Source organism: Leclercia sp. Marseille-Q4284 (assembly GCF_916618945.1).
Classification (GTDB): Bacteria; Pseudomonadota; Gammaproteobacteria; order Enterobacterales; family Enterobacteriaceae; genus Enterobacter; species Enterobacter tamurae.
In genome coordinates, this window is the sequence record NZ_CAKAKG010000001.1 from 287,799 (window position 1) to 518,484 (window position 230,686).

Annotated in this window: 199 protein-coding genes, 5 tRNA genes and 7 pseudogenes (2 of these 211 only partly in view); 107 read left to right on the plus strand and 104 right to left on the minus strand. The window is 55.5% G+C overall.

Annotated features, from left to right (window positions below):
* The 11 genes from cysG to LG383_RS01400 all read left to right on the plus strand — a co-directional run.
* A protein-coding gene (gene cysG, locus LG383_RS01350; RefSeq protein ID WP_106994470.1) for a siroheme synthase CysG crosses the window boundary here: on the plus strand, positions 1–77 show its 3' portion. The gene continues 1,282 nt to the left of window position 1, outside the view; 77 of the gene's 1,359 nt are visible here — the last part of the coding sequence; the start codon falls outside the window, past its left edge; its stop codon occupies positions 75–77.
* A gap of 9 nt (positions 78–86) precedes the next feature.
* Complete coding sequence (cysD, locus tag LG383_RS01355) at positions 87–995, plus strand: sulfate adenylyltransferase subunit CysD (protein ID WP_106994471.1); 909 nt, start codon at positions 87–89, stop codon at positions 993–995.
* 9 nt (positions 996–1,004) lie between these two features.
* Positions 1,005–2,432, plus strand: coding sequence for a sulfate adenylyltransferase subunit CysN (gene cysN, locus LG383_RS01360; RefSeq protein WP_106994472.1), 1,428 nt, complete (start codon positions 1,005–1,007; stop codon positions 2,430–2,432).
* Positions 2,432–3,037: an adenylyl-sulfate kinase gene (gene cysC / locus LG383_RS01365; RefSeq protein WP_166183741.1), complete on the plus strand. Its 606-nt coding sequence runs from the start codon at positions 2,432–2,434 to the stop codon at positions 3,035–3,037. The genes cysN and cysC overlap by 1 nt, the downstream gene beginning before the upstream one ends.
* Positions 3,038–3,094: 57 nt before the next feature.
* Entirely contained in the window at positions 3,095–3,418 is a 324-nt protein-coding gene (locus LG383_RS01370) for a DUF3561 family protein (RefSeq protein WP_225758162.1), read from the plus strand.
* A 167-nt stretch (positions 3,419–3,585) separates the two neighbouring features.
* Positions 3,586–3,897: a cell division protein FtsB gene (ftsB, locus tag LG383_RS01375; protein WP_032613637.1), complete on the plus strand. Its 312-nt coding sequence runs from the start codon at positions 3,586–3,588 to the stop codon at positions 3,895–3,897.
* A 21-nt stretch (positions 3,898–3,918) separates the two neighbouring features.
* A complete protein-coding gene (gene ispD / locus LG383_RS01380; protein WP_106994475.1) occupies positions 3,919–4,629 on the plus strand; it encodes a 2-C-methyl-D-erythritol 4-phosphate cytidylyltransferase in 711 nt (236 codons plus the stop codon).
* Positions 4,629–5,108, plus strand: coding sequence for a 2-C-methyl-D-erythritol 2,4-cyclodiphosphate synthase (gene ispF / locus LG383_RS01385; protein ID WP_006811766.1), 480 nt, complete (start codon positions 4,629–4,631; stop codon positions 5,106–5,108). The genes ispD and ispF overlap by 1 nt, the downstream gene beginning before the upstream one ends.
* Positions 5,105–6,154: a tRNA pseudouridine(13) synthase TruD gene (truD, locus tag LG383_RS01390; RefSeq protein ID WP_106994476.1), complete on the plus strand. Its 1,050-nt coding sequence runs from the start codon at positions 5,105–5,107 to the stop codon at positions 6,152–6,154. The genes ispF and truD overlap by 4 nt, the downstream gene beginning before the upstream one ends.
* Positions 6,135–6,896: a 5'/3'-nucleotidase SurE gene (surE, locus tag LG383_RS01395; protein WP_106994477.1), complete on the plus strand. Its 762-nt coding sequence runs from the start codon at positions 6,135–6,137 to the stop codon at positions 6,894–6,896. The genes truD and surE overlap by 20 nt, the downstream gene beginning before the upstream one ends.
* Positions 6,890–7,516 carry a protein-L-isoaspartate(D-aspartate) O-methyltransferase gene (locus LG383_RS01400; protein ID WP_106994478.1) on the plus strand — a complete coding sequence of 209 codons (627 nt, stop codon included), beginning with the start codon at positions 6,890–6,892 and terminating at the stop codon, positions 7,514–7,516. Before surE ends, LG383_RS01400 begins: the two co-directional genes overlap by 7 nt.
* Before the next feature lie 28 nt (positions 7,517–7,544).
* Here LG383_RS01400 and LG383_RS01405 read toward each other — a convergent pair whose 3' ends face one another.
* Positions 7,545–7,790: a hypothetical protein gene (locus LG383_RS01405; RefSeq protein WP_242685337.1), complete on the minus strand. Its 246-nt coding sequence runs from the start codon at positions 7,788–7,790 to the stop codon at positions 7,545–7,547.
* Here LG383_RS01405 and nlpD point away from each other — a divergent pair.
* Positions 7,693–8,757, plus strand: coding sequence for a murein hydrolase activator NlpD (nlpD, locus tag LG383_RS01410; RefSeq protein ID WP_255639580.1), 1,065 nt, complete (start codon positions 7,693–7,695; stop codon positions 8,755–8,757). The two genes, LG383_RS01405 and nlpD, sit on opposite strands and share 98 nt — an antisense overlap.
* Before the next feature lie 60 nt (positions 8,758–8,817).
* On the plus strand, positions 8,818–9,810 hold the full coding sequence (gene rpoS, locus LG383_RS01415; RefSeq protein ID WP_032613624.1) for an RNA polymerase sigma factor RpoS: 993 nt from the start codon (positions 8,818–8,820) through the stop codon (positions 9,808–9,810).
* 53 nt (positions 9,811–9,863) lie between these two features.
* On the opposite strand, the gene LG383_RS01420 is transcribed toward rpoS, so the two are convergent.
* On the minus strand, positions 9,864–10,241 hold the full coding sequence (locus LG383_RS01420) for a DUF4440 domain-containing protein (protein ID WP_225758164.1): 378 nt from the start codon (positions 10,239–10,241) through the stop codon (positions 9,864–9,866).
* On the minus strand, positions 10,238–10,654 hold the full coding sequence (locus LG383_RS01425) for a MarR family winged helix-turn-helix transcriptional regulator (RefSeq protein WP_106994481.1): 417 nt from the start codon (positions 10,652–10,654) through the stop codon (positions 10,238–10,240). The genes LG383_RS01420 and LG383_RS01425 overlap by 4 nt, the downstream gene beginning before the upstream one ends.
* Before the next feature lie 172 nt (positions 10,655–10,826).
* Between LG383_RS01425 and LG383_RS01430 the strand changes: the two genes are divergently transcribed.
* Genes LG383_RS01430 through LG383_RS01440 form a run of 3 tightly spaced genes read left to right on the plus strand, consistent with a single transcriptional unit; the run spans position 10,827 to position 13,078 of the window.
* On the plus strand, positions 10,827–11,429 hold the full coding sequence (locus LG383_RS01430) for a non-oxidative hydroxyarylic acid decarboxylases subunit B (RefSeq protein WP_225758165.1): 603 nt from the start codon (positions 10,827–10,829) through the stop codon (positions 11,427–11,429).
* Positions 11,419–12,846 carry a non-oxidative hydroxyarylic acid decarboxylases subunit C gene (locus LG383_RS01435; RefSeq protein ID WP_225758166.1) on the plus strand — a complete coding sequence of 476 codons (1,428 nt, stop codon included), beginning with the start codon at positions 11,419–11,421 and terminating at the stop codon, positions 12,844–12,846. Before LG383_RS01430 ends, LG383_RS01435 begins: the two co-directional genes overlap by 11 nt.
* A gap of 10 nt (positions 12,847–12,856) precedes the next feature.
* Positions 12,857–13,078, plus strand: coding sequence for a non-oxidative hydroxyarylic acid decarboxylases subunit D (locus LG383_RS01440; protein WP_014071539.1), 222 nt, complete (start codon positions 12,857–12,859; stop codon positions 13,076–13,078).
* Positions 13,079–13,193: 115 nt separating this feature from the next.
* On the opposite strand, the gene mutS is transcribed toward LG383_RS01440, so the two are convergent.
* Both mutS and LG383_RS01450 read right to left on the minus strand, forming a co-directional pair.
* The gene (gene mutS / locus LG383_RS01445; RefSeq protein ID WP_225758167.1) at positions 13,194–15,755 is read right to left on the minus strand and encodes a DNA mismatch repair protein MutS; all 2,562 of its coding nucleotides are present in this window, start codon (positions 15,753–15,755) and stop codon (positions 13,194–13,196) included.
* A 113-nt stretch (positions 15,756–15,868) separates the two neighbouring features.
* Complete coding sequence (locus tag LG383_RS01450; protein WP_225758168.1) at positions 15,869–16,099, minus strand: SymE family type I addiction module toxin; 231 nt, start codon at positions 16,097–16,099, stop codon at positions 15,869–15,871.
* Between the two features lie 189 nt (positions 16,100–16,288).
* Here LG383_RS01450 and LG383_RS01455 point away from each other — a divergent pair, with 189 nt between their 5' ends.
* The gene (locus LG383_RS01455) at positions 16,289–16,633 is read left to right on the plus strand and encodes a nitrous oxide-stimulated promoter family protein (protein ID WP_225759493.1); all 345 of its coding nucleotides are present in this window, start codon (positions 16,289–16,291) and stop codon (positions 16,631–16,633) included.
* Between the two features lie 4 nt (positions 16,634–16,637).
* On the opposite strand, the gene LG383_RS01460 is transcribed toward LG383_RS01455, so the two are convergent.
* The 6 genes from LG383_RS01460 to ascF all read right to left on the minus strand — a co-directional run bounded on the left by LG383_RS01460 (position 16,638) and on the right by ascF (position 23,768).
* The gene (locus tag LG383_RS01460) at positions 16,638–17,870 is read right to left on the minus strand and encodes an MFS transporter (protein ID WP_225758169.1); all 1,233 of its coding nucleotides are present in this window, start codon (positions 17,868–17,870) and stop codon (positions 16,638–16,640) included.
* A gap of 12 nt (positions 17,871–17,882) precedes the next feature.
* Positions 17,883–18,644 (minus strand): ABC transporter ATP-binding protein, encoded by a 762-nt coding sequence (locus LG383_RS01465; RefSeq protein WP_106994489.1) that lies wholly within the window; start codon positions 18,642–18,644, stop codon positions 17,883–17,885.
* Positions 18,644–19,624, minus strand: coding sequence for a FecCD family ABC transporter permease (locus LG383_RS01470; RefSeq protein WP_370635154.1), 981 nt, complete (start codon positions 19,622–19,624; stop codon positions 18,644–18,646). The genes LG383_RS01465 and LG383_RS01470 overlap by 1 nt, the downstream gene beginning before the upstream one ends.
* A 56-nt stretch (positions 19,625–19,680) precedes the next feature.
* A complete protein-coding gene (locus tag LG383_RS01475) occupies positions 19,681–20,679 on the minus strand; it encodes an ABC transporter substrate-binding protein (protein ID WP_106994491.1) in 999 nt (332 codons plus the stop codon).
* Between the two features lie 194 nt (positions 20,680–20,873).
* Positions 20,874–22,298 carry a 6-phospho-beta-glucosidase gene (locus LG383_RS01480; RefSeq protein ID WP_225758171.1) on the minus strand — a complete coding sequence of 475 codons (1,425 nt, stop codon included), beginning with the start codon at positions 22,296–22,298 and terminating at the stop codon, positions 20,874–20,876.
* An 18-nt stretch (positions 22,299–22,316) separates the two neighbouring features.
* Complete coding sequence (gene ascF / locus LG383_RS01485; RefSeq protein WP_225758172.1) at positions 22,317–23,768, minus strand: PTS cellobiose/arbutin/salicin transporter subunit IIBC; 1,452 nt, start codon at positions 23,766–23,768, stop codon at positions 22,317–22,319.
* Positions 23,769–24,012: 244 nt separating this feature from the next.
* On the opposite strand from ascF, the gene LG383_RS01490 reads away from it, so the two are divergent.
* The gene (locus LG383_RS01490) at positions 24,013–25,026 is read left to right on the plus strand and encodes a LacI family DNA-binding transcriptional regulator (protein ID WP_225758173.1); all 1,014 of its coding nucleotides are present in this window, start codon (positions 24,013–24,015) and stop codon (positions 25,024–25,026) included.
* Here the strand turns inward: LG383_RS01490 and LG383_RS01495 are convergent, their stop codons facing one another.
* From LG383_RS01495 to norV, 5 genes are all read right to left on the minus strand, one after another.
* Entirely contained in the window at positions 25,027–26,679 is a 1,653-nt protein-coding gene (locus tag LG383_RS01495; protein ID WP_225758174.1) for an SgrR family transcriptional regulator, read from the minus strand.
* 133 nt (positions 26,680–26,812) lie between these two features.
* Positions 26,813–28,303, minus strand: coding sequence for an N-acetylglucosamine-specific PTS transporter subunit IIBC (nagE, locus tag LG383_RS01500; RefSeq protein WP_166183711.1), 1,491 nt, complete (start codon positions 28,301–28,303; stop codon positions 26,813–26,815).
* Positions 28,304–28,514: 211 nt separating this feature from the next.
* Complete coding sequence (locus LG383_RS01505; RefSeq protein ID WP_181247294.1) at positions 28,515–28,673, minus strand: hypothetical protein; 159 nt, start codon at positions 28,671–28,673, stop codon at positions 28,515–28,517.
* 192 nt (positions 28,674–28,865) lie between these two features.
* On the minus strand, positions 28,866–29,999 hold the full coding sequence (norW, locus tag LG383_RS01510) for an NADH:flavorubredoxin reductase NorW (protein WP_225758175.1): 1,134 nt from the start codon (positions 29,997–29,999) through the stop codon (positions 28,866–28,868).
* A complete protein-coding gene (gene norV, locus LG383_RS01515; RefSeq protein ID WP_106994498.1) occupies positions 29,996–31,444 on the minus strand; it encodes an anaerobic nitric oxide reductase flavorubredoxin in 1,449 nt (482 codons plus the stop codon). The genes norW and norV overlap by 4 nt, the downstream gene beginning before the upstream one ends.
* Before the next feature lie 189 nt (positions 31,445–31,633).
* Here norV and norR point away from each other — a divergent pair, with 189 nt between their 5' ends.
* Complete coding sequence (norR, locus tag LG383_RS01520) at positions 31,634–33,148, plus strand: nitric oxide reductase transcriptional regulator NorR (RefSeq protein ID WP_225758176.1); 1,515 nt, start codon at positions 31,634–31,636, stop codon at positions 33,146–33,148.
* Here norR and gutQ read toward each other — a convergent pair.
* The 7 genes from gutQ to srlA all read right to left on the minus strand — a co-directional run bounded on the left by gutQ (position 33,145) and on the right by srlA (position 38,097).
* A complete protein-coding gene (gene gutQ / locus LG383_RS01525; RefSeq protein WP_106994500.1) occupies positions 33,145–34,110 on the minus strand; it encodes an arabinose-5-phosphate isomerase GutQ in 966 nt (321 codons plus the stop codon). The genes norR and gutQ overlap by 4 nt on opposite strands.
* Complete coding sequence (locus LG383_RS01530) at positions 34,103–34,876, minus strand: DNA-binding transcriptional repressor (RefSeq protein WP_225758177.1); 774 nt, start codon at positions 34,874–34,876, stop codon at positions 34,103–34,105. The genes gutQ and LG383_RS01530 overlap by 8 nt, the downstream gene beginning before the upstream one ends.
* Before the next feature lie 63 nt (positions 34,877–34,939).
* Complete coding sequence (gutM, locus tag LG383_RS01535; RefSeq protein ID WP_106994502.1) at positions 34,940–35,299, minus strand: transcriptional regulator GutM; 360 nt, start codon at positions 35,297–35,299, stop codon at positions 34,940–34,942.
* 108 nt (positions 35,300–35,407) lie between these two features.
* Complete coding sequence (gene srlD, locus LG383_RS01540) at positions 35,408–36,187, minus strand: sorbitol-6-phosphate dehydrogenase (protein WP_225758178.1); 780 nt, start codon at positions 36,185–36,187, stop codon at positions 35,408–35,410.
* A 15-nt stretch (positions 36,188–36,202) separates the two neighbouring features.
* The gene (gene srlB, locus LG383_RS01545; protein WP_106994504.1) at positions 36,203–36,565 is read right to left on the minus strand and encodes a PTS glucitol/sorbitol transporter subunit IIA; all 363 of its coding nucleotides are present in this window, start codon (positions 36,563–36,565) and stop codon (positions 36,203–36,205) included.
* A gap of 12 nt (positions 36,566–36,577) precedes the next feature.
* Positions 36,578–37,537, minus strand: coding sequence for a PTS glucitol/sorbitol transporter subunit IIB (locus tag LG383_RS01550; protein WP_225758179.1), 960 nt, complete (start codon positions 37,535–37,537; stop codon positions 36,578–36,580).
* Entirely contained in the window at positions 37,534–38,097 is a 564-nt protein-coding gene (gene srlA / locus LG383_RS01555; RefSeq protein ID WP_156264509.1) for a PTS glucitol/sorbitol transporter subunit IIC, read from the minus strand. The genes LG383_RS01550 and srlA overlap by 4 nt, the downstream gene beginning before the upstream one ends.
* A gap of 268 nt (positions 38,098–38,365) precedes the next feature.
* Between srlA and mltB the strand changes: the two genes are divergently transcribed.
* From mltB to LG383_RS01640, 17 genes are all read left to right on the plus strand, one after another.
* Positions 38,366–39,460, plus strand: coding sequence for a lytic murein transglycosylase B (gene mltB / locus LG383_RS01560; protein WP_225758180.1), 1,095 nt, complete (start codon positions 38,366–38,368; stop codon positions 39,458–39,460).
* Between the two features lie 173 nt (positions 39,461–39,633).
* Positions 39,634–40,131, plus strand: a complete 498-nt coding sequence (gene pncC / locus LG383_RS01565) for a nicotinamide-nucleotide amidase (protein WP_106994509.1) — start codon at positions 39,634–39,636, stop codon at positions 40,129–40,131.
* A gap of 86 nt (positions 40,132–40,217) precedes the next feature.
* Complete coding sequence (gene recA / locus LG383_RS01570) at positions 40,218–41,276, plus strand: recombinase RecA (RefSeq protein ID WP_106994510.1); 1,059 nt, start codon at positions 40,218–40,220, stop codon at positions 41,274–41,276.
* 204 nt (positions 41,277–41,480) lie between these two features.
* Positions 41,481–41,981, plus strand: coding sequence for a recombination regulator RecX (gene recX, locus LG383_RS01575; protein ID WP_106994511.1), 501 nt, complete (start codon positions 41,481–41,483; stop codon positions 41,979–41,981).
* 131 nt (positions 41,982–42,112) lie between these two features.
* A complete protein-coding gene (alaS, locus tag LG383_RS01580) occupies positions 42,113–44,740 on the plus strand; it encodes an alanine--tRNA ligase (protein WP_225758181.1) in 2,628 nt (875 codons plus the stop codon).
* Positions 44,741–44,981: 241 nt separating this feature from the next.
* On the plus strand, positions 44,982–45,167 hold the full coding sequence (gene csrA / locus LG383_RS01585; protein ID WP_000906486.1) for a carbon storage regulator CsrA: 186 nt from the start codon (positions 44,982–44,984) through the stop codon (positions 45,165–45,167).
* Between the two features lie 342 nt (positions 45,168–45,509).
* Positions 45,510–45,602, plus strand: a tRNA-Ser gene (locus tag LG383_RS01590).
* Positions 45,603–45,606: 4 nt separating this feature from the next.
* Positions 45,607–45,683: transfer RNA gene (locus LG383_RS01595), tRNA-Arg, on the plus strand.
* A 65-nt stretch (positions 45,684–45,748) separates the two neighbouring features.
* Positions 45,749–45,825, plus strand: a tRNA-Arg gene (locus LG383_RS01600).
* A gap of 65 nt (positions 45,826–45,890) precedes the next feature.
* Positions 45,891–45,967, plus strand: a tRNA-Arg gene (locus LG383_RS01605).
* 161 nt (positions 45,968–46,128) lie between these two features.
* Positions 46,129–46,205, plus strand: a tRNA-Arg gene (locus LG383_RS01610).
* Between the two features lie 116 nt (positions 46,206–46,321).
* On the plus strand, positions 46,322–46,888 hold the full coding sequence (yqaB, locus tag LG383_RS01615) for a fructose-1-phosphate/6-phosphogluconate phosphatase (RefSeq protein WP_106994513.1): 567 nt from the start codon (positions 46,322–46,324) through the stop codon (positions 46,886–46,888).
* Positions 46,885–47,313 carry a YqaA family protein gene (locus tag LG383_RS01620; protein ID WP_106994514.1) on the plus strand — a complete coding sequence of 143 codons (429 nt, stop codon included), beginning with the start codon at positions 46,885–46,887 and terminating at the stop codon, positions 47,311–47,313. Before yqaB ends, LG383_RS01620 begins: the two co-directional genes overlap by 4 nt.
* Before the next feature lie 71 nt (positions 47,314–47,384).
* A complete protein-coding gene (gene gshA, locus LG383_RS01625) occupies positions 47,385–48,929 on the plus strand; it encodes a glutamate--cysteine ligase (RefSeq protein ID WP_225758182.1) in 1,545 nt (514 codons plus the stop codon).
* Between the two features lie 152 nt (positions 48,930–49,081).
* Complete coding sequence (luxS, locus tag LG383_RS01630; RefSeq protein ID WP_106994516.1) at positions 49,082–49,597, plus strand: S-ribosylhomocysteine lyase; 516 nt, start codon at positions 49,082–49,084, stop codon at positions 49,595–49,597.
* A 227-nt stretch (positions 49,598–49,824) separates the two neighbouring features.
* On the plus strand, positions 49,825–50,193 hold the full coding sequence (locus tag LG383_RS01635; protein ID WP_106994517.1) for a hypothetical protein: 369 nt from the start codon (positions 49,825–49,827) through the stop codon (positions 50,191–50,193).
* Positions 50,194–50,267: 74 nt separating this feature from the next.
* Complete coding sequence (locus LG383_RS01640) at positions 50,268–52,616, plus strand: FKBP-type peptidyl-prolyl cis-trans isomerase N-terminal domain-containing protein (RefSeq protein WP_225758183.1); 2,349 nt, start codon at positions 50,268–50,270, stop codon at positions 52,614–52,616.
* Between the two features lie 60 nt (positions 52,617–52,676).
* On the opposite strand, the gene emrB is transcribed toward LG383_RS01640, so the two are convergent.
* The 13 genes from emrB to hypA form a co-directional block, all read right to left on the minus strand.
* Positions 52,677–54,224 (minus strand): multidrug efflux MFS transporter permease subunit EmrB, encoded by a 1,548-nt coding sequence (emrB, locus tag LG383_RS01645; protein ID WP_225758184.1) that lies wholly within the window; start codon positions 54,222–54,224, stop codon positions 52,677–52,679.
* A 16-nt stretch (positions 54,225–54,240) separates the two neighbouring features.
* Entirely contained in the window at positions 54,241–55,416 is a 1,176-nt protein-coding gene (gene emrA / locus LG383_RS01650) for a multidrug efflux MFS transporter periplasmic adaptor subunit EmrA (protein ID WP_166183675.1), read from the minus strand.
* A 125-nt stretch (positions 55,417–55,541) separates the two neighbouring features.
* Positions 55,542–56,072: a transcriptional repressor MprA gene (mprA, locus tag LG383_RS01655; protein WP_106994521.1), complete on the minus strand. Its 531-nt coding sequence runs from the start codon at positions 56,070–56,072 to the stop codon at positions 55,542–55,544.
* A gap of 311 nt (positions 56,073–56,383) precedes the next feature.
* Complete coding sequence (locus tag LG383_RS01660; RefSeq protein WP_166183673.1) at positions 56,384–57,568, minus strand: MFS transporter; 1,185 nt, start codon at positions 57,566–57,568, stop codon at positions 56,384–56,386.
* 141 nt (positions 57,569–57,709) lie between these two features.
* Complete coding sequence (proX, locus tag LG383_RS01665) at positions 57,710–58,705, minus strand: glycine betaine/L-proline ABC transporter substrate-binding protein ProX (protein WP_225758185.1); 996 nt, start codon at positions 58,703–58,705, stop codon at positions 57,710–57,712.
* A 9-nt stretch (positions 58,706–58,714) separates the two neighbouring features.
* A complete protein-coding gene (gene proW / locus LG383_RS01670) occupies positions 58,715–59,785 on the minus strand; it encodes a glycine betaine/L-proline ABC transporter permease ProW (protein ID WP_166183668.1) in 1,071 nt (356 codons plus the stop codon).
* Positions 59,778–60,980 carry a glycine betaine/L-proline ABC transporter ATP-binding protein ProV gene (proV, locus tag LG383_RS01675; RefSeq protein WP_225758186.1) on the minus strand — a complete coding sequence of 401 codons (1,203 nt, stop codon included), beginning with the start codon at positions 60,978–60,980 and terminating at the stop codon, positions 59,778–59,780. The genes proW and proV overlap by 8 nt, the downstream gene beginning before the upstream one ends.
* Before the next feature lie 317 nt (positions 60,981–61,297).
* Entirely contained in the window at positions 61,298–63,385 is a 2,088-nt protein-coding gene (gene flhA, locus LG383_RS01680; RefSeq protein ID WP_225758187.1) for a formate hydrogenlyase transcriptional activator FlhA, read from the minus strand.
* Positions 63,386–63,428: 43 nt separating this feature from the next.
* Positions 63,429–64,439: a hydrogenase expression/formation protein HypE gene (gene hypE, locus LG383_RS01685; protein WP_225758188.1), complete on the minus strand. Its 1,011-nt coding sequence runs from the start codon at positions 64,437–64,439 to the stop codon at positions 63,429–63,431.
* Positions 64,436–65,557, minus strand: coding sequence for a hydrogenase formation protein HypD (hypD, locus tag LG383_RS01690; protein ID WP_225758189.1), 1,122 nt, complete (start codon positions 65,555–65,557; stop codon positions 64,436–64,438). The genes hypE and hypD overlap by 4 nt, the downstream gene beginning before the upstream one ends.
* Entirely contained in the window at positions 65,557–65,835 is a 279-nt protein-coding gene (locus tag LG383_RS01695) for a HypC/HybG/HupF family hydrogenase formation chaperone (protein WP_106994529.1), read from the minus strand. Before LG383_RS01695 ends, hypD begins: the two co-directional genes overlap by 1 nt.
* Positions 65,826–66,698 (minus strand): hydrogenase nickel incorporation protein HypB, encoded by an 873-nt coding sequence (gene hypB / locus LG383_RS01700; RefSeq protein ID WP_225758190.1) that lies wholly within the window; start codon positions 66,696–66,698, stop codon positions 65,826–65,828. Before hypB ends, LG383_RS01695 begins: the two co-directional genes overlap by 10 nt.
* A gap of 3 nt (positions 66,699–66,701) precedes the next feature.
* Positions 66,702–67,052: a hydrogenase maturation nickel metallochaperone HypA gene (gene hypA, locus LG383_RS01705; RefSeq protein ID WP_106994531.1), complete on the minus strand. Its 351-nt coding sequence runs from the start codon at positions 67,050–67,052 to the stop codon at positions 66,702–66,704.
* Between the two features lie 233 nt (positions 67,053–67,285).
* Between hypA and LG383_RS01710 the strand changes: the two genes are divergently transcribed.
* The 12 genes from LG383_RS01710 (at position 67,286) to LG383_RS01765 (ending at position 78,958) form a co-directional block, all read left to right on the plus strand.
* A complete protein-coding gene (locus LG383_RS01710) occupies positions 67,286–67,744 on the plus strand; it encodes a transcriptional regulator (RefSeq protein ID WP_106994532.1) in 459 nt (152 codons plus the stop codon).
* Positions 67,745–67,820: 76 nt separating this feature from the next.
* Entirely contained in the window at positions 67,821–68,426 is a 606-nt protein-coding gene (locus tag LG383_RS01715) for a 4Fe-4S dicluster domain-containing protein (protein ID WP_166183651.1), read from the plus strand.
* Positions 68,426–70,249: a formate hydrogenlyase subunit 3 gene (gene hycC / locus LG383_RS01720; RefSeq protein ID WP_225758191.1), complete on the plus strand. Its 1,824-nt coding sequence runs from the start codon at positions 68,426–68,428 to the stop codon at positions 70,247–70,249. The genes LG383_RS01715 and hycC overlap by 1 nt, the downstream gene beginning before the upstream one ends.
* Positions 70,250–70,251: 2 nt before the next feature.
* Positions 70,252–71,175 (plus strand): respiratory chain complex I subunit 1 family protein, encoded by a 924-nt coding sequence (locus tag LG383_RS01725; protein WP_225758192.1) that lies wholly within the window; start codon positions 70,252–70,254, stop codon positions 71,173–71,175.
* A gap of 15 nt (positions 71,176–71,190) precedes the next feature.
* A complete protein-coding gene (gene hycE, locus LG383_RS01730) occupies positions 71,191–72,900 on the plus strand; it encodes a formate hydrogenlyase subunit HycE (RefSeq protein ID WP_225758193.1) in 1,710 nt (569 codons plus the stop codon).
* Between the two features lie 12 nt (positions 72,901–72,912).
* Positions 72,913–73,458 (plus strand): formate hydrogenlyase complex iron-sulfur subunit, encoded by a 546-nt coding sequence (locus LG383_RS01735; protein WP_225758194.1) that lies wholly within the window; start codon positions 72,913–72,915, stop codon positions 73,456–73,458.
* Positions 73,455–74,219: an NADH-quinone oxidoreductase subunit B family protein gene (gene nuoB / locus LG383_RS01740; RefSeq protein ID WP_225758195.1), complete on the plus strand. Its 765-nt coding sequence runs from the start codon at positions 73,455–73,457 to the stop codon at positions 74,217–74,219. Before LG383_RS01735 ends, nuoB begins: the two co-directional genes overlap by 4 nt.
* On the plus strand, positions 74,219–74,629 hold the full coding sequence (locus LG383_RS01745) for a formate hydrogenlyase maturation HycH family protein (protein ID WP_225758196.1): 411 nt from the start codon (positions 74,219–74,221) through the stop codon (positions 74,627–74,629). The genes nuoB and LG383_RS01745 overlap by 1 nt, the downstream gene beginning before the upstream one ends.
* Complete coding sequence (hycI, locus tag LG383_RS01750; protein ID WP_225758197.1) at positions 74,622–75,077, plus strand: hydrogenase maturation peptidase HycI; 456 nt, start codon at positions 74,622–74,624, stop codon at positions 75,075–75,077. The genes LG383_RS01745 and hycI (LG383_RS01750) overlap by 8 nt, the downstream gene beginning before the upstream one ends.
* A gap of 332 nt (positions 75,078–75,409) precedes the next feature.
* On the plus strand, positions 75,410–75,790 hold the full coding sequence (locus LG383_RS01755) for a cell envelope integrity TolA C-terminal domain-containing protein (protein ID WP_370635112.1): 381 nt from the start codon (positions 75,410–75,412) through the stop codon (positions 75,788–75,790).
* A 261-nt stretch (positions 75,791–76,051) separates the two neighbouring features.
* The gene (locus tag LG383_RS01760) at positions 76,052–77,182 is read left to right on the plus strand and encodes an RES family NAD+ phosphorylase (protein WP_225758198.1); all 1,131 of its coding nucleotides are present in this window, start codon (positions 76,052–76,054) and stop codon (positions 77,180–77,182) included.
* A gap of 402 nt (positions 77,183–77,584) precedes the next feature.
* Positions 77,585–78,958, plus strand: coding sequence for a DUF6602 domain-containing protein (locus LG383_RS01765; protein ID WP_225758199.1), 1,374 nt, complete (start codon positions 77,585–77,587; stop codon positions 78,956–78,958).
* Positions 78,959–79,325: 367 nt separating this feature from the next.
* Here the strand turns inward: LG383_RS01765 and LG383_RS01770 are convergent, their stop codons facing one another.
* Positions 79,326–79,781, minus strand: a complete 456-nt coding sequence (locus LG383_RS01770) for a hypothetical protein (protein WP_225758200.1) — start codon at positions 79,779–79,781, stop codon at positions 79,326–79,328.
* A gap of 518 nt (positions 79,782–80,299) precedes the next feature.
* On the opposite strand from LG383_RS01770, the pseudogene hycI (LG383_RS22965) reads away from it, so the two are divergent.
* Positions 80,300–80,544: pseudogene (gene hycI / locus LG383_RS22965) on the plus strand (hydrogenase maturation peptidase HycI); the annotation flags it as partial.
* A 251-nt stretch (positions 80,545–80,795) separates the two neighbouring features.
* On the opposite strand, the gene LG383_RS01780 reads toward hycI (LG383_RS22965), so the two are convergent.
* Positions 80,796–81,938 carry a hypothetical protein gene (locus LG383_RS01780; RefSeq protein WP_225758201.1) on the minus strand — a complete coding sequence of 381 codons (1,143 nt, stop codon included), beginning with the start codon at positions 81,936–81,938 and terminating at the stop codon, positions 80,796–80,798.
* A gap of 1 nt (position 81,939) precedes the next feature.
* On the minus strand, positions 81,940–83,529 hold the full coding sequence (locus LG383_RS01785; protein ID WP_225758202.1) for an AAA family ATPase: 1,590 nt from the start codon (positions 83,527–83,529) through the stop codon (positions 81,940–81,942).
* A 657-nt stretch (positions 83,530–84,186) separates the two neighbouring features.
* Between LG383_RS01785 and hydN the strand changes: the two genes are divergently transcribed.
* From hydN to cspA, 6 genes are all read left to right on the plus strand, one after another.
* Complete coding sequence (gene hydN / locus LG383_RS01790) at positions 84,187–84,732, plus strand: electron transport protein HydN (RefSeq protein ID WP_225758203.1); 546 nt, start codon at positions 84,187–84,189, stop codon at positions 84,730–84,732.
* A gap of 40 nt (positions 84,733–84,772) precedes the next feature.
* On the plus strand, positions 84,773–86,923 hold the full coding sequence (gene fdhF / locus LG383_RS01795) for a formate dehydrogenase subunit alpha (protein ID WP_225758204.1): 2,151 nt from the start codon (positions 84,773–84,775) through the stop codon (positions 86,921–86,923).
* 3 nt (positions 86,924–86,926) lie between these two features.
* Complete coding sequence (hypF, locus tag LG383_RS01800; protein ID WP_225758205.1) at positions 86,927–89,152, plus strand: carbamoyltransferase HypF; 2,226 nt, start codon at positions 86,927–86,929, stop codon at positions 89,150–89,152.
* Positions 89,153–89,166: 14 nt separating this feature from the next.
* Complete coding sequence (locus LG383_RS01805; RefSeq protein WP_225758206.1) at positions 89,167–90,186, plus strand: HoxN/HupN/NixA family nickel/cobalt transporter; 1,020 nt, start codon at positions 89,167–89,169, stop codon at positions 90,184–90,186.
* A gap of 161 nt (positions 90,187–90,347) precedes the next feature.
* On the plus strand, positions 90,348–92,495 hold the full coding sequence (gene fdhF / locus LG383_RS01810) for a formate dehydrogenase subunit alpha (protein WP_225758207.1): 2,148 nt from the start codon (positions 90,348–90,350) through the stop codon (positions 92,493–92,495).
* Positions 92,496–92,921: 426 nt separating this feature from the next.
* A complete protein-coding gene (gene cspA / locus LG383_RS01815; RefSeq protein WP_106994905.1) occupies positions 92,922–93,134 on the plus strand; it encodes an RNA chaperone/antiterminator CspA in 213 nt (70 codons plus the stop codon).
* 121 nt (positions 93,135–93,255) lie between these two features.
* On the opposite strand, the gene LG383_RS01820 is transcribed toward cspA, so the two are convergent.
* Both LG383_RS01820 and LG383_RS01825 read right to left on the minus strand, forming a co-directional pair.
* Complete coding sequence (locus LG383_RS01820; protein WP_225758208.1) at positions 93,256–94,707, minus strand: GGDEF domain-containing protein; 1,452 nt, start codon at positions 94,705–94,707, stop codon at positions 93,256–93,258.
* A gap of 6 nt (positions 94,708–94,713) precedes the next feature.
* Positions 94,714–96,963 carry an EAL domain-containing protein gene (locus LG383_RS01825; protein WP_225758209.1) on the minus strand — a complete coding sequence of 750 codons (2,250 nt, stop codon included), beginning with the start codon at positions 96,961–96,963 and terminating at the stop codon, positions 94,714–94,716.
* A gap of 383 nt (positions 96,964–97,346) precedes the next feature.
* Between LG383_RS01825 and LG383_RS01830 the strand changes: the two genes are divergently transcribed.
* Both LG383_RS01830 and LG383_RS01835 read left to right on the plus strand, forming a co-directional pair.
* Positions 97,347–97,841 carry a cupin domain-containing protein gene (locus tag LG383_RS01830; RefSeq protein WP_370635155.1) on the plus strand — a complete coding sequence of 165 codons (495 nt, stop codon included), beginning with the start codon at positions 97,347–97,349 and terminating at the stop codon, positions 97,839–97,841.
* Positions 97,838–98,629, plus strand: coding sequence for a carboxymuconolactone decarboxylase family protein (locus LG383_RS01835; protein ID WP_370635113.1), 792 nt, complete (start codon positions 97,838–97,840; stop codon positions 98,627–98,629). Before LG383_RS01830 ends, LG383_RS01835 begins: the two co-directional genes overlap by 4 nt.
* Positions 98,630–98,677: 48 nt before the next feature.
* On the opposite strand, the gene LG383_RS01840 is transcribed toward LG383_RS01835, so the two are convergent.
* Entirely contained in the window at positions 98,678–99,577 is a 900-nt protein-coding gene (locus LG383_RS01840; RefSeq protein ID WP_106994910.1) for a LysR family transcriptional regulator, read from the minus strand.
* Positions 99,578–99,739: 162 nt separating this feature from the next.
* Here LG383_RS01840 and LG383_RS01845 point away from each other — a divergent pair, with 162 nt between their 5' ends.
* A complete protein-coding gene (locus LG383_RS01845; protein WP_225758211.1) occupies positions 99,740–100,609 on the plus strand; it encodes an aldo/keto reductase in 870 nt (289 codons plus the stop codon).
* A gap of 41 nt (positions 100,610–100,650) precedes the next feature.
* On the opposite strand, the gene nrdF is transcribed toward LG383_RS01845, so the two are convergent.
* The 5 genes from nrdF to LG383_RS01870 all read right to left on the minus strand — a co-directional run bounded on the left by nrdF (position 100,651) and on the right by LG383_RS01870 (position 104,957).
* Positions 100,651–101,610 (minus strand): class 1b ribonucleoside-diphosphate reductase subunit beta, encoded by a 960-nt coding sequence (gene nrdF / locus LG383_RS01850; protein ID WP_225758212.1) that lies wholly within the window; start codon positions 101,608–101,610, stop codon positions 100,651–100,653.
* A 9-nt stretch (positions 101,611–101,619) separates the two neighbouring features.
* The gene (gene nrdE / locus LG383_RS01855; protein WP_225758213.1) at positions 101,620–103,764 is read right to left on the minus strand and encodes a class 1b ribonucleoside-diphosphate reductase subunit alpha; all 2,145 of its coding nucleotides are present in this window, start codon (positions 103,762–103,764) and stop codon (positions 101,620–101,622) included.
* Positions 103,737–104,147 carry a class Ib ribonucleoside-diphosphate reductase assembly flavoprotein NrdI gene (gene nrdI / locus LG383_RS01860; protein WP_225758214.1) on the minus strand — a complete coding sequence of 137 codons (411 nt, stop codon included), beginning with the start codon at positions 104,145–104,147 and terminating at the stop codon, positions 103,737–103,739. Before nrdI ends, nrdE begins: the two co-directional genes overlap by 28 nt.
* Positions 104,144–104,404 (minus strand): glutaredoxin-like protein NrdH, encoded by a 261-nt coding sequence (nrdH, locus tag LG383_RS01865; RefSeq protein ID WP_106994915.1) that lies wholly within the window; start codon positions 104,402–104,404, stop codon positions 104,144–104,146. Before nrdH ends, nrdI begins: the two co-directional genes overlap by 4 nt.
* A 226-nt stretch (positions 104,405–104,630) precedes the next feature.
* Positions 104,631–104,957: a DUF883 family protein gene (locus tag LG383_RS01870; protein WP_106994916.1), complete on the minus strand. Its 327-nt coding sequence runs from the start codon at positions 104,955–104,957 to the stop codon at positions 104,631–104,633.
* A gap of 161 nt (positions 104,958–105,118) precedes the next feature.
* Between LG383_RS01870 and LG383_RS01875 the strand changes: the two genes are divergently transcribed.
* Positions 105,119–105,463: a DUF2002 family protein gene (locus tag LG383_RS01875; RefSeq protein WP_106994917.1), complete on the plus strand. Its 345-nt coding sequence runs from the start codon at positions 105,119–105,121 to the stop codon at positions 105,461–105,463.
* A gap of 32 nt (positions 105,464–105,495) precedes the next feature.
* Here LG383_RS01875 and alaE read toward each other — a convergent pair whose 3' ends face one another.
* Positions 105,496–105,945 carry an L-alanine exporter AlaE gene (gene alaE / locus LG383_RS01880; RefSeq protein WP_166183605.1) on the minus strand — a complete coding sequence of 150 codons (450 nt, stop codon included), beginning with the start codon at positions 105,943–105,945 and terminating at the stop codon, positions 105,496–105,498.
* Positions 105,946–106,448: 503 nt separating this feature from the next.
* Between alaE and stpA the strand changes: the two genes are divergently transcribed.
* Positions 106,449–106,853, plus strand: a complete 405-nt coding sequence (gene stpA, locus LG383_RS01885; RefSeq protein ID WP_106995043.1) for a DNA-binding protein StpA — start codon at positions 106,449–106,451, stop codon at positions 106,851–106,853.
* Between the two features lie 42 nt (positions 106,854–106,895).
* Here the strand turns inward: stpA and LG383_RS01890 are convergent, their stop codons facing one another.
* On the minus strand, positions 106,896–107,075 hold the full coding sequence (locus tag LG383_RS01890) for a hypothetical protein (protein ID WP_106994919.1): 180 nt from the start codon (positions 107,073–107,075) through the stop codon (positions 106,896–106,898).
* Positions 107,076–107,297: 222 nt separating this feature from the next.
* Here LG383_RS01890 and LG383_RS01895 point away from each other — a divergent pair, with 222 nt between their 5' ends.
* The gene (locus LG383_RS01895) at positions 107,298–107,456 is read left to right on the plus strand and encodes a YqaE/Pmp3 family membrane protein (RefSeq protein WP_032613478.1); all 159 of its coding nucleotides are present in this window, start codon (positions 107,298–107,300) and stop codon (positions 107,454–107,456) included.
* Here LG383_RS01895 and LG383_RS01900 read toward each other — a convergent pair.
* Positions 107,453–108,385, minus strand: a complete 933-nt coding sequence (locus LG383_RS01900; protein ID WP_225758215.1) for a LysR substrate-binding domain-containing protein — start codon at positions 108,383–108,385, stop codon at positions 107,453–107,455. The genes LG383_RS01895 and LG383_RS01900 overlap by 4 nt on opposite strands.
* A 319-nt stretch (positions 108,386–108,704) precedes the next feature.
* Here LG383_RS01900 and LG383_RS01905 point away from each other — a divergent pair, with 319 nt between their 5' ends.
* The 6 genes from LG383_RS01905 to LG383_RS01930 all read left to right on the plus strand — a co-directional run bounded on the left by LG383_RS01905 (position 108,705) and on the right by LG383_RS01930 (position 116,331).
* A complete protein-coding gene (locus LG383_RS01905; protein ID WP_225758216.1) occupies positions 108,705–109,310 on the plus strand; it encodes an ankyrin repeat domain-containing protein in 606 nt (201 codons plus the stop codon).
* A 104-nt stretch (positions 109,311–109,414) separates the two neighbouring features.
* Positions 109,415–110,956, plus strand: coding sequence for an acyl-CoA synthetase FdrA (fdrA, locus tag LG383_RS01910; RefSeq protein ID WP_225758217.1), 1,542 nt, complete (start codon positions 109,415–109,417; stop codon positions 110,954–110,956).
* Positions 110,956–112,371, plus strand: coding sequence for a DUF1116 domain-containing protein (locus tag LG383_RS01915; protein ID WP_181247306.1), 1,416 nt, complete (start codon positions 110,956–110,958; stop codon positions 112,369–112,371). The genes fdrA and LG383_RS01915 overlap by 1 nt, the downstream gene beginning before the upstream one ends.
* An 11-nt stretch (positions 112,372–112,382) precedes the next feature.
* The gene (locus LG383_RS01920) at positions 112,383–113,936 is read left to right on the plus strand and encodes a xanthine permease (RefSeq protein ID WP_225758218.1); all 1,554 of its coding nucleotides are present in this window, start codon (positions 112,383–112,385) and stop codon (positions 113,934–113,936) included.
* Complete coding sequence (locus LG383_RS01925) at positions 113,933–114,880, plus strand: carbamate kinase family protein (protein ID WP_225758219.1); 948 nt, start codon at positions 113,933–113,935, stop codon at positions 114,878–114,880. Before LG383_RS01920 ends, LG383_RS01925 begins: the two co-directional genes overlap by 4 nt.
* Before the next feature lie 47 nt (positions 114,881–114,927).
* Positions 114,928–116,331 (plus strand): amidohydrolase family protein, encoded by a 1,404-nt coding sequence (locus LG383_RS01930; RefSeq protein ID WP_225758220.1) that lies wholly within the window; start codon positions 114,928–114,930, stop codon positions 116,329–116,331.
* A gap of 77 nt (positions 116,332–116,408) precedes the next feature.
* On the opposite strand, the gene LG383_RS01935 is transcribed toward LG383_RS01930, so the two are convergent.
* Positions 116,409–117,011 (minus strand): short chain dehydrogenase, encoded by a 603-nt coding sequence (locus LG383_RS01935; RefSeq protein WP_225758221.1) that lies wholly within the window; start codon positions 117,009–117,011, stop codon positions 116,409–116,411.
* 97 nt (positions 117,012–117,108) lie between these two features.
* On the opposite strand from LG383_RS01935, the gene LG383_RS01940 reads away from it, so the two are divergent.
* Positions 117,109–117,990: a LysR family transcriptional regulator gene (locus LG383_RS01940; protein WP_225758222.1), complete on the plus strand. Its 882-nt coding sequence runs from the start codon at positions 117,109–117,111 to the stop codon at positions 117,988–117,990.
* An 87-nt stretch (positions 117,991–118,077) separates the two neighbouring features.
* Here the strand turns inward: LG383_RS01940 and LG383_RS01945 are convergent, their stop codons facing one another.
* Positions 118,078–118,638 carry an Ail/Lom family outer membrane beta-barrel protein gene (locus LG383_RS01945; protein WP_225758223.1) on the minus strand — a complete coding sequence of 187 codons (561 nt, stop codon included), beginning with the start codon at positions 118,636–118,638 and terminating at the stop codon, positions 118,078–118,080.
* Positions 118,639–118,827: 189 nt separating this feature from the next.
* Positions 118,828–119,163, minus strand: a complete 336-nt coding sequence (locus tag LG383_RS01950; protein WP_225758224.1) for a hypothetical protein — start codon at positions 119,161–119,163, stop codon at positions 118,828–118,830.
* Between the two features lie 322 nt (positions 119,164–119,485).
* Between LG383_RS01950 and LG383_RS01955 the strand changes: the two are divergent.
* The 4 genes and pseudogenes from LG383_RS01955 to LG383_RS01970 form a co-directional block, all read left to right on the plus strand.
* Positions 119,486–119,668: pseudogene (locus tag LG383_RS01955) on the plus strand (IS3 family transposase); the annotation flags it as partial.
* Between the two features lie 252 nt (positions 119,669–119,920).
* Positions 119,921–121,060 carry an HNH endonuclease signature motif containing protein gene (locus LG383_RS22970; protein ID WP_370635114.1) on the plus strand — a complete coding sequence of 380 codons (1,140 nt, stop codon included), beginning with the start codon at positions 119,921–119,923 and terminating at the stop codon, positions 121,058–121,060.
* Positions 121,061–121,076: 16 nt separating this feature from the next.
* Entirely contained in the window at positions 121,077–121,577 is a 501-nt protein-coding gene (locus LG383_RS01965) for a YrhA family protein (RefSeq protein ID WP_225758225.1), read from the plus strand.
* A gap of 320 nt (positions 121,578–121,897) precedes the next feature.
* Positions 121,898–122,196, plus strand: a pseudogene (locus LG383_RS01970) (transposase); the annotation flags it as partial.
* On the opposite strand, the gene LG383_RS01975 reads toward LG383_RS01970, so the two are convergent.
* The 9 genes from LG383_RS01975 to LG383_RS02015 form a co-directional block, all read right to left on the minus strand.
* Positions 122,159–122,554: an Imm70 family immunity protein gene (locus LG383_RS01975; RefSeq protein WP_225758226.1), complete on the minus strand. Its 396-nt coding sequence runs from the start codon at positions 122,552–122,554 to the stop codon at positions 122,159–122,161. The pseudogene LG383_RS01970 and the gene LG383_RS01975 overlap by 38 nt on opposite strands.
* A gap of 76 nt (positions 122,555–122,630) precedes the next feature.
* Positions 122,631–123,047, minus strand: a complete 417-nt coding sequence (locus LG383_RS01980) for an Imm63 family immunity protein (protein WP_225758227.1) — start codon at positions 123,045–123,047, stop codon at positions 122,631–122,633.
* A gap of 329 nt (positions 123,048–123,376) precedes the next feature.
* Positions 123,377–123,601 carry a hypothetical protein gene (locus LG383_RS01985; protein WP_106994940.1) on the minus strand — a complete coding sequence of 75 codons (225 nt, stop codon included), beginning with the start codon at positions 123,599–123,601 and terminating at the stop codon, positions 123,377–123,379.
* Positions 123,602–123,708: 107 nt separating this feature from the next.
* Positions 123,709–123,957, minus strand: coding sequence for a hypothetical protein (locus LG383_RS01990; protein WP_225758228.1), 249 nt, complete (start codon positions 123,955–123,957; stop codon positions 123,709–123,711).
* Between the two features lie 21 nt (positions 123,958–123,978).
* The gene (locus LG383_RS01995) at positions 123,979–124,461 is read right to left on the minus strand and encodes a hypothetical protein (protein WP_225758229.1); all 483 of its coding nucleotides are present in this window, start codon (positions 124,459–124,461) and stop codon (positions 123,979–123,981) included.
* Positions 124,458–133,154 (minus strand): hemagglutinin repeat-containing protein, encoded by an 8,697-nt coding sequence (locus tag LG383_RS02000; protein WP_225758230.1) that lies wholly within the window; start codon positions 133,152–133,154, stop codon positions 124,458–124,460. Before LG383_RS02000 ends, LG383_RS01995 begins: the two co-directional genes overlap by 4 nt.
* Positions 133,147–133,695: a toxin-activating lysine-acyltransferase gene (locus LG383_RS02005; protein WP_225758231.1), complete on the minus strand. Its 549-nt coding sequence runs from the start codon at positions 133,693–133,695 to the stop codon at positions 133,147–133,149. The genes LG383_RS02000 and LG383_RS02005 overlap by 8 nt, the downstream gene beginning before the upstream one ends.
* The gene (locus LG383_RS02010; RefSeq protein WP_225758232.1) at positions 133,695–135,374 is read right to left on the minus strand and encodes a ShlB/FhaC/HecB family hemolysin secretion/activation protein; all 1,680 of its coding nucleotides are present in this window, start codon (positions 135,372–135,374) and stop codon (positions 133,695–133,697) included. The genes LG383_RS02005 and LG383_RS02010 overlap by 1 nt, the downstream gene beginning before the upstream one ends.
* A 221-nt stretch (positions 135,375–135,595) precedes the next feature.
* A complete protein-coding gene (locus LG383_RS02015) occupies positions 135,596–135,988 on the minus strand; it encodes a YdeI family stress tolerance OB fold protein (protein ID WP_166183551.1) in 393 nt (130 codons plus the stop codon).
* A gap of 142 nt (positions 135,989–136,130) precedes the next feature.
* Between LG383_RS02015 and LG383_RS02020 the strand changes: the two genes are divergently transcribed.
* From LG383_RS02020 to LG383_RS02035, 4 genes are read left to right on the plus strand one after another with little or no spacing between them, the layout of a single operon-like run.
* On the plus strand, positions 136,131–136,643 hold the full coding sequence (locus LG383_RS02020; RefSeq protein ID WP_225758233.1) for a hypothetical protein: 513 nt from the start codon (positions 136,131–136,133) through the stop codon (positions 136,641–136,643).
* Between the two features lie 9 nt (positions 136,644–136,652).
* A complete protein-coding gene (locus tag LG383_RS02025; protein ID WP_106994946.1) occupies positions 136,653–137,105 on the plus strand; it encodes a DUF421 domain-containing protein in 453 nt (150 codons plus the stop codon).
* Positions 137,102–137,626 carry a 2-oxo-tetronate isomerase gene (locus LG383_RS02030; RefSeq protein ID WP_106994947.1) on the plus strand — a complete coding sequence of 175 codons (525 nt, stop codon included), beginning with the start codon at positions 137,102–137,104 and terminating at the stop codon, positions 137,624–137,626. Before LG383_RS02025 ends, LG383_RS02030 begins: the two co-directional genes overlap by 4 nt.
* A gap of 9 nt (positions 137,627–137,635) precedes the next feature.
* The gene (locus LG383_RS02035; protein WP_225758234.1) at positions 137,636–138,622 is read left to right on the plus strand and encodes an SDR family oxidoreductase; all 987 of its coding nucleotides are present in this window, start codon (positions 137,636–137,638) and stop codon (positions 138,620–138,622) included.
* A 139-nt stretch (positions 138,623–138,761) separates the two neighbouring features.
* On the opposite strand, the gene cydB is transcribed toward LG383_RS02035, so the two are convergent.
* The 6 genes from cydB to LG383_RS02065 form a co-directional block, all read right to left on the minus strand.
* The gene (gene cydB, locus LG383_RS02040) at positions 138,762–139,772 is read right to left on the minus strand and encodes a cytochrome d ubiquinol oxidase subunit II (RefSeq protein ID WP_106994949.1); all 1,011 of its coding nucleotides are present in this window, start codon (positions 139,770–139,772) and stop codon (positions 138,762–138,764) included.
* Entirely contained in the window at positions 139,772–141,175 is a 1,404-nt protein-coding gene (locus LG383_RS02045) for a cytochrome ubiquinol oxidase subunit I (protein ID WP_106994950.1), read from the minus strand. Before LG383_RS02045 ends, cydB begins: the two co-directional genes overlap by 1 nt.
* A 76-nt stretch (positions 141,176–141,251) precedes the next feature.
* The gene (locus tag LG383_RS02050; RefSeq protein ID WP_106994951.1) at positions 141,252–142,124 is read right to left on the minus strand and encodes a manganese catalase family protein; all 873 of its coding nucleotides are present in this window, start codon (positions 142,122–142,124) and stop codon (positions 141,252–141,254) included.
* 15 nt (positions 142,125–142,139) lie between these two features.
* Positions 142,140–142,646, minus strand: coding sequence for a ferritin-like domain-containing protein (locus tag LG383_RS02055; RefSeq protein ID WP_106994952.1), 507 nt, complete (start codon positions 142,644–142,646; stop codon positions 142,140–142,142).
* 31 nt (positions 142,647–142,677) lie between these two features.
* Positions 142,678–143,172: a ferritin-like domain-containing protein gene (locus LG383_RS02060; protein WP_106994953.1), complete on the minus strand. Its 495-nt coding sequence runs from the start codon at positions 143,170–143,172 to the stop codon at positions 142,678–142,680.
* A gap of 92 nt (positions 143,173–143,264) precedes the next feature.
* Positions 143,265–143,450 carry a general stress protein gene (locus tag LG383_RS02065; RefSeq protein WP_032613375.1) on the minus strand — a complete coding sequence of 62 codons (186 nt, stop codon included), beginning with the start codon at positions 143,448–143,450 and terminating at the stop codon, positions 143,265–143,267.
* Positions 143,451–144,036: 586 nt separating this feature from the next.
* On the opposite strand from LG383_RS02065, the gene LG383_RS02070 reads away from it, so the two are divergent.
* A complete protein-coding gene (locus LG383_RS02070) occupies positions 144,037–144,555 on the plus strand; it encodes a hypothetical protein (protein WP_225758235.1) in 519 nt (172 codons plus the stop codon).
* A 64-nt stretch (positions 144,556–144,619) separates the two neighbouring features.
* Here LG383_RS02070 and LG383_RS02075 read toward each other — a convergent pair whose 3' ends face one another.
* The 9 genes from LG383_RS02075 to LG383_RS02115 all read right to left on the minus strand — a co-directional run bounded on the left by LG383_RS02075 (position 144,620) and on the right by LG383_RS02115 (position 150,086).
* Complete coding sequence (locus tag LG383_RS02075) at positions 144,620–144,793, minus strand: hypothetical protein (RefSeq protein WP_181247307.1); 174 nt, start codon at positions 144,791–144,793, stop codon at positions 144,620–144,622.
* Between the two features lie 80 nt (positions 144,794–144,873).
* Complete coding sequence (locus LG383_RS02080) at positions 144,874–145,437, minus strand: hypothetical protein (protein WP_106994955.1); 564 nt, start codon at positions 145,435–145,437, stop codon at positions 144,874–144,876.
* A gap of 61 nt (positions 145,438–145,498) precedes the next feature.
* Positions 145,499–145,936 carry a hypothetical protein gene (locus tag LG383_RS02085; RefSeq protein WP_106994956.1) on the minus strand — a complete coding sequence of 146 codons (438 nt, stop codon included), beginning with the start codon at positions 145,934–145,936 and terminating at the stop codon, positions 145,499–145,501.
* Between the two features lie 395 nt (positions 145,937–146,331).
* Positions 146,332–146,676 (minus strand): HigA family addiction module antitoxin, encoded by a 345-nt coding sequence (locus LG383_RS02090; protein ID WP_166183529.1) that lies wholly within the window; start codon positions 146,674–146,676, stop codon positions 146,332–146,334.
* A 43-nt stretch (positions 146,677–146,719) separates the two neighbouring features.
* Positions 146,720–147,043: a type II toxin-antitoxin system RelE/ParE family toxin gene (locus LG383_RS02095; RefSeq protein WP_106994959.1), complete on the minus strand. Its 324-nt coding sequence runs from the start codon at positions 147,041–147,043 to the stop codon at positions 146,720–146,722.
* 220 nt (positions 147,044–147,263) lie between these two features.
* A complete protein-coding gene (locus LG383_RS02100; protein WP_225758236.1) occupies positions 147,264–148,157 on the minus strand; it encodes a PhzF family phenazine biosynthesis protein in 894 nt (297 codons plus the stop codon).
* Positions 148,158–148,341: 184 nt separating this feature from the next.
* Entirely contained in the window at positions 148,342–149,028 is a 687-nt protein-coding gene (locus LG383_RS02105) for an RluA family pseudouridine synthase (RefSeq protein WP_225758237.1), read from the minus strand.
* Between the two features lie 142 nt (positions 149,029–149,170).
* Positions 149,171–149,647 (minus strand): DMT family transporter, encoded by a 477-nt coding sequence (locus tag LG383_RS02110; protein WP_225758238.1) that lies wholly within the window; start codon positions 149,645–149,647, stop codon positions 149,171–149,173.
* Positions 149,648–149,651: 4 nt separating this feature from the next.
* Positions 149,652–150,086: a DMT family transporter gene (locus LG383_RS02115; RefSeq protein WP_106994966.1), complete on the minus strand. Its 435-nt coding sequence runs from the start codon at positions 150,084–150,086 to the stop codon at positions 149,652–149,654.
* 100 nt (positions 150,087–150,186) lie between these two features.
* On the opposite strand from LG383_RS02115, the gene LG383_RS02120 reads away from it, so the two are divergent.
* The 4 genes from LG383_RS02120 to LG383_RS02135 all read left to right on the plus strand — a co-directional run bounded on the left by LG383_RS02120 (position 150,187) and on the right by LG383_RS02135 (position 154,800).
* Positions 150,187–151,119: a LysR family transcriptional regulator gene (locus tag LG383_RS02120; RefSeq protein WP_225758239.1), complete on the plus strand. Its 933-nt coding sequence runs from the start codon at positions 150,187–150,189 to the stop codon at positions 151,117–151,119.
* A gap of 24 nt (positions 151,120–151,143) precedes the next feature.
* Entirely contained in the window at positions 151,144–151,728 is a 585-nt protein-coding gene (locus tag LG383_RS02125; protein ID WP_225758240.1) for a hypothetical protein, read from the plus strand.
* Positions 151,729–152,327: 599 nt separating this feature from the next.
* Complete coding sequence (locus tag LG383_RS02130; RefSeq protein ID WP_166183501.1) at positions 152,328–152,693, plus strand: hypothetical protein; 366 nt, start codon at positions 152,328–152,330, stop codon at positions 152,691–152,693.
* Positions 152,694–152,703: 10 nt separating this feature from the next.
* Positions 152,704–154,800 carry a pyrroloquinoline quinone-dependent dehydrogenase gene (locus LG383_RS02135; protein WP_225758241.1) on the plus strand — a complete coding sequence of 699 codons (2,097 nt, stop codon included), beginning with the start codon at positions 152,704–152,706 and terminating at the stop codon, positions 154,798–154,800.
* A 125-nt stretch (positions 154,801–154,925) separates the two neighbouring features.
* On the opposite strand, the gene LG383_RS02140 is transcribed toward LG383_RS02135, so the two are convergent.
* The 6 genes from LG383_RS02140 to LG383_RS02165 form a co-directional block, all read right to left on the minus strand.
* Positions 154,926–156,125 (minus strand): HlyD family efflux transporter periplasmic adaptor subunit, encoded by a 1,200-nt coding sequence (locus tag LG383_RS02140; RefSeq protein ID WP_166183497.1) that lies wholly within the window; start codon positions 156,123–156,125, stop codon positions 154,926–154,928.
* Positions 156,106–158,301 (minus strand): type I secretion system permease/ATPase, encoded by a 2,196-nt coding sequence (locus tag LG383_RS02145; RefSeq protein ID WP_106994973.1) that lies wholly within the window; start codon positions 158,299–158,301, stop codon positions 156,106–156,108. The genes LG383_RS02140 and LG383_RS02145 overlap by 20 nt, the downstream gene beginning before the upstream one ends.
* Positions 158,298–159,698, minus strand: coding sequence for a TolC family outer membrane protein (locus tag LG383_RS02150; RefSeq protein WP_225758242.1), 1,401 nt, complete (start codon positions 159,696–159,698; stop codon positions 158,298–158,300). The genes LG383_RS02145 and LG383_RS02150 overlap by 4 nt, the downstream gene beginning before the upstream one ends.
* 76 nt (positions 159,699–159,774) lie before the next feature.
* Positions 159,775–175,923, minus strand: coding sequence for a BapA/Bap/LapF family large adhesin (locus LG383_RS02155; RefSeq protein WP_225758243.1), 16,149 nt, complete (start codon positions 175,921–175,923; stop codon positions 159,775–159,777).
* Between the two features lie 876 nt (positions 175,924–176,799).
* On the minus strand, positions 176,800–179,601 hold the full coding sequence (locus LG383_RS02160; protein WP_225758244.1) for an Ig-like domain-containing protein: 2,802 nt from the start codon (positions 179,599–179,601) through the stop codon (positions 176,800–176,802).
* A 613-nt stretch (positions 179,602–180,214) separates the two neighbouring features.
* A complete protein-coding gene (locus tag LG383_RS02165) occupies positions 180,215–180,775 on the minus strand; it encodes a YceI family protein (RefSeq protein ID WP_225758245.1) in 561 nt (186 codons plus the stop codon).
* Between the two features lie 106 nt (positions 180,776–180,881).
* On the opposite strand from LG383_RS02165, the gene LG383_RS02170 reads away from it, so the two are divergent.
* On the plus strand, positions 180,882–181,292 hold the full coding sequence (locus LG383_RS02170) for an ASCH domain-containing protein (protein WP_225758246.1): 411 nt from the start codon (positions 180,882–180,884) through the stop codon (positions 181,290–181,292).
* A gap of 127 nt (positions 181,293–181,419) precedes the next feature.
* Here the strand turns inward: LG383_RS02170 and LG383_RS02175 are convergent, their stop codons facing one another.
* From LG383_RS02175 to LG383_RS02185, 3 genes are read right to left on the minus strand one after another with little or no spacing between them, the layout of a single operon-like run.
* The gene (locus tag LG383_RS02175; RefSeq protein ID WP_225758247.1) at positions 181,420–182,754 is read right to left on the minus strand and encodes an HlyD family type I secretion periplasmic adaptor subunit; all 1,335 of its coding nucleotides are present in this window, start codon (positions 182,752–182,754) and stop codon (positions 181,420–181,422) included.
* The gene (locus tag LG383_RS02180; RefSeq protein ID WP_166183479.1) at positions 182,751–184,517 is read right to left on the minus strand and encodes a type I secretion system permease/ATPase; all 1,767 of its coding nucleotides are present in this window, start codon (positions 184,515–184,517) and stop codon (positions 182,751–182,753) included. Before LG383_RS02180 ends, LG383_RS02175 begins: the two co-directional genes overlap by 4 nt.
* Before the next feature lie 51 nt (positions 184,518–184,568).
* A complete protein-coding gene (locus LG383_RS02185; protein ID WP_225758248.1) occupies positions 184,569–189,989 on the minus strand; it encodes a peroxidase family protein in 5,421 nt (1,806 codons plus the stop codon).
* A gap of 765 nt (positions 189,990–190,754) precedes the next feature.
* On the opposite strand from LG383_RS02185, the gene nanR reads away from it, so the two are divergent.
* From nanR to nanQ, 5 genes are all read left to right on the plus strand, one after another.
* Positions 190,755–191,540, plus strand: a complete 786-nt coding sequence (gene nanR, locus LG383_RS02190) for a transcriptional regulator NanR (RefSeq protein ID WP_106994981.1) — start codon at positions 190,755–190,757, stop codon at positions 191,538–191,540.
* A 125-nt stretch (positions 191,541–191,665) separates the two neighbouring features.
* On the plus strand, positions 191,666–192,565 hold the full coding sequence (gene nanA / locus LG383_RS02195; protein WP_225758249.1) for an N-acetylneuraminate lyase: 900 nt from the start codon (positions 191,666–191,668) through the stop codon (positions 192,563–192,565).
* Between the two features lie 88 nt (positions 192,566–192,653).
* Positions 192,654–194,135: an MFS transporter gene (locus LG383_RS02200; RefSeq protein ID WP_225758250.1), complete on the plus strand. Its 1,482-nt coding sequence runs from the start codon at positions 192,654–192,656 to the stop codon at positions 194,133–194,135.
* On the plus strand, positions 194,132–195,007 hold the full coding sequence (locus LG383_RS02205; protein ID WP_225758251.1) for an N-acetylmannosamine kinase: 876 nt from the start codon (positions 194,132–194,134) through the stop codon (positions 195,005–195,007). The genes LG383_RS02200 and LG383_RS02205 overlap by 4 nt, the downstream gene beginning before the upstream one ends.
* On the plus strand, positions 195,004–195,468 hold the full coding sequence (gene nanQ, locus LG383_RS02210) for an N-acetylneuraminate anomerase (RefSeq protein ID WP_225758252.1): 465 nt from the start codon (positions 195,004–195,006) through the stop codon (positions 195,466–195,468). Before LG383_RS02205 ends, nanQ begins: the two co-directional genes overlap by 4 nt.
* Positions 195,469–195,508: 40 nt before the next feature.
* On the opposite strand, the gene LG383_RS02215 is transcribed toward nanQ, so the two are convergent.
* A complete protein-coding gene (locus LG383_RS02215; protein ID WP_166183460.1) occupies positions 195,509–196,363 on the minus strand; it encodes a PA4780 family RIO1-like protein kinase in 855 nt (284 codons plus the stop codon).
* A 69-nt stretch (positions 196,364–196,432) separates the two neighbouring features.
* Positions 196,433–197,335, minus strand: coding sequence for a LysR family transcriptional regulator (locus LG383_RS02220; protein WP_225758253.1), 903 nt, complete (start codon positions 197,333–197,335; stop codon positions 196,433–196,435).
* Positions 197,336–197,443: 108 nt separating this feature from the next.
* Between LG383_RS02220 and LG383_RS02225 the strand changes: the two genes are divergently transcribed.
* Positions 197,444–198,445, plus strand: coding sequence for a zinc-binding alcohol dehydrogenase family protein (locus tag LG383_RS02225; RefSeq protein ID WP_225758254.1), 1,002 nt, complete (start codon positions 197,444–197,446; stop codon positions 198,443–198,445).
* Between the two features lie 333 nt (positions 198,446–198,778).
* Here LG383_RS02225 and LG383_RS02230 read toward each other — a convergent pair.
* A pseudogene (locus LG383_RS02230) lies at positions 198,779–199,006 on the minus strand (LysE family translocator); the annotation flags it as partial.
* Between the two features lie 344 nt (positions 199,007–199,350).
* Between LG383_RS02230 and LG383_RS02235 the strand changes: the two are divergent.
* Genes LG383_RS02235 through LG383_RS02245 form a run of 3 tightly spaced genes read left to right on the plus strand, consistent with a single transcriptional unit; the run spans position 199,351 to position 201,767 of the window.
* Positions 199,351–199,998, plus strand: a complete 648-nt coding sequence (locus LG383_RS02235; RefSeq protein ID WP_159514743.1) for a hypothetical protein — start codon at positions 199,351–199,353, stop codon at positions 199,996–199,998.
* Positions 199,995–201,218 (plus strand): ImmA/IrrE family metallo-endopeptidase, encoded by a 1,224-nt coding sequence (locus tag LG383_RS02240; RefSeq protein WP_225758255.1) that lies wholly within the window; start codon positions 199,995–199,997, stop codon positions 201,216–201,218. The genes LG383_RS02235 and LG383_RS02240 overlap by 4 nt, the downstream gene beginning before the upstream one ends.
* A gap of 54 nt (positions 201,219–201,272) precedes the next feature.
* Positions 201,273–201,767, plus strand: a complete 495-nt coding sequence (locus tag LG383_RS02245) for a hypothetical protein (RefSeq protein WP_159514741.1) — start codon at positions 201,273–201,275, stop codon at positions 201,765–201,767.
* A 360-nt stretch (positions 201,768–202,127) separates the two neighbouring features.
* On the opposite strand, the gene LG383_RS02250 is transcribed toward LG383_RS02245, so the two are convergent.
* Positions 202,128–203,120 carry an ankyrin repeat domain-containing protein gene (locus LG383_RS02250; RefSeq protein WP_159514740.1) on the minus strand — a complete coding sequence of 331 codons (993 nt, stop codon included), beginning with the start codon at positions 203,118–203,120 and terminating at the stop codon, positions 202,128–202,130.
* Positions 203,121–203,294: 174 nt separating this feature from the next.
* Between LG383_RS02250 and LG383_RS02255 the strand changes: the two are divergent.
* Positions 203,295–203,442: pseudogene (locus LG383_RS02255) on the plus strand (ATP-binding protein); the annotation flags it as partial.
* A gap of 65 nt (positions 203,443–203,507) precedes the next feature.
* Here the strand turns inward: LG383_RS02255 and LG383_RS22975 are convergent.
* Positions 203,508–203,636 (minus strand): annotated as a pseudogene (locus LG383_RS22975) (IS3 family transposase); the annotation flags it as partial.
* Between the two features lie 226 nt (positions 203,637–203,862).
* Between LG383_RS22975 and LG383_RS02260 the strand changes: the two are divergent.
* The 3 genes from LG383_RS02260 to LG383_RS02270 all read left to right on the plus strand — a co-directional run bounded on the left by LG383_RS02260 (position 203,863) and on the right by LG383_RS02270 (position 205,524).
* Positions 203,863–204,717, plus strand: coding sequence for a DUF6387 family protein (locus LG383_RS02260; protein WP_159514738.1), 855 nt, complete (start codon positions 203,863–203,865; stop codon positions 204,715–204,717).
* Positions 204,718–204,839: 122 nt separating this feature from the next.
* Positions 204,840–205,046 carry an AlpA family transcriptional regulator gene (locus tag LG383_RS02265; RefSeq protein ID WP_159514737.1) on the plus strand — a complete coding sequence of 69 codons (207 nt, stop codon included), beginning with the start codon at positions 204,840–204,842 and terminating at the stop codon, positions 205,044–205,046.
* Positions 205,047–205,248: 202 nt separating this feature from the next.
* Positions 205,249–205,524, plus strand: a complete 276-nt coding sequence (locus tag LG383_RS02270; RefSeq protein WP_159514736.1) for a hypothetical protein — start codon at positions 205,249–205,251, stop codon at positions 205,522–205,524.
* A gap of 546 nt (positions 205,525–206,070) precedes the next feature.
* On the opposite strand, the gene LG383_RS02275 is transcribed toward LG383_RS02270, so the two are convergent.
* The gene (locus tag LG383_RS02275; RefSeq protein WP_180260636.1) at positions 206,071–206,634 is read right to left on the minus strand and encodes a LysR family transcriptional regulator; all 564 of its coding nucleotides are present in this window, start codon (positions 206,632–206,634) and stop codon (positions 206,071–206,073) included.
* A gap of 1,037 nt (positions 206,635–207,671) precedes the next feature.
* On the opposite strand from LG383_RS02275, the gene LG383_RS02280 reads away from it, so the two are divergent.
* Complete coding sequence (locus LG383_RS02280) at positions 207,672–208,097, plus strand: hypothetical protein (RefSeq protein ID WP_225758256.1); 426 nt, start codon at positions 207,672–207,674, stop codon at positions 208,095–208,097.
* A gap of 136 nt (positions 208,098–208,233) precedes the next feature.
* Here the strand turns inward: LG383_RS02280 and LG383_RS02285 are convergent, their stop codons facing one another.
* The 8 genes from LG383_RS02285 to arsH form a co-directional block, all read right to left on the minus strand.
* Positions 208,234–208,554 (minus strand): cell wall-binding protein, encoded by a 321-nt coding sequence (locus LG383_RS02285; RefSeq protein WP_159514732.1) that lies wholly within the window; start codon positions 208,552–208,554, stop codon positions 208,234–208,236.
* A 26-nt stretch (positions 208,555–208,580) separates the two neighbouring features.
* Positions 208,581–208,967: a hypothetical protein gene (locus LG383_RS02290; RefSeq protein WP_159514731.1), complete on the minus strand. Its 387-nt coding sequence runs from the start codon at positions 208,965–208,967 to the stop codon at positions 208,581–208,583.
* Between the two features lie 36 nt (positions 208,968–209,003).
* On the minus strand, positions 209,004–209,282 hold the full coding sequence (locus LG383_RS02295) for a hypothetical protein (protein ID WP_159514730.1): 279 nt from the start codon (positions 209,280–209,282) through the stop codon (positions 209,004–209,006).
* Positions 209,283–209,471: 189 nt separating this feature from the next.
* Complete coding sequence (locus LG383_RS02300; RefSeq protein ID WP_180260637.1) at positions 209,472–210,713, minus strand: relaxase/mobilization nuclease domain-containing protein; 1,242 nt, start codon at positions 210,711–210,713, stop codon at positions 209,472–209,474.
* Positions 210,710–211,117 (minus strand): ATP-binding protein, encoded by a 408-nt coding sequence (locus LG383_RS02305; RefSeq protein ID WP_159514728.1) that lies wholly within the window; start codon positions 211,115–211,117, stop codon positions 210,710–210,712. The genes LG383_RS02300 and LG383_RS02305 overlap by 4 nt, the downstream gene beginning before the upstream one ends.
* Before the next feature lie 201 nt (positions 211,118–211,318).
* Positions 211,319–212,269 carry an ankyrin repeat domain-containing protein gene (locus LG383_RS02310; RefSeq protein WP_159514727.1) on the minus strand — a complete coding sequence of 317 codons (951 nt, stop codon included), beginning with the start codon at positions 212,267–212,269 and terminating at the stop codon, positions 211,319–211,321.
* Between the two features lie 13 nt (positions 212,270–212,282).
* Positions 212,283–212,723, minus strand: coding sequence for a hypothetical protein (locus tag LG383_RS02315; protein ID WP_159514726.1), 441 nt, complete (start codon positions 212,721–212,723; stop codon positions 212,283–212,285).
* Between the two features lie 949 nt (positions 212,724–213,672).
* Positions 213,673–214,371, minus strand: coding sequence for an arsenical resistance protein ArsH (gene arsH / locus LG383_RS02320; protein ID WP_023479795.1), 699 nt, complete (start codon positions 214,369–214,371; stop codon positions 213,673–213,675).
* A gap of 85 nt (positions 214,372–214,456) precedes the next feature.
* On the opposite strand from arsH, the gene LG383_RS02325 reads away from it, so the two are divergent.
* The 4 genes from LG383_RS02325 (at position 214,457) to LG383_RS02340 (ending at position 217,257) form a co-directional block, all read left to right on the plus strand.
* The gene (locus tag LG383_RS02325; RefSeq protein ID WP_023479906.1) at positions 214,457–214,777 is read left to right on the plus strand and encodes a transcriptional regulator; all 321 of its coding nucleotides are present in this window, start codon (positions 214,457–214,459) and stop codon (positions 214,775–214,777) included.
* A gap of 42 nt (positions 214,778–214,819) precedes the next feature.
* Entirely contained in the window at positions 214,820–216,109 is a 1,290-nt protein-coding gene (locus tag LG383_RS02330; RefSeq protein WP_023479682.1) for an arsenic transporter, read from the plus strand.
* A gap of 12 nt (positions 216,110–216,121) precedes the next feature.
* Complete coding sequence (arsC, locus tag LG383_RS02335; protein WP_023479704.1) at positions 216,122–216,547, plus strand: glutaredoxin-dependent arsenate reductase; 426 nt, start codon at positions 216,122–216,124, stop codon at positions 216,545–216,547.
* 107 nt (positions 216,548–216,654) lie between these two features.
* Complete coding sequence (locus LG383_RS02340; protein ID WP_023479883.1) at positions 216,655–217,257, plus strand: site-specific integrase; 603 nt, start codon at positions 216,655–216,657, stop codon at positions 217,255–217,257.
* A gap of 326 nt (positions 217,258–217,583) precedes the next feature.
* Here the strand turns inward: LG383_RS02340 and LG383_RS02345 are convergent, their stop codons facing one another.
* Entirely contained in the window at positions 217,584–217,772 is a 189-nt protein-coding gene (locus LG383_RS02345; RefSeq protein WP_023479866.1) for a hypothetical protein, read from the minus strand.
* 209 nt (positions 217,773–217,981) lie between these two features.
* Between LG383_RS02345 and LG383_RS02350 the strand changes: the two genes are divergently transcribed.
* Positions 217,982–218,176: a hypothetical protein gene (locus LG383_RS02350; RefSeq protein WP_023479757.1), complete on the plus strand. Its 195-nt coding sequence runs from the start codon at positions 217,982–217,984 to the stop codon at positions 218,174–218,176.
* A 638-nt stretch (positions 218,177–218,814) separates the two neighbouring features.
* On the opposite strand, the pseudogene LG383_RS02355 reads toward LG383_RS02350, so the two are convergent.
* Both LG383_RS02355 and LG383_RS02360 read right to left on the minus strand, forming a co-directional pair.
* Positions 218,815–219,042, minus strand: a pseudogene (locus LG383_RS02355) (hypothetical protein).
* Positions 219,043–219,342: 300 nt separating this feature from the next.
* Positions 219,343–219,561: a cold shock domain-containing protein gene (locus LG383_RS02360; protein WP_016239707.1), complete on the minus strand. Its 219-nt coding sequence runs from the start codon at positions 219,559–219,561 to the stop codon at positions 219,343–219,345.
* A 266-nt stretch (positions 219,562–219,827) separates the two neighbouring features.
* Between LG383_RS02360 and cspF the strand changes: the two genes are divergently transcribed.
* The 3 genes from cspF (at position 219,828) to LG383_RS02375 (ending at position 229,024) form a co-directional block, all read left to right on the plus strand.
* Positions 219,828–220,040, plus strand: a complete 213-nt coding sequence (gene cspF, locus LG383_RS02365) for a cold shock-like protein CspF (protein WP_001446195.1) — start codon at positions 219,828–219,830, stop codon at positions 220,038–220,040.
* 81 nt (positions 220,041–220,121) lie between these two features.
* Entirely contained in the window at positions 220,122–220,286 is a 165-nt protein-coding gene (locus LG383_RS02370) for a YnfU family zinc-binding protein (protein WP_213076230.1), read from the plus strand.
* A 155-nt stretch (positions 220,287–220,441) separates the two neighbouring features.
* Positions 220,442–229,024: a GH36-type glycosyl hydrolase domain-containing protein gene (locus tag LG383_RS02375; protein ID WP_023479820.1), complete on the plus strand. Its 8,583-nt coding sequence runs from the start codon at positions 220,442–220,444 to the stop codon at positions 229,022–229,024.
* A 19-nt stretch (positions 229,025–229,043) separates the two neighbouring features.
* Here the strand turns inward: LG383_RS02375 and LG383_RS02380 are convergent, their stop codons facing one another.
* A complete protein-coding gene (locus tag LG383_RS02380; RefSeq protein WP_004132711.1) occupies positions 229,044–229,277 on the minus strand; it encodes a hypothetical protein in 234 nt (77 codons plus the stop codon).
* A gap of 153 nt (positions 229,278–229,430) precedes the next feature.
* Between LG383_RS02380 and LG383_RS22980 the strand changes: the two genes are divergently transcribed.
* From LG383_RS22980 to lpxP, 3 genes are all read left to right on the plus strand, one after another.
* On the plus strand, positions 229,431–229,607 hold the full coding sequence (locus LG383_RS22980; RefSeq protein WP_218969423.1) for a YnfU family zinc-binding protein: 177 nt from the start codon (positions 229,431–229,433) through the stop codon (positions 229,605–229,607).
* A 79-nt stretch (positions 229,608–229,686) separates the two neighbouring features.
* Positions 229,687–229,959 (plus strand): hypothetical protein, encoded by a 273-nt coding sequence (locus tag LG383_RS02390; RefSeq protein WP_176691153.1) that lies wholly within the window; start codon positions 229,687–229,689, stop codon positions 229,957–229,959.
* Between the two features lie 202 nt (positions 229,960–230,161).
* Positions 230,162–230,686, plus strand: partial view of a kdo(2)-lipid IV(A) palmitoleoyltransferase gene (lpxP, locus tag LG383_RS02395; RefSeq protein ID WP_023479857.1) — the 5' portion only. The gene runs 384 nt beyond the window's last position; 525 of the gene's 909 nt are visible here — the first part of the coding sequence; the start codon lies at positions 230,162–230,164; its stop codon lies off the right edge, out of view.

Below are 230,686 nucleotides of genomic sequence, written 5' to 3' on the forward strand. Positions count from 1 at the left end.
TGCACAGCACGCTCGCCTGGTTTCAACACACTACCGACACAGAAGGGTTCGGCTCTTCTGTTGTAAATCTGGCTTAAGGAACGGTTATGGATCAAAAACGACTGACTCACCTGCGGCAACTCGAAGCGGAGAGTATTCATATCATCCGCGAAGTGGCCGCCGAGTTCGCTAATCCGGTAATGATGTACTCCATTGGGAAAGACTCCAGCGTGATGCTGCACCTGGCGCGTAAAGCGTTTTATCCAGGCACGCTGCCGTTCCCGCTGCTGCACGTGGATACCGGCTGGAAATTCCGCGAGATGTATGAGTTCCGTGACCGTACCGCCAAAGCCTACGGCTGCGAACTGCTGGTGCATAAAAACCCGGAAGGGGTGGCGATGGGTATCAACCCGTTCGTGCACGGCAGCGGCAAACACACCGACATCATGAAGACCGAAGGGCTGAAGCAGGCGCTGAACAAGTACGGCTTTGACGCCGCCTTCGGTGGTGCCCGCCGCGACGAAGAGAAATCCCGCGCCAAGGAGCGTATCTACTCCTTCCGCGATCGCTTCCATCGCTGGGATCCGAAGAACCAGCGCCCGGAGCTGTGGCACAACTACAACGGCCAGATCAACAAAGGCGAAAGCATCCGCGTCTTCCCACTCTCCAACTGGACCGAGCTGGATATCTGGCAGTACATCTATCTGGAAAATATCGAAATCGTGCCGCTGTACCTGGCGGCTGAACGTCCGGTGCTGGAGCGCGACGGCATGCTGATGATGATTGATGACGATCGTATCGATCTCCAGCCTGGTGAAGTGATTAAAAAGCAGATGGTGCGCTTCCGTACCCTCGGCTGCTGGCCGCTGACCGGCGCGGTGGAATCTAACGCGCAGACGCTGCCGGAGATCATCGAAGAGATGCTGGTGTCGACCACCAGCGAGCGACAAGGGCGCGTGATTGACCGCGACCAGGCAGGCTCCATGGAGCTGAAGAAACGTCAGGGTTATTTCTAAGGAGCCGCCATGAATACCACTATTGCTCAACAAATTGCGGATGAAGGCGGCGTCGAAGCCTACCTGCACGCACAACAGCACAAAAGCCTGCTGCGTTTTCTGACCTGCGGCAGCGTTGATGACGGCAAAAGTACGCTGATTGGTCGTCTGCTGCACGATACCCGTCAGATCTACGAAGATCAGCTCTCTTCCCTGCATAACGACAGCAAACGTCACGGCACCCAGGGCGAGAAGCTCGATCTGGCCCTGCTGGTGGATGGCCTGCAGGCGGAGCGCGAGCAGGGCATCACCATCGACGTGGCCTATCGCTACTTCTCCACCGAGAAGCGCAAATTTATTATCGCCGACACCCCGGGGCACGAGCAGTACACCCGTAATATGGCGACCGGGGCGTCAACCTGCGACCTGGCGATCCTGCTGATCGACGCCCGCAAAGGGGTGCTGGATCAGACCCGTCGTCACAGCTTTATCTCCACGCTGCTGGGGATCAAGCATCTGGTGGTGGCGGTCAACAAGATGGACCTGGTCAACTTCAGCGAAGAGAAGTTTAACGAGATCCGCGAGAGCTATCTGACTTTTGCCGAACAGCTGCCGGGCAACCTCGACATCCGCTTCGTGCCGCTCTCGGCGCTGGAAGGGGACAACGTTGCCTCCCAGAGTGTGAGCATGCCGTGGTACAGCGGCCCGACGCTGCTGGAAGTGTTAGAGACCGTCGAGATCCAGCGCAGCGTTGAGACGCAGCCGATGCGCTTCCCGGTGCAGTACGTTAACCGTCCGAACCTCGATTTCCGCGGCTTCTCCGGCACCCTTGCCTCCGGCAGCGTGCAGGTGGGCCAGCGCGTGAAGGTGCTGCCGTCAGGCGTGGAGTCTGCCATTACCCGCATCGTCACTTTTGATGGCGATCTGCAGGAAGCCGGGGCAGGCGAAGCCGTCACCCTGGTGCTGAAAGACGAAATTGATATCAGCCGGGGCGACCTGCTGGTGGATGCAGAGGAAACGCTGCCTGCGGTGCAAAGCGCCGCTATTGATGTGGTGTGGATGGCGGAACAGCCGCTGAGCCCGGGTCAGAGCTACGACATCAAAATCGCTGGCAAGAAAACCCGCGCCCGCGTGGACGCGGTGCAGTACCAGGTGGATATCAACAATCTGGCGCAGCACAGCGTCACGGAATTGCCGCTGAACGGCATCGGCCTGGTGGATTTCACCTTCGACGAACCGCTGGTGCTGGATCAATATCAGCAGAACCCGGTAACCGGGGGCTTAATCATTATCGATCGCCTGACCAACGTCACCGTGGGCGCCGGGATGGTCCGCGAGCCTAAAGCGCAGGCGAGCGCGGTGCCGTCTGAATTCAGCGCCTTTGAGCTGGAGCTGAATGCGCTGGTGCGTAAGCACTTCCCACACTGGGGCGCACGCGATCTGCTGGGAGGCAAGTAATGGCGCAGCATGATGAGAACGTCGTCTGGCATCCTCATCCGGTCACGGTGGCCGATCGCGAACAACTCCACGGTCACCGTGGGGTTGTGCTGTGGTTTACCGGGCTCTCGGGATCCGGTAAATCCACCGTCGCGGGCGCGCTGGAAGAGGCGCTGCATAAAGCGGGTGTCAGCACCTATCTGCTGGATGGCGACAACGTGCGTCACGGGCTGTGCAGCGATCTCGGCTTTAGCGATGCGGATCGCAAAGAGAACATCCGTCGGGTGGGCGAAGTGGCCAGCCTGATGGCCGATGCCGGGCTGGTGGTGTTAACGGCGTTTATTTCGCCGCACCGTGCCGAGCGGCAGTTTGTGCGCGAGCGCGTCGGTCAGAACCGCTTTATCGAAGTCTTTGTTGATACCCCGCTGGCCATCTGCGAGCAGCGCGATCCGAAGGGGCTGTATAAAAAAGCCCGCGCGGGTGAACTGAAGAATTTCACCGGTATTGACGCAGTTTATGAAACTCCTGATGCGCCCGAAATCCATCTGGAAGGTCAACAATTGGTAACAAATTTAGTAAGCCAATTATTAGACCTGCTCAGACAGGGCGATATTATCAGATCCTGAGATGGTATTGATGGGGGTGATTATCCCCATCGATATGTCATGGTCACAGGATCAGCTATGCGAAACAGTGAGAACTACATTATCACCGGGACGGACACAGTATCGGCAAATGACGAGACGACCTGGTCTTTCCCTGGGGCGATCGTCGGCTTCGCCTCATGGCTGATGGCACTGGGCATCCCTTTCCTGTTTTACGGCAGTAACACCCTGTTCTTTTTCCTCTATACCTGGCCTTTCTTCCTGGCGCTGATGCCCGTTGCCGTAGTGGTAGGGATTGCGCTGCACTCTCTGCTCAACGGCAAGCTGCTCTACAGTTCATTCATCACCGTGATGACGGTGGTGGCGATGGTCGGACTGTTATTTTTGTGGCTCATGGGATAAGTTCAGCCATAATTCAAACCGTCACTAACTGTGTCACGTTATTGGCTTGCGCGAATCTGCAAAAAAAATGTGGTACATTTGCCCGCAATGGTGCGGCATCTCTGTAGCCCCGATGTAGAGTCGGGGGCAAAGTTATGGGATGATGATGCCGTTTTTCAGGGGGCAGGATGGGTAAACTTACGCTGCTGTTGCTGGCACTGCTGGTCTGGCTTCAGTATTCACTGTGGTTCGGTAAGAACGGCCTTCACGATTACAGTCGCGTCAGCGATGACGTGACGGCGCAGCAGGCAACAAACAGCAAACTTAAAGCGCGAAACGATCAGCTGTTTGCGGAAATTGACGATCTCAATGGCGGACAAGAGGCCATTGAAGAGCGCGCGCGCAACGAACTCAGCATGACTAAGCCGGGCGAAACCTTTTATCGTCTGGTGCCGGATGCGTCTAAACGCAACCAGGGCTCAGTACAAAACACCCGATAATCAGGCCCAGGATTATTAGCCATGGCAGTCACTTTTTCGAACGTATGCGCCGTTGTGCCAGCCGCCGGGTTTGGCCGGCGCATGCAGACAGAATGTCCCAAGCAGTACCTTTCAATTGGTGATAAAACGATCCTTGAGCACACCGTGGCGGCGCTGCTGGCGAACCCACGCGTGTCGCGGGTCATTATCGCTATCAGCCCGGGCGATGCCCGCTTTGCCGCGTTGCCGCTTGCCGGTCATCCGCAAATCACCGTCGTGGACGGCGGTGCAGAGCGCGCCGATTCGGTGCTGGCGGGTCTTCAGGCTGCCGGTGACGCGCAGTGGGTGCTGGTGCATGACGCGGCGCGGCCGTGCCTGCATCAGGACGACCTGGCGCGGCTGCTGACTATTAGCGAAACCAGTCGCGTCGGCGGCATTCTCGCCACGCCGGTCCGCGATACCATGAAGCGCGGCGAGCCGGGACTTCCGGCCATCGCCCACACGGTGGAGCGCGTTGATCTCTGGCATGCCCTGACGCCGCAATTTTTCCCCCGCGAGCTGCTCCAGGCCTGCTTAACCCGTGCGCTGAATGAAGGCGCAACCATCACCGACGAAGCGTCGGCGCTGGAGTACTGCGGTTTTCACCCCGAACTGATTGAAGGGCGCGCAGATAATATAAAAGTGACGCGCCCCGAAGATTTACAGCTGGCAGAATTTTATCTTACCCGTTCGACCCATCAGGAGAAGGCATAATGCGAATTGGACATGGTTTTGACGTACACGCCTTTGGCGGCGAGGGCCCAATTATCATTGGCGGCGTACGCATCCCTTATGAAAAAGGACTGCTCGCGCATTCTGATGGCGATGTTGCCCTGCACGCGTTAACCGACGCGCTGCTGGGTGCGGCGGCGCTGGGCGATATCGGCAAGCTGTTCCCGGACACCGATCCGGCCTTTAAAGGGGCGGACAGCCGCGAACTGCTGCGCGAAGCCTGGCGTCGTATTCAGGCCAAAGGCTACACCCTCGGTAACGTGGATGTGACCATCATTGCCCAGGCACCGAAAATGCTGCCGCATATCCCGCAGATGCGGGTGTTCATTGCCGAAGATCTCGGCTGTCATATGGATGACGTTAACGTCAAAGCGACTACCACCGAAAAGCTCGGCTTTACCGGTCGTGGTGAAGGTATCGCCTGTGAAGCGGTAGCGCTGCTGGTGAAGGCGGCCAAATGACGGATTTCGATAACCTGACGTACCTGCACGGTAAACCGCAGGGCACGGGCCTGCTGAAGGCCAATCCGGAAGATTTCGTGGTGATCGAAGATCTGGGCTTTGAGCCGGACGGCGAGGGCGAGCACATCCTGGTGCGGATCCTGAAAAACGGCTGCAACACCCGTTTTGTCGCCGAGGCGCTGGCTAAGTTCCTGAAAATTCATGCCCGTGAAGTAAGCTTCGCCGGGCAGAAGGATAAACACGCTGTGACCGAGCAGTGGCTCTGTGCCCGGGTGCCGGGTAACGGAATGCCTGATTTAAGCCAGTTCCAGCTTGAAGGCTGCCAGGTGCTGGAATACGCCCGTCACAAGCGCAAACTGCGCCTCGGCGCGTTAAAGGGTAACGCCTTTACCCTGGTGCTGCGCGAGGTGAGCCACCGCGAGGATGTCGAGAAACGTCTTACTGCTATCAACGAGCAGGGCGTGCCGAACTACTTCGGCGCTCAGCGTTTTGGTATTGGCGGCAGTAACTTGCAGGGCGCGCTGCGCTGGGCGCAAAGCAATGCCCCGGTGCGCGATCGCAATAAACGCAGTTTTTGGTTGTCGGCAGCCCGCAGTGCGTTGTTTAATCAAATCGTGAGCGAACGTCTGAAAAAAACAGACGCGAATCAAGTTGTTGTTGGCGATGCGCTACAATTAGCCGGGCGCGGCAGCTGGTTCGTCGCCACTGACGAAGAAATGGGTGATTTGCAGGCGCGCGTCAATGCGAAAACGCTGCTGATCACTGCGGCCCTGCCGGGTACCGGTGAATGGGGCCCGCAGGGCGAGGCGCTACAGGCTGAGCAGGCCGCCGTCGCCGGTGAAACAGAATTATGCTCTCTGCTGGTGCGGGAAAAAGTTGAAGCGGCACGCCGGGCGATGCTGCTCTATCCGCAACAGCTGAGCTGGAACTGGTGGGATGACGTGACCGTCGAGTTACGTTTCTGGCTGCCGGCAGGTAGCTTTGCCACCAGTGTTGTCAGGGAACTTATCAACACTTCGGGTGACTATGCGAATATTGCTGAGTAACGATGACGGGATCCATGCGCCAGGCATTCAGACGCTGGCTAAGGCGCTACGCGAGTTCGCTGAGGTGCAGGTCGTGGCTCCCGATCGTAACCGCAGCGGTGCTTCTAACTCGTTAACCCTCGAGTCCTCCCTTCGCACCTTTACGTTCGATAACGGCGATATCGCCGTGCAGATGGGCACCCCGACGGACTGCGTCTTCCTCGGCGTCAATGCGCTGATGCGTCCGCGTCCGGACGTGGTGGTCTCCGGCATCAATGCCGGGCCCAATCTGGGGGATGACGTGATCTACTCCGGCACCGTGGCGGCCGCCATGGAGGGACGCCATCTCGGTTTCCCTGCGCTGGCGGTATCCCTCAACGGCCATCAGCATTACGACACCGCTGCCGCGGTGACCTGCTCCATACTGCGCGCCCTGAGCCGTGAGCCGCTGCGCACCGGGCGGATCCTCAATATCAACGTTCCGGATCTGCCGCTGGATCAGATCAAAGGCATTCGCGTGACGCGGTGCGGCAGCCGACATCCGGCAGATAAGGTGATCCCGCAGGAGGATCCGCGCGGGAATACCCTGTACTGGATTGGCCCGCCGGGTGAAAAGCACGATGCCGGGCCGGATACCGACTTCGCCGCGGTGGACGAGGGGTACGTTTCCGTGACCCCGCTGCATGTAGATTTGACCGCGCATAACGCGCAAGATGTGGTGTCAGGCTGGCTGGAACGTGCCGGAGTGAGCTCCCAATGGTAAGTAAACGTGTACAAGCACTTCTGAATCAATTACGCACTCAGGGTATTGCCGATGAGCATGTGCTCACTGCCATCTCACTGGTACCGCGTGAAAAATTCGTCGATGAGGCGTTTGAGCACAAAGCGTGGGAAAACGTCGCCCTGCCAATAGGGCAGGGGCAGACCATTTCGCAGCCCTATATGGTGGCGCGCATGACCGAGCTGCTGGAGCTGACCCCGGACTCACGGGTGCTGGAGATCGGCACCGGATCGGGTTACCAGACCGCCATTCTGGCGCATCTGGTGCATCACGTCTGCTCGGTTGAACGTATTAAAGGCTTGCAGTGGCAGGCGCGTCGCCGTCTGAAGCAGCTTGATTTGCACAATGTTTCTACCCGTCACGGGGATGGCTGGCAGGGCTGGAAGGCTCGCGGCCCGTTTGATGCCATTATCGTGACGGCCGCACCGCCGGAAATCCCGGCTGCGCTTATGGCGCAACTGGACGATGGCGGGATCCTCGTTTTACCGGTGGGCGATGAACATCAGCTGTTAAAGCGTGTTCGTCGACGGGGCGACGAGTTCATCATCGATACCGTAGAAGCCGTACGTTTTGTGCCTCTGGTAAAAGGAGAGCTGGCCTGAGACTCGGATTTTTCCAGGGTTATTCAGGCTAATTCAGCGTATGGTGTGGCGCAAAAGCGCGTGACATTACGGTTAATTTTAAGTCACTGGTAACTAAAAACATTCCTGGGGGATAAATGAGCGCGGGAAGCCCAAAATTCACCATCAGCCGTGTTGCGGCTCTGTCACTGGTTTCACTGTGGCTGGCAGGTTGTACATCCTCGAATAACGCCCCTGCGCCGGTGAGTTCAGTTGGCGGCAACAGCAGCGGAGCTGGCAATTCATCCGGCGGCATGCTGATCACCCCTCCGTCCAGGATGGGCACAACTACACAACAAACACCTCAGATTCAACCTGTTCAACCCGTGGTTACGCAGCCAACACAGATTCAGCCAGTGGATCAGCCTGTTCAGACGGAAAATGGCCGCATTGTGTATAACCGTAAGTATGGGAACATTCCGAAAGGAAGCTATACCGGCGGCAGCACTTACACCGTAAAACGCGGCGACACTCTCTTCTATATCGCCTGGATCACCGGGAACGATTTCCGTGATTTGGCAGAGCGAAATAACGTTGCGGCCCCGTATGGCCTGAATGTCGGCCAGACGCTGCAGGTTGGTAACGCCACCGGCGCACCATTAACGCCAGGCAATACCGTTTCAGCGGCTGACGTGACGGCGCAAAATAACAGTGTGACGCCTGCGCAAAAATCAAGCACAGTGGTTGCGTCACAACCGACAATTACGTATTCTGAGGACTCAGGTGAACAGAGTGCTAACAAGATGTTGCCGAATAATAGAGGGTCTGCGACTGTCGTCACAGCGCCCGTTACGGCACCTGTGGTTAGCTCTACCGTGCCCGTTGCCAGTAGTCAGACCTCCAGTTCGCCGATCTCTTCGTGGCGCTGGCCGACTGAAGGCAAGGTTATCGAGAACTTCGCTTCCTCCGAGGGGGGAAATAAAGGGGTCGATATCGCAGGAAGTAAGGGACAGGCTATTATCGCGACCGCAGATGGACGCGTTGTATATGCCGGTAACGCTCTGCGCGGTTACGGTAATCTTATTATCATAAAACACAACGATGATTACCTGAGTGCCTACGCCCATAACGATACGATGCTGGTCCGGGAACAACAAGAAGTTAAGGCGGGGCAAAAAATAGCTACCATGGGTAGCACCGGAACCAGTTCTACACGCTTGCATTTTGAAATTCGTTACAAGGGGAAATCCGTAAACCCGCTGCAGTATTTACCGCAGCGATAATTTGGCGGGACATACCACTTCGGTTGTCTCGTTCAGGGATCACGGGTAGGAGCCACCTTTATGAGTCAGAATACGCTGAAAGTTCATGATTTAAATGAAGACGCGGAATTTGATGAGAACGGAGCTGAGGTTTTTGACGAAAAAGCCTTAGTAGAAGAGGAACCCAGTGATAACGATTTAGCTGAAGAAGAGCTGTTATCGCAGGGCGCCACTCAACGTGTGCTGGACGCGACTCAGCTTTACCTTGGAGAGATTGGATACTCTCCACTGTTAACAGCAGAAGAGGAAGTGTACTTCGCGCGTCGGGCATTACGTGGTGATGTAGCCTCACGCCGTCGTATGATTGAAAGTAACCTGCGTCTGGTGGTCAAGATTGCCCGTCGTTACAGCAATCGTGGTCTGGCTCTGCTGGATCTGATTGAAGAGGGCAACCTGGGACTCATCCGCGCGGTAGAGAAATTTGACCCTGAACGTGGGTTCCGTTTCTCAACATACGCGACATGGTGGATTCGACAGACCATCGAACGGGCAATCATGAACCAAACCCGTACGATCCGCCTGCCGATTCATATCGTGAAAGAGCTGAACGTCTATCTGCGTACCGCACGCGAGTTGTCCCATAAACTGGACCACGAGCCAAGCGCGGAAGAGATTGCCGAGCAGCTTGATAAACCGGTTGATGATGTTAGCCGTATGCTGCGTCTCAACGAGCGTATTACCTCTGTCGACACCCCACTGGGTGGCGATTCCGAGAAAGCGCTGCTGGACATCCTGGCCGATGAAAAAGACAACGGCCCGGAAGACACCACGCAGGACGATGATATGAAACAGAGCATCGTCAAATGGCTGTTCGAACTGAACGCCAAACAGCGTGAAGTGCTGGCACGTCGTTTCGGTCTGCTGGGGTATGAAGCTGCAACACTGGAAGATGTCGGTCGTGAAATCGGCCTGACCCGTGAACGTGTTCGTCAGATTCAGGTAGAAGGTCTGCGTCGCCTGCGTGAAATCCTGCAGGGTCAAGGGCTCAATATCGAAGCGCTGTTCCGCGAGTAAGCAACTTTTCGTCAAAAAAAGGCCCGTCGAAAGACGGGCCTTTTTCTTTTGTCTTAAGGCTGCGTGGTTTCGTGCAGCAGACGCCAGGTTATCGTATCGCCTTCCTGATTGAGTACCGCGCTGGACCAGCGCACGTTCACCGGCTGATCGGGGCGGGTTTGTGTCTCGCGATAGTGAAGCACCGCCCCGTTATCCCAGGTCTGCAACGTGGTTAATTCATCAATCACGATCTTCAGATCCGAACGGCTGCCGCGTTGAGCTTCCAGGAAATTTGCCAGCGCCGGGTGATCCAGATGTGCGCCGCTGGGGGCAATCATCAGAAAGTCCTGGCGAAAACGGGCGAGCAGGGCGGCAAAATCGCCTTCCCCCTGGCCTAACCAGTTTTCTAACGCGACGTGAGCATCAATAATTTCTGTTTCATAGCAGGTCATTCTTTCTCCTTTACCATCATTTTGCGGACCAGCTCCGTAAACTGGTGACGTTCCTCAGGGCTTAAACGCCCCAGAAAAGCCTCATCGACGTCATTCCCCACCGGCTTACAGCTTCCGAGCAGCGCTTCACCTTCCGGGGTTAAGAAAACAAACCGTCGGCGCTTGTCGGCCGGATCGGCTTCGCGCTTCACCAGCCCGCGAGATTCCATGCGGCTCAGCATTTCCGCGAGGGTGGCTTTGGTACTGACAGCAGCTTCGGTCAGCGCCACCTGCTCAATGCCGGGATGTTCAGCGATAGAACGCAGGACCGCATATTGCGGCTTGGTCAGCTCGGGCAAGGCCTGTTGCCAGTGCGCAGTATGCTGCTGAAAAAGCTGACGTAACAGGTGGAACGCTTCTTGTCTCAGCTCCATGAACTCTCCGGCTTAAAAATCACTTCTCTATCATAGCCGTTATCAACCGGGATTTTAACGCGACCGGTTTTAGCATTACGTGTGATCGCATACGAACGATCTTGTCAGCGTACCTCGCCGGGCGTAGGGTAAACAACACGTTCGTACACGAACAAATGAAATGAGGTACTGAATGAGAGTGATTGTTGGGATGACAGGGGCGACCGGCGCGCCGCTCGGGGTGGCACTGCTGCAGGCGCTGCGCGATATGCCGGAGGTAGAGACCCATCTGGTGATGTCGAAGTGGGCCAAAACGACGATAGAGCTGGAAACGCCGTACACCGCTCAGGACGTTGCCGCTCTGGCCGACGTGGTCCACAGCCCGGCGGATCAGGCCGCCACCATATCATCCGGCTCCTTTCGTACCGACGGCATGATCGTTATTCCCTGCAGCATGAAGACGCTGGCGGGGATCCGCGCAGGCTACGCCGACGGGCTGGTGGGGCGTGCCGCCGACGTGGTGCTGAAAGAGGGGCGCAAGCTGGTGCTGGTCCCGCGGGAAACGCCGCTCAGCACTATCCATCTGGAGAACATGCTGGCCCTTTCCCGCATGGGGGTGGCGATGGTGCCGCCCATGCCCGCGTACTACAACCACCCGCAAACCGCCGATGACATTACCCAACACATTGTGACCCGGGTGCTCGACCAATTTGGTCTGGAGCATCCCAAAGCCCGTCGCTGGAAAGGGTTGCAGGCGGCCAGAATTTTTTCACAGGAGAATGAACATGGCATTTGATGATTTGAGAAGCTTCCTGCAGGCGCTCGATGAGCAAGGGCAACTGCTGAAAATCACGGAGCAGGTCGACGCGGAGCCGGATCTGGCAGCGGCAGCCAACGCCACCGGGCGCATTGGTGACGGTGCGCCTGCGCTGTGGTTTGACAATATTCGCGGCTTTACCGACGCCCGCGTGACCATGAACACTATCGGCTCCTGGCAGAACCACGCCATCTCGATGGGGCTGCCGCCGAATACGCCAGTTAAAAAGCAGATCGACGAGTTTATTCGCCGCTGGGATAAATTCCCGGTAGCGCCGGAGCGCCGCGCCAGTCCGGCATGGGCGGAGAACACCGTCGACGGCGAGGCGATTAACCTGTTCGACATTCTGCCGCTGTTTCGCCTGAACGACGGTGATGGCGGGTTCTATCTCGATAAAGCCTGCGTGGTCTCCCGGGATCCGCTCGATCCGGATCACTTCGGCAAGCAGAACGTTGGCATCTACCGCATGGAGGTGAAAGGCAAACGCAAACTTGGCCTGCAGCCGGTGCCGATGCACGATATCGCCCTGCATCTGCATAAAGCTGAAGAGCGTGGCCAGGATCTGCCGATTGCGATCACCCTCGGTAACGATCCGATTATTACCCTGATGGGGGCGACGCCGCTGAAGTACGATCAGTCAGAATATGAGATGGCGGGTGCGCTGCGGGAGAGCCCGTATCCAATCGCCACCGCACCGCTGACCGGTTTTGACGTGCCATGGGGGTCGGAGGTGATCCTCGAAGGGGTGATTGAGGGGCGTAAACGCGAAATCGAAGGGCCGTTCGGAGAGTTTACCGGGCACTACTCCGGAGGGCGCAATATGACCGTGGTGCGCATCGACAAAGTCTCGTACCGCACCAAACCGATTTTTGAGTCGCTCTATCTCGGCATGCCGTGGACCGAAATCGACTACCTGATGGGACCGGCAACCTGTGTGCCGCTCTACCAGCAACTGAAAGCCGAGTTCCCGGAAGTGCAGGCGGTGAACGCCATGTACACCCATGGCCTGCTGGCGATTATCTCTACCAAAAAACGTTACGGCGGCTTTGCCCGTGCCGTTGGCCTGCGGGCAATGACGACGCCGCACGGTCTGGGTTACGTGAAGATGGTGATCATGGTGGATGAGGATGTCGACCCGTTCAACCTGCCGCAGGTGATGTGGGCGTTGTCGTCGAAAGTGAACGCGGCGGGGGATCTGGTGCTGCTGCCAAATATGTCGGTGCTGGAGCTGGATCCGGGTTCAAGCCCGGCGGGGATCACCGACAAACTGATTATCGATGCCACCACGCCGGTGGCCCCGGATCTCCGCGGTCATTACAGCCAGCCGGTACAGGATCTCCCTGAAACCAAAGCCTGGGCTGAAAAACTGACCGCGATGCTGGCCGCACGTAAATAAGGAGGGGAACATGATTTGTCCACGTTGTGCCGATGAACATATTGAGGTGATGGCGACGTCGCCGGTGAAAGATGTCTGGACGGTGTACCAGTGCCAGCACTGCCTGTATACCTGGCGAGATACCGAGCCGCTGCGCCGTACCAGCCGCGAGCACTATCCTGAAGCGTTTCGCATGACGCAGAAAGATATCGACGATGCCCCGCAGGTACCGACCATTCCGCCGCTGCTGTAAAAAAAGCCGGGTGGCGAGGTAAAAGCAAAACGGCAACCTTCAGGTTGCCGTTTTTAATATTTGCACCCTCTCCCTTTGGGAGAGGGCAGGGGTGAGGGGAACAGGCCGCACCGATCTACACCAGACTCTTCAACCGATAGATCCACTCCAGCGCCTGACGTGGCGACAGAGAATCCGGGTCGAGGTTCTCCAGCGCTTCCAGCGCCGGGGAGGTCTCTTCGGCTGGCACCAGCAACGACATCTGCGTCCCGTCAACCTGGGTCGCCGCCGCGTTTGGCGCCAGGCTTTCCAGCTCACGCAGCTTCTGACGCGCGCGCTTGATTACCTCTTTCGGCACCCCCGCCAGCGCCGCCACGGCCAGCCCGTAGCTTTTGCTCGCCGCGCCATCCTGCACGCTGTGCATAAAGGCGATAGTGTCCCCGTGCTCCAGCGCATCCAGATGCACGTTCGCTACGCCTTCCATCTTCTCCGGCAACTGGGTCAGCTCGAAGTAGTGGGTGGCAAACAGGGTCATGGCTTTGATTTTATTGGCCAGGCTTTCGGCACAGGCCCACGCCAGCGAGAGCCCGTCATAGGTCGAGGTTCCGCGGCCAATCTCATCCATCAGCACCAGGCTGTACTCGGTGGCGTTGTGCAGAATGTTGGCGGTTTCGGTCATCTCCACCATAAAGGTCGAACGACCGCTCGCCAGATCGTCAGCCGCACCCACGCGGGTAAAGATACGATCGACAGGGCCGATCTCCACCTTTTGCGCTGGAACGTAGCTGCCGATATAGGCCAGCAGGGCAATCAGCGCCGTCTGGCGCATATAGGTACTTTTACCGCCCATGTTCGGCCCGGTAATGATCAGCATTCGCCGCTGCGGCGACAGGTTCAGCGGGTTAGCGATGAACGGCTCGTTCAGCACCTGCTCCACCACCGGGTGACGGCCTTCAGTAATACGTACCCCGGGTTTATCGCTAAAGGTCGGGCAGCAGTAGTTCAGGGTCTCAGCACGTTCCGCCAGGTTAACCAGCACATCCAGCTCGGCCAGGGCAGAAGCGCTCTGCTGCAGATCGCCCAGGTGCGGCATCAGCATATCGAACAGGGCGTCATACAGCTGTTTTTCCAGCGCCAGGGCTTTGCCTTTCGAGGTAAGTACTTTGTCTTCGTACTCTTTCAGCTCAGGAATAATGTAACGCTCGGCGTTTTTCAGCGTCTGGCGGCGCACGTAGTGGATGGGTGCCAGGTGGCTCTGTCCGCGGCTGATCTGAATAAAGTAGCCGTGTACGGCGTTGTAACCGACCTTCAGGGTATCCAGCCCGAGCCGCTCGCGTTCGCGGATCTCCAGCTTATCGAGATAGTCCGTTGCGCCGTCGGCCAAGGCGCGCCACTCGTCCAGCTCTTCATGGTAGCCCGGGGCGATAACGCCGCCGTCACGCACCAGCACCGGCGGCGTTTCAATGATGGCCTTTTCCAACAGCTCGCGCAGTTCGCTGAATTCGCCCATCGCCTCGCGCAGTTTCTGCACCGGCGCGCTGTCGATCTCTGCCAGCTGGCTGCGCAGTTCTGGCAGCTGCTGGAACGCGTGACGCATCCGGGCTAAGTCGCGTGGTCGCGCGGTACGCAGCGCCAGACGCGCCAGAATACGCTCCAGATCGCCTACCTGGCGTAACACCGGCTGCAGGTCGCTGTATCTCTCCTGCAGGGCGCCAATGGTCTGCTGGCGGCCGGTGAGGGTGGCGATGTCGCGTACCGGCATATGCAGCCAGCGTTTCAGCATCCGGCTACCCATCGGGGTGACGGTGCTGTCGAGCACCGAGGCGAGGGTGTTTTCCACGCCCCCGGCCAGGTTCTGGGTGATCTCCAGATTGCGACGGGTAGCGGCATCCATAATGATGCTGTCCTGCTGACGCTCAATGGTAATGGAGCGAATATGCGGCAGGGCGGTGCGCTGGGTATCTTTCACGTACTGCAGCAAACAGCCCGCGGCGCACAAGCCACGCGGGGCGTTTTCAACGCCGAAGCCGGTCAGATCCCGGGTGCCAAACTGCAGGTTAAGCTGCTGGCGCGCGGTGTCGATCTCAAACTCCCACAGCGGGCGGCGACGCAGGCCGCGACGGCCTTCGAGCAGCCCCATCTCAGCAAAATCTTCTGCGTACAGCAGCTCCGCCGGATTGGTGCGCTGAAGCTCGGCAGCCATGGTTTCCCGGTCGGCCGGTTCGCTCAGGCGAAAACGCCCGGAGCTGATATCCAGGGTGGCATAGCCGAAACCTTTGCTGTCCTGCCAGATGGCGGCGAGCAGGTTATCCTGGCGCTCCTGCAGCAGCGCTTCATCGCTGATGGTGCCGGGGGTGACGATGCGCACTACTTTGCGCTCAACCGGGCCTTTCGAGGTGGCCGGATCGCCAATCTGTTCGCAGATGGCGACCGATTCTCCCTGATTGACCAGCTTCGCCAGGTAGTTTTCTACCGCGTGGTGCGGGATCCCGGCCATCGGGATCGGCTCCCCGGCCGAGGCACCGCGTTTGGTCAGCGAGATGTCGAGCAGCTGTGAGGCGCGTTTCGCATCGTCATAAAACAGCTCGTAAAAGTCGCCCATCCGGTAAAACAGCAGGATCTCCGGATGCTGAGCTTTCAGCTTCAGGTACTGCTGCATCATGGGGGTGTGTGCGTCGAAATTGTCAGTAGTGGTCATGGAGTGATGATGTCCATTTCTTTGAAAATAGTGCTTTTCAGGCGACATTAGGGTCGTGTAATACCGCTATTGTCGCATGAAAAAAAGAGCCGGCGCAGCAAAATGTCGCGACTTTACGAGGCCTCTTCCACATCCAGTTCAATCACTAATTTTCCCTGTTCAACCAGCACCCGCACCCGGGAATGGGTTTTAAAACCGGCCTCTTCCAGCCAGTCGCCTTTTAAGCTCAGCGCAGCATGTACGCTGTAGCGCGTCGGGATTTTGGTCTTGCGATCCTCGTGGCGTTTTCTGAAATAGCCCACGGTGAGATGGCGGCTGGGTCTGGAGATGCACATATCCGACATAGAAACTCCTTGTTCGCAGGGAAGGATCCGGTGAAACAAACACCTGTATAAAATGTCAGTAAAATGAGGCGAAGACAAACGTATAACTGCGAAGCGCCTTCAGGAAACGAAATGTAAAATATGAAATCGGGCTGAACATCCGGCTTGAAAAGGGTATTATTGATGCAACTTATCAGTGGGTATCAGGCCATGTCAGGAAAACGGATCGCGCGCGAAAAAGAGACCATCCGCAAGATGATCGCGCTGTATGAAAAGCAGTGTCCGCAGGCATCAAAAGCCGCGGGGCACTATCCGGCGCTGAATGCGTACGCCGACAAGCGGCTGGATAAATGCGTGTTTGGCGAGGAGAAACCGGCCTGCAAGCAGTGTCCGGTTCACTGCTATCAGCCGGCTAAACGGGAAGAGATGAAGCAGGTGATGCGTTGGGCAGGACCGCGCATGCTGTGGCGTCATCCGATTCTGACGATCCGCCATCTGATCGACGATCGCCGCCCGGTCCCGGAGCTGCCGGAAAAGTACCGCCCGAAAAAGTAACCCATCAGGCGCGCGGCCTGCGCATCGGGCGGCAGATAATCACCATGGCGAAGGCGCTGCACAGCGGGAATACCGCCAGCACCAGCCAGGGATACATTGCCCCGACGGAGGGCCTCAGCGCCTGGTCGAGCAGATCGCCCAGCAACAAATTCCCCGCCAGTACCGCGCAACCGCCTGCGGTGGCCAGGGCACCGTAGTGCGCGCCCAGCGTCGATTCGCTCGCAAACCATGGCACCACATCTTTGCCCGCCGGCACCAGCAGCATCTGCCCGGTGGTCAGTAGCGTCACAAAGCAGGCCGCTGGCAGCAGACGCAGCCAGCCGGTTGCTGGCTCTGAGGGCGCAAAGAGCGCGACGCTCAGGAAGGACGCGGCAATCAGCAGAAAGCCCACCGGCAGGATCCGCACCGCGCCCACACGACGGGCAAAGCGCGCCAGCGGCAGCTGAAAGAGGATCACCAGTCCCGAGGCCAGCATAAACAGCGGGCCGAGATCTTTTTCGCTGCCCCCGGCGCGCTGGATCTCCACCGGCAGCGCCAGATAAAGCTGGTTATAGCTTAACAGCCAGCTGCTCCAGGCGATGATAAACGCCACGAACCGCGGCTGGCGAAAGGTGGTCCACCAGGGGGTGATCTGCAGCGGCTGGTTTTTTGCCGACCCGGCCGGCAGACAGAAGAACAGCACAATCAACGCCACCACAAACACCGCGGCCCCCGCCAGCGCTACCTGGCGAAAACCCATCCCGGTGAGCAGGGCTCCCGCCACCGGGCCAAGCACCGCTCCCAGCTCGCCGCATACCGCAAACAGCGCGAACCACTCGGCGCGGCTGCGTTTGCCCTGCGCCTCGCTGCGGGTTCCGGCTTTTGCCAGTAAGGCTTCGATGGAAGGCGAGAAGAGCGCCCCGCCGATCCCGGTGAGGCACGCCCCGGCGATGATGACGGGCAGGCTGTAGCCAAAGGCCAGCAGCAGATAGCCCACTACCCGCACCACGCAGCCGCAGAGAATAATAACGCGCGCACCGTAGCGGTCGGAGAGGGCGCCGCCGACGATAAACATCCCCTGCTGGGAGAAGGTTCGCAGCCCAAGCACCAGCCCGATAAGTCCACCGGAGAGCAGCATATCGTCGCGTAAAAAAATCGCCAGGAAGGGAACAACGGCATAAAAACCGATGTTGAAAACAAACTGGCTGCCCAGTAAGACGGGCGGCCAGAGCTGTGTTGCAGGGCGGAGCAGCGTCACGATAACCTCGCCTCAGACGAGGTAGTGGATGTGTTTTTTGCCATGGTAAGGCGACAGCTCAATGCGGGTTTTCACCCGGAACACCTCCCACAGCAATTCCTCGGTGAGGATCTCCTGCGGCGTGCCGGTGGCCACAATGCGCCCTTTCTGCATCACAATCAGCGCATCGCAGAACATTGAGGCGTGGTTAAGATCGTGAATGGCGACGATGCTGGTGACCGGTAGCTGGCTGATCAACTGCATCAGCTGCATCTGATGGTGGATATCCAGGTGGTTGGTGGGTTCATCCAGCAGGATCTCGGTGGGCATCTGCGCCAGCGCGCGGGCGATATGTACCCGCTGGCGTTCCCCGCCGGAGAGGCTCTGCCAGCCCTGATCGCTGTTATGCAACATATCCACCGTCTTTAGCGCCGAATTGACGGTCTCGTCATCCTGCGCCGTCCAGCCGGAAAACGGGGAGTGGTGCGGAATACGCCCCAGCTTCACCACGTCCCGCACGCGCATGTTGGCGTCGGTCATGCCGTGCTGTTCCACGAAGGCCACCCGACGGGCAAGCTGCTTTTTAGGGATCCCATGGATGCTGGCGCCATCCAGCGCGACGGTGCCGCTATGCGGGCGACGTAAACCGGCGAGGATCCGCAGCAGGGACGATTTACCGGAGCCGTTTGGCCCCAGCAGGCCGACGGTCTGCCCCCGGGATACCGCCAGAGAGACATTGTCGACGATGACCTTTTTACCCACCTTCCAGGTGATATTTTCAGCAGTGATGCTCATCACTTATTCCTTGAACGATAGATAATCATGGCAAAGAACGGGACGCCCACCAGCGCGGTTACCACGCCAACCGGCAGGCTTTGCGGAGCGATCAGCAGCCGCGAGGCGATATCCGCCAGCACCATCAGGATCGCCCCGGCCAGCGCGCTGGCGATGAGCAGCGTGCGGTGCAGGGGGCCGAAGAAGAAGCGCATCATGTGGGGCACCACCAGGCCGACAAAGCCAATGGAGCCCGCCATGCTGACGATGGTCGCGGTCATTAAGGCGGTGACGATAAACAGGATCAGGCGCACCCAGGGCACGGCGATCCCAAGCGAAGCGGCGGCATCGTCGCCAAAGGTGAAGGCGTCCAGCGCGCGGGCGTAATAGAGGCAGATCGCCAGCCCCACCAGCATCACCACCAGCACCAGCTGGAACTCCGGCCATCTCACGCCGCTAAAGCTGCCCAGCAGCCAGAACATCACGTCGCGCGCCTGCTGGGCGCTGGCCGAGGTGCTGACGGTCCAGGCGGTGATGGCGTTAAACAGCTGCGAGGCGGCAACCCCGGCGAGAATGGTGCGTTCACTGCCGCCGCGTGCGCCGTTGGTCAGCAGGGCCACAAAGGCAAAGGCGGCAAAGGCTCCGGCAAAGGCCCCGGCGGAGAGGGTGACGGTGCCGCTGCCAATGCCCAGCACCACCACGGCGACCGCGCCGGTTGACGCCCCGGCAGAGACGCCCAGCACGTAGGGTTCGGCGAGGGCGTTTTTCAGCAGGCTTTGCAGCACCGCGCCGCAAATCGCCAGCCCCGCACCGCAGCAGGCGGCCACCAGCGCCCGGCTCAGGCGGAAGTCCCAGATCACGCTCTCGTAGATGCGGTTGAGCGGAACCTCGGTTAAGCCGATTTTATTGGTGATAGCGTAGAACACGCTCTGCAGGGGGATCGACAGCTCCCCCACGCTGACGCCGATGGCGATCACCAGCAGCAACGCCACTATCGTCATAAAACCCGACGCCGGCAGCAGCCAGTTGTGTCGGGTCTGTTGAACCACTGCTGACATTAATTCAGTCCCATCTTTCTGAGCTGTTCACCAATCTGCTCCGCGCCATAGATGGTGCGGATAGTCGGGTTCATCGCCTGGCCGTCCATGATCACAATGTGACCTTTTTTAACGGCGTCGAGCTGGCTGACGGCCGGATCGCTTTTCAGGAATTTGATTTTTTCCTGAGCATCGTCCAGCGCCCAGCGATTACGGTCGAGGCTGGAGACCACGATCACGTCCGGGTTGGCGGCAATAATGCTCTCCCAGCCCACGGTCGGCCATTCGGTTTCGGAGGTGATGGCGTTGTGGCCGCCCAGCACGTTGGCGATAAAACCGGAGGCGCTGTTTTTCCCGCCGACGTAGGCGTCAGAGGAAGGGGAAGAGCTGGAGAACCAGAAGACGAACGACAGATCTTTTTTGTTTTTACTGAATTCGCTGCGCAGGTCGGCTTCGCGCTTTTTGAAATCGGCAATCAGCGCCTGACCGCGATCTTCGACGTTAAAGATTTTGGCGAAATCTTCGATCTCTTTATACAGGAAGGTCATGTCCCACAGCTTCTGGCGGCTGCCGTACATATCGCCAATATCTTTTTTGGTGGCGCACATGCCCGGCGACATATAGCTGTTCACGCCTACGGTGGCCAGATCTTCGCGTTTGGCGACTTTACTCTCTGGCCCTAATAGCAACGGCAGCTGCGCCGGAACGAAGTCCGGGTTTTGCGCCAGAATGGATTCCAGGGTTGGGATCTCGACGGTCAGCGTTTTGACTTTTTTGTTCTGTTCAGCCAGCTGCGGCAGCACTTTGGTCGGCCAGAAGGCGCTGGCGGCCACCTTATCTTCAAGGCCCAACAGCAGCAGAATTTCAACGGTGTTTTGTCCCAGCGCCACGACGCGCTCCGGCGCTTTGGTGAAGGTTTCTTTATATCCGCAATTCTCAATCGTCAGAGGATAGGTGGTCGCAAAAGCCGAGCCTGCTGTTGCGATCAGCAATCCTAATGCGCTGATGACCTTTTTCATGGAACGCTATCCTTCATTAATGTAGTGATGCCAGATCGTGCGTCTGGCTGAGAATGAATATCATTTATTTCGGCGGAGTTTTATACAATGATATATTCATGGTGTCAATGAACGATAATAACGCCATGAAACTATTGGGTTTGTGAGGACGTTTGTAGGCCGGGCAAGCGCAGCGCCGCCCGGCGAAGGGGTGGTTAATCTAAATCGGCACCGTTGCTGGCGATCACTTTCTTATACCACCAGAACGATTTCTTGCGTTTGCGATCGAGGGTGCCGTTTCCGGCGTCATCGCGATCGACATAGATAAAGCCGTAGCGCTTGCTCATCTCGCCGGTAGAGGCGGCCACCAGATCGATACAGCCCCAGCTGGTATAGCCGATCAGCGGGATGCCGTCTTCAATGGCATCGCCCATGGCGCGGATATGCTCCCGCAGATAGCTGATGCGGTAGTCGTCGTTGATCTCGCCGTTAGCGTCAATCTCATCTTTCGCCCCGAGACCGTTCTCCACCAGGAACAGCGGTTTCTGGTAGCGGTCGTACATCATGTTCATAGTGATGCGCAGGCCCAGCGGGTCGATGCCCCAGCCCCATTCGCTCACCTCAATGTGCGGGTTGCGCAGGGACTTGACGATGTTGGCCGCGCTGGTGTTTCCCGCATTCATATCCGCCGAGGCGCAGCGCGAAGCGTAATAGCTGAACGACACAAAATCGACGGTGTTCTTCAGCAGCGCGTCATCGCCCGGATCTTTGACAATCACCACCCCTTTCTCGCGGAACACGCGGGCCGAGTAGACCGGGTAGCTGCCCCGGGCCTGCACGTCGATAAAGAACAGGTTCTCCCGGTCTTTCTCCAGCGCCATCCATACGTCTTCCGGTTTGCAGGAATACGGGTAAAAATTGCCGCCCGCCAGCATGCAGCCGACCTGGTTTTGCGGATTCACCTCGTGGGCAATTTTGGTCGCCAGCGCGCTCGCCACCAGCTCGTGGTGCGCCGCCTGGTACTTGACCTGATCTTCGTTTTCGCCTTCCTCAAACACCAGCCCAGCCCCGGAGAACGGGCTGTGCAGCATGATGTTGATCTCGTTGAAGGTCAGCCAGTACTTCACCAGCCCGTTGAACTCCTCGAAGCAGGTGCGTGCATAGCGGGCAAAGAAGTCGACCATCTTGCGGTTGCGCCAGGAGCCGTACTCGGTCACCAGATGCATCGGCACGTCGAAGTGGCACAGGGTCACCAGCGGCTCGATGTTGTACTTTTTGCACTCCTCGAACACCGCCCGGTAAAACGCTATTCCTTCCTGATTCGGCAGCGGCTCGTCGCCATTCGGGTAGAGACGGCTCCAGGCAATCGAGGTACGGAATACCGTGAAGCCCATCTCGGCCATTAAGGCGATATCTTCTTTATAGCGATGGTAAAAATCGATCGCGTCGTGGCTGGGATAGAACTCGTCATCACGCAGCGAAAAGCGTTTTTCCTTGCCGACTTTTACCGCCAGGCGGTTGGCGCCATGGGGGATCATATCGACGGTGGTCAGGCCCTTGCCGCCTTCGCGGTATGCGCCTTCGCTCTGGTTAGCGGCCAGTGCGCCGCCCCATAAAAATCCTTGTGGAAAAACTGACATTGTTACCTCGCTATACATTTATGCTTGTGCTGCTTTGGCCTGAACCGGTGCGGTTTGCAGGGCGCGCGCTTTCTCCGCGTCGTCTTCTACCGGGATATCTTCAAAGCCCAGAATCAGGGTCAGCACGAAAGAGAGCACCACGGCCAGGGCCATCACCCCGAAGACCCAGACGATAGACATCGGGTTAGCCGGGTCGAAGAACTGGACGCTGGTAAACAGGCCCGGCGCCGCCATTGAGTGGCTGGCCAGTCCGGCAATCCCGGCAACCGCGCCGCAGATAAAGCCGCTGATCAGGCTTGCAATCAGCGGACGTTTCAGGCGAACCGCCACGCCATACAGCGCCGGTTCGGAGATCCCCGCCATGATGGCAGAGGCTGCGGCGGCCAGCGCCGTCTGGCGCAGTTCCGGGTTTTTGGTTTTCCACGCTACCGCCAGGGACGAACCACCCAGCGACAGGTTGGCACCGATTTCTGACGGCATCACCATCCCCTCTTTGCCGGTTTCGGCGATGGTCTGAATGATAGTTGGAGTAAAGACGCGGTGCATCCCGGTCATCACCAGCAGCGGCCACAGCGCGCCCATAATGGCTACGGACAACCAGCCCAGATAGCCATGAATGGTGTACACCAGTGAAGAGATGCCGCTACCGATCCAGATCCCCAGTGGCCCAATCAGGACGATGGCGAGCGGGGCGGCAATCAGCACGATCAGCATTGGCTTAAGGAAGTTTTTGGTGACGGCCGGAGTAATTTTGTCCACCCAGCGTTCGATATATGACAGGCACCAGGTCATCACCAGCGCCGGGATCACCGTGTAGGTGTATTTCACCGCCGTCACCGGAACGAAGGCGAACTCAACGTGCTCGCCCTGCGCCGCTTTGGCCATCAGCTCGATAAAGCTCGGGTGTACCAGCACGCCGGCAATGGCAATCGCCAGCGACATGTTGGTCTTGAACTTCACCGCGGCAGAGGCGGCCACCATCAGTGGCAGGAAGAAGAACGCTCCGTCGCCGATCACCGTCAGAATGGTCAGCGTCGGCTCGCCTTTGGTCAGTACGCCGGTCATCTCAAGGATCATCGCCAGCAGTTTGACCATCGATCCGCCGATGATCGCCGGGATCAGCGGAGACATGGTGCCGATCAGCGCGTCGAGGATCCCCGCGCCGATGCGTTTCAGGGTCAGCTTTTGCGGCCCCTGGGGTGCAGCAGGCTGCATATCGGCAGGCAGCAGATTAACCACCTCGCGGTACGCCTGGGAAACGGTATTACCGATGATCACCTGGCACTGGTTGTCGTTGCGCACTACCCCCAGCACGCCGCTGATGCTTTTCAGCGTGGCGCTGTCGATCAGGCTCTCGTCTTTCGCCACAAAGCGCAGTCGGGTCATGCAGTGGGTGACGGCGACGATGTTGTCTTTGCCGCCGAGCGCGCTGACAACGGCGTTCGCCAGCGCAGCATAATTTTTGGCCATCGGGTTATATCCTGTTTTATCAGTAAGGTACGTCTTCACCGTGGGTAACGATGAAACTTATATAGGAAACCGGTTCCACAAAATCATGAAGAGTTTCTCTGAATCAAACAAGATCGCATTTTGACCATTTTTTAGATCCGTGATGAGGATCACCTAAGAGGGCGAAAAGCGTGATCGTCCTGCTGCGACATTTTCCACGCGGTACAGTACACTGCCGCTCATCAGATGCAGATGGAACAGATTGATGACCACGATGCTGGAAGTGGCGAAGCGGGCAGGGGTCTCGAAGGCGACGGTTTCCCGGGTGCTTTCGGGCAATGGCTACGTGAGCCAGGAGACAAAAGACCGGGTATTTCAGGCGATTGAAGAGAGCGGCTACCGGCCCAATTTACTGGCGCGCAACCTGGCGACCAAACGCACGCAAACCCTCGGGCTGGTGGTGACCAACACCCTCTATCACGGGGTCTATTTCAGCGAGCTGCTGTTCCATGCCGCCAGAATGACCGAGGAGAGAGGCCGACAGCTGATCCTCGCCGATGGCAAGCACAGCGCCGATGAAGAGCGGGAGGCGATTCAGTATCTGCTCGATATGCGCTGCGACGCGATCATCATCTACCCGCGTTTTCTCAGCGTCGATGAGATGGACGAGATCATCCTGAAGCACGAGCAGCCGGTGATGGTGCTTAACCGTCGGCTGCGCAAAAACAGCAGCCACTGCGTCTGGTCGGATCATAAAGCCTCCAGCCAGGCGGCGGTATCAACCCTCATCGAACAGGGCCATCGCGATATCGCCTTTATCACCGGATCGCTGGATTCCCCCACCGGGATTGAACGTCTTTCCGGCTATAAAGATGCCCTGGCCCAGCACCAGATCCCGCTGCGCGACTCGCTGATTGTCGAGGGTAAATGGAACCCGGCCAGCGGGGCGGCAGGGGTGGCGACGCTGCTGGCGCGCGGCGAGCATTTTACCGCGCTGGTGGCGAGCAACGACGACATGGCGATCGGCGCCATTAAGCAGCTTCATGACAGCGGCATCGCCGCGCCGGGGGCGGTTTCGGTAGTCGGTTTCGATGACATTGCGATGGCGCCCTACGTGGTGCCCGCGCTCTCCAGCGTGCGCGTGCCGGTGACCGAGATGGTGAAAGAGACCATCAGCCGCCTGATCTTTATGCTCGACGGCGGGGAGTTCACCTTCCAGCAGACCTTCGCCGGAGAGCTGATCCTGCGCGATTCGGTGATCCCCGGGCCGCACCGCTAATCACAATTCGGCGGCCGGGGGCAGCCAGGCGCGGGTAAAATCGAGCCAGCCCCCCGCGGTCAGGACCATATCCTGCACGTTTTCCAGGGCGTTGATCCGGTAGCGATAGTGGAACAGCGGCGTGCAGCGCCCCTCCGCCAGCAGACGCTGGAAAAAGGGCGTCAGATGGGCGTGAAAATGCGCTTCGCTGTCGCTGTTTTGCATCAGCTGCTGTTTTGCCGCCTCCCATCCCGCCTCGCCCAACGCCGTGGCCCAGGCGGGTTCATAGATAAACCACTCCGCCAGCGCAAACTCCGCCATGCCGGTCGCCAGATGATCCCCCAGCAGCAGATCGGCATCCGCCAGGGTATCAGGGGCATACCAGCCATCGCGATCTTTCCACTCGATATGCAGCTCACAGCCGTGCGGCTGTAGCTGGAGCCACAGGGTTTCAGCCATCTCGCGAAGCTCGGGGGTGTTGTAGCACACCAGTTTCAGCCGGGGCGGCAGGTCGCTGTCAGCGGCGGCGGGCAGGGCGGGCAACCGCAGGCCGGGAAGGATTTCGGTATGGATCTGCAGATCCTCCCGCCGACCAAAGCACTGCTGGTTGAGCGTCAGGACGGTCTGGCGCAGGTACGCGGCCAGCGCTTCGGGCAATTTTGCATTGACCATCAGCCACGCAAACCCGCTGCTGGTGGAGGTCACCGCCTCCTGGGGGGCGCTGCCTTTCCCGACCGTAATCCATGCCGGTTTATCGGCGACCGTGCCGGTGCGCCAGAACTCAATGGCATGCAGCAGCGGATGGGTAGCAAAGTACCAGGGCTGGCGCTCGAGGCGCAGAAAATGCGAGTGATGGCGGGCAATAGCGAACGGCCCGGCACCGACCTCTGGTTGTCGGGGATGGGGCAGGCGGCAGACCGGATGGGCAAGACGATGGGCCAGCAGGGCATCCGGGGCATGCAGATACACCGCCAGGCACCAGGGGGCGGCGAGGGTCACCGCGTCGATATGCAACAGCCCGCTGTTGCGGGCCGGATCGCTCAGCAGCAGCTGCACTGCACTCAGGATGTCGTCATCGCTCAGTGGCTGACCGTTATGCCAGTGTGCCCCGCTGCGCAGGTAAAAATGCCAGCGCAGTCCGTCGTCAGAGCAGGCCCAGTGGTGCGCCAGATCCGCCACCGGCTGTGCCTGGCCGGGTTCATAGCGGGTTAACCCGGCATGGACCGCGCAGATAATGTGCTGTTCGGCGCGTCGGCGATGCAGCGCCGGGTGCAGGGAGGTGAGCGGGCGATACCAGGGAATGCGCAACGTCGGCTGGTGCTTGAGCCATTTCCCGCCGAGAAACGGGGTGATGATGTGATGCAGGCTGGCGGGGTCGCCGTCCGCCAGCTGCAGGGCGCTCTGATAATCCCCCTTCTCCAGACAGGCATGCATCAGCGGGGCGCTGAGTTCGCTGGTGGTCACCAGGCAGTGCAGGGTGGCGCGATGCCCGCGCCCCGGCTGTGCCTTCCAGCTTAACCAGCCGCTTTCCGCCAGCTGGCGTAACAGCGTCCGGGCATGGCGTTCGCTGCACAGCGCCACTTCGGCCACTTCAGCGAGGGTAGTCAGTTTTGGCGTAAAGCCGTAATGCACGGAGAGCCGCTGATACTGGCGGATTTTCTGAAGCTGACGCATAGAGTTACCGGGGAAGAGTCGCAATGGTCAGAGTGTAGGCGGTTTTACGGAAGAAATAAGGGAGAGATGTAGTAACTGTTCCGGTTTTAGCCGGACGATAACGCCCTCTCCCGAAGAAGAGGGCGTCATCGGATCAGGCGTTAAGCCGCGCTCTGATTTTTAACGCGATGCTTTCCGCCTGTGGCCCCAGAATCACCTGCGCATTCTGCGTGCCCATCTTCAGAATGCCTTTGGCACCGAGCGCTTTCAGCGCCGGTTCGTCGAGGACGCTGTTATCAACCAGGGTTAAGCGCAGGCGAGTGATGCAGGCGTCCACCAGCTTCAGGTTCTGCTCCCCGCCCAGCGCAGCGATATAGTGCGTGATGGCTTCATTCTGATCGTCGGACTCGCCCGTTACGCTCTCGTCATCTTCCCGGCCCGGCGTTTTCAGCTTGAAGAAGCGGATCGCGAAACTGAAGACCACAAAATAGATCACAAAGAACAGGGCAATCAGCGGGATCAGGATCCAGGGTTTAGTGGCTAATCCCCAGTTCAGCACGAAGTCGATCAGACCCGCAGAGAAACCAAACCCGTGCAATACCCCAAGGCTGTTGGCGATGACCATGCTCACGCCAGCCAGTACCGCATGCAGGGCATACAGGGCAGGGGCCAGGAACAGGAAGGAGAACTCAATCGGTTCGGTGATCCCGGTAAGGAAGGCGGTCAGGGCCACGGAGAGCAGCATCCCCCCCACGGCAGCGCGACGTGCTTTTGGTGCGGCAAAGTACATGGCCAGCGCCGCACCCGGCAGGCCGCCCATAAAGATTGGGTATGCCCACGCCATATAGACCCCCGCATGCGGATCGCCGGCGAAGAAGCGGTTGAGATCGCCGCGGGTCAGATCGGTGGCAATCTGGGTAATGCTGGAACCGTCAATGCCCGGTACCGCGCCGCCCACCACTAAACCTTTCACCACATCCGGCGCGAGGCAGATATTGTGAATGCTGCTGGCCGCATCGTAGGTCACTTTCAGGCAGTCGCCGAGGCTGAACCAGAATACCGAGTGCAGAATGTAGTGCAGGCCGAAGGGGATCAGCGCACGGTTAAGGATGCCGTAAATAAACCAGCCGGGCTCGCCGCTGCGGGAAACCAGCAGGCTGAAGGTATCAATCCCGTGCTGCACCGATGGCCAGACGTAGCCGCAAATCCACGCCAGCAGCAGGCAGATCAGCCCGGTCATGATTGGCACTAGTCGCTTACCGGCAAAGAACGCCAGGAAGTCGGGCAGTTTCGTCTCCGAGAAGCGGTTGTAACAGTGACCCGCCACCACGCCCGCGATGATCCCGGCGAAGAAGGACATGTTAATGGAGGAGTTAATGACCGCCGTGGCTTTGGTCAGCACCAGGAAACCGACAGCGCCCGCCAGCGCGGCGGCACCAGCGTTGTCTTTCGCCAGTCCAATAGCAATGCCGAGCGCAAACAGCAGGGGCAGGCTGTCAAAAATGCCGCCACCTGCACTGGCGATAAAGGGAATATTCAGCACGTCGGGCTGGCCCAGACGTAATAAAATCGCGGCAACAGGTAAGGTCGCGATAGGCAACATCAGCGCCTTGCCCAGGCGTTGCAAATAGCTAAATGCGTTCATAATATCCATGTCCAAAAAAGGGGCTTAATTCACGGCGAAAAATAACAGCTTTTCGCGAGGGTTAAAATGGCGGGAAGTAAAAATGTGATGTACTTTAAATTAATATTCCGCTGACACCTTTGGTTTATTTATATTTAAATAAACAAGGATATCTTCGATGAATGCTTCCGCTTTTGGGCAATAAAAAAACGGCAGTTGCGCCGTCTTTTTATTAATGCTTTTTGTCGCTGACAGGCAGCATCAGCTCTTTAAGGCGCTGGGTTCGCGCCTCCGGGCTGAGGTAAAGCCAGCGAAATAATATGCGTTCGACAGGCTGTACTTTTTTAAAGTAGTCAGCAAGGTCGTTAATTTCTTTCCTGAAGGTCGCCATGTTTATCTCCGGCTAATCAATACTCTCTCAGATTAAAAAGAAATCAGGGAATAAAACAGGGTGATGTTTTTCGGCTGTTCCGCATTTTATTATTTATCTTTTTAGTTGCGTAATTAAAAAAGCCCCGGGGCACCGGGGCTGCGAAAGGCAAAATCTGACAAGCATATAACGAGTAGAGCAAGCGTTTGAGGGTTAAACAGGTAATGATTTCAGCAGGGCAAAGGCCTCCTTCATCCGATCTTCACTGACCACGAAGGCGCGTAAATGGCCCTCGCTGTCGGCACCTTTCGCCACCATCCCCTGAGGTTCGATGGCGATCTGCCAGTTCAAATCCTGGCGCTGGGTTTCACCTGCCAGATGCAGCGGCAGTTCCGGCGTTTTGACCTTCACCAGCATTGCAGGCAGTTTCAGCGGGGTGTTGGCCCCGAGCAGGTTCTTCGCCAGATACATGGCACTTAACTGGATCGGCTGCAGGAACGGCAGCACCTGACCGTTGATTTCGGCGCAGTCGCCGAGGGCATAGATATCCGGCTGCGTGGTTTGCAGATAGCTATCGACTTTCACCCCGCGGTTGGTTTCTGCCCCGGCACGCTGGGCCAGCGCGATTTCCGGACGCAGACCGGTGGCGGCAATGACTACATCCACGTCAATGCAGCGGTCCCGGTCCAGCAGGGCGCAGATCCCGGTATCGGTTTTAGTCAGGCTTTGCAGCTGAGATTTCAGCTGCAAATGCACGCCCATATCGGTCAGCCGGTGTTGTAAGCGACTGCTCACTTCGGCTGGCATCAGCGCCGACAGAATGCTGGCGGAGTGATCAACCAGGGTGACCGCTTTCCCGGCCCGGCAAAAATCCATCGCCAGTTCGCTGCCGATAAGCCCCGCGCCGACAATCATCACCCGCTGCGCGTCACGCAGCGAGGATTCACAGGCCCGGTACTCCGTCTGGCTGTTGAGGGTCAGCATCAGCTCGCGGCCCGGAACCGGCGGCACAAAAGCCGCGGCTCCGGTGGCCAGAACCAGTTTGTCATATGACCACTGGGTCTCTTTCCCTTTCACCACGTGCGCCGCCGCATCAATGTCGGCGACCCAGGTGTAAGGGAACAGGCGCAGGTTAAACTGTTCGGCAAACTCCCCCGCCGTCTGGCGAGTGAGGTCGTCGGCATGCTGACTCTGGCTGATAACGTGGCTTAAGTCAGGCTTGTTGTACTCATCCATGCTGTCCGCGGCGATCAGCGTCAGCGGGACGTTTGCATCCTGTTTACGGATATTTTTCACCAGCTGGCGGGCGGCGAAGCCCGAGCCGATAATCACGATACCGTGGCTCATTTTGCCTCCGATGCCAGTTCGTCAAAGACGTCTTTACCGAGGGAACATTCCGGGCAGAGGAAGTTATCCGGCACGTCGCTCCACGGTGTGCCTGGGGCGACATCCTGCAGCGGTTCGCCGAGGGCTGGATCGTAGATCCACTGGCAGACGCTGCACTGCATGCAAGGGCCGAGATCGGCAGCCGCGGCGGCGGCACAGGCGCAGGCTTCCTGTTCTGGTGTGGCTTTAGCGGTCGCTTCAGGCAGCGGAGCGAGCGCCCACTGACGTGCAATGTCGCGGCCGTGCTGACGGCAGATTTCCAGCGCATCCAGATCCGGACGCCATTTCGCCTTCAGGCTCATCGACATTTCAAAGCCCGCATCCTGCAGTCGGGTAGAGAGACGGTCAACCGCACCGCCGCTCCAGCCGTGGGAGCCGAAGGCGCTAGCGCGTTTGTTGCGGAAACGCAGGCCGGTCATCTCTTCCACCAGGCCGGCAATTTTCGGCATCATCACGTTGTTCATGGTGGAGGTCCCCACCAGCACGCCTTTGGAGCGGAAGACGTTGGTCAAAATGTCGTTCTTGTCGCTGCGCGCCACGTTAAAGATTTTCACCGCCACGTTCGGATCCACTTCGTTGATGCCCTGGGCAATTGCGTCAGCCATCATGCGGGTGTTGTTGGACATGGTGTCGTAGAAAATAGTGATGCGGTCTTCCTGATAGTCTGCGGCCCATTTCAGGTACTGCTCGACGATCTGGGTTGGGTTCTCACGCCATACCACGCCGTGGGAGGTGGCAATCATATCCACCGGCAGATTGAAGCCGAGGATTTCAGTAATTTTTGGCGTCACCAGACGGCTGAACGGGGTCAGGATGTTGGCGTAGTAGCGCTGGCACTGCTCGTACAGTTCAGCCTGATCCACTTCGTCATTGAACAGACGTTCGTCGCAGTAGTGCTGGCCGAAGGCGTCGTTACTGAACAGTACGGCGTCGCCGGTCATGTAGGTCATCATGCTGTCCGGCCAGTGCAGCATCGGGGTTTCAACGAAGATCAGCTGTTTGCCGTTACCGATGTCCAGTGAATCACCGGTTTTCACCACGTTGAAATTCCACTCCGGATGGTGATGGTGACCATTGATGGAGTCGATGGCGTTGTTGGTGCAGTAGATCGGGGTGTCCGGGATGCAGGACATCAGTTCGGTCAGGGCACCGGCGTGATCTTCTTCAGCATGGTTAATGATGATGTAGTCGATATCGGCCAGATCGATTTCACTGCGCAGGTTTTGCACGAACTCACGGCTGAATTTATGATCGACGGTGTCGATCAGGACGTTTTTTTCTTCCCGGATGAGATAGCTGTTGTAGCTGCTGCCGCGCAGCGTTTTGTACTCCGTCCCGTGAAAATCACGTACTTCCCAGTCACGTTGACCAACCCAATGAATATTGTTTTTAACCAGAATAGACATAGCAACCTCAACTTAATACAGCGAAATTAAACGAAAGATGTAATGGTAATTGCAGGTTGCGTGCCAACTTTTTAACTCATTGATTTTAAAATAAATTAAAAATAATAACCCCTCGTGGGTAGTCAATTTGACTGTCATTGATATAGTCAATATGACAGGATGCATTGTCAAAATGACAGTGAGGCGAAAATGAGTTTTTCTGTAGAGGTGCTGGCGAAAATCGCCATTGAGTTACAGAGCGGTATCGGTCATCAGGATCGCTTTCAGCGGCTGATCTCCACCCTGCGTCACGTGCTGGAGTGCGACGCGTCGGCGCTGCTGCGCTATGAAGGGCGGCAGTTTATCCCGCTGGCGATCGACGGCCTGGCCCAGGACGTGCTGGGACGGCGCTTTACCCTGGAAGGCCACCCGCGGCTGGAGACCATCGCCCGCGCCGGGGATGTGGTGCGCTTCCCGGCCGACAGCGACCTGCCCGATCCCTACGACGGGTTAATCCCTGGCCAGGAGAGCCTGAAGGTGCACGCCTGTATCGGCCTGCCGCTGTTTGCCGGGCAGAACCTGATTGGCGCCCTGACCCTGGACGGCATGTCGCCGGACCAGTTCGACACCTTCAGCGACGAGGAGCTGAGGCTGATTGCCGCCCTCGCCGCCGGGGCCCTGAATAATGCCCTGCTGATTGAACAGCTTGAGAGCCAGAACAGCCTGCCCGCGGGCCCGGCGGTGTTTGAGCAGGTGAAAAACACCGAGATGATCGGCCTGTCGCCGGGCATGATGAGCCTGAAAAAAGAGATTGAGATTGTCGCCGCCTCCGACCTGAACGTGCTGATTGAGGGCGAAACCGGCACTGGCAAAGAGCTGGTGGCGAAAGCCATCCACGAGGCCTCGCCGCGGGCGGTCAATCCGCTGGTCTATCTCAACTGCGCCGCACTGCCGGAGAGCGTGGCGGAGAGCGAGCTGTTCGGCCACGTCAAAGGGGCCTTTACCGGGGCCATCAGCAACCGCAGCGGCAAGTTTGAGATGGCGGATAACGGCACCCTGTTCCTCGATGAGATTGGCGAGCTGTCGCTGGCGCTGCAGGCCAAGCTGCTGCGGGTGCTGCAGTATGGCGATATCCAGCGGGTGGGCGATGACCGCAGCCTGCGGGTCGACGTGCGGGTGCTGGCGGCCACCAACCGCGATCTGCGCGAAGAGGTGCTGGCCGGCAACTTCCGCGCCGACCTGTTCCATCGCCTGAGCGTGTTCCCGCTTTCGGTGCCGCCGCTGCGCGAGCGGGGCGAGGATGTGGTGCTGCTGGCGGGCTATTTCTGCGAGCAGTGCCGGTTGCGGATGGGGTTATCCCGGGTGGTACTCAGCCCCGGTGCCCGTGCGCATCTGCTGAGCTACGGCTGGCCGGGTAACGTGCGCGAGCTGGAACATGCCATCCACCGGGCGGTGGTGCTGGCCCGGGCGGCGCGTCTGGGGGATGACGTGGTGATCCACGCGCAGCATTTTGCCCTGCATGATGAGAGCGCCCCTGCGGTGACGCCGGAAACCCCGTTAGTGGTGAATCAGAACCTGCGTGAGGCAACGGAAGCGTTTCAACGCCAGATGATTACCCGCGCGCTGGAGCAGAACAGCCGCAGCTGGGCGGCAAGCGCAAGGGCGCTGGAGACCGACGTCGCCAACCTGCACCGGCTGGCGAAACGTCTGGGTCTGAAAGGTTAGATGATGCCTGCCTGGTAGAAATCCTGCAGGTTGATGGCACCACACAGGCGGCCATTTTCGTCCACCACCGGGGCGGCGGTGATTTTGCGCTTCATCAGCAGCTCTTTGGCTTCGATGGCGCGGCTTTCTGCCTTCAGCGTCAGGCCACCAGTGGTCATGGCGCTGCTGACGTTAACTTCCAGTTGGCCGCCGCCCACCAGCCAGCGACGCAGGTCGCCGTCGGTGAAGACGCCTTTCACCTGGTTGTCGTCATCGCAGACCGCCACCAGCCCCAGTCCGGTGCGGCTCAGCTCAAGCATCGCGTCCATCACGCTGGTGTTCAGCTTCACCTGCGGGGTTGCGTCGTCGGTACGCATCAGGTGATGCACTTTGTTCAGCAGACGGGCGCCCAGCGCGCCTGCCGGGTGGGAGCGGGCAAAATCTTCTTCGTTAAAGCCGCGGGCCTGCATTACCGCCATTGCCAGCGCATCGCCCATCATCAGGGTGTTGACGGTGCTGGAGGTCGGGGCCAGGTGCATCGGGCAGGCTTCGCGTTCCACCGAAATATCCAGCGTGGCTTTGGCAGCCAGCGCCAGCGGCGAGCGGGGTTTACCGGTCATCGCCAGCAGCGCGACCGATTTTTCCTGCAGGCGCGGCAGGATCAGATCCAGCTCTTTCGCCGAACCGGAGTAGGAGATAAACAGCAGCACGTCGCGACTCTCGATCATTCCCAGGTCGCCGTGCAGAGCTTCAGCCGGATGGACGAAAAAGGCCGGGGTGCCAGTGCTGGCAAGGGTGGCGGCAATCTTTTTGCCGATGTGCCCGGATTTGCCGATGCCCGCGACAATCACTTTGCCTTCACACTGGATAATGGTGTTGGCGGCCAGAACAAAATCCTCTCCCAGACGATCCGGCAGGCGACTGGCTTCCTGCAGTTCCAGCATCAGGGTTTGACGACCTGCGTTGATCAGAAAATCACTCATCTCTCTCTCCGGTTACAATCACTTCGATTCCTTTCTCTTCCAGCGCTTGTTTGAACGCCGGATCGATACCCGCGTCGGTAATCAGCTTATCAACGCTCTCCAGGCTACAGACAATATTTGGGCTTTTACGGCCAAACTTCGACGAGTCGGCCATCAGGATCACTTCCCGGGCGGCATTGCACATCGCTTTACTGACGCTGAACACCTCGTTGAAGGTGGTGACGCCCGCGTTGAGATCGATGCCGTCGGTGCCCATAAACAGCCGGTCAAAGCTGAAATGGTCGAAGGCGTTCTCTGCCAGCTGGCCGTGAAACGAGGCTGATTTTTTACGGAAGGTGCCGCCGGGCATCAGGATGGTTTGTTCGTTGTCGAATTCGGACAGGGCGTTGACGATATGCAGGCTGTTGGTCATTACGGTGATGTTATTGAAGCGGCTCAGCATCGGCACCATCTGCAGCACCGTACTGCCCGCGTCGAGGATAATGGAGTCGCCATCATGGATATACTTTACCGCCGCGTCAGCAATTAACGCCTTCTGGTGGGTGTTGATCAGCGTTTTGTGATCGATAGGCGGATCGGCCTCGTCCTTATTCAGCACCACGCCGCCATAGGTGCGGATCACCGCCCCGGAATTCTCCAGGATCACCAGATCCTTGCGGATGGTGGTGCCGGTGGTGTCAAAGTAGTGGGCCAGATCCTCAACCGAACATTTTCCCTGCTTTTGCAGATGGTCGAGAATGGCCGCCTGCCGCTGACGGGGTTTCATAGGCGTTGAGTTCCTCAGGTTGCGAAATGATAATTTCGCAAGCTTATAACGTTCACAACGAAATTATCCATGTTTCAATTTAAGCGCTAATGATAGTGCATCCTGACACAGCGAATCATTGGGAAAGATCACATCAGGCTCTAATTCCTGTAATGCGAGACCGTTAATCGCTGCAATTTTCACCGGTCGGGCAAAGACCGTCAGCCCGCGCATCATCAACGAGTCGCAGACCCGGTGATTATCGTCCAGCGCAACGGCGACAATTACCCGTGGTTTGAAACGTCCGCCGGAGCGGCCCACGCCGACACGACCTTTCTGGCAGAGAGCGTCGAAGGCGCGGTTAAAGCGGTGGATTTGCCAGCCCCCGAGGGCCAGCTGGCACAGCCAGGCGATAACGGCGACGGTGATTAATGTGGTAACCATGTGTAGCTCCTGTGGAATTGCCGGGTGGCGGCTGCGCCTTACCCGGCCTACGGTTTGAAGGCCTTTGTAGGCCCGGTAAGCGCAGCGCCACCGGGCATTAACCCACAATCAGAACATCACCTGCCCGCCGGTGATATTGATCGACTGCCCGGTGCAGTAGGAGGCTTTCGGGCTGGCATAAAACAGCAGCATGTTCAGCACGTCCTGATAGTCGCACCCGCGCTTGAGCGGCACTTTATCGATGTAATACTGCTCCACCTGATCCGCTTCGATGCCAAGCTTAGTGGCATACTGCGGCAGCAGGGACTGGAACATCGGTGACTTCAGCAGGTTGCCGAGCATCAGCGAATGCACGGTAATGCCGTACTCCGCCAGATCCAGCGCCAGGGACTGGGTCAGCCCCACGCCGCCGAACTTGGCCGCGCTGTAGCCGGAGTTATGCTTGCTGCCCACCTTGCCGGATTTGGAGTTGATCTGAATGATGCGCCCGGCAATGCCGTCGCGGATCATCAGGCGCGAGAACTCCCGGGCGCAGAGGAAATAGCCCACCAGGTTCACCTGCAACGAACGGTCGAAATCCCCCAGTTCCACGTCGCCGATAAACGCCGCCTTTGCGATCCCGGCGCTGTAGACCAGCAGATCGACCCGGCCAAAGATCTCATTTACCCCGTGCGACAGCGCCATCACGCTCTGCTCGCTGGTGGCGTCGGCGCCAAAACCATACGCCTTGCCTTCACCAAACTCCTTATTGATCTCGCTGGCGACCCGGGCGGCTTTTTCGCTCTGAATGTCCACCACCGCCACGCGATACCCTTCTGCGGCCAGCCCGCGGCAGAGATATTCCCCTAAGGTTTGTCCCCCGCCAATGACAACTGCAACCTGTTCCATGTTTCTCTCCTTTAATTACGCCACAAATTTCAATACACAACCGGCTTCAACCGCCTGCGGAACCGGCCCGGCAACGTGCACGGTGCCCGGGTATTCCGCCGCGGTCTGGCCATCAAAACGCAGGGTGATATGCCCCAGCTCACGCAGATTCTGCTCCGCGACATCGCCCACCGCCGTCACCGGATAGCGCGCATCGCCCAGGGTGAGCTGGCTGCCAGGCCGCAGCTCGCCGCTCAGTTCGCCGTGACAATGGATAAAACAGAACTCCTCGATATCCGCCGGAGCCCCTTCACGGAAGGTGATCAGCATCTGGTCGCTCAGCGCGTCCGGGGCGCTCTGGCCGATGCGGGTAATAGTGGTCTGGTAAATTACGGTCATGACGAATTCCTCTTATTGATAGATAAAGCCAGAGACGAACCAGGCAATCAGGACGGTGGGCGCGCCGGTCAGGAAGCGGCTCACCAGCACGGAAGGAACCCCGACGCGGACGGTGTCCTGGCGCGCTTCGGCCAGCGACAGCCCCACCGGGATAAAGTCGCAGGCGGCCTGGGCATTAATGGCAAACAGGGCGGGCAGGGCGAGGTGCGGGGGAATATTGCCGAGCCCGATCTGCACCCCAATCAGCACGCCGATCACCTGGGCAATCACCGCCCCGGGGCCGAGGAACGGCGACAGCAGCGGGAAGGAGCAGATCAGCGCCAGGGTTACCAGCCCGAGCGGATGGCTGGCCAGCGGGGCGAGGCCGTGGGCGATCCAGTCCCCCAGACCGGAGGCCATGATGATGCCGATCAGCGCCGAGACGAAGGCCATAAACGGCAGGATGGTTTTCAGCACTGTGTCGATGGTGTCGCGTCCGGACTGGAACAGCACCGCCACCGCGGAGCCCATCCCCATCCCGACTTTTGCCAGCAGGCCGTCGCTCTGCTCGGTGATCTTCTTGCTGGTGTCGTACTCGCGCGGGGCACTCTTCTTCGCCGGGGCAGATCCCCCGGCCAGAGATATGTTCTCTTCCTTTACGCCGGAGACGTAAATGTCCTCCAGGATGTACTGCGCCAGCGGGCCGGATTTACCGGTCGCATGGATATTGACGGTGGGAATACGGCGTTTCGGGTAGATGCCGCAGCGCAGGGTGCCGCCGCAGTCGATCACCGCCACGCCGATCTCCGCTTCCGGCGGCTCGCCCTCCTTAAAGCCGTCTACCGCTTCCCAGCCGGTGAGTTCGCGCAGCTTGTCGACAATCGCCGGGCGGGTGCCCGCGGTGATATAGACGATCTTTTTGTTTGCTGTGGCGTCGAGTTCCAGCGGGCCGCCCCAGCCGCCCACGCCTTTTTCAATCCGGATACGGGTCATGCTGTGGCTCCTGCAAGCTGGACTTTCTGTTCAAGCTGGATGCCCATTTTCTTTTCGAAAATGGCGGTGGTGAGATCGGTCACCCAGCCGCGGAAGAAGTTGGTCACCAGGCCGACCAGCAGGTAGCTCACCGCCAGCGGGCCAAGCGGCAGGCCGAGGGTGGTCAGGCCGCTGGCGATCCCCAGATAGACGAACAGCTCGCCGGGGTTAATGTGCGGAAACAGACCGTTCATGGAATGACAGCTGTAGGACGCCGCGGCGTAGTAGCTCGGCTTGTAGCGTTCGGGCATAAAGCGTCCGAGGCTCAGGGTCATCGGGTTACAGAACACGAAGGTGCCGATGCAGGGCAGCAGCAGGTAGCGGGAGACGGGGTTCCCGGCGCAGCGCTGGGCCAGTTTTTCGATCCGGTGCTGACCAATAAAGTTGATCAATGCATTCATGATCACCAGCAGGCTGATCAGCAGCGGCAGGATCCCGGTGACCATGCTGGTAAAGACCTCGCCACCTTTCTGAAACAGCCCGATAAACCACTCGGCGCCATGGGTGATGGTTTCTATCATTGTTTTCTCCTGTAGGGTGAGTTCATCTCTGACGGGCTAATAATAATCACTTTGAAAGATTTTAAAGTGTAAAACAGATCTCACAATGAAAGAAAAATGTATTATTTTGAAAGATAATGGGCGAGGCGAGGGCGACGTGGTTGAGAAGAGGACGAATTTGTTTTCAGGCGCGTAAAGATTTTGCCGTGCGGGTTCGCATCTCTTCCTTGAGGTGTCCCGGATGCTTTACCATACTTGCCACTTATCGAATTCGTTGAATGGATGTCTCATGCTCAAGCGTCGTTACGCAGCCTTACTGCCTGCGCTTATTCTGCTCTCTGCCTGCAGCAGCAAACCAAAGACCGAAGAGGTCCTGCAACAAACGGCGGGCGCCCCGTCTGGCGGCTTCCTGCTGGAACCCCAGCATAATGTGATGCAGATGGGGGGCGACTTTGCCAACAACCCGGCGGCGGAACAGTTCATCGACAAAATGGTGAGCAAGCACGGGTTTAATAAAACCCAGCTGCAGGAGATCCTCTCCCAGGCCAAGCGTCTGGACTATGTTCTGCGACTGATGGATCGCCAGGCGCCGACCACCCAGCCACCGGCCGGGCCGAATGGGGCGTGGTTACGCTATCGCAAGCAGTTCATTACCCCGGACAACGTGCAAAACGGCGTGGCGTTCTGGAACCAGTATGAGGATGCGCTCACCCGCGCCCAGCAGGTGTACGGCGTGCCGCCGGAAATTATCATCGGGATTATCGGGGTAGAAACCCGTTGGGGCCGCGTGATGGGTAAGACCCGCATTCTGGATGCCCTGGCGACCCTCTCCTTTAACTACCCGCGTCGGGCGGAGTACTTCTCCTCTGAGCTGGAAACCTTCCTGCTGATGGCCCGCGACGAGCAGGACGACCCGCTGGATCTGAAGGGCTCCTTTGCCGGGGCGATGGGTTACGGCCAGTTTATGCCGTCCTCCTATAAACAGTATGCGGTCGACTTCAACGGGGACGGGCACATCAACCTGTGGGATCCGGAAGATGCGATTGGCAGCGTCGCCAACTACTTCAAAGAGCATGGCTGGACCCCAGGTCAGCCGGTGGCGGTGATGGCTAACGGCCAGGCGCCAGGGCTGGAGAACGGCTTTAAAACCCGCTACAGCGCGGCACAGCTCACCGCTGCAGGGTTAACGCCGCAGCAGCCGATGAGCGGTAATCAGCAGGTCAGCCTGCTGCGTCTGGATATCGGTACCGGCTATCAGTACTGGTACGGGTTACCGAACTTCTACACCATTACCCGCTACAACCACAGCACCCACTATGCGATGGCGGTCTGGCAGCTGGGTCTGGCCGTCGCGCAGGCGCGTGTGGCCTCGCCGTTCAGTTAAATCTGCTTCTGTCCGTCGAAAAAGGGAGTGGCGTTGCGCCACTCCCTTTTCATTATTAACCGCTCGGCCAGGTTAATTTTTCTGAAGCCCCCTCGTAAAACCTCCACCTCGTCCTCATATCTGGCGACTAAAGTGCTATCTTGTGCTGCACGTTTATAAGGAGTCAAAACGCGATGACTGACCATGAATTGATGCAGCTCAGTGAGAGAGTAGGGCAGGCGCTGAAACAGCGCGGTGCGACGATCACCACGGCAGAATCCTGTACCGGCGGCTGGGTGGCGAAAGTCATTACCGATATCGCCGGTAGTTCCGCCTGGTTTGAGCGCGGATTTGTCACCTACAGTAATGAAGCGAAAGCGCAAATGATTGGTGTCCGTGAACCCACGCTTATTGAGCATGGCGCGGTCAGCGAGCCGGTGGTTATTGAGATGGCGATTGGCGCCCTGCGTGCCGCCCGGGCGGACTATGCTGTCTCTATAAGTGGCATCGCCGGGCCGGACGGCGGTAGCGATGAAAAGCCTGTCGGAACGGTGTGGTTTGGCTTTGCCACGGCGCAGGGCGAGGGGATTACCCGTCGGGAATGCTTCAGCGGCGACCGTGAAAGCGTGCGTCGTCAGGCCACCGTTTATGCGTTAAAAACGCTCTGGCAACAATTTCTACAAAACACTTGATACTGTATGAGCATACAGTATAATTGCTGCAACAGAACAGAATCCAGGGTGAAGCGCAGTTGTTTCACCCGGCATGAGAGGAAAAAATGGCTATCGACGAAAACAAACAGAAAGCGTTGGCGGCAGCACTGGGCCAGATCGAAAAGCAATTCGGTAAAGGTTCCATCATGCGCCTGGGTGAAGATCGTTCCATGGATGTAGAAACTATCTCCACCGGTTCGCTTTCTCTGGATATTGCACTGGGTGCTGGCGGCCTGCCTATGGGTCGTATCGTAGAGATTTACGGGCCAGAATCCTCCGGTAAAACCACCCTGACCTTACAGGTTGTGGCGGCTGCGCAGCGCGAAGGCAAAACCTGTGCCTTTATCGATGCTGAGCACGCGCTGGATCCAGTCTACGCACGTAAACTGGGTGTTGATATCGACAATCTGCTCTGCTCCCAGCCGGATACCGGTGAGCAGGCACTGGAAATCTGTGACGCACTGGCGCGCTCTGGCGCAGTAGACGTAATCATCGTCGACTCCGTTGCAGCACTGACGCCAAAAGCAGAAATCGAAGGCGAAATCGGTGACTCTCACATGGGCCTCGCGGCACGTATGATGAGCCAGGCGATGCGTAAGCTGGCCGGTAACCTGAAGCAGTCCAACACGCTGCTGATCTTCATCAACCAGATCCGTATGAAGATTGGTGTGATGTTCGGTAACCCGGAAACCACCACCGGTGGTAACGCGCTGAAATTCTACGCCTCCGTGCGTCTGGATATCCGCCGTATCGGTGCCGTGAAAGACGGTGAGAACGTGGTGGGTAGCGAAACCCGCGTGAAGGTGGTGAAGAACAAGATTGCGGCACCGTTTAAACAGGCTGAGTTCCAGATCATGTACGGCGAAGGTATCAACTTCTTCGGCGAACTGGTTGACCTGGGCGTGAAAGAGAAGCTGATTGAAAAAGCGGGCGCATGGTACAGCTACAACGGCGACAAGATTGGTCAGGGTAAAGCGAATGCAATCTCCTGGCTGAAAGAGAACCCGGCTGCAGCAAAAGAGATCGAGAAGAAGGTGCGCGAGCTTCTGCTCAGCAACCAGGATTCCAAACCGCAGTTCGCTGTTGATGGCGAAAGCGCTGAAGAAACCAACGAAGATTTCTGATAATCGGATGTCATATACCCTAAATAATTCGAGTTGCAGGAAGGCGGCGACGCAGTGAGTCCCCAGGAGCTTACTCAAGTAAGTGACTGGGGTGAGCGAGGAAAGCCAACGCACATGCAGCTTGAAGTATGACGGGTATAAACAAGGGTCGCTTAATGCGGCCCTTTTGCTTTTTGGTTTTAGACTGCAGCAGGAGGTTTATCTATGAATGAATCCACAACGCGTCGTCCTGCTTATAACCGTCTGTTAGATCGCGCGGTGCGCATCCTTGCCGTTCGCGACCACAGCGAGCAGGAGCTTCGCCGCAAACTCGCCGCGCCGGTGATGAGCAAAAACGGGCCAGAGGCCATCGATGCCACGGCAGAAGATTACGATCGGGTGGTCGCCTGGTGCTATGAACACAGCTATCTGGACGATACCCGTTTTGTCGCACGCTTCATCGCCAGCCGCAGCCGCAAAGGCTACGGCCCGGCGCGCATCCGCCAGGAACTGAATCAAAAAGGCATTGCCCGCGAAACCAGCGAAAAGGCGATGCGTGAATGCGAGATTGACTGGTGCGAACTGGCGCGGGAACAGGCCGTGCGGAAGTACGGTGAACCTTTGCCACGTGAGTTTTCAGAAAAGGTCAAAATCCAGCGCTTTTTGCTCTATCGTGGATTTCTGATGGAAGATATTCAGGAGATCTGGCGTAATTTTACCGATTGAACGCATGCGGGATTTTACTTCCCTCTAAAGAAAACTTATCTTATTCCCACTTTTTTCAGTAGCTGGTCCGTCCAACAACGGTTGTGTAGTGACCGGCTGTGACATTTCGTTAGCTTGATTTCAGGATAATTATGAGCAAGAGCACCGCTGAGATCCGTCAGGCGTTTCTCGATTTTTTCCATAGTAAGGGACACCAGGTTGTTGCCAGCAGCTCCCTGGTACCGAACAACGATCCAACTTTACTGTTTACCAACGCCGGGATGAACCAGTTCAAGGATGTTTTCCTTGGTCTCGACAAGCGTAATTATTCTCGCGCAACCACCTCGCAGCGCTGCGTGCGTGCGGGCGGTAAACATAACGATCTGGAAAACGTCGGTTACACCGCACGTCACCACACCTTCTTCGAAATGCTGGGTAACTTCAGCTTCGGCGACTATTTCAAACATGACGCTATCCAGTACGCATGGGAACTGCTGACCGGTGAAAACTGGTTCAACCTGCCGAAAGAGCGTCTGTGGGTTACCGTCTACGAAACCGATGACGAAGCCTATGAAATCTGGGAAAAAGAAGTGGGTATCCCGCGCGAACGCATTATCCGCATCGGCGATAACAAAGGCGCACCGTACGCGTCTGACAACTTCTGGCAGATGGGCGATACCGGCCCATGCGGTCCGTGTACCGAAATCTTCTACGATCATGGCGATCACATTTGGGGCGGCCCTCCGGGTAGCGCAGAAGAGGATGGCGACCGTTATATCGAGATCTGGAACATCGTCTTCATGCAGTTCAACCGTCAGATCGACGGCACCATGGAGCCGCTGCCGAAGCCATCCGTGGATACCGGTATGGGTCTGGAGCGTATTGCCGCAGTACTGCAACACGTTAACTCCAACTACGACATCGACCTGTTCAGCACCCTGATTAAGTCCGTTGCCGAAGTGACTGGCGCAACCGATCTGAGCAACAAATCCCTGCGCGTTATCGCCGACCACATTCGCTCCTGTGCCTTCCTGATTGCTGACGGCGTGATCCCGTCGAATGAAAACCGTGGGTACGTGCTGCGCCGTATCATTCGTCGTGCTATCCGTCACGGCAACATGCTGGGCGCGAAGGACACCTTCTTCTACAAACTCGTTGGGCCACTGGTTGGCGTGATGGGCGCAGCAGGCGACGAACTGAAACGTCAGCAGGCGCAGGTTGAACAGGTTCTGAAAACCGAAGAAGAGCAGTTTGCCCGTACTCTGGAACGTGGTCTGGCCCTGCTGGACGACGAACTGTCGAAGCTGAAAGGCGATACCCTGGATGGCGAAACCGCCTTCCGTCTGTACGACACCTATGGCTTCCCGGTTGACCTGACCGCTGACGTCTGCCGCGAGCGCAACATTAAAGTTGACGAAGCAGGCTTCGAAGCGGCCATGGAAGAACAGCGCCGTCGTGCGCGTGAGTCCAGCGGTTTTGGTGCCGATTACAACGCGATGATCCGTGTTGATGGCAGCAGCGAATTCGAAGGTTACGAGCATCTCGAAACCAACGGCAAAGTGACTGCGCTGTTTGTTGACGGTAAAGCCGTGGACAGCATCAGCGCGGGCCAGACTGCGGTTGTGGTGCTGGACAAAACCCCATTCTATGCAGAATCAGGCGGTCAGGTTGGCGATAAAGGCGAGCTGAAGGGCAGTGATTTCAGCTTTACGGTCAACGACACGCAGAAATACGGTCAGGCGATTGGTCATCAGGGCACGCTGGCATCCGGCACCCTGAAAGTGGGCGAGGGCGTTCAGGCTATCGTTGACGAAGCGCGCCGCGCACGTATCCGTCTGAACCACTCCGCGACGCACCTGATGCACGCCGCGCTGCGCCAGGTTCTGGGCACGCACGTTGCGCAGAAAGGCTCGCTGGTAAACGACAAAGTGCTGCGCTTTGACTTCTCCCATTTCGAAGCGATGAAACCGGCGGAAATCCGTGCGGTAGAAGATCTGGTGAATGCCCAGATCCGTCGTAACCTGCCGATCGAGACCAACATCATGGATCTCGAGGCAGCGAAGAACAAAGGCGCAATGGCCCTGTTCGGTGAGAAGTATGACGAACGCGTACGCGTGCTGAGCATGGGCGATTTCTCTACCGAACTGTGTGGCGGTACCCACGCCAGCCGTACGGGCGACATCGGTCTGTTCCGCATCGTGTCTGAATCCGGTACCGCGGCAGGTGTGCGTCGTATCGAAGCGGTCACCGGTGAAGGCGCGATTGCGATTCTGCATGCGCAGAGCGATCAGCTGCACGACATCGCTCAACTGCTGAAAGGCGACAGCCAGAACCTGGGCGAGAAAGTGCGTAGCGTGATGGAACGTACCCGCCAGCTGGAAAAAGAGCTGCAGCAGCTGAAAGAGCAGGCTGCCGTTGCCGAGAGCGCCAACCTCTCCAGCAAAGCGGTTGAAATTAACGGTGTCAAACTGCTGGTCAGCGAGCTGACGGGCGTTGAGCCGAAAATGCTTCGTACCATGGTCGACGATCTGAAGAACCAGCTCGGTTCAACCATCATCGTTCTGGCGACGGTAGCGGAAGGTAAGGTTTCTCTGATTGCGGGCGTATCTAAGGACGTGATCGACCGTGTGAAAGCAGGGGAACTGATTGGTATGGTCGCTCAGCAAGTGGGCGGTAAAGGCGGTGGTCGTCCGGACATGGCGCAAGCCGGTGGTACAGACGCAGCAGCCCTTCCAGCGGCACTGGCCAGTGTTGAAAGCTGGGTAAGTTCGAAACTGTAATAATTACAAAGCGTACACAGACGCCATAACGACACCGTTATGGCGTACTGCGCTCTACGCTATCGATAATGATAAAGTCAGGTTGAGTTTGTGTATATCGGCTAAACTTACGTTTAACAGATTGTGATGCCATGACTACCGACACATTACGTGTTTGTCATCGCTTACTTTTTGGCGTTATATGATGGATAATGCCGGGATACAAGAGACCCGACTCTTTTAATCTTTCAAGGAGCAAAGAATGCTGATTCTGACTCGTCGAGTTGGTGAGACCCTCATGATTGGGGATGAGGTCACCGTGACAGTTTTAGGGGTAAAGGGCAACCAGGTACGTATTGGTGTGAACGCCCCTAAAGAAGTCTCTGTTCATCGTGAAGAGATCTACCAGCGTATCCAGGCTGAAAAATCCCAGCAGTCCAGTTACTGATATTATCGCGTCTCGCTGTCTGGCGAGACGCAACCCTCCCGATATATTCCTTGTCAAAAGTTACCGTTCGATTTCAACTGCTCCCTTTTTAACCTCCTGTCACACCCTTTCTCTGTCCGACATCCTCTTTATACCTACACATAACTGCCAGCAGGCCTGCAAAATCCGTTTATAAAACACCCTCTTTGCGGGTTTTACATGCGAATTGACTGTGATTTGTGCAAACGAAAAAAGAGCGTGGAAAAAGGTTTGACTTATAAGTCCCAGAAAGTAATATATGCGCCACGCAGCGACGAGAAGCTCTTAACGAGTTACTCGAAGCACTCGAAAGAGGCGTTGTGTGGTGAGGTGGCCGAGAGGCTGAAGGCGCTCCCCTGCTAAGGGAGTATGCGGTCAAAAGCTGCATCCGGGGTTCGAATCCCCGCCTCACCGCCATTTTGCATCCGTAGCTCAGCTGGATAGAGTACTCGGCTACGAACCGAGCGGTCGGAGGTTCGAATCCTCCCGGATGCACCATCCTTTACTTCATGTCGCTTTCGAAACGATATGGGGTATCAAGTAGTACAGCAGTAAATCCTGATGCATCCGTAGCTCAGCTGGATAGAGTACTCGGCTACGAACCGAGCGGTCGGAGGTTCGAATCCTCCCGGATGCACCATCTTTTGCTTTGTGTTGCTTATGAAGCAATACAGAGTATCAGCAGTAACAGTAGTAAATCCCGATGCATCCGTAGCTCAGCTGGATAGAGTACTCGGCTACGAACCGAGCGGTCGGAGGTTCGAATCCTCCCGGATGCACCATATTCTCCGAGATAGCAGCTAAACTGTTGTTTCATGTTCTGCGAGATAATCGCGAGCACCAGGGAGGATAGCGTTGCTTTAGCAACGCCCCGTAGGGCGAGGCGCAGCCGAGTAATCCTCCCGGATGCACCATTTACTATTTTCTACAGAAGTACCCTGATGCATCCGTAGCTCAGCTGGATAGAGTACTCGGCTACGAACCGAGCGGTCGGAGGTTCGAATCCTCCCGGATGCACCATCTTCTCCCTCATTGTTTATTCCTTCGACGTTCCGTCAGCAATCATCTTCTCTGTCAGCGACAAAACCCCTTGTTTACGTTAAAGTAACGTTTTGTAATCCTTCTGCGAGAGCACGATGTACGCACAGTATGACGGTTTGATCTTCGATATGGATGGCACCATCCTGGACACCGAGCCAACGCATCGTAAAGCCTGGACTGATGTCCTCGGCCGTTACGGAATGCGTTTCGACTTACAGGCCATGATTGCCCTCAACGGATCCCCCACCTGGCGAATTGCGCAGGCCGTGATTGAACTGAATCAGGCCGATCTCGACCCCCATCTGCTCGCGCGTGAAAAAACCGATGCGGTAAAAGCGATGCTGTTAGATACCGTGCGTCCTTTGCCATTAATTGAGGTGGTAAAAGAGTGGCACGGACGTCGTCCGATGTCGGTCGGGACGGGCAGTGAGAGCGCGGTCGCAGAAGCATTGCTCAACCACCTTGGTCTGCGCCACTATTTTTCTGCAGTGGTCGCCGCCGATCATGTTAAAAACCACAAACCCGCCCCGGACACCTTCCTGCTGTGTGCAGAGCTGATGGGTGTGCCCGCTGCGAAGTGCGTCGTGTTTGAAGATGCCGACTTCGGTATTCAGGCGGCACATGCTGCCGGCATGGACGCGGTGGACGTTCGCTTACTGTGAGTGACCTGCTGTCACTGACCTCACTATTCGCCAGCAGTTTTTTAAGCGCTACGCTCTTGCCGGGAAATTCGGAAGTGGTGCTGGTGGCGATGCTCTTGTCCGGCGTAAGTCAGCCCTGGTTGCTGGTGTTAATAGCAACAATGGGTAATAGCTTTGGAGGGCTGACTAACGTTATTCTTGGGCGATTCTTTCCGCTACGCAAAACGTCGCGTTGGCAGGAAAAGGCAGTCGGCTGGCTAAAACGCTATGGCGCTGCCACGCTTTTATTAAGCTGGATGCCGGTAATCGGTGATTTACTGTGCCTGCTGGCGGGATGGATGCGCATCTCCTGGGGGCCCGTGCTCTTTTTTTTATGCCTTGGCAAGGCGTTGCGCTACGTTCTGGTAGCGGTTGTGACTTTGCAGGGCATGACGTGGTGGCACTAATTGGACTGTTTGTGACCATGAACCATTACAATTATGCTAAATAAAATGATTTTGACAGGCGGGAGGTCGAATTGATCCCGGACGTATCACAGGCACTGGCCTGGCTGGAAAACCACCCTCAGGCTCTGAAGGGTATTCAGCGTGGTCTTGAGCGCGAAACGCTGCGCGTAAACGCGGATGGCAGTCTTGCAACGACGGGCCATCCACAGGCGTTGGGTTCGGCGCTGACCCATAAGTGGATCACTACTGATTTCGCTGAAGCGCTGCTTGAGTTCATTACGCCGGTCGATGGCGATATTGACCATATGCTGAAGGTCATGCGTGATATCCACCGCTACAGCGCCCGCAATCTGGGTGACGAGCGTATGTGGCCACTCAGCATGCCTTGCTACATCGAGCAGGGCCAGGACATCGAACTGGCGCAGTACGGCACGTCTAACATTGGTCGTCTGAAAACGCTTTATCGCGAAGGGCTGAAAAACCGCTACGGCGCGCTGATGCAGACGATCTCTGGCGTGCACTATAACTTCTCGCTGCCGATGGCATTCTGGCAGGCGAAGTGCGGCGAGACGGATAAAGAGGCGATCTCGGCGGGCTATTTCCGCCTGATCCGTAACTACTATCGCTTTGGCTGGGTCATTCCGTATCTGTTCGGTGCGTCACCAGCGATTTGCTCCTCATTCCTGCAGGGCAAACCGACCACGCTGCCGTTTGAGAAGACCGACTGCGGAATGTATTACCTGCCGTACGCCACCTCCCTGCGTCTCAGCGATCTCGGTTATACCAATAAGTCGCAAAGCAATCTCGGAATTACGTTTAACGAATTGCACGAGTATGTGGCAGGATTGAAGCGGGCGATCAAAACGCCATCGGAAGCGTACGACGAAATCGGGCTTGAGAAAGACGGCAAACGCCTGCAAATCAATACCAACGTTTTACAGATCGAAAACGAACTGTATGCGCCGATCCGTCCAAAACGTGTTACTCGCAGCGGCGAGACGCCGTCAGATGCCCTGCAGCGCGGCGGCATTGAGTACATCGAAGTGCGTTCTCTGGATATCAACCCGTTCTCACCGATTGGTGTTGATGAGCAGCAGGTACGCTTCCTCGATCTGTTTATGGTCTGGTGCGTGCTGGCTGATGCGCCGGAGATGAGCGCTGACGAACTGCTTTGCACCCGCACCAACTGGAACCGGGTGATCCTCGAAGGGCGTAAGCCTGGCCTGACGCTGGGTATGGGTTGTCAGACGGCGCAGTTCCCGTTGCAGCAGGTGGGTAAAGATCTGTTCCGCGATCTGAAGCGCGTTGCCCACACCCTGGACAGCGTGTACGGTGGCGAAGCGTATCAGCAGGTTTGCGACCAGCTGGTCGAAAGCTTTGATAATCCAGAGCTGACATTCTCGGCGCGTATTCTGCGTTCTATGATTGATCAGGGGATTGGTGGCACCGGTCGTGCGCTGGCGGCGGAGTATCGCGATATGCTGCAGCAGGAGCCGCTGGAAGTGTTAAGCGAAGCCGAGTTTGCTGCGGAGCGCGATGCGTCTGTGGTGCGTCAGAGTGAGATTGAAGCGGCGGACACTGAGTCGTTTGCAGCGTTTCTGGCGAAACAGGCCTGACAGAAAAGAAAAAGGCCACATCTCTGTGGCCAAAATAACATCTCTGAAGAACAGGGATGATGATAACAAATGCGCGTCTTTCATATATTCAGACTCGCGTTGAAAAGAAGAGTTCATTTTTTTTAAAAAAAAATCACTATCGGAGGTGACGTATGCCGTTATTAGATAGCTTTACCGTCGACCATACCCGTATGGAAGCACCTGCTGTACGCGTTGCGAAGACCATGCATACCCCGCACGGCGACACGATCACTGTCTTCGATCTGCGTTTCTGCGTACCCAACCAGGAAGTGATGCCCGAAAAAGGCATCCACACTCTGGAGCACCTGTTTGCCGGTTTCATGCGCGATCACCTGAACGGTAATGGCGTTGAGATCATCGATATCTCCCCAATGGGCTGCCGTACCGGTTTCTACATGAGCCTGATCGGCGTGCCGGAAGAGAAACGCGTCGCAGATGCGTGGAAAGCGGCAATGGAAGACGTACTGAAAGTAAAAGAGCAGAACCAGATCCCGGAGCTGAACGTTTACCAGTGCGGTACTTACCAGATGCACTCTCTGGAAGAAGCCCAGGAGATTGCACGTCATATTCTTGAGCGTGACGTTCGCGTTAACAGCAATGAAGAACTGGCGCTGCCAAAAGATAAGCTGCAGGAACTGCACATCTAGCAAATTACCCGGCCCTCCGCAAGAAGTGTGCCGGGTAATATTAGTTTCTTTATAAATTCCTAAAAGCCCATCTCTCGTTGTGAATCCCTCTCTTTCTCTTTATTATGCAAACAACGCATGGTAGTTATTTATATATATTATATCTATGGATGATAGATTGACGCTCATTCACTGTAATTATTGATGCGCGAATATTTCATGGAATAGATAATAATTCAGAGGGATTTATGAAAGTTTATTTTGCTGGCACCGCGATTCTTTTTTCCGCCTTTCTCCTGTCCGCCTGCAGCTCTAAGCCAGTAACACCGCCTATCGCCAAAGCCCCGGCTGAACGCAAGCAGGAGGTGCAGTGCTATCAGGAGTTCTCTGCACTGCAAAAGCTCGACCCGGCGGCCTATGAGTCCTATCGTAAGCAGTTCGATAATATTAATAAAAACTATAAAATTTACGAATCGAATAAAGCTCTGGTTGATGGTAACGCTTCTGAAGTTATGCTCACCGAAATAAATAAAAAACTGTCGCTGGTATGCGTCAGGATTCGTAATACGGTTTATACCAACATGATGAACCGTGCCAATGAAATGAATCAGTTATGAATAAATACTTCAGCGCAGCCTTGTACTGCGGATTATTATTATCGGGCGGAAAAGCGTTTTCAGCCGGAACGGATTTGTTAGAACGTTTAAGTAATGAAAAGATTATCGGCAACGATTCAACCAATCCTTTTACCGCCCCAAGTACCACTCCTAATCCTCCGGACGCGGCACCGCAGACTAAAAAGCCTGTTCGTCCGGCAGCCCGTGCCGTGCCCGGCAAAAACGACAAGGCCGTCGTCGTGGACCAGGCTAAACTTTCTCGCCTCACCGAGGCGCTTCGCCAGGCCAATGCCACCATCACCGGATTAGACAAACAGCTAAGTACGGTAGAACGTGAAAAGGCGCAGCTGGAGCAAGCCGTCGCCCACGAGAAAGAGCGCGTCGCGGAAAAAGAGCAGGTACTCGCCCGGCTTAAATCACAGCCGGATGGTAGTGCGCAAAAACTTGCCGTTGAAAGCCTCATCGCGACGCTGCCGAAATCCACTGGCGTCGATCAACAAAAAAACGCCGAGCTGGCGGAGCAACTGAACAATGCCAACGCACAGCGCGCCGCCCTGACTAAAGCGTTAAACGAGCTGCAGGCACAGAAGAACGCGCTGGATACCCAGCTCGCTACGCTGAAAACGAGCAGCGAAAAGAGCAGCGTCGCAGCGAAAGAACTCGACGTCCTAAAAAACCAGCTGTCGGCGCTGAACCTGCAAAAAGCTAACCTTGAAAGTCGGCTGGCCGAACAGGAAAAATTGTTCAGCAGCGAAAAGACGAAGGCTGAGGTTGCACAGAGCCAGCTTGAGGTCGCCAAAAAAGTAATTGCCTCGCAGGATTCGCTGCTGGCTGAGCAGAAGAACAACGCCGGAAGCGACAAAGAGAAGCTGGTCAAAGAACTTACCGATCTACAGGTGCAGAAAAAGGCGCTGGATGCCCAGCTCGCTACCCTGAAAACGAGCAGCGAGAAGAGTACCGTCGTAGCGAAAGAACTCGACGCCTTAAAAGCCCAGCTGTCGACGCTGAATCTGCAAAAAGCCACTCTGGAAACCCGGCTGGCCGAACAGGAAAAATTGTTCAGCAGCGAAAAGACAAAGTCTGAGATTGCGCAGAACCAGCTTGAGGACGCCAAAAAAGTTATCGCCTCGAAGGAGTCGCTGCTGGCCGTACAGAAGAGCAGTGCCGACAGCGATAAAGAGAAGCTGGTTAAAGAGCTGACCGAGCTTCAGGCGCAGAAAAAGGCTCTGGATAGTCAGCTAACCGCGCTGAAAGCGGCCAATGAGAAAAGCGCCGCGCTGACCAAAGAGCTTACCGACCTGCAGACGCAGAAGAAAGCGCTGGAGGCACAGCTCGCCACCCTCAAAATCAGCAGTGACAAGAGCACCGGCGCCGTGAAGGAAGTCGATGCCTTAAAAGCCCAGCTGTCGGCGTTAAACCTGCAAAAAGCCACTCTGGAAACCCGGCTGGCCGAGCAGGAAAAACAGGTCAACAGCGAAAAGGTGAAGTCTGAGATTGCGCAGAACCAACTCGAGGACGCCAAAAAAGTTATCGCTTCACAGGAATCCCTGCTGGCTGTACAGAAAAATAACGCTGGCAGCGAGAAAGACAAAAACGGTGCGCTGGCCACTCAGCTGGCTACCGCCGGGAAAGCGTCTGAGGAGCTGAAAAAACAGCTGGCCCAGCTTCAATCGCAAAAAGCAGCGCTTGAGGAGCAGCAGAAAACGCAAAGCGCCTCTCTGGCAACGCTGACGGCCGAAAACCAGAAGCTGAAGGCGAGTCAGGCAGCACCTGCAAAAGAGGGTGTAGATAAGCAGCGGATGAAGATCGATAAGGCTGCGGCAAAAGATACGCTGACCAGCTACGCCATTGGCAGCTGGTATGGCGATGCGGCAGGGCGTGAAAAAGCTAAGCTGGACGGGCTGAAGAAAAAGCTCGATCTCAACGCCTTTATGCAGGGCTTTAACGATAAGGTGAACAATAATCTGCAGCTGGCGCCAGCTGTGCTGTCGAAAGAGCTGACCGCGCTGGACCAGGTTCAGAAAAAGCAGTTTGTCGCCACGCAAAGTGAAAACGAAAAGCAGAGCAAAGCGATCATGGCTAAGGCGGCGAATGAGAAGGGGGCCAAGCGACTGCCGGAGGGGGCAATCTACCGGATTATCCAGCAGGGCCAGACCCCGCTTATTACTGGCCAGAATGAGATCATGACCGAGCTTAGCGAGGTGCTGGGCACCGGTAAGGTGATGTCCAGTAAAGAGGTTCGTGCCAGCCGGGTGAAAGATCTCCCGCCAATGTTCCAGACGGTGGTGAAAAAGATGGGTCTGGGCGGGGAGGCAAAACTGCATATTCCGGCGAAGCAGGCTTACGGTGAGGCGGGCGTGCCCGGCTTTGTGCCGCCAGGTACGGTCTCGATCATCACGATTAAAATTATCGGCATTAAATAATCGTAATCGCGACCATAAAAAAACGGATCTGCATGCAGATCCGTTTTTCTTTTCAGGCGTTTAGTGCGCGCCACCGCCTCCACCGCCCGCTCCGAACGGCGGTTTGGCGAACCAGATCAGCCCCAGCAGCACAATGAACACGCCCGCCGACACCCAGAAAATCTCGTTGGCCGAAATAATCAGCCCCTGAGCGGTGATCTGCTGCGCAATCCACCCTGATGCCTGCTGTTCGGACATGCCCATCCCCTGCAGCTGGCTGTACATCTCCTGCGCCTGCGGATTGAACACGTTCACCGATTCCGTCAGCTGCGCATGGTGCAATGACTCCCGGTTGGTCCACATGGTGGTGGTCATCGAGGTTCCGATAGAGCCCGCCAGGGTACGCATAAAGTTCGACAGACTGGAGGCCGCCGCCATCCGTTCCGGCGGCAGGCCGGAAAGGGTGATGGTGGTCAGTGGCATAAAGAAGCACGCCACCGCAAAGCCCTGAATAAACTGCGGCCACGCGGAGGCACCAAAGTCCATGCCCGGTTCAAAGGTATAGGCACGCCAGTAGAAGCACACCGCATACATAATGAAGCTGAAGGTGACCAGCCGACGCATATCGAGCTTATGGGCGAAGCGACCAATGATCGGCGACAGCAGGACCGGGATCACCCCGACCGGTGCCGATGCCAGTCCCGCCCAGGTCGCCGTATAGCCATATACCTCCTGCAACAGCTGCGGCAGCAGAACAATGGCGCCGAAGTAGAGCATGTAGGCAAGGCTGATACACAAGCAGCCTATGGTAAAGTTGCGCGACTTGAATAGCGACAGATCGACTATCGGGTTGTCATCCGTCAGCTCCCAGACAATCAGGAAGCTTAGCGCCACCACCGCCACCACCGTCAGGACGATAATCTCCTGCGAGGCGAACCAGTCCAGCTCTTTCCCGCGGTCGAGCATGATCTGCAGACTGCCGATGCCCAACACCAGCAGCGCCAGCCCCACGCCATCAATGCGTCGTTGCTCGGTGCGGGTTTCGCGACCGCGCAGCGACTGCAGGGTCAGCAACACCACCACCGCGCCAATCGGCACGTTGATAAAGAAGATCCAGCCCCAGTGGTAGTTATCGCTGATATAGCCGCCCAGAATCGGGCCGCAGATCGGGGCGACAATCACCGTCATCGACCAGAGCGCCAGCGCGATGGAGCGTTTGGCCGGTGGATAGTTGTTAAGGAGCAAACTCTGCGACAGCGGGATCAGCGGCCCGGCAACAATCCCCTGGATCACACGGAAGAAGATCAGCATGGTGAGGCTGCTGGACATCCCGCACGCCCAGGAGGCGATCACAAAGGCGATGGTGGACCAGAGGAACAGTTTCACTTCCCCGACGCGCTTTGCCAGCCAGCCGGTGATCGGAATGGAGATAGCGTTCGCCACCCCGAACGAGGTGATGACCCATGTCCCCTGGCTCAGGGATGAGCCAAGGTTCCCGGCGATGGTCGGGATCGCCACGTTGGCGATGGTGGAGTCCAGCACCTGCATGAAGGTCGCCAGCGACAGCGCAATGGTCATGATGACCAGTTGCGCCCCTTCCAACGGTTTTTGCGGTTTTTGCTGCTGCATAACGCTCACCTTTGGATTAACCGGCGTTCGCCTTCACGATCTCATCGATCAGCTTATTCACGGGCTCAAGGCTGATCTCGCGGGCATTACTTTCGTAAGCCGGGTTAGAACGCGCCTGGTTCGCCAGCATCTGACCGTCGCGGTTAGCGGTATCGACCGTCACCAGCGTGGAGAGGCCAATGCGCAGCGGATGGTCCGCCAGCTGTTTCTCGTCCAGCTCGATACGCACCGGCAGACGCTGAACCACTTTGATCCAGTTCCCGGTGGCGTTCTGCGCAGGCAGCAGGGAGAAGGCGCTGCCGGTACCCATATCCAGGCCGACCACTTTACCGGTGTATTTCACCTCGTCGCCGTAGATATCGCTGACCACCGTGGCGCTCTGGCCGATACGCATATGCGCCAGCTGCGTCTCTTTGAAGTTAGCATCCACCCACAGGTTCGTTGCCGGTACGACCGCCATCAGCGGGGTTGAGGTGCTGATCTGCGCGCCAGGCTGCACCGAGCGACGGGAAACGTAGCCGGTCATCGGGCTGACGATTTTGGTTCGCTCCAGCGCCAGCCAGGCGTTACGCACTTCAGTCGCCGCCTGCTTCACTGCCGGTTGTTGATCGAGAGTCGTGTCCAGCACCACCGCCTGGTTGGCGTTGTATTGCTGGATGGCAACATCGAGCTGGGCCTGGGCGCTGGCGACCGCATCGCGGGCGTGTTGCAGCTCTTCACGGCCAATCAGGTTGGCGGTGCCGAGGGGAACGCGGCGATTAAAGTCGCTCTGGGCCTGGGCGAGAGCCGTTTTCTGCACGGTGATGTTGGCCTGCAGCTGCTTGCTGTTGATCATCTGCTGACGGGTCTGACGCACGCTCGAGGCCAGCCCGGTCTGCGCTTTTTCAAACGCCTGCTGCGCGTCGGTTGGATCCAGCGTCACCAGCACGTCACCTTTTTGCACAAAGTCGGTATTGTCAGCCCAGACTTTCGTCACGCTGCCCGACACCTGCGCCATAATCTGAACCTGGTTCCCTGCCACGTACGCGTCATCCGTCTCTTCACTATGACGCAGTACTAAAAACCAATAGATCCCATATGCCACGGCAATGATAATAAAGAGCAAGGTCAGCAGCAGAAGGGCGCGCTTGCGTTTGCCTTTCTTCTTGTTGACCGGTTGCTGCGGGGTTGTGTTCTCCGCATTTGCGCTCATGATTTTCTCCACGATCTTATTATTTCACATCGGCTGAGCCGACCTGTTATCAGAAAGGCCAGCACTATTATGTGCTGGCCTGTCGGTTTTCTTATGAATCTGGATTTTTGGAGCGTGTCGTCGCGTTAGCGCAGCGCCTCAAGAACAGCGCCGTCTTCATCCATCTGGTCCAGACGGGTGAGAAGCTTACGGGTGATATGCTCGAGCTGCTCTTTCTCGGTACCACTTAAAGACGACCAGAGTTGATGCAGGCAGTTGTGCTGAGGTGGAAGCACCTCACGCAGGAATTCGTGACCTTTGTCGGTCAGTTGCAGATGCAGACAACGGCGGTCGTTGTCGCTTTCACGGCGTTCAATCCAGCCGCGTTTTTCCAGCTCATCGGCAATACGGGTTGCATTGGTACGAGACGAACCCAGGGCGCAGCTCAGCTCGGAAGGCTGGATGCTGTGATTCTCCTGAGACTCCAGCGTAATCAACGCCATAAATAACGTCTCGTTAATCCCTTGAGCTTTCAGCATTTTATTGCGATTTTCCAGCAGCTTGCCCTGCATGTGCATGCAGAGACGGGTCAGCAGGATCTCCTGATACGGGAAATCTGCATAGCGACTGGCGCGAAATTTAAGCATTTGTTCAATGGGCGTAAACGAACTATCCATTTGGGCATAACCTCATTAATTACAGCCGATATAGTAACGACGGTGACAAATAATGTAAATGAATTATTTGTGCGGCTAAAATCGATTAGACAAATTTCACCGTCATCAAGAGCCGGGTAGATCCGTGACCCGGTAAGCACAGAAAAGAGGGGATTGCACTGGCAAAACGGGGATGGGACTTCGGGCGTAAGCTATTCATGCGGTATTCAAATATATTACCCACATAAAAATTTCCGGAATAAATGATTCTGCCACCATATCAGACTGAGGGGCTCCTTAACACCCTGAGGAGCCCCAAACTTATGTAAACCTTATTGAATAGCTTCCTGACGATGGTAGCCGCGCCACCACACCAGCAGGTTCAGGATCGCCATCACCGTCCCGGCCACACAGACGCCCGTCCAGCCGCCATGCTGCCACGCGTAGGCGGAGATCAGTGACCCGGCGGCACCGCCGATAAAGTAGCTGGTCATATACCCGGCCGTGAGGCGGTTACGGGCGTCCGGCTTGACGCGGTAGATCACGGTCTGGTTGGTGATATGCACCCCCTGCACGGTGAGGTCCAGCACCAGGATGCCGACAATCAGCGCCAGCACCGAGATGTGCCCGTACCAGATCGCCGCCCAGGAGAGGAGCAGCATCACCAGCCCGACGGTGGTGGTAATATGCGATTTGCCCTTGTCCGCCAGACCGCCCGCAGGACGCGCCCCCAGTGCCCCGGCAGCACCTGCCAGGCCGAACAGGCCGATCATCCCTTCAGAATAGTTGAACGGCGGGGAGGCCAGCAGGAAGGCCATCGACGTCCAGAGGATGCTGAAGTTGGCGAAGGTGAAACAACCCAGCAGCGCCCGGGTACGCAGCAGTTTATCGCGGGTGAACAGGCTAAAAACGGACCCCAGCAGCTGGGGATAGTTAAGATGCGTCTCAGACTTCACCTTCGGCAGGCCGCGCCACAGGGCGAGAGCCATCACCACCATCAGCACTGAGGCCACCCAGTACACGGTGCGCCAGCCGCCGATACCCGCCAGCAGACCCGCCACGGTACGCGCCAGCAAAATCCCCAGCAGCAGGCCGCTCATAATGGTCCCGACCACCTTGCCGCGTTTTTCCGGCGAGGCGAGAGTGGCGGCGAGCGGGACTAAAATTTGCGCCACCACCGAGAACAGCCCGGTCAGGGCGGTTCCGACGATCATCATCGCCAGCGACTGGCTGGAGGCGGTGATCAGCATCCCGCCAGCCGCCAGCAGCGTCATGGAGACAATCATCGCCCGGCGCTCGAACATATCCCCCAGCGGGACGAGGAACAGCAGGCCCACGGCATACCCCAGCTGAGCGGCGGTCACGATAAAACCGGCCGAGCTGGCAGACAGGGAAAAGTTGCGAGCGATGGTTTCCAGCAGCGGCTGAGCGTAATAGTTACTGGCGACTGCCAGACCGGTTGCCACTGACATCAGCAGAATGAGAGCAGGGCTAAGCCCTTGATTATTTTTTGTCATCAGGTTTTTGAAATCATTAGTTGAGTGATTATTTTTTCAGAAAACATAATAACGGATGAAGGAGAAAGGAGGGGAGTTGTTGAGTGATGGATTGTGCGGTCTTGTCCCCTCTCGCTTCACGAGAGGGGAATCAGCAAGGTCTTACTTCTGCGCAGCCAGCGCCTCTTTCACCCAGGCATCAAACTGCTGCTGGTGGGCTTTGATCCAGCCGTCAACGTGACCCTGGACATCGGCTTCAGAGGATTTGCCCGCGTGCATCATCGCGTTCTGGGCGTTGATATCTGCCAGCGGCAGCTTCATTACCGAGAACAGCTTCGCCGCAGCCGGGTTTTTCTCAGCCCAGGCTTTGTTGGCCACGATGTGCATGGTGTTGACCGGGAAACCGTAGTTCATGCCGTTAGGCAGTTTGGTGTCGATATCCTTCTGCTCGCCCGGCAGGGAGGAGAATGGCACCTGCAGCCAGACCACATCTTTACCCGGCTTCAGCACGTCGCTCACCCAGTACGGGGTCCAGGTGTAATAGATGACCGGCTTGCCTTCTTTAAAGCGGGCAATGGTGTCGGCCATCATCGCCGAGTAGTTGCCGTGGCTGACGTCGACGGTTTTCGCCAGGTCAAAGGCTTTGTTCTGGTGATTAATCACCGCTTCGCAGCCCCAGCCCGGGGAGCAGCCCATCATGTCGGCTTTGCCGTCACCGTTGGTATCGAACAGTTTGGCGATCTTCGGATCTTTCAGCTGTTCGATGTTGGTGATGTGGTACTGATCGGCAGTCTTTTTGTCGATCAGGTAGCCCTGTGCGGCGCCGGAGACAAAGGTCCCTTCACGGTAGAACTTCTTATCGCCACCCGCCGCGCTGTACATGTCGTCATGCAGCGGCTGCCAGTTCACGGCCGTAAAGGTGGCATCGCCGGAGGCAATCGAGGTATAGCCCACGTTGTAATCCACTTCGCTGGGCTTGCTGACGGTATAACCCAGCTTCTCCAGCGCCCGGCTCACCAGCCCGGTCTGGAACGACTCTTCGGAGATGGTGCTCTGTACCGGTTGCACGGTAATGCCTTTGCCCGGCAGATCGGCAGCAAATGCGCTGGTGGAGGCAAGGGTGGCAAACGCTGTGGCAAAAATTACGCTATGTCGCATCGTTGTTCCTTATTTTACGAATGGGCGGGTGATTAACCCGACAGGGCCGGTGTTGTACCAGCGACGGTTGCCGCGACTGCGTGAATCACGACCGACAGCCTGGGTCAGGCGGTCAAGAATAATGGCGAGGATCACGATCCCGACGCCGCCCACGGTGGCCAGTCCCATATCGAGACGGCCGATCCCGCGCAGCACCATCTGGCCCAGACCGCCCACGGCGATCATCGAGGCGATCACCACCATCGACAGGGCCAGCATCAGGGTCTGGTTCACACCGGCCATAATGGTCGGCATCGCCAGCGGGAGTTGCACCTTAAACAGCATCTGGCGCGGGCTGGCACCAAACGAGCGCGAGGCTTCGATCAGATCAGCCGGCACCTGGTTAATCCCCAGAATGGTCAGACGCACAATCGGCGGCAGGGCGAAGATAATGGTCACCACCACGCCCGGCACGTTACCGATACCGAACAGCATCACGATTGGTACCAGGTAGACAAACGCCGGGGTGGTCTGCATCGCATCCAACAGCGGGCGGATAATTTTGGCTGCCCGCGGACTGCGCGCCAGCCAGATCCCCATCGGCAGGCCTATCACCACGCAGAACAGCAGGGCGGTCAGCACCAGCGCCAGGGTGATCATCGCCTGCGACCATGCGCCGATCGCGCCGATCAGGATCAGCGAGATCAGCGTCGCCACGCCCATTCCCGCGCTGCCAAACTGCCAGGCAATCAGCGCGAACAGCGCAATCGCCACCGGAGCAGGCATCCCCAGCAGCATCTGCTGGAAGCCATTCAGGATGTAATCCACCGGCACGCGAATGCCCTGGAACACCGGACGGAAGTGGGTGACTACCCAGTCGATCCCTTCGGTAACCCAGCTGTCGAGCGGGATCAGCGTCTTATGGAACGGGTCCATAATATTGAAATGCTCGGGTGCCGGCGCCGGGGCGCTGGTCAGCCAGTCTGCCGCGCCGCCATCGGTTGGCGCAGGAGCTGCGGTGGAAGAGCCCCACGCGTCAGCGGATTGTGCCGCGCTGTCCGCAGCCTCGGTGGTGCCCCACGGGTTTGATTGATCAGCCATTGTTTGCCCCCTCGCGATCTAAAGCCTGCAGCAACATGCGTTTTGAGATGATGCCGACGTACTGTTGTTCCTCTCCGACTACCGGTACCGCGCAGGGTGCCTGGCCGACATGAGAGAGCAACTCGCTGAGCGGCGTTTCCGCGTCCACGGCAAGCGGAGCGTCAATTAACGCCGCATCGATACCCTGATTTTCGCCAAGGGCGGTTTTCAGGGAATCGATGGAGACAACACCCACAAATTTATTACCGCGTTCAACCAGATAGCCGTATTCGCGGTCTTCATCCTGCAGCAGCTTAAGTGCCGATCGCGGGCCGAAACCTGGCGTTTTACGGATAATGCCGTTCGGGGCTCGGCGGGCAATATCTTTGGCGCTGAACACCTGGCTAATATCCACCCCGCGGAAGAAGGTACGCACATAATCATTCGCCGGATTATTGAGAATTTCATCCGGGGTACCCACCTGCACCACTTCGCCGTTTTGCATAATGGCAATCCGGTCGCCAATACGCATGGCTTCATCGAGATCATGGGAAATAAAGACAATGGTACGTTGATGACGCGACTGCAGTTTTACCAGCTCATCCTGCATCTCGGTACGAATTAAGGGATCGAGTGCCGAGAAGGCCTCATCCATTAATAATATATCGGGATTGATCGCTAATGCGCGGGCTAATCCGACGCGCTGACGCATCCCGCCGGAAAGTTCATCCGGGTACGCGTGGGCGTAATTTTCCAGCCCTACCTGACGCAGCGCATCCAGCGCTTTTTCCTGGCGCTCATTGGCCGGTACGCCGGCTAATTCCATACCAAAGGCGGTGTTATCTAATACCGTCATATGCGGCATCAAAGCGAACGACTGAAACACCATCGCGATCTTTTTTCTGCGCACCTCGCGGAGCTCGGCGTCCGATATTTTGGCAATATCAACGCCATCAATCAGCACCTGCCCGCGGGTGGGTTCAATCAGGCGATTGAGAAGGCGAACCATAGTGGATTTACCCGAACCGGATAACCCCATGATGACAAAAATCTCGCCTTCTTCAATGGCCAGACTGGCGTCTTTAACGCCAAGCGACAGCCCGGTTTTTTCCAGAATTACTTCTTTTGAAAGGCCTTTTTCAATATATTTGAATGCGCGCTGCGGGTGCTCGCCAAATACTTTATAAAGATTCTTAACTTCTAATTTAATTGCCATGCAATAAAGAATGTCCCGTTATTTATTTATGTCGATATCATTACCAGTGAATATAATTAACCGGCCATACCCTAACATACTCAGAATCTGAGACAACCCTGGATCGGCTTGTGGCATGATTTTTGCCGCGCGCGAATCGGCGCAATTTCCCATGAGATAAGGGCTGAACGCGGTATGAATTTTTCTTGAGAAATGTCTTATTGTGACGAAATTCGCGGAGGGAAAACAAAAATGCGGGCGAATATGACAGGGAAATAGCAACACGAAATCATGGAAATTATATTCCACTCATGCGGGTGATATTTCCCTGCAGGGCCTTACAAAATAGCGTTCTTATCGATCCCCAGCCGCTTCATGCGCGACAGGAGCGTGGTGCGCTTCAGTCCCAGCCGTTTTGCCGCCCCTTTGGGTCCGGCGATGACACCGTTGGTCTCTTTCAGCACCCGCATAATGTGTTGATATTCCTCCTCGCCTTCGCGGATCGGACTGACTGGCGCCTCCGGCGTCGCGGTGCTGGCGAAGCGAGGATAATCGATATCCGGGAGCGACAGTTGCAGGACATTGCCGCGGGTCAGGAGCACCGCGCGCTCAATCACGTTTTCCAGCTCACGCACGTTGCCCGGCCACTCCATTTTGCTGAGCTGGCGCAGGGTATCCGCCGGGATGCTGTCGATATTGCGTCCCAGCCGGTGGGCGATCTTGAAGGTGAACGACTTCACCAGCAGGGGGATATCTTCCGGGCGTTCCCGCAGCGGCGGGAGGAAGATCGGGAACACGTTGAGTCGGTAGTAAAGGTCGCTGCGGAACTCACGATCGGCGACCATTTGCGTTAAGTCGCGATTAGTTGCGGCAATCAGGCGCACGTCGGTGTGGATAGTGCGATTGCTGCCGAGCCGCTCAAACTCCTGCTCCTGGAGCACACGCAGCAGCTTGGGTTGCAGCTCAATGGGCATATCGCCCACTTCATCGAGGAACAGCGTGCTCTTGTCCGCCAGCTCAAAACGGCCAATATGCTGGGCGCTGGCGCCGGTAAATGCCCCGCGCTCGTGGCCGAACAGGTCGCTCTCCAGCAGCCCGGCAGGCATCGCCGCGCAGTTCATCTTCACCATCCGCCGCTCGCTGCGTCCGCTGAGATTATGAATGGCGCGGGCAATCAGCTCTTTACCGGTCCCGGTCTCCCCCAGGATCAGCACCGTACTGTTGCTGTGGGCCACCATCTCCACCTGCTTCATCACCGTCATCATCGGCGAGCTGCGGCCAATGATTTCACCAAAGTCGGTGGCGACGTTGTTGATCTGCTCGGTCAGGGCGAGGTTCTCGTCGATCAGCCGCTCCTTGAGGTGGCTGATTTCGCGGTAGGAGAGGGCGTTATCCACCGCAATGGCGATGCGTTCGGCAATCTGGTTCAGCAGCTCCAGATTCGAGGCGGTAAACACCTGGGCTTTGCACTGGGCCAGCTTCAGGGTGCCGAGGATCCGCTCGCGGAAGATCAGCGGGAACAGGCACAGGGTCTGATCCTGTTCGCCCCACATATCAAACAGCATCCGTTCGTAAGGGGCGTGCTGGTCACGACTGTGCAGGTTAAGCATCAGCATCTTTTTGTTACGCATTACTTTTTCGGACAGCGTGCCTTTCTCGTCCACCTCGCTCTGATCGTACAGCGGGGCGTTTTTATCCAGGTAATGGGTGGAGTAGACGAGGAGCTTGCCCTTGCGCTCGCTGCGCAACACCATGCTGATGGAATCAATGCCGAAGTTGCGCTGGATCTCCCGGGAGACCTCCGTCACCAGCTCATCGAGGTCGAGTTTCGACAGCACCGCGTTGGTGATGGCGACCAGCAGGCGAAAGTCGTTGCGTTCCCGGCACAGCACATCGTAGCTGTCGCTGTTATTCTGCCGGGCGAGGATCTGCTCAACCGCCAGACCGGCCGCCTGAGTCAGGGTTTGCAGCCGGGAAAAATCGCTGTCGCACCAGGGCAGATCGTCGTCGCGCAGGAACTCGCAGCCGCCGAAGATCCGTCCGTCGGCCGCCAGCGGGGTCAGGCAGTAGTGGGCAAAGGGGGCATAAAGATCCAGCCCGGCCAGCGCCGGCCAGGTCTCTTTAAAGGTGTCCGCCTGACAGTGCAGCACGTCCGGGCGCGACAGCATGCGGCGGAAAGGTCCGTTCGCCAGCAGCGGCTCATCTTCATAGCGGATATCCCGATCCTGCTCGTCAGTACCGTACAGACAGACGCGACGCTGCTCTGACTGCCAGAGCAGAATATGGGCGCGATCGGCCAGGTTCATCTGCCGGGCATGCCAGGTCAACGACCGCGCCAGGGCGCAGAGATCGGGCTGTTGCAGCAGGGTACGGGTAATATCGAACAATCCTTGATCGAGGGGATCGTTCGTGGGTGTATACGACATGCGTTATATCCAGAAAATGAGAAGCTAATAGGTGCTGCCGGGGTCAGCAAATACGCGGTAGCGGTTCGGCATGCGGTAAGTTCAGGGTTCGCTTCACGCCGTAAAGTCCGGTGAGCCGGACACCCTGGCGTTCCACCACCTCGCCGATGATGGCCGCGTCCTGGCCCAGAGGATGCTGGCGTAGTAAGCCTAGCACGCGCTCCGCTTCATGGCGTCCGACCGCAATCACCAGCTTGCCTTCGTTGGCGAAGTTGAGCGGATCCAGGCCCAGCAGTTCGCACGCGCCGCGCACGGCGGGCTTCACCGGCAGGGCGTTCTCCTGTAATTCGATCCCACAGCCGCTGCTGGCGGCAAACTCATGGGCGACAGCATTCACGCCGCCGCGGGTAGCGTCGCGCAGGGCTTTGATGCCCGGCTCCGCCCGCAGGGCCTGAATCAGCGGCGTCAGAACGGCGCAGTCGCTTTGCAGATCGCCGTCCAGGCCTAAGCCTTCACGCAGATTCAGGATTGTCGCGCCGTGATCGCCCAGCGTACCGCTGACCAGCAGCAGATCGCCGACCGCAATCTGGCGCATGCCCCAGTTTACGCCCTCGGGAATCGAACCGATACCGGCGGTGTTAATAAACACCTTATCCGCCGCGCCGCGCGGGACAACTTTGGTATCGCCGGTCACAATGGTGATGCCTGCTTCAGAGGCGGCGGTGGCCATGCTGGTGACGATGCGTTCCAGCGTCGCCATCTCCAGCCCCTCCTCAAGGATAAAGCCGCAGGAGAGCCAGCGTGGGATCGCCCCGCTGACCGCCACGTCGTTGGCGGTGCCGCAGATCGCCAGCTTGCCGATATCGCCCCCAGGGAAGAACAGCGGGTCAATCACGTAGCTGTCGGTGGAAAAGGCCAGCCTGTCGCCCTGAGCGGTGAGCTCATGCAGGGGAATACGGGCCTGATCTTCCTGCTCGTTCAGCAGTGGGTTGGCGAAGGCACGCATAAAAAGCTCGCCGATCAGCTGCTGCATGGCTTGGCCGCCGCTCCCGTGGGCGAGGGTTATCTGTTTCAACTTTCACACTCCTGAGAACGGTACTGATACCAGGCGCTACACGCCCCTTCGGATGACACCATCAGCGCGCCAAAGGCGCTTTGCGGCGTGCATTTATTACCAAACAGCGGGCACTGGGCCGGTTTGCAGCGCCCGGTCAGGACAGCCCCGCAGCGTGCCTCAGGATCGTCGCAGATGTCTTGCGCCCGGGTGCTGAAGTGGCGCTCGGCGTCAAACTGGCGATACGCTTCGGTGAGATGTACGCCAGAGTGTTCGATCACCCCCAGCCCGCGCCATTCGCTGTCGCCTTCAATGCCAAACACCTCGGCAATCGCGGCCTGCGCCACGGTATTACCCGCTTCCGGCACGATGCGGCGATACTGATTTTCGACCTGGCTGACGCCAGCGATTTTCTGCTCCACCAGCATCAATACGCCCTGCAGCAGATCCACCGGTTCAAAACCGGCCACCGCCAGCGGGCGCTGATGTTCAGCGGCGATAAAATCGTAGGCGTGGGTGCCAATCACCATGCTGACGTGCCCCGGGGCCAGAAAAGCGTCGATGCCGTTCTCCGGCTGTTCCAGCAGGCTTTTCAGCACCGGGATCAGGGTGATGTGCTGACAGAAAAAGAAGAAGTTCTGCACCTGAGCGGCCTTCGCCTGACGCAGGGTCAGGGCGGTGGCGGGCATGGTGGTTTCGAACCCCAGGCCGAAGAAGACCACTTTACGATCCGGGTTCTGCCGGGCCAGCTTCAGGGCGTCGGCGGGGGAGTAGATAATCCGCACGTCCGCGCCGCGCATCCGGGCATCCAGCAGGGAGCCGTTTTTACCCGGGACCCGCATCGCGTCGCCAAAGGTACAGAAGATCACTTCCGGGTGGCTGGCGATCTCAATGCAGGTGTCGATCCGCCCCATCGGCAGGACGCATACCGGGCAGCCGGGGCCGTGGATAAACTCAATATTCTCCGGCAGGAGTTGATCGAGCCCGAACTTAAAGATGGCGTGGGTATGTCCGCCGCACACCTCCATAATCCGCAGCGGACGCTGGGGGGTATAAGGCAAGGCTTCGGCGCGGGATTTAAGTGTTTCAATCAGGCGCATCACCTTCTGCGGGTCGCGGTATTCATCAACAAAGCGCATCAGCGGGACTCCTCGCCAAACAGCAGCGGGCCGACGTCCGGCTCGACGTCGAACATATTCTGCAGGGCGGCGAGGGTATCCAGCGCCTCCTCTTCATTAATCACGCTCATGGCGAAGCCGACGTGGACCAACACCCACTGGCCGAGACGGCTGGTACCGTTTTCGTCGTGAGCACCCACCAGGGTCAGATCCACATCGCGCAGCACGCCGCAGACCTCAACTTTGGCCTGCATACCGTCCACGATGGCGCTGATTTTTCCGGGTACGCCTATGCACATCGCTGCGCCTCCAGCCAGTCAAGCCAGGCGTCCATTCCGTCCCCGCGCGTGGCGGAAACCAGCAGGATCGCAATATCCGGATTCACTTCCCGGGCGGCGGCGAGGCACTTCTCCACGTCAAAGTTGAGGTACGGCAGCAGGTCGACCTTATTGAGCAGCATGATGGAGGCCGCGGCGAACATGTGCGGGTACTTCAGCGGCTTGTCCTCGCCCTCGGTGACCGAGAGCACCGCCACCTTGTGACGCTCCCCGAGATCGAAGCTCGCCGGGCAGACCAGATTCCCGACGTTTTCGATAAACATAATCCCGCCGTCGTCCAGGGGCAGGCGCTGCATCGCGTCGTGAATCATCTGGGCGTCCAGGTGGCAGCCTTTGCCGGTATTGACCTGGATCGCCGGGGTGCCGGTGGCGCGGATCCGCTCGGCGTCGTTGACGGTCTGCTGATCGCCTTCGATCACCGCGCAGGGCACGCGCTGCTGTAAGCGCTTTAAGGTCTCGGTCAGCAGGGTGGTTTTACCGGAGCCGGGGCTGGAGACCAGGTTCAGCGCCAGCTGCTGCCGGGCGCGGAACCGCTGGCGGTTCTGCTTAGCGAGCTGATTATTTTTGCTCAGCACGTCGATCTCAATCTCAACCATCTTGCGCTGGCTCAGGCCCGGCGCGTGAGTGCCTGCGGCGCCCTGGCCGTAATCAAGCTGGCCCGGCTGGTGTTCTGAAGGGGCAAACTCCCCGCCGTCAATCCGCGTGACGTTAAACGCCTGACGTGGTGCCGGAGAGAAGGGGGCGCTGCGAAAAGCGGAATGGGCATTCCGCTCATCACCTTCTATATAGAGGTTGCCTTGGGCGCAACCGCAGGTGGTACACATGATTTACTCCTGTTCAATTTCCAGACGCGTGATATGCAGTCCGTCGTCGGCGACGATATTCAGACTTGCGCCGCCACAGTCGGGGCAGCGTCGTACGCGATGGGTAAGCAGCTGGACATAAGCCTGACAGTCCTGACACCAGCATTCCGCCTGCTGCTCTTCGAGATGCAGCCCGCAGCCTTCGGCCAGGGTGCCGCGGCACACCAGCTCAAAGCAAAATTCCAGCGCGCTGCTTTCGACGCAGGAAAAGGCGCCGACGCGCAGCCAGACATCCGTCACCCGCTTCGCGTGGTGCTGATGGGCCTGTTGTTCGATCAATTCCAGCGCCTGCTGGCAGAGGGTGATTTCGTGCATTGTGCTATTCCCGTTGAAGTCGTGGGGGTTAAGCAATATTGATGCCAGCTTTCAGGAAGGAGAGAGGGCGTATGAAGTCGCCGCCCTGACAAAGATGACGAAATGACATGTCATTTTTTGTGATCGGGCAGGCTTTAAAAAATATTTATTAAAAAATTCAGTTAGTTAAAAAATGGCATGGATCGTGCTTAGTGAAGCGAACTCTTTACATATGACGCATCAGGTACTTCACCATGACACTTTCCGAATTGAGCGAAAAAGCCAATTTTATTGCCGGGCACCAGCGCGTGCTCCGCGCCCACTGGAATCACTACGGCAATTCACTGGTTCAGGCCATTACCCTCTCCAGAGCCAGTCTGCATCTGAGCGTGGGTTGCAATAACGACAATGGGCTGGGTTTCTGGCTGTTTGACCACTTCCTGATCCGCGTGACGCCTGAGCAGGCGTTCAACGGGCATATCTTCAATTACACCATCGAAGCGCGGGACGACCAGCAGAGCGTGCTGATTGGTCGCGCCCGGCTGAGCGATGACGGGATGCTGGACGGCACTATTCACATCGACCAGCGCGGGGCGGTGTTCAACCATTTCCTCGACAAAATCAACGGCGTGTATACCGCGCTGTATGAAGCCACCGAACGCGGCGAATCGCTGACCCTGGCGACCCTCGCCCGGCACCACGCTGCGGTCTGAATTCGATGTCGGCAGGTGTCGAAAATGACACTTCCGCCATTTTTCGTCAAAAATGACTATCACCAGAGGACTCCAGGTGAATCGTTTTGTAATTGCTGATCCCACGCTGTGTATCGGGTGCCACACCTGTGAAGCGGCCTGCTCAGAAAACCATCGCCAGCATGGCCTGCAAAGCCAGCCGCGACTGAAAGTGATGCGCAACAACACCGACTCTGCGCCGCAGCTTTGCCATCACTGTGAAGATGCCCCCTGCGCCCAGGTGTGCCCGGTCAATGCCATCACCCGCATCGACGGTGCCATCCAGCTCAATGAAAGCCTGTGCGTCAGCTGCAAGCTGTGCGGTATTGCCTGTCCGTTTGGCGCCGTTGAGTTTGCCGGCAGCCGCCCGCGGGCCATTCCTGCCAACTGTAATACCAGCAAAGCACCGATGGCCCCTCCGGCACCCGCCCGCGTCAGCCCGTTTCTCGACTGGGTGCCCGGCGTGCGCGCCATCGCCGTGAAGTGCGACCTCTGCTACTTCGACCCGGACGGTCCGGCGTGCGTGCGCACCTGCCCGACCAAATCCCTGCGTCTGATTGATAACCAGGACATCGCGCTCGCCAGCAAACGCAAACGCGAACTCACCCTGCATACGGATCTGGGCGATCTGTCGCTGTTCCAGTCGCAACAAGGAGAGCTTTGATGAACGCCTTATCCTTAATTAACCAGGCGCTGGCGTGGTATGTCATCAGCGCGGTGCTGGCCCTCATTTTTTGCGCTAACCGATCAGTCAGCGGCGCCATCGCCGGGATCGGCGGGGCGATTGCCAGCGCCATGGCGGTGGGGGCAGGGGCGATCGCGCTGCTCTCTTCGCAACCTCAGCACGCAGAGATGACCTGGCTGCACCTCGGCATGCAGATGACCGGCATTCGGGCGATATGGCTGATCGCCATCGGCCTGCCGATGTGCCTGATCAGCCTGTATACCATTGCCTGGCAGCGCCACCCGCAGGCGAAAGCCAACGGCCTGCTGACCAACCTGCTGATGGCCGCCGCCGTGGCCGCCATCATGGTCGATAATCTCGGCTGGCTGGTGGTGATGGCCGAAGTGATGGCCCTTTGCGCCGCGTTTCTCACCGGCTGTGCCCAGTCCGGCAAGCTGTGGTTTGTGCTGGGGCGTCTGGGGACCCTCCTGCTGGCCATCGCCTGCTGGCAGGCGTGGAGCTACTACGGCACCCTGAACTTCGGGGCGATGAGTGCTCTGGCTACCGCCCAGGCACCGGGGGCCAGCATCTGGCTGCCGGGGCTGGCGGGCTTTGGCCTGCTGGCCGGGGTGATCCCGCTGCACGGCTGGGCTCCGCAGGCCCATGCTAACGCCAGCGCCCCCGCTGCCGCGCTGTTCTCCACGGTGGTGATGAAGGTCGGTCTGTACGGCATGCTCACCGTGGCGCTGAGCGGGGCGTTACCGCCGCTGTGGCTCGGGGTACTGCTGCTGGTGATGGGGATGCTCACCGCCTTTATCGGCGGGCTGTACGCCCTGATGGAGCACAACATCCAGCGCCTGCTGGCCTACCACACCCTGGAAAACATCGGCATTATCCTGCTCGGCCTCGGGGCGGGCGTCACCGGGATTGCGCTGCACAGCAATCTGCTGATTGCGCTCGGCTTCACCGGCGGCCTCTACCACCTGGTCAGCCACGGCCTGTTTAAAACCACGCTGTTCCTCGGCGCGGGCGCGGTGTGGTATCGCACCGGTCATCGCGACATCGAGAAGCTCGGCGGCATCGGCAAAAAAATGCCGCTGATCTCGCTGGCGATGCTGGTGGGGTTGATGGCGATGGCGGCCCTGCCACCGCTGAACGGCTTTGCCGGCGAGTGGGTGATCTATCAGTCCTTCTTTAACCTCGGCACTCACGACGCCTTTGTTGCCCGTCTGCTGGGGCCGCTGCTGGCGACCGGCCTGGCGATCACTGGCGCGCTGGCGGTGATGTGTATGGCGAAAGTCTATGGTGTCACCTTCCTCGGCGCACCGCGCACCGAAGAGGCGGAAAACGCCTGCTGCGCCCCGTGGCTGATGACCTTCAGCACCGTGCTGGCAGCGCTGTGCTGCGTGGCAGGTGGGGTGGCTGCGCCCTGGTTCCTGCCGATTATCAGCGGTCTGTTCCCGGTGAACGGCGGGGAGATATCTACCGTCTCGCAACCGATGATGACCCTGCTGCTGCTCGCCGGTCTGCTGCTGCCGTTCATCCTTCTGGTGCTGTTCAAGGGCGACCGTCTGCCGAACCGCTCCCGCGGCTTTGCCTGGGTCTGCGGCTACGATCACGAGGCCGCAATGGTCATCACCGCCCACGGCTTTGCGATGCCGGTAAAAGAGTCCTTTGCCCCGGTGCTGAAGCTGCGCAAATGGCTTAACCCGGTGCGCCTGATCCCCGGCTGGCAGCGCGACTGCACCGCCGTGTTGTTCCACCGTATCGCCCTGATTGAGCTGGCGGTGCTGGTGGTTGTCGTTATCTCCCGAGGAGCCTGAGCATGACCCTCATCTTCGCACTGATTCAGGCGCTGGTGCTGTTTGCCGCTGCGCCGCTGATGGCGGGCATTACCCGCGTGGCGCGTGCCCGTCTGCACACCCGTCGTGGGCCGGATATCTTCCAGGAGTACCGGGATCTGATCAAACTCCTGGGCCGCCAGAGCGTGGCCCCGGCGGCCTCCGGCTGGGTCTTCCGTCTGATGCCCTTTGTGATGGTGGCGGTGATGTTTGCCATTGCCACCGCGCTGCCGGTGATCACTATTGCTTCACCGATGCCTGCGCTGGGGGATCTGATCACCCTGATCTACCTCTTCGCCATTGCCCGCTTCTTCTTCGCCATCGCCGGGCTCGATACCGGCAGCCCGTTCACCGGGATTGGCGCGAGTCGTGAAGCGATGCTCGGCGTGCTGGTGGAGCCGATCCTGCTCCTCGGTCTGTGGGTTGCCGCCCAGGTGGCAGGCACCACCCACATCAGCGCCGTCACCGCGACCATTTACCACTGGCCGGTGGCGCGCACCGTGACGCTGATTCTGGCAATGTGCGCCTGCGCCTTCGCCACCTTTATTGAGATGGGCAAGCTGCCGTTTGACCTCGCCGAAGCCGAGCAGGAGCTGCAGGAAGGCCCGCTGTCGGAATACAGCGGGGCGGGCTTTGCGCTCCTCAAGTGGGGCATCAGCCTGAAACAGCTGGTGGTGCTGCAGATGTTCGTCGGGGTGTTTATCCCCTGGGGACAGATGACGCAGTTCTCCGCAGGCGGCCTGCTGCTGGCGCTGGTCATTGCGGTGGTCAAGCTGGTGGTGGGCGTGCTGGTGATCGCTTTGTTTGAGAACAGCATGGCGCGTCTGCGCTTTAACGCCACCTCACGGATTACCTGGACCGGTTTCGGTCTGGCATTTTTAGCTTTCGTCTCCTTGCTGGCGGCGTGACTGTAGAGAATAACCATGTCTGAAGAAAAAGTTGGTCAACACTATCTCGCCGCACTGCATCAGGCCTTTCCGGGCGTGGTGCTGGATGAAGCCTGGCAGACCAAAGATCAAATCACCGTGACGGTGAAAATTAACTACCTGCCGGAAGTGGTGGAGTTCCTGTACTACAAGCAGGGCGGCTGGCTGTCGGTGCTGTTTGGTAACGATGAACGCCAGCTCTGCGGCAGCTACGCCGTTTACTACGTGCTGTCGATGGAGCAGGGCACCCGCTGCTGGCTCACCGTGCGCGTGGAAGTGGACGCCGACAAGCCGGAGTTCCCGTCCGTCACCCCGCGCGTACCCGCAGCAGTGTGGGGCGAGCGCGAAGTGCGCGACATGTATGGCCTGGTGCCGGTGGGCCTGCCGGACGAGCGCCGTCTGGTGCTGCCGGATGACTGGCCGGACGAACTCTATCCGCTGCGCAAAGACAGCATGGACTACCGTCAGCGCCCGGCTCCGACCACCGACAAAGAGACCTACGAGTTCATCAACGAACTCGGCGACAAGAAAAACAACGTGGTGCCGATTGGCCCGCTGCACGTCACCTCCGATGAGCCGGGCCACTTCCGCCTGTTCGTCGACGGCGAGAACATCATCGACGCCGACTACCGCCTGTTCTACGTCCATCGCGGCATGGAGAAGCTGGCTGAAACCCGCATGGGCTACAACGAAGTCACCTTCCTGTCGGATCGCGTCTGCGGCATCTGCGGCTTTGCCCACAGCACGGCCTACACCACCTCGGTGGAGAACGCGATGGGGATCGTGGTGCCGGAACGCGCCCAAATGATCCGCGCCATCCTGCTGGAGGTGGAGCGTCTGCACTCGCACCTGCTGAACCTCGGCCTGGCCTGTCACTTCGTCGGCTTCGACTCCGGCTTTATGCAGTTCTTCCGCGTGCGTGAAACCTCGATGAAGATGGCGGAGATCCTCACCGGGGCGCGTAAAACCTACGGCCTGAACCTGATCGGCGGCATCCGTCGCGACCTGCTGAAAGAGGACATGATCGCCACCCGCCTGCTGGCCCAGCAGATGCGCCGCGAGGTGCAGGATCTGGTGGATATCCTGCTGAGCACGCCGAACATCGAGCAGCGCACCGTCGGCGTGGGCCGTCTCGACCCGCAGATCGCCCGCGATTTCAGCAACGTCGGCCCGATGGTTCGCGCCAGCGGCCACGCCCGCGACACCCGCGCCGATCACCCGTTTGTCGGCTACGGCCTGCTGCCGATGGAAGTCCACACCGAGCAGGGCTGCGACGTGATTTCCCGCCTGAAAGTGCGCATCAACGAGGTCTACACCGCCCTGAACATGATCGACTACGGCCTCGACAACCTGCCGGGCGGCGAGCTGATGGTGGAAGGCTTTACTTACATCCCGAACCGCTTTGCGCTGGGCTTCAGCGAAGCGCCGCGCGGGGATGATATCCACTGGAGCATGACCGGCGACAACCAGAAGCTGTGGCGCTGGCGCTGCCGGGCGGCCACCTACGCCAACTGGCCGACGCTGCGCTACATGTTGCGCGGGAACACCGTCTCCGACGCGCCGCTGATTATCGGCAGCCTCGACCCTTGCTACTCCTGCACCGACCGCATGACGGTGGTGGACGTGCGCAAGAAGAAGAGCAAGGTGGTGCCGTACAAAGAGCTGGAACGCTACAGCATTGAACGCAAGAACTCGCCGCTAAAATAACCCGGAGCACCCATGTTTACCTTTATCAAAAAAGTCATCAAAACCGGCACGGTGACGGCGTCCTACCCGCTGGAACCGATTGCGGTCGACAAAAATATGCGCGGCAAGCCGGAGCACGACCCGCAGCAGTGTATCGGCTGCGCGGCGTGCGTGAACGCCTGCCCGTCGAATGCCCTGACAGTGGAGACCGATTTAAAGAACGGGGAGCTGTTCTGGCAGTTCAATCTGGGGCGCTGCATCTTCTGCGGACGCTGCGAGGAGGTCTGCCCGACCACCGCCATCAAGCTCTCCCAGGAGTACGAGCTGGCGGTGTGGAGCAAGGCCGATTTCCTCCAGCAGTCGCGCTTCGACATCTGCCACTGCCGGGTGTGCGAGCGCCCGTACGCGGTGCAGAAAGAGATCGACTACGTCATCGAACTGCTGCGCCACAACGGCGACAAACGCGCGGAACATCACCGGGAGAGTTTTGAGACCTGCCCGGACTGCAAGCGCCTGCAGGGGCTGACCCCTTCGGACAAAATCCATCTGACCCGCGAGATGAAGGACGCGACACAATGAGCGAACTGTTAGGGCCACGTAACGAACAGGGGATCCCGGTGCCGGTGACGGTGGATGAGTCCATCGCCAGCATGAAGGCCTCGCTGCTGAAAAAAATCAAGCGCTCTGCCTACGTCTACCGCGTGGACTGCGGCGGCTGCAACGGCTGCGAGATTGAGATCTTCGCCACCCTGTCGCCGATCTTCGACACCGAGCGCTTTGGCATCAAGGTGGTGCCATCCCCACGCCACGCCGACATTCTGCTGTTTACCGGGGCAGTCACGCGCGCGATGCGATCCCCGGCGCTGCGCGCGTGGGAATCGGCTCCGGATCCAAAAATCTGTATCTCTTATGGCGCATGCGGCAACTCCGGCGGCATCTTCCACGACCTGTACTGCGTCTGGGGCGGCACCGACAAAATCGTCCCGGTGGATGTCTACATCCCCGGCTGCCCGCCGTCGCCAGCTGCCACCCTTTACGGTTTTGCCATGGCGCTGGGGCTGCTGGAGCAGAAGATCCACGCCCGCGAGCCGGGGGCGCTGGACAGCCAGCCCGCGGAACTGCTGCATCCGGAGATGGTTCAGCCCCTGCGGGTACGTATCGACCGCGCCGCGCGCCGCCTGGCGGGCTACCGTTATGGCCGCCAGATTGCAGACGATTTTATGCGCCATCTGCTGGAAGGGGATAAAAGCGTGGCGGACTGGCTGGCCCGGGAGAACGATCCGCGTCTGAACGAGATCGTTGGCAACCTCATCCAGGTGGTCGGGCAGGAGCGTATCTGATGAGCGAAACCGTGGTCTTCAGCCAGCTCAGCCGCAAGTTCATTGATGAAAATGACAACACCCCCGACGACGCCCAGCAGGTGATCTACTACGGGCTGGCCATCGGCCACCATCTGGGGGTCATCGACTGCCTGCAGACGGCGCTGACCTGTCCGTGGGAGGAGTACCTGGCATGGATCGCCACCCTGGAAACGGGGAGCGAGGCGCGGCGCAAAATGGAGGGCGTGCCGCGCTACGGGGAGATTGTGATCGACGCGAATCATATTGTGATGCTGGCCAGCGCCTTTGACGCCGCGATAGCGCGACAGACGGCGCAGCAGCAGACGTGGAGCCGGGCGATGCTCGGCATGCTCCACGCCATTCACCAGGAAAACGCCATCTATCTGATGGTTCGGAGGCAACGTGACTGATGTTTTACTCTGCGTCGGCAACAGCATGATGGGCGACGACGGTGCCGGTCCGCTGCTGGCCGAGATGTGCCGCGAAGCGCCGCGCGGCGACTGGGTGGTGTTCGACGGCGGCAGCGCCCCGGAAAACGACGTGGTCGCGATCCGCGAGCTGCGCCCGGCTCGCCTGCTGATTGTCGATGCGACGGATATGGGGCTCAACCCCGGCGAAATCCGCCGCATCGACCCGGACGACATCGCCGAGATGTTTATGATGACGACGCACAATATGCCGCTCAATTATCTGGTGGATCAGCTGCGGGATGATGTGGGGGATGTGATCTTCCTCGGGGTGCAGCCGGATATTGTGGGGTTTTATTATCCGATGACGCCGAAAGTTAAAGAGGCGGTGGAGACCGTCTATGAAAGCCTGGCGGAGAGGGATGGGCCGCTGGGGTTTGGGGAGTTGTAGCGCGTAATCACGAAGGTACCTCTCTGGAAATGCCCGGTGGCGGCTAGCGCCTTACCGGGCCTACGAAAAATGCGTCATTTGTTAATATCCTGGGTTTAGTAGGCCGTGCAAGGCGTCAGCCGCCGCCCGGCAGAAGCGAGCACAATATTTAAACCAGGTTGCTGGCTGCGTGTACCTCTCTGAAAAGCCCGGTGGCGGCTTACGCCTTACCGGACCTATACCTGTGTTTTTTATTAGTTCTGATTTTCGTAAAGTGATAAACCGAAATTAATTTTAACGGTTATATGAGCACAAGAGTTTAAGGCGTGAGATCGCGCGAAAGAATAGGGAAGATGTTTATGCTTGCCGTTGTGGCCAGCCTGGCGGCAGGTTGTGCGCCGTTACATCCTTCGGGATGCCACAAAACCTCAGCAATAGGGAGTTGCAGTTCTGGGCGCTGGGACGATCAGGATGAATGGGGGGCGCAGGCGCGGGGTATTAAGGCTGCAATAGAAGATAAAATTGCTGAGCCACAACGCTGGAAGGGCAAAAAATGCCGACTGCATATGGAGTTTGCGCAGGATGGTACGGCGTTGAAGGTATCAACCAGTAAGGGCAACAAAGCGTATTGTGAGGCGGTGAAGTTGGCGGCTCAAAAAGCGAAGTTTCCGGCTTTTAGTAATCCAGAGGTGTATCGGGATTTTCAGAAGGCTGGGTTTGATATGCGTGGCTAGGTGGGTGATTATTGTTGGGAGGGCCGATTTGTGCCAATAGCGGACGTTACTAGTAACACTATTTATTATTTAAGGGGGAGCTGGATTACTGTCATTGTTTATGATTTTACAAAATACTTTGATGGGTACAACGGCATGAACCAGAGTTTAACAAGTCCAGCCTGATTATACCTCTAGCCCAAGGGGGATATATCTTTCTCTTGCTTAATATGCTGAATTGTATGTAAAATAGTCGCTTACTCCATTATATGGCTATTGTAAATGGAAAAATTAATTTGCACTTCATGCATCAAAAATGCAGGCTTGAGGTTTTTAGCTGAAAAATTAAGAGACCCAAGTGACAAACGTTTCTTCGAAACCTGTGGCCATACTGGTGGATTCCTTAATGAAGATAACGTAGACCAGCTTATTCAAGAGTTTTTTGTAAATGGTTCAATTCCACCGAGTTCAGGGGGAACTGCATCTGTGTATAACATTAAAGCTACAGGAATAAATGAACTCACTTTCGAGTCAGAACTAGACCATGACATTGGACTGCTGAGTCAATATAAACCTCTACCGCTTTGCCATTATGGTCCTCCGCTTTATAAAATAGGGGCAACAACAAAATATCAAGAACTAGTTATTGACGAAGTTAGTGGGTGTAGACGCAAAGAAATTTGGGAAGAAGTAATAAGGGTATGTAAACGTGTAACACTTGAACCTGACTCAATAATTTATAGAGCGAGAAAAGGAAACTCACTACCTCCAGCACTTGAAAAGGAATTTGATTCTAACCCCAATCCAATAGAGGGGCGATTTAACAAATCTGGAGAAAAAGTTTTTTATGGTGCATTTGATATTGAAACTTGCTTGCATGAGATCCGTGTGGCTCTGACCGATTGGATAGCTCTCGCAACTTTCATCGTGAAAAAAGAACTTCTATTGCTTGATATTACAGACATAACCGAGTCACCACCTACACCTTTCGAAAACATCGGGATCTTTATTCGTAAGATATTGTACAGCGGAGAATCTGAGTATCCATTATGTCAGGAATTTGCAAGTGAAATAAAAAACCGTGGTTATGATGGGTTAATTTCTTCCAGCTTTTTTAAGCAGGTGCATAAGAACGATCTGAAGAACATCATTTTATTCGGCCAGCCAGCCAAGGATGGTAAAATATCAATGACATCCACGAATAAAATTAATGTAAACTTTATTTCTTATGAGTATTCATTTGGGCCAATGGGTGATAATAAAAGATTGGATGTGAAGGCTCTAGAATTACTGACGAAACAGTATAAAGATAAGCTTAAATTAGTGGAGTCTGGAAGGTTAGAATTGGATGAATTCGAAAGATTTATGGATTATTACATGCATAGATTCATGAATATTATGGAGAATTCATAATCCTTAAATAGCTGTTCTATTCAATCCCAATTCCCGAAAATTATGATTTGATGAAACACGAATGTTGGGTAAAGCTATTCGAGGTAAGAAAAATTTCAGACTTCCACTTTTAGCTTGTAGCGAACCTTCAGCTTAATTAGCTTGTCCGCTCCATGCCAGCAATGGAAGTTGGTGTATCAGTAAGTCTATAAAAGTGAATGACCATCTTATGCTAGATGCTTAGACATCAGTTACATAGAATCAATGCGTGCACGAAGCGAGCGTTCTGAAATCTATAGAATGGGGATTCAGCCACTTGATAAATTGATTAAAAGCCTACAAATAGATGGTTAGCACGTTTTTCCGCATCTATATTTGGTAAGTTAGGCAACATTTCTTATTACTATTAAGGATATTATTATTATGTCAGAAAATCAAGAAACAAGAAAACGCCAAACTGCTGCTCAAAAAAAAGAACGTGCTGATTTTGCTGAAAAAGAAGCGAGGGCAAAAGAATGGATATCAAATCAAGCCTCGCGTGCGAATAAACTACGCTCTAAGGAAAAGGAGTTTCATGGTCTAGAACGTGAATTCATGTACTTTCAGAATAAAATGCTGAAAGATTATGAAATATCGCAAGATATTAAACACCCTAGAGACGTTGGTACTGTTAGAGAAGAATTACTGAGAGCTTTTTTTATTGATAATAAACTCTTACCGCTTAGTTATGGCATATCAAAATCTAGCGTCCGGGTTGCATCAACAACTGGACATCTTAGTAATGAAATTGACATTCTTTTTTATGATGCTTTAAATTCATTTACTCTTATGCAACGACAAAATATCTACGAGGTTTTACCTATTGAGTACTGCTATGGTGCCATTCAGGTTAAATCAAAACTCACAAAAAAAGAATTAGGAAGTGCTTTCAAAAATATTGCCTCATTCAAAAAATTAAAGAGAATGGTTGCTAATCAAGGTCCCATTATTCATTCAGGGGAAAAAATACAGAGGGATGGATTCGGGGTTATTTTTGCTTATGATACTGGCATGGATTGGAGTGATATTGTTTCAGAGTTGGAAAAACATGCACGAACTTATGATAAGAATTTACTTCCTAATGCGGTTTTCATTCTTTCGAAAGGTTTTTTCCTATATGGCGACGAGCACTTTGGTAGCGCCTATAATTCTGATATAAATAACTTTGGAGATATTGTTGTATATGGAAATCCAGATTATCAAGGGTGTTGCCTTTATCAGCTTTATGATATTGTTTTTAGTTTGCTTTATAGCACTAAAATATATAGGGCATCCCCCAAACATTACTTTAGATTGCCATTAACCGCTGGCGATCACTCTTACGAATATATCTTAGGGCAATTTGCAGAATATGGTCAGTGTGAAATACATGGCGACTATACAAGAACATATACTCCAGAGAAACTAGATCTTTTGATTAGTTGGTGCCAGACAGCAGAACCGATTAATTGGGTAAAAGCCACAGATTTAGCTTATGGATATGCAGGTGACAACTATGAAAAATATGATAGGCAACCAAGCAATGTAATAATTTACAATCCGGAATGCTTACCTCTTAGTGATATTTTAGTCACCAATAGGAAAGTGATTTTTGAAGGCAAGGAAATGCTTACCACAGTACTTGCATATGATGCGATAAAGAGTGGCGGGATGAATATATTTATTCCTTACTATTATCAAATCAAGGAGGATTTAGTTCAAGGTTGTCCAAAGTGCAAAAAAAATGCACTTAATAAAAATTCAACTGATAAGAACTAATGCCATCATTTATAGGATGGCCCACTGTTTTTATAAGCTTGAATGATGTTTTAAAATAGAGATTTTTACTCAGGGAACGTTTCAGGGCAGCATGCTGAGTGCATAATCATTTTATACAATAAATCATCTTTTTAACCATAGGCATATAATATTAAAATATCACTGATTACGCTCGTTAAAGATAAAGTATGTCCGCTTTTCACTCTTAACAGGCATTCGTTGTTTATCATACGCAACAACCGATATTGTCAGCTTATAAAAATCGAATACCCGAAGCTCGAACCCCATCCTCAAACGCATTCAGGGGCCTGCCACAGCCCCTTATCACACCTGAAATCAGTCAGCCTTCACAAACTTCCAGCCCCATTCAATGCACCGTAATATACGGCTCCTTCACAAACTCATTAACCAGCCAGACCAGGTCATGCAGCAACCCCGCCAGTTCTTTCTCCACACTTGCGGGCAACGTTCCGCCCAGAATTGCCTGCACTAAAGCCAGCGCATAATCCACCTGGGGAGCGGTTTCCTGCCAGCAGTCCGGCATACAGGAGGTGAGTGTTTCCCCCTGGATCAACTGGGCGATAAGGTGCGGCGGGAGTTCGGCATCACAGCGTTCGCGCAACTGGCGCAGCGCGTGCAGCAGACCTTCGCAGAGCGCAGTGCGGGATACTCTGTCGTCAGTTTCGATCAGTACGCTCACCAGCCCGGCGCAGTGATCGGCGACCTCGAAGAGATCCGCTGCAGCAGAAAGGGGCGTAGTCAGGGAAGCGGGAATAACCTGTTCGTCAGATTGCGGGTAAGTCAGGGTTGGGATAGTAGTCATATAGGACATCCTCTCTGTATTAATTAAATTAACCACCCTCAGAGTTCCTACGCTCGAAGGAGGTAGCACTGACGGAGGTAGGAATGCCGCCTACAGAGAAAACGGCCAGTCTCGCGACTGCTCCGCCAGTGCCACCGTGATTTTACGGGATATGCACTATCGCGACATATAAATATCGCTCTGTAGAATACGGGTTCCTACACCCGATTGCGGATGTGCCGCAACGCAGTCACTTTACGAGCATGATTATGGGAATAAAAGACTTAACCATGAATTACATAGGGTAAATTTAAGGTTTGCGAGGAGGCTTCCAGAAAAGCCATGCCGGGGGCGCTTCGCTTGCCCGGCCTACAATGCTAATGTTGTTGCTTCTAATGAAAATGATATTTCCCGCGCCTTCAGTACCTATAGCAAAACGGTAGAACTATCATCGCTATTTATATCGATGACAGCACCTATTCCAATGAAAACTATTAATTTTCTTAACCTTAAATTGTGGATCGCTTTGCGCCTATCTAGGCGATATCTCTCGCATCGGCCCGGACGACTTTGCCTGGATTTCTATGATGACCACCCAAAACATGCCGCTCAACTACTTGGTGAATCAGCTACTGGATGATGTGGGGAGGTGATTTTCCTCGGGGTGCAGCCGGATATTGTGGGGTTTTAGTATCCAATAACCCCAAAGAGGAAGAGTGCAGTCGAGACCGCGTATGAAAGTTTGGAGGACCAGGATGGGGGGAGACCGTTTATGGGACTATAAAGATGTAACTTAGCAGGGTGACGAATTACCGATCTGGTGTGGAAAGCGCTCGCAGATATGCGCGCGCTTTTTTGTTTTCAGGACGGGGCAAAATTATCTCGTGCCGTCTGATTATTCACAATGCCGATAACTGTCTCAGCGCACAGGGCTGTTTGTTAGTTCAGGGAAAGCCAAGGGGGCGGCTATGCTGAGATTAACGTGATAGCTATTGAATCTCAGGCATTTAAGTATGATTGCTGGAAAAATAGCTTTCAAGATGTTCTAGCCACCTTACTGGGCGCGCATCCCCAGCTAAAAATTTCCCTTCCAATATTCATCCATTCTGTTAACAATGGCTCTTTTAACATATGTTTGATTTTTGGAGTTGGCATTTGATTAATTTTTGCGCTGGAATCTTCTAATAGCTTTGAACCAAAGCCTAATATTATATAACATTCTTGCTGGTTTTTTTTAGAAGCTGATTCTTTACAATCGCAATGGAAATTAATCGCGCATTTACGACGTTTCAATCCAGTAGCCCCTTTCACAGCGTTTTCCCAGAAAGGAGTATCACCTGATTTGTCAAATTTCTTGATATTATTTACCGTGAGTCCTTCCTTATGATCAAAGTATAATTTAACAAGGCTGTTACTTTGGCAAATCTCCCTTAAATAATCTAGCCTTGTATGAAAATCATAGTTGTAATGATTAAGGTTTCTATCTAAGATAAGTAATTCAATAATTTCATTTGGTATTAGACATTCGGCTTCGTGAGCATTGATTACGATATATTTTCCATTGAATGGTATTTTTTTATCTTTAAATTTTAGTGATGTTCCGCCTTGTTTTCCACTCGGGTGTTTTTTATCGCTGTCCAACAGGCATAAGCAAAATCTTGTATTTTCAGTAATCTTTGAAAAACTTTTGTATGTATTGTCACCTCCGCCACCAATGTGGTCAAATAATATATTGATCGTTGATAGGTTTATGTTATGTTTATAAAAATCGCCCATTTTCAAATACAAGTCGGCATCGCTTAGATCTTCGCACAAAAGATTAATCTTCTGTATAGATGAACTGTCTTTAAAAAATTCACAACTCACAACAATCTTTTCTATTCCATTATCTTCATTTTTTTTATAATTGGAGCTTAAATTACCTAATTCAACATGGATATAGGCATTAACACCTTTAAGTAATTGATGATATTGGCGTTGTTCATTTTCAGCACGCATCGCTGCATTTCTAATTCTTTCATCAAAATTGTTGTTATTACGTATCTCTTCAAAAAACTTGGCTTCAGCTATAACAATATGCTTACCTTCTTTATAAGCTGTCATAATATTGACCACAGTTGTAAAATAAGGCTCGGTATTAATGTCTTTTTTTTCTTGATTTTCTAATTTGATTATCATTTTATTTTCCAGAGAAAAATCCAACGGGCCAGTTTTCAAAATATCCTTGATCATCGAAGTTAGCTTTATGGACCGAAGTACCCGTCCCATCTTCTTTATCAAAAATTAATATTGAAACATCATTTTTATTAAAATTTAATTCTGCATTTTCGATACAATCACCAAATGCATCAATCATTTGTTGGCTATGCGTCTCAAAAATAATTTTTATATTGGATTTAGTCTGTTTTGATAGCTCAATTATTTTAGCAAAAAGGATTGCTAGTTTTGTTTGATACGCAGGATGTAAATGCAATTCTGGTTGTTCTATGACGAAAATTGCCTCATTATTTTCATGACTGTCTTTTTGTGTCTCAAGCCAGATCGAAAGTATAATGGGTAAAACTTGCGAATAACCAAAACCCATATCACTAATGTTATGTTTAGTACTATCGTTTTCGTTTTGTATCATTATGGCATAATGACCAACTGACTGTTCAATTGTAACGTTAAATCCAAAGTTGCTACGAATCCAACTTTGGAAGTCATCGTTTTCTTTTGCTGAGAAAGAGTTCAAAATCATGGCAAGATTCGAACCTGTATGATCCATTTCATTTACTTGTAAATCTTGAAATCTATAGTATCTTTCTGTACTTGCTCTAATAGGTGCTAAATATTTTATGGATTCAAAACTGGCTCGAAGATTTTCATTTATAGCGTCAGCGATCAAATTATAACTTTTAAGAAACATAAACACTTGCATTTTACTAACGACATCTTCTAACACTGAACTGTCAGAAATTTGATTAATAAAAAATTTCTTATCAGAGAACGAACTTTGTAGAAAATTAATAATTTCAGAACGAGATATTGAGGAAAGTTGCCATAAAACTTTTGAAAGGCTTTCTAAATTGGTATTTCTATGAAAATATGGTTTTAAAGCTTCACTAGCTAAGTTGACTATCTCTCGTTCGAATTTACGCCGTGAAAATATGGAACGACGAGTCGTACGAGTAATGCCGTTCCAATAAATGTCATCATCGGCATGACTTCCAGTTTCATCTGAATTCTTAACATAAACGAGAGTCGGAAGGAATTTAATATTCATGCCTCCCAGTGTTACATTTTTATGATATTTATATTTTTTGTTTTGAAACGAAAAAAGAGCTTGAGAATAATCTTTCTCCATCGTGATTGTTAACTTTGTATGATCAACGGTAATATTTATTTCTTTAGTAATAGTTTTTTTATCGACAGAAGATATTATAAGTTTAACTACTACATCAAGTCCTTCTAAAATGTTATTTATTTCCCAGGCGAAAGGGTCACTGCTAACCTCAGATGGTTTTAATCCAAATGAAAATTCGATGTTATTACTTTGATTGTTTTTCGAAATAGCTTCTTCAAAATCACCAAAATCGACTAAGCGACCATACCATAATATCGGACCTGTGGTATTAGCTTCAAAAGACTGCCTCATAAGAGGAAATGTGCGAAGTAAAGAACTCTTGCCGCTACTGTTACGCCCTACAAAGACTGTTATAGGTGCAAGTTTAAAATGACATTCATTAGTAAAACTTCTAAGATTTTTGACGCCGAGAGTAGTAAGCATTAAATTATCCTTAATAGTTTAGTTTTTGTGGCCTTTTAAGAGTATCTACTTATCATTTTTCCATAAAAATTAAGACTTACGTATAAATTCTTCTAGCCTGTTAAATGGAACATGTGCCGATTGCAACCAAACTCTCTTTGAGTTTCATTTTGTACAAAATTTGTCGACACTATCAACAGGCTTGCATTCTTGCCTACAATCTGGTTCGGTATGTAGTCTGTCATTATTAAAAGTCAAGCTATAAATTATACAAGATTATGTATTTATTGATAGGAGTTAATTATGCCTTCTGGGCGGGCATCAGAGCAACCGGAGTGAATGACATGCTCCTCGTTGATCAACTCACGGTAATACTAGTTATTCTAACGCCAACTTTAGTCCCACGCCCTAAGCGGACTGACGGACTTTCCTTCCGGGTACGCTCACCTGCGGCATTTCCTTTTATCTAAATAAGCCATGATAATGTCCTAAGACAGATGCTGTTGCCTCTCAGCAGCACGCAGTCAGCATCCGACTTGAAAACGTCAATCCTGTCATCGTCACTTATGACGATGACAGCCACATCTCCAAATAAAATCCATTAATTTCAGATATATAATTATTGGCCCAATTTATGCATACCTCCGGCAAGCTAACCATCATTCCCGGAGATTAAGGATGAACCGTTTCATCATTGCCGATGCCAGCAAATGCATCGGCTGTCGTACCTGTGAAGTGGCCTGCGTGGTGTCGCACCACGACACCCAGGACTGCGCCTCGCTGACCCTGCAGAACTTCCTGCCGCGCATTCACGTCATCAAAGGCGTCAACGTCTCTACGGCCACCATGTGCCGCCAGTGTGAAGATGCCCCTTGCGCCAGCGTCTGCCCGAACGGGGCGATCACTCGCGATAACGATTTTGTTCACGTCCACCAGGAGCGCTGCATCGGGTGCAAAACCTGCGTGGTCGCCTGCCCGTATGGCGCGATGGAAGTGGTGCTGCGTCCGGTTGTGCGCAGCATCGGCGCCGGGCTGAACGTGATGTCGGAGAAGGCCGAGGCCAACAAGTGCGACCTCTGCTACCACCAGCCGGACGGCCCGGCGTGCATTCAGGCCTGCCCGACCAATGCCATTGTCTGCATCGACAGGCAGAAGCTGGAACAGCTGAGTCTGGAAAAACGTCGCCGCGCGGCGCTCGACAACATGTCTTCGCTGGCGCTGTAAGCGTCAGCATTACTTTTCACTTTTAGCAGGTCTGTTACTGATGAAAAAAATCACCAGCGTCTGCCCGTACTGTGGTGCGGGCTGTAAGTTAAAACTCGTCGTCGACAACAATAAAATCGTTCGTGCGGAAGGCGCGCAGGGCGTCACCAACCAGAATCAGCTGTGCCTGAAGGGCTATTACGGCTGGGATTTTCTCAACGATACCCGGCTGCTGACGCCGCGCCTCACCCAGCCGATGATCCGCTACCAGAAAGGCGGCAAGTTTGTGCCGGTCTCCTGGGACGAGGCCATTCGCTACACCGCCCAACGCCTGAGTGACATCAAGGCCAATTATGGCCCGTGCGCCATCATGACCACCGGATCGTCCCGCGGCACCGGGAATGAAACCAACTACGTGATGCAGAAGTTTGCCCGCGGGGTGCTTAACACCAACAACGTCGACTGCTGCGCCCGGGTCTGCCACGGCCCGAGCGTGGCCGGATTACAGGAGACGCTGGGCAACGGGGCGATGAGCAACTCCATCAGCGATATCGAAAACTCAAAATGCCTGCTGATCTTCGGCTACAACTGCGCCGACTCGCACCCGATCGTCGCCCGCCGGGTGATCAAAGCCAAACAGAACGGTGCCCGGGTGATCGTTTGCGATCCGCGCAAAATTGAAACCGCGCGCATTGCCGACCGGCATCTGCAGATCAACAACGGCTGCAACATGGCGCTGGTGAACGCCTTCATTTACACCCTGCTGGACGAGAGCCTCTACAACGCCGACTACGTGGCCCGCTACACCGAAGGGCTGGACGCGCTGCGCGCAACGGTCAGCAATTACGCCCCGGAAAACGTCGAGGGCATTACCGGGGTCAGCGCCCGGCAGATCCGCGAGGCGATGCGCATCTATGCCGCCGCGCCGTCCGCCACCGTGATGTGGGGGATGGGCGTCACCCAGTTCGGACAGGCGGTGGACGTGGTGAAAGGGCTCTCCACCCTGGCGCTGCTCACCGGCAACCTCGGGCGGGAACACTGCGGCGTCGGCCCGGTGCGCGGGCAGAATAACGTCCAGGGTGCGTGCGACATGGGGGTGATCCCCAACCAGTTCCCCGGCTATCAGGACGTCACCGACCCGCAGGTGCGGGAGAAATTCGCCCGGGCGTGGGGCGTCGATCCTGCGCTGATGGATGACCAGGTCGGGGTGCGCATCACCGAAGTGCCGCATCTCGCGCTGGAGGGCAAGGTCAAAGCCTATTACATCATGGGAGAAGATCCGCTTCAGACCGAAGCCGACTTAGGGTTGGTGCGCAAAGGGTTTGACGCGCTCGACTTCGTGGTGGTGCAGGACATCTTTATGACCAAAACCGCCGAGGCGGCGGACGTGCTGCTGCCCGCCACCTCATGGGGCGAACATGGCGGGGTCTTCACCTGCGCCGACCGCGGCTTCCAGCGCTTCGAAAAAGCCATTGAACCCAAGGGCAACGTCAAGCGCGACTGGGAGATCATCAGCCTGATCGCCACCGCGATGGGCTATCCGATGGCGTACCGCGATAACCAGCAGATCTGGGACGAAATGCGCGAGCTCTGCCCGCTGTTCTACGGTGTGACGTACGAAAAAATGGGCGACATGGGGCACATCCAGTGGCCGTGTCCGACCCTCGACCATCCGGGCACGCCGTGGCTCTACGAAGGCAACCGCTTCGACACCCCGAGCGGCAAAGGCCAGCTGTTTGCCGCCCCGTGGCGCAAACCGGCGGAGATGCCGGACGCCGACTATCCGCTGGTGCTCTGCACCGTGCGCGAGGTGGGGCACTACTCCTGCCGTTCGATGACCGGTAACTGTGCCGCCTTGCAGACCCTGGCGGATGAGCCGGGCTTTGTGCAGATGCATCCGCAGGATGCGCAGAGGCTCGGCATCCACGATCGCCAGCTGGTGTGGGTCAGCTCCCGTCGTGGGAAGGTGATCAGCCGCGCGGAGGTGAGCGAACGCATCAACCAGGGGGCGGTATACATGACCTATCAGTGGTGGATTGGGGCCTGCAACGAGCTGACCCAGGACAACCTCGATCCGGTCTCGAAAACCCCGGAAACCAAATACTGCGCGGTGAAGATCGACCCTATTGCCGATCAACACTGGGCAGAAAATTATGCCCAGACCACCTACAGCGCGATGAAACAACGCCTGCGAGAGGCGGTAGAGAGTTAACGCATGTGTACAAACGGCACGCTGCTGCGCATTCGCGGCAAAGTCCAGGGCGTGGGGTTTCGTCCCTGGGTCTGGCAACTGGCCCGACAGCTGGGGCTGAAGGGCGACGTCTGCAACGACGGGGCAGGGGTGGTGGTGCGCCTCACCGGCGAGTCGCAGGACTTCATCACCCGGCTGGCCGCCGGAGGCCCGCCGCTGGCGCGGATTGACGACATTAGCGAGCAGCCGTGGCACTGGGCGCCGCTCCCGGTGGATTTCACCATTTTGCCCAGCCAGCAGGGGCAGATGACCACCCAGGTGGTGCCGGATGCCGCCACCTGCCCGGCGTGCCTGGCCGAGATGAACGATCCGCGCGAGCGTCGCTACCGTTATCCCTTTATCAACTGCACCCACTGCGGGCCACGCTTCACCATTATCCGGGCGATGCCTTACGACCGCCCGGCCACCACCATGGCGGAGTTTGCGCTCTGTCCGGTCTGCGCGGCGGAGTACCGCAACCCCGCCGACCGGCGCTTTCACGCCCAGCCGGTGGCCTGCCCGGACTGCGGGCCGCAGCTGAGCTGGGTGTGCGGCGAGGAGCATAAAGAGAAGGAGAGCGCCTTGCAGGCCGCAGTGGCCGTCCTGAAGCAGGGCGGGATTGTGGCGGTGAAAGGTCTCGGCGGCTTCCATCTGGCCTGCGATGCCCGCAATGAGCAGGCGGTGAACCGGCTGCGCGAGCGCAAGCGGCGTCCGGCGAAACCGCTGGCGGTGATGATCCCGCAGCGATTAGCTGTTGCGCTTCCGGCAGAAGCTCAGGCCCTGCTGGGTTCAACCGCAGCACCCATTGTGCTGGTGGATAAACGCGATATCGCCTGCTGCGAAGCTATCGCCCCCGGGCTGAACGAGGTGGGGGTGATGCTGGCGGCCAACCCGCTCCAGCATCTGCTGATGCAGGATCTGGACTGCCCCCTGGTGATGACCTCCGGCAACCTTAACGGCTGCCCGCCTGCGCTGACCAACGACCGGGCCAGGCAGGATCTGGACGGCATCGCCGACGGCTGGCTGCTGCACAACCGCGAGATCGTTCAGCGCATGGACGACTCGGTGCTGCGCGCCAGCGGCGATATGCTGCGCCGCTCCCGGGGCTTTGTCCCGGACGCGCTGCCGCTGCCGCCCGGCTTTAATAATGTGCCGTCGCTGTTGTGTCTTGGTGCGGATCTGAAAAACACCTTCTGCCTGGTGCGCGGCGGGGAGGCGATCCTGAGCCAGCATCTTGGCGATCTGGGTGATGACGACGCGCTGGCCCAGTGGCAGCAGGCCCTGACTGCTCTGCAGGATCTCTGGCAGTTTACCCCCGAGGGCGTGGTGACCGACGCCCATCCCGGCTATCGCTCCACCCAACTCGGGGAGCAGATGTCATATCCACACCTGCGCGTGCTGCATCATCATGCCCACGCCGCGGCCTGTCTGGCGGAGCACGGCTGGCCGCGCGACGGCGGGGATGCCATCGCCCTGGTGCTGGACGGACTAGGCCAGGGGGAGAACGGCGAACTGTGGGGCGGGGAGTGTTTGCGGGTCAGCTACCGCAGCTGTGACCGGCTCGGCGGACTCCCGGCGGTGGCGCTGCCGGGCGGTGACCTCGCGGCGCGTCAGCCGTGGCGCAACCTGCTGGCCCAGTGGCAGGCGTTTGTCCCGCAGTGGCAAGCCTTGCCGGAGGCGAGTCTGCTGGCCGATAAACCCTGGTCGCCGCTGGCCCAGGCTATTGCCCGCGGGATTAATTCCCCGCTGGCCTCGTCTGCCGGACGGCTGTTTGACGCGGTAGCCGCGGCAACCGGCTGCGCCCCGGCGCAACTCAGCTACGAAGGGGAGGCCGCCTGTCGGCTGGAGGCGCTGGCGCAGCGCAGCGGGCCGGTCAGCCACCCGATCACGCTGCCGGTACGCGACGGCGAGCTGGATATGGCCACCTTCTGGCAGCAGTGGCTCGGCTGGCAGGCCGCTGCCGGGGAACGCGCCTGGGCATTTCACGACGCGCTGGCTAACGGGCTGGCGACGCTGGCGGCAGAGCATGCCCGCCGCTGTAACCTCGACACCATCGTCTGCAGCGGTGGCGTGATGCATAACCGGCTCCTGCGGGAACGCCTGCAGTTCTGGCTGAGAGATTTTACCGTGCTGGTTCCCGGGCGCCTGCCCGCCGGAGACGGCGCGATTGCATTTGGACAGGCAGTGATCGCTGCCGCGTCTCTTTCTTAAATTGGGATATCACGATGTTTATCAAATACTTCAATAATCAACCCAAAGCTATGGCGCTGATGCTGGCCTTGATCGTCACCAATATTGTCGCCTGGGGAACCGCGTTTTACCTGTTTCACACCACCCCGTCGCTGATGGCGGCCAGCCTGCTGGCCTGGTGCTACGGCCTGCGTCACGCGGTGGATGCGGATCACATCGCCGCCATTGATAACGTCACCCGCAAAATGATGCAGCAGGGCAAGCGCCCGTGCGGGGTAGGGGCCTGGTTCTCGCTGGGCCACTCCACCATCGTGGTGCTGGCCTCGATTGCCATCGCCGCCACCGCCACCGCCTTCAGCCGCAACATGGAGTGGTTCCATGAGACCGGGGGCATGATCGGCACGGCGGTGTCGGCCTTTTTCCTGCTGGCGATGGCGCTGGTCAACCTGGTTATTCTGCGCGACGTCTGGGGCAGCTTTAATAAAATGAAGCGCGGCGAGAAGGTGCCGGAAGTGGTCTCCTTTGCCCACGGCGGAGTGATGAACTGGCTGTTCCGCTCGGCGTTTCGCCTGGTGACCCGCAGCTGGCATATGTATCTGGTCGGCTTTCTGTTTGGTCTCGGCTTTGATACCGCCACCGAGATCGGGGTGCTGGGGATCTCGGCGGCCGGGGCCTCCAGCGGCATGTCGGTGTGGGCGATCATGGTCTTCCCGCTGCTGTTCACCAGCGGCATGGCGCTGATCGACACCCTCGACAACCTGATTATGGTGGGCGCCTACGGCTGGGCCTTCAACAAGCCGCAGCGCAAACTCTACTACAACATGACCATCACCGGCACCTCAGTGGTGGTAGCCCTGTTTATCGGCGGACTGGAAGCGCTGGGCCTGCTGGCGGATAAGTTTGGCCTGACCGGCGGGCTGTGGAACGGCGTGGCCGCGCTGAATGACAACCTCGGTAACGCCGGGTTTATCGTGGTCGGGCTGTTTATCCTCTGCTGGATCGCCTCGCTGATTAACTACCGCTTCAAAGGCTACGACGCGCTGGTCGTCCGCTAACGTCATCGCTGCCCGTTCGTCATGACATTTATGACGAACGGGTTGCTCTTCGCAAAATCCCTCCAGTATTTGTCTAATATTTCAGTTACTTAACTTAAAAATGCATGCTGGCACACTTCATGCATACCGCTGAGGACATATTACTAACGGAGTAACTACCGATGAAGAAAGTCGTCACGGTTTGCCCCTATTGCGCATCGGGTTGCAAAATCAACCTGGTGGTCGATAACGGCAAAGTCGTCAAGGCTGAAGCGGCACAGGGTAAGACCAATCAGGGCGATCTCTGCCTGAAAGGCTATTACGGCTGGGATTTTATCAACGATACGCAGATCCTCACCCCGCGCCTGAAATCACCGATGATCCGTCGCGAGCGCGGCGGCAAGCTGGAGGCCGTCTCCTGGGACGAGGCGCTGGATTACGTTGCCACTAAACTCAGCGCCATCAAAGCGGCACACGGCCCGGATGCGATCATGACCACCGGGTCATCCCGCGGCACCGGGAATGAAACCAACTACATCATGCAAAAATTTGCCCGCGCGGCAGTCGGCACCAATAACGTCGACTGCTGCGCGCGCGTCTGACACGGCCCATCGGTTGCAGGTCTGCACCAGTCGGTCGGTAACGGCGCAATGAGTAACTCCATTGTTGGCATTGAGAATGCCGATATGGTCTTTATTTTCGGCTATAACCCGGCGGATTCGCACCCTATCGTGGCGAACCGGGTGATCAAAGCCAAACGCAAAGGGGCGAAGATTATCGTCTGCGATCCGCGCAAAATTGAAACCGCGCGCATTGCCGATATGCACATCGCTCTGAAAAACGGCTCCAACATCGCGCTGCTTAATGCGATGGGGCACGTGATTATCGAAGAGCAGCTGTACGACCGCGCATTTGTGGCGGCCCGTACCGAAGGCTTCGAGGAGTATCGCAAAATTGTCGAAGGCTACACGCCGGAGTCCGTTGAAGCGATAACCGGGGTGAGCGCCCAGGAGATCCGTCAGGCGGCACGGATGTACGCCGCAGCGGAAAACGCCGCCATTCTCTGGGGCATGGGCGTGACCCAGTTCTACCAGGGCGTGGAAACCGTGCGTTCCCTGACCAGCCTGGCGCTGCTGACCGGCAATCTCGGCAAGCCGTACGCGGGGGTTAACCCGGTGCGCGGTCAGAATAACGTTCAGGGCGCGTGCGATATGGGTGCGCTGCCGGATACCTATCCGGGCTATCAGTACATCAACAACCCGGAGAACCGGGCGAAGTTCGCTAAAGCCTGGGGCGTGGACGCTCTGCCTGCCCATACCGGGTATCGCATCAGCGAGCTGCCGCACCGGGTTGCGCATGGCGAAGTGCGTGCTGCGTACATCATGGGGGAAGATCCGCTCCAGACCGACGCCGAGCTGTCTGCGGTGCGTAAGGCCTTTGAAGAGCTGGAACTGGTCATTGTCCAGGATATCTTTATGACCAAGACCGCGGCCGCCGCCGATGTGATCCTGCCGTCCACCTCCTGGGGTGAGCACGAAGGGGTCTACACCGCCGCCGACCGGGGTTTCCAGCGCTTCTTCAAAGCGGTCGAGCCGAAGTGGGACCTCAAAACCGACTGGCAGATCATCAGCGAGATCGCCACCCGGATGGGCTATCCGATGCACTATGACAACACCCAGCAGATCTGGGATGAACTGCGTCATCTGTGCCCGGATTTCTTCGGTGCCACCTACGAGAAGATGGGCGAGCTGGGCTATATCCAGTGGCCGTGCCGGGACGAGTCAGAGGCCGATCAGGGAACGGATTACCTGTTCGAAAAAGAGTTCTCCACCCCGAACGGGCTGGGGCAGCTCTATACCTGCGACTGGGTTGCGCCGATCGACAAGCTCACCGACGAGTACCCGCTGGTGCTGTCGACGGTGCGTGAAGTCGGCCACTACTCGTGCCGCTCGATGACCGGTAATTGTGCGGCGCTGGCCGCGCTGGCGGATGAACCGGGCTATGCGCAGATCAATACCGCCGATGCGAAGCGCCTCGGGATTGAAGACGAAGCCCTGGTCTGGGTCACGTCGCGCAAAGGTAAAGTCATTACCCGCGCCCAGGTGAGCGATCGCCCGAACATGGGGGCGGTGTACATGACCTACCAGTGGTGGATTGGCGCCTGTAACGAGCTGGTGACCGAGAACCTGAGCCCGATTACCAAAACGCCGGAGTATAAGTACTGCGCCGTGCGCGTGGAGCCGATTGCTGACCAGCAGAGGGCGGAACAGTATGTGATTGATGAATATCACAAGCTGAAAAAGCACCTGAAGGAACTGGCAAAAGGGTAAGCGCAGCGCCACCCGGCATAAAGGCGAGCGTTATCATACACAGCAGCCCTCAGGGGCTGCTTTTTTAATTGGCACATTAAATTAAAAACCAGAGCCATCTCATTCTTTAATCGGGAATATATTCCTTCGGTCGGAAAAGCTGAAAAATATAACTGGCAGGAGAGGGCAGCCATTCAGCCATCCGGGTGTTTATATGGGTAAAATAAATAATATAAACATTGCGCAGTTAATTTATCTATGTCTTAATAGCGCCATCGGTTTGGAAAACAGACCTTACGAAAGCAGTTTTAGTAAAGCAGTCCTCAGTTCAAGTGTTATCCAAAGATACCCTTCTTCATGAGTCTCCTCCTAAGTGCCAGGTAAGTAACTCTCGCAATACAGGCCATCATCGCCGCGGTTAAGTGGCTCATCATTAAGGAATTATCTATGTCTAATAAAATGACTGGTTTAGTAAAATGGTTTAACGCAGATAAAGGTTTCGGCTTTATCACCCCTGATGACGGCAGCAAAGATGTCTTCGTACACTTCTCTGCTATCCAGAGCGACAGCTTCAAAACGCTGGAAGAAGGCCAGAAAGTCTCTTTCACCATTGAAAATGGCGCGAAAGGTCCTGCTGCCGGAAACGTCACAGTCCTGTAATCTGCGTTAATTATCAGTGGTAATTACGATAGCGATGAAGGTAATAGCCTGAGCAGTTAATCTCCGCTGATAATAAAATAAACCCGCCTTGTGCGGGTTTTTTATTTTCTTCATTTGCTGACTATTGTGCCTGCCGCTTTTTCATTTTGTACATCTCTTTATCAGCCAATAAGATGCTGGTTTTGAGGTCCCGGTTAAACTTGCTCACCCCATATGAAATGGTGCTGGTTATCACGTCGTCATTCACCCCAATCGACCGCCGGGCAATCTCTTCAGCGATTCGTTCCATCACCAGCAGCGCATCGCTTTTCTGTTCGGTTTTGATAATGATCAGAAACTCATCCCCGCCATAACGAATGGCGATATCTTCTTTACGGATCGTCTGTTTAATCACGTCGGCGACCATCTGTAGCACTTTGTCGCCAACGGCATGACCGTACCTGTCATTAACGATTTTGAATTTATTACAGTCAACCAGCGCAAAAAAACGTCTTTCAAGGGTGGCGGGCTTGAGTTCAGATTCGATTTTCCTGCTGTACAGACCGGTTAAGTGGTCGATTAATGTGTGTCTTGCAACACGCGTCAGATAGCGTGATGTCAGTTTTACCATCAGCATAAACAGCAGCAGGGTGACCGGAATAAGCAGCTTAAACATCACGCTGTGATAAACAGACCCGAACATGTCGATATGGGTTATCACCTTAAACTGCGATGACAGCCCTGATTCAACGTTAGTCTGGAAATGATGATCGATATCGCAGCCAAAAATGCACAACTCGTTCAGGCTACCCGTCTCACGCAGCGTGATCCTCACCCATTTATTATGGCGGAACAGGGTATTCGCCAGGCCGTGAAGCTCTTCAAGGTTGTGATCGTAGAGCAGGTAGGCGACCGGCACATTGCTACTGTTCAGATCATAGATAAAACTCACCACGCTGTAGGCGTTGGATCTAGTGATCATGTCATGATAAATGGGGGTCGCGACTGTGCCCTTTTGCGTCAGTTTATGGGTCAGTTTACGCTTATAGTAATCCGGCATGGTGGGAATATAGAATTGAAGATTATTGAACATGATTGAATCTTCAATGGCAAAATTGTCTGTATCGATGCGGCTAAAAAAATAGAACATTTTTTGCCGTGTGGAAATGATATAGCGAAACCCCTCTTTAGTGGAAAGATCGCTTTTCGCAATATTATCCCGCACAAAAATCGCCGACGAGAGCAGGCATCGCTCATTTAAAGTGGGCTGGGTATTCATAAACAGGCTGCCATGATCCCCGGCGGCGCTGGTTTTCTGCCAGTGCCACTGGTCATTATCCTGTACCAGCGCCGGGATTTTACACCCGCCATTTTGCAGGGAGGTGGTATATTTGGTTGTAATCGCATCGGCTATATTTTCATTTTCATCAAAAATGTTCAGCAGTTTAGCCCGCACCTCATTGGTCAACTTGATGGCTTCATTCTTTTGATGGAGGAAAATAAACGCCATCATGATCGCTAAAAATATTACGCAGGCTGCTGCGGAGATCGAATAGACTTTGCTGGCGATTTTCTTTCTGGAAAAGAGATACATAACCATTTACTCCGGATAATCTTCACTGGATGCTGCTTTTTCTTTCATAATGCACGCCAGCGGCAGCGGTTTCGCGATGTGATATCCCTGGAGATAATCAACGCCAAGCTGCGATAACAACACCTTGTGTTCCTGCGTCTCCACATACTCAGCCACGACAGACATCCCCCTGGCCCGGGCAATATCAATGATTGACTTCACAATCAGCTGATCCACTCTGTTACTGATAATCTCTCTGATAAACATCCCGTCAATTTTAACGATATCGGCATCAAGATTTTTCAGCCTTTCATAGTTAGCATACCCGGTACCAAAATCATCAATAGCAATTTCAAAGCCATAATGACGCAAGCTGTTAATATTATTGATGACATTTCTTTCATTTAAGAACAACTGTTCTTCCGTCACTTCAAAGACAATGTTGTCCGGTTTTTTATTCTTTTTCTCGAACATGAAGATAATTCTTTCCGCCGTATTTTCATCCGCCAGTGTTTCCGGCGTGATATTCAGTGAAAAACGGATGTGTTGGCACGTAAGCACATTTTGATGATAAAAATCGATAAAGGCCTCCAGCACCTTGAAGTCGAGCAGTCCGCACAGACCAAACTCCGTAATCGTCGGAATAAATTTATCCGGTGTCACGATCTTCCCGTCGAGTTTCATCCTGCAGAGGATCTCATAATATTGGGTGTCGCAATGAGTATGTTCTATTTTTTGTGCATACAGCACGAGGTCATTATGAAGCAAGGCGTGCTTGAGTTTTTGCAACAATGCGATATCCAGCGTCATATGTTGCTCAATGAAATGGAGGTTTTTATCCAGCGCACTAATGTGATCCTGACCTTTGGTTGTCGCCAGATAATCAAGCTCAGAGATAGATTTGCTTAAATCAACCTGCGCGTTAAAGGTCATCCAGGAGAGGCCGAACGCCACGTCCACGTCGCTCACTCTGGTAGAGGATTTTGCCTGATTCAGTTTCTTCAGCAGCCCCTGCATGACGCTGCGGCCCTCTTTCTCCGGCAGAACAACCAACAAATCGCCATACGGAACGGAATAGACGCTGCATTTTTTGGGCAGGAATTTTTTCAGTAGATAATAAACGGCGACCTTGGCGTTAACCCGGAAGGTAAAGCCAAGATGCTTATCAAGATTATCGGCAGAAAATATTTTTACGTAACAGAGCATAGCTGGATGGGTAAGCTGCTGCAGATCTTTATTCAACAGCATCATGTTCGGCAGCATGGTCAGCGGCTCCCTGAGGGCGGCGCTGGTTATTTTTACGTTCGCCTCCTTCAGGTTTCGCTTCATCGTCGCGAGATAGGCATTAGCGATAGTGAACACGATAAAAAAGGCGGAGAAAGAGGTTAAGAGCTGACCCTTTTCGACAGTTTTAATAAACTGAGGATTCCCGGTGATAAGTATAAAGATGGCAAGCGGCCATGTCAGCGAGATGATCGCCGCGCTAAAATTAATGACGCCGTACACAAAAGCCAGAAATACCAGCGGAATGGCATAGCTGGAGATAACCGGGTACTGGCTGACGCTCGTATAGGTACAAATAAGGACGCTAATAACGAGCATCCAGACGATTAATGCATTTCGGTTGCTGGCATCCAGAATATTCTTTGTGCAGAACTTACGGGTATAATTCCATGAGGTCAATAATCGTAATAAATAGTACAAACCGGAGCTAAAGACCACGGCGGGCATCATCAGGCTTTGCAGGTTGAGGATCAACAGACGAATTTCGCTGGCTGAAAAGTAGTATTGAAAATCGTCCGGGATGAGGGTTAGCGCGCCAACAATATACATTGCCGCCTGGGCGAGAATAGGATAAATAAAACCATAACACCACAGCCGGGAAAAAATGCCCGTACTGCTGGTGATATCTATTCTGGCATAGCGCCCCAGTCTTTTATGTAATATACACTGGGCAACCGCAAGGGGGATCATCAGGCTGAGCGTCACCGCCCAGGTCTGAGTGGCGTTGAGGAGCAATTCCCGGTGCAAGGACCAATATGTTGCCAGCGTTAGCGCGGGCAACACGCTGGCACCATAAATACCTACCAGTGCGATAAAAAGACTGATGGGCAGATACGCCACGTAAATAACAGTATGATCTATCGCCACGCGCGGAGAAAATTCTCGCAACACAGGCAGAAAAAGCAATACCGTAATAAATGTGATCACTGTGTGAAGAATTTTGCTGCTTTTGTATAAATTATAGTGAGACTTTATAGATTCAATAATTTTCATAAAATGTTCGTTACAGATTAGAGTTACCCTGAAGCAATGTGCGGCATCCCTTCTGGTTCGATAACATGCATATCATATGCAGATTAATCTTAACGCAAATTGGTTTTTTATGAAAATGATTACCCGGGTTTTCCGCTATTCGCTTTCGAATAAAGATATAGTCCTTATAAATTGAAAGCGTGCAAAGCGATATTTCCATTAATATAACCCCGCCAGCCTTCATTTTCCGACGACAAACCACTGTCCGATGGGATTAATGAAATTGTCTCATTTTTCTATTCTGATAATGGCTATTAACACGTCGTTTTATTCTGTTAACAATAGTTCAAATAAATTCCCCGGTACCGGATCCACCGTTTCATTCACAACAGGAGAGTACGATGATCCGTTTCACCTCTGTAGCTGCATCACTGTTGTTATTCGCGGGCATGTCTGCACATGGCGAAACCGCCACTTCAGCTCAAATGACACTGTCAGAAACAGGCAGCCGTACAACTATTGCCGAACCCGCTGAGCACTTTACCGGGCGTGCTTACATTGACCCTCTTTTCTCCGCTGTCGCACCGCAAAGGACGGGAGGAGCGTATGTCACCTTCGTACCCGGGGCGCGTTCCGACTGGCATACCCATCCCCTCGGGCAAACGCTGGTCGTTACCTCGGGCACGGGCTGGGTTCAGCAGTGGGGCGGGGAGCGAAAAACTATCCACGCGGGTGATGTTATTCAATGCCCGCCCGGGGTTAAACACTGGCACGGCGCCACAGATAAAACCACGATGGTGCATCTCGCCATTCAGGAATCGAATGAGAAAGGTGAAAACGTAAACTGGCTTGAAAAAGTCACGGATGAACAGTATCTGCAGGCAGGAGCACATGAATGATTAAGAAGTCAGTGCTGGTCACGGTTTCTCTATTATTGATGAGCGGATGCGTTTCCCAGACCACGCAAAACAGGAGTTCGAAAATGATATCAGAAGATGCGCAGGGCGCAGTGGCGGAAGTCGCGCCCGCAATGGCGGCCTATTCCGAACGCTTTATTGAAAAGGATCTCTGGAACCGCCCGGAACTGTCGCGTCGCGACCGCAGTCTGGTGACGGTTGCGGCGCTTATCAGTCGTAACGATACCGCCGAGCTTCCTCATTACCTTAACGTGGCGCTGGACAGTGGGGTCACGCCAACGGAGATCTCTGAGACCATTACCCATCTGGCGTTTTACGCCGGTTGGCCAAATGCCACCTCTGCGGCACTGGTCGCGCGTCACGTATTTGCTCAGCGCCATATTGAGACGGCGTCACTGCCAGACGAAAAGGTGGTTTTGCTGCCTCTGGATCAAGAGAAAGAGACCCAACGCGCCACGCTGGTGGAATCAAACTTTGGCAAGGTTGCGCCAGGTGTCGTGAAGTACACCACAGAGGCGCTCTTTCTGGACCTGTGGCTGAGGCCAGGCCTGGCGCCCCGGGACAGAAGTCTGGTGACCGTTAGCGCCCTGGTGACCGCCGGGCAGGTGGCGCAGGTGCCTTATCATCTCAATCGCGCGATGGATAATGGTTTGACCCAGACTCAGGCCTCAGAGGTGCTGACCCAGCTCGCGTTTGTTGCCGGCTGGCCAAATATCTTCTCGGCATTGCCGGTGTTTAAAGAGGTGTTTGCGGGCAGACAACCTGCCTGAGAAGAGAACAGCACGAATAAACCAGGCCCCAGTGCGGGGCCTTTTTTATCAGGGATGTTTGTAATGGCGTAGCGCGTCCACCACCAGCTGGAACGCTTTCGACAGGTTGCGATTTTCCGGGTAGTAGATGTAATACCCCTCCCAGTAGGGACACCAGTCTTCGAGCACGCTAATCAGTTCCCCGCGTGCGATGTGCTTTTCGGCGATATCCCGCGGAACATGCGCCAGTCCATACCCTTCCACCGCCGCCTGAAGATTCTGGTAAATACGGCTGAACACCAGCTGACCGCTGACTTTGACATTCAGGCATTTTTCCTCTTTCTCGAACTCCCAGACGTACAGGTTACCGTGGGTGGGAAAGCGCAGATTGATGCAGTTGTGATCGATGAGGTCGTGAGGATGCTGCGGGTAAGGGTTGCGGGAAAAATAGTCCGGCGAGCCGACGACGGCAAAGCGCACATCCGGGCCAATGCGCACCGAAATCATGCCGTTGGAAATTTGCTCTCCCAGGCGGGTTCCGGCATCGAACCGGCCAGAAACGATATCCGTCAGGGCATAGTCATCAATCAGCTCGAGATTAATATCCGGGTAGTCCCTGAGCAGCGGTTCAAGTTTCGGCCAGATGACCGAGCTGATGGCATAATCCGAGGTGGAGATGCGCACGGTGCCGGCGGCTTTGCTGTTGAGATCCTTCAGCGACTGTAACCGTCCCTGGATGCCATCGATGTACGGACCCAGATCGTCCAGCATGGATTGGCCGATATCGGTTAACGCTATGCTGCGGGTGGTACGCGTCAGGAGTTTCATCCCCAGACGGGATTCCAGAGTTCGCATGCTGTGACTGAGGGCGGATTGTGAAATGCCTAACTGGGCCGCCGCTTTGGTAAAACTCTTTTCCCGTGCGACAACGATAAACGTCATCAAATCATTCAGGTTTTCCCGCGCCACGTTCTGCCCCTTACTGCCGAAAAAATGAAAAGCCAGTGTAGCGCAACGTCAAACGGAAGTGATTCATGAATTATTTGCATAATTCATATCAGGTTCCATCGCCTAATCACTGTCGTCTTTTCATTTTAGAATGGACGTTTGACAGTCCAGAGGAGCGCAAGCGTGGAATATGCAGAATTAAGCAACAGCCTGAAAATGCCGATGGCCGGTTTTGGTGTTTTTCAGGTCACCGACAAAGACGAGTGTAAACAGTCCGTATTGAGCGCGATCCGTGCAGGCTATCGTCTGATCGATACGGCTGCGGTCTATGGCAATGAAGATGCCGTGGGTGACGCCGTTCGTGAAGCCATTGCCGAAGGTCTGTGCACCCGCGAGGAATTGTTCATCACCTCAAAACTGTGGGTACAGGACATGGCCAGCTACGAGACCGCCAGAGCCGGTATCGAGGCGTCGTTAGAAAAATCGGGACTAGAGTATTTTGACCTCTACTTACTGCATCAGGCCATGCGGGACTACTTCAGCGCGTGGCGGGCGATGGAAGCGGCCTATGAAGCCGGTAAACTGAAAGCCATCGGCGTGTCCAATTTTTATGCCCATGTATTAGCCAACTTCTGTGAAACCGTTCGAATCAGGCCGATGGTCAATCAGGTCGAACTGCATCCGTACTTTGCCCAGCCTGCCGCCCTGGAAACCATGCGCTATTACAACGTGCAGCCTGAAGCCTGGGCCCCGTTGGGCGGCGGGCGACACAAGCCGTATGACAATGAGATGCTGCAGGGCATTGCCGACGCCCATAACAAAACCATTGCTCAGGTGGTCCTGCGCTGGAACGTCCAGCGCGGCGTGACGGTGATTCCAAAATCGACCCATCAGGAGCGCATTGAAGAGAATTTTGCCATCTGGGATTTCTCCCTGACGGAGAGCGAAATGGCCCAGATCGACGCCCTCGACCTGGGTTACGTCGGGGAGTCCGTGAAGCATTTTAATCCCGACTTTGTTCGCGGTTGCCTGGGCGTCAAAATTCACGACTGAGCCGTTGCGCCCCTGTTTCACCCCTTGTCGGGGTGAAACCCTCAGAAATTCCAGTCCTCATCCTCGGTCTCGACCGCTTTACCCATCACGTATGACGAGCCCGATCCGGAGAAGAAATCGTGATTTTCGTCGGCGTTCGGTGACAGCGCGGCGAGGATCGCCGGGTTCACCTCGGCCATCTCCGGCGGGAACAGCGCCTCGTAGCCGAGGTTCATCAGCGCCTTGTTGGCGTTGTAGCAGAGGAAGGCCTTCACATCCTCCTCCCAGCCGGTTCCGGCGTACAGCTCCTCGGTATAGGCCAGCTCGTTGTCATACAGATCCATCAGCAGATCCAGCGCAAAGCCTTTTAACGCCTCCCGCTCCGCCTCGCTGACTTTCTCCAGCCCTTTCTGGTACTTATAGCCGATGTAGTGCCCGTGTACCGCCTCGTCGCGGATGATCAGCCGGATCAGATCCGCGGTGTTGGTCAGCTTGCCCCGGCTCGACCAGTACATCGGCAGCCAGAAGCCGGAGTAAAACAGGAATGACTCCAGAAACACGCTGGCGATCTTCTTCTTCAGCGGCTCGTCGGCGCGATACTGTTCCAGCACCCGCTGAGCTTTACGTTGCAGGGCGTCGCTCTCTTCACTCCAGCGGTAGGCGGCATCCACGTCTTTGGTCTGACAGAGCGTCGAGAAAATCGAGCTGTAGGAGCGGGCATGCACCGCCTCCATAAAGCTGATGTTCGACATCACCGCCTCTTCGTGCGGGGTCAGCGCATCGGCAATCAGCCCCGGCGCGCCCACCGTGTTCTGCACCGTGTCGAGCAGGGTCAGGCCGGTAAAGACGCGAATGGTAAGCTGCTGCTCGGCGTGGCTCAGGGTGGCCCAGGACTGGACGTCATTCGACAGGGGCACCTTTTCCGGCAGCCAGAAGTTGCTGGTCAGGCGGTTCCACACCTCCAGATCCTTATCGTCTTCAATCTTGTTCCAGTTAACGGCCTGTACCCGTGACAGTTTCATCCTCTCTCCTTACAGCGCGCAGGACACGCAGCCTTCTGTTTCGGTGCCTTCCAGCGCAAGCTGGCGCAGGCGAATGTAGTACAGGGTTTTGATCCCTTTCTTCCACGCATAAATCTGCGCTTTATTGATGTCGCGGGTGGTAGCGGTATCCGGGAAGAACAGCGTCAGCGACAGCCCCTGGTCGACGTGCTTCGTCGCCTCGGCATAGGTATCGATAATCTTTTCCGGGCCGATCTCGTAGGCGTCCTGATACAGTGCCAGATTCTCGTTGGTCATAAAGGGGGCAGGGTAGTAAACGCGCCCGGTTTTGCCCTCCTTGCGGATCTCGATTTTCGACACGATAGGGTGAATGCTGGATGTCGCATGGTTGATGTACGAGATCGACCCGGTGGGTGGCACCGCCTGCAGGTTCTGGTTGTAAATGCCGTACTGCATCACGTCGTCCCGCAGCTGCTGCCACATCTCCCGCGTCGGCAGGGTCACACCCGCCCGGGCGAACAGGGCGCGCACCTTCTCTGTTTTCGGCTGCCAGTCGTTTTCCAGATACTGATTAAAGTACTCCCCGCTGGCGTAGCGCGATTGTTCAAAGCCCGCGAAACGCTGCCCCTTTTCCCGGGCCAGCATCATCGAGGTATGCAGGGCGTGCCAGGTGATGGTGTAGAAGTAGAGGTTGGTGAAGTCCAGCCCCTCCGGGCTGCCGTAGGCGATCCCCTCCCTTGCCAGATAACCGTGGAGGTTCATCTGCCCGAGGCCGATGGCGTGGGAGGCGGCATTCCCGGCCTCCACCGACGGCACGCTGCGGATGTGGCTCATGTCCGACACCGCCGACAGGCCGCGCACTGCGGTCTCGACGGTGCGGCCAAAGTCAGGGGAGTCCATGGTGTGGGCAATGTTCAGCGAGCCCAGATTGCAGGAGATATCGTGCCCGACTCGGGTGTAGTCCAGATCCTCATCGTAGGTCGAGGCGCTGTTGACCTGCAAAATCTCAGAGCACAGGTTGCTCATGTTGATGCGTCCGGCAATGGGGTTGGCGCGGTTCACCGTGTCTTCATACATGATGTACGGGTAGCCGGACTCAAACTGGATCTCCGCCAGCCGCTGGAAGAAGTCGCGGGCGTTGAGCCAGGTCTTCCGGACCCGCGCGTCCGCCACCAGGTCGTCATACAGCTCGCTCACCGCCACATCACCAAACGGCTTGCCGTAGAGGCGCTCCACGTCGTAGGGGGAGAACAGCGCCATGTCGGCGTTCTCCTTCGCCAGCCGGAAGGTGATATCCGGGATCACCACCCCCAGCGACAGGGTTTTGATGCGGATCTTTTCGTCGGCGTTTTCGCGTTTGGTATCGAGGAAACGCAGGATATCCGGGTGATGAGCGTGAAGATAGACCGCCCCGGCCCCCTGGCGCGCGCCGAGCTGGTTGGCGTACGAGAAGGCATCTTCCAGCATTTTCATCACCGGGATCACCCCTGAGGACTGGTTCTCAATGCGCTTGATCGGCGCCCCCGCTTCCCGCAGGTTGGAGAGGAGAAACGCCACGCCGCCGCCGCGTTTCGACAGCTGCAACGCCGAGTTCACCGCCCGGCCAATCGACTCCATATTGTCTTCAATGCGCAGCAGGAAGCAGGAGACCAGCTCCCCGCGCTGGGCTTTGCCGCAGTTGAGGAAGGTGGGCGTCGCGGGCTGAAAGCGTCCGGCGAGCATCTCGTCGGTGAGCTGGCGGGCGAGGCTTTCATCTCCCTGGGCGAGGGCCAGGGCCACCATCACCACCCGATCTTCGAAGTGCTCGAGGTACTCCTTGCCGTCGAAGGTTTTCAGCGTGTAGCTGGTGTAAAACTTCCAGGCGCCGAGAAAGGTCTGGAAACGAAAACCGCTGGCGTGAGCGTGGGCGAACAGGCTCAGCACAACGTCGCTGTCGTAGCGCGACAATACCCGGGGGTCGTAATAGCGCTCGCTGACCAGGTAGTCGAGACGCGCCTGCGGGCTGGCAAAGGCCATGCTGTTGGGGTAGACGTGGGCGTTAAAAAAGGCGTCCACCGCCTCATGATCTTTGCTGAACTGGATCTTCCCGTCCCGATCGTACAGGTTCAGCATGGCGTTCAGCGCATGGAAATCGGTCGATCTCTGCATTACGCGTTCTGCGGTTGTCGTTGCCAAAATTCGTTCACTCCTTTACGCACGTTGTCGACGTCCTGCTGGGTCCCCATCAGCTCGAAGCGATAGAGGTACGGCACGCCGCATTTTTGTGAGATGACGTCCCCGGCGCGGCCAAACGCCTCACCGAAATTACGGTTGCCGGCGGCAATTACCCCACGGATAAGCCGCCGGTTATGCGGATCGTTGAGAAAGCGGATCGCCTGCCGCGGCACCGCCCCGGCCGTTCCACCCCCGCCGTAGCTGGGCACCACCAGAATAAAAGGCTCGTCTACCTGGATCCGCTCCCGCTCGTTGAGCGGAATACGTACGGCGGGCAGCCCGACACGCTCGATAAAACGGTGCGTGTTCTCCGAGCTGCTGGAGAAGTAGACGAGCAGGCTCATGCCCGGGCGGCCTGGGCTGGCTGCGGGAGACGGTTAATCAGATCCGGGCGGAAGCCGGACCAGCTGGTCTCCCCGGCGATCACCACCGGCAGCTGGCGGAACCCCTGAGCTTTGAGCGTCTCTGCCGCGTCAGGCACCAGGTCAACGTTCACCATTTCAAAGGTCACGCCCCGGCTCTCCATGGCGCGTTTGGTGGCATGGCACTGCACACAGTTGTTTCGAGTGTAAATAATAATGCGCATGATTCGTATTTCCATCTAGAATAGGATTCCGACGCCAGTGAGTGCGTCACCCGGAGTCTGTCTTGCTTAAGGGAATACTAGATGTAGTTGTCGTAAGTTTCAACCATACAAGATATGGGAAAATTTGCCAGATTGACTGTCGTTGTCAGGTTCAGCGGGAGAGGGAACGCACGGGCTTAAAAAAGAAAAAACCCCATACCGCAGGGCATGGGGGCTGAGAAGGATTGAGTCGGATCGGGGATTATTTGCGCAGGGCGAGCAGCGCGCCGATAAAGATCCCTACCGCGGCGACGGTACCTACCGCGCACATCGGACGTTCACGGATAAAGGTGTTCGCGCAGCCGATAGCATCGCAGGCAGCCTGCTTGCCGGTGGAACGACCCTGCAGACGCGCACGGGTTTCGCGCAGCAGCGACTTAGCTTTACGTCTGGCGTCATCCGCTTCGCCCTTCGCATCCGATCCCCAGGATTTCAAAACGCTCTCCAGCGAATCCGCTAATTTACTGACATCGCTATGGATATCCTGAACATCGTCATTAACATCGTTTCGGTTTGAACGGTTAAACATATGCATCTCCCTTGAATTTGCGGTAATTAACAGTTTAGACCACCTTTTTAATATCTGAAGCCGGTCACGGCTTATCAGGCCGTTTATGGATTTTTCTGAAAGCGCTGCTATTGCTGAATACGGTAAGGTTGCCCCGCAGGACATGATAACGAGGAAAGAATATGTATTTACGACCCGATGAGGTTGCGCGCGAACTTGAAAAAGCGGGATTTACCGTGGATGTGGTAACCCAAAAAGCATACGGGTACCGTCGTGGCGATAATTATGTTTATGTGAACCGGGAAGCCCGTATGGGACGCACGGCGCTGATCATTCACCCGACGCTGAAAGAGAAAAGTCTTACCTTTGCGGATCCTGCGTCAGAGATGAAAACCAGCGACCATTATCAGCAGTTCCCGCTCTATTTAGGGGGCAACAACCAGGAGCATTATGGTATTCCCCACGGCTTCAGCTCCCGCATGGCGCTGGAACGTTTTCTGAAAGGCCTGTTTGGCGACTCGCAATAACGACGCGACTGGCTATCGCCAGTCGCTGTGCCTTACGCTTTAACCTGATGATACTGGCTGACTTTGAACAGTCGTCGGCAGTAATCGAGGAAATAGCCGTACACCGCCCCCATCAGCATCGACACCACGATATTCGAACTTACCGCCGCGGCGATCTGGTGCCAGTCGGCACCCACCGTGAGCAGAATCGCGACATAGACCGGCGACTGGAAGGTGACATAGGCCACCACGTCCGCCAGGTTTTTCATCCAGCCGGAAGGCGAGTAGCGACGGGCAACGCGCATTACCGCATCACGGTAGAAACCGTAGGGCCATGCAATAAGGATATTCACCGGGACCGCCACCAGCCGGGAGGAAAGCGACTGCTCGAAGCTCATTCCGGAGAGGAATATTTCAATCAGCATGTTCACCACCGAACAGTAGACCACCATGGCAAAGGTATCCGCTACCGCGTGGCGCAGGCGAGACTGCCGAGAGAACATGTCCTGACTCCTTGAAGGTCGTATAACAGAGAGGCTAAAGCGGGTTAGGTTAGTGCTTTAGTTTGCTTTATTTTTCGTGTATAGCGTATCTCTCTACATTGAAACCTACAATTAGTGATAAATTTTTATTTAATGGCGTTTTGTCCCTAAAATTCTCTAAACGAATCGGTTTTGCCAGCGCGGCGGCATTTTCTCTTCGCTCATTGACTTTCCTGATGACAAACAACGGGTTATGTTTTTATTTCTCGGCGTCTGGCGCGCGCTGTGTTCAGGGGGGATTTATGGGAAATTTCCCTGGAAATGTTCAGGAATTAAATAATCATCAAACGGTTTATCAGGATAAATCATACAAAAAGAGAAGCACCGCGCTTTATATTTTCTATATTTGATTTAATTTGACATAAATTATATTTTCGTGCGCTGTTGTCTGGATGTTCATAAACAAATGAATTACCATGGCCGCTATTGCTTATTTTATCGACTTGAAAAGGTTTTCATTTAATATGACTTCGCTGTTACAGAATCTTAATAATATTCGTACCCTGCGCGCAACGGCGCGCGAATTCTCGCTGGACGTGCTGGAAGATATGCTCGAAAAGCTGCGCATCGTCACGGAAGAGAAACGTAATGAACAGGCTGAAGTTGAACAGCAGCGTGCCGCGCAGAGTGAGAAAATTAACGCCCTGCTGGAAAAAATGAAAGCCGACGGTATTTCAGCAGAAGATCTGCTGGGTTCCGATCTGCTGAACACCCCGGCGCAGCCGAAAAAACGCCAGGCGCGTGCGGCAAAATATCGCTTTACCGATGTTGATGGTCAGGAAAAAACCTGGACCGGTCAGGGCCGTACGCCGAAGCCTATTGCCACGGCACTGGCAGAAGGCAAATCCCTGGATGATTTCCTGATTTAATCTCTGCCTGCGGGCGGAATAACCCCGCCCGCCAGCGTCTGCTTAGCAGACGCCAAAATCACCTTCTTCTTTATACAGCGTCACGTCCGCTGCCTTCAGGGTGAATTTCTCACCTTGCTCGTTACTCGCCTGCACCGCCACAATCTGATCGTCATGCACTTCGATCACTTTCAGTTTCGGGCCGCCCATACGCGGTTGTACATAATCGCCAACAGAAAACATGGTTATCTCCTCATGATTGTTTCGACCCTAACAGTAGCCCACACGCAGGCCGGGGTACAGCGTCCCGCGCGGATTACTCCTAAATCGCCAGCCTAAACCTGTGTAAAGAGGGTAAAAGAGGGTAAAACTGCACGCGAACGCTGGCAGGTCTGCGTAGACTCACTACGCTTAGAGTTAAAATCTCTTTTTATACAATGACCTGACTGCTTGCATGGAGAATTTATGGGTTTCTGGCGTATCGTAATTACCATTATTTTACCGCCCCTTGGCGTGCTGCTGGGCAAAGGCTTTGGCTGGGCGTTTATCCTGAACATCATCCTGACGCTGCTGGGCTACATCCCGGGCCTGATCCACGCGTTCTGGGTCCAGAGCCGCAGCTAATAATCTCGCCACAGTAAATCGCTGTAGATCCCGGTCAACACCCCCTGGGGCGCAAACTGCTGTTTGATCCAGCGGGTGACCTGGCCGGTAGCCGCATGCTGCGTGGCGAGCAGCATGCGCGAGTCCTGGCGCGGGTTATTAATCCGTCGCGTGACCAGCAGTCCCGCCTCCATCGCCTCTCTCGCCATATGCTTCGGTAAAAACCCAATCCCTTCCCCCAGAATCTGACACTGACACTTGGTATTAAAATCCGGGACCAGAATCGCCTCCTGACCGTGCAGCAGCCAGCCCACTTTTTTGTTGATGGTGTGGGCGGTGTCTTCCACCATGATGTTGGGGTACAGCCGCAGCTGGCTCTCGGCCAGCGGCTCCGGGGCCAGTGCCAGCGGATGGTCCGGGGCGATGGCAAACACCCAGCGGATGGCGCCAATCTCGGTGTAATCGATCCCGCCGCCGTCCAGCAGAGTATCCGGGGCACCGATGGCGATATTCGCCTGGTTATTGATGATCGAATCCCAGACGCCGTTGTACACCTCGGTGGTGACGGTGATCTGGCAGGTAGGGAACTGCTTTTTCAGTACCTGCAACAGGCGGGCGGTGTGGCGCGGGGTGTAGAGCAGCTGATTGATGCAGATCCGCACCCGGGTCTCAATGCCCTGCGAGATGGTGTCGATCCCGCGCTTGATGGCGTGGAAGTCATTCAGCAGGTCGATGGCTTTGCGGTAGAAGTAGAACCCCGATTCGGTCAGTTCGATGCTGCGGGTGTTACGCACAAACAGCACCACGTCGAGGCCGGTCTCCATCCGTTTGATGGTGTAGCTGATGGCCGAGGTGGTCACCCCCAGCTCGGTAGCGGCTTTGCTGAAGCTGCCAAAACGCGCCGCGGTGGTGAAGGCCAGCAGGTTCTCTTCGGTAAAGATGGAATTCATATCATGGCTCCGGACACCCATCAGTTTTGAACATATTTTAACAACGCAGTTACAACTCACTTGATGTCGGTCACAGTTCTGATAATTTGCTGCAAGCCGCGCGGCACAAGGGCTGCGTAAACATAAGCAGAATGCAGTTTAAGGGCTTAAAAAGCGGTAAAACATAAGGAAAAGGTTGCACAGACGCACATTTTGACTCCACTGTTAAATTTAACTCAACAATGAATTGGCTGTCGATGAATCATTTTTAAGCGGATTCTTTTCTGACCAGGCCGTTGCTATGCTCAGTCCATCAGAAAGGAAAACCAGGAGTGTGGATATGTCCAACAATGAGCTCGTCACTGAATTTCTGCTGGCCGCCGAACAGGGAAATGGTGACGCATTAAAAGCCTGTCTGGAAAAAGGGGTGGATATTAACGCCACCAACCGTCAGAAAAGAACCGCCGTTATTATTGCCAGCCTGAATAAACATTATCCCTGCGTGGAATTGCTGATTGCCGCCGGGGCCAATATCGACCAGCAGGATCAGACCTGTTTCAACCCGTTCCTGATTAGCTGCCTGACCAACGATCTCACTCTGCTGCGCCTGGTGCTGCCGGCCAAGCCGGATCTCGACAGGCTGACCCGCTTCGGCGGCGTGGGCATCACCCCGGCCAGCGAGAAAGGCCATCTGGAGGTGGTGCAGGAGCTGCTGACCCACACCGACATCAACGTTAATCACACCAACTTCGTGGGCTGGACGCCGCTGCTCGAAGCCATCGTCCTCAATGACGGTGGTGCCCGCCAGCAGGCGATTGTGAAATTACTGCTCGACCACGGCGCCAACCCGCACATGACCGACAAATACGGTAAATCCCCTCTCGAACTGGCGCGGGAAAAAGGCTTCAACGAGATCGCCGATCTGCTGCTCGCCGCCGGCGCGTAATACCCCGGCCAGCCATGTCCGGCTGGCCTGCACTAAAAACAGCCTTTTCCATCATGCCTTCGGGCGTGATGTGGCCCCCTTTTGCCCGCATCCAGGAGGACGTAATGCCCACCAAAATCGTTATAAAAAAGAATACTTATTTTGATTCCGTATCGCTGATGTCGGTTTCCACCAAAGCCAACAAATTACCCGGCGTGGAACAGGCCTTTGTCGCCATGGCCACCGAAATGAATAAAGGCGTATTAAAAAATCTCGGCCTGCTGACGCCGGAATTAGCCGACGCCAAAAACGGCGACCTGATGATTGTTATTAAAGGCGAGGCTGCCAACGACGAAACCCTGGCCGCCATCGAAGCCCTGTTCACCCGCAAAGAGAGCGGCGGCTCACACGAATCGCGTTACGCCACCCTCGCCAGCGCCAAAACTCACCGCCCGGACGCCAATCTGGCGGTGATCTCGGTCAACGGCACCTTTGCCGCCCGCGAGGCGCGTCAGGCGCTGGAGAGCGACCTTAACGTGATGCTGTTCTCTGACAATGTCTCCCTCGACGACGAGCTGGCGCTCAAGCAGCTGGCCCACGAGAAGGGGCTGCTGCTGATGGGGCCGGACTGCGGGACTGCCATCATTAACGGGGCAGGGCTCTGCTTTGCTAACGCGGTGCGCCGCGGGCCGATTGGTATCGTTGGCGCGTCGGGCACCGGTAGCCAGGAGCTGAGCGCGCGCATCCACGAGTTCGGCGGTGGTATCTCCCAGCTGATCGGCACCGGTGGTCGCGATCTGAGCGAAAAGATCGGCGGGCTGATGATGCTCGACGCCATCGCCATGCTGGAGGCGGACGACGCCACCCAGGTCATCGCCCTGATCTCCAAACCTCCTGCGCCTGCGGTGGCGGAGAAAGTGCTGGCCCGCGCCCGCGCCTGCCGTATACCGGTGGTGGTCTGTTTCCTCGGTCGCAACCAACCGCCTGCCGATGAAGCGGAATTACAGTTTGCCCGCGGCACCAAAGAGGCAGCGCTGAAGGCGGTCCTGCTCACCGGGATTAAAAAAGAGTCGCTGGATCTGCACCCGCTCAACTGGCCGCTGATCGAAGAGGTGCGCGCCCGTCTGACCCCGCAGCAGAAGTACATCCGCGGCCTGTTCTGCGGCGGCACCCTGTGCGACGAAGCGATGTTCGCCGCGCTGGAAAAGTACGACGACGTCTACAGCAATATTCAGCCGGATCCGACCAGACGTCTGGCAGATATCAACGTCAGCCAGGCCCACACCTTCCTCGACTTTGGCGACGATGACTTTACCAACGGCAAACCGCACCCGATGATCGACCCGACCAACCGCATCAGCCGCCTGCTGCAGGAGGCCCGCGATCCGCAAGTGGGGGTGATCGTCATGGACTTCGTCCTCGGGTTCGGATCGCACGAGGATCCGGTCGGGGTGATGATCGACGCGATCAAGGAGGCGCAGGCGATCGCCAGAGCCGACAACCGTCCGCTGGAGATCCTCGGCTACGTGCTCGGCACCGACCAGGATTCTCCGTCCCTGACCCAGCAGTGCCAGCTCCTGACCGATGCGGGCGTGATCTGGGCCAGCAGCAGTACCAACACCGGATTACTGGCACGTGAATTTGTCTGCAAAGGGGAGAAAGCCTGATGACCACCTTATTTAACCAGCCGCTGAACGTCATTAACGTCGGCATCGCCATGTTCAGCGACGACCTGAAAAAGCAGCACGTCCCGGTCACCCATCTCGACTGGACCCCGCCGGGGCAGGGCAATATGCAGGTGGTCGAGGCCCTCGATCAGCTGGCAGATAAACCGCTGGCGGAGAAAATCGCCGCCGCCAACAAGATTGCCCTGGAGCGCATTATCCAGTCCCACCCGGTGCTGGTGGGCTTCGATCAGGCCATCAACGTGGTGCCGGGCATGACCCGCACCACCATCCTGCACGCCGGTCCGCCTGTTGCCTGGGAAAACATGTGCGGGGCGATGAAGGGCGCGGTTACCGGGGCGCTGGTGTTTGAAGGGTTAGCCAAAGACCTCGAAGACGCGGCACGGTTGGCGGCTTCTGGCGACATTACCTTCTCCCCGTGCCACGAGCACGACTGCGTGGGCTCGATGGCGGGCGTCACCTCGGCATCGATGTTTATGCACATCGTCGAGAACAAAACCTGGGGCAACCGCGCCTTCACCAACCTCAGCGAGCAGATGGCGAAGATCCTGCGCATGGGCGCCAACGACCAGAGCGTCATCGATCGTCTGAACTGGATGCGCGACGTGCTCGGCCCGATGCTGCGCGACGCCATGAAGATCATCGGCGAAATCGACCTGCGTCTGATGCTGGCTCAGGCCCTGCACATGGGCGACGAGTGCCACAACCGCAACAACGCCGGCACCACGCTGCTGATCCAGGCCTTAACCCCGGGGCTGATCCAGGCGGGTTATCCGGTGGAGCAGCAGCGCCAGGTGTTTGAGTTTGTCGCCAGCAGCGACTACTTCTCCGGCCCGACATGGATGGCGATGTGTAAAGCCGCGCTGGATGCCGCCCACGGCATCGAGTACAGCACCGTGGTCACCACCATGGCGCGCAACGGCTACGAGTTCGGCCTGCGCATCTCCGGCCTGCCGGGACAGTGGTTCACCGGCCCGGCCCAGCAGGTGATTGGCCCGATGTTCGCGGGCTACAAACCGGAAGACTCCGGGCTGGATATCGGCGACAGCGCCATCACCGAAACCTACGGCATCGGCGGCTTTGCGATGGCGACGGCCCCGGCGATTGTCGCTCTGGTGGGCGGTACGGTGGAAGAAGCCATCGACTTCTCCCGCCAGATGCGCGAGATCACCCTCGGGGAAAACCCCAACGTCACCATCCCGCTGCTGTCGTTTATGGGCATCCCCACCGCTATCGACATCACGAAAGTGGCGGGCAGCGGCATTCTGCCGGTGATCAACACGGCGATTGCCCACAAGGACGCCGGGATCGGCATGATTGGGGCGGGCATCGTTCACCCGCCGTTTAGCTGTTTTGAAAAGGCGCTGTTGACCTTCCGCGATCGCTACTTCTTATAAGGTAAGCATCCATGAAAAGCATGAAACTGGAGTGGAAAAGAGGTGACTGGGCGGCGTACTTCGGGTTGATGACCAACAACCTGACCAACCTGCTGACCATGATGGGGCTGCTCATTTTTGTCGTCGGCATCCCGAAAGAGATTGTTTATGGACGTATTGCGCCAGCCTTCGGGCTGGCGGTACTGGTGGCGAGCGTCTGCTACGCGTGGTTTGGTTTACAGATGGCGCGCCAGACCGGGCGCACGGATGTGACCGCACTGCCGTCGGGGCCGAGCGCCCCGTCGATCTTTACCGTGACGTTTCTGGTGCTGATGCCGGTCTATCAGCAGACCGGCGATGCGGATTTCGCCATCCAGATTGGTCTGGTGTGGTGCTTCGTGGAGGCGATGATCCTCGCGGGCGGCTCCTTCCTCGGGGAGACCATCCGCAAGATGATCCCGCGTACCGTGCTGCTGTCGTGCCTGTCTGGTCTGGGTCTGCTGCTGCTGGCGATGAACCCGATGCTGCAGGCCTTCGAAGCGCCGACGGTCTCCTTCATCGTGCTGCTGCTGATCTTCATCAACTGGTTTGGTAAAAAGCCGATCTTCGCCCGTATCCCTACCGGTCTGCTGCTGCTGGTGGCCGGGACCGCGCTGGCGTGGATCTCCGGTATGCAGAGCCCGGAAGCGATCAAAGCTTCGATGTCCTCCTTCGGCTTCAACCCGCCGGAAGTGCATATCGACAGCTTTATGCAGGGTCTGCCGCACGCCCTGCCGTACCTGGCCTCTGCGGTTCCGCTGGGGCTGGCGAACTATATCTTTGACCTTGAGAACATCGAAAGCGCCCACGCGGCGGGAGATGAGTACCCGACCCGCAAGGTGATGCTGGCCAACGGTCTGGCCTCGATGCTCGGCTGCCTGATGGGCAACCCGTTCCCGGTGACGGTCTACGTCGGCCACGCGGGCTGGAAAGCGATGGGGGCGAGCATCGGCTACACGCTGGCCTCCGGCGTGACTATGTTCATCGTGCCGCTGTTCGGGCTGGGGGCCTTTATGCTCGCCATCATCCCGATGACCGCTATCGTGCCGATTCTGGTGTTTATCGGCGTGGTCACCGCCAACCAGGTGGTGAGGGAAACGCCCAAAATAGAGGTGCCCGTCATCTTCATCTGTCTGTTCCCGTGGATCGCCAACTGGGCGTTAACCATGATGAACAGCGTGATGGGGGCAGCGGGGACTAACGCGGCGAAAATCGGCACCGACGTGCTGCACAGCAAAGGGATTTACTACGAAGGGCTGATGCACCTGGGTAACGGTGCACCACTCGCCAGCATGCTGTGGGGCTGTATTGCGATCTTCTCCATCATCAACAAGCCGCTGCGCGGTGCCATCGCCGCCGCCGTCGGTGCGCTGCTGGCCCTGTTCGGGGTGATCCACGCCCCGGTGGTCGGCTTCGCCGAGGGCAGTTCGCTGACCTTCGTGCTGGCCTACCTGATGATGAGCGGCATGTTTGTGCTGAAGCATTTCCTCGACAGCCGTGAAGCAGTGACCGTTGAACCTGTCCCTGTTGCGAAGGAAAACGTATGAAAGAGCTTATGGTCGTCGCCATCGGCGGCAACAGCATTATCAAAGATAACGCCAGCCAGTCGATTGAGCACCAGGCACAGGCGGTAAAAGCGGTCGCGGAATCGGTACTGGAGATGCTGGCCTCCGACTATGACATCGTCCTCACCCATGGCAACGGCCCGCAGGTGGGGCTGGATCTGCGCCGGGCGGAAATCGCCCACGAGCGCGAAGGGCTGCCTTTAACGCCACTCGCTAACTGCGTGGCCGATACCCAGGGCGGGATCGGCTATCTGATCCAGCAGGCGCTGAACAACCGCCTTGCCGCCCGCGGTGAGCAAAAGGCGGTGACGGTGGTCACCCAGGTCGAGGTCGACAAAAACGACCCCGGCTTTACCCATCCGACTAAACCGATTGGCGCCTTCTTCAGCGAAGCCCAGCGTGACGAGCTGCAGCGCGCCCATCCCGACTGGCATTTCGTCGAGGATTCCGGCCGGGGATACCGCCGCGTGGTGGCCTCGCCGCAGCCGGTGCGCATCGTCGAAGCCGATGCCATCAAGGCCCTGACGCAAAAAGGCTTTGTGGTGATTGGCGCGGGTGGCGGCGGCATTCCGGTGATCCGCAGTGCAGAGGGTGACTACCAGAGCGTGGATGCGGTGATCGACAAAGATCTCTCCACCGCGCTGCTGGCCCGGGAGATCCACGCCAACGTGCTGGTGATCACCACCGGGGTCGAGAAAGTGTGCATCAACTTCGGCAAGCCCAACCAGCAGGCGCTGGAGACGGTGAACGTGGCGCAGATGACGCGCTACATGGAAGAGGGCCACTTCCCGGCGGGTAGCATGCTGCCGAAAATCGTTGCCAGCCTTGAATTCCTGCACCATGGCGGCACGCGGGTGATCATCACCTCGCCGGACTGCCTGCCTGCGGCGCTGCGTGGCGAGACGGGTACCCATATTGTGGCCTAACCCCGGCGGGCTTCCAGCCCGCCGCGAGACAATACAAGGACAAGACAATGAGTGAGAATAAAAGCCGCCGGGAGTTTCTCAGCCAGAGCGGCAAAATCGCAACCGCTGCCACCGCCTGTGCGCTGTTTGGCGCCACCGGCTCCGTCGCGTATGCTGCCGACACAGCAAAACCGACCTGCGAGACGGGCAAACCGATGAACATCACCGCGACCCACTACTATCTGGACAACGTGCTGCTGGAGGCCGGGTTTAACTTTGACGGCGACGTGGCCGTCAGCACCCGCACCGAGCTGAAAACCCTGGAGATCAAGGACGGTAAAATCGCCGCCCTGCTGGATAACAACAGCCACGCCGACGCCACGCTGCCGCACTACGATGGCGGCGGCAAGCTGCTGCTCCCGGCGATGCGCGACATGCACATCCATCTGGATAAGACCTTCTACGGCGGCCCGTGGCGCTCCCTGAATCGCCCGGCAGGCACCACCATTCAGGACATGATCCGCCTTGAGCAAAAGCTGCTTCCGGAGCTGCAACCTTACACTCAGGAGCGGGCGGAAAAGCTGATCGACCTGATCCAGTCGAAGGGCTCCACCATCGCCCGCAGCCACTGCAACATCGAGCCCACCTCCGGGCTGAAAAACCTGGAGAATTTACAGTCGGTGCTGGCGCGGCGCAAACCTGGATTCGACTGCGAGATTGTCGCTTTTCCGCAGCACGGCCTGTTGCTGTCGAACGCGGAAAAGCTGATGCGTGAGGCGATGCAGGCCGGGGCGCACTACGTTGGCGGCCTGGACCCCACCAGCGTCGACGGGGCGATGGAGAAGTCCCTCGACCTCATGTTCCAGATTGCGCTGGATTACGACAAAGGGGTGGATATCCACCTGCACGAAACCAGCCCGGCGGGGGTGGCGGCGGTGAACTACATGGTGCAAACCGTGGAGAAAACCCCCGAGCTGAAGGGCAAGCTGACCATCAGCCACGCCTTTGCCCTGGCGATGCTTAACGAGCAGGAAGTGGATGCCCTGGCCCCGCGCATGGCGGCGCAGCAGATCACCATCGCCTCGACGGTGCCGATTGGCACGCTGCATATGCCGCTCAAGCAGCTGCGCGATAAGGGGGTGTTTGTCATCAGCGGCACCGACAGCGTGATCGACCACTGGTCGCCGTATGGCCTGGGGGATATGCTGGAAAAAGCCAATCTGTATGCCCAGCTCTATATCCGCCCGAACGAGCAGACGCTCTCCCGCGCATTGGGTATTGCCACCGGCGACGTGCTGCCGCTGAACGACAAAGGCGAGCGGGTATGGCCCAAAGCCCAGGATGCCGCCAGCTTTGTGCTGGTGGACGCCTCCTGCTCCGCCGAAGCGGTGGCGCGCATTTCCCCGCGCACCGCCACCTTCCATAACGGGAACCTCGTGTGGGGGACGGTGGAGGTAAAAGCAAAACGGTAACGCCAGTTACCGTTTTTAGTGTTTGCGCCCTCTCCCTGTGGGAGAGGGAGGGGTGAGGGCAACAGACCGCACTTACCTCAATATCCCACCCTATACACCCGTCCGCTCTGGACCCCTTCCACGCTGCGGCGATAGGCCAGGGCAACGGTCGCGGCGGGCACGCTTTCAAAGCCCGGGAAGAAGCCGTCGTAGGCTTCGGCGGATTCGGTGAGCACCGTCGGGCTAATCAGGTTGATGCGGATCCCACGCGGTAGCTCGCAGGCCGCCGCACGGACAAAGCCCTCCAGCGCGGCGTTCACCGTGGTGGCATTCACCCCCTGGGCAATCGGCTCGTGGGCGACAATCCCGCTAATCAACGTGATCGACCCACCTTCGCTCAGGTAGTGCTGCCCGGTCAGCGCCAGCCGCACCTGGCCCAGCAGCTTGTCCTGCAGCCCCTGATTGAACTCGCTGTCGGTCATGGTGGCGAGCGGGCCAAAGTGCAGCCCGCCGCTGGCGGAGACAATCGCATCCACCGGGCCGATCTTCTCGAACAGCGCCTGGACGCTGGCCTGGGAGGTGATATCCACCTGATGATCGCCTTTCGTGCGACCCACGCGGATCACCTCATGACGACGACTCAATTCCTCTGTCACGGCGCGACCGACCGTACCGCTGGCACCAATAATGACGATTTTCATAGCCGACTCCTTCTGTTGTGAGCCCTGATTGTTTAATAAACCGGAGGCGGGATAAACTGGGCTAAAGTTAGATCATTACTAACCAGAGGTTTGCAATATGGATAAGCTTCGTGGCATGGAGACCTTTATCGCGGTGGTAGAGTGCGGCAGCTTCACCGGTGCCGCCACGCGACTGGATATGTCGGCGGTGATGGTCGGGAAGTACATCGCCTGGCTGGAAACGCAGCTGGGCACCCGGCTGCTGGAGCGCAATACCCGCCGCCAGAGTCTGACCGACGCCGGGCGGGTCTGGTTTGAAGAGGCAAAGCGGGTCATCGAGCAGGTGGCTATCGCCGAACGTTCGGTGGAGCGATTACGTACCGCCCCCGCGGGCACGCTACGGGTAACCGCGCCCACCTCGTTCGGCGGCTGCGTGATCGCCCCGCTGACCGCCACCTTTCTGCAGCGTTTCCCGGAGGTACGCGTTGAGCTGGATCTCACCAACCGGATGGTCGATCTGGTGGAGGAGGGGGTGGATCTGGCGATCCGCATTGGCGACATCCACGCCGAGGATCTGGTGGCGAAATATCTCTGCCCGTACCGGATGGTGATCTGCGCCGCCCCGGACTATTTAGCCCGCCACGGCATACCGCAAACGCCGGACGACCTGGTGGATCACCTCTGTCTATCCCACACCGTCTGGACCGCGCGCAACGAGTGGCGGCTGCCAGGCGTGGAAGGGGAGGTGCGCTGGAAGCGCGATGCGATTTTGCGCTGTAACGACGGATACGGGCTGAGGATGGCGGCGATTGCCGGCGCGGGATTGCTGTTGCAACCGGAGGTGCTGGTGGCGGACGAGCTGGCGAGTGGTCGGCTGATACGTGTTTTAGAAGGTTACACACCACAACCCCGACCGGTGCATCTTTTATGGCGGCAGGACTTACGTCCATTACCGAAATTAACCCAGTTTATCGCCCATATTATGCAGGCCGGGGAATAGCGCGGCCTGTAACGCCCGGCGGCGCTGCGCTTGCCGGGCCTACAATACTGTCCCCTCTCCCTTTCAGGGAGAGGGTTAGGGTGAGGGTCAGAAGCGATAACCTACGCCCACATTCCAGCCGTCGATCCCGTAATCGTCACCCAGGTCAGCAGTGGTACCTTCGTAACCAACGTGAATTGCCAGCTCAGGGGTTGGGTTAAACTGCACGCCCGCGCCGTAGGCGAAAGAGGTGGATTTATCAGAGATACCGTCGCGCTGAGTATAGTTGTCGCCGCCGTTTACCCAGGTGGTGTGGCCGTCAGCTTTCACGCGAGCAACACCGCCCAGCGCATACAGGGAAACGAAATCATTCAGGCGATATGCCGGGCCTGCCATCAGGGAGTAATATTTCACTTCGATGTGGTTTTTAACGGAGTCAGAGAAGAGATAATAATGCTCGTCTTCATCACCGCTCATATAGGTGAAGGAGCCCATCAGGCTGACCGGGGAATCCCACTCATAGCGATACTGAACGTTCACGCCGCGGATATTTTTAAAGTCTTCAACATTACTCTGCGCATAACCCACAGAAACGGTGTGATTATCCGCCAGAGCAGCGCCACTTGCCAGACTCGCCGCAACGCATACCGCCAGAGCTATTTTGTTCATTTTCCGTAATCCTTGTTGTCATTTTTTATAGATGAAGCCGGATATATCCCCACATCATGCCGGAGATATGCCACCGCAAATAAAGCGATAAAATTGTTGGTTTTTTTGGCAGGGGATGAAATAGGGAATAATCTTAAAGGCCGGAATAGTCCTGGAATTTGCCTCCCCTATATTGGTAGGGGGTTGCGCTTAAGCGGCATATTTAAAGTTAATAACGATCCTGAGCGTTTCAACATCGACCGTTATTTCACAGGCGTGCCAGAAAGAGGGCTGTTGTGATGAGATGTTATCAACAAAAAATCTCCTCAGCTCAACCAGAAGGTCCAGCAAATCAGCACTGGCCTGTGCGCCTGCAGTAAACCAGTTTGTCTCACCTGAGGTGCTGTCCACATAATCAAACTCACATTTGCAGTGATCATCTTCGGGCGACAGCTCAGCACGCACGATGATGGTTGCGGCGTTATCGGGCGCTGCGCCCACCAGGACCGAGCCAATATCATTATAAATAGCCTGGGAATCGCGCATATTTTTCTATCCTTTATTCCGTGATTGTTGAGCACTTAATTACATTTTCCCGTGGGCGCTTTGAGTGGCCCGCACTGGTCGAAGCCCAGCACTACGTATCCTTTATCTTGCATGTAGGCTACTACTTTTTCTACCCGGGCAAAAAATTGCTTTGTGATCTCCCCCGGATAGCTATTACCTCTGCCCCAAGCTGGACTTCCCACATCGATATTTTTATCGACGCCGCAGGCGTAGAGATCGGCTTTACGTTGTATGCGATCGGTATGTCCTATTGTTGCGGGCTTAAGGAGCGTCCAGAAGTACGGAAAAGCGGTGTGGTTGCTGTGCGGAAAGCTTCTTCCACTTACTGAAGATGGAATGTATCCACGGAGAGGACTTTACCAGCCGTGAAATAATGCGGACGACGGTACTCAATTATATTGAGTGCGATTACAATCGGTGGCACCGTCACAGTGTCTGTGACGGCCTCAGTCCGGAACGGTTTGAAAATCAGAACCTCGCTTAGGGCTGTGTCCACATTACGTGGGTACGATCATACAGCCATACTAATTTGAACAGACGGATATTTTAAATAATAGGGACATAATGCCCCTTTGCTTTTTTGTACTTACAATGTCGTATTTTTTTTCGTTCCGAACTGACACCACGGAAATGTGCTTAGTTGTTTTGATTATGCCTACAGGCCAATTACTGTACAAAACCTTATAAAGTGTGTGAGAATGACAGAATGGAAACTATATTAATATCAGAGGACTAGATGAGTGGATTTAGACTGATTCAGGCATGGGATGCTTGCAGAGAACTTGTACCAGAAGACTTTCAGTACATACTCCGACCAGCCGTAGCCTTCGAGAAGGCCACAGTCTACTATGATCTTGAATATGAGAACTATAATCATTTTTCTATACACCAAATGCCAAATAGAAAGAGTGGCTTTATAAATTCCTCTTCACCAATGTATCAGCGTAAACAGAATGGTATGTATGATGGGGCTTACGATCACACAGAGCATAATATAGATACAGGCTGGTATTTTGGTTTCGATAAGTCTGAAAAATGGAGCTATTATAATAATCCTTTCTATTTTGATGAGAATGGAGATCTTATCTATGATTGCTTTATGGAACATTGGCATGAGTGGTTCGAAATGGAAGTTCGAACGGCTTATGAAAAATGCTTGAATAATCATCAGGGGCGTAAACCAGCCCCAACACAAAAGATACATTATTCGGATGCTCCAATACAACACGCACAAGCGGCTAAAACAATTAATAGCAAAGCCGCCGGGCGTTTGCTAGCTGCTGGCGGTATATATAATGGTAACGTGGAGGGTTTTAGAAAAGCAGCAGAACAGTTGGGCGGGGATGCTATTAAGGGGTATGATCAGGTATTAAATGAACAAACAGCAGGTACCGCTATTGCAGCAGCATCAATTCTGTTAGCAAAGCGAGCTACAAATGTAGAGGGTATGAATACTTACTTAGGGAAATTAAGAGGTGAATCAAAACTGCTTGATGGAATTACAGTAAAAGAAATTAATTACGTCAAACGTGATCCTATAGAAACAGCAGTATTACGAAAAGAATTTAATAGTACCGTAAGAAAAAATTTTCTTAACAAATTAGCAAATACTAAAGATGCTGCTAATAGTTTTAACCCTTCTGATCTTATGAGAATGTCTGAAGGTGGAATACCTAATGGATGGAGTGTTCACCATAAATTGCCTCTCGATGATGGAGGTACTAACGCTTTTAGTAACCTAACGTTGATCGAGAATGAACCATTCCATAAAGTCTTCACTAACATGCAATCATCTGTAACAAGAGGTATGATAGTAGGTGAAAGTAAGGTGACTCCGTGGGCTATACCTACTGGCTCAATTTATCCACTTAAATAATTTGGAGGGAATAAAAATGGAAAATGAGACAAAAGAAATTCTTATCGAATTAAAGATGATGTTGGACAAATTGAATTATCCAGTAGAAAAGCCTCTTGAATTTTCATTCATAGAGAGCATAACTAAAGAAAATCATAGTGCGAAATTACAGCCGGTAATAAGTAGTGTGTGTAATGAACTCTATCAGTTATGTAATAACCAACCTGATTATTTAAATTTTTTAAAAACAATGGATGGTTTTGAATGCAACGGGTTAATTTTATTCAGTCTTTCAATACCTGAACCATTAGTTAAAAATCTCTTTGTGATGAATGATTTCTATAGGAACAATGATGACTTCATTAATCCTGATCTGATGAAGAATTTAGTAATCGGCAATGATAGCATTTCATTATTCACTTATAACTCTATAAGCAATTTGTTTGAAATTAGGGATAATGTTGCTACAGAAAACATATTTGGTTCATTTGATAACTTCAATGATTTTTTAAGAGAAATACTTGGCACTGTAAAGTAAAACTCTTACAGCGATTCTAAATCCACCTACAGAATAAATATGACAGGCGGGTTTAGAGTCTTGTTGGCTTTATTTCCTTGTAATCCATCTATTTTTAAATGAAATCTGTTAGTATTAACAGTACACTATGATTTCCCTGTTCAGTGCCGTCCGTCAATTCGGGTTTTATTACCTGGTACTGTTCAGGGCTTCATTATTAAATGAGTCATAGTAAATTTTTAATACCAGCTCAACGGTTCATTAATTAGCATGTAGTGATCTTACCCAGCAATAGTGGACACGCGACTAAGTGAGTAAACTCTCAACCAGAGGTAGCTCACATGACGAAACCAGCATCAACCACCAAAAAACCACGCAAGCAGCACACACCTGAATTTCGCCAGGAAGCCCTTAAACTGGCTGAGCGCATTGGTGTTGTCGCAGCAGCCCGCGAGCTCAGTTTGTATGAATCGCAGCTCTATACCTGGCGCAGTAAACAGCAGCAACAGCTCTCATACTCTGACCGTGAAAATGAACTCGCCGCTGAGAATGCCCGTCTTAAACGCCAGCTGGCGGAACAGGCTGAGGAGCTAGCTATCCTCCTAAAGGCCGCGACATACTTCGCGAAGCGCCTGAAATGCTTCATCAAAAGCTTTAAAAAACCGCTTAAAGACTGAAAACATATTCTCTCCTTCAAAATTTAATCGGGAGTTGTTTTTATCTACCCCAAATGATGACCACTCAATATTACCAGGTGATATTGATAAAAATTCATTTTTAATAGAGTCCAGCTCGTTTTTGACTTTGTAAAGCTCATCATAAGCTAAAGACCCACGATAAAGTTTTTCCATTACCCAGGGATATTTGCTACCTTTGACGCCGTTTTCTAATAAAGAGAGCACCAGATTAAAAAAAGCTTTTACATCAGACGCTGGACCAACTTCTGCAATGGTAATCGCTGCAAGTATTCCTACATTTTTCGCGCTTATAGCATTCATTTTCGACCTTCATCTGCTTTTAGCCACTTGCTTTGTGGTTTACTTTGCATCAGTGCCGCTGCGATGTTGCCCTCAACTATGTATAGAGACTATCGTCATAGGGCGCTTCAGCCAGAATTTTTTGAATGTCAACTCGCGCTTCCGACTCCCAGGCTGGATTCATATTCGCCATTATTTCAATAAATTTTGGAAAAGCGATGCGCCGTCCATCCCTGCCTTCAACCCTGTGATCTAACTCATACTGGTAGGCAATCTGATAGGCGAATTCGGACATTATCCAATAAAGCAGCGTATTCAAAGAGTGAGTGACTTTCCGGGAGACCTCATACCCTCTTTCTGAATAAATATAGTTATATAAATCATTTTCGAATGAAATATAGGGGGTGCCATCGCCATAGGGAGCAGAACACAGATTCACTGAATGTTTTGGAAAGCCTGCTCGTAAAATCATCTCATCAGTTTGTCTTTGTATTTCAGCAATATTGACTAACATATCAGCGAACCTCGCGAATATACTCCTAACGGATACCAAAAATCCAGAACACTATCCCCGCAGGTAAACCTTACACACTGATTTTTAAAATGGTAATTATCTCTTCTTTTCCGAATGGAAAAGGCTTATCAAAGACCCAGATTAACCAGCCTTTCACCAGATAAGAAAAAAGACCAATTATCATCAATGCGATGCACATCAAAAAACATATGCCCATAAGCGCCCAAAGGGATTTTTTGGAATTATCGAGTCTCATTTTACTTTGTCATAAAGCCAACCTCCCGCCGGAAGGGCGGGAGGTGATTCACATTACAACCTGTCCTGGGCTTTTACCGGTGATAAAAAAACCAGATGACCAAACCCGCAGGCAACCCCAGCCAGGTTAACTCAAGACATATCAACACGTCTTTGAAAGAGAAGGGAAAACCCTCTTTCACATTCCATGCTAATCCTGCGCCGACTAAACGGCCAAGGAGCGTCAGGATGAACACGGCCAGACCTATTGCGCAGCACAGGTAAACAAGGTTAATGAACGATTTAGTGCTGTTTTTCATTTTTGAAATTCCCACCTGCGAAAGCGGATTTTGTTCAGGAAAGAAGGTTAAACAATGTGGTTTTTTCCCGCCAATATAGGTCTGTAAGAACGATTCATTAAATGAGGTTAACGTAAGCCCAGCGTATCGGGAAGGCCTTTGACAAAGTCAGACTCATCCCCCCGGTACGCTTTCGCAATCTCTGCAAAGGAATCAATGACGCTTTCTTTCTCATCGTCCGTTAATAGCTGAAGCTCGGCGGCAATATGTTCCATCATTTCCACAGCGGCATCTGGATTGAGCGAATGTTCGTCAGTGAATTCAAGAAAAATGGCCATGTCGGCAATAACTTTAATCAAATGATGTGAGTGAGTCACAGATTCTTCCCCACAATAAAGTCAATTCCGCGTATCGGAAAGTGTTTTAACAAAGTCATTATAGGCTTCATGTAGATGATAAAAATAAGCATCGGGCTCATTCTTAACAACCTCGTATCGGGCTAACAATTTAGTGAATAGCCCTTCGGGAACGGGATAAGGTGCGGCTTCGTTTTTATCACAATAAAAATAAAAAAACGCCTTTTCAAGTTCCGGGATAGAAAGTCTTTCCGCCTGGCTATAAAGATACTGATACGCGAAACTCCATTCACTGGACAGTAGTAAGAAATCAAGTGCGGCTGATTTTAGTTCATCATTGACCCGGGACTGCTGCAAAAATCCCTGGCAATACTTTAGCGCAGTGGGTTGATCTTCCACGAGCAGCATGCCCAGATATTCCAGAGCATCATCATTCGGATCGTTAAATGAATTGGATTCGACATAGCCGTTTGATTGGTAGCGATCTAACCCTGCCCGTAGTTGGTTAACTGATTTATTTGTCATTTAAAGGCCCCTGTCGTCACCGTCGATAATCGTTTCGTTCCGTCTGGCAATATTGTCCAGGTTGCCGTAATTCTGACAGAATTATTCCTGCCCTGCATAACCACAGACGACGTTCTGTTTTCACGGGTGACCGTGTTCGCGGAGTCGAGCAATTTATCCATTATCAGGTGGTTATTCTTAGTGGTGTCCGCGATACCTGCGATGTCCAGTTCGCTTGCCATACCCCGGGATCGCTCAACATTATGAATGCTCTTTTCGAGGGCCGTCAATCGCTTCGCATTGGCCGGATCTTTGGCAAACTCCCGTTGGTTACTGCGTCGGGCGGCCTTAAGCGCATTGTATTCTTGCTGTAGTGCGTCGAGGTCACCTGCGGCTTTGCCGCGCAGGTAGAGTTCAATTTTATCAACGGGGATCGTCGCATCCCCCCTGACTGCGCTGGAGTGGAGTTTCCCGTTGATATCCGGCAAGTCTTTAATGTTCAGTTTGGCGTTTGAAAGCACTTTACCGGCAACTCTGGAGACCACTTTCTCCGTTACCGCAACGCCAAGTTTTGCCACTCCTGCCGTACCTGCCATTAATCCGACAATATCCGTAACCAGTTTTCCGCCTTCAACCCCGGCGTTGAACGACCCGCTTGCCCCTGCTTTCTGGTATTCATCCTCCATACGATTAATGCGATCGATATAGGACTGTTTAACCGCATCGGAGACGTTACCCAGCACATCGTCACTATTGAACAGTGATTTGAGTGCTTCATAGGTTTCAAGCGGACTGCTGGCTGTTTTGACAATGCCGTCGACGGTGTCATACAGGCCTGCAGGAACGCCTGCAATCATCCCGGCGGCAAAACTCCCGTCCTGCCCGAGATCGATAGCCGTCCATTTGGCAGACATTTGTGCCTTACACACGTAGGTTTTGCATTCGGCCAGCTCACGGTCGCGCTGCGCTTTTTGTTTGTCACTCAGGTAGTTATTCTCAACCGTCGTTTTACCCGCCTGCGCCCCCGCCACAGCTGAAGCTGAGCTGTCGCCCACCAGGCCGCCGGACAAGCCCGCCGCCAGCGTTGCCAGGGCAGAAACCGTCTGCTTCTGCGTTTCGTCCAGCTCATCGGCAGATTTGCCATACATCTCGGTGGCGATCATCCCCACCAGTTCGCCTGTGGCGGCACCGGCGGCACCCGCCAGTGCGTCCTGCCCCTGGGCGGCGGCCAGCGCGGCGTTGACCACCGCGTGGGCGGCAACTTTGCCCGCGTCGTTCAGGCCGCTGTAGTGACCAATCACCTCTGCCACGTACGGTGCGGCACCGCCCGCGAGGGCCGCGCTGAGATCGCTCCCCGCCAGCCCCTGAACCGCCGCCGTCGCCGCCTGAATTGCCTGCTGATACTGCCCACCGGTACCAAAGCCGGAGGCGCTGAGCGCGTCGTTATAGGCCGTCTGGTAGATCTGGCCGTTGATGTCGCTAAGGGTCGCGGTTTTGCCCGGGTTGGCTTTTTCCCACGCGGCTTTCGCCTCCTGCAGATCCTGCGCGTTGACGTTTTTCAGCTTCTCTTTCGCCGCGTTGGTGGCGCGGATGCTGCCCTCGGTGCGGGCAATATCCGCCACCTGATTGCCAATCTCGCCGATCAGCTGCGCCTGCTGGAGTCGCTCCTGCTCTTTCTCCTTATCGAAGATAGGGGAGAGCGTCTGGTTGGCGTGCTCCACGTCGCGGCTGAGCTGGTTGACATCCTGGACCTGCCGATCCTGATCGCGGACGATCAGCGTACCGTCCGATACCGCGGCGTGCGTGGTGCTGCTGTCATGCCCGTCGCGGTTTGCCCCCACCAGCAGGCCGTTGGCCATGTTGCCAGCAAACTGGCTGCCGATGCTGCCCCCGGTGCTCATCCCCACGCTCTGGTGTTCCACTTCGAAATCGGCGCGGTTTTCAATATCGCTGAAGCCGATGGTGCCGGTATCGAGACGGTTTTTATCGGCGGTCGCCGTCGAGCCAATCACCGCCCCGTTGAGCTGGGTATGCTCGCCCACGGTCACGTCGTAGCCGCCTTTGCCGGCGAAGATCCCGGTCTGCTCCACCACCGAGTCGTAGTTGCTGTGCATCTTGTCGCGGCTGAGGTTGACGCTGGCCGAGCCGGTCATGGAGCCAATGCTGAAGCTCCCGCCCGCGCTGGCGTTCTGCTGTTTCGAATCGTAGCGATCGCTGTCCTGCTCGGAGGTGAGGGTCAGGTTGCGGCCAATGTCCGCTTTCACCGTCTCGCCGCTCACCTGGGCCCCGGTCAGGGTGGCGTCACGTCCGGTCAGGATATTCACCTGGCGGCCCGCATCCACGGTGGTCTCGCTGTGGGTGGTGCCGTTGCCGCTCTCGTTGCCCTTGCCCCGGTTGACGCTGGCGGAGATGTTAAGGCCAAAGCCGCCGGAACCGACGCCGATCCCAACCCCGACGCTGCCGCCCTTGCTCTCGTTTTTGCCGTCCAGCAGCTGGGTGTTTTGCGCTGAGCGCAGGTAGAGATCGCGATTGGCGGCGAGAGTCAGGTCGTTACCCGCTCTGAGCTGGCTGCCTTCCACGGTCAGATCCCCGTCCGCGCTGCGCGCGCCGCTGCCGGTGGCGATCACGCTGAGATCGCGCCCGGCGTTAAGGGTACTGCCCTGGGCGGTGTTCTGCTCGCTGTACTGGGTCGATTTCGACGACTGGCTGCCGTAAGAGAGGCTAATGCCCACGGTATTGGTGTTAGAGGCATCCCCGCCCAGAGCCTGATCCATCCGTCCGGCCTGAGCGGCCTGCACCCCGGAGAGCGCGGCCTTCACGCCCTGCAGCGCCTGCAGGCGGCTGCTGCCGGAGGATTTGGCCTGCTGGGAGGCCTCGACGGCGCTGTTGAGCGCGCTGCCGACGGTGCCGGAGAGCGCCAGGGTCAGCCCGGAGGTTTTCTGCTCCACCTCGTGGGTCTGCTGGCTGCGGTTGTTCACCGCCGTGATGTCGACGTTTTTACCCGTCAGGGTCATATCCTGACCGGCCACCAGATCCGAGCCGCTCACCGTCAGGCGATCTCCCGCCCGCAGGGTCAGGTCGCCATCGACGCTGCCCACCGTGCTGCCCGCCTGGGTGGCGTCTGCGCCGGTGTCGGTGGTTTTGATGCTCTGGGTGCCGACGCTAAAGCCGATCCCGCCCGAGCTTAACAGCCCCGATTTTTTCTCCTGCTTCTGGTGCAGTTCGCTATTGCGCTCGCTCTGGGTCTCCACGGTCAGGTTGTTGCCTGCCAGCAGGGAGACATCCCCCGTACCCGCCACGTTGCTGCCGCGTACGGTGAGATCGTTTCCGGCGGTGAGGTTAACGGTATTGCCGTTCAGCTCGCTGCTCTGCACCGTCTGACGGTCAATCTGATCGCGGGTGGTGGTGGTGGTTTTCGACAGGAAGCCGTTACCGCCCACCACTTTATGCCGTTCGTCCAGATCCTGGGTGTTTTCGCCTGCCGTCAGGGTCAGGTTATTCCCGGCGCTGACGTTCAGCGCCTCGCCGGCGGAGAGGGCGGCGGCGCGGGCGTTGAGATCGTTACCGGCGGCAAGGGTGACGTCCCCTTTGCCGGTCACTTCGCTGCCAACGGTTTGGGTCTGGCCCTGCTTCAGGCTGTTGTCACCATCCCACACCAGGTTATCGCGGCTGGCGGTCTCCACCGTATTGAGGGTCATATCCCGCCCGGCCACCAGCTGCGCTTTGCCGTTCTCGCCGCTGGCGATCACCTGCGCCCCGGTCAGGGTGATATCCTGCCCGGACTGCAGCGCCAGCTTGCCGTCGTCGCCCTGCACGTAAATGCCGGAGACGCTGTTGATGGTGGTGCGGGCGAAGCTGTTCTCGCCGTTCACGCTGTCGGCGCTGAGGGTGGTGCTGGTGAGATTGATGTCGCGTCCGGCGCTGGCCAGCACGCTGCTGTCACCCACGATGGCACCGCCGATGTTGTTGATATCGGTGCGGGCGTTCAGATTAACGTCCGCACCCTGAATGGTGCCGGTCTGGTTGGTGATGTTGTCGGCGTCCAGTTGCAGGACTTTGTGCCCGGCAATCGTCCCGCGGTTAAACAGGTCGCCGTTAAGCTTGATGGAGACGTTGTTCCCGGCAATCAGCGCCCCGGAGCCGTCGATATCGCCCTGTTTCACTTTGGCGTAGACCTGCGGGACCAGCACGTTCTCGGTTGAGCCGTCCGGCATCTTCACCCGGGTGTTGACCAGCCAGACGATATCCCCGGTCAGGAGCGCCATCTGCTCTGGCGTCAGCGCCACACCGATCTTCAGATCGTACTGCTTGCCGAAGGTAATGCCGCGATCCATCAGCGCCTTGTACTGCTCTTCGTCGTTGTTGTAGCCGTCGAGATAGCGCTGGCCGGTAATGCCAATCACCTGCTCGCGGATCAGGCGCTGCTCGTAGTAGCCATCCCCCAGCCGTTTCTGGGTGTTGTCGCCATTGGCGGTAAAGGCGTCCTGCATATAGTCGCTGCCGAGCCACTGGCGCTCGTTGGTGAAACGCGGATCGGTCTCCACCAGGTACGGCACGTCTGACGACGGGTTCACCTTGAACAGGCTGTTGTCCGGCAGGGTGGTATTCGGCCCGATAATGCGGATCGCGCCGTCGGCCGGGGTCACTTCAAACTGCTGCCCGGCAGGCGGGGTCACCGGCTCGCCCGGGGAGACGGTCTGCTGCGGCGCGGGTTTCACCCCTGCGGCCTGCCCAATCGCCACGTCGGTTCCCTGCAACACCAGCGGAGTGATGCTGAGGTTACTCCCCTCGACGCTGCCGTTGCTGACCAGTTGGCCCGGTTTCAGGGCGATATCCTGAATGGTGGTTGGCGGGGTATACGCCGTGCGATCGCGCCCCTGCTCGTCGTCGCCTTTGTGGCGAATACGGTAGTAGTGGGTGACAGTGCCCTCATCATTGGTGTAACGCTTGCCGGGCACGTCCTCGTTCTGCACGCTGCCCATCTGGTCAATCGCCAGGGTGCCGCCTGCGATCACCTGGCTCTTGTCGTTAAACAGTTTGTCACCGGTCATCAGCAGGTTGCCACCCGCGAGGATCTTCGCCGGGTCGCTCTCTTTGATGCGGGTTTCGTCAATGGTACGGGTGTAGTCGTACTGGTTGAAATTGTCGTTGCCGTGGCCGGAACGCTCCGGGGTGTTGAGGTTTTTCAGGCCGTCGGAGGAGTTATCATCCACCCAGACGCCTTGCTCTGTCGAGCTCCAGCGGTTGGTTGACCCGGTGTGCTGATAGTCGGTGAGATCGTCCTGCGACACCCGCACCACTTCGGTGGAGAAGTGGTCGTTGATGTTATTGATCTGCCCGGCGGCAATCGCCATATCCCCGGCGGATTCAATGGTGGAGCTATGATTGTTAATGGTCCCGGCGCGACCGGTGACGCCGCCGCTGTCGTCCAGCGCCCCGCCAATGGTCATGCTGCCTGCGCTGTAGATCAGGCCATGGTCGGCGTTGTTCAGGGTCTGCACGCCGAGGTTCACGCGCTCGCGTCCGGCCAGCGTCGCCGCGGTGCCGTTTTCCGCAAGGTTGTTGAAGGTCTCCACATTTACCCCCACCGCATCGCCGTAGATCCGCCCGGTGCCGATGTTGGTCAGGGTGTTGGCGTTAATGCGGGTGACAATCCCGTCGATCAGGCCGGTATTGCGTACTGTCCCGCTGGCGGTCAGAGTGGTGCTACCGGCGTTGATTTCACCGCTGGCGAGGTTGGTCAGGTTGGCGCTCTGCACGTCGAGGGCGCTGCCCGCCATCAGCTGGCCGCTGTTGGTGAGGTCCCCGTCAGTCGTGAATGTCAGGTTGCCGTTAGCGATGGTGGTGCCGGTGTTGTTCACGCCGCTGGTGCTGTGGAGATCCATATCCCCCAGCGACAGCAGCTGACCGCTGGCATCGAGGGACGCCGCATCCACACTCAGCGCTTTACCCGCTTTCAGGGTGCCGCCCGCATTCATCAGGTTCAGCCCGTTACCGCTGAGCTCCAGCGTTTCGCCCGCAGCCAGCACCCCTGCGCTGTTGTTCAGCACGCCGCTGTTATCAATATCCAGCGTGTTATTTGCCAGGATGCTGCCGCGCTGGTTTTCCAGGCTGTCGGTATTCAGCGCCAGGCTCTGGCCTTCGAGGCCCTGGTTTTCCCCGAGGGTATCCTGGTTAGCAAAGTGCAGGGCAGTCAGGGTCACGCTTTTACCGCTGCGGATCAGCCCCGAGACGTTATCCACGGTGCCCCGGGCGCTGTCGAGGAGCAGATCGCCCACCGACTGGATCTGCCCGCCGCCGTTTTGCAGGTTAGTGGTGTGCAGGGCGGTTTCGGCCTCGCCAATGATGCGCCCGCCGCTGCGGTTATCAAGATCCGTGGCCGCCACATCCGCCGCGCCGCTGGCGGCCAGGGTGCCTGCCTGGTTATTAATGCGTTCTGCCGAGAAGTTCAGGGCACCCAGGCTGTTGAGGGTACCTGCGCTGTTATCGACCGCGCCGGAGGTGAGGTTAACCCCGTCGCCCTGCAGCACGCCGTTATTATTAATGAGCTGCGTGGTAGCCAGCGACAGGCTCTCTGTCGCCGCCAGCTGCCCGGCGGTATTGTTCAGCGTGTCGCCACTGAAGGTGAGGCTGTCCCCGGAGAAGGTGGTGCCGTGGCTGTTATCCAGCAGGCCGCCGCTCAGGGTCATGGCCCCGACCGATTTCAGCGCGCCGCCGTTATTGATGAGCGTGTCGAATCCGGCGGTCAACGTCCGGTTCGCGCCGATCTGGCCGTCACTGTTGTCGATGGCACCCGCGCTCAGATTAAAATCGCCGTCGCTCGCGAGGAAGCCGCTCTGGTTGTTCAGCGCGCCGCTCTCGAGGTTCAGGGAACCCTGAGAGAGCAGGGAGCCGGAACGGTTATCAAATTCATTCAGGGCCAGGGTTGCGCCGTCGGCGACAATCACCCCCTGCTGGTTGTCGAGGCGCCCGGCGTTGATGCGCTGGGTTTTCGCCGCCTCGATACGCCCTTTGGCGTTATTCACCGCCTGCTGGCTTTGGATCTCGCCGTCGCCCGCAGCCGCAGAGATCAGCCCCTGCTGGTTGTTGAGGGTTCCGGCGTCCAGTCGGGTGTTGCCCGCCACCGCCACGATCTGCCCTGCGGTGTTGTCGATGGCTGCCGCTTTAAGCTGCACGCCGTTGGCTGCGCCAATCTGCCCCTGACGGTTATCGAGCTTGCCCGGCAGATCCACCGCCAGCGCACTGCCGCCGCTGTGAACGATTTTACCTTGCTGGTTGCTGAGGTCGTGGGCGCTGAGGTTAATTGTCTCCGCGCTCAGCGCGCCCCCGGCGTTGTTGAGCATCTTACCGCTGCGGACGGTCAGTTCGCTGGCATTGACCCTGGCGCTGGCGGTGCTCACATCCCCCACGCCGCCGTCCAGCAGAACGCGTTTAGCCTGGGTCTGGCTGCCGCTGACGTCCACGCCCTGGCCGCGGGCGCTGAGGTTACCGCCCGCGAGGTTTTGACCGTGGGCGGTCAACTGGCCGCTGGTGCTGAGTTCCAGATCGCCCGCGTCGGCGAGCTTGCCGTCGCTTTTCACCCCGGCGGCCAGCACGCTGTTGGTGCTGCTGGTCAGGCTGGCGGCGTTCGCATGCACGTTATTGGCGGCGGTGATCACCCCGCTGTTGTTAAGTTCGCTGGCGGTTTGCAGGCTGGCAGCGTCGCCCGCGCGCACGGTGCCGCTGTTCTCGATGCGCCCGTCGGCAGAGATGGTTACGCTGCCTGCCTGGGCACCGATGGCCCCGGCGTTACGTACCCCGACGCCGGTCTCGGTGCCGACCATGCGGATCTTGCCTGCGTACATGCCGCCGAGGCTGGCCACGTCTACCGCCAGCTGCGGGCGGGTGGCAGGATCGTCGCTGCCTTTTTCGATCACCTCGTGGGCGGCATCCACCTTGTTGCGTCCGGTGGTGACCTTCAGATCGTTTGCCCACAGCCCGGCGTTAACCTTCACCGAGCGGGCGATGATGTCGGTGTAATCCGCGCCGGAGCTGTCCATCCCCGCGCCTTCAACCACCACCTCGCCGCGCTCGACGTTAAACCCGGTCAGCGCGCCATCTTTCATCTGCGGTTGGCCGGTGGTGAGGGTGGCGCGGTTGGCGTTGATAAAGCCGCAGCCGCTACAGGTGATGCCCGACGGGTTAGCGATCACCACCTGGGCTTTTTTACCTGCCACTTCGATCATGCCGTTCAGCTTGCTCGGGTCGCGGGAGCTCACCTCGTTGAGGATCACTTTGGCTTCGCCTTTCGCCAGCCACGGGTTGCCCGCCACCATGCCGCCCAAATTGGTCTGCACGTTGTTGTGCGAGTTGTTGAGGATCGCCCCTTTGTTGTCGACGTCGAACTGGGTGTAGTTGTTGCGTGACACCCCGGCCGCGGACGGGGTCTGGATATTGACCTGCGGCGTGCCGTTGGCGCTGTTGACCACCGTCGGCTGCTGGTTTTTTGGCGCACCGGCGTCTGCCACGATGGTGGCCTGCGCCGTCTGCACGGCCCCCATCGCCAGCCACAGGCTAAAGCTGATGGCGCTCACCTTGCCGATAAGCTGGCTATGGGTATGGCCGATGCCGGAAGAACGGGACGAACCGGCGCAGCGGGAGCGGGCGATATCCGCCACCACCATCAGCATGCCGCGCGCTTTGTTAAAGACAATTCGGTACAGGTTCTTATTCATGGTTCGTTCCTTTAAACGCTTCCGGCAGGCTTACTGCGAGCGGGTGATTCTGTTGCCACTCTCTGGCGTGTTGACGGCTGACGTGGCTGCCGTGGAACAGCATCACGCGCTTGCCACGCTCTGCGCCGCGGTGATACAGCGCGCGGCAGACGTGGTCGGGGAAGATATCGCGGCGCATCAGGTCGTACATCGCGGCGGTGTGGCCGAAGGGGGCGATCCAGTCGCAGAACCAGATCCGATTTCCGCTGTCCCAGTCCGCCTCTGGCATCTCAATGGACGGGCGGGTGAGGTAGCGGGCTTCCGCCTCCTCATTCAGCCAGGCCCAGCTGAGGAAAAAGACCGGGCGGTCGTTCTCGATAACCAGCACGTACTGACGGCGCTTAATGATCGGCAGCAGCAGGGTGGGCAGGGCGTGCAGGGGAGCATCCCGGTGCATCGGGGAGTGCATCCACAGCCAGACGGTGGCCCCCAGCACTTCGGCCTCGCTCTCTTCCCCGCCGAGGATCAGTGGGGCTTTAATCTCCAGATTTCCGACGCGCATCACCAGCTCCAGTTGAGGTTAAAGCCGAGCGTGAGATCGCTGGTTTCAAAGCCGTCCGGCTTCGAGAACGGCGTCCCGGCGAACAGGTCGTAGCCGGTGTTAAAGGCGTTGCCGCGCAGGCCCGCCACGCCGCCTGCCAGGTGTTTACCCACCTGCAGATCCGAACTGTAACCGCCCACTTCGCCGTAATCGGCACCCAGATAGAACTCCTGGTTCGGCAGCGGCGTGCGCCAGGCCAGATCGTTGCGCACGTACCAGCCGTGGCTGGCGCTCAGGGTGCGCTCGCCGTCAAAGCCGCGCACCGTCCAGCGGTTGCCGATGGCAAACTGATCCTGCGGCGTCAGCGGCGTATTGCTGATCTGGCGCAGGTACTGCACGTTGTAGCGGAAGTTCTGCGTGCCGATGGCAAATGGCAGATCGAGTCCGGCGCTGAGCTGGGTAATTTTGCTCAGGGCGGTGGCATCGCCCCAGTACTCCTCCGGTGCAGGCTGTGCGCCGAACCAGCGGGTGCCGCGCTGATAGCTGATGCCCGCATCCAGCGTCGCCTGGCCGATGTAGTGGCGATGATCCAGCCCGATGCGCCAGCCCGCGGTCTGCCGGCGCTGAACGCCCACTTCCGTATCGTCGATATAGTTGCGGGTCTCCCGCGCCAGCACGTCGTAAGAGAAGGTGGTCTTCTGCGAGCCGCTGCGGTGCAGCACGCGGCTGAGCTGAATGTCGAGGTTTTTGCTCTTACCGCTGTAGCGATAATCCTCGTTCAGCCCGGCAACGGTCTGGTGGTAGTCGTAGTCGCTGCCGGTGATGCCCAGCATCCAGTAGCCGAAGGGCACCGAGTAGTGGGCGGTATAGTTTTTGCTGCCTTTACCGCCCTTGTCATTCAGATCGTGGCTGGCCGAGACATACAGCAGATCGCTCAGGGAGAAGGGGTTATCCAGCGACAGAGTGACGCCGCCCTGGTAGCGCCCGGTGGTTTCGGTCCCGGCATCGTCCAGCGACAGGCCGATACGCCACATTTTGCTCTGCTTACGGGTTATCACCACGTCGCTCTCGCCAGGATTCTCTCCCGGCAGTAGCTCCATGTTGGCCTCGACCGTCGGCAGGCGCTGTAGGTTCTCCAGCCCCTGTTCAATATCGCGCAGATCCAGCAGGTTCCCCTCGTGAGCCGGGAAGGCGCTGTAGAGCTGGATGTAGTCGTCGCTCTCTTCAGTGAGCTTCACATGGCGGATGGTGCCCGGCACGATGGCCAGCTTCAGGGTGCCACTCTTCAGATCCTGCGACGGAGCCAGCACGCGGGTGGTGATCCAGCCGTGGTCGACGATGCGGTTCTGCATCGTGCTCATCAACAGGTTAATCCCTTTCCCGCCCAGACAGCGCCCCTGAGCCTGGTCTGCAATACGCTGGAGCGGCAGCCAGTGAGGCAGGGCCTCCTGACCGCTCAGCTCGACGCGGTTAATCGGGAAGCAGGGCTTTTCTGTTGGAAAAGCAATCTTGCCAAAGCCGGATGAGGGCTCGGACAGACGCACGTCCGGGACGGGCGGGGTTAATTGTTGCTCTAATGCTCGCTGGCGCTGCTGCTGAATAATAAATTGATTATCTGGCTCCGCCGCCTGGGCAGGAAACAGTAAAGACAGCCCGGTGGCTGTCGTTATTATTATGGCGATATTGTGTCGGGCGTTCATCGGCGAATCCGTGCTGTGTAAGCAAAAAAGAATACAATGTGAATTTGTGTAAAATTGTTTAAGTATTGCGAGGGGAAGGAAAGGGGGATTAATCCTAAAGCACAGAATTATCCGAGTTTTGGGCTCCTCAATTCTGGTAGGTTTGCGTCTTGAGAGAATATATCGGGGGTTTCACGTGGATGTCAGGAAATATCCACGCGAAACTTAAGTGAAATTGACGGTTATTTCTGGATGCGGTCGACACGCACCACAGGCGGGGTGGATTTCTTGTCCAGACTGCCGTTAATGCTGATCATATTATCGGGCTGTACGGTGCGGCCATCAAATACGGCCTGGGGAATAATGGTATCAATGGTGCCGGTTTTATCGCGGAATTTAAATTTATCCCCACCGGAGCCATCAATTAAATTACCCCGCAGGGAGATCGTAGCCCCGTCGTGCATCTCTTTAGCCTGCTCCACGGTCATGATTCTGGCATCTTCCGCGCCACGATAACCATCATCCAGCGCATGTGGCGCCGGAGGGGCAGTATCTTCCTTCAGTCCACCATTATCTTCGGCATACGCCGCCGGGATTAAAAGACAACACAATAAGGGTGCGACAGTTAATTTCATACGGCCTCCTTGGTTTAACTGGCTTGACAGATTAAGCCTGGTTGCTATTTTTTATTTTGCAAACAGGAACAGTCTTAATCAAATTTATCTATAAAAATCATCTGGCTGCATAATATTAATAAGCGAGACGGTGAGGTGATATATGGCGAATGCAAAAGAAAAATCCCCTTCTTTGCCCGGCGTGAAACAAAACCATGCCGCCCTGCAGTTTGAATACAACGCTCACCGCTTCGGTTTTGTACTGTTATTGCTGATTATTGCCGCTGCGCTGTTAGGGCTTTTTTCGGGCGGTTATTTTAGCGACGCGACAAAAACCAACGCCGCCAACAGCGTGCAGGTGGAATATCAGCGTTTTGGCCGACTGCTCTCTCCCGTGGAGTTGAAAATTACCTCGCCGGGTCAGGGTGAGACTCCGCTGACGCTGCGCATTGGCGGAGAATATATGGCGCGAACGCAAACCGATAATATCTGGCCGCAGCCCGATGAAATGCGCAGCGAGGGCGGGGAGCTGGTGCTGGTTTATCAGGCGGCAAAAGCGCGTCAGGATTTTACCGTCTGGCTCTACAGCACCCCGGAACAGCCGGGTAAAACCGTCACTACCGTCACAGTAAATAATCAGCCGGGGCTCTCTTTCTGGCAATTTATCTATCCTTAAGGGTCCCACATGGAAATGATACTCAGGGCAGTGGCGATTTATCTGATTTTACTGGTGGTGTTTAAAATAGCCGGAAGGCGGGCGCTGCTGCAGATGACCAGCTTTGATTTGATCCTGTTATTAATTATCAGTGAGGCCACCCAGCAGGCGCTGCTGGGTGAGGATTTTTCGGTTACCGGTGCCATGTTAACCATTATTACGCTGGTGGTGATTGATATGCTTTTCGGCGTGGCAAAAAAATATATCTCCGGCGCGGAATCGATGCTCGATGGTTCCCCGGTTATTCTGGTGGTACACGGTGAATTACAGAACGAAAAATTAAAAAAAGTAGATGTCTCCTGCGACGATATATTGGTATCGGCCCGACAAAATCACGGCATATACCAGCTGGAGAAAATTAAATACGCCATCCTTGAACGTAACGGGCATATTTCGATTATTCCCGAAGAGAGTGAATCATGAAAGAAAATATCTGGAACCAGGCCAAAACCACCAAGGAACTCACCAGCCAGGTGTCGACGGTGTTAACTGATTTAGGCTGGCTGCTCACCACGGCGGAGTCCTGCACCGGTGGCAATGTGGCCTCTGCGCTCTGCGCCGAAAAGGATACTGCCTCGTTCTTTGGCACCGGCGTGGTGACCTTCAACAATGAAGCCAAGCACAAGGTGCTGGGGGTGAGTAATGCCACCCTTGAAAAATACACTGCCGTGAGTAGCCAGACGGTAGGGGAGATGGCCGAGGGGGCGCTGAAGCTGGCCGATGCGGATGTCAGCATCGCCATCAGCGGCTACGCCGGGCCGGACGGCGGCGAGGATGGCACCCCGGCGGGTACCGTCTGGTTTGGCTGGTGCTTCCGCGGCGAGGTAACTACCGCCGTGCAGCACTTCACCGGCGAGTGTGAAGATGTGATTGAGAAAGCGGTTCGCTACGCGCTTTCTGAACTGTTGCGGCAGATCCCGCACTGGAAAAAGCAGTTGCACTAAGGAGAGGCTATGAGTGTGGTGGTGATTACCGGCGCTACGGCTGGGGTAGGGAAAGCCACGGCGCTGCGTTTTGCAGCGGCGGGCTACGATGTGGGGCTGATTGCCCGGGATAACCACAGTCTGGAAGCCACGCGGGCGGAGGTGGCGAACTACGGCGTCAACTGCCATGCGGTGAGCGTGGACGTGGTGGATGCCGGGGCGCTGAGCCAGGCGGCCCGGACGCTGGTCGATCGGCTGGGCGCTATCGACGTATGGATAAACAACGCCATGTGCACCACCCTGGCGCCATTTTACAGCATGACCGACGATGAATTTCGTCGGTTGACGGAGGTGACCTATCTGGGCTGCGTCAACGGCACGCGGGCCGCTATGGAGCATATGATACCGCGCGACAGCGGGGTGATTATTCAGGTCGGTTCCGCGCTGGCCTACCGCTCGATTCCACTGCAGTCGGCCTACTGCGGCGCCAAGGCGGCGATCCGTGGTTTTACCGACGCGCTGCGAACCGAGCTGATGCATGAGCGCAGCGGCGTGCATCTGGCGATGGTACAGATGCCGGGTCTCAACACGCCGCAGTTTGACTGGGCGCGGAATAAGTTCGCCTACAGTATGCGTCCGGTGGCACCGGTGTTTCAGCCGGAGGTCGCCGCCGAGGCGATCTACGGCGTGGCGCAGAAGCCGGTGCGCGAGCTATGGGTAGGGCGCAGCACCATCGGGGCGATTGTCGGCCAGTTCCTGTTCCCCGGTTTTCTCGACCGGATGATGGTGAAAAAGGCCTGGGAAGGGCAGATGGAGGAGGCGCTCAATCCACCCGATCGGCGGGATAACCTGACCAACCCGGTCGGCGGCGAGCACCGGGTGCACGGCCATTTTACCCCGGAGGCCAAATCCCGCGCCGCGGCGATCACCTCCGGCGTACCGGGCAAAGCCCTGCTGGGCACCGCCGCGCTGGCCGGACTGCTGTTAATTGGAAAGTGTCTCACCCGGCGGAAATAGCATGTAGGCCGGGTAAGCGTCAGCGCCACCCGGCTTTTTATTACGCACCGTGCCCGATGCGGCAACGCCCGGCGGGCCGTGCATGCTGTAGGTTTTGTAGGCCGGGTAAGGCGTAGCCGCCACCCGGCGATAATGCGGCTTAGTGGTAACCCTCGGTATCCCTGACCTTGCCGCGAAACACGTAGTAGCTCCATGCGGTATAAACCAGAATCAACGGGATGATCAGCAGCGTGCCTACCAGCATAAACAGCTGGCTGGACGGCGGGGCGGCCGCGTCCCAGATGGTAATACGGGGCGGGATAATGTTGGGCCACAGGCTGATGCCCAGCCCGCTAAAGCCGAGGAAAATCAGCCCGAGCGTCAGCAGGAAAGGCCGGGCGTGGCTGTGCGGGTTGCGTGTGAGCCGCCAGATCCATACCCCGAATACCGCCACCAGTACCGGCACCGGCATGAAGTAAAAGAAGTTCGGCAGCGAGAACCAGCGATCCGCCACATACTGCCAGCCAAAGGGCGTCCAGACGCTCACCACTGCCACCACCACCAGCAGCGCCAGCAGCACATGGCGGGTCAGCTCCCGCATATGACGCTGCAACGCCCCTTCGCTTTTCATGATCAGCCAGGTCGTGCCCAGCAGGGTATAGGCCACCATCAGCCCCAGCCCGCAGAAGAGATTGAACGGGGTCAGCCAGTCGAGGGCGGAACCGGCAAAGCGGCGGCCCTCGACGTCGAAACCGTTAATCATCGCCCCGACCACAATCCCCTGGCTGAAGGTCGCCAGCAGTGAACCGCCCGCGAAGGAGTAGTCCCAGAATTTGCGGTGCGACGGCGTGGCCTTAAAGCGAAACTCAAAGGCCACACCGCGGAAGATCAAACCGATCAGCATGGCGGTAAGCGGGATCGTCAGGGCGTCGATGATCACCGCATAGGCCAGCGGGAAGGCGCCAAACAGCCCCGCGCCCCCAAGCACCAGCCAGGTTTCGTTTCCGTCCCAGACCGGGGCGACGCTGTTGACCATCACGTCACGCGCCTGCGGGTCACGCTCAAAACAGAAGAGCATGCCGATACCCAAATCGAAACCATCCATGATGATGTACATCAGGGTGGCGAAGACGATGATAGCAAACCAGATAACTGAGATATCGACGCCCATTATGGTTTCTCCTCTTCCGGTACCGGTTCCGCCGCTGAGAGCGGACGCGCAGGTCTGCCGTCAGTATTCACCGAGAGATTGTCGGTAGGCTGCGGTCCCTTCTTAATCAATCGCACCAGATAGACAAACCCCACGCCAAACACCGAGCAGTAGACAACGATAAACGCCAGCAGGCTGATGCTCATCTGCAGGGTGCTGTGCAACGACACCGCGTCAATGGTGCGCAGATAGCCATACACCACCCACGGCTGACGCCCCACTTCGGTAGTGATCCAGCCCGCGAGGATCGCCACCACGCCGGCAGGCCCCATGCTCAGGGCAAACCAGTGGAACGGACGGGAGTGATACAGCCGGTGGCGGTGACGCAGCCACAGACTCACCACGCCCATCAGGATCATCAGCATCCCGAGGCCGACCATCACGCGGAATGACCAGAAGACGATCAGCGAGTTGGGGCGCTCATCTTTCGGGAAGTCTTTCAGGGCCGGAACCTGCTTATCCAGGCTGTGGGTGAGGATCAGGCTGCCAAGCGCCGGGATCTCCAGCCCATATTTAGTGCGTTCCTCTTCCATATCCGGGATGCCGAACAGCAGCAGCGGCGTAGCTTCACCCGGTGGATTTTCCCAGTGGCCTTCAATGGCGGCAATTTTTGCCGGTTGATGTTCGAGGGTGTTCAGGCCATGCATATCCCCGACAAAGGCCTGAATCGGCGCAACCAACAGCGCCATCCACAGCGCCATTGAGAACATCTTGCGCACCGCTGGCCTGTCGTTCCCGCGCAGCAGATGCCAGGCTCCCGAGGCACCCACAAACAGGGCGCTACTGAGGAATGCGGCGATGGACATATGGATCAGGCGGTAGGGGAAGGAGGGGTTAAAGATGATGGCGAACCAGTCCTCGGGGATCACCTGGCCGTTCTCGATGCTGAAGCCCTGCGGGGTGTGCATCCAGCTGTTGGAGGCGAGGATCCAGAAGGTGGACATCAGGGTGCCCAGCGCCACCATGCAGGTGGCAAAGAAGTGCAGGCCGGGCCCGACCTTGTTCCAGCCAAACAGCATTACGCCGAGGAATCCCGCTTCGAGGAAGAATGCGGTTAACACCTCATAGGTGAGCAGCGGGCCGGTGATGCTCCCGGCAAACTGGGAAAAGCCGCTCCAGTTGGTACCGAACTGGTAGGCCATGACCAGGCCGGAGACCACGCCCATCCCGAAGTTAACCGCGAAGATTTTTAACCAGAAGTGATACAGCGAGCGCCAGACGTCATTTTTGGTCTTCAGCCACATGCCCTCAAGCACCACCAGATAGCTGGCGAGGCCGATGGTTAAGGCCGGGAAGATAATGTGAAACGACACTGTGAAGGCGAACTGAAGCCTGGCGAGATGGAACGCATCGAGTTCGAACATCGTACTCTACCCCTGTCAGCGAAATGCCCCGCAAGGAACGGGGCATTGTGGTACAGCATTTTTCTTCGGCGCGGGGTTACGGTTTTTTCTTACCGGCCCCCAGCTCAGCGCCAGTTAGCGGATTGGCTTTCGGATCCGACTCGGAGCGTTTCGCCATCGCTTTCAACAGAGCGGCCTGCTCTTTCGAAAGCGTGACCTGAGCACTACCGTCCCCACCGTCAACGGCAGGTTGCGGATCGGCAACGTACTCGAAGTTTTCGTCGCTGTTCCAGCTGCCGCGAAGATCATCACCTGCAGACATATTGTAGTAGGTGGTGGCGTATTGTTCGATTGGCGGCAATTTCCCCGGTGGGAAATTATTGCGAATCGACTGCAGCGCCTTCTCAAACGAGAGCTGGTGCGCGGCTTCACGGGTCATCAGGAACGCGAGGGCATCTTTCACCCCAGGATCGTCGGTAACGTTGATCAGGCGTTCATAAATGATCTTGGCACGTGCTTCTGCCGCGATGTTCGAGCGCAGGTCGGCTGTGGCCTCACCAATGGTGTCAATATAGGCCGCAGTCCAGGGTACGCCCGCGGAGTTGGTCAGCGGTGGCCCACCCCCGTACAGCAGGGAGGTGATGTGGCTGTCGTTACCGTTTTGCGTCAGGGAGCGGTAAAGTTCCGCTTCGCTTTCGGTGCCTTCTGCCAGTTCGCCTTTGGCACCTTTATTCAGCATACCCACCATTGTGCCGATGATTTCAAGGTGGCTCAGCTCTTCGGTGGCGATATCCATCAGCATCTCTCTGCGACCTGGATCGTCATCGCCCAGCCCCTGCGTAAAGTAGCGGCAGGCAGCGGCCAATTCACCCTGAGGGCCGCCAAATTGTTCGAGCAGCAGGTTCGCGAGGCCAGGATTCGGCTCGGCAACGCGAACGGTGTACTGCAGCTGTTTTACGTGTCTAAACATAGGCTCACTCCTGGGTTATTTTTTCGCTTCCACGCCGTCAGCATCTGAACGCAGGAGGAATTGTTCCGTGGTATCCGGAATGTGCTGGATGAGCCAGTCGGCCATGCGTTGTTCTTCCGCGAGGATAGATTCGATAGCAGGTACTGACGCCACGTCCCCGGCTTTTTTCGCCGCGGCCAGCAGAGAGGTGTAGCAGGCAATTTCAAACTGTTCGAAAACGTAGCCGCTAATAGAACCTTTCACGATCTCATCCGACGCGGCCATACCGCCCATAGACTGGCCGAACGCCATCATTTTGCTCATGGAGTCTTTCAGCATCGAACGGGAAATATCGTTACGATCAAGGATCTCTTCCAGCAGAGTAATCTGGTGTTTTGTTTCAGTTATATGTTGCTCGATGCGAGCGCGTACATCAGGATAATTATCGATGCGGCTGGCCATAGATTCGAGCATAGATTCAGCTTGCTTTTCCATGGCGTGAGCATCGCGTAGCCAGTCATGGTAATGTTCTACGTGATTCATATTTTCTTCCTCGGGTTCGGTTAATTCCGGCTTACTTTTCTGCTTTCTGATTAATATTACCGACGGCCAGATCGGTGAGTTTAAGATCGGTGGATTTCTCTTCTTCCAGCGTCTCGGCTAATAGTTTTACCGCCTGGGTATAGCCTAATTGCTCTGCCAGCGTGGCGAGCGTGCCATAGCTGGCAATTTCATAGTGTTCGACTTTCTGCGCTGCGGCGATCAATGCTGCATCACGCACTTCGTTTTTCTCTGTGCTTTCAAGGACTTCATTGGCTTCTTCAATTAAGCCTTCCATTGCAACGCATTTCATTCTTTTCAGTTTAATATTCGGCGTTTTCTCCACGATCTGATCGATACGTTCAATCTGGCCGTGGGTCTCTTCCAGGTGCGCTTTAAACGCAGCGCTCAGATCCGGGCTGGAGGCTTCGCGGGACAATTTAGCCAGGGCACGGGTCAGCTGTTTTTCTGCACTGTAGGTGTCAGAAAGCAGGTGAATAAACACATCTTCTATGCTTTTCATATTCATACGCTTTTCTCCAGTGACATAAAAATTCTGCGAGCCCGCGGACCCGCAGATTACCGATTAAATTGAATAACAGGCTTTAATAATGAGATGAATTAAGAGTTGTCAGACTTACGTCCGCCACCATGGCTATGCTGACCGCCCTTTTTACCTGCTTCAGAAGCACGCTGCGGATCGTTTTTGAAATTACCGCCGCTTTGCTGTCCACCTTTTTTCCCTGCTTCAGAGGCTTTTTCACGATCCTGCGAGAAATTACCTGAACCACCACGTTGCTCTGCCATATTATGTTTCCTCATATACATCGTTTATGTCAGTAAGATACGTTTTCATTCGTATCCGTTGTCGTTCAGAATTAAATTTAGCCAGTAATTTTGAAGAGTCAAACCAGATTTTTCGTATAATTTCCTGCCCTGGTGCTGAGTTGTATGAATATATCGGTTCGCTTGTTTTCGAAATATTCTTCTACAAGGTTATGTTATCAAACGACCTTCCGGGGTCAGGGCTTTGTGCGCTTTCCTGTGTCTCGCTGAAGCGTGCGGAACCAGACGTGGCGGGGCTCTTTACTAAAGTTTACAAATGGCGTAAGCGATGCATAGCGCATAAAAAATTAAAATACGTGGGATTAGTCTTAATTGATTTCTTATATTATTCGCAGCGCTAAGGAATGACTAAAAAATAATCTAGCGAAGCGGTTGAGTATATTATGCATGGATTACAATGATTCATCGAAAATTCTACTTCGAAAAGGGTAAGCGAAGGGCCGGATTAAAAACCCTGATAAAGTATGATGGTGGATCTGCGGCCATCGGCAATACTGAGCCGGAGCGGTGACGCGGTGTCATCCTGCTAGCTGCAACGGTGAGCCATATGATTGATTTCATTTCGGGTATCCTGATCCACACTCCCTTCTGGGTCTATCTCATCCTGCTGTTTCTGATAAACCGGGGCCTCAAGGCGCGCAAGCCCGCGACCGTGGCGCTGGAAAAGCTGGCCATCATCCCGGCCATTTTTCTGCTCTGGGACATCTACGATCTGTTGGTTTTCCGCACGCTGACGCTGGCGACCGGCTCCCTGTGGCTGGTGGGATTGCTCAGCGGTGCGGCGATGGGCTACATCCTGAGCAAACGCACGGTCGTCACGCGCGCCGCCGCCCCGCGCAGCATCTATCGTGATGCGGACTATTCGGCTCTGCCTTTTATGATGCTGGCCTTTGCGGTGAAGTACGTATTGGGCGTGATGAGCGCCATCGCACCCGACGTGCTGCAGCGGCCAGGGGTGAGTGCGTTCGCCATCATCACCGGCGGGCTGTTCGCCGGGGTGTTTGTCGGCAAGTTTGTGCGCTATGTGCGGGTGTATCTGGCGGCGGAAATGCGGGAGGTGGGGTGAGGGAAATCCCCTCTCCCTGGAGGAAGAGGGCTGGGATGAACGTGCCGCGTAGTGGGATACTCCGTTAGCCGACGTTAACGAGTTCAGCTTTCTTTGTTGGCCCAACGAGGTCCATCTTTTTTTCCCGCTGGCCCACTTGTGCAAGTTTGTTGCCGTCAATAGTTGTCCAGAAGTCTGCGGCGCGTTTGGCAGCAGCAGTCGCTTTAACAGAATCGATTTTTTTGTTTTGCTTGATCATAACGTCTCCAGGTTGGTTTTTAACCATTTCATCAGAGTTTACAGCGGTCGCGTTTGCCTGACAAACAGTCGATTTTTATCTCAGTGGATACCCATCACTTTGCGTCGAATCGTTGTCTGAATATCAGCTACTGCAGAGGACATTTTGTTGGGGGCGTAAAACACTTGTGAGAATCCATACGATCGATAGCGTGGTTTCATGTCCTCCAGGGGGTCATGTATCACCACATCATCAAGTTCCATCATGCTGCAAAATGTTGTCGAATAGATCAGGGCAATAATAAAGACGTTACCTGTAAGCGCACTCTTTTTGTGAGCTATCAGATTTTCCAGCATGCAAATGGCGAACTCCTCCCTGCGAGCATCATATTTGCAAATTATTGCTGCATGCAGAACAGCAGAATCATATCCCTTCGTACTTTTTAGGCTTATATCTAAGATACCGTTATCGTTGGCATTTCCACGATAATGCTCTATTGCCCAGCGCCAGTTAAGCACCGCGTTATCGTTCTCATTCCAAAGGTAAGTTTTGTCTTCCTCGCTTAACGAACCTACGATGATGCTATCCCAACCGAAGCTCTGAATGATTTTTTGAGTAGTATGAAGGCAGTGTTCATGTATTTCCTGGAGCGATAAATTGCTCATGTCATCAGCCATCCTTAGCTGTCATCTTCCCCTCACGCTATTGTGAGGGGAAACATTCACATTAGTTAATCCACTCCACTCCCGCATCGGTTGCCAGCCAGCGCGGCGCCTTCAGGCGCTCGGCAAAATAGCTGGTTAACTCTGCCAGCAGATCGCTCATGGTGCAGGCGGTATCCGGTGCCAGCGTATTGCTGATTAACAGCCGGGCGATCGCTTCACAATAACCGCACAGCGCATCGGATTCCGGTGCGAACTCCGGCTGATGCAGGGGCAGGGAATCAACGGTGAGATATGCCTCAAGATCCCGGGGAATGGGCTCATGCAGCGTCGGTTTCAGCAGTGCCAGGCAGGCAGCGAGGCGGCCGCACAGGGCGATTTTCATTGTCGGATCCTCTTCGCACAGCATCGCTTCGCAGAAGCGTTCGCAGTTATCGGCCAGTTCGGTGAAATCGGTGTTGTGGTCGAAGGGGGCGGTAATGAGCGGGTTGATAGTAGCCATATTTATGTTCCATTAAGTGGTTTATTTACCGCCACCCGGAAATGCCAATTTCGCGGGTGGCAGAACTGAACGGAGTTGGCATTACCGGCCTTAATGGATACCGGCGCGTCTAACGACGCCCCCGTCCAGCCCACCATAGAAGTGTTGCCAGACGCGCGGTGCGTTACAGCCCCGCGTCACCATTAAGTTTAACCGGGATGCCAATCCCGACGCCAGATGTTGCTGACGTACCGACACCCTACGCCGCAAATAGCCACTATTAAAGCAGGGAAATAAGGCGGTTTTCATTCTTGCGAGGCGTCTTCAGAAACGAATGTGAATCTGGAGCGCTGTTACATAATTTGGGCGTAAAAAAGCCCACCAGAAGGGTGGGCGAGAGGCGTATTGTCGTAGCATTACGCCACAGACGATTGCGCTTTCCTCTTAGCCAGCATCTCCGCCGCAGTAATGATCTGCTGATGTTCCGCCTGCATGCGCTCGTCGTGCTGAATTTCCCAGATATCCACGTTCAGCTGCAAGTTCAGCCAAAATTCAATGGTGGTATCAAAAGCCCGGGCTAGCCGCACGGCCATGTCCGTGGTCAGTTTTCGGTTGTTATTGACCAGCGCGCTGACGCTGTTTCTGTGCACGTTAAGCATCTCTGCCAGATCGGCAATTTTTAAATGCAGCGGTTCAAGAAACTCGTTAAGCAGAATATCGCCGGGTGTGGTCGGTTTACGGGTGCTGTTTGTGAATGCCATTTTATGACCTGCCTTGTTTAGCGGGTGTCCCCATCTACATCACTCATCGGTGAGCATTGTAGGTATGAGGATCAAGATAAATCCCTTTCGCCTTACCGCCTGACCAGATGAAAATCAGTCGGTATTGCCTGTTCACGCGTATCGAATAACAACCCAGAAGCGGCGAGCTCAACGCTTCAAGCTTGTTGCCGGGTGGGCTACGCAGATCCCGATACGAGGTCGCTGCGTTGATGATGTCGAGTTTTCGCATCAGAGCTGACGCTATCTCTGCCGGGATTCTTCCATGCGGACGTCCATATAGAAAAAACTCCTCAAGCCAGGTATCGCGAAAGTCAGAGATGCTCCTTAACGTAAGTGGTGTGGTCATTCTCCATCCTGGTGAACGTAGGTCAGTCTAATGCACTCATGCACTGTGCGCAAGTGCGTTTGTTTACATGGTCCGTAATGGCAAATTAACCTGGAGTTTTAGCGTGTGGAAGCGTAGCGCTGGGGAGAATGTAAGGTCTGCGAGGCGTCTTCAGAAAAGGGGATGTGCGTAGGCCGGGTAAGGCGTAGCCGCCACCCGGCAATGTTCCAGCGATGCAACCTCACAGCGTAAACGCCCCTTCCATGGTAATGACACAGCTGCCACCCACCCGGACAACGGACTTTCCTGACGAGGCGTCATACCCCGAATAAAGCGTACTGGCTCGTCCCATATCAACGCCCTGGCTAACCTGCAGGGAGAGCGTGGTTTTATCCCGATGCAGCGCCAGCAGAGCGGTCACCGCGGCGGTGGCGCTGCCGGTGGCCGGATCTTCCGTCATGCGCGGCGTCAACATCCGCGCCTGCAGGTCGCCTGGCTCACCGGCATCTTTATCGAGGGTATAGGCATAAACAGAGACCGCGCCATCCAGCGGCAGCACCGCGCGAAAGCCCTGCAAGTTCGGCACGCAGCGGCGCAGCGCATCCCGGGAGACGAGTTCCACCACCAGGAACGGCAGGCCAACCGAGGCGACAAGCGGGTTATGCACCGCGGTGCGAATATCTTCTGCAGTCAGCGACAGGCAGGCGGCAACCTTTTCCGGGCTCACTTCAGAGCGACAGGATAAGGCTTCCGGCGTCACAAGCTCCGCGCCAGTCACCGTGCCGTTGTCTTTTAACAGCCTGACGGGAACCAGACCCGCAATCTCCTCAAACAGCAGCGTCTCAGGCAGAGGCGTGTCATTCATCGCCGCATAGGTTGCCAGCACGTAAGCGGTGCCGACGTTGGGATGGCCCGCGAACGGGATCTCACGTGAAGGGGTAAAAATTCGTACCCGCGCGGTATGGGCAGCATCGCCCGGCGGAAGCACAAAGGTCGTTTCACTGTAGCCAAACTCAACGGCAATCCGCTGCATCTGCTCGGTGCTTAGATCCTCTGCATCTAAAACCACGGCGACAGGATTGCCCAGAAAGGGGGTATCAGTAAAAACATCAGCCACAACATACCGTCTTTTCATTTACTGTCCTGAATGAAGTGATTAAAAGCAATGCATGGAAGGTACTTCCTTAGCGTGCAAATTAACACAGGCACTCATGGGAAAATGAAAAACGTCACCGAACGATCGACGCAGGTTTTACTGGCGTGGCGATCTCCATGCTAAACGAGGTTTAAAAATTCCTTTGAGTTCAGGTGATTCCTGTTCAGAACGGGCTGGCATGGCGGGCGACGATCGGCTCTCCGCTAATGGGATGAGCAAAATGCAGCTCGCTGGCGTGCAGCATCAGCCGTGGCGTCCGCTCGGTGCCGGGCGGCAGGAGCCCGCCATACAGATCGCAGCCCAGAATCGGATGGCCCAACTGCTGGCAGTGGATACGCAGCTGGTGGGTGCGCCCGGTCTCCGGGATGAGTTCAACCCGCGTCACCGGCACTTCTCCCTGGTGATAAAAACGCTCCACCACCCGATAGCGGGAGCGGGCTGGTTTGCCGTTTATGGCGCAAATCGACATCAGCGGGAACAGCGCCGGATCTTTGGCAATCGGCGCATCAATCACCCCTTCGTCATCGGCCAGATGACCGCAGAGCAGGGCGGTATAGATCTTGGTCACGCTGCGCTGGCTGAACTGCTGGCAGAGGGCAGCATTGATCGCCTTGTTGCGGGCAATCACCATCAGCCCGGAGGTGCCGAAATCAAGGCGATGCACCAGCGTGCAGCCGGGGAAAGTTTGCACCAGCCGGTGATGCACAGAATCGAGATTTTGCGGATTTTTCCCCGACAGGCTGAGCAGCCCGCTGGGTTTATTGATCAGCACCAGATGATCGTCCTGCCACAGCGTCTCTATCGGAGTGTGGCACGGCGGGGCAATAAAAGTATCGATAATGGCAGACATCAGGCTGACCGGAGGATAAAAGAGGCGGGGATGATAACCAATTTGCCGCGGGCTGGCGAATCGGCTGTATTTGCCGGGTGGCGCTACGCTTACCCGGCCTACAACACCCTCGTAGGCCCTGCAAGCGCAGCGCCGCCGGGCATTATGTTGCCTGCGCAGGTTCTTCTTTCGTTTCCGGCGTTCTGCTGCTGGAGTAGATAAAGAACAACGCGATCCCCAGGCAGACGACAGCCCCCAGACGGCTCATCGAAAACGGAATGGCCGCATTGCCCAGCCAGCCGAAATTGTCGATCAGCATGCTCATGGTGAGCTGACCAAAAATCACCGCCACCGTGGCGACCGCGGTACCGATACGTTGCACGGCCAGCACCATAATCACGATGTAGGGCACGCCAAACATCGCCCCCAGCAGCTGCCATTTAGGCACATCCATCAGGGTGACGGCATGCTTCGGCTCAAAGAAGAAGATCAGCAGGGCGGTGACCAGCGCGCCGACGGAAAAGGTCAGGAACGCGCTTTTGAAGACGCCGACTTTGCTGCCCAACTGGCCGTTGATGGCGGCCTGGATGCTCAGCGTCGCACCGCCGATGACCGCCAGAATAATCATGATAAATGTCATTGTGTTACCCCTGTGCAACCAGAACCAGCGCGGCGATGATGAACCCCAGCGCGATGATGCGTTTACTGTCAATTTTGCGGTGTGGCGTGCCCAGCAGGCCGTAATGGTCGATGATCAGGCTCTTAAAGACCTGGCCCGCAAGAATACCAATCATGGTCATGGCGATGCCGATGGCCGGGGTCGCAATGGTCAGAATAATGACGTAGATCGGGCCGAGCACCCCGCCCAGCAGTTGCCATGAGGGTTGGGCGAAAAACGACGGGCTATTGCGCGGGCTGAAAAACAGCATCAGCAAAAAGGTCAGGGCGGCGCCCACGCCGAACACGCTGAACGTGGCCCACAGATCGCCCACCTCGCCGCCGAGCGGCCCCAGCAGCCCAGCCTCGACGGACAGCCCCATGCCGCCCGCGATCACGAATAAAATCAATATCAGTTGCATACTACGCCGTCTCTCCATCGTTAAGGCCGGGAAGCGTACGCCTGAACATCCGTGAGAAAAATGCCATAATGCAATAAACACCTGTGCAGGAAATGCATTAATGTACGACGCCGCAAACATCAATATTCGCTGGCTGCTGATCTTTATTGCGGTCTATGAAACCCAGAACTTTTCGGTGGTGGCGCGGCGGGAAGGGGTTTCGGCCTCGCAGGTCTCCCGCGTGATTCATCAGCTTGAAGACGCCCTCGGCCAGCAGCTGTTCTACCGCAACACGCGGGCGATCATCCCTACTGAGAGCGGTCATCTGTTTATCCGCTTTGCCCGGGCGATGGTCAGTAATCTTGACGATGCGCGCCGGGAGCTGGACGAGCGCAAGCGGGAGCCTACCGGCGTGGTGCGTATCAATGCCCCGGTCTTTTTCGGCCAGCGGCATATCGCACCCGGCCTCCCTGGCCTGACGGAGCGTTATCCCCGGCTTAGCATCGAGCTGACGCTGACCGATGATTATATCGATCCCCATCGGGATGCCGCCGACGTGATCTTTCGTATCGGCGCGCTGACCGACTCCACTTTTCACGCCCGGGTGCTGGGGCAGCAGTTTTATCACCTGGCCGCCTCGCCGGCGTACCTGCGCAAATACGGCACGCCGGGATCGGCGGACGATATTATGGGTCACAAATGCCTGGTTTATCGCGGCTCGTCCGGCCCCAACCGCTGGCTGCTGCGTCGGCCCGGCGAGGCGTGGACCCACTATCCCGTCACGCCGCTGATGTCATCCAACAACGCCGAAACCCTGCTTATCGCGGCATTGGGCGGAATGGGGATGGTGCTGTTCCCCGACTGGCTGATTGGCGACCGGGTCCACAATGGTGAGTTGATAAAACTCCTGCCGGACCACGAGGCCTCCATCAATACCGAGCCGCTCACTATTGCGGCGATCTACCCCCATACGCGCCATCCGCCGCTGAATGTGCGGGCGGTGATTGATTACTACGTGGAGGCGTTTGGTTCGCCGCTTTACTGGCAATCATAGGTTAATGCTCAAAGGAGAAGGTAAATGCGTCAACTGTCAGTCCTGTTCTGTCTGCTGTTACTCACCGGGTGCGTCGTCAGCTCGCCGCAAAAAGCGCAATTTAATGCGGAGTATCCCAACCGCCAGGATATTCGCAGTCACACGCTGTACCGCTTTATGACGAAACCGCTCAAGCCGGGTGGGGGGAAATACTACGGCGCAAACGATCTGGCCGAGACGCTGTATGTCAGAGCTGACAACGCGGCGATGGTGGAGTTACGCTTCAACTATCCCGGCAGATCGCTGCAGGTGAAATCGCTGGATGCGCAGAACAGAACGCTGCGGGAGGAGACTTACGCGCTGCTGGATGCGTCGGCGGCAAAACCGTCCGGTGTCGAAAGCCGGTACTTCTTCCTGACCAAAGAGGGCGTACTGTTAACGAAGTATAAAAATTGCACCCCGGATATGAGCGTCGGTTGTCAATGGCAGGACCGCACGCTGTTTATTACCCGCAACGGCGATATGGCGGTGCAGTTAGCCAAAGGCGGCGCGGGTATGGCGTTTCTGGTGATCCCGTTTTATGGCTCGCAGAAATATCTGGAGATTTTCCCGAAAGCGCCGGGCGCGTAGTTGCCTTTCTCTCTCTCCCTTGAGGGAGAGGGCTGGGGTGAGGGGGGACAGGCCGCACTGCATCGCCGGGTGGCGGCTACGCCTTACCCGGCCTGGAACACCGCTCTGATGCGGGCAAATACAAATTAATGAATTGTTATTATGGTTTTTAATTAGCTAACTATAAGACTGTAACTACGTTGATTATCTTTCAGGGTTACGCACATGTTTCTGTCATGGTGGATAATTGTTCCAGTCGTAATAGGGGTCGCCATACTCTTCGTCATGGTTTCCCGTCTCTCTAATGAAGTCGATAAGCTTGAAACGGCGTTAGAAGAGAGCCGGGGCCAGCTGAAGTCTCTCGGTTATCACGCTGATGCATTCAAACAGGCGACGCGACGCGTACCTGAAAATTTGCAGCGGGTGAAAAGTTAAACATCACCTGGCCAGGAATCGCCTTAAATAAATCCTCTTCTATACTCATTTACGTTTAGTGAATTATGCCGCTGTTCTTCACGCTGCGTTGATTTTTTAGCTACCGCCCGCGCCAATAACAGCTGCACTTACCCACAAAAACGCCGTTTGAGTTATTTGTTCATTTTATAAGGGGACTTCCTGGTATGTTGCACTCTCAACCCTCCCGCGTCGGCAGCCTGTTGCTGTTGCTGGCTGCGGTCATTGGCTTCGCGGTGGCGTTATACGCGTGGCTGACACCGCTTACTGGCGTCACCGGTACTATTGGTGCGCTGGGCGTGGCCATCGCCTGCCTGTTTCTGGCAATCCTGAGCTTTATTTTGCGTGCCGCATCCCGTCGCGGCGGGCGCATTTTCCTGATTATTGTCACCCTCGTGTTCTTGTTTGGGATTGGTTTTGCAGCCGCGCTGCTGCACCAGTACATCATTACGGCAGCTATGGTGGTCGGCCTGGTCGGTCTGATTATGCTGAGCAGCAATTCCGTTCGTCACAATCCCCGCGTCAGAGCCTGAGGAGCCACCCGTGCATAACGATAAACACTATTCCGTCATTAAGGTCAGCATGACTGCGCTGGCGCTGCTGGTTACTCCACTCTCGCTGCAGGCGCAGGATAAAGCCGCTGAAGCCTCTCAGGGGACCCAGGAAGAACTCAATGTGGATGCGGCCGATCAGCAGGCGCCGGGCACCACAAAAACCACTGACGAGGCGTCAACCGGTCAGGAAGGCGGACAAAAAGTCGCGTCGGTCAATCAACCTGCGACGCCGCTGGTGCCCTCTGCCGCCACCTGGGACAGCTTCCATGGGCAGCTTAACGCCCAAAAATACAGTCCGCTCACCCAGATTACGGCGGAGAACGTCGGTAAATTAACCAAAGTCTGGGAGTTCCATACCGGCGACGTCTCGGATGGTAAAGGCGACACCCCGGCTACCGTCTGGTCCGCGACACCCATCTTCGCCAATGAGACCATCTACATAGGCACCCCTTTCGATCGCCTGATTGCGCTGGACCCGGGCACGGGTAAAGAGAAGTGGCACTATGACACCAAATCTTCACGCAAGGCGCTGACCCAGCCGGTGCTGAAAAACCGCGGCGTCTCTTACTGGCAGGCAAAAAATCCGGTCGCCGGAGAGGCGTGTCAGAAGATGGTTTACATGGGCACCGTTGACGGCATGCTCTTTGCGCTGGATGCCGATACCGGCAAGCCGTGCAGTGGCTTTGCGGACAAGGGGGTGCTGAACATTAATCAGTGGAACACGGTTAATGCCAAGTACCCGCTCTCCATCCTGCAGCCGCCAACCGTCGTAGGCGACCATCTGATTGTTGGCTGGGCCGGCAAAGACTGGGCCTATGCCGAAGCGCCTCCTGGCAGTGTATTTTCCATCAATGCCCGCACCGGCGAGCGCGAATGGACCTTTGATGCGATCCCGGCTGAGATCCGCCAGCGTACCGGGACGGCCAACGTCTGGACGCACATGTCCGCCGATGAGGCCAACGGTCTGGTCTATCTCCCGGTGTCATCCCCGTCCCCTAACTACTGGGGTGGCAACCGCGTCGATCCTATTCCACTCGGCACCTCTACCACCGCGCTGGATATCAATACCGGTAAAGTGGTCTGGTCTCGTCAGTGGGTGCACCACGACGTGTGGGATTACGATATCAACTCTGCGCCAACGCTGATGGATATCACCGTCAACGGCAAGCAGATCCCGGCGCTGATTCAGGCCACCAAGCAGGGCTTTTTGTTTGTGGTTAACCGTCTGACGGGCGAAGATGTCTGGCCTATCGAAGAGCGGCCGGTACCGCAGGGCGATGGTTCGGTGCAGGGCGAAGTTCTCTCGCCAACGCAACCTTTCCCGACCAAACCTGCACCGCTGCTCGATCAGTCGAAAAAACCAGAGATCTGGAAGCTGGCGGATGTCGTCGGTGCCGGGCAGTGTACTCGCCTGTGGGACAATCTCACCTATGACGGCATGTACACCCCGCCTGTCACCAAAGGTGAAGGCACTCTGACCTATCCCGACAGCGCCGGTGGCGTGCAGTGGGGCGGGGTGGCGTTCGATCCGCACAAGCAGATTGCCATCGTTAACACCTCCCATATCGTGCAGTACGTGAAGCTCTACAGCCGTGAAGATTACGATAAAGCGGATAAAAGCGCCGGGAATGAGAGCGGCTTTGCGCCTCAGGAAGGGGCACCTTACGGCCTGCGCCTGATGGTGGCGAATAACTGGCTGGGTATGCCGTGCTGGAAGCCGCCGTTTGGTGAGATCGTGGCGCTGGATATGCATACCGGTGATGTGAAGTGGCGTCGTCCGGTTGGCGCATCGCAGCAGTATGGCTTCTTTATGCCGGAAAGCTGGGGTTCACCGACCATTGGCGGCCCGGCGGTGACAGCAGGGGGCATTGTCTTTATCGGTGCCTCGATGGATGCCAAAGTGCGCGCTTACTCGGTGGAGAGCGGTGAAGAGCTGTGGGCCGATCAGGTTGAAGCTCCTGCGGTAGCGAACCCGTCGGTCTATGAGTACAAAGGCCGTCAGTATGTGGCGTTTGTTGCGGGCGGGAACACTATCCTGAAGGACCAGGTGGGCGATCAGGTGGTGGTGTACGCACTGCCTGAATAGTACCGTTCACATACCCCAGGGGGGAGGAGGTGCACTGAACCCCCCACCTGAGTCGCATGTTCCCCCTCACCCTAACCCTCTCCCTCAAGGGAGAGGGGATCGTCCGTGCGGGAGAGGGCAAAAAACTACCTTTCCCTTAACGCCTCTTTCGCACGGTTAAACGGCTTAATCATATAATCCATCACCGATTTCTCGCCGGTTTTGATATCCACCGTGGCAATCATCCCTGGCACAATCGAGAAGTGCCTCCCCGCTTTGTTGACCAGATAATCCTGGCTGGTGCGGATAAACACCCGGTAATAGAACACTTCCGGTTTCGCCTCATCCTGGATGGTGTCCGGCGAGATAGTCTCCACCACGCCGTCCAGCCCGCCGTAGATGGCGTAATCGTAGGCGGTGATCTTCACCAGCGCCTTCTGCCCCGGGTGGATAAAGGCGATATCGCGCGGTGACAGGCGGGTTTCAATCAGCAGGTGATCGTCCACCGGCACAATCTCCATCATCTCGCCGTTCGGCGGGATAACGCCGCCGATGGTGGTCACCTTGATGTTCTTCACAATGCCACGCACCGGGGAGGTCACCGTCAGACGAGTCACCGAATCCTCACGCCCCTTCAGCACCGCAGAGACCATGTCCACTTCGGCATTGGATTTGGACAACGCTTCCCGGGCCTGCACGTAATACTGCGAGCGCAGGTCGGTGAGCTTCAGCTCCAGGTCGCTCTTCTGGCGCTGCAGGCGCAGGGCTTCGACGTGGCTGGCGGCACCGGTTTTCACCAGCCGCTGGGTGATGGCGAGTTCCGCGTTAACCAGCTCCAGCGCCTGGCGCAGCTCGCGCCGGGAGTCTTCCAGCTGCTGGCGGCGGGAGTTGTAGAGCCGGGTTTCCGCGGCGATCAGATCGGTCCATTTCGCCAGCTCGGGCGGGAAGGTGAGCGGCAGATCGTTCACCTCCGCATGCAGACGGGCGCTGGAGGCCAGCGACGCGCGGTAGCGGGCGGCACTTTCACCGACGTTAGATTCAGAGCGGGTCGGGTCGAGACGGGCCAGCACCTGGCCGGCCTGCACCTGATCCCCCTCGTGGACCTTCAGCTCGGCGAGGATCCCGCCGTCGAGCGACTGTAAAACCTGCTCGCGGGAGCTGGGGATCACCTTCCCGGTGCCGGTCGATACCTCATCCAGAATGCTGTACCACGCCCATACTCCGCCGATGATAAACAGCAGCAGGCTGATTAACACAATGCTTCTGGCCCCGGTATAGCCGCTCTCGGAACCGAGGGTGTTATCCAGATCGTCTATCGCGGCGGCATCATGCTGACTGATTTTCATTTTTCCACTCCCGGCCATTTGCCTGCTGCGATTGTTGCTGCATCCGGCTGTTGCTCAGCGCCTGGGCTTTCGGCGCATCCATCACCAGCATTCCCTCTTTCAACACCACCACGCGCTCCACCAGCTCCAGCATCGGCACCCGGTGGGTGGCGACGATTAGGGTCCGGTTGCCAAGCCACTGGCTCAGGCGCTGAATAAATTCGCGTTCGGTGTGCTCATCCAGCGAGGCGGTAGGTTCGTCCAGCAGGACGACATTGGGATCGCGCAGGAACATACGCGCCAACAAAATTGACTGGCGCTGGCCGCCGGAGAGCCCGACGCCGTTCTCCATGATCGGATGGTCCAGCCCCTTCGCCAGCTTCTGCACGAAGGTGGCCGCGCCGCACATCTCCAGCACGGCAAAAATCTCGTCGTCGGTGGCGCGGGGCATCCCGAGGGTGATGTTCTCCCGCAGGGTGCCGTAGAACAGCCGCGCGTTCTGGCTCATCAGGCCGACGTTACGCCGCACGTCCGCCATGTCGAGATGGGGCAGGCTGAGGTTGTCGAGCCGCAGTTCGCCGCCCACCAGATCCATCCCGCCGACCATCGCCTGCAGCAGGGTCGATTTGCCCGCGCCGTTACGGCCGAGGATCGCCACGTGCTCGCCGGGTTTGATCTCCAGCCGGTTGATGCGCAGAACCGGGTTCTGCACGTCACCGCCGTAGGCAAACTGCGCCTGTTCGAACAGGTAGTGGCCGCGCAGCACGTCCTGGCGGATCGGCGTCTCTTCGCGCTGGTTCTCGGTGGGGAGCTGCATAATGTTGTCCAGCCCCTCTTTGGCTGCTTTGACCTGCTGCCAGCGGGCGAGCACGCCGCACAGGGTCGCCATCGGGGCGATCATCCGCGAGGCCAGCATCGAGGCGGCCACCACCGCACCGGTGGTCATTTCGCCTTCGATCACCATCGGGGCACCCACCACAATCACCGCGGTGTAGACCAGGCTCTGAATGGTCATTCCCCAGCTGATCAGGCCCTGGGTCAGCTCGCGGGTCTTCAGGCCCGACTCGGCGGTGATCTGAATGTAGCTGTTCCACTGTTGCAGGAAGCGGTTCTCCGCCTGCATCAGCTTGATGTCCTCCAGCCCCTGCACGCTCTCCACCAGCACCGCGTTGCGCAGGGTCGATTCATGGGCCGACTGCTTCGCCAGCGCCGCCAGCTTTTTCTGCAGCAGCAGGCCCGGCAATACCATCAGCACCGCCGCCACCGGGGCGATCCACGCCAGCGACGGGGCGATGATCGCCAGCACGCCGACAAACAGGAAGAAGAAGGGCAGGTCAACAATGGTGGAGATGGTCGAGGAGGTGACCATCTCGCGGATCTGCTCCAGCTCGCGCAGCTGGGAGATAAAGCTGCCGGTGGAGCGCGGCACCGCGCTGTTACGCAGGCGCAGGGCATGGCCGAACACCCGGTCCGAGACGCGCAGGTCGGCCCGTTTGCCCAGCAAATCCATAATGTGGCAGCGGGCGAGACGCAGGATAAAGCCGAACAGGGTGGCAATCAGCACCCCGATGGTCAGCACGTAGAGGGTAGGGTAGGACTGGGCGGGGATCACCCGGTCATAGACCTGCATCGAAAACAGAATCCCGGCCAGCGACAACAGGTTGATGAACAGCGCCGCCAGCATCACGTAGGTGTAGGGGCGCAGGTCGCGCATCACCAGCCGGTAGAGCCAGTCCGGGCGGTATTTTGAGATATAGGCATCCACCCGGCTGTCTTTTAACGCCGCCAGCGGACGCAGGGCCACCACCTGATGAATGGCCGGCAGCAGCGCCGCCAGCGAGATGCGGTTGGTCTGGGCCTTGCCGTCAAAGAAGCAGACGTCGAGCATGTCTTCCCCGTCGAAGTGCTCAATGACGCCGATCTTGCCGTCATTAAGCTCCACCACCACCGGCAGACGCCAGCTGTTGATCGACTCCTGGCCGTTGTTGAGCAGCTTAAAGGAGAGCCCCGCCTCGCGGGCCAGCCCGCTCAGGGCCGGGGTTTTGCTCTTCCCCTGTAGCCAGGGGGCGCCAGCCACCAGCGCGCCGGGAGAGCAGGCCACCCGGTAGCGGGTGGCGACATAGCCAAACGCCTGCGCCCAGTGTTCCAGCGCCTCCTGCGTCAGTGGCTCCTCGTGAAGGATATCGTCTCGCGTCATGGCTGGATCTCCACTGACTGAATAGTGTGGTTTTCAAGGCTGAAGGCGTTGCGCATTCGCCCGGTGTTATACAGGCAGTTGATCTGCAGCTGGTGCAGCTGTCCGGCGGTTTGCCACTGGGTAAAGCGGGTCTGGTAGACCTCCTGCTCGGCGTTCAGCACGTCCAGCAGCGGGCGGGAGCCCAAATCCAGATACTGCTGCTGATAGAGTTCGCGGGTGCGCTGGCTGAGGGTCTCCTGGCGGGACTGGATCTGCAGGGTGCTCATCAGGCTCATCACCTGGCTGCGCGACTCCTGCAATTTTTGCCGCACGTCCAGCCGGGTGCGCTGCACGTTGGACTGCGCCGCCTCCACCGCGTGGCTGGCGGCGTTACGCCGGGCGTCCAGGCCGCCGCCCTGGTAGATCGGCATCTCGACGTTGACCGACACGTTGTACTGGGTTTTATCCAGCGTGTCGTGGCCAGGATAGCGATTGTTAATGTAGTGGCGAACCTCCGGCTCCAGCGAGATGGTCGGGGTCATCTGGGCGTTGGCGTAGTCCAGATTGGCCTGCGCCACGTTGGCCTGCGCCCAGGAGGAGAGCACCGCGGGCACCAGCCGGTCATCCGGATCTTTGATGTCGCAGCTTTGGGCCAGTTTGGCCGGGAAGGCGTTGCTTACCTCGTTGAGGTTGTTCCAGCCGAGGTTGCTCATCAGCGTGGCGCGGGCACTGTCGAGATTGGCCTGATACTGCATCAGCTGCGAGCGTGCCCCTTCGATACGGGCGTCGGTCTGCACCACGTCCGAGAGCGAGGTAGCCCCTTCGTCGTTACGCTGGCGCGTCAGTTTGCCGATGCTGCCGAGGGCCTCAAGCTGCTCTTCGGCGGTCTCCACCATCTGCTGCCACATCTGCACCTGCACCAGCGCGGTGGCGGTATCCCGGGCGATGGTATCAATGCTCAGCAGGACGTTGGCCTGCTGCTGCACCACGCCCGCGTCTTCGGCCCGCACCTGGCTGGAAACTTTACCGAAGTCATAGAGCATCTGGGAGAGGGAGAGCACCACGGAAGGGGTAAAGCCGGTGTCGCTGGAGTTGTTACTGTAGCCGTTGTTGATCCCGGCGCTGATCTGCGGGTAGTACTTCGATTTGGCGACATCAACCTGCTGGATCTGTTCGTAGAGTTTGCCCACCGCTTCGCGAATGGTGGGGTGCCAGTTAACGGCACGGTTCACCGCATCGCCCAGGGTTAAGGTGCCGGGGGCAGCCGGGCTTGTCGGCAACGCTACCCGGCCATTCAGCGAGGGCAGCTCCTGATTTTCATTTACTTGTCCAAAACTAATGACCGCAGGGGAGTCGGCAGCCAGGGCGTGCCCGGACAACAGGCAGCACCCAAGCCACCAGCAAGGTGCTTTGTTCATGGCATTATCCCTAAAAAACTGAACAACTTTATAATGTTAAGCCCGGGCGACGTGCGCCCGGGTCTTGTTATTAGCGCTATCCGGTGATGATGTGTTGTTGGTTAACCAGCTCCTCGTAGGTTGTCTGAACGTTATCCAATGTTACCAGTGTAGTATTGGTGTAAATATTTGCTGCACCGTCCCGGTCGACAGAGATCACGGTATTGCCATTGCTGTTGGTAACACTCAGATAGTTGCCCAGCGTGGCGTTGTCCCCGTTCCAGCCCACCAGCAGATCGCTGATATCGATCTTGTCTCCCTGCGCCAGAGAGAAGTTGGTCCAGTGGTCGTTGCCGCCGTTGCCCGCCGTGCCGTTACCCGCCGTACTGTTGAGCACCTCGTAAATCAGCGTGTCGCCATAGGCGCTACCGGTGAAGGTATCGTTATGCTCGGAGCTGGCGAACTGTGGTGCCATGTTGATGGTCAGGGTCGCGGTATCGGTGGTGCCATTATCGCCGGTCAGTTTGTAGGTGAAGGTCTCCTTGGTGGTCATTGATGCCAGCGAGACGCCGCTGTTCAGGGTGTAGGTATACGCCCCGTCCACGCCGATGGTCAGCACCCCGTAATGCCCCTGAACCGTGGCGGTGGCCGTGGCAGTGGTATACGGGTCCAGGGTGGTGACGGTACCGGTATAGCTGGTGATGCTCAGACGGCTGTCCACCGAATGGAGCTGATCCAGCACGCCGCCCGAATCCGAGCCGTCAAAGATATTGCCGGTGACGGTGTGGCCCGCGGTGGTGAGCTCACTGTTGAGGAACACCGTGGTACCGGTGACGTACGGCGTGATGGAGATCTGGCCTAACCCCAGCGGACCCATCGCCCCGGTAAAGTTAAGGGTGTAGGTCCCGGCGTTCAGATCCAGATCCGGCAGGTTGATGGTGGCCACGCCGCCCAACAGCAGACCGCCATTGAAGGAACCGCTTCGGGTCACGCCTGCCCCGGTAATGGTCCAGTTCACGTTCAGGCCGCCCAGCGACAACAGTGAGGCGACGTTGAAGTGCAGCACCACGTCATGCAGGGCGGTGTTGGCCGCCACCACAAATGTTCCGCTACCCCGGCCCGAGGTGGAGGCGAGCAGGGCGGCGTTCCAGGTCGCGTTACCCACCGTATCATCGCGATAGGCTGCGACCTGCGAGATGGTGTCGAAGACCAGCGCATCGCTGACGTCGTTGACCGCATCCAGCGCCACTGGCGTTGGGGTGATGTTCAGCGAGGCGGTGTCCTTATCGCCATTCGGTGCCGTCACGGTATAGACGAAGGTATCCGGCGTGCTGATCAGGTCCGCTCCGACCCCGTTTCGCAGGGTATAGGTGTATTTCCCCTGGGCGTCGATATCCAGAGTGCCGTACTGCCCCTCAATGCGGGTGGTGCCCGTGGCGTTCACGTCAACCCCGTTCACCTGAGTAACGATGGTGCCGGCAGGCACGATGTCACTCTGCAGCACGTCGCCGGTGGTGGCGGCAGTGGTGCTGGTGACGGCGTAGACATGGTCCTCCAGAATGTTGATCTGGTAGCCGGTCAGCACCGTGATCCCCGCCGCGGTGTTCATCAGGAAGAGATACTCCCCGGCCGGCAGGGTCAGCGTCAGCGGTGCCGAGGTGCCCCCCAGCAGCGGCGCGCGCAGCCAGCCCGCCTCGGTGCGCATCCGCTCATAGCTCTGGGTCGCCGGGTTGAACTTGTAGATATAGAGGTCAAACACCGATCCCACGGCCACCCCACCAACGGAACCCTGAATCGTCATGGTGCGGGTGGTGCCTTCCTGGACGCTGTACTTCATGGTCTCGCTGCGATCGTCCAGCAGGTTGAGGTTCAGCACGTTACCCAGATTGACACCCACCACGGTGAAGCCGCTCTGGCTCGATGGACCATAGTCGATGGACTGTACCTGGGTGTTGAAGGTCAGCGAGGCGGTATCGTCCACCGCCGTGACGCTGTTTCGCACCGTGTTTTCACCCAGGGTGATCACCAGGCGGGCATCGTCCGTCGCCCCTTTCCCGGCGATGTTGTAGGTGAAGGTGTCGGTCCGGCCCAGCACTGAGGTGCTGGTGTTGGTCAGGGTGTAGGTGTAGCTCCCGTCAGCGTGGAGGGTCAGGGTGCCGTACAGCCCGTTGATGGTGGTGCCCGCCTCACCCGCCGCCACGTTGACGGTGACGCCGTTGGCGTTGGTGACGCTGGTGACCACCGTGCCGTTCGGGGCGCTGTCGCTGCCGCTCACCGGATCGGTGTCGGTGATGACGTTGCCGTTTTTCACCAGCGCGCCGGTCAGGGTGCCCGCGGTGGTTTGCGTGACGTCAACATCCAGGCTGGTATAGGACCCGGTTGCCAGCAGGTTGGTGTTATAGCTCAGGACGCGATACTGCCCGCCCGGCAGGCCGTCCAGGTTGAGGGTCACGCCGCTGGCCCCGAGGGTCAGCAGGTTAGCGAACTGCGGCAGACCGGTATCCACTTCCGTGGTCCAGGTGGTGCCGTTCCAGCGTTGAACAATCACCTCCAGGGTGTTGAGCAGGGAGAGCACGATGCCGGTGGCGCTGGCGTTGATCTCCATGTTGGCGCTGCCGCCGGTTGGTACGGTGAAGGTCACCTGGGCGGAGTTATCCCCCAGCAGCGACAGCACGTTGCCGACACCGCCCACCAGCTGGACGCCATAGTCACTGTACTGGGCGGTGCTGACGGTGGCGGTGGTGGTCAGGTCCAGACCCACCACGTTGTCACTGGCTGACAGCGGCAGGTTCGGCGCAATTACCGTCCCGGTGACGGAGGTGTTACCCGCCGCATCGGTAGCCGAGAGGGTGATCCGCTCCCCTTCGGACTGCTTGTCGAGGAAGGTGTAGCTCCAGGCTCCCTGGGCGTTGGCGGTGGTGGTCACCACGCTGTTATCGCTCAGCAGCAGGGTGATAGTGCTGCCCGCTTCGGCAGTACCGCTCAGGACGCTGCCGTCGGCGTTGAAGGTTCCCTGCGGCGTGCCCGGGGCGACGGTATCCACGATAACCGTGCTCAGTGGCGTGGACGGGCTGGTGCCGACCGCATTGCCCGCGGTGGCGGTAAAGGCGTGGGAGCCGTTACCCAACGGCACGGTTGGGGTATAAGTCCAGACCCCCGCGCTGTTGGTGGTCACCGTGGCTAACAGCACGTTGTTGTCATACAGGGTGATGGTGGAGAGCGGTTGCGCGGTCCCGGTCAGCGTCGGGGTGGTGTCGTCCGTGCTCTGGCCGCTCAGCAGGTTGCCGATGATGCTGCCCACGTTGTCGTTAACGCTGGTGATGACCGGTGGGTTCGGCACCAGCGAGTACGGCATCCGCAGATCCACCGTCAGCCCGGCGTTACCGGCCCGGTCGGTGGCAAAGACGTGCAGCAGCTCGGCGTTAACCTGCGGCGTGGAGAGCGTGACGCTGAACCTGCCGCTGGCATCAGCCACGCCGGTCCCCAGTACCGTCACGTTGTCGGTACCGAGAATGGTCACAGTGCTGCCCGCCTCGGCGGTGCCGGTGACCTGGCCCCCGCTGTTAAGCACGGTGAAGCCGCCCGGTGCGCCTGGCGCAACGGTGTCAACGGTGATGGAGGTGACTGGTGACGCCGCGCTGAGGTTGCCTGCCGCATCGGTCGCGGTGGCGGTGAAGTTATGCACTCCGTCGGTGAGGGTGGTGGTGGTCTGCGGCAGGGTCCACTGACCCTGGGCGTTGGCCGTCACCTGGCCCACCAGCGTGGTGCCGTCGTAGATCCGCACCACGGCGTTGGCTTCGGCGGTACCGTTGAGCGTCAGGCGGGTGTCGTTAGTCGGATTGCCGTTGAGTACCGGACCCTGGATCGTGCCGACGTCATCCACTACCGAGGTGATGACTGGCGCGCCCGGGGCGGTGGCATCGAGGTTAAGGTTAAAGCCCGCGGTCGGCAGACTGACGTTGCCCACCGCATCGGTGGCGGTCACCGTCAGGACGCGCTGGCCGTCGGGCAGCGGCGTGGCTGGGGTAAAGCTCCAGGCGCTGTTGGCGTCGGCCACCACGGTGCCCAGCAGCAGGTCGCCGTCATAGATACTCACCGTTGAGCCCGCTTCTGCCGTGCCGCTGAGGGTTGGTCTGGCGTCGTTGGTCAGCTGGCCGCTGGTGAGCGACACCACCGTGCCGACATCATCCACTACAGAGACCAGCACCGGCACCGCTGGCGGCAGGGTATCCACCGTCAGGCTGAAGGTGGCGGAGGCATCGCTGACGTTGCCTGCCGCGTCCGTCGCCACCGCCGTGAAGTTGTGCTGAGCGTTGGTGAGCGGCGTGGTCAGGGCGATGGTCCAGTTGCCACTGCCATCGGCGATGGCGGTGCCCAGCAGGGTCTGACCTTCAAACAGCTGTACCCGGGCGTTCGGTTCGCTGGTGCCGGTAAGCACCGGCAGGGTGTCGTCGGTGCGCTGGCCGCTGGTCAGGGCACCGGTGATGGTGCCAGCGTCGTCCTGGGCGAGGGTGATGACCGGCGCGATCGGTTTGATCGCATCGACAATCACCGTGAAGCCCGCCGAGAGATCACTGAGGTTGCCTGCCGCATCGACGGCGCTGGCGGTGAAGGTGTGGCTCCCGTTGCCCAGTTCGGTCCCCGGCGTGAAGGTCCAGTCGCCTGCGGCGGTGGCCTGCACGGTGCCGAGGGCGACGCCGTTGTCATAGACGGTGACCGTGGCGTTCGCCGCGGCTCTGCCCGACAGGGTCGGCGTGGTGTCGTCGGTGACCTGGCCGGAGACGGTGAGCGGCGTCTGGATGGTGCCCACGTTATCGGCGGCCGCGATGATGGTCGGTGCCGCTGGCGCCAGGGTATCCACCGTCAGGGTAAAGGCTCCGCTGACCGGACCGGTATTTCCGGCAAGGTCGGTGGCAGTCAGGGTCACGCTGTGCAGCCCGTCCTCAAGGAGGGTGTCAGGCGTAAAGGTCCAGCTGCCCGAGGCGTTAACCACCGCGGAGCCGATCTCCTGCCCGTCGACCAGAATGCGAACCGTGGAGCCCGCTTCGCCGGTGCCGTTAAAGGTTGGGCGGGCGTCGTTGGTGAGACCGCCATTGGTGATCGGCCCGGTAATGGTCCCGACATCATCCACTACGCTACCGAGAACCGGCGCCACGGGGGCGACGGTATCAACGCTCAGCGAGAAGGCTGGCGAGGTGCCGGAGACGTTACCTGCCGCATCGGTGGCGGTGACGCGCAACTCATGCGGCCCCTGGGCCAGATCGCTGGTCGGGATAAAGGTCCAGCCACCGTCGGCGTTCACCACCGTGGTGCCGATCTCGACCCCGTTATCCAGGATGCGGATGGTGGTGCCTGCCACGCCGGTGCCGGTCAGTTCCGGACGGGCATCGTTGGTGAGCTGGCCGCTGACCAGCAGGCCGGTATTGCCCGCCACGTCGTCGCTAACGCTGACCAGCACCGGGGTGGCCGGTGGGGTCATGTCGACGGTCAGGGTGTAAGCCCCGGACGGCTCGCTGACGTTGCCTGCGGTGTCGGTGGCGATGGCGGTAAAGCTGTGCAGGCCTTCGGCCAGTACCACCGTTGGGGTGAAGCTCCAGATCCCGCTGGCGTTAGCCAGCACGGTGCCGAGCAGTCTGCCGCCTTCATAGATAGACACGCTGCTGCCCGCTTCCGCGCTGCCGGACAGGGTCGGGGTGTTGTCGTTGGTGAAGCCGCCGCTCGCCACGTTGCCGGTGACCGGCCCCACGTCGTCGTTAGCCCCGGTGATGACTGGTGCCGCCGTTACGGTATCCACTACCAGTGAGAACGGTGCAGAAGGCTGGCTCTGGTTACCCGCCGGATCGGTCGCGGTGATGAGCAGGGTATAGGTGCCATCGTCCAGCGCTGCTGGCAGGGTAAAGCTCCATGCCCCAGTGGCGCTCACGGGTACGGTGCCAAGGACAGCGTCACCGGAGTAGATGGTGATCACGTCGCCCGGTGTCGCGGTGCCGTTCAGGGTTGGCTGGTTGTCGTCGGTCGGCGTGCCGCTGACCACTGACCCGGTCACGGTGCCGACGTTATCCACGAGGGTGCCGAGGGTCGGCGCCGCAGGCGGGGTGAGGTCGATATTGACCGTCGCCCCTGGCGACTGGCCGCTGGTCTGGCCGTCAACGGTGGCGGTCACGCTGAAGCTGTGGCTACCTTCCCCGAGGGCGGCGACCGGGAACGACCAGGCCCCGGTGGTGGCGTCGGCAGTCACGGTGCCCAGCGCCGTGGTGCTGTCGTCCAGATAGACAGTGACCAGGCTGCCCGGGATCGCTGTCCCGGTCAGGGTTGGGGTGGCGTCGTTGGAGCTGCCGCCTTTAACGTTGACGTTACCGCCGGTGCCGTTGTCATCCACAATGGCGTCGATAACCGGCACGTCCGGCAGGGCTGGCGTGGCCGGGACGTTATAGGTCCCCGGATCGCTGACGTTACCTGCCACATCGCTGGCGGTCAGGCTGAGGAGCACCGCATCGCTTTGCGGCGGGGTCAGGGCCACCGAGAACTGGCCCTGGGCGTTGGTCACGCCGGTGCCCAGCACCACGTTGCCCGGGCCAGTTACCGTAATGACGGAGCCCGCTTCGGCGGTGCCGGTCAGCGGCGTACCGCCGGAGACAATGCTGGTCACCACTGGCGCACCCGGCGCCTGGGTGTCGACGATCAGGCTAACCGGCGTGCTTTGACTGGTGTTGCCCGCCGCATCGCTCGCCACCACGGTGAAGGTGTGCGAGGCATCGGACAGCGGCGTACCGGCCGGGATCGGCAGCGCCCACTGCCCATCAGCGTTGACCTGCACCTCGCCCACCGGATTACCGTCGACCAGGACGGTGATGGTGCTTAGCGGCTCGCCGGTACCGGTCAGGGTCGGCGTACTGCTGTTCGCGTAAAGCGCACCGTTGGCGAGGGTGCTGTCGGTGATCTCCAGCAGTTGTGGGATCGCCGGTGGCACGGTGTCAATGGTGTAGACAAAGTCACTGCCCGCCTCGCTGACGTTCCCGGCGGCATCCAGCGCCGCCACGGTCAGGGTGGTAGAACCATCGTTCAGCGCTGGGGTGGTGATGGTCCAGCTACCGTTGGTGACCAGGCCGCGACCCACTTCGATGCCGTTGCTGTACAGAATGACGGTAGTGCCGTTCTCTCCGCTGCCGGTGACGGTTGGGGTGTTATCGTTGCTGCTGCCGCCCGCCGTAACGTTGCCGGTGACCGGCCCGGCGTTATCCGCCACGCTGGTGATCACTGGAGTATCAGGCACGCTGCTGTCGACGGTCACCGTCATGCTGCCTGAGATCGGCGAGACGTTGCCCGCCTCGTCGGTGGCGGTGAGGGTGAAGCTGTGTGATCCCTCGGCCAGCGGCTGGTCCGGACGCCATGTCCAGTTGCCGTTGATGTCGACCACCACTTCGCCCACCGGCACGTTACCTGTCGTGGTCTGGTCATAGATGGTGATGGTGTCGTCCGGCGTGCCGGTGCCGCTCAGCACCGGACGGGTATCGTTGGTGGCGCCGTTGTTGCTCACCGGGCCGGTGATGTCGCTGACGTTATCCGTGACGACTGGCAGCCCCGGCGCGTCCGGCGCGTCGGTATCGATGGTGATGGTCACCGGATTCGACGGCGCACTTTCGTTACCCGCGCCGTCGCTGTTGGTCACGGTCAGGCTCAGATCGTAGGTGCCATTCGGCAGGCCCGCTGGCGGGGTCCAGGTCCAGGTCCCGTCTGGCTGCACGGTGGTTTCGCCGATCGGCGTGGTGCCGTTGTAGATGGTGACGATATCGCCCTCATTCCCGGTGCCGCTCAGGGTTGGGGTGGTATCGCGGGTGCTGCCGCCGCCGGAAATAGCCGTCTCGCCACTGCCGTCAGGGTTGACGGTGATGTCCGGGATGTCCGGCGTGGCAGGCGGCACGTTATCCACCACCAGGTTAAAGGTGCCGGAGGTGGCGGTGTTGCCCGCCGCATCGCTCACCGTGGCGGTCAGGGCGTGGATGCCGTTACCCAGCGGCACGGTCAGCTGAATGCTCCATGCCCCCGTTGCGTTGGTGGTGGCGGTGCCGAGCAGGGTGGTGCCGTCATAGAGGCTAATCTGCGCGTTTGCCGGGCCGGTCCCGCGGATCAGCGGCAGGGTTTCGTCGGTCGGCTGGTCGCTGACCACGTCGCCAGTGACGCTTCCGCTGGTGTCCACCGCTACGGTGATGGCCGGGGCGACTGGCGGGACGGTATCGATGGTGAGGTTAAAGGCCGGGGAAGGCTCGCCTGTGTTACCGGCGGCATCCGTCGCCACCACGGTGATCGCGTGCGGCCCCTCGGCGAGGGCATCCTCAGGGGTGAAGGTCCATACCCCTCCTGCGCCCACCAGGGTGGTACCGACCTCAATGCCATCCACCCGAATGCTGATGGTGGTCCCGGCTTCCCCGGTACCGTTCAGGGTCGGAAGGGTGTCGTTGGTGGCACCGTTGTCAGCAATGGCCACCGGGCTGCCGGAGAGATCGTTCACCACGGAGGTGATCGCTGGCGCGTCCGGGGCGGTGGCATCCACCACGATGCTCCAGCTGTTGGAGGCGGCGCTGTTGTTCCCCACGGCGTCGACGGATTGCGCCGTCAGGACGTGGCCGCCGTCAGGCAGGGCAGCGTTGACCTGGATCTCCCAGGTACCCTCCGCGCTGGCCTGGGTGGTGCCAATCAGCACCGTACCGCTGTAGAGCTGGATGATGGCGTTGGCCGGGCCGGTACCGCGCACCAGCGGCGTTGAGTCGTTGGTGGTCTGCCCGTCGGTGACGGTGCCGGTGACAGCGGTCACGTTGTCCACCACGTCAGTAATCACCGGGATGGCCGGTGGGGTGGTATCCGGGGCGGCGATCTGGCCTTCTGCACCGGTGTTTCCGGCGATGTCAGTGGCGGTGACCGTCAGCAGTTCACCGTTCAGTTTCGGCGTGGTGAGGGTGACGGAGAAGCTGCCGCTGTCGTCAACCACGCCGGTACCGATCACTGCGTTTCCATCGCGTACGGTGATGGTGCTGCCCGCTTCACCACGGCCGGTAAGGGTAGTGCCGTTATTGAGGACGGTGAAGCTGTCCGGCGCGTCCGGGGCAAGGGTGTCGATGATAATCGAGGCCACCGGCGAGGCCGCGCTGAGGTTGCCTGCCTCATCGATGGCGACGGCGGTGAAGTTATGCTCGCCGTCCTCAAGGGCGACGAGGGTCTGATCCAGCGTCCACTGGCCTTCGGTGTTAGCGGTGGTCTCGCCCACCAGGGTTTCACCGTCGTAAATGCGCACGATGGCGTTGGCTTCGGCGGTGCCGTTGAGGGTCGGACGGGTGTCGTTGGTCGGGCTGCCGTTGAGAACCGGGCCCTGCACCGAACCGGTGTTATCCACCACCGAGGTGATGGCCGGTGCGATCGGGGCGGTAGCATCGACGTTAACGATAAACCCGGTGGTCGGCGGGCTGACATTGCCTGCCGCATCGGTGGTGGTCACCGTCAGGGTGTGTTCCCCGTCAGCCAGCGGGCTGAGCGGGGTGAAGCTCCAGGCGTTGTTCTCCCCGACGAGGGCGCTGCCCAGCAGGGTCGTGCCGTCGTAAACGTTCACCGTAGTGCCCGCTTCCGCCGTGCCGCTGAGGGTTGGTCTGGCGTCGTTGGTCAGCTGCCCGTCAGTGAGGGTTACCGTCTCACCCACATCATCCGTGACCGTGGCCAGCACAGGTGCCACGGGCACCTGCGTATCCACTGTCAGGGTGAAGATGGCGGACGGATCGCTGGCATTGCCTGCTGCATCGGTCGCTACCGCGGTGAAGCTGTGCTGGGCATCGCTGAGCGGGGTGTTGACCTCGATCGACCAGTTGCCGTTGCCATCCGCGACGCCTTCGCCCACCAGCACATCATCGGCAAAAATCTGTATCCGGGCGTTCGGTTCGCTGGTGCCGGTGAGCACCGGCTGGTTGTCGTTGGTGGTGCGGCCGCTGGTGAGCGAGCCGGTCACCGGGTCGATGTTGTCAATCGCCAGGGTAATCGTCGGCGGGGCAGGAGGCAGGGTATCGACAATCAGCGTGAAGCCCGGGGAGGTCTCGCTGAGGTTGCCCGCTTCATCACGGGCATTGGTGGTGAAGGTATGGCTGCCGCTGGTCAGGGCCGTGGCTGGGGTCCAGCTCCAGTCACCGGTTTCGTTGGCCTGCACGGTGGCGACGAGGGCACCGTTGTCGTAAATCGCCACGCTGGAATTGGCTTCAGCCTGGCCGGTCAGGGTCGGCGTCGTGTCGTCGGTGGTCTGGCCGGAGGTGGTGATTGGCGTCTGAATGGTGCCCACGTTATCGCTGATGGCGGTAAGCGTCGGCGCCGTTGGGGCCAGGGTATCCACCGTCAGGGTAAAGGGATCGCTGGCAGGACTGGTGTTGCCGGCGGCGTCGGTGGCGGTAAAGCGGATGCTGCGGGTGCCTTCTGCCAGCGCTGTTTCCGGGGTGAAGGTCCAGCTGCCCGAGGCGTTAACCACCGCGGTGCCGATCTCCAGCTCGTCAACAATGATGCGGATGGTGGCCCCCACTTCGCCGCTTCCGGTGAAGGTTGGGCGCGCGTCGTTAGTGACATCGCCACTGTCCAGCGTGCCGGTCACGGTGCCGACATCATCCACTACGGTGTTGAGGACCGGTGCCAGTGGGGCGGCGATATCGATATTGATGTTGAAGACTGGCGAGGTACCAGAGACGTTGCCCGCGGCATCGGTGGCGTTGACGCGCAGATCGTGTGGTCCGGCGGCCAGATCGCTGGTTGGGGTAAAGCTCCAGCTGCCGCTGGCGCTGACCAGCGCGGTGCCGATCTCGATCCCGTTATCCAGAATGTGAACAGTGCTGCCCGCCACGCCGGTGCCGGTCAGTTCCGGACGCACATCGTTGGTGATCTGCCCGTTGGTCAGCAGACCGGTATTGCCCGGCACGTCATCGTTGATGCTGACAATCACCGGGGTAGCCGGTGGGGTCATGTCCACCACCAGGGTGTATGCCTCCGAGAATGGGCTGACGTTGCCCGCACTGTCGGTGGCGACCACGGTAAAGACGTGCTGACCTTCCGCCAGCACGGTAGTCGGGGTGAAGCTCCAGGCGCCGGTATCGCTGGCAATCACGGTGCCAATCAGGTTGATGCCGTCGTAGATGGCGACGCTGCTGCCGGCTTCCGCGGTGCCCGTCAGGGTTGGGGTGTTGTCATTGGTGCTGCCGTTGTTGGCGATGTTGCCGGTGACCGGCCCGACGTCATCGTTGGCCCCGGTGATGATCGCTTCGCCCGCGGTGGTATCCACCACCAGGGAGAACGGCTCCGAGCGTGAGCTTTCGTTCCCGGCCGGATCGGTGGCGCTGAGGGTCAGGGCGTAGGTGCCATCATCCAGCGGTTCGGTCAGGGTGATGCTCCAGGCCCCGGTGTTGCCCACCGTGGCGGTGCCGATCAGGGTATCGTCCGCGTAAAGGCGGATCACATCCCCCGGGGTTGCCGTACCGGTGAAGGTCGGCAGGTCATCGTTGGTTGGTCTGCCGCTGACCACTGTCCCGGTCAGCGGGCCGACGTCGTCCACCACGGAACCAAACGCCGGGGCGTCCGGAGCGGTGAGATCGATATTGACCGTTGCCGCTGGCGACAGGCCGCTGGTCTGGCCGTTGTCGGTGGCGGTCACGCTGAAGCTGTGGTTGCCTTCGGCCAGTTCAGCAACCGGGTACGACCAGGCGCCGGTCGTGGCGTCAGCGGTAACGGTGCCCAGCGCCGTGGTGCTGCCGTCCAGATAAATCGTCACCAGGCTGCCCGGGATCGCCGTGCCGGTGAGGGTCGGGGTGGTGTCGTTGGAGCTGCCGCCTTTGACGTTAACGTTGCCGCCGGTGCCGTTGTCATCAAGGATGGCGTCGATAACCGGGACGTCCGGCAGCTGTGGTGTTGGCTCGACGATAAAGCTGGCCGGATCGCTGGCGTTCCCCGCCGGGTCGCTCGCTATCACGCCCAGGACGGTTTCGTTGTACTGCGGTGGGGTCAGGGCGATGGAGAACTGCCCCTCGGCGTTGGTCACGCCGGTACCCAGCACCACGTTGCCCGGGCCGGTGACCGTAATGGTGGAGCCCGGTTCAGCGGTACCGTTCAGTGGGGTGCCGCCGGAGACGATCCCGGTGACCACTGGACTATCCGGTGCGTCAGTATCCACCACCAGGGTGACCGGGCTGCTTTGGCTGGTATTGCCTGCCGCGTCGGTCGCCACCACGGTGAAGGTATGGGTGTCATCCGACAGTTCGCTGCCGACCGGCAGCGGGAAGGTCCACTCTCCCTGCTCGTTGACCTGCACCTCGCCCACCGGATTACCGTCGACCAGGACGGTGAGGGTGCTCAGCGGTTCGCCGGTGCCGCTCAGGGTCGGGATGTCGCTCTTCACGTACAGCGTGCCGTTGGCCAGGGTGCTGTCAGAGATCTCCAGCAGCTGCGGGTTGCCCGGCGGCACGGTGTCGATGGTGAAGGCAAAGTCGCTGCCGGTGCCGCTGACGTTCCCGGCGGCATCCACCGCCGCCACGGTGAGGGTGGTCGGACCGTCATTCAGCGCTGGCGTGGTGATGGACCAGCTGCCGTTAGTGACCAGCCCGCGGCCCACTTCAACCCCGTTGCTGTAGAGGATCACCGTGGTGCCGTTTTCGCCGGTCCCGTTGACGGTCGGGGTGTTGTCGTTGGTGCTGCCGCCCGCGGCGAGATTGTCATTCACGCTGGCGATGGTTGGGATCGCAGGCACGAGGCTGTCGACGGTCACGGTGATGGCATCTGAGACCACCGAGGCATTGCCCGCCGCATCGGTGGCGACAACGGTAAAGCTGTGTGACCCCTCGGCCAGCGGCTCTTCGGCGCGCCAGGTCCAGTTGCCGTTGATGTCGACCACCACTTCACCCACCAGCACGTTACCTGCCGTGGTCTGGTCGTAAATGCCGATCACGTCATCCGGTGTGCCGGTACCGCTCAGCACCGGACGGGTGTCGTTGGTCGCGCCGTTGTTGCCCACCGGCCCGGTAATTTCGCTCACGTTATCGGTGACGACCGGCGCATCAGGTTGATCCGGCGCGTCGGTATCAATGGTGATGGACACCGGCTGCGACGGGGCGCTCTCGTTGCCCGCGCCGTCTTTGTTGGTCACGGTCAGGCTGAGATCGTAGGTGCCGTTCGGTAGCCCTGCTGGCGGGGTCCAGGTCCAGTTGCCGCCTGGCGGGATGGTAGTTTCCCCGATTTTAGTGGTGCCGTCGTAGATGGAGACGATATCGCCTTCCGTCCCGGTGCCGCTCAGGGTCGGGGTGGTGTCGCGGGTGCTGCCGCCGGAGGTGAGGGGCGCTTCACCGCTTCCGTCAGGGTTGACGGTGATCGCTGGTACTTCCGGGGTGCCCGGGGCGAGGGTATCCACCACCAGGTTAAAGCTGCCGGAGGTGGAGATGTTACCCACCGCATCGCTGACCGACGCGGTCAGAACGTGGGTGCCATTAACCAGCGGCGTGGCGAGCCGCAGGCTCCAGGTGCCATCCGCATTGCTGGTGGTGGTGCCGAGCAGGGTGGTGCCTTCGTAGATGCTGATCTGCGAATTCGCCGGACCAGTCCCCTCGATCACCGGACGGGTTTCATCGGTCGGGACGTTGTTGCTGACATCGCCCTGTACGCTGCCGGTGTTATCCACCACCCGGGTGATCGCCGGGATCTCAGGGGCGACGGTATCGATGGTCAGGGTAAAGGTCCCGGAGGCGGGGCTGCTGTTACCGGCGGCATCTGTCGCCACCGTGGTGATCTCATGCAGACCATCCAGCAGCGCCGTGGCCGGGGTGAAGCTCCACTCCCCGCCGTCGCCCACCTGCGCCGTGCCAACCTCCACGCCATCCACCCGAATGCTGATGGTCGAACCCGCTTCGCCGGTGCCGTACAGGGTCGGGCGGTTGTCGTTGGTGGTGCCGTTGTTGGTGATGGCCACCGCGGTCTCAGGCAGATCGTTGATTACCTGGGAAATGGCCGGGGTGGCCGGTGGGGTGGCATCGATGATGAGGGTCCAGCTGTTGGACAAGCCGCCAGTGTTGCCATTAGCGTCAACGGCTTGCGCCGTCAGAACATAGCCGCCGTCGTCGTTCAGCTCCAGCTCGCTGGACCAGTTGCCGTCGGCATCCACTTCGGCAGAACCCACCAGGATCTCGCCGTTGTAGATATTAATGGTGGCGCCCGGTTCGCCGGTACCGGTGACTACCGGACGGGTGTCATTGGTGATCTGCCCATTAAGGACCACGCCTGTAATGCCCTCCACGTCATCCACCACGCTGGTGATGACCGGGGCCTGCGGTGGGGTGATGTCCGGGGCGGTAATGGCCCCTTCCGGCCCGGTGTTACCCGCCGGGTCGGTGGCGGTGACCGCCAGGTCTTCCCCGTTCAGGCGTGGGGTGGTGAGGATAATCTCGAAGCTGCCGTCCGGACCGGCGGTCCCTCTGCCGATGATGTCGTCGCCATCACGAATGGTGACGGTGCTGCCCGCTTCGGCGTTACCGGTGACGATGCTGCCTTCAGGGTTGATCGCAAGGTTGGTCGGGGCGTCAGGCGGGGTGACATCGCCAACCACGGTGCTGACTGGCGGGCTCTGGTTTCCGGCGGCATCGGAGGCCACCACGTTGATGGTATCCCCTTCGGTTTGTGTCTCGGTGAGGGGAACGCTGTAGTCGCCGTTAGCATCGGTCTGGCCCTTGCCAATCACCGTCCCATTCCCGTCGGTAATGGTGATGGTGCTGCCTGGTTCGGCGGTGCCGGTGACCTCAGTGCCGCCAGGGATCAGGCCGATGGTCGGCTGGTCCGGCGGGGTGCGGTCAATGATAAAATCAAACGGGGCGGAGGGGGCGCTGGTGTTGCCCGCCAGATCGGTCTCCGTCAGGGTAATGCTGTGCGCGCCATCGGCAAGCGGCGTGTCTGGCGTAAAGCTCCATTTGCCATCCGCGCCAACGGTAGCCTGGCCCACGACCTGGCCGTTGTCATAGAGGGTGATGATGCTGCCCACGTCGCCGGTGCCGTTCAGGGCAGGGCGGTTGGCGTCGGTGGACTGTCCCGCGACCAGTACGCCCTGCACCGTCCCGGTGGTGTCAGTGATCGTCACGCCGGACGGGGCATTTGGGGCAACGGTGTCAACCGTAAGGCTGAAGGCCGGTGAGGCCGGGCCGGTATTGCCCGCGCCATCGGTGGCCCGGGTGGTGATCTGGTGTGCGCCTTCGCCCAGCGCGGTGTCCGGGGTGAAGCTCCAGCTGCCGTCGCTGTTGACCTGTGCGGTGCCGATGGCGTTACCGTTGTCATAAACCGTGATGGTGCTGCCGGGTTCGCCGCTGCCGCTAAAGGTCGGGCGGGCGTCGTCGGTGATCTGGCCGCTGGTGAGCGATCCGGTCGCGCTGCCAGCATCATCGACAACGGAGTTGATAGTTGGGGCCTGCGGCGGGGTGGTATCCGCGGCGGTCACCGGGGTGCCCGGTCCTGTGTTGCCTGCCCCGTCGGTAGGGGTGACAGTCAGGGTTTCGCCGTTGGTGTACGGGGTGCCCAGATCGACGGTGAATTCACCGTTGCTGTCGGTCTGACCTCTGCCGACCACATTCCCGTTGGCGTCGGTGACGGTGATGATGCTGTTGGCTTCGGCGCTCCCGCTAAGCTGAGTGCCGTCTGGTGAGAATCTGAGGTTGCCGGCCGCGCCGGGAGGCGTGGTGTCGTTCGGGTTGGTGACCGGCGGAGTGGGGTTACTGCCATTGCCGCCGTCGCTGCCACCGCCATTACCATTATCACTGTCACTTCCACCACCGCCACCACCGCCGCCGCCACCGGCGGCAAGGGCAATGCCCCCTGCCACCGCCACGCCACCCAGGGCCCACGGCCAGATCGCCGCTTCACCTGCCGACGCGGTGGTAGTGCCTGCCAGCAGGGCATCAATGGAGGCAATCGACTGGTAGCTCTCAGCGGCCATTGGATCGGCAATCCACCACAGCGCGCCATTCTCCTCTTCCAGCACCAGCTGGCTGATACCCTGATCGCCGGCGACAAAGAAATTTTTGAGGGTCAGGGTTTCGCCGTCGGCCAGCTTAACAATCAGGTCATTGCCGCTGCGTTCGTAGCCGAGAATGTCGGCCCGTTCGGCGTTGATCTTAACGATGGAGGAGTCATTCAGCGTGACCTGAGTCCCGTCTGTTACCGATTCCACGTGTGTCAGTTTGGAGATGACAGTGATTTTACTCATGTATATTACTCCCGGCAGAGTGCAATGAAATGGCGAGCGGTTTAAGCCATTTCTATTGAGCAGATTGAGCGCCACCCGTAGGGAAACTGTTTATTTGCAACAATGACCCAGGGTAATTATTTAAAAGTTATTAATGGCTGCCGATAAAGCGATGGTGGCAGCGGTATTTTGCCCTTGGTATTCAGGGGGGTAAGACGAATGGGGGTATATTTCTCAGCAGTAAAATCCTTGTCTTTAATATTGGTAACAATTTCGGATTGACTTAATTTGATATAGCCAGAAAGTACTAAAAGCGCAAATTAAGCACCGATTAATAAAGCGTTAGCGATATTGAAGGCGTTATTTGTGCGGGTATTGAGTCATGGAGTCCAGGCGGGCTGCGGGTTGGCGTGGCTTGCGTAGCGCGGGGGAGGGACGCTTATTTTAATGTTAATTTAATTACTTAGGAATAATCTGGATGTGTAAAACAGGCGAAATTATATTTAAGTGAGGCTGTGTAAATAATTAAGTCAGGGTTAATAAGATAGTGAATATGATATATTTTTAGCTGTTTTTTTATATTGATATATACAAGTTGCATTAATAAAAGGCTCTGCTATTTAGTCCATCGTTTAAGTTAAGGCAACAGCGGTATTTGGTAGAAAAAATAGTATGAGAGTGTGATCACAATAGTAATTGCATTAAGTTTAGGGTTATTAGTTCCGGGCAATATAAATATTTTCGCTTTTGTTCGGTTATTTTCGTTTTTGTGGTTTCCAGGACGGGTAAGATGTTGCACGGTGCGGCCTGAATGCCCTCACCCCAACCCTCTCCCACAGGGAGAGGGAGCAAACATAAAAAACGGCAACCTGGGTTGCCGTTTTGCATTTACCTCCGCTAACCGGTAATGATGTGGTTCTGGTTTACCAGCTCCTCATATGTGGTCTGAACCTCCTCCAGCGTCACCAGGGTTGCGGGTGCATAGCGGGTGTCGGCTCCGTCCCGGTCGATGCTGATAACGGTGTTGCCATCACTGTTGCTGACCTGGATAAACTCCCCCAGCGTGGCGCGATCGCCGTTCCAGCCGACCAGCAGCTCGCTGATGTCGATTTTGTCCCCCGCCGCCAGCGAGAAGTTGCTGACGTGGTCGCCACCGGTCTCATTGAGCACGTTATAGATCAGCGTTTCGCCGGTGGTGCTGGCGCTCAGGGTGCTGACCACCGGCTCCTCGCTCTGGGCGAATGCCGCGGTTGCAACCGTTGCGGTTGGTGGGTTGGGCGCTGCCGGGTCGACGTTAATCGCCCAGATGTCGGACATCACGCTGTGATTGCCGCGGCGGTCAACGGCATCGGCAGTGAGGGAGTGAGCCCCGTCGGTCAGACTGGCCGGAACCTGGAACGACCAGTTGCCCGCAGAATTGACCTCAGTAAAGCCGATCTGAATATTCTCGCTGTAGACAAATATTTTGGTGCCCAGCTCGCCCGTCCCGGAGATCAGCGGAGTGCGGTCATCGGTTGTCGCCCCGCTAATGATGGTTCCGGTAGTGGTAGAGACATCATCCACCACGTTGGTAATGATTGGTGTGGCCGGAGGGGTGGTGTCATCGGCTTCTACCGTACTGGCAGCGCTGGTGTTTTTCGCCAGATCGGTGGCGGTAAGACTCAGGATCTCACCGTTCAGCCTGGCCGGGCTCAGAGCGAAGGAGAAGCTGCCTGATTCGCCAACCTCCACTTCACCGAGCCTGGTGGTGCCTTCCATAATCACTACCGTGCTGCCCACTTCTGCGGTGCCGGTGAGCGTCAGGCCATCCGTAGAGACATCCAGGTCCGCAGGCGGCGGTGGCGGCGTGGAGTCAGCGGCGGTGGCCTGGCCTGGATCGCTTTTGTTCTGGGCGGTGTCGTAAGCGAATACCGTCAGCACTTCACCGTTGAGCTGGTCAGGGGCGATATTAACGGTGAACTTGCCGTCGAGGCCGACTTCACCGGAGCCTATCTCCGTACCCCCGGCGTTAAGTATCGAGATACGCGCTCCGGCTTCGGCTTCACCGCTGACGCTGTCGCCCGTTGCGGCCACCACCAGGTCAGTGGGTGCTGCCGGGGCGGTAACATCCCGGGCAGTCAGGTCCGTAGCAGGCCCTTCGTTCCCCGCCCTGTCGGTGGCCGCTGTGCTTAGCGTCTCGCCGTTGAGCTGCGCGGCGCTCAGGGTCACTGAAAACGCCCCGTTGGCATCCGCTATTGCCGTGCCTAAGATAACGCCCAGATCGTTGCTGACCGTGACCGTCGAGTTGGCTTCCGCCGTGCCGGTGAGGATTGTCCCTTCGGTATTGAGCACCAGGCCGGTCGGGGCAGGCGGTGGCGTACGGTCGATGGTAAATTCAAACGGCGCGGAGACGGCGCTCAGGTTACCCGCCAGATCGGTCTCCGTCAGGGTGATGCTGTGCAGCCCATCCGTCAGGGCCACTGGCGGGGTGTAGCTCCAGGTGCCGTTGTCGTCTACGACCACTTCCGTCACCAGCAGGCCATTGTCATAGATGGCGATGGTGCTGCCCGGATCGCCCGAGCCGCCAAGGTCAGGCTGGTTATCATCGGTAAAGCCACCGTTAGTGAGCAGATCCTGAATAGTGCCCACGTCGTCCGTCACTTCCAGCACCGGTGCATTTGGGGCGAGGGTGTCAATGGTGAGGTTAAACTCCTCCGAGTCCGGGCTGACGTTGCCCGCGGCATCGGTGGAGGTGGCGGTGAACTGGTGGAGGCCGTCAGCGAGATTTGCGCTGGGGGTGAAGGTCCAGCTGCCGTCGCTGTTCACCACCGTGGTGCCGATGGCCTTACCGTTGTCGTAAAGGGTGACGGTGGTCCCGGCCTCGCCGCTGCCGCTGAAGACCGGGCGGGGATCGTCGGTGGTCTGGTCGCTGTTGAGCGCGCCGGTCAGGCTGCCGACAGCATCGTCCGCGAGAATAATCATCGGCGTTTCCGGCGCGGTGGTATCCGCGGCGGTAATGCTGTTCGACGGGCTGACGTTGCCGGAGCTGTCGTTAGCGACAGCCGTCAGGGTCTCGCCGTTGGTATAGGGAATGCCCAGCTCCACGGTAAAGTCGCCATTGCCGTCGGTTTTCGCCTTGCCCACCACGTTGCCGTCGGCATCGGTGATGGTGACGGTGCTGTTGGCCTCGGCATTGCCGAGCAGCTGAGTACTGTCTGAAGAGAAACGCAGATTGGTTGGGGCGGCTGGTGGCGTGGTATCGAGCGGTACCGGGCCGGGATCGATACGGTCGCTACCCCCGCCGCCTCCGCCGCCTCCGCCGCCCGCCGCCAGGGCAATGCCGCCTGCTGCCGCCACGCCACCCAGCACCCACGGCCAGATTGGGGTATCCCCGGATGAATGACTGACGTTGCCCGCAATCAGGGCATCGGTGGAGGGGATCGACTGATAACGTTCCACCGCGAGCGGTTCGTCGATCCACCACAGGGCGCCGTTTTCATCCAGCACCAGCTGGTGGTCGTTGACGAAGTAGTGTTTCAGCGTCACGGTTTCGCCGTTGGTCATCCTGACCAGCAGATCGTCGCTGCTGCGGGAATAGCTGGCGATATCACCCCGGCCGGCCTGAAGCTTCACGACGGAATCCTCGCCCAATATGATCTGGTTTCCTTCGGCTACCGTTTCCTTATGCGTCAGTCTGGAGATGACAGTGAATTTACTCATGTGTATTACTCCCAACAGAGTGAAAGAAATGCTGTGTGTTTAAATTCATTTGTTATCAGCAGATTTTAAGCGCCCCGAAAGAGGCACTATTTGTCAGAAATAGTGACCTGCTGAAATGTTTTTAAAGCGGCTCATGCCAGGCGTGATGTTTGCCATCCCTGTTATTAATATTACGATCGTCTCATTAATGCTTAAAAATGATATAGCCAGAAAGCACTATAAGCGCAAATGACGAAGCGGTGAAATGAATTATAAGCGAGAAATAACCCGCTTGTAGTCTGATTAAAAGTGCCTGGCAGGAGGGGGTTTGAGTCAGGGCCTTATGGTATGCGGGGTGGCGGCCTGCTGGGCCTGTTTATTATGGCTGGGTAAAGGTTATGGAAATTGAGGTCTGTCACAATTTATCGCGATAAATGTGCTGCTGGGTGATGTTTATTAACTGGGTGTTATGAAATTCTGATATTTATTATTTTCAGGATTGTATTTTTTGTTTTGGGGTTTATTAGCCTGAATTTTTTTAATGAGAATAATACAAAGGTATGATTTTTTAGCTGTATAAATTGATGATCCGTAAATAGCGCTACGACATAAGTACTATTTTTTGCAGGGCGTATTATCCGGCGGGGGAGGGTTTCGTCTGGATATCGATGGCAATGGCGATCCGATCGTCCACCACCAGCGCAAAGCGATCCATTTTATAGGCCGACCGGGAGATGGCGGTGGTGGCATGGAGCGCGATCGTCTCTCCCGACTGGCGATCGAGTCGGGCCTCGAGGATCACCGGACGGCTGAGATCCCGGACGGTAAGGGTGCCAAAAGCGCGGTAGCGATCCGGGCCGAGCGCCACCACCCGGGTGCTGGAAAAGGTGATGGTCGGGTAGCGGGCGGCATCAAAAAACATGTCGCTTTTCAGCTGCCAGGTAAGCAGGTTGTTGGAGGCCTGCAGCGTGGCGACCGGGATGGTGACATTGATGCGGTCGTCAAATTCATTGTCCGGGTTCAGCGTGACCTGACCCGTCACCCCCTTCAGATGTGCCCACGACGGAATGCCGCCAAAGGCGCGCCACGACAGCTTGATAGCGGTTTTCTCCGTGTCGATGGTATGGGCGATCGCCGCCGCCTGTAACGACGGGCAAATGAGCGTGACCAGCAGCAGGAGAACAAGGCGCAGCATATGATCTTCCTTTCATAGAGTGAGATAAGCGTAGAAAGGCGAAAACGCATCGGCAAGGAGGCGTGCTACAGTGAGGCATTAAAATGTGAGCTGACAAGGGTATACGATGGATTTGATCGATGGCTTAAACAAGAAATATCCGGGCGCTCAGGCATGGGCCTTCGGGGATAGTCCTGAGATGGCAAACGCACTGGCAGCCCTGGTCGTCAAAGGAGTAAAGACCGCCACCTGCTGCTCGCTGGCCTCCTTTAATGCCGATGACGCCACCCCGGGGCCCGGGAGTTACCATATTATTCTTAATGGGCAGGGCGCGCCGGTATGCGTCATCAGAATCGTCTCTCTGCGTCTGGTGCGTTTCTCAGAGGTGACAGAGGCCTTTGCCCGCAAAGAGGGGGAAGGGGACTTGAGCCTGGACTACTGGCGCGAGGAGCATAAGGCCTTTTTCACCCGGGAAGGTGTGTATGCGGATGATATGGAGCTGGTGGCCGAGGAGTTTGTGGTGGTTGAGGTGATGTGATTTGTGCCGCAGTGCAACGCCGGGTGGCGGCTACGCCTTACCCGGCCTACGAACAGTAGGCCCGGCAAGCGAAGCGCCGCCGGGCAGAAAGGCCGCACCGAAGTGACAACACCAGCATGTGACCCCGTCAAATCTCCTTAAACGCCAGCTCCAGGCGGGCCATCAGCGGTTTAAACAGGTAGCTCAGGAAGGTGCGCTCCCCGGTTTTAATCGTCACACTGGCGGGCATCCCGGCTTTTATCTTGTGATCGCGCAGCAGGCGCACCCCCTCCGGGGAGACCTGCACTTCGGCCAGGTAGTAGGGCTGCTGGGTCACTTTGTCGGTCAGGCGGTCGGCCGAGACGGTCAGCACCCGGGCCGGCACCGTCGGCAGCAGGGCGTGGTTGAGGGCCGGGAACATCACGTCGACGGTCAGCCCCGGGGCCATTTTATCGATCGCCTGCACCGGGATTTTGGCGTCGATTTGCAGCGGCTGTCCGGCGGCGACAATATCCATCAGGTGTTCGCCGGGCTGGATCACCCCACCCACGGTGCTGACTTTGACATCCAGCACGATGCCGTCGATAGGCGAGCGGATCACGGTGTTATCCAGCTCGTGGCGGGTCGACTGCAGTTCGTCCTCCAGCATCGCCACCTCTTTTTGCTTATCCGTTAATTCAGACTCCACCTCCCGCTGGTACTGGTGCTGCACCTGGTAGGCTTTGATCCGCAGTTCGTTTTGCTGCGACTTCAGTTTGGCGATATTGAGAATATCCTCCGAGATGGTACTGGAGATCTCCGCCGCCTCGCGCTCCAGCACCATCAGCTGGGCTTTGGGGTAGTAGTTCTTCTCGCTCAGCGCCCGGATAGCCCCCAGCTCCCGGTTGATCAGCGTGAACTGATGCTCCCGGTAGCCTTTAATCTTATTCAGGTTCTCGATCTGCCCCACCAGTCCGTCAAGAGACTCGCCGATCATCGACAGCTCATCCTGAATATTTTTGCGGCGGGTCTCGAACAGTTTGGCCTGCAGCTGCTGGCTCTCCGCCAGGCGTTTATTGTTGGCGAAGTTTTTGAGCAGGGTTTCGCTGAAGGTGATGCTCGCCGCGCCGTTGCGTTCCGCCAGCAGCCGGTCTTCGCTGGTTTTGGCGGAGATATACTGGGCGCTTAACGCGCTGTAGCGCATATCCAGCTGCAGGGTATCCAGGCGCATTAATACCTGGTTCTTCTTCACCGCTTCCCCTTCCTTCATAAAGATGTCGGTCACCCGGCCACCGCTTAAGTGCTGGATGGTTTTGCGGTTGCTGGAGACCGTCACCGTCCCGTCGGCCACCACCCCGGCATCCAGCGGCGCCTTCACCGCCCAGAGTAAAAACCCGCCGACCGCGATCAGGATCACCGCCAGGCCACGAATCAACGGCGGCCAGATATTGGTATCGACAAGGTCGGCGTCTGGCATTTCGGGACTTTTATTGTTGTTGTTCATGATAATGCCTCACGTGGAGTTTGATGGGTTTCAACAGGCGGCTCGCTAACGGCGGCGGGTGCGACGGGGACCGATTTCAGCATGTTGGCCTGGCGCAGGTTGGCAAACACCTGCTCGCGCGGGCCGAAGGCCTGAACCGCACCTTCGTTAATCAGCAGCACTTTATTCACCACCCCCAGCAGGGTTGGACGATGGGAGATCAGCACCACCGTTTGCCCCTGGGCGCGCAGGGCGTTGATGGCCTTGAGCAACGCCATCTCCCCGGCGTCGTCGAGGTTGGCGTTGGGCTCATCGAGGACGATAAAGGCCGGGTTGTTGTAGACCGCCCGGGCCAGGCCGATGCGCTGGCGCTGGCCGCCGGAGAGCTGATGGCCACTGGCGCCAAGCCGGGTGTCGTAGCCCTGCGGCAGGCGTAAAATCATCTCGTGAACCCCGGCCAGCTGCGCTGCGGCCACAATCAGCTCGCTGTTGGCCTCGCCAAAGCGGGCGATGTTCTGGGCGATGCTGCCGTCAAACAGCTCCACGTCCTGGGGCAGATAGCCCATCGACGGGCCGAGCAGGGTTTTATCCCACTGGCAGATGTCAGCCCCATCCAGCCGCACTTTTCCGGCCAGCGGCTGCCATACGCCCACCAGCAGCTTCGCCAGCGAGCTCTTACCGGAGGCGGAAGGGCCGATGATCCCCAGCACTTCGCCCTGTTCGAGCTGGAACGAAATGTTGCGCAGGGTGGCAGCTTTCTGCCCCGGAGGAGCGGCAAACACCCCTTCGACGCTGATGACGCCTTTCGGGGTCGGCAGGGTGAGGATCGCTTTAGAGGCCGGGTACTCCTCCAGCAGGTGGGTGAGCTGTTTCCAGCCGCTGCGGAACTGCACGAACTGCTTCCAGCTGCTGATGATCTGCTCCACCGGGCTCAGCACGCGGCCGAGGATAATCGAGGCGGCAATCATCAGCCCGGGGGTGATTTCACCGGCGATCACCAGCAGGGCACCGGCCCCCAGCGACACGGATTGCAGCAGGACGCGGACAAACCGGCTCAGGCTGCTGTAGACCGCCGATTTATCGGCAATGTGGGTCTGGAGCACCATCACTTTGGTATGGCCTTCCAGCCAGTGCTTTTTCAGGGTGGCAAGCATCCCCATGGCTTCGATGGTGTCGGAGTTCTGCAGCTGCTTGTTGAGGATGATCGAGTTGCTGACGCTCAGCATTTGCGCCTGCTGAATCGGCGTTTTGGTGGAGAGCTCCGTGAGCAGCGTCAGGCAGAGTAAAATCACGATCCCGCCGAGCGACAGATAACCCAGCAGGGGATGGACGAGGAACGCCACTAATAAATAGAAGGGCGTCCAGGGAATATCGAGCAGCGCAAACAGACTGTTGCCGGAGAGGATCTGGCGGATCTGCGCCAGCTCGTTCAGCGCCTGCGCCGGGTTATTATCCCCCGTCGCAATTTTGCGCTTAAAGGCGGCATTAAAGACCAGCTGATTTAACTTCACGTCCAGACGGTTGCCCAGCCGGATCATCACGCTGGAGCGGGCGAACTCAATCATCCCGATAACGATATATAACCCAACGATCAGCAGCGTTAGCATCAGCAGGGTGGTGGTGTTCTGGCTGGCCAGAACCCGGTCGTACACCTGTAGCATATAAATTGCCGGCGCCAGCATAAGCATATTTATCACGCTGCCAAAAAACAGCAGGGTAATAAAGGCAGGCCTGGTCCCCTTGAGGGCTTTTTTCAGTTCTGTTGACTTATACTGGCGCGGCATAGGGTGCTCCTTATTAAATCAATGAAGTCGTGTTATCGATGACCGTGGCACTTAACCCAGCTGGAAATCCGTCAACTGAATCGCGTTGACCGCCGTATTCAGTAACGTGATTTTGTCGCCGTTGGCGAAGTTCAGGACCGTCGACGTCCCGCTGGTGGTCATCGTGATGTTGCTGTTGAAGTTCGCGGCAGTAATGCCCCGTGCCTGCAGGTTGATCAGATCCTGACCGCCGGTCGGGTTACTGTCGAAGTCGGTAATGATGTCCTGCCCGAAGTTGGTCCCGAAGATAAAGAAGTCGTTGCCCCCTGCGCCGGTGAGGGTGTCATTCCCGCCCGCGCCGTTCAGGCGATCCACCCCGGTGCCGCCGGTGAGGGTGTTCCCCAGGGCGTTACCGGTCCCGGTGAAGCCGCCGTTGCCGGTAAAGGTCAGGACCTCGACATCCTGGGTCAACGTATAAGTGTTGAGACTCACCCGGACGGTATCGGTCCCGCCGTTGACCCCTTCCACCACCGTATCGCCCGCGTTATCCACGGTATAGGTGTCGTTTCCGAGACCCCCGGTCATGGCGTCAGCACCCTGGCCGCCGTCGAGACCGTCGTTACCGTTTCCGCCGATCAGGGTGTCGTTCCCGGCCAGACCGAACAGGGTATCGTCACCGTCCATCCCGTTGAGGGTGTCGTTACCTCTGCCGCCGGTCATGGTGTTGGCCAGCGCGTTACCGGTGCCGTTGAAGTTGCCGGTTCCGCTATAGGTCAGGTTTTCAAGGTTGTCGGCCATCACGTAGCTGGCGGCAGTGACCTCAACGAGATCGGTCCCGGCGTTGGCGCCTTCCGTGATCACATCACCCAGGTTATCCACGTGATAGGTGTCATTGCCGACGCCGCCCGCCATCTGGTCAGCACCCACGCCGCCGTCCAGATCGTCATTGCCCGTCCCGCCGATCAGCACGTCGTCACCTGCCAGACCGAGCAGGGTATCGTTACCCGCGCCGCCGTCGATGTAGTCGCTGCCGGATGTGCCGAACAGGGTGTTCGCCCCGTTAGTACCGGTCAGCAGATTACCGACCAGCTGGGTCGGGGCTGAGGTCAGGGTGACCGACGGGTTGCCCTCATCGTCGGTCACCGTCACCACCACCCGCAGCTGCCGCTCTACCGTCGTCTGGGTTGGGGTAAAGGTGGCCGCCGTGGCCCCGGCAATGTTGATGAAGCCCAGACCCGAACTCATCTGCCACTGGTAGCGGAAGTTGTTACCGTTGGTCAGGCCATCGCCATCGGTAATACCCGAGACGTCAGCCGTCAGGGCCAGGGTGCGGGTTGGCGTCAGATCGCTGACTACCGGCGCGCCGCGAGTCGGTTGATCCCGTGGTCCTACCGTGCCGGTGATCGCCGACACCAGGGATTCCGCATCGCCCATTCGGTCGTTGAAGCTGGCGGTGACCCGCAGCTGCGCGCCAAAGAGGTTATTGCCCACCCGGAATTCGGTGCCGGTGGCCTGGTCGCGCCACTGGCCGCCAATCAGCGCCTGCCAGGTGTAGGTGATCGGCAGGTTGTTCGCCAGACCATTGCCATCCGCCAGGTTAGCGGTGCTGACCCGGAGCAGATCGCCCACGCCAGGGGCTTTGTTGCTGATGTCGACGCTGCCGGTGGCTTTTTGCGATGTCACCCACAGCTGGGTGTTGTCGCCAAACTCCAGTTTTTCGATATTCAGCAGGCGGTCGGTGCCGTCACCTAAAGGCAGGTTGGCGGAGACGGTGGCGTGGTTGACCGTCAGGCTGCCGTCGGCGTTGCGGGTAAAGTTGTAGTTACCGTTGACGTCGCGGTAGAGCGCAATGTCGGTTTCGCCATTGTTACCGTCATTGAGGATCTCACGCACGATGTGCAGCTGGCCCGGGTTGATCACGCGGTTCAGCATGTCGGCATTGAGTTCTTTCATGCTGTCGACACTTTTGATGACGCCACCCTGTGCGTCGCGCACTTCGATACGTACGTTCAGCCAGGCATCGCCATCGATGATGTCATTCCCCGCTTTACCCATGATGCGGTCGCTGCCGCCGCCGCCGAGAATAATGTCCGCGCCGTTGTCCGGGTTCAGCACCACGCCATCTACGGCGCCATTGATGAGATTGCTGCCGACCACCTTATCGAGGCCGTTGATGCGTGCTACCCCGTCGAGGGTGAGGTTGTTGGAGAGTGGCGTTCCCTGAACCGGGGCGGTGCCAAGCGGCTGATCGGTCCCGGTGAGTACATCATTAAATTTCCAGCCCGACAGCCCCTCCACCAGGTCGAAGCGATCCCGCAGGATAAATTCCTGCTGGTTAACGAAGATCGGAATGCCGAGGTCAGAGTTGGCGCCGACAACGTCGCCCTTATGGATCGCCCAGTCGAAGCCCGCCATCCCGTTGTTACGCTGGATGCCCGCCCCCTGCACCATGATGTCATCGCCCGCTTCGCCGTCGTAGTCAGTATCGTTCCCCTGACCGTTCAGCACGTCGTGACCGACAATGGTACTGTTGAAGAACAGCTCGGAGTTTTCGCCCGTCAGGGAGTCAAAGCCGTCGCCGCCCTCAAGCCAGTCGTCGCCTTCGTTGCCCAGTAGGGCGTCGGCCCCGGAACCGCCCATGATGAAGTCATTGCCCAGGCCGCCAAACACCTCCTGGGCATCTTCGCCGACGACAATAAAGTCCTGTCCGCTGCCGCCGAAGCTGAGGTCGTTACCGTTGCCGGAGAAGATGACGTCGTTCCCGGCATCGCCGTGCAGGAAGTCGGCGTCGCCTACCGGGGTCCCGGTGTCGGTGATGATGTCGTCCCCGTCGCCACCGTGCACGGTATCCGCTTCATCACCGCCGTCGAGACGGTCGTTACCGCCGTCGCCCCACAGGCTGTCGATGCCTTTGCCGCCGATTAAGGTATCGTTACCGGCAGAGCCGCCCAGCACCACGTGCCCGTCGCCGATGTATTTCAGGTAAGCGCCATCCGCCTTGCCATCGCCGTCGATGTCCGCCCCGGCCGCTTTGCGCACCACCAGCGGGGTGAGCAGGTCTTTGAGCGCATTACCCCATTTAGGGTCAGCGCCAATCTGTACCCCGGTGTTCACTTCCAGAATATGATCCGGGGTCATGAACAGTTTCGCATGCACGTGAGAGGAGCCTTCATTGCCGAGGTCGCTGTTACGCATGACCAGGGCGGCAAACGAGTTGGCCTCCAGTTGGGTAAGCATGTTCAGGCCCTGGGTACGGCTCAGGTAGTAGAAGCGGTCCCCGTCCTGCAGCATCTCCATCTGGGTCTCAAAGACGAAGTTGAAGGTGGAGCCGAGCATGCCGCCGAACTCATTTTTCCGCTCTGCCAGGCCGCCAATCCAGAAGTCGACCATGTTCAGGCCGGTTTCTTTGTTAGCCCATGCGCCCGTGCTGTTGAAGAAGTCAAACGCGTCGGCACGCCGCGCGTCGTTGGCATCACCAAACAGCAGGAAATCTACCGCGGCGCGTTTACCTTCGATGGTGGTGGCGTCAAGGATCAACTGATGCTGCCCGTAGGCGGCCATAAAGTTGAGGATCGAGGCGGTATTTTTCAGGTAAACAGCAAAGTCAGCCCAGCTCTCATAGGGCTTCAACTCGCTGTTACCCGTCAGTTCGAAGAATTGCGCACGGGCCTGATTGAGGGTGGGCATAAAGGTGTCGCGACCGCGGGCGATGTTGAGCGCACCTAAATCCAGCGGCAGACCGACCAGGTTATTACGCAGTGCCCCGGTCAGAAACTCATCGATTTCGTTCCCCACCTGACGAGTCATCCCACGCACAATCGCACCGATGGCGGCATGACTTTCCATTGAGCCGTCGTTATCGAAGGCCAGTGGGTTAAGGAAGGCCTGAATGAGTCCGAGGTCGTCACTGGCCATATCTATGCCGATACGATCGACGCTCTCAGTGAGCATCGAGTGGCCGAAGCGGTAGACCACGTGGGCGAACTCCGCGAAGATCGCCGGGTTGATGTCGGCGGTGTTCGAGAAGACAAACGGGTCGACCGCCGGTTGCACGGCGCGGGCGAACTCTTCAAATACCAGGTGCTGGTATTCCATCTCGGTGGTAAAACGCCCGGCCTGGAACAGGTATTCGCCGTTCCACACCAGGGTGCTGGTGTCTGCCGGGATCTCGGTGATTTGGTGGTTCGGCATCAGCCACTGGTTGATCACGCTGACATCACCCGACCCCAGAATGGTGGCTTTGTACTGCTCTACCAGACGGTTATGTTCGTCGTGGAACACCGAGTGCACCGCGGTTAAGCCGACGTTCTCGTTGCCGCGGCCATCACCGGTGATGAAGTGGCGATCGAGCAGTTCGTTATCGTAGGTACCGGCTTCCGGTGCCCCGCCAATCACATCGTTGGCATCGGCCAGCAGGACGCCGTTGGCGTCAACTTTCGGCACCGCCGTGTGGGCGATATCATCGAGGAAAGCATGGCCGGTGCGCAGGGTGTCTGACGGCAGCAAGCCGCCGTTGGCCTCCACCAGGCCGTGAAGGGTGACAATCTGCACTTTCCCGTTCGCGCTTAACATCAGGTTGCCGTAGCGGTCGGTCGCCAGCAGCGGCACGTTGAAAACATCCGCATCGGTCAGCTGAATGCCGAGGAATTGCAGGGCATGGGCTTTGACCTCACCCCAGGTGGCGATCCCGTGCGCGCCATCCAGCAGATTGCCGGTTGGCTCGGGTTTGCCATCGATGAAGGTGTATTCGCGCAGGAAGATCTGATGCGACGGATGAGAGGTGTAGGTCTGGTTCTGATCGATCCACGGGGTGGTGGTGTTCACCGTATTGTGGGTGGCATCCACTTTGGCCCGGGTGAGGATCATGAAGTTGGTCGGGGAGCCCTCTTTGTACAGCGGATCGTCAGGCATCAGCGGGATAAAGACGATCCCGTTGCCCTCTTTGGGGATCAGATCCAGACCGTGGTCGAAGAACTGGCCGAAGAAGGTCATCCAGCCGTTGAAGGCGGGCGACAGGCCGACATCCGGGGAGAGGTTAGGGATGGAGAGGCTGCCGTTCTCGCTGGTGCCGCCCCCGGGGGCGTCTTTTAATCCCTCCGCCGCATCCACTGCCGCCGGGTTATTGCTGCTCTGGTCGGAAATAATATTACTGATGGTACGCGGGTCGGAATCGGTCACCACGCCGTTAGGGCCGGAGGTACTCAGATATTTTGCCAGTTCTGGATTGTTTTGAATGGCTTCCAGATCCAGCGGCACCAGACGGGGCATGGTCTGATCGGCAGCACCGTACATCTCCTGACCCGGTAACAGGTTGTTCCAGGAGCCGTCCACGGTACGAATGCCGTACGGCAGCAGCGGGTCACCTACCGCGTCGCGCAGCGCGTCGCCGTTGACGGTGCCATCGGCATTCGTGGCGGATTCGGAGATCTTGATCTGCTTGAGAATAAATTCGAGGTCATGCAGCGTGACAGTAAAATCATATTGTTCGGCCATAATTAATTACCTCAATCTTGAATCGCTATCATCATTCTTTTTCGCTGTTTAAAAATTGTGCGAAAAGGAGGTGCCGGGTCGTACGGGATTAATCCAGGGTCGGTGATTGCATTAATGCGCTCCGTGTTAAGTCGTTAATGACAGTGCCCTTTCCCCGTTATTACCGGGGTTGCCGGGGTGAATTTTGGGTAAGTTTATTTATCCCTCCTGTGGAGCGATAAATAAAATCACTGACGGACTCGACGCTTTAAATGCGCACAGGCATTCAAAGGGCCAGGGCCACAGGCATGACAAGGTTTTAGCGGGGCTTAACGAATGTTTAAAAGTGTTATCACATGTTACTGTCTCGCTATTGTGATAACTATGGAGTGTCTTTATCTTCCCACAATAATACTTTCTTATGAGCACTCAGAGGCGCGGTTATTATTTTTTCTACGCCATTTTTGCAGAGTTGTACAATTAGAAGGGCGCTGTCTATATTTTCGAAATTATTTTTGTGGCTGTTTTTGTTGAATGGGAAAATTATTTAGCAGGCGAATTTATTTTTTTAAATTCCTGGGGCGGGAACAATAATATTACCCTGCGAAGGAATAGTTGAACGGTTGGTCAAAATTAATAATGGCCAGTAAATATCAGAGAATATGTAATCGTTTTTGTAATTGATAATTATTCAGCGTGTAGTGCGTCCGTTCGCCTCTCACCTGGCGGTAATGCCTGTGGTATGATAAAGAACTCTTTAACTCAACTTCTTACGATGTAACGTCTATGACTTTGTCCCGCGAAAAACAGGCAGAAACCTCCCCGGAAACCATTGGGCGTGCATTACGCCGTCGTCCGCTGGCGCGCAAAAAATTGTCAGAGATGGTGGAAGAAGAGCTGGAGCAGATGATCCGTCGTCGTGAGTTTGCCGAAGGGGAGCAGCTGCCCTCTGAACGAGAGCTGATGGCCTTTTTTAACGTCGGGCGGCCTTCGGTGCGCGAAGCGCTGGCGGCGTTAAAACGCAAAGGGCTGGTGCAGATCCAGAACGGCGAGCGCGCCCGCATTTCGCGTCCGTCTGCGGATACCATCATCAGCGAGCTCTCCGGCATGGCGAAGGATTTTCTGGCTCATCCGGGCGGGATTGCCCACTTCGAACAGCTGCGCCTGTTTTTTGAATCCAGCCTGGTACGCCATGCCGCCCAGCATGCCAGCGAGGCGCAAATTGCTCTGCTGGAAAAAGCGCTGGAGCTGAACAGCCAGTCGCTGGATGACAATGCGCTCTTTATCCGCTCTGACGTCGAGTTTCATCGCGTGCTGGCGGAGATCCCGGATAACCCTATCTTTATGGCCATCCACGTGGCCCTGATCGACTGGCTGATCGCCGCCCGTCCTGCGGTACCTGAGCAGGCGCTGCGTGAGCATAATAACACCAGTTATCAACAGCATATCGCCATCTTTAAGGCGATCCGCAGTCAGGATCCCGATGCGGCTGAACAGGCTTTACAGGCGCACCTCACCAGCGTTTTCGCCACCTGGCACGCCTTCGATCAGAATAAAAAGCGCCGCAAGTAGCCCCACGATCGTTTAGTGAACTGGATCGCGTTCTGCGCATTTCGTTGATGTTTGTTTCGGCCTTGCTGGTATAACAGGTATAAAGGTCTACAGTCATAACATCATCATCACCTATCGAGGTTACTATGTCAGTTACGCTGAAAGGGGTTATGCCCGCTCTGCTTACACCGTTTAATCACCAGCAGCAGCTGGATACCCAAAGCCTGCGCCAGCTGGTGCGGTTCAACATTGCTCAGGGCGTGGACGGCCTGTATGTCGGGGGTTCCACCGGCGAAGCCTTTGTGCAAAGCAGCGCTGAGCGCCAGGAAGTGCTTGAGATCGTTGCCGAAGAGGCGAAAGGAAAAATCACCCTGATTGCTCATGTCGGCACCGTCAGCACCCACGAGAGCCAGCAGCTCGCCCGGGCCGCCAGCCGTTTTGGCTATGACGCCGTCTCTGCCGTAACGCCGTTCTACTACCCGTTCAGCTTTGAGGAACACTGCTATCACTACCGGGGGATCATTGATTCTGCACAAGGGTTGCCGATGGTGGTGTACAACATTCCGGCCCTCAGCGGAGTGAAACTCTCTCTGGATCAGATCAACACCCTGGTGACCCTGCCGGGCGTGGGCGCCCTGAAACAGACCTCCGGCGATCTCTTCCAGATGGAGCAGATCCGCCGGGCGCACCCGGATCTGGTGCTCTACAACGGCTACGACGAGATCTTCGCCTCCGGCCTGCTGGCTGGGGCGGATGGCGGGATCGGTAGCACGTACAACATCATGGGCTGGCGGTATCAGGGGATCGTTAAAGCCCTGAAAGAAGGGGATATCGCCACCGCCCAGGCGCTGCAGACAAAATGTAATGAGGTTATCGACCTGCTGATCAAGGTCGGCGTGTTCCGCGGCCTGAAAACGGTACTGCACTACATGGACGTGATTGAGGTGCCGCTGTGCCGCAAGCCGTTTGCGCCGGTCGATGAAAAATACCTGCCTGAGCTGCGGGCCTTAGCGCAACAGCTCCAGCACGAAAAAGAACAAGGTTAAGACAACGTCTGATGCCGGGCCTGTCCGGCATCACTCAAGCTGTACCCTACAAAAACAGCGTATGGGTTTACCCATTGCGGAGACTGACATGAATACAATGACACAAAATGTCCCGTGGTATCGTTGCCTCAGCCGTCAACAGTGGCGTGCGTTTTCTGCCGCCTGGGTCGGTTACGTTCTTGATGGTTTTGATTTTGTTCTGATCGCCCTCGTACTCACCGATATAAAAACCGAATTCGGCCTGACCACCCTGCACGCCGCGAGCCTGATCTCCGCCGCCTTTATCTCCCGCTGGTTTGGCGGCCTGATGCTGGGCGCGATGGGCGATCGCTACGGTCGCCGCCTGGCGATGGTCAGCAGTATTGTGCTGTTCTCCGTCGGCACCCTGGCGTGCGGCCTGGCCCAGGGGTACACCACCATGTTTATCGCCCGTCTGGTGATCGGCATGGGGATGGCAGGGGAGTACGGCTCCAGCGCGACCTATGTGATCGAAAGCTGGCCGAAACACCTGCGTAATAAAGCCAGCGGTTTCCTGATCTCCGGCTTCTCTGTCGGCGCGGTGGTGGCGGCTCAGGTCTACAGCCTGGTGGTGCCGGAGTGGGGCTGGCGGGCGCTGTTCTTCATCGGCATTCTGCCGATTATCTTTGCCCTGTGGCTGCGTAAAAATATTCCTGAAGCTGAAGACTGGAAGGAGAAGCAGCAGAGCAAAACCCCGGTTAAAACCATGGTGGACATTCTCTATCGCGGCGAACATCGGGTCATCAATATCGCCATGACGCTGGTGGCGGCAGTCTCCCTGTGGTTCTGCTTCGCAGGCCAGCTGGAGAGCGCTGCGATTGTCGCCGTGCTCGGCCTGCTGTGCGCGGGGATCTTTGTCAGCTTTATGGTGCAGAGCAACGGTAAACGCTGGCCGACCGGCGTCACCCTGATGGTGGTAGTGCTGTTTGCCTTCCTCTACTCCTGGCCCATTCAGGCCCTGTTGCCTACCTATCTGAAAACCGATCTGGCGTACGATCCCGCCACCGTTGCGCAGGTGCTGTTCTTCAGCGGCTTTGGCTCCGCCGCGGGCTGCTGCGCAGGGGGCTTCCTCGGGGACTGGTTAGGCACGCGGAAAGCCTATGTCTGGAGCCTGCTGGCCTCGCAGTTGCTGATCATTCCGGTGTTCGCCATCGGCGGGAGCAGCGTCTGGGTGCTGGGTCTGCTGCTCTTCTTCCAGCAGCTGTTCGGACAGGGGATCTCCGGCATCCTGCCCAAACTGATCGGCGGCTACTTTGATACCGAACAGCGCGCGGCCGGGCTTGGCTTTACCTATAACGTCGGTGCGCTGGGTGGCGCGTTAGCCCCGGTGCTGGGGGCCTTTATCGCCCAGCGGCTGGATCTGGGCACCGCGCTCTGTTCGCTCTCGTTCGGCCTGACCTTTGTCGTCATCCTGCTGATTGGCTTTGATATGCCGTCCCGCGTGCAGCGCTGGCTGCATCCTGAAGCCCTGCGTACCCACGACACCATCGACGGCAAACCCTTTAGCGGGGCCCTGATCGCGTCAGATGCATTACAGAGAGCGTCAAGATGATCGCGCTCGCCATTGATATCGGCGGGACCAAGCTCGCCGCGGCGCTGGTGGACAGCGCCCTGCAGATTATCGCCCGCCGGGAGATCCCGACACCCGCCAGCCAGACCCCGGATGCGCTGGAGGCCGCGCTGCGCGAGCTGGTGATGCCGCTCTCTTCGCGGGCGCAGCACTTTGCCGTCGCCTCGACCGGGATTATTCAGAACGGGGTATTAACCGCGATCAATCCGTCCAACCTCGGGGGGCTTTCCCACTTCCCGCTGGTGGACTGTTTATCCGCCCTGACCGGGCTCCCCGGCGTGGCCCTGAACGATGCCCAGGCCGCGGCGCTGGCCGAGTATCAGCAGATGCCGCCCGCCATCCGCGACATGGTATTCATCACCGTCTCGACCGGGGTCGGGGGAGGGGTGATCCAGAACGGCAGGCTGGTGACTGGCTCCGGCGGGCTGGCTGGCCACTGCGGCCACACCCTTGCCGACCCGAACGGGCCGCGCTGCGGCTGCGGACGAACCGGCTGCGTGGAGGCCATCGCCTCGGGGCGGGGGATCGCCGCGGCCGCACAAGGGGAGCTGGCGGGGCTGGATGCGAAAGCCATATTCGCTCACGCCGCCCGGGGTAATGCCCAGGCGGTGGCGCTGATTGCGCGTTCCGCCAGAACCCTGGCGCGGTTGATTGCGGATCTGAAAGCCCTGACCGACTGCCAGCGGGTGGTGGTTGGCGGCAGCATCGGGCTGGCCGAGGGTTATCTCCCGCAGGTACAACACTACCTGGCGCAGGAACCCTCTGCGTACCAGACCGAACTCTGTTCCGCCCGTCATCAGAGCAACGCAGGACTGCTGGGCGCGGCATTATGGGCACAAGGACATTTACAATGATTGTGGGTGATATCAGGCAGCTTCAGGCGGCCGGGCTGCCGGCGACGTTCTGTCAGGCTATCGACCAGGCGCTGAGCGCCGGGATCGCGGACCTTGCACCGGGAAGCTATCCGCTGCAGGGGGAGACGGTATTTGTCAATGTGATGGCGTTTGCGACGCAAGGTGCGGAAGAGAAACACGCCGAGCTGCATCGCCGCTACATCGATATTCAGATCCTGCTGGAAGGTGAAGAGCGGATTTATTACGGGCTGGCGGGGAGCGCGCGGGAGTGCGGTACATGGCACGAGGAGGAGGATTATCAGCTTTGCCAGCGCATTGAGAATGAACACTCCCTGACGTTAACCCCGGGAATGTTTGCGGTCTTTATGCCGGGAGAGCCGCATAAACCTGGCTGCTACGTCACCCAGCCGGGGAGGGTGAAAAAAGCGGTGATTAAGGTGCACCACAGCCTGCTGCCTTAAGGCCTAAAAACAAAGCCCGCATATGCGGGCTTTCATGGCGTTAGTCGTCTTCGCGTTCTTTAACGGCACGCTGACGTTCGTAATACTCATCCTCTGCCGAAATGATCTCATCCAGCAGGGAATCCATATCCACATCATGGACCTCTTCGACGAACAGCCCGGTGAGCGGCGATTCCGGGGTCAGTTTTCCGTCTTCATAGAGCATCCAGATCTCTTTCGCATAGCGCGTTTTCAGCAGCTGCGGGGCGAACTGACCATAATACTCGGTGATGTTATTCACATCGCGCTCAAACATGGACTGCGCATGGTTGTTCGCGGCGGCATCCACCGCCTGCGGCAGATCGATGATCACCGGGCCCTTGTCATCAAGCAGCACGTTAAACTCTGACAGGTCGCCGTGAACAATACCGGCACACAGCATGCGCACGATATTGCGGATCATGGTGTCGAAGTCTTTTACAGCCTCTTCTTCCGTTAAAGAGACATCGCTCAGGCGTGGCGCAACGGCACCATCACCGTCGGTGACCAGTTCCATCAGCAGCACGCCGTCCAGACACATATAGGGCTGAGGCACGCGTACACCGGCGTTGGCCAGGCGGAATAACGCATCGACCTCTGCCGTGTGCCAGACCTCTTCCTGTTGCTTACGGCCAAATTTAGAGCCTTTCTGCATGGCGCGGGCGTCACGCGAGTTGCGCACCTTGCGGCCTTCCTGATACTGCACGGCCTGCTTAAAGCTGCGCTGTGACGCTTCCTTGTACACTTTGGCACACTGAATCTGGTCCCCGCATAGCACGGTGTAAACGTCTGCCTCTTTGCCGCTTTTCAGGCGTTGAAGCACGTTATCTATCAGGCCGTCATCGACCAGGGGCTGGAGTCTGTTTGGGATTTTCATGCGGCTTTTATAGCGCATTTTTGCCGCTTTTCGTACCAAAAAAGCAGGCAAATATCGTCTTCCAGAGGATTAACGTGTTGCCTGGCCTTCACAACAGGCTTTGACCGCCTCAAACAGTAACCTGACACCCGCGGAGAGCTGCTTGCGGTGGGGGCAGATCATGTTCAGCGGTACGCTCTCGCCCTCGTAGTCTTTCATTAACACCTGGAGCCGACCGGCGCGGACATCTTCCGCCACGTCGAGCCAGGATTTGTAGGCCACGCCCGCTCCGGAGACCGCCAGACGGCGGATCACCTCGGCATCATCACTCATCATGGAGCCGCTGACGTTCACGCTGTGCATCTCGCCGTCGCGGAAGAAGGTCCAGCGATCGTGAAGACGCCCGCGCAGAACAAAGGTCAGGGCGTTGACCTGGCTTAATTCATCGGGATGGTTCAGGTCACCGTGGCGGGCGACCCACTCGGGGGAAGCCACCAGCACGCGGCGGTTGTCGGGGGCGACGGGGAGAGAGATATAGGACGCATCTTCCGGCATGCCGTAGCGAAAGGCGATATCCACCGGATCCTTAAAGACATCGGCTACCTGGTCGGAGAAAAAGATGCGCAGCCGCAATGCCGGGTAGCGCTCATCGAAGGCCTGAAACACCGGCAGGAGCAAATTGCGGCCTAAATCCGACGGGACGGCAATCTGCAGGGTGCCGGAGATCTCCTCTTCCGGGGTCTGGATTTTTTGCATTCCGGCATACATCGCATCCAGCATCTGGCGCGCGTAGGGGAGCCAGGCTTCGCCTTCCGGCGTTAAGCGCAGGCTGCGGGTGGAACGTGCAAACAGCCGGATGGCCAGCGACGACTCCAGCCGTTTGATGGCGGCGCTGACCTGCGCTGGCTGGACGCCCGCCTCTCGTGCCGCATCGCTGAAGCTGCTGAGGGCAGCGACGCGAACGAACAGTACCAGATCCTCAAGCCGCACCATTTTCATCTCCCGAGTGTAAGTCTTGTCTCCGCGAGGCTATTTTTCCCGTCACAGCTTCGCTTTACCATCAAATTATCGCGACACCGCTAATAAAACGCCGGAGAGATTATGAAAGCCATTGCTATTACCCGTTCTGCACCACACAACATCGACGCCCTGCACGAGATTGAGCTGCCGAAGCCAACGGCGACAGGGCACGATCTGCTGATTGAAGTGAAAGCCATCTCCGTCAACCCGGTGGACACCAAGGTACGCGCCGGGTTTAGCGGAGATACGCCGCGGGTCCTCGGCTGGGATGCCGTGGGCGTTGTTACCGCAGTGGGCGAGGCGGTGACCCTTTTCGCGCCGGGGGATGAAGTCTGGTATGCCGGAGCCCTGGGCCGGCCAGGCAGCAACAGCGAGTATCAGCTGGTGGATGAGCGCATTGCGGCCCTGAAGCCAAAATCCCTGGATAACGCCGCCGCCGCCGCGATGCCGTTAACGGCCATCACCGCGTGGGAAATGCTGTTCGATCGGCTGGGCGTTCAGGAGCAGGGTAACGAAGGCGATACGCTGCTGATCGTCGGTGCCGCGGGCGGGGTGGGGTCAATCCTGGTGCAGCTGGCGCGCAAGCTGACGAAAATGACCGTTATCGGCACGGCCTCGCGCCCGGAAAGCCAGCAGTGGGTGCAGGAGGCGGGGGCGCATTATGTTATCGACCACAGCAAGCCGCTGTCGGAAGTGCTGGCCGCACAGGGCATCAACGAGGTGACCCACGTCGCCAGCCTGAACCATACCGAGGCGCATTACGCTGAAATCATTAAGGCTCTGGCGCCGCAGGGCAAACTGGCGCTGATTGACGATCCCGAGACGCTGGATGCCCGCCCGCTGAAGGCAAAGAGCATCTCCCTGCACTGGGAGTTTATGTTCACCCGCTCAATGTTTGAAACCCGGGATATGATCGCCCAGCATCAGCTTCTGACCCGCGTGGCAGGGCTGATTGACGACCAGGTGATTACTACCACGCTGGGCGAGCATTACGGGACGATCACGGCAGAGAATGTGCAGAAAGCCCACGCTCAACTGGAAACAGGGCGTGCGGTCGGGAAGATTGTGCTGGAAGGGTTTTGACAGGTGGTAATGAATTTGGCTGGATGAGTTAAGGGTACAAAAAAGCCCGCAGGCTTGCGCCGTGCGGGCTTTCAGGACTTCGTATCAGGCTCTGGTGACCGTTAACAAAGAATTTTGGTGGGCTGGCGTCTCTGTGCTTTGAATTTTATCTTGTTGATATTTAATATTTTAATTTAAATTTATTTCGTGGAGGGTTCCAAAAAGGAACCTTAAAATATAACCATAGCACGTTGAATGGTTCCAGTACGCCAAGTGAATTCAAAATAACATGCCAGTGTAATCATGTCTGCTATGAGCTAGGTGCGGACACTGGGTTTACCGTTTCGGCAAAACTTAACTGGCAGATATCGATACGACACCAGACCCGCTAAACAACATGCGGATACCGAGGCTTATCATGACAACGCCTGGGTTTTTACCTAGCCAGTTTTCAAATGTTCCTGATGCCTTCACGACTGACCTCAGGGAAACAATTCCAGCCAGCTTCTGGATACTGCTCAAGACAAGAAATTGCAGCCAGACAGGATCCGGGGCGGGATCGACAAACTGAGGAAGAAAAGCAACTCATTACAGTTGAGCAGTTGAGCCGCAAGAGACAGAGGATAGTATTCCAACAGGTTTTCTAGAGCACTCATGCATGTTCGCCTTACACGTCACCGCCTTGAGAAAATAGGTGAGGCAAGCTGCAAGGCGTGAGCACTTTTCTCCCCGTCGGGATAGACTCAATTCTCTTATTATACCGCTTTATTTCAGAGCAAAAGTACAACTTCGGTACTATCGGGTCGATAAAATAAATACCATCATCAATGTCATTTTCCGCGTAAAGGAAATTTTTTGATGTTTTTTTGTGGACACACGAAAAAATATGGGTGTAAAATCACGCCTATCAGTGACAGTGATAGGAAATGGTCGTGAAAAAATCAAAAGTGGCAGATCTCATTGTTCAGCATGTTCAAAAACAACTCTTCATGGCCCTTTCTGACGCGATTTACGCGGCATCAAAGCGTTCTTACGATTATGCGCAAAAGAAGAAGCTAGACCACAGAGCGACCGCGCTTGGTTATGATCGTCATTTAAACCTGAATGAAACTATTTATGAGGTGTTTGAGGCCAACTGTTGTAATCCCGGCAAGCTGCGTGGTAACCGTATTGTAGAAGGCCATAGCGGTATTTTCACGATTGTTCGTGAAAGCTACAATGATAACCAGTGGAAGAGACTATTTCGCAGCAAACGTAAGCAAGAGCTCATTGCCGAAAACGTTTCTGTGGAAAAAGTGGTGCAACCGGATTTATTCTCCGATGGTTCTGATGTACCGAAAGCTACACTGTTCGTAGTATGCCGTTTTTCCGGTTCATTGCAGAATCAACCCGAAGCCCCGATGTCTATAGAGCTTGTCGTTCCAAGTTCTGACGGGAAGAGCTGGGTTTTCCATGAGCCACTTGAACTTTTTTTAACCCGATATGATGTAGTTCCATTCCAAGAAGATAATGCATTCTCTGCACTCAAAAAGGGCATTATCAAAAAAGATGGAACCGAGGAAGATGATGTATGAGCCGAGGCATCGCTGAATTTCAACCGGATAGGTTAGTGCAAGTACTAGCCGCCCGGCGGCTATCCCAAACTCAATTAGCTACGATGGTTGGCGTATCGCCAGCTACCATCAGTAAATGGCGTTCTGGCCAGCAGGCTCCAGAATCCGAGGCCTTAGAACGCTTGGCTACAGTCGTAAATGTTACTCCTGAATGGTTTACGCGCCCTCTGTTGCCGGGTATGTCAAAGCCCCTGTTCAGAAGTAATGCATCAGCTCATGTAGCAGCACGAGCAATGTTAGAAACTCGAATCCATTGGGCTAATGAGTTGGTTACTAAGCTGACTGAGTTTGTAGATCTGCCGGAGCTAAAATTACCGCACCGTAGTTTTACAAACATCGATGAAATTAGTGATGCAGATATCGAAGATGCCGCTAGTGAGTGCCGTGCCCTTTGGAATCTTGGTACAAAGGAAATATCGGACCTTACTTTAGCCGCAGAGAGTAACGGTATTATCGTTGTCAGAGAGGAAACAGGTGTCGCGCAGATTGAAGGGCTTTCCGCTTGGAGTGAGACTCTAAGTGTTCCTTTTGTTCTCCTCTCTTCGGATAAAGGTAATGCTTTTCGCAGCAGATTTGACCTTGCTCACGAAATTGGGCATCTAATCCTTCACCGCTACGTTGGTAACGAGCTCGAAGCTGAACGTTATAAGCTGAAGGAAAGCCAGGCTCATAAATTTGCGGGGGCGCTGCTGCTTCCTGCCGAGACGTTTGCCGAAGAAATTAGAACCCCGGTCACATTAGATAGCTTGCTTTTAATTAAACAACGCTACGGTATTTCTGTCGCGGCAAGCATCATGCGTTTGCATGTGCTGAATATTATTACTGAAGAAGAGAAACAAAATCTTTATAAACGCCGTTCAGCACGTTGGGGAGTGAAATCAGAGCCGGGAGATGATTATCGTGAGCCTGAAAAACCACGTTTGTTGAAACGTACTATTGAATTGTTGGCGTCTTCTGGAATTATTTCAGTTGAACGGCTTGCTGCCTTTGCGGGATTGTCTGCTATCGATGTCGAAATGATGGTTGGTTTACCAGAGGGCTATCTGACCGGCAAGAAAGCTGCTGTTGTGCATCTGGCAAAATTAAAATCTATGCTGGCCGAGCGGCGTGAAGAGCAGGCTAACGAGCATAAAGGAGCTTTGGTACAATTTACGAGACCACCTAAGCGCTCTAATTCTTAAGTTTCACGTAGCCATGCATGTTAAATGCATGGCTTCTTTATAGTAGAAACAATCATGGACGGGTTAGTTACAAAGCTTGCCAAAGACCTGCGGAATGTCTTTGAAGAAAATTTCGATTATTTTGATGAGTCGGGTGTGCCATTCTTCGGCATGTTTCCTGAGAATTGTTGCCAAGGTGCATCTGTATTTCTAGGGATGCTTCTTAGCCACTTTTTTACCCGCGATATCATAAAAGTAGTACATGGCTCTACTCGTAATAGGCTATATCATCATTTTTGGGTAGAGGTTGATTCAAAGATCTATGATCTTACCTTGGACCAATTCTATAAAAATATGGGGGATAAGTATACTGGGATCGAATTTCCAGTATATGGCGAAGATAAACATCCACTAAGACAATACTTTTTCTATAAAGAAAAAATGAGTGCGGTTCTGGCTTTTTCAATCTTCGTACAAAAACATGCGAATCTGGAAGAGATACTACCTGCATACCAATTCATTAGTAGAGAACTCGAAGTTATGGGATGGAAAATCCCATCCCCAGAATAAATTTAATACTTATGGCGGTATTTATCGTTAAACGCTTTCAGATTGCGCCGTTCATAGCGCATCCCCTTCGCAGAAAACCGGAACGGTGCGAGCAATTGGCGTTACCGGTGCATATTGCTCCGTTCACAAATTGTCTTTTGGGTTATCCGTAGGAGCCCGCATACCTCGTCTGGAGTGAGTAGATCATCATCTGTTTCACCGGGTTTTGTCATGATGTCCATCCCTTTATGTTCAGAGGGTAATTGTATATTTCACCATCAATGGTAAAGGTATGGCCACATGTATAAAGACTTAACAACGGATCTGGATACCCTCAACGCCTTCAATTCGGTGGTTCAGACAACACTCTGCGAATAAATATCACAGCCTTCCACCGTTTTTGACTTTTGCAATTTTATTTTTAGCATGTTTTAAATTTCTGGATAATTCATTTTGCTCGTAACTGATTTTGTATTTTAATATATGATCATGATTTTTATCATCAGAAATTTTTGTAAGATCAATGAGAAAATTATTTCTTATCATCCACTTTACAATTCGCTCATCGATATCTTTGTAAAGAGGATCACCGCCATAATTATAGAAATTAACATCTTGAATGTCACTAATACAATCAAGAGTGCTTAAAATATCTTTGTAATCGCTAATGTAACTGTTAATTACGGAACGGTCTTTATTGAGCTCTATTTTGAATCCATATTCAGAGAGTTCATATAAAAATAATACTGAGTTGGTATTGCAAAAATCGACATGCAACGTTCTTCTTTCGAATTTATCAATATGGCGGAGAATGATCTTGTGTAGTTCATCATCATATTCTTCTTCGATGAACCCTTTTCCTGCATGATTAATATGGTTGACATTGCATCCGGCATCTATTGCTATGGATAAAACATCAGGGGAGAGGGGAAGGAAGAGAATATTTCTTCCTCTGTTATCGACATGATTTATATCACAACCTGCATTAAGTAATACTTGTAGTCCTTCAGCATCCCTGTAATGCTCAAAAATACAGGTATAGCCTTTAGCATCTGTATGCGAAGTGTCTAAACCTAGTTCAATCAGCTTCTTTAGTATTTCGGGATTTTTTTGATGGAAGAGAGCATTTTGTCCCTGCTCGTTAATATGGTGTGCATTAATTTCATGGCTGAGCAGAAAATCCAGTGCTTCAAGGGTTCTACAGCCAAAAATGGCATTGTTGCCGTTACTGTTAACAGCATTAATATCATACCCAGCTTTTAAAGCATGCTTTATATCATCAGGTGATCTTGAATTGAAGAATGATTCAGAAATGGCAAGGTCTAATGCCCTTTCTAATAATCCCCTTTGTAATAATGACGTAACTAAGTCCATAAACACCCCCATAAAAAAATGTTTAAATTCATTAGATATCAGAAATTCTGAGAAATGCAACAGAGAGGACAGGCGTTTCTGATGTAAGGAAGTAAAATTTTAACAAACCACCCATGGAAACATCAGAAACACCTGCTGTAAATTTACGTCTGTAACCTGCCGTCCGGACTATAGGACCAAACCTTCGCGGGAGATGCTACCATTACATCGGCAATGTTGAACTGGATTTTACATCACACACGTCGTGCAAATAAAAGGAGAAGGCTATCGACTGAAGCAAAAACGGAAAGCCGGGGTTATCGCTGAAGCTAATACTGAGTAAACAAGGTGGATCAACAATAGACTGTCGGTGGTGCGGTATGTGGATCACTTTTTACCCGTTGTTAACCCATGGCGCTCCCACGCCATTTCCAGTGCTCTGATGGCAAGTTTGCTCGCAGGTGAGAATCGAATTTCATTGCCCACCCCTCTGGGTTTTCTGGCGAACAGGTCGAGAACAACGACAAGATACGCCCAGAGTAAAGTAAGAGGCAGGGTGTAGTCGGGCCATTTCCCTGCTAGGACGTAGAACTTGGCAAGATGCATCAAAAGATAACAAATTTCTCAGTTCAACTTCCTTCTGTCTAGGTTAACTCGCAAGCAGGAACTGCTTTTCATCGATAAGTGAATACGGTAGTTTTTTCAAACTAACTGAACTCTATTCGCATGACTTAAATCTTTAAGAAGGCAGGAGATTTGAATTTTGAAAAACTGGTCACCAGAGCATACTAAAGAAATCAAAGCTTGGCTTGACATAGATAACTATCGCAAGCTCGAAGACATCAGTTTAAATGCCTTGTATCACGAACTTTGGGCAAGAGCACTTCTGTACAAGCCATGGCCTACTGAAGAAGAAAAGAAAGGGCTGTGGGTGTACATGACTGAAATTTTCAGTGGTAACCCCCATCTATTCAAAGGGAAGCAACTCGATTATCCAACCGTTAACGATACCCTCTACAGTCCTCCACACATTTTTATCACCGATATCACCAGACTTGCTGAACTTAGTGTAATGGCCCTTAGTGTCAATCTTTTCACCTGGGAGGAAGGAAACGATGAATATTGTGTTAATGCGCCTCATCACGAAGCTTATGTGTCACAACTCTTGTCCCCCTTATGCGAGAAAACGGTGTTGCTTGAAATCGATCTTGGTAGTGGTACTGACGATGAAATAGCCGAATCGATAAAAGCGGCTCTGCCACAATGGAGAACGGTAAAAGAAGTGGAAGTTAATGAAACTGGTATCGTTCGTTTCGGCTATGGAACCATTAAAAAAATCATAAATTACAGGTTGGTTGCGATGCTGGACATCTTACTTTGGGCAAAAAGGAAAGGACTAAGAATCTCAGATGATCGCCTCTCCCGGCTTCTTTATACTGATGAAGATGAAGAAACAACCATCCGTTTAGGGTATCACATTAAAGACTCAGATCGTCCACTTGCGATGAAAGCTGCAACGATAGACTTCATTAGGCAGTTCAATTTTTTCATGAACCGAAATCCCCACCTGAAAAACATGAGAGTTTCAGATGTGATGAAACTCTCTGATTCTAACTGATCCCAAATTCCCGAAGTCTACTACTGCAGGGCAGACCATGACCCTGCAGTTAGGAAGCTCGCTCCTTTCTTTTCCCAACTGTTCGTATAGTGACCCCATTACAACGACAAAGGGAAAACAAAATGAACAATAAAAATATACGCCTGCTCAGACTTCCTGAAGTTATGAATAAAACCGGTTATGGTAAAGCCTGGATTTATCGTCTAATCAACGAAGGTTTATTTCCACAACCAATAAAAATTGGTTCGCGTGCAATTGCATTTGTTGAAAGTGAAGTTGATGAATGGATCGCATCTGCAATTGAGCGCTCACGTAATAATGCAGCCTGATTACGGGGTTAATGATGAATATATTAATTCCAGCATGTGAAAACAAATGGCGCTATTCAGCAATGAGCAGAGGGCCGCCTGATACATCATAAGTAGTATTAGGTCAGACTTGAGTGTTAAGAAGTAATAAAAAAGTCATTGGTGAATGTTATTATGACAGTTTACCGTGGCACTATATATTAATAAGTACAGGAGGTTTAAAATGAATAATTCAATCAGAGTGCCAGAAGATAAAGATTTTGTATGTGCATTTGTAACTTCACCGAATAGCTTATATGAGGCTATTGAGGCCTATTGTGATTATGTAGATCCGGTCGAAGAGATAGCTTTTGAGCACGTCCTTCTTTATGTGTTGTGTTCTATACTGGTCGAGGGTGGGACAGATGTTACCATTAATGATGAGTTACGAAAGTGTATTGAGCACATTGTCAATGAAAAAAATAGTGTCAGAAATAGTAACGCAGATAAAAAGATGTAAGGTCTGTAGTAAAATATCATGGGTACAGACAGCGCATGTCTGTGCCCTCTATTTTAATTCAACTGGTAATAATATATAAAAATAATGTTCTTTTGGTAGTGGTCATCAGGTTTTGCTATAAAAAACATTACAGGGATAATAATGTTCTGGACTGTTATCTCCTGCTCTTTGTTTTATTTTGGAAAACTGAAAAATATAGGGTTTAAACGGTGATGATATTTAAATTTAGTAGGTTTAATAATATTCATATCAATCAGTTCATCGATGGTCTGATAAAAGCAGCCGGGTGTGATATGTATCCATTCTTGCTGTGCAATATACGTAATACGATAAAAAATAGGGAAAAAAATGCTCTGTCTGGCGTATGCGAAGCGGTTAATGTAAGCAACCAGAATACATTGTAAATAGTATTATTCATATTCAGTCTTTCAACAGAAGATTTATTCTTTTGAAGAAAAGTGGAGCGTTTTTGTTTCATAAAGATATCCTTTTTTTGGTTAAATTTATTACTCGTGTGGAGAAAAAAGTTACCATGCTGTAATGTTTTTAAAATGGAATTCCGTCTGCAGGATATTTTCTTCTGGAGTTTTTAACCGGCTTTGTTTTACTTCCTGCACGATAAAAGTTAAACGAATTGGAAAAGTCTTCTGTCTCCAGTCTGGACTTCCTGAATTTATCCATCAGATCTTCATTGAAACGACGAGGGATTCCCTTAACGCATAAATTTGAATTCAGGTATACCTCATTATCTATGGTGTCACGAATAAGTATTTTCCTCCCAAATAATTCTTTAAATGCACGTGAAACATTAGATTTATTAAGTCCAAGCTCTCTGGCTGTACGAGACTGTGAAAAATCAGGAATAATATTGCCATAATCAATGGCTGAGAAGAGATAAAGAACAATTCTAAATGCTGTGGGCGTCAAATCCATTCTGGCGAGTGTCGCCATATTACCTTTAAAGATCATTGAGAAATCGTCCCTGAAGGACGTCTTTTTATAGCTGGTTGCTTTAATTTTTATTTCTTCCAGATCTTCGGGCATAACCTCTAATGCTTCTGCAATAATGGATTTTTGTTCTTTAGTTAATACAACACTTGTGATTGACATAATGGCTCCTTTTTTATTGTTATGATTACAGATATGGCATATTTAATTTATTTGTCAACGGCTTTGGTAGTATTATTTTAATTATATTTTATTTGAATTTTTTATCCGTTATTTGGTGGTGGTAATAGGTTGTAAAATTTAAAAAAAGGGGTGCTAAATTTAACCATCACCTGTTATGTGATTGATAATTTTTGGTGCTGAAATTAATAACGGCAGATTTTGTGTAATTATATGATTTTATTTGGTAATTTTCGATTTTGATCTGCAAGATAAAAGAGTGATAAAGAAATAAGAAACCACAGTTTTGCATTAGATCGATACTCAAGGCCTTGGTGTACCTGATGAAAACACTTTTATTATTGCTTTTCTTAAATAATATCATTTCTTAAGTGAAGCCTGCGCAACTGTGTGTTGTGCCATTGGGCTTCAGAACATTGCTATAGTGTTTTCTGTTAGTATAAATACGCTTCGCGCACGAGTTCACAGTACTGAGGTTAACTGTCATTACAAATACGCTTCGCGCAGAAGTTCAGACGAATGGGGTTAGCTGTCAGCACAAATACGCTTCGCGCAAAAAAATCAGGAGGCTGAGTTGATCGGGAAAGCGAACACAGATACATGATTTGCCCGTTTGCTGACTACGGCTCACGCCGGGACCCTTCGGAAAAACCCTTTCTGCTTCAGCGAGTGAGTGCTGCGTGCACTCAGCGGCGCTGCCAGGGAGATAAAATTACGGTTTTTCAACTGTTTGGTAAAAATAATTAAGATTTATCGGTAGTCGGGGCGTAAGCCAGTGCGTAGCAAGCTCTCAAAAAATATTCCTGTGGGTTTCTTATCTGCAATAGGGAAATAACTCAGATAATTGAAATATGAAATAGTAATACAGTCGGGAAGACACAACATTAGCACAGTAAAAGCTATTTTTATTTATGGGAGAATAAAATATATATCAATAATAAAATATTTTCATTTTACTATTGATTTTAATTTTTAAGATGATATTACTTAATTATAAAAACAAAAGTATGGAGGGAATTATGAGTGCTATTAATGTTTTATCTCAGGAGGAAAAATTTATACATATTGTTGATAAGTTTATAACCCATAATCACAACAGCGTTAATAACAATGTCTTTTATAAAAAACTTTATGTTCTCTTCGCAGGGTATCATCTGAAGTATTTTTATTCACGGGCGCAGTACCGCAATTCATGTTATCACGTTGATAATATTATGCAGATGTTTACAGGAGTCGTTTCAACCCTGAACACAACTCAGCTCAGGAAGCTTGCAAATAGCGACACGTTGCTGCATTGCCTGAATTCACTCGTGAATTATATTTCAGGCAATCTGGATGAAGCAGAGCATATTTATGCTGATTTGCTGGCACAGTATGAAAAGAAACGCATTACAGGCTCTCTGGCTTATACTCCTCCTGGCTCAGTGATCAGGAAAAGACTTTGACAGCGACAGCGGCGTGGATAGACATGGGATACTGGAGATAAATGGAGCAGGCGTATCCGGCAGGACACCAGATGCAATAAAAAAGGCAGGGCCATCCATTCGGTGTCCCGCCTGTCGTGATGGTTTTACGGTGGGTTTACTTATCAACGATCTGCCAGCCATCATCCGTTTTGACAAGGGTTACAGCAGCAGTACGCTTTTCGTTATCGACAATAGCTGTCACATTGCATTTATAGCTTTTATCAGATACTTCTACGCAGTCATGCTTTTTGACTGATTTTAATTCGCGCAGTGCGTCTTTTGGGACATCTTTGCCTGCTATAGATTTCACGAAAGCATTCGTCTGTTCCACGACCTTATTCATGGCCGTGTAAATATCCTGTTCGGAGGGTTCGCTGTTACAGCCACTCAGCAACAATGCAGCGGCAACAAGTGTGATAACGGCATAGATTTTCATAAATAGATCCCTGGCTGTAAGGTGAGTTATTGAATCAGACCCGTATTCATTCTGCTTTTATTTTCAGAGAACGACCACTTGCTGACCGTTTCTCCTTTAAATTCTATTTCCAGCGTTTTGGCTTGCGTCTGTGAGCCTCCTGTCAACAGCCCAACAACGGGAATGAATGTGGTGGCATCAAACTGATTGTTATCCATTGAATAAGTCCATTCTTCATTACCACTGTCCAGGGTAGTTCGGGTGTTCGGTTCACCTAAGCGGGCAGTAATTTCAGATTTCGTCGTTTTGTTTTTAATGATTTTTGATTGCAGACTTTGTGATGTTTCATTTTTAAGAATCTGGTTTCCTGAGTTAGAACAACCAGAAATAAAGAAAGCAGAAATAAAAAATGCTGTAGCAATGAATCTGTGCATAAACTCCCTCATTTTATTGTTTTATAAAGCGTTAAATCAATCTCGTTGAATAAACAGAATTCTGTCTGCATAAACTTTTTTAAGCTGGTACTTAAGAATAAATATACTGCCAAAAAAAACGATGACAGAGACGATAAAATTTTCAGTCCATGAGCCTGCGAAGTAAGCCAGGAGCATCACAGCGATCCCGAACAGAATGGCTACAGTGACAGGGCATTCACCGTAAACCACTTTTGCATGGCACACGGTGCAAATTTTTACACCGTGAGGACTTTCTTTAAAACAAAAGGGGCACTGCACGGTATGGTTACTCATTGCGACTCCCGGAGTTGATTTAAGCTGATGTCTTTTTGAGCATTTTCGATGAAAGAATCGCTTTAGTAAAATTGCTTGTACCGATCGATGATTGTTGTGTGATAGGTGGTAGCTATCATATGCAAATTATCGATCTATAAAAACGATCAATAATTTATTGACTATCATTGGGTTATGGACTAGCAAACTTTATGGTGTGAGAAGCTGGTTATTGCTAACTGATTGTTCCTGAGGAGAATGAGATGCTGTCACAGGAACAGGTGTCAACAGTTGCAAATGAAGAATCCTGCGAAAAGGATGGGCAGTGGCATGCAGCAGTGACATTCCTCTGCGTCTGAGAAGCACAACAAGATGGCCGAGCAATATAAGCCACGAATACAGACGACGCTGGCGGGGTATCTTACGAGCTGTATTGTGCAGTTTGCTCCTGAGCTGGATGAGGCCCACTGTCTCCTGTTGTCTTTCCAGACTAATTTTTTCTTCAAGCTGATGGATTTTCTCCAGAATCGTTTCCCGGTTTGCAACCTGTTCTTCAGACTCGCATGATGGCACTGGCACTGGCACTGGCACTGGCACTGGCACTGGCACCGGCACCGACGCAGTTGTGGGTTCTGTTGGCTTCCGTGCTTCTTTCAGTAAAGTCAGATGTTCCGGCGTAAAATCAACCAGTGCTTGCAGGGAAGACCAGCCATATTTTTTACCCAATTGAGAGGCTTTAAAGGCGATGCCCTGGTACTGAAATGAAAATCCATTCATTTTACCCGTTGTGGCGATATTGGGTTTGCAGCTCACGCCTTCCTGTTCCAGTAAGCGGACAAATGTTAGTAAATCGGGGCGGTGGGTTAATGCATTGTCGATAAGGGCCTGCAACTGTGACTTAGGGCAGGGAGCCGCAGTTCGTTCAGCCATCATCAGTTCGTTGCGGGAGGGCTTCCTTTTATCCTGACGGCGACTACCGGTTACACCCGTAGTTTCGGTGAGACCGTGTACTCTCTCCAGCTCGCTGATAATCCGGGTACTGATGAGGTTTTCATTTTTACCAAGGTATAATTTCCCACCGACCATGTTAATTCTGTTAGCTATTATATGGATATGCTGCCCGTCAGAATCATCGTGCATGATATAGCAGCGAAGATGGGTTTCAGTGAATCCCATGCGGGTCATATAATCGTCAGCGAATGCCGCCCATTGTCTGACTGACAGTGTTTCTCCCTTTGGCAGACGAAGCGAATTATGCCAGACAGGTTTGGCGACATCGGGACGCAGCAGTCGGGTGCCTTCAAATTCACTGATAAGCTCAGCAGCAGTGCTGCCCGTCATATTGCCACCGATAACATAAGGCGTAATTTTGTGGTGAGAACCTGACTTCAGGCTATAGAGAACCACACCTGTGAATTGTTTACCCCTTTTTATTTTCTGCATGCCTTTCATCGGCCTGGCTCCAGAAATGTTGAAGGAATAAGGTGATCCCTGAGAGTTTTGATTTGTCTGCGCAGGGCGAAGAGTTCTGTACGGGTCAGCTCGCTGTCAGGGCTTTTGCTGTCGAGATGATTCAGCAGGTGGTTTAAATCCTGTGAAAGGCTGCCAAGTTTAATCCATGCTTCACGATTGATTTCTGGCAGAACCGGCGGGAGTTTATTCAGGGAAGCCATCCTGAGCCATTCTCCTTTTTTATACTGACCTCTTTTACTGTCGAGAATAATTAACTCTTCTTCATTTAATCTGACACTGATGCAGTGATGTCGTATTTCATTCTCAGGAAGGTTGTCAGTATGGAATTTTCCGCGTTTTGATACTCTGGTTATATCATCATCATTACTCATGTCACTGTTCATAGTTATCCTTTTATTTCATCTTTATTACTACAGATAACCGATGAAGTGAATAAGTCAAGATGTTACGGGGTAAATAATTTAATTATTTGGATTAAAAAAGGTATACCATTTGACAAATAGTATACCCACGAGGACATATCAGATTAGTGGTCATTAAATGAAACCTTTCAGACTAAGAAAAGGGTTGTTTACTCCAGATTTTTAGAGTCTTTTTCGCACAGGTGCACGGGGGATCTCAGGCTTCATTTCTTTTAACAGGTCTTTTTTCTCTCTTCCTGCGATATAAGAAAAAATCTTATCGGAGTCAGAACGCTGTCTGAGTATATCGTCGTCCATTCGGATTCCATTTCGAATAAACCATTTCACTCTCTCTATGCCGGTGTAGATACCAATATGCTCATTGCGACAATTATAAAACTGTGTGTGCTTGATTTCGATATGTTGTTTTATTTCGTTAAAGATTGATCTCATGTCTTTAACATATAATTCAACTGTACAATGCTCTGCAAGCATGAAATTAATACCATTTTGTTTGAGGAATTTAATAAGCTCTAAAGAGTCATAAGTGATATGTCTGATTAAAACAGGTGTGCTATCGATTTTTTCTATATGTCGGATAAGAGCACTGACGTTTGATTTGTAATGCCACTTTCCATTGTCCACAGACAAATCGAGTACTGATTTACCATTATGATCAGTGTGATTAATATTACAGCCTTTTTCTATCCAGTAGTCAAAAGCATCTATGGAATAGAGGTTGTAGAGTACAGTCTGGCCTTCAATATCAATACTGTTGATATCAGCACCTGCATTAATAAGAATTTCTGCACATTTTATATTATAGCGTTTCTGGTGAAGGCAGGATTGGCCTTGATTATTCTTGTGCTGAATATTAATGCCTGAATGGATTAACAATTTCAGAACGTTTGGATTAGTGTTACAAAACAGTGCATTATTACCATAACTGTCTATGTGGTTTAGTTCTATGCCTGCTTCAATCATTGCTTTGACAGCGTCTAATTGGTCGCAATAGAAAAGGGCATTTCTACCACAATAATCAACAGCATTAATATTTATTCCTGAATTTATGCAATTCATAACTTCCTCTCTCGTCTCACTTTGGATTAATATGTTTATCATTTGTTTAGTCATGTTTCTCTCCTTTTTAGGCTGCGAATTTGTTATAAATTTCATTGTTAGCACTATACTCTTTGATTTTTACGATATCGTCATAGATCCGTGAGAATGAAAACCATGAGATCTCTTTAACTTCTCTCTTCTTGTTTTGATAAATGATATTGCACCCGCGAAACTGAAATGCATTGTTGAAGGTGTCATTGTTTGCGTTTCTGAGAAAATGTACAAATGATTTAATTGTCTCTTTCTTGCTTACGTTGTAAGAGAGAAAGGTATGAATAGAAAAGAGGGTTAAGATATTTCTCTGAGTAATCATATGCCTGGAAAAGTAACAAAAGTAAAAATCCCGCTCTTCACTTACTGGTTTTCCGAATACAGAAAATTGTGGGTTATATAATCTATAGAGATCTGCATTCTTTTTGGTTTTGGCAAGGTAGTTTGTCAGTGTTGGGTAATTGTGTTTTTTCATTTTTATTCTCCTTTATTGTTTTGGTGAAATGAATATATATTATCAAATAAATATAAATCAAATTTATTTTTTAATGATGAAAAATACGCAAGCGTTTTCTTTTTATTTAATTAATTTAATTTGATGTTTTATATAAGGAATATAATATTTGTCAAAAAGTGCTGTTTTTATTTATCATTAATAAACTTATTTGTTTATGGGTGAAATTACATGATTGTCAGGAATAGAGGCTGAAAATATCAGGTGTTGATAGGAGTATAAATTGTGGTATATGCTCTTCAGAGAGCGGGGTAGTATTTTTTCGAGATTTTATATTGCAGGAATATTTTCAGTAACAGTGTTCCATCAATAAAAAATTGCTTCAACTCTATCCATATTATGATTGTTAGAGTGAGGAGGGAAACTGGCTCATATCATCTCAGTTATTCTGTGCTCAGGTATAACTTTTAATTCGAATAAAACTATTGTTCATAGGTGTACCAATAAAGCTAAGAAATTCATATCTGAGAAAACATTTACGGCCTGCTTTCTCCGCTGTTCTGATCGATAGTTGATTTTCAGGGACAATAGTTCCTATAAAAAAGGAGGTATTTTCGGCATGCTGGCAAAGAGTCTACTCCCTTACTCGCGTGTCCAATATTCGCAGGTAAGATCAGTCTCAGCCCGGAACAGTTTGAAAGTCAGAACCTCGCTTAGGGCCGCGTACACATTATGTGGATAGGATCAGAGCACCTACTGGCTCGAAAGAAAAGCGGCGATCATCACGTGATTCTCGCTCAATATTCGTAACCAGTAAGCGCATGCCCTGAATCACTTCAAAGTGTAATTCTCAGGGAGCGAATGACTATATCTCGCTTACATCAGATCTTCAGCTCACTAAGCTTGTCCGCTTAGTGCCAATAGCGGACGTTGTTAAGCTCATGCAGTATGGATTCACGAAGAACAGACGTTATATTTTGTCCTGATTGACACGGGATGAAAGCTCCTGATGGCTCTCTTTTCGCTCGCTGTAACGATCCGCAAGATAACCGGTTTGTCCCTTAAGCAGCAGTGTGATTTTAAACAGCTCCTCGGCTACATCGACGATGCGGTCATACCATGACGAAGGTTTCATTCGGCCGTTTTCGTCGAACTCTTGCCATGCCCTGGCTACGGAAGACTGGTTGGGTATCGTAAACATCCGCATCCAGCGGCCCAGAATACGCATCTGGTTCACTGCATTGAAGGACTGGGAACCACCGCAGACCTGCATTACCGCAAGTGTTTTGCCCTGCGAAGGACGAACCGCGCCTTCACTTAAGGGTATCCAGTCAATCTGCGCCTTCATAACTGCGCTCATAGCCCCGTGCCGTTCCGGAGAACTCCACACCATCCCGTCACACCATCTGACCAGACCGCGCAGCTCGGTGACTTTAGGGTGCATGTCCGGCGCATCATCCGGCAGGGGTAAACCGGAGGGGTTAAAGCGTTTTACCTCCGCGCCCATCGCCGTCAGCAGGCGACCAGCTTCTTCCGCGGCAAAACGGCTGTAGGAGCGCTCTCTTACTGAGCCATACAGAATCAGAATCCGTGGTGGCTCCTGCAGGTGCAGACGTTCAGCGATGTGTTGATCAAAGCATTCGGTGTTCAGGGCAGGAAATTGTTCCATTTTTCTCCTCCGGACAGACCAGATGATTTCAAAGTTAATACATATGATTTACCATATGTATATTCTAAAGGGAATGGAGTGACAAATGCTACAACCTGTTCAGCTTTTCAAAATCCTGTCGGATAAAACACGGCTCACCATCGTCATGCTTCTCCGGGAGTCCGGTGAACTGTGCGTCTGCGATATCTGCGCGGCCACCTCTGAATCACAGCCAAAAATCTCGCGACATATGGCTATCCTTCGTGAGGCCGGGCTGGTACTTGACCGTCGTGAAGGCAAATGGATCCACTATCGTCTGTCACCCCACATACCAGCGTGGGCAGCTGAGACAATCACAACGTCCTGGCAGTGTATGCGGGAGGATGTGCGTGAATGGCTGGATAAATCAGCCTGCACCTCCTGCTGAGGCAGGAAGATATTTACATAATCATATATGATGGAGTCTGAGATGCTTCTGGCAGGGAGTATATTTTTACTGACGCTGGTACTGGTGATCTGGCAACCCAGAGGCCTGAGTATTGGCTGGAGCGCGAGTATCGGGGCAGTGCTGGCGCTGGGAACCGGTGTCATCCATGTCGCTGATATTCCCGTTGTCTGGAATATCGTCTGGAACGCGACAACGGCATTTATTGCGGTCATCATCATCAGCCTGCTGCTCGATGAGTCCGGCTTCTTTGAATGGGCCGCACTGCACGTCTCCCGCTGGGGTAACGGACGTGGCCGCCTGCTGTTCACCTGGATAGTCTTGCTCGGTGCCGCTGTTGCTGCGTTGTTTGCCAATGACGGCGCCGCGCTGATCCTGACGCCGATTGTGATTGCGATGCTGCTCGCACTGGGGTTCAGCCAGGGCACGACACTGGCCTTTGTCATGGCTGCAGGGTTTATTGCAGATACGGCCAGCCTGCCGCTCATTGTTTCTAACCTGGTTAATATCGTCTCGGCGGACTTCTTCGGTCTGGGCTTTACGCAGTATGCTTCCGTTATGATCCCCGTGGATGCGGCAGCGATTGCGGCCACGCTGACCATGCTGCATTTCTTCTTCCGCAGGGATATTCCGGCAACGTATGACGTTTCGCTGCTGAAGAAACCAGCCAGTGCGATCAAGGATCCGGCAACCTTCAGGGCGGGCTGGATTGTCCTGTTATTGCTGCTTGTCGGTTTCTTTGTTCTGGAGCCGCTGGGGATCCCGGTCAGTGCGATAGCGGCGGCTGGCGCAGCAGTGCTGTTTGTGGTGGCGAAAAGAGGCCATGCCATCAACACCGGGAAAGTCCTGCGCGGTGCGCCATGGCAGATCGTTATTTTCTCGCTGGGCATGTACCTCGTGGTCTATGGCCTGCGCAATGCAGGGCTCACGGAGTACCTGTCTGGTGTGCTGAATCAGCTGGCAGACAAGGGGTTATGGGCAGCGACGTTCGGCACCGGCTTCCTGACGGCATTTCTCTCATCAGTGATGAACAATATGCCGACGGTGCTGATTGGTGCGCTGTCGATTGACGGGAGTGCGGCGACTGGCGTCGTCAAAGAGGCAATGATTTATGCCAATGTGATTGGCTGCGATTTAGGCCCGAAAATCACCCCGATAGGCAGTCTTGCAACCCTGCTGTGGCTGCATGTGCTTGCCCGGAAAAATATGACGATCACTTGGGGATATTACTTCCGGACCGGCATTGTCATGACTGTGCCGGTGCTGTTTGTCACTCTGGCCGCTCTGGCGTGGCGGCTCTCTGTCACTTTGTAATGAGATACTGATATGAGCAACATTACCATCTATCACAACCCGGCCTGTGGCACCTCACGCAACACGCTGGAGATGATCCGTAACAGCGGCAACGAACCGACGATAATTCATTATCTCGATACGCCACCCACCCGTGATGAGCTGATTAAACTTATTTCAGATATGGGAATTACGGTGCGTGCATTACTGCGTAAGAATGTTGAGCCTTATGAACACCTGGGTCTTGATGAAGAGAAATTTAGTGATGAGCAGTTGATTGATTTCATGCTTCAACATCCGATCCTGATTAATCGGCCGGTTGTCGTTACGCCGCTTGGCACTCGTCTTTGCCGCCCTTCAGAAATAGTGCTGGATATTCTACCGGAAGGCCAGAAAGGAGCGTTTACCAAAGAGGATGGCGAGAAGGTCATTGACGAAACGGGGAAGCGGATTAAGTAATCTGCCCACTTCAAAATATCGGACGCCTGTTTACGCTATGCGGGCATCCGATTTTCGCTCATATGGGACAACCATAATCACATCTCCTAACCCAAAGGAGAATGAGCATGACAACATCCCCCTGGAACAAAGGCCGTATTATTGGCCAGAAACGGCCTCTTCAGATCTCTCATATCTGGGGAATCCGTATCAGACTTGAGATGGAAGGAAAAGTACGCGATTTAGCTCTGTTTAACATGGCTCTGGACAGTAAACTTCGGGGCTGTGATCTGGTTAAGCTAAAAGTTTCTGATGTGGCCTATGGGCACTCTGTTTCGGGCAGAGCGACAGTGCTGCAGCAAAAAACGGGAAGCCCCGTTCAGTTTGAACTGACTAAGGGAACCAGAGAGGCTGTAGCAGCATGGATCAAAATGGCTCATCTACGTAGTAGCGACTATCTGTTCCAGTCCCGCGTCGGTTCTTCACGACATATCTCAACCAGGCAATATAACCGTATTTTTCATGGATGGATTGATAAGCTAGGTCTCGACGAGACTCTATACAGTACGCATTCTATGCGAAGAACCAAGCCATATCTGATCTATAAAAAAACGAAGAATCTTCGAGTGATCCAGCTATTGTTAGGTCACAAAAAACTTGAAAGTACAGTCCTTTATCTCGGTATTGAAGTGGATGATGCCCTGGAGATATCTGAGTCTATTGAAGTTTAATTTGTGAGGGCTGCAACAGCAGCCCTTTGCCAGAAGCGGAATTTTATTACATCTCTATTGAATTTGTTAATGCTGAGCAGGTCAATACATGCAGGAAGTTCCGGCTGTTTCTTTGAAGTTAACGAACCAAGTAGAGTAAGCGTCGACGCGGAAATCGTCTTTGGAAAAAGCTAAGGCATTGACCAGAATTTTTTGATCAATACATAAAGTTAGGGCGGTTTCGAATGTGTGGTTGTATTCTTTACGAATTGCTCCTGCGGCAAGGTTTCTGGGCGGCGATGAACCAAATACGAACATTAGAAAAGAAAAGACGATATTTACCGTTGCTATTTCCCTTCATTTTCAAAGCACAGTAAATCAAAAATTAATTCCATATTGTTACTTTTTAGAATGTCAACATCTTTATATATTTTTTCAGACGCCCCTCCTTCATCTTCCCATTCGTTAATGGAATACTGCCATTCTTCTTGCATCAACCTGACATCTGCAGTTGGGATCTCTAAATAAGTTAGCATAGTCTACTCCGGCATCCTATCTTTATGAGGTTTTAATAGTATAGGGTACCCTACACTGTAACGCCGATTAGGTTTGCATATACTCATTAAATATATAAAAAAGCACTGTAAGAAAATAATAATCTAAGTCGTGTTATTTAGCTGCAACTTTTTATTTTCCTAAGGGTGTTGACTATACTTAAATAAATAATTTCAAACCGGAGAGTGCCATGTTTAACCATTCACCTGAAAAGTCTGAAAATGAATTTAAGGAAACAGTAAAAGAATACGCTACTAAAACCGATGATGCGTTACGTAGTGGGGCTAACAGCATGAAGAATAAAGTTGAGTCATATCCTGCGACAAGTATTCTCATAGCAGTCGGTATAGGCTTCGCTTTAGGTTTTATCTCAGGAAGAAGATGATTATCTTCGAGATGAAATTTAACTGTATCTCCTTACTTCATGAGTGCATTATTTAACAAAAATAAGATAAGTATTGAAAATATTATAGTCATTAAAGAAATCACCAATTTGTAAAAAGTGAAATCCTCCTTAAAAGAAGCACCGAACTCGGAAAGGAAGTAACTAACCATTATAGTTGCCAGACATATTGCTGGACTAAATATATAACAATCTTTCAATAATTCTTACAAAACAAGAAGCATAAAACATCCAGAGAAAAATCCTCTGCTGCATCGCTTGATGCTTATGAATATGATGCCGATGCCTCCCGGTAAGCCTTTGGGTATCCCTATGACCCGCTGCTTCGTTCGTGCATGATGAACATTCCATTAGAAAATTCATCAGGTTAATTTGCCCTGCCGCTCAGAAGGATTCATCATAAAAGGCAAAATAGCATGAAGGGAGGTAGAGGGCCATCTGTATTTTGTCAATGCACATAGTGTGACTTCCTGATTTGACAGCGATTTTTAAAAGAATGTGTTGAAAAAAAAGCCTGCGGTTAGCAGGCTATAAAGTTTTTTTACTTATTTTTTTTGTTTGTATCTTATAAATAGGGTAGGTACGCAATTAAACATGAAGCAGAGAAGGTAATGAAACTGCTATAAATATTTCCTGGCCGCATCAAATATCTCCTGTGACGTTAACTCCCTGTCAGTAGCCACGTAAACAATGCCATGATCGCCAGTTAAGGAAGGAAAACCTGCAGACATAATCCGAAGATGTGTTTATTCACCGTTTGGATATTCCTGCCTGATAGAGGATATACCTTCCAGAACGGTCATGACTTTACAGGATTCAGCATTAAAGAAAACAAGGACTTTAATCATATTCTATTATCCTGTTCTCTCGTGGGTGTTAGCTGGCAGATGCCATTAAGGTCAAAGCCATTACGTGGTTCTTTCGGAGATAGCCTCGCTCATTACGCACTTCTTATTTAACAAGCAGTTAGTTTGTGCTTTTAAAATTTTTATGCAGTAGTCCTGCACTTCATTACATCGGTCAGCACACTCATAATTGTGAAGAATATGCTGATCAGATATTAAGAATAAACGATTTTTCACTGATTTAAGTTATGGGGCTGTCTACTCAGGGATAATCCTTCATCGTTATCGCAGACCCACATTGATTTATTTATCGCAAAGTATTACGTTTGCAGCAGCAGGACCTTTGTCTCCGATCTGAATGGCGAATTCAACTTTCTGTCCTTCAAATAAAGTTTTAAAGTTGTCGCCATTAAGCGCAGAAAAATGGACAACGATATCTTTGCTGCCATCAAGAGGAGAGATGAAGCCAAAACCTTTGTCTTCGTTAAACCATTTTACCAGGCCTGTAATTCTAGAGGTCATACTGACTCCTGTTATACATCATTGTATTGATAGTAAATGTATGGACTCAAAAAGAGGGGATATCAACGATAGCGCCTGGTAATGAGAACTGCCCGGAAAATTTCTAACTTTCATTAGTACATCGAACTGATGGGATTCATTAAGGCACAGGGAATCAATATAAGCAAATTATCTTTTAGCCGTCCAGAGGTCCTGTAGGGAAAATAAAAGTGGCTGAATGCCATTTTCAATGTATAGTCTTTACGTGTTTTCAATAAGGAATTGACTTGTCCCATAAAATGACAGGAATTGTCAAAAGCTTTGATATTCTTAGTGGTAAAGGCCTCATCATCCCATCTGATGGACGAAAAGACGTTCTGCTTCACATTTCAGCCGTTAACTCCCGCGAATCAGAATTACTCATCCCTGGAAGCCGCATAGAGTTTTGCCGGATAAACGGTCTCAGGGGGCCTGTGGCTGCGAACATTTATCTTTCCTGATTTTCAGTGTGTCAAAATAGATAGATTAAAACTTAACCACATATGGTACGGTGAAGCTCATTCATTGAAAGGTTAATGGTTATGTCTGTTATCAATTACGCAATGAAATTCTTCAGCAGTGCGTCTACTGCCACAGCTGCCTGTCCTGTTTGTGGCTTAAAATCAGTACAACCGTTGTCAAAAATCCGGCTCAACCAGACCATGCTTTGCCCCGGATGTAAGGCTCTGTTTATCTCCCGACGCTAGCTCGACCAAAACCGCAGAACAGAGCTCATGTCCTATACTTATGTTAGATTCCGGCAGCTGTTAAATCCCTGATGCCTGACGCCCATCCTGAGAGAACGTTTCTGAACTGATTTCGCAACTGCTCCTGCGCGCTAACGTCGCATCAGAGCAATGCTATGAAAATGATCCCCAGAGCGTGGTTTAACCGCTCCCGTATACTGATGAATGCTGCCGAAAACATAACGTTTTCGGCGAACGATCCTGCCGGTGAAAGCTCGCCGCGGTCAGAACTCTTTTCGACCGTCCAGATGGAACGCTACGGCCAGAAGCTGGCGCGGACTCATAAAGTATCACCGGATAAGCATCCTTATTATCTTCTGAAACGGCTTGGCGACAATGAGGCCGTCATTACCCAAAACTGCTATGAGCTTAACGCGGGTAAAAAGACCAGTATCATGCCCGCCGGTGAATGGCTGCTGGACAATTATTATCTGATTGAGGAACAAATCCGCACTGTCCGCCAGCATCTGCCGAAAAGCTTTGGCAAAGGTCTTCCGTCGCTGGTATCGCCGCTGAATTGCCCACGAATTTATCATATTGCATCAGAGGCTATTGCTCACGGCGATGGCCGCTGGGATACCGCCAGCCTGACCAGCTATCTCACTGCCTATCAACAGGTGACGCCGCTGACGCTGGGTGAAGTCTGGGCGTTACCGGGAATGCTGCGCCTGGCGCTGATTGAAAATCTTCGTCGTATCAGTATGGAAGTGATAAAAGCGCAGCAAGACAGAAACCTTGCCGATACGTGGATAACAAGGATTGTCGAATGCGCAGAGAGTGCGCCTGGTGATTTAATCATGGTGGTTGCCGATATGGCGCGCTCCCGGCCTCCGTTAACCAGTGCGTTTGTCGCAGAGCTGGTGCGGCGCCTGCAGGGGCATGGCAACGCGCTGTCGTTACCTCTGACCTGGGTTGATCAGTGCCTTCGGGAACAGGGGATCACCACTGACGTTCTCATACATAGTTTCAATCAGCAGCTTGCCGCCAGCCAGCTGTCCGTAAGTAACAGCATTGCGGGCCTGCGATTATTGAGTGAAACGGACTGGGCTGATTTCGCCGAAACGATAAGCGTTGTCGAACAGACATTACGCAATGATCCTGCCGGCATCTATCCCCGGATGCACTTCAATACCCGGGATCATTACCGGCACGTAGTTGAGGTTCTGGCCAGAGACAGCGGTCTCAGCGAGCCTGAGGTTGCAGAGAAAGTGCTGGCGTTTTCAGAGGAAAAAGCGCCCGATACACCGGAACATCATGTTGGTTATTATCTTGCGGGCGAAGGTCGACAGGCGCTGGATATTCATCTCCTGGCAGACGCCTCAAGGCTCCTACGCTTGCGTCACAGTTTCAACAGAATAACCCTGCTGTCATGGATTGGAAGCCTGACGCTGCTGACAACCGCAGCGACCGCAGCAATATTGCACGAAACCGCCATGCAGGGCACAGACTGGCTGTTGATCGCGGTGATATTGCCTCTGATTATCGCTTTGACTCAGTTAATGAGCGATTTACTCAGTGATGCAACCACCCGTTTTCGCGTTCCTCGACCCTTGCCGGGGATGGATTTTTCAGCCGGGATTCCCGCTGACAGTGCCACCATGTTAGTCATTCCCTGCATGTTGACCAGCCACGAAAGTTTCAGCCAGCTCCTCACCAGTCTTGAAGTCTGCTGGTTAGGGAATGAAAACGAAAATCTCAGGTTCGCGCTGCTCACTGATTTTGCTGATTCTGAAAATGAACCCTCGCCGGAAAGTCACGCGCTGCTCAGACAGGCTATCGCCGATACGCAGGCGCTTAATCGCCGCTACCCCTCCGGCCGACCACGTTTTTATCTGTTACATCGCCAGCCTGAATGGAACCCATTGGAAGGAGCGTGGATGGGCTATGAACGCAAGCGGGGAAAACTGGCGTTACTGAACAGCTGGTTGCGCCATCCCGGAACGCAATTCGTCAGCGTTGCAGAGATGCCTGCCCACCTTTTACCGGGTCACATAAAATACGTCATTACACTGGACAGCGATACGGTGCTCCCGCGCGATACGGCACACAAACTCGTCGCGACGATGGCGCATCCGCTGAATACGCCTGAGTATGATCCGGTACGCCAGAGGGTTGTCAAAGGATTCGGTATTTTACAGCCCGGTCTTGCGGAGGAGATACCACGCAACGGTCAGGGGCGTTACGCAGCCCTGCGCAGCAGCGTACCGGGCAATAACCCTTATTCGATGATGTCTTCGGATATTTATCAGGATCTCTTTGGGGAAGGCTCGTTTGTGGGCAAAGGGATTTACGATGTTGATATTTTTATGCAGGCCACTACCAACATCTGCCCGGAAAATCTGGTACTCAGCCATGACCTACTCGAAGGATGCTATGCCCGTTCGGGTCTGCTGAGTGAAGTGTTACTCTACGAACAATATCCCAATAATTATCTGTCGGATGTTGCACGACGTTCACGCTGGATCCGGGGTGACTGGCAACTGCTTAACTGGCTAAAACCACGCGTCAGAAAAGCCGATGGAACCCGGGTCAGGAATCCGCTGACCGCACTTTCTTACTGGAAATTACTCGATAATCTGCGTCGCAGTCTGGTCGCCCCCTCCTTACTGGTATTGCTGTTCTTCACCCTGCTTGGGGTACCCAATCCGGTTTACTGGCTGGGCGTACTTTCGCTGATATGGCTTTTGCCAGCCATCCTCTGCATCGCCCATGACCTTCTGCATAAACCTCTGCGTCGCCGCCTGAAGCCGCATCTGTTACTGGTGGGGGCGGGCGCGCTGAAGCGTCTGTCAGGTATCAGCCTTAATTTTGCGATACTGCCGCACGAAGCCGGATATTCGCTGAAAGCGATCGCCGTGACGCTATGGCGACTGGGGATAAGCAGGCGTCACCTCAGCCAGTGGGTCAGCCACAGCCAGGACAGCAGTCAGGCCAGACCCACTGTTGCACGTTTTTATCAGGCGATGTGGCTTAACGTTGCCGGTGGCGTGGCGCTGACAATACTGACCGGACAATTTGCCCCACAGCTGCTGGGGATTGCGTTACCGATCGGTTTGGTATGGTGTGTGGCACCGCTGCTGATGAGCTGGCTGAGTCGCCAGCCCGTGCGTAAGGTTTTTTCGCCTAATCAGGAACAAAAACAGCTGTTACGCCAGACAAGCCGTGAAATCTGGGCTTTTTTTGAAACATTTGCCACAGCAAAAGAGAACTGGCTTCCACCTGATAATTATCAGGAAATACCACAACCGACGGTGGCACACCGAACTTCTCCTACCAATATTGGTCTTTCACTTATGGCTAACCTGACGGCATGGGACTTTGGCTACCTGCCTGGCGGAGAGGTGCTCCGGCGCGTGTCGCTCACGCTCGACACGATGGATAAAATGGAGCACTACCGGGGCCATCTCTACAACTGGTATGACACCCGTACGCTGGTTCCCCTAAGTCCACGCTATATCTCCAGCGTCGACAGCGGCAATATGGCCGGGCATTTATTGACCCTGCGTGCAGGCCTGTCCGCCATGCGTCATCAGCCTGTTTTAAGCAACCAACAGATACTGGCAGGACTGAACGATACGCTGGATATTCTGGAAAAACAGTGGGGTAAGAACCCACCTGACAGCCTGAGACTGCTGCGCAAGCATTGCCTGAACGCGGTGTCGCTCTCTCCGCAGGCGCTTTTCAGCGAACTGAAAAGCATTCGCACCCAGTGCAACCATCTGACCAGCGCATGTCATCAGGGATCTCCTCTTCAGATGCGCTGGGCTGGACATCTGGAGCATCAACTGGTTCAGCTTTGCCATGAGTGGTCTCTGTTGCTTGGCTGGTTGCCTGCATCCTGGAATGAACAGAAGCTGCCGACGCTGAGCGAGCTTGCCCGTCCGACATTAACCGGTACAGGAACGCCTCCGGCGTCAGTGGCGGAGCAGGCCCGAATGCGACTCAATATTATCACCGAGCTGGAACAGCGGCTGGATGAGCATGCCCGGATGGATTTCGCCTTTCTGTACAGTGAAGCAACCAGTCTGCTCAGCGTCGGTTATAACTGTGACACCAATATGCCTGACAAGAGCCACTACGATCTCCTGCCGTCTGAAATCCGCCTGACCAGTTTTCTTGCCATTGCGACTAATCAGCTGCCTCTTAAAAGCTGGTACGCGCTGGGTCGATTGTTTACCACGATTGATAATGAAACTGCCCTGATGTCATGGAGCGGATCCATGTTTGAATATCTGATGCCGAATCTGGTGATGCCCACCTGGCCCGGCAGCCTGCTCGATGAAATGAGTCAGTCGGCGGTTATGCGCCAGATTCACTGGGGGAAAGAACGCGGGGTGCCATGGGGTGTTTCAGAGTCTGGTTATCATGCTTTTGATGTTCAGCATAATTATCAGTATCAGGCATTTGGCGTACCGGGGCTCGGTCTGCGCAGGGGACTTGCCGATGACATGGTTGTCGCTCCTTACGCCACGCTGCTGGCGCTGATGGTTTCCCCACAGAGAGCCTGTGAGAACCTGTTCAGGCTGCAAAAAAATGGTGCACGCGGAGAATACGGTTTTTATGAAGCGCTGGACTATACCCCCTCACGTCTTGCAACCGGTCAGCTCTATGCGGTGGTACAGTCCTGGATGGCGCATCACCAGGGTATGGCATTTCAGGCGCTGGCTCATGTGCTGCTTGATGCCCCCATGACTGAACGCTTTATGTCCAGTACGGTATTCCGGTCAGCGAGTCTGCTGTTACAGGAGCGCGTGCCGGATGCGGTCGATCTGTACAGTCCGCGCCGTCATTTTGAATCTCATGAGGGCATGGTCAAACCCGTTCGCTATGAACCCCGTATTTTCTATAGCGTGGATACCCCCGCCCCGGATATTCAACTCCTGTCCAACGGCCATTATCATCTGATGTTGACCGCGGGCGGCGGCGGTTACAGTCGCTGGAATGATATTGCACTAACGCGCTGGCGCAGTGATACCACCCGTGATAACTGGGGAGCATTCTGCTACATCCGCGATACCCAGACGGGAGATGTGTGGAGCAATACCTGGCAACCAACAGGCTACACCAGCGGACAAGACGAGGAAGTGTTGTTCACCGATGCGGGGGCAGAATTCAGACGCAGCTTAGGGGGACTCAGCGTCAAAACTCAGGTGGTGATCTCTCCGGAGGATGATGTTGAATTGCGACGGCTCACACTGATTCATCGTGGTCGCAAGCCTCGCTCTCTGGAGCTGACAACCTATGCTGAAGTGGTACTGGCACCTGATGCCAGCGATCTGGCACACCCGGCATTCAGCAATTTGTTTATTCAGACTGAGCTGGCTCCTGAGCGTGACGCTATTCTTTGCCACCGGCGCCCGCGTTCACCGAATGAACCGGGCCCTTGCCTGTTTCACATGATGGTGGTGCACGGCGATAACCGACATAACGTGTCGTTTGAAACGGACAGGGCAAGGTTTATTGGACGTGGCAGAAACCCTGCGAATGCACAGGCAATAGAGACGGGAGGGATGCTAGGCAACACGTCGGGCTCGGTGCTGGATCCGATACTGGCAATTCGCAACGCCATTATTCTGCAGCCGGGGCAGCCGGTTACGATTGATATCATTTATGGCATCAGTGAGACCCGTCAGCAGAGCCTGGCGTTGCTGGAGAAATATCGCGATTACCCTATCGCCGATCGCGTCTTTGAACTGGCCTGGTCTCACAGTCTGGTGGTATTGCGCCAGATGAACGCCAGTGAAGATGATGCCACGTTGTTCAATAGTCTCGCCAGCGCTGTGCTTTACCCTGTCCAGGAGCTGCGCGCCGAAGGCCAGGCGATCGGCCGCAACCGGCGTGGCCAGTCCGGACTGTGGGGCTGGGCAATTTCAGGGGATCTGCCGATAGTGCTGCTGAGTATAACCAGCGAGGAAAGTATCACCTCAGTGACCACACTGATTCAGGCACACCGTTACTGGAGACAGAAAGGGCTGGATGTTGATTTAGTTATCCTGAATAACAGCCCCGGCGGCTACCAGCAGGGATTACAAAATCAGATTATGGAGTTAATTTATGCCGGGTCTGAAGCCAGTCTGCTGGATAAAAAAGGCGGGCTTTTTGTCCGCAACGGTGAGCATCTCTCCGCTGAGGATAAGTTGCTTTTGATGAGCGTGGCCTGTCTTTATCTTGATGACCGCGCAGGGGGTATTAATGAGCAGCTTAACCAGCGTATTCATACCCTGAAATCGCCGGCAAGGGCATTCATTCCGCGTGCTGTGCGCGAGCGTAATCAACATACGGACTGGAGCCCTGATACCAGTCAGTTATGCCATTTCAACGGATACGGTGGATTTTCTCAGGATGGGCGGGAGTATCAGATCGTCCTTCGGGAAAATGCGCTTACACCGGCTCCCTGGTCGAACATACTGGCAAATTCTCGTTTTGGCAGTGTGATCTCAGAGGCAGGGCAGGCCTATACCTGGTATGAGAATGCCCATGAATACCGGTTGACGCCGTGGGAGAACGATCCGGTGAGCGATCGCAGCGGCGAGGCATTTTACCTGCGCGATGAAGAGAGCGGGGAGTGCTGGTCGCCGACGGCTTTACCTGTTCGCGGACACGGTGATTACCTGACCCGCCATGGTTTTGGCTACAGCGTTTTTGCCCATCGTGAGAGTGGTATAGACAGCGAGTTGACGGTCCTGGTTGCTGAAGAAGATCCGGTTAAACTGGTGCTCCTGACGCTCAGTAACTCTTCGGGACGGACACGTCAACTTTCCGTCACAGGCTATGTAGAGTGGACGCTCGGAGAAACACGAACGCGCTCAGCCCCTCACATTGTGACACATGTGGCCAGAACGCCCGGCGGCTGCGGGATACTTGCGAATAACTTTTATGGTGATAATGGTGGCGGCCGAACTGCATTTTTTGCCGTCAGCGGTAATGACTGTTCTCTGACAGGGGACCGCCGGGAGTTTATTGGCCGTAATGGTTCCCTTCACGCCCCTTCGGCTATGAAACTGCAAAAGCTTTCTGGTAAGACGGGGGCCGGTCTGGATCCCTGCGGAGCGGTGCAATCGGCGGTTACATTAATTGACGGGGACCAGAGGACGTTTATTTTTATCCTCGGTGCAGAGGAGAATGATGTTTGTGCTCAGGAGACGCTGGCCCGCTACATGAACGAGGATACGGTCCGCCAGGAGCTGAACCGGATTCATAATCACTGGCACAATGTTCTCGATAAAATCGTAGTTAACACCCCCGACACGTCCGTAAATTTACTGGTTAATGGCTGGCTGTTGTATCAGACGGTCGCCTGCCGTCTTATGGCCCGGAGTGGCTACTATCAGTCTGGCGGTGCATTTGGTTTTCGCGATCAGCTGCAGGATACGCTGGCTCTGAGCCACGCTGCTCCGGACCGGATGCGTGAACAGATAATACTCTGTGCATCACGGCAGTTTATCGAGGGGGATGTGCAGCACTGGTGGCACCCGCCTCACGGCAACGGTGTGCGTACCCGCTGTTCCGATGACTATCTTTGGCTGCCGCTTGCTGTTTGCCACTATGTTGAAACGACGGGGGATATGGATGCACTGGAAATACGCATTCCTTATCTGGAGGGACGCTCGCTTCAGCCTGGTGAAGAGTCTGTCTATGACACGCCGGTCATCAGCGGCACCGAAGAGACACTCTGGTTACACTGCGTCAAAGCTATTCACTATGGACTTCGCTTCGGGGAGCATGGCCTGCCGCTGATGGGGGCTGGTGACTGGAATGACGGGATGAACCGGGTGGGTATCGAAGGCAAAGGTGAAAGCGTCTGGCTGGGCTTCTTCCTGTACGACATTTTGCAGCGGTTTGCAGCGCTGGCGGAGCGCAGGCTGGATGAAAGCGTCGCCGCGATGTGCCGTTCACAGGCTCTGCGCCTGCAAAGTAATCTCGAAGCCCACGCCTGGGATGGGGAATGGTACCGGCGCGGGTATTTTGACGATGGTACTCCCCTGGGATCGAAAACCTCACAGGACTGCCGGATTGATGCGATTGCGCAGAGCTGGTCTGTATTGTCCGGCGCCGCGAGCCCGGGACGGTGCGCAAAGGCCATGCAGGCGCTGGATAAGCACCTTGTGGATAACGAAGGAGGGCTGATCAAACTGTTAACGCCTCCTTTCGACGGACACGGTCCAAATCCGGGCTACATACAGGGGTACCTGCCCGGCGTGCGGGAAAACGGAGGGCAGTATACGCATGGCGCCATCTGGGCAGTGATGGCCTTTGCCCGAATGGGGAATGCCGGACGAGCCTGGCAACTCTGGTCAATGCTCAACCCTATAAATCATACCCTGAATGCGGACTCTGTCGGGATTTATAAAGCTGAGCCTTATGTCATGAGTGCTGATGTCTACAGCGTCGCTCCCCATACCGGACGTGCAGGGTGGAGCTGGTATACCGGTTCCGCAGGCTGGGCCTGGCGTTTACTTACCGAGGAATTACTGGGGATAAAACGTTCCGGCACTGACTTTAGTGTTCATGCCAGGTTACCGGATGAGTGGTCGTCTTTTTCTATGGCATATCAATATGGTGAAAGCCATTATCAGATTAGTGTTTCACGCGGCGATGCAGAATATTGCGTGACGCTGGATGGTGTTCTCCTCCCTGATGACAGAATACCGCTGAAGGATGATGGACAAAACCATACGGTTGAGATCATTCAGAACTGACACTGATCCCGGAGGTGCATTAACGTCTGCCGTTAATGCGCTGATTATCCCTGAGAACATCAATCGCAGTCTGCATGGCGATTTTGTCATCCCGCCTTTTTTGTTTGTCCTGCATGACCTGAAGGTATTCCAGCAAGGTGCGGGTATTAATCGGTCGGCCCTGTTTACCCACAGCCAGCACGGCTTCGCCAAGAATAATTTTCACAGGCGGTAGTTGTGCCGGATACCAGTCAAGGGTGTCTTCTGATTTCATCTTAAATTTCTCACGGAAGGGTAGTGTATCATAAATAAGACGTTCAATTTTCAATATCTGATATCCTGATTCAGACACAACTTAACATAACTTATGCCAGTTATTTTTATATTAAAGCGTATAATAATTACTGTATTCCTCAGAGAATTATTTATGTCTTATACAAATGGGCTCAGGTATTTTAAAGAAAGACCGGTTCATGTTGCCTGCCCGGTATGTGCACACAGAGCCGATCAGAAAGCAGGTAAACTAAGAAAAGATGCGGTTCTTGAGTGCCCTGCCTGCGGACTGTTGTTCAGACATTCAGAATGCCGGTGTATCGGCGGCTGATCAGCTTCTGCCACTTAACGTCAGTGATGTCGGAAAATGACAACATTCCTCCTGTACTGCTGTTGTAGAGGGTATGATAATGAAATCTAAAAAATCTGTTTTTATTGAAGGGCATATCATGTCGAACAGCTGTCACGGACAGCCTGGCCAACCTTTCTGTATTCACCGGGTCAGGTTTAGTAATGGTAAATATGCGATTATTCGGGTGGCATCAGGGATATGTTTCAAACCAGGCGAAATTATTCAACGAAACGATTGTGAGTGGTTTTATAAACTTACCAAAATTCGGCTTCTTTCTTTTGAGTACCTTGATGATGATGAATCAGGAAGACAATTCCTTGAGTATCAATGATAAAACCATGGATTTATAACAGAATAAATTTGCTGGCTTACAATTCACCCTTGGCTCTTTAAATTATTCACCAGTCATTGAAAAATATTTTTTCCTGAATTTAGATGAATTTAAATTATCTAAAACAAAATGTATCGCTAAAGACGAATTGCCTCATTGTTTTCCTTTTGCGTTATAACCTTCATTAGCATTAAGGAAATTTATGGCACAGACTTTTACTCATAATTTACTTCATCCTCGCCACTGGCTTACCTGGTCTGGTTTGGGTCTGCTGTGGCTTCTCGTTCAACTTCCTTACCCGGTTTTACATACTCTGGGCTCTGGCCTTGGAACAATATCCAGACCCTTTCTGAAACGCCGGGAAGGGATTGCGATTAGAAATATCGAACTGTGCTTTCCCGAGATGACACCGTTTGCCCGGAGCCAGATGGTCAATAAAAACTTTGCTTCTCTCGGGCTGGGACTGATGGAAACAGGAATGGCCTGGTTCTGGAGCGATGCGAGAGTCAAAAAATGGTTTGATGTCGAAGGGCTTGAAAACCTGACCGGTGCGACAAGAGGAGTAATGGTTGTCGGGATTCATTTTATGTCCCTTGAGTTGTGTGGAAGAGTAATGGGGTTATGCCATCCTATGATGGCAACGTATCGCCCACACAATGATCCATTAATGGAATGGGTACAGACAAAAGGGCGTATGCGTTCAAATAAGGCTATGATTAATCGACGT

Bases quoted from the DNA above. Each gene is read 5' to 3' on its own strand.
- LG383_RS01820 (WP_225758208.1), bottom strand. From the start codon at position 94,707: ATGTATCTCTTTTCCAGAAAGAAAATCGCCAGCAAAGTCTATTCGATC.
- nagE (WP_166183711.1), bottom strand. From the start codon at position 28,303: ATGAACGCATTTAGCTATTTGCAACGCCTGGGCAAGGCGCTGATGTTG.
- proX (WP_225758185.1), bottom strand. From the start codon at position 58,705: ATGCGACATAGCGTAATTTTTGCCACAGCGTTTGCCACCCTTGCCTCC.
- LG383_RS01735 (WP_225758194.1), top strand. From the start codon at position 72,913: ATGTTTACCTTTATCAAAAAAGTCATCAAAACCGGCACGGTGACGGCG.
- LG383_RS01805 (WP_225758206.1), top strand. From the start codon at position 89,167: ATGTTTATCAAATACTTCAATAATCAACCCAAAGCTATGGCGCTGATG.
- LG383_RS01760 (WP_225758198.1), top strand. From the start codon at position 76,052: ATGGAAAAATTAATTTGCACTTCATGCATCAAAAATGCAGGCTTGAGG.
- LG383_RS02185 (WP_225758248.1), bottom strand. From the start codon at position 189,989: ATGGCCGAACAATATGATTTTACTGTCACGCTGCATGACCTCGAATTT.
- LG383_RS02120 (WP_225758239.1), top strand. From the start codon at position 150,187: ATGTACGACGCCGCAAACATCAATATTCGCTGGCTGCTGATCTTTATT.
- LG383_RS01420 (WP_225758164.1), bottom strand. From the start codon at position 10,241: ATGACCTGCTATGAAACAGAAATTATTGATGCTCACGTCGCGTTAGAA.
- LG383_RS02240 (WP_225758255.1), top strand. From the start codon at position 199,995: ATGAGCCGAGGCATCGCTGAATTTCAACCGGATAGGTTAGTGCAAGTA.
- LG383_RS01400 (WP_106994478.1), top strand. From the start codon at position 6,890: ATGGTAAGTAAACGTGTACAAGCACTTCTGAATCAATTACGCACTCAG.
- LG383_RS01950 (WP_225758224.1), bottom strand. From the start codon at position 119,163: ATGCGCGATTCCCAGGCTATTTATAATGATATTGGCTCGGTCCTGGTG.
- hypD (WP_225758189.1), bottom strand. From the start codon at position 65,557: ATGCGCTTTGTTGATGAATACCGCGACCCGCAGAAGGTGATGCGCCTG.
- LG383_RS02250 (WP_159514740.1), bottom strand. From the start codon at position 203,120: ATGGACTTAGTTACGTCATTATTACAAAGGGGATTATTAGAAAGGGCA.
- LG383_RS01985 (WP_106994940.1), bottom strand. From the start codon at position 123,601: ATGAAAAACAGCACTAAATCGTTCATTAACCTTGTTTACCTGTGCTGC.
- LG383_RS01495 (WP_225758174.1), bottom strand. From the start codon at position 26,679: ATGCGTCAGCTTCAGAAAATCCGCCAGTATCAGCGGCTCTCCGTGCAT.
- LG383_RS01490 (WP_225758173.1), top strand. From the start codon at position 24,013: ATGACCACGATGCTGGAAGTGGCGAAGCGGGCAGGGGTCTCGAAGGCG.
- LG383_RS01450 (WP_225758168.1), bottom strand. From the start codon at position 16,099: ATGTCGGATATGTGCATCTCCAGACCCAGCCGCCATCTCACCGTGGGC.
- LG383_RS02065 (WP_032613375.1), bottom strand. From the start codon at position 143,450: ATGGCAGAGCAACGTGGTGGTTCAGGTAATTTCTCGCAGGATCGTGAA.
- mprA (WP_106994521.1), bottom strand. From the start codon at position 56,072: ATGGATAGTTCGTTTACGCCCATTGAACAAATGCTTAAATTTCGCGCC.
- LG383_RS01905 (WP_225758216.1), top strand. From the start codon at position 108,705: ATGTCCAACAATGAGCTCGTCACTGAATTTCTGCTGGCCGCCGAACAG.
- arsC (WP_023479704.1), top strand. From the start codon at position 216,122: ATGAGCAACATTACCATCTATCACAACCCGGCCTGTGGCACCTCACGC.
- LG383_RS02165 (WP_225758245.1), bottom strand. From the start codon at position 180,775: ATGCTGCGCCTTGTTCTCCTGCTGCTGGTCACGCTCATTTGCCCGTCG.
- LG383_RS02275 (WP_180260636.1), bottom strand. From the start codon at position 206,634: ATGTCAATCACAAGTGTTGTATTAACTAAAGAACAAAAATCCATTATT.
- LG383_RS01940 (WP_225758222.1), top strand. From the start codon at position 117,109: ATGGATAAGCTTCGTGGCATGGAGACCTTTATCGCGGTGGTAGAGTGC.
- LG383_RS02170 (WP_225758246.1), top strand. From the start codon at position 180,882: ATGGATTTGATCGATGGCTTAAACAAGAAATATCCGGGCGCTCAGGCA.
- LG383_RS02005 (WP_225758231.1), bottom strand. From the start codon at position 133,695: ATGCGCGTCGGAAATCTGGAGATTAAAGCCCCACTGATCCTCGGCGGG.
- LG383_RS01780 (WP_225758201.1), bottom strand. From the start codon at position 81,938: ATGATAATCAAATTAGAAAATCAAGAAAAAAAAGACATTAATACCGAG.
- cysD (WP_106994471.1), top strand. From the start codon at position 87: ATGGATCAAAAACGACTGACTCACCTGCGGCAACTCGAAGCGGAGAGT.
- proV (WP_225758186.1), bottom strand. From the start codon at position 60,980: ATGGCAATTAAATTAGAAGTTAAGAATCTTTATAAAGTATTTGGCGAG.
- LG383_RS02330 (WP_023479682.1), top strand. From the start codon at position 214,820: ATGCTTCTGGCAGGGAGTATATTTTTACTGACGCTGGTACTGGTGATC.
- ascF (WP_225758172.1), bottom strand. From the start codon at position 23,768: ATGGCCAAAAATTATGCTGCGCTGGCGAACGCCGTTGTCAGCGCGCTC.
- LG383_RS01455 (WP_225759493.1), top strand. From the start codon at position 16,289: ATGTCAGGAAAACGGATCGCGCGCGAAAAAGAGACCATCCGCAAGATG.
- norR (WP_225758176.1), top strand. From the start codon at position 31,634: ATGAGTTTTTCTGTAGAGGTGCTGGCGAAAATCGCCATTGAGTTACAG.
- LG383_RS01870 (WP_106994916.1), bottom strand. From the start codon at position 104,957: ATGTTTAACCGTTCAAACCGAAACGATGTTAATGACGATGTTCAGGAT.
- norV (WP_106994498.1), bottom strand. From the start codon at position 31,444: ATGTCTATTCTGGTTAAAAACAATATTCATTGGGTTGGTCAACGTGAC.
- LG383_RS02050 (WP_106994951.1), bottom strand. From the start codon at position 142,124: ATGTTTAGACACGTAAAACAGCTGCAGTACACCGTTCGCGTTGCCGAG.
- LG383_RS01635 (WP_106994517.1), top strand. From the start codon at position 49,825: ATGAAAGTTTATTTTGCTGGCACCGCGATTCTTTTTTCCGCCTTTCTC.
- alaS (WP_225758181.1), top strand. From the start codon at position 42,113: ATGAGCAAGAGCACCGCTGAGATCCGTCAGGCGTTTCTCGATTTTTTC.
- luxS (WP_106994516.1), top strand. From the start codon at position 49,082: ATGCCGTTATTAGATAGCTTTACCGTCGACCATACCCGTATGGAAGCA.
- LG383_RS22970 (WP_370635114.1), top strand. From the start codon at position 119,921: ATGAGTGGATTTAGACTGATTCAGGCATGGGATGCTTGCAGAGAACTT.
- emrA (WP_166183675.1), bottom strand. From the start codon at position 55,416: ATGAGCGCAAATGCGGAGAACACAACCCCGCAGCAACCGGTCAACAAG.
- ispF (WP_006811766.1), top strand. From the start codon at position 4,629: ATGCGAATTGGACATGGTTTTGACGTACACGCCTTTGGCGGCGAGGGC.
- LG383_RS01475 (WP_106994491.1), bottom strand. From the start codon at position 20,679: ATGAAAAAGGTCATCAGCGCATTAGGATTGCTGATCGCAACAGCAGGC.
- nrdF (WP_225758212.1), bottom strand. From the start codon at position 101,610: ATGAAACTGTCACGGGTACAGGCCGTTAACTGGAACAAGATTGAAGAC.
- LG383_RS02220 (WP_225758253.1), bottom strand. From the start codon at position 197,335: ATGGTGCGGCTTGAGGATCTGGTACTGTTCGTTCGCGTCGCTGCCCTC.
- fdrA (WP_225758217.1), top strand. From the start codon at position 109,415: ATGCCCACCAAAATCGTTATAAAAAAGAATACTTATTTTGATTCCGTA.
- LG383_RS02245 (WP_159514741.1), top strand. From the start codon at position 201,273: ATGGACGGGTTAGTTACAAAGCTTGCCAAAGACCTGCGGAATGTCTTT.
- ftsB (WP_032613637.1), top strand. From the start codon at position 3,586: ATGGGTAAACTTACGCTGCTGTTGCTGGCACTGCTGGTCTGGCTTCAG.
- LG383_RS02390 (WP_176691153.1), top strand. From the start codon at position 229,687: ATGAAATCTAAAAAATCTGTTTTTATTGAAGGGCATATCATGTCGAAC.
- cydB (WP_106994949.1), bottom strand. From the start codon at position 139,772: ATGGGCGTCGATATCTCAGTTATCTGGTTTGCTATCATCGTCTTCGCC.
- LG383_RS01980 (WP_225758227.1), bottom strand. From the start codon at position 123,047: ATGTTAGTCAATATTGCTGAAATACAAAGACAAACTGATGAGATGATT.
- LG383_RS02200 (WP_225758250.1), top strand. From the start codon at position 192,654: ATGAATACAATGACACAAAATGTCCCGTGGTATCGTTGCCTCAGCCGT.
- LG383_RS02060 (WP_106994953.1), bottom strand. From the start codon at position 143,172: ATGAATATGAAAAGCATAGAAGATGTGTTTATTCACCTGCTTTCTGAC.
- LG383_RS01965 (WP_225758225.1), top strand. From the start codon at position 121,077: ATGGAAAATGAGACAAAAGAAATTCTTATCGAATTAAAGATGATGTTG.
- LG383_RS22980 (WP_218969423.1), top strand. From the start codon at position 229,431: ATGTCTTATACAAATGGGCTCAGGTATTTTAAAGAAAGACCGGTTCAT.
- LG383_RS01470 (WP_370635154.1), bottom strand. From the start codon at position 19,624: ATGACGATAGTGGCGTTGCTGCTGGTGATCGCCATCGGCGTCAGCGTG.
- LG383_RS01430 (WP_225758165.1), top strand. From the start codon at position 10,827: ATGAGAGTGATTGTTGGGATGACAGGGGCGACCGGCGCGCCGCTCGGG.
- nrdH (WP_106994915.1), bottom strand. From the start codon at position 104,404: ATGGAAATACGAATCATGCGCATTATTATTTACACTCGAAACAACTGT.
- LG383_RS02215 (WP_166183460.1), bottom strand. From the start codon at position 196,363: ATGAAAATCCCAAACAGACTCCAGCCCCTGGTCGATGACGGCCTGATA.
- emrB (WP_225758184.1), bottom strand. From the start codon at position 54,224: ATGCAGCAGCAAAAACCGCAAAAACCGTTGGAAGGGGCGCAACTGGTC.
- LG383_RS01975 (WP_225758226.1), bottom strand. From the start codon at position 122,554: ATGAATGCTATAAGCGCGAAAAATGTAGGAATACTTGCAGCGATTACC.
- LG383_RS02105 (WP_225758237.1), bottom strand. From the start codon at position 149,028: ATGTCTGCCATTATCGATACTTTTATTGCCCCGCCGTGCCACACTCCG.
- nanR (WP_106994981.1), top strand. From the start codon at position 190,755: ATGACTTTGTCCCGCGAAAAACAGGCAGAAACCTCCCCGGAAACCATT.
- gutQ (WP_106994500.1), bottom strand. From the start codon at position 34,110: ATGAGTGATTTTCTGATCAACGCAGGTCGTCAAACCCTGATGCTGGAA.
- LG383_RS02340 (WP_023479883.1), top strand. From the start codon at position 216,655: ATGACAACATCCCCCTGGAACAAAGGCCGTATTATTGGCCAGAAACGG.
- LG383_RS01745 (WP_225758196.1), top strand. From the start codon at position 74,219: ATGAGCGAAACCGTGGTCTTCAGCCAGCTCAGCCGCAAGTTCATTGAT.
- LG383_RS01425 (WP_106994481.1), bottom strand. From the start codon at position 10,654: ATGGAGCTGAGACAAGAAGCGTTCCACCTGTTACGTCAGCTTTTTCAG.
- LG383_RS01890 (WP_106994919.1), bottom strand. From the start codon at position 107,075: ATGTTTTCTGTTGGCGATTATGTACAACCGCGTATGGGCGGCCCGAAA.
- hypB (WP_225758190.1), bottom strand. From the start codon at position 66,698: ATGTGTACCACCTGCGGTTGCGCCCAAGGCAACCTCTATATAGAAGGT.
- cysN (WP_106994472.1), top strand. From the start codon at position 1,005: ATGAATACCACTATTGCTCAACAAATTGCGGATGAAGGCGGCGTCGAA.
- LG383_RS01725 (WP_225758192.1), top strand. From the start codon at position 70,252: ATGACCCTCATCTTCGCACTGATTCAGGCGCTGGTGCTGTTTGCCGCT.
- LG383_RS02025 (WP_106994946.1), top strand. From the start codon at position 136,653: ATGGAAATGATACTCAGGGCAGTGGCGATTTATCTGATTTTACTGGTG.
- stpA (WP_106995043.1), top strand. From the start codon at position 106,449: ATGACTTCGCTGTTACAGAATCTTAATAATATTCGTACCCTGCGCGCA.
- LG383_RS01945 (WP_225758223.1), bottom strand. From the start codon at position 118,638: ATGAACAAAATAGCTCTGGCGGTATGCGTTGCGGCGAGTCTGGCAAGT.
- alaE (WP_166183605.1), bottom strand. From the start codon at position 105,945: ATGTTCTCTCGGCAGTCTCGCCTGCGCCACGCGGTAGCGGATACCTTT.
- LG383_RS02140 (WP_166183497.1), bottom strand. From the start codon at position 156,125: ATGAAAATCAGTCAGCATGATGCCGCCGCGATAGACGATCTGGATAAC.
- LG383_RS02015 (WP_166183551.1), bottom strand. From the start codon at position 135,988: ATGAAATTAACTGTCGCACCCTTATTGTGTTGTCTTTTAATCCCGGCG.
- LG383_RS01505 (WP_181247294.1), bottom strand. From the start codon at position 28,673: ATGGCGACCTTCAGGAAAGAAATTAACGACCTTGCTGACTACTTTAAA.
- LG383_RS01370 (WP_225758162.1), top strand. From the start codon at position 3,095: ATGCGAAACAGTGAGAACTACATTATCACCGGGACGGACACAGTATCG.
- LG383_RS02295 (WP_159514730.1), bottom strand. From the start codon at position 209,282: ATGAGTAACCATACCGTGCAGTGCCCCTTTTGTTTTAAAGAAAGTCCT.
- LG383_RS02145 (WP_106994973.1), bottom strand. From the start codon at position 158,301: ATGACGCGAGACGATATCCTTCACGAGGAGCCACTGACGCAGGAGGCG.
- LG383_RS01930 (WP_225758220.1), top strand. From the start codon at position 114,928: ATGAGTGAGAATAAAAGCCGCCGGGAGTTTCTCAGCCAGAGCGGCAAA.
- surE (WP_106994477.1), top strand. From the start codon at position 6,135: ATGCGAATATTGCTGAGTAACGATGACGGGATCCATGCGCCAGGCATT.
- LG383_RS02055 (WP_106994952.1), bottom strand. From the start codon at position 142,646: ATGAATCACGTAGAACATTACCATGACTGGCTACGCGATGCTCACGCC.
- LG383_RS02225 (WP_225758254.1), top strand. From the start codon at position 197,444: ATGAAAGCCATTGCTATTACCCGTTCTGCACCACACAACATCGACGCC.
- hypF (WP_225758205.1), top strand. From the start codon at position 86,927: ATGTGTACAAACGGCACGCTGCTGCGCATTCGCGGCAAAGTCCAGGGC.
- cysC (WP_166183741.1), top strand. From the start codon at position 2,432: ATGGCGCAGCATGATGAGAACGTCGTCTGGCATCCTCATCCGGTCACG.
- LG383_RS01435 (WP_225758166.1), top strand. From the start codon at position 11,419: ATGGCATTTGATGATTTGAGAAGCTTCCTGCAGGCGCTCGATGAGCAA.
- LG383_RS01785 (WP_225758202.1), bottom strand. From the start codon at position 83,529: ATGCTTACTACTCTCGGCGTCAAAAATCTTAGAAGTTTTACTAATGAA.
- LG383_RS01770 (WP_225758200.1), bottom strand. From the start codon at position 79,781: ATGACTACTATCCCAACCCTGACTTACCCGCAATCTGACGAACAGGTT.
- LG383_RS02070 (WP_225758235.1), top strand. From the start codon at position 144,037: ATGATTGATTTCATTTCGGGTATCCTGATCCACACTCCCTTCTGGGTC.
- LG383_RS02285 (WP_159514732.1), bottom strand. From the start codon at position 208,554: ATGAAAATCTATGCCGTTATCACACTTGTTGCCGCTGCATTGTTGCTG.
- csrA (WP_000906486.1), top strand. From the start codon at position 44,982: ATGCTGATTCTGACTCGTCGAGTTGGTGAGACCCTCATGATTGGGGAT.
- arsH (WP_023479795.1), bottom strand. From the start codon at position 214,371: ATGGAACAATTTCCTGCCCTGAACACCGAATGCTTTGATCAACACATC.
- recX (WP_106994511.1), top strand. From the start codon at position 41,481: ATGAATGAATCCACAACGCGTCGTCCTGCTTATAACCGTCTGTTAGAT.
- LG383_RS01405 (WP_242685337.1), bottom strand. From the start codon at position 7,790: ATGCCGCCGGATGAATTGCCAGCTCCGCTGCTGTTGCCGCCAACTGAA.
- LG383_RS01530 (WP_225758177.1), bottom strand. From the start codon at position 34,876: ATGAAACCCCGTCAGCGGCAGGCGGCCATTCTCGACCATCTGCAAAAG.
- LG383_RS01915 (WP_181247306.1), top strand. From the start codon at position 110,956: ATGACCACCTTATTTAACCAGCCGCTGAACGTCATTAACGTCGGCATC.
- nanA (WP_225758249.1), top strand. From the start codon at position 191,666: ATGTCAGTTACGCTGAAAGGGGTTATGCCCGCTCTGCTTACACCGTTT.
- fdhF (WP_225758204.1), top strand. From the start codon at position 84,773: ATGAAAAAAATCACCAGCGTCTGCCCGTACTGTGGTGCGGGCTGTAAG.
- mltB (WP_225758180.1), top strand. From the start codon at position 38,366: ATGCTCAAGCGTCGTTACGCAGCCTTACTGCCTGCGCTTATTCTGCTC.
- LG383_RS02045 (WP_106994950.1), bottom strand. From the start codon at position 141,175: ATGTTCGAACTCGATGCGTTCCATCTCGCCAGGCTTCAGTTCGCCTTC.
- truD (WP_106994476.1), top strand. From the start codon at position 5,105: ATGACGGATTTCGATAACCTGACGTACCTGCACGGTAAACCGCAGGGC.
- LG383_RS02350 (WP_023479757.1), top strand. From the start codon at position 217,982: ATGTTTAACCATTCACCTGAAAAGTCTGAAAATGAATTTAAGGAAACA.
- rpoS (WP_032613624.1), top strand. From the start codon at position 8,818: ATGAGTCAGAATACGCTGAAAGTTCATGATTTAAATGAAGACGCGGAA.
- LG383_RS02265 (WP_159514737.1), top strand. From the start codon at position 204,840: ATGAACAATAAAAATATACGCCTGCTCAGACTTCCTGAAGTTATGAAT.
- LG383_RS01755 (WP_370635112.1), top strand. From the start codon at position 75,410: ATGTTTATGCTTGCCGTTGTGGCCAGCCTGGCGGCAGGTTGTGCGCCG.
- recA (WP_106994510.1), top strand. From the start codon at position 40,218: ATGGCTATCGACGAAAACAAACAGAAAGCGTTGGCGGCAGCACTGGGC.
- hycE (WP_225758193.1), top strand. From the start codon at position 71,191: ATGTCTGAAGAAAAAGTTGGTCAACACTATCTCGCCGCACTGCATCAG.
- LG383_RS01935 (WP_225758221.1), bottom strand. From the start codon at position 117,011: ATGAAAATCGTCATTATTGGTGCCAGCGGTACGGTCGGTCGCGCCGTG.
- LG383_RS02310 (WP_159514727.1), bottom strand. From the start codon at position 212,269: ATGACTAAACAAATGATAAACATATTAATCCAAAGTGAGACGAGAGAG.
- LG383_RS02075 (WP_181247307.1), bottom strand. From the start codon at position 144,793: ATGATCAAGCAAAACAAAAAAATCGATTCTGTTAAAGCGACTGCTGCT.
- mutS (WP_225758167.1), bottom strand. From the start codon at position 15,755: ATGACCACTACTGACAATTTCGACGCACACACCCCCATGATGCAGCAG.
- LG383_RS01920 (WP_225758218.1), top strand. From the start codon at position 112,383: ATGAAAAGCATGAAACTGGAGTGGAAAAGAGGTGACTGGGCGGCGTAC.
- LG383_RS02315 (WP_159514726.1), bottom strand. From the start codon at position 212,723: ATGAAAAAACACAATTACCCAACACTGACAAACTACCTTGCCAAAACC.
- LG383_RS02035 (WP_225758234.1), top strand. From the start codon at position 137,636: ATGAGTGTGGTGGTGATTACCGGCGCTACGGCTGGGGTAGGGAAAGCC.
- LG383_RS02090 (WP_166183529.1), bottom strand. From the start codon at position 146,676: ATGGCATTCACAAACAGCACCCGTAAACCGACCACACCCGGCGATATT.
- LG383_RS02305 (WP_159514728.1), bottom strand. From the start codon at position 211,117: ATGAACAGTGACATGAGTAATGATGATGATATAACCAGAGTATCAAAA.
- flhA (WP_225758187.1), bottom strand. From the start codon at position 63,385: ATGTCGTATACACCCACGAACGATCCCCTCGATCAAGGATTGTTCGAT.
- nanQ (WP_225758252.1), top strand. From the start codon at position 195,004: ATGATTGTGGGTGATATCAGGCAGCTTCAGGCGGCCGGGCTGCCGGCG.
- LG383_RS02155 (WP_225758243.1), bottom strand. From the start codon at position 175,923: ATGAGTAAAATCACTGTCATCTCCAAACTGACACACGTGGAATCGGTA.
- LG383_RS02130 (WP_166183501.1), top strand. From the start codon at position 152,328: ATGTTGCACTCTCAACCCTCCCGCGTCGGCAGCCTGTTGCTGTTGCTG.
- LG383_RS02080 (WP_106994955.1), bottom strand. From the start codon at position 145,437: ATGAGCAATTTATCGCTCCAGGAAATACATGAACACTGCCTTCATACT.
- cspA (WP_106994905.1), top strand. From the start codon at position 92,922: ATGTCTAATAAAATGACTGGTTTAGTAAAATGGTTTAACGCAGATAAA.
- LG383_RS01835 (WP_370635113.1), top strand. From the start codon at position 97,838: ATGATTAAGAAGTCAGTGCTGGTCACGGTTTCTCTATTATTGATGAGC.
- LG383_RS02030 (WP_106994947.1), top strand. From the start codon at position 137,102: ATGAAAGAAAATATCTGGAACCAGGCCAAAACCACCAAGGAACTCACC.
- LG383_RS01465 (WP_106994489.1), bottom strand. From the start codon at position 18,644: ATGAGCATCACTGCTGAAAATATCACCTGGAAGGTGGGTAAAAAGGTC.
- LG383_RS01900 (WP_225758215.1), bottom strand. From the start codon at position 108,385: ATGAATTCCATCTTTACCGAAGAGAACCTGCTGGCCTTCACCACCGCG.
- proW (WP_166183668.1), bottom strand. From the start codon at position 59,785: ATGGCTGATCAATCAAACCCGTGGGGCACCACCGAGGCTGCGGACAGC.
- hycC (WP_225758191.1), top strand. From the start codon at position 68,426: ATGAACGCCTTATCCTTAATTAACCAGGCGCTGGCGTGGTATGTCATC.
- LG383_RS02160 (WP_225758244.1), bottom strand. From the start codon at position 179,601: ATGAGTAAATTCACTGTCATCTCCAGACTGACGCATAAGGAAACGGTA.
- LG383_RS01710 (WP_106994532.1), top strand. From the start codon at position 67,286: ATGACACTTTCCGAATTGAGCGAAAAAGCCAATTTTATTGCCGGGCAC.
- LG383_RS02280 (WP_225758256.1), top strand. From the start codon at position 207,672: ATGAGTGCTATTAATGTTTTATCTCAGGAGGAAAAATTTATACATATT.
- gutM (WP_106994502.1), bottom strand. From the start codon at position 35,299: ATGGTTACCACATTAATCACCGTCGCCGTTATCGCCTGGCTGTGCCAG.
- nuoB (WP_225758195.1), top strand. From the start codon at position 73,455: ATGAGCGAACTGTTAGGGCCACGTAACGAACAGGGGATCCCGGTGCCG.
- srlA (WP_156264509.1), bottom strand. From the start codon at position 38,097: ATGATAGAAACCATCACCCATGGCGCCGAGTGGTTTATCGGGCTGTTT.
- norW (WP_225758175.1), bottom strand. From the start codon at position 29,999: ATGAGCCACGGTATCGTGATTATCGGCTCGGGCTTCGCCGCCCGCCAG.
- LG383_RS02235 (WP_159514743.1), top strand. From the start codon at position 199,351: ATGGTCGTGAAAAAATCAAAAGTGGCAGATCTCATTGTTCAGCATGTT.
- LG383_RS02290 (WP_159514731.1), bottom strand. From the start codon at position 208,967: ATGCACAGATTCATTGCTACAGCATTTTTTATTTCTGCTTTCTTTATT.
- nrdI (WP_225758214.1), bottom strand. From the start codon at position 104,147: ATGAGCCTGCTCGTCTACTTCTCCAGCAGCTCGGAGAACACGCACCGT.
- LG383_RS01995 (WP_225758229.1), bottom strand. From the start codon at position 124,461: ATGACAAATAAATCAGTTAACCAACTACGGGCAGGGTTAGATCGCTAC.
- LG383_RS02110 (WP_225758238.1), bottom strand. From the start codon at position 149,647: ATGACATTTATCATGATTATTCTGGCGGTCATCGGCGGTGCGACGCTG.
- LG383_RS02085 (WP_106994956.1), bottom strand. From the start codon at position 145,936: ATGGCTACTATCAACCCGCTCATTACCGCCCCCTTCGACCACAACACC.
- LG383_RS02370 (WP_213076230.1), top strand. From the start codon at position 220,122: ATGTCTGTTATCAATTACGCAATGAAATTCTTCAGCAGTGCGTCTACT.
- ispD (WP_106994475.1), top strand. From the start codon at position 3,919: ATGGCAGTCACTTTTTCGAACGTATGCGCCGTTGTGCCAGCCGCCGGG.
- LG383_RS02150 (WP_225758242.1), bottom strand. From the start codon at position 159,698: ATGAACAAAGCACCTTGCTGGTGGCTTGGGTGCTGCCTGTTGTCCGGG.
- LG383_RS01925 (WP_225758219.1), top strand. From the start codon at position 113,933: ATGAAAGAGCTTATGGTCGTCGCCATCGGCGGCAACAGCATTATCAAA.
- LG383_RS02175 (WP_225758247.1), bottom strand. From the start codon at position 182,754: ATGAACAACAACAATAAAAGTCCCGAAATGCCAGACGCCGACCTTGTC.
- LG383_RS01825 (WP_225758209.1), bottom strand. From the start codon at position 96,963: ATGAAAATTATTGAATCTATAAAGTCTCACTATAATTTATACAAAAGC.
- hydN (WP_225758203.1), top strand. From the start codon at position 84,187: ATGAACCGTTTCATCATTGCCGATGCCAGCAAATGCATCGGCTGTCGT.
- LG383_RS01660 (WP_166183673.1), bottom strand. From the start codon at position 57,568: ATGACAAAAAATAATCAAGGGCTTAGCCCTGCTCTCATTCTGCTGATG.
- LG383_RS02270 (WP_159514736.1), top strand. From the start codon at position 205,249: ATGAATAATTCAATCAGAGTGCCAGAAGATAAAGATTTTGTATGTGCA.
- LG383_RS01875 (WP_106994917.1), top strand. From the start codon at position 105,119: ATGTATTTACGACCCGATGAGGTTGCGCGCGAACTTGAAAAAGCGGGA.
- LG383_RS02375 (WP_023479820.1), top strand. From the start codon at position 220,442: ATGAAAATGATCCCCAGAGCGTGGTTTAACCGCTCCCGTATACTGATG.
- LG383_RS01550 (WP_225758179.1), bottom strand. From the start codon at position 37,537: ATGACCCGTATCCGGATTGAAAAAGGCGTGGGCGGCTGGGGCGGCCCG.
- LG383_RS02000 (WP_225758230.1), bottom strand. From the start codon at position 133,154: ATGAATAAGAACCTGTACCGAATTGTCTTTAACAAAGCGCGCGGCATG.
- hypA (WP_106994531.1), bottom strand. From the start codon at position 67,052: ATGCACGAAATCACCCTCTGCCAGCAGGCGCTGGAATTGATCGAACAA.
- LG383_RS02180 (WP_166183479.1), bottom strand. From the start codon at position 184,517: ATGCCGCGCCAGTATAAGTCAACAGAACTGAAAAAAGCCCTCAAGGGG.
- yqaB (WP_106994513.1), top strand. From the start codon at position 46,322: ATGTACGCACAGTATGACGGTTTGATCTTCGATATGGATGGCACCATC.
- LG383_RS02095 (WP_106994959.1), bottom strand. From the start codon at position 147,043: ATGACCACACCACTTACGTTAAGGAGCATCTCTGACTTTCGCGATACC.
- LG383_RS01895 (WP_032613478.1), top strand. From the start codon at position 107,298: ATGGGTTTCTGGCGTATCGTAATTACCATTATTTTACCGCCCCTTGGC.
- srlB (WP_106994504.1), bottom strand. From the start codon at position 36,565: ATGACCGTAATTTACCAGACCACTATTACCCGCATCGGCCAGAGCGCC.
- pncC (WP_106994509.1), top strand. From the start codon at position 39,634: ATGACTGACCATGAATTGATGCAGCTCAGTGAGAGAGTAGGGCAGGCG.
- LG383_RS01695 (WP_106994529.1), bottom strand. From the start codon at position 65,835: ATGTGCATAGGCGTACCCGGAAAAATCAGCGCCATCGTGGACGGTATG.
- LG383_RS02345 (WP_023479866.1), bottom strand. From the start codon at position 217,772: ATGCTAACTTATTTAGAGATCCCAACTGCAGATGTCAGGTTGATGCAA.
- srlD (WP_225758178.1), bottom strand. From the start codon at position 36,187: ATGGAACAGGTTGCAGTTGTCATTGGCGGGGGACAAACCTTAGGGGAA.
- LG383_RS02125 (WP_225758240.1), top strand. From the start codon at position 151,144: ATGCGTCAACTGTCAGTCCTGTTCTGTCTGCTGTTACTCACCGGGTGC.
- LG383_RS02380 (WP_004132711.1), bottom strand. From the start codon at position 229,277: ATGAAATCAGAAGACACCCTTGACTGGTATCCGGCACAACTACCGCCT.
- LG383_RS02205 (WP_225758251.1), top strand. From the start codon at position 194,132: ATGATCGCGCTCGCCATTGATATCGGCGGGACCAAGCTCGCCGCGGCG.
- LG383_RS02100 (WP_225758236.1), bottom strand. From the start codon at position 148,157: ATGAAAAGACGGTATGTTGTGGCTGATGTTTTTACTGATACCCCCTTT.
- LG383_RS02325 (WP_023479906.1), top strand. From the start codon at position 214,457: ATGCTACAACCTGTTCAGCTTTTCAAAATCCTGTCGGATAAAACACGG.
- LG383_RS01765 (WP_225758199.1), top strand. From the start codon at position 77,585: ATGTCAGAAAATCAAGAAACAAGAAAACGCCAAACTGCTGCTCAAAAA.
- LG383_RS02300 (WP_180260637.1), bottom strand. From the start codon at position 210,713: ATGAAAGGCATGCAGAAAATAAAAAGGGGTAAACAATTCACAGGTGTG.
- LG383_RS01480 (WP_225758171.1), bottom strand. From the start codon at position 22,298: ATGTCAGTTTTTCCACAAGGATTTTTATGGGGCGGCGCACTGGCCGCT.
- LG383_RS02010 (WP_225758232.1), bottom strand. From the start codon at position 135,374: ATGAACGCCCGACACAATATCGCCATAATAATAACGACAGCCACCGGG.
- LG383_RS02115 (WP_106994966.1), bottom strand. From the start codon at position 150,086: ATGCAACTGATATTGATTTTATTCGTGATCGCGGGCGGCATGGGGCTG.
- LG383_RS02020 (WP_225758233.1), top strand. From the start codon at position 136,131: ATGGCGAATGCAAAAGAAAAATCCCCTTCTTTGCCCGGCGTGAAACAA.
- LG383_RS02360 (WP_016239707.1), bottom strand. From the start codon at position 219,561: ATGACCTCTAGAATTACAGGCCTGGTAAAATGGTTTAACGAAGACAAA.
- LG383_RS01440 (WP_014071539.1), top strand. From the start codon at position 12,857: ATGATTTGTCCACGTTGTGCCGATGAACATATTGAGGTGATGGCGACG.